Here is a 171,585-nt window from a genome sequence, read left to right on the forward strand (position 1 = left end):
ATCGAGGAGTGCGCCCAGAAGACGTTCCCCGCCAGATCGTGCCAGGGAAAGAAAGCCATCGTCAGGAGGTTGAGCGACAGGAACCCGACCGCACCACCGACGAACCACTGGCACACTCGTCCGTACCGGTTCGCCTCGATCTCGCTGCGCTCGAGTCGGTAGCCGCCCCAGAGCAGCCCCAGTGCGGGACCGCCGATCGTGACGATACCGAGCAGGAAGCCGGTGAGACCGATTACCGCCGCGAACGCGATCCCCCAGGCGGCGAGGAACGCGACGGAGAGTGCACCGAACACGCTTACGAGCCGGGGGCTGTGTGCCCCCTGGAGACACGGAACGGACGGGAATGAGCGGGTTTGGTCCGGCGTATCGAGGCTCATTTCGGCGCGAGCGACAGTTGTGATTTGCGGGCGATACGGGGCATCTACCGTATCCAAGAGAGGGGGCCGTAAAGTCTGTAACGGCTCCCGACTCGGGCGAGTCACTGCGACGGGAGCTTTATCCTGTCGGATGACGGGGTACCGATATGGAAATCGGAGACGTCCGCCAGGTCACGACCGGCGACTGTTCGGATCTCTACTGCCTCGACACGGGAATGTACGACACCAGCGAGTACGGAGCCGTCTACATCCTCGACGACGACCGCCCCGCCGTCGTCGACACCGGGATCGGAACCAACTACGATCGCCTCCGCGAGGCGCTCGCGGAGGTCGGAGTCGAGCTGGACGACCTCGAGGTCATCGCGCTCACCCACGTCCACCTCGATCACGCCGGCGGGGCCGGGTTCCTCGCCGCCGACTGTCCGAACGCCGAGGTCTACGTCCCCGCGCTCGGAGCCGATCACATGGTCGATCCCTCGCGGCTGGTCGCGGGGACGAAAAACGCCGTCGGCGACCAGTGGACGCACTACGTCGAACCGGAGCCCGTTCCCGAGGAGCAGGTCGTCGCTATCGAGGACGGCGACGTCATCGATCTGGGCACCCACGAACTGCGCGTCCACGCGGCCCCCGGTCACGCGCCCCACCAGGTGGTCTTCGAGGATCCCGCGAACGACGCCGTCTTCGTCGCCGACGCCGCCGGCATCTGGGTCCCCGAAACCGAGGCGATCAGGGAGACGTCGCCGCCGTCGAACTTCGACCTCGAGCAGTGCCTCGCGGACCTCGAGACGCTGAAAGCGATCGATCCCGACGTGTTCTGTTATCCCCACTTCGGCCCGCGCTACGTCGGCGACGACGTTAAGGGGGCGCTCGCGGCGTACGCGACGGTCCTCGAGGAGTGGGTCGACGCCGTCGCGGCGAAGCGAGCGGAACTCGAGGACGACGAGGCCGTCGTCGAACACTTCGCCGAGGTGGCCGAAATGAGCGACGTCTGGGGCGAGGAGAAAGCGAGCGAGGAGGCGAAGCTGAATACGCGCGGCGTGCTCGGCTATCTCGACCACCGGGAGTAAACTGCCCCACCCTACTTCGCTCGGGGGCAATGGCCCCGCTCGCTCGTTGAGGGTGGGGCTTTCGCGTGGACTCCCGTTCTACGCCGCATCAGCGGCGGGAAGGTTGTACTCTCCACTCACGTTTAACGTCCCGCGATTCAAGCGCACGTCTACGGGTGCGCCTCCGTCGTCTGCGTTTTGCCGACGCCGGAGATACTGCAATCCGATGTTCTTCGCCGCGTTGTAGTCGGCGTGGTTCTGATAGCCGCAGTCCTGACATTCGAACTCCTCACCGTGGCGGTTGTCGTCGTGGGTAAATCCACAGGTCGAACACCGCTTTGAAGTGTTCCGTGGGTCTACTTGCACTGCTTCGACGCCCTGCTCTCTGGCTTTGTAGGCGACGTACTCGTAGAGGCGACGGAACGCCCACAGATGGTGCCACGACGCCTCTGGCACGTTCTCACGAATGTCGGTCAGGTCCTCGAACACGACGCGCGAACAGTCGTGTTCGACGGCTTCAGCCACGATTTCGTTGGCGATACGATGCAGGAATATCTCGAAGCGTCCATCTTCTTTCCGCTCGACGCCTGGTATCGCATCGTGCGCCGCCCGTGTCCCGCACTGCTGGAGGTCGCCACGCCGCTTTTCATACTCTCGCTTCCAGTGGTTGAACTTGTCTGCCGACCAGAACCGCCCAGTCGAAGCGACCGCGAGCTGATTCACACCGAGGTCCACACCGAGGACTGTTCTGTGCCCGGTGGTGTCGGTGTCGTTGCCGTCGACTTTGAGCATCGACGCATGGAGATACCAGTCGCCGTCACGTCGATGCAGTGTTGCCCGCCGAAACTCGTACTTCTCGTTGGTGACGTACTTCGTCGGCGGTACGTCGGTGTCGTCGGGAAGCAGATAGTCGCACTCGATACGTCCGTCCGGTGTTGACAGCGAAACGTGGTCACGGTGGAACGTGGCGCTTCGCTTGTCGTAGATAGCAGTATCCGCCGAGAACGTCGGACGAGACGTGTCTTGGTCGTTCTTGAGGCGTTCGACGCCGCTTTTGATGGCTTCGACGGCCTGATGAATCCCCTTTTGGACGAGATTCGCGGTCAACTCGGTGCCCTCGCGTAGCTGGTCGTACAGCGCATCTTCGGCCTTGGCTTTCGATGTGACGTGGTAGCCGTCGTCACCGTGCCAGCACCACTCGCTCGCGGTGTTGGAACAGTATTTGAACTGCTCGATAGTCTCCCGCAGATGTGTATCCGCACCTTCGGGCGTGTCGAGCTTGATAACAGCAGTACGACGGTACTCCATGATAGTTTCATATCTTTCTGTAGTTATTTAATTATTGGGGATAGAAGGGAATAATATGGCGGCAGGTCACTACCGGGTCGGCTTCCTCCCCACCCTACTCCCTCGTGCTTCCGCCGGGGCCGGAAGCCCGGCGCTCTCTCCTCGCGGGCCGCGGGCCCGTTCGGATGGTCAGAGGGATCTCCGAACCCTCACGACTTGAGGATGGGGCCTCCGCCTCGAATTAGGTGAGTCACTGATCACTCACGAGCGGCCCCGGTCGCCGACGCGTCCACAACCAACGTTCGGTACTTTTCCGTGGAGCGGGCGAACGCTGCCGTCTGAGTCCTCGTTCGCCGGCTCGAGTGTGGTTGATAAACTCTGTCACTTGCTAAATCAGTTTCATCACGTTTTATCGCACGGGGGTGTCTCTCACAGGAATATGGACTGGCGGGATGCGGAACGAGAGTACGAGGACGAGGTAATCGGGGAAACGACGCTCGCGCGGATGTTCGAGGACTCGGCCGAGCGCAATTCCAACCGGCCGGCACAGAAGTACAAGGGCGGGATCTACGAGCGATCGCTGGCGGAGTCGGTCGTTCCCGAAGCGGCAGCCGGCGAGTACCGGACGCTCTCCTACGCGGAGATGCGCGATATCGTCCGGACGCTGTCGGCGGGCTTTCGGGAACTGGGCGTCGACACCGGGGATCGGGTCGGCCTCTTCTCGAACACTCGAATGGAGTGGGCGCAGTCTGACTTCGCCCTGCTGGGTGCCGGGGCAGTCATCACGACCGTCTACACGAGCTCCTCGCCCGATCAGGTCCGGTACCTGCTCGACGACCCCGACGCGGACGGCGTCGTCGTCGAGAACGAGGAACTGCTCGAGAACGTCCTCGCGGTCGAGGACGACCTCGACCTCGAGTTCATCGTCTCGATGGACGAGGTCGAGGGCTACGACGACCGCGACGACGTCTTGACCCTCGGCGAGGTCTACGCGCTCGGCGACGAGAGCTTCGACCTCGAGGCCTACGAGGAGCGGATCGACGCGACCGAGCTGGACGATCTCGCGAGCCTGATCTACACCAGCGGGACGACCGGCCAGCCGAAGGGAGTGCAGTTGACCCACCGGAACTTCCGGTCGAACGTCAACGGCCTCCGGAAACGCGTCGGGCCGCGGCCGGACAAGGACGACGACGTGCCGGTGTTAGACGACGAGACCCTGGCGGTGTCGTACCTGCCGCTCGCGCACGTCTTCGAGCGGACGGCCGGCCACTTCGTGCTGTTCGCGAGCGGTGCATGCGTCGCCTACGCGGAGAGCCCGGACACGCTGCAGGAGGACTTCAGCCTCGTCCAGCCGACGACGGCGACGAGCGTCCCGCGCGTCTACGAGAAGATCTACGACGGCATCCGCGAGCAGGCCAGCGAGTCGGGCGCGAAACAGCGGATCTTCGAGTGGGCGACCGACGTCGGGGTCGAGTATCAGCGGACCGACTCGCCGGGGCCGATCCTGAAAGCGAAGCAGGCCCTGGCCGACAAACTCGTCTTCTCGACGGTCCGTGAGGCCCTCGGCGGCGAGATCGAACTGCTCACGAGCGGCGGCGGGAGCCTCTCCCCGGAACTCTGTCGCCTCTACCACGCGATGGGACTGCCCATCTTCGAGGGGTACGGGCTGACCGAGACGGCCCCGGTCGTCACGACGAACCCGCCCGAGGCGGCCGAGATCGGCACGATCGGGCCGGCGCTGTCGAACGTCGACCTGCAGATCGACGAAACGGTCGCCGATCAGGAGGCGTTCGAAGACGACCCCGGCGAGGTCGGCGAACTCCTCGTCAAGGGCCCTAACGTCACCCAGGGCTACTGGAACAAGCCCGGCGCGACCGAAGGGGCGTTCACCGAAGACGGCTGGTTCCGCACCGGCGACATCGTCCACATGCGACCCGACGGCTACCTCGAGTTCCGCGACCGCGCGAAGCAGATCATCGTCCTCTCGACGGGGAAGAACGTCGCGCCCGGGCCGATCGAGGACGGCTTCGCCGCGAGCGAAGTGGTTGAGCAGGCCATGGTCGTCGGCGACGGCGAGAAGTTCATCGGCGCGCTCCTGGTCCCCAACATGGCGCACGTCCGTCAGTGGGCCGACGACGAGGGGATCGACCTGCCGGACGATCCCGAGGCCCTCTGTGACGACGATCGGGTCCGCGAGTACGTCCAGCGGGAAGTCGACCGCGTCAACCGCGACTTCGAAAAACACGAGACGATCAAACAGTTCGAACTCGTCCCCCTCGAGTTCACCGAAGAAAACGACATGCTGACGCCGACGATGAAGAAGAAACGGCGCGTCATCCTCGAGCAGTTCGAGGATCGCGTCGAGCGGCTCTACGGGGACGAATAGTCTCGTTTGGCACGAATTCTGCCGTTTTCGAACGACCGCCGCCGGGAGAACTCGAGCACGAGAGACGGGCCCGACTCGAGCGGGTGGGACCCGAATCAGGTCGCGACGAGGCCGACGGCGATCACTGCGAGTCCCAGCCCGGCCACGTTCGTCGCACTCAGCTGTGCGTCGAAGTAGAAGACGCCGACGACGGCCGGGATGACGAAGTACAGCGCGGCGATCGCCGAGACGATCGCCATGTTCCCGCGTGCGAGACCGGCGTAGAAGCTGATAGACGCGGCCGCGAGGAACGCACCGGAGACGAGCGCGAACGCGACGTCGACTCGGGTCCCGGCGATCGGGCGACGGAGCGTGAGGACGTAGCCGCCGACGATCACGAGGCTCGCGACGTAGGAGAGGAACACCGCGTTCACGGGCGAGAGCGATCGCGTCGCGACGCCGCCGGTCACCGCCCAGCCGCCGTACAGCAGCAACGCACCGAGTGCGAACAGGATCGCCGTGTTGACCATGGATGGCGCTTTTCCGTGACTCGGAAAAACGTTCCGTCATGGAAACCGGTTCGACTCTCGATTCCGACGCCTCGCGTTCAGGCGTCGCCGACGGGTCGCTGTTCGTGCTCGCCGGGCAGGATATCGCCCAGCGAACCGCCGAGCGCCATCGCCGTGAAGACGACCGAGACCTGACAGAGATTGAGCCACGGCTCGTCCCACGTTATCCGACCCCACAGGGTCATCAACCCCGCGGCGGTCGCGTACGCGATCAGCAACACCCAGACGGGACGTCGCGGAACCAGGCCGAAGTAGGGGTTTTTGATGTGTACCTCGCGGAAATCGGCGACGTAGAGGATCCCGACGACCAGCCCGACCGTGAACAGGAAGTTCACCACCAAGAGGATCGGGTGGGTCGCGAGGAACGCCCCGATACTGAACACGCCGTCCTCGACTAACATCGGTAAGCCGATGACGACGCTCCCCACGAACGCCTCCGCCTTGTCCTTCCGGGTGAACCCGGTGATGACCCTCCCCACCGTCTGATTGTGCGAGAGCCGGCTGACCAGCCGCATCGTCCGGTGTACCTCCGTCCGTTCGTGGGACGTGTCGACCGTCTCCTCGAGCGCCTCGAGTTGCTCGTAGACGTCGTCGATCGTCGTCTTTTCGTGTTTTTCCTCCGGCTCCGACATGGACACGACCAGACACCGCGGGTAGATAAAGACGGCCGACCGCGACCGATGCGGTCGACGATCTTCGCCCGCGTAGTGTCGAACGGAAACCACTACCGGCGAATCTGCCCGAAAAACCGGTACCATTTTGCGGCCGTGCCCCCCATTGTAGTAGTATGAAACACGTCCGGGGACCGCTGTGTTCGATCGACGTTGGAGAGCGAACGGCCGAAACCGAGGATATCGACGACATCCTCGAGTCGTATATCGGGGGGCGTGCACTCGGAACGAAGCTCGCACACGAACGGATCCCGTTCGACGCCGATCCGCTCGGGGCGGACAATCGGCTCTACTTCGCGACGGGGCCGATGCAACACTCGACGATGAGCTTCACCGGTCGGATGTCGGCGACCGGCCTCTCGCCGCTGACCGACGGCCTGCTGTCCTCGAACGCCGGCGGCTTCCTCTCGCGGAACTTCACCGGAACGGGCCACAGCGCCGTCGAGATCACCGGTGCCAGCGACGAGCTCGTGATCGTCCACGTCACCGACGAGGGCGTCGAGTTCGAGGAGGTGCCGGAACTCGAGGAGGCCACCGTCTTCGAGACCTGCGACTACATCGAGGAAGAACACGACCTCGGTCCGGAACACACCGCGGTCGTCGGCCCGGCCGGTGAGAACCAGGTCCGCTTCGCGTCGATCATGACGTCCAAGGAGCGCGCCTTCGGCCGCGGCGGACTCGGTGCACTCCTCGGCTCGAAGAACGTCAAGGCGATCACCTTCGACGGCGACTCGACCAACGAGGTCGAGATCCCGGCGCTGCAGATGGAAATTCACGGCGAGGCCGCGCAGGCCGAGCATCCGATGAAAGCACAGGGGACCACCTCGGTCGCGGAGTACGCGAACATGGTCGAGGCCCTCTCGAGTTACTACTTCTCGGAACTCTCCTTCGAGGGCATCGACGGGATCAGCGGCGATCGCGTCGAGGAGAAGAAGTACAAGAAAGGCACCTGCTCGTCGTGTGCCTTCGCCTGCAAACTGCCGACGCGAGACGAGGAGTCCGGCCTCGAGACGGAAGGCCCCGAGTACGAGACGCTGATGGCGTTCGGATCGAACTCCGGCGTCGACGACATCGTCGACGTGATGAAGTCGAACCGGCTGTGTGACGAGTACGGCCTCGACACCATCTCCTGTGGCGACACCGTCGCGGCCTACCTCGCCAGCGAGGACGAGTTCGGCAACGTCGACCTCATTCACGACCTCGTCGAGAAGATCGCGTACCGAGACGGTATCGGCGACCAGCTCGCGGAGGGCATCGACCGGGTCCACGACGAACTCGGCGTCGAGAACTGGTCCGTCAAGGGCATGGAGTTCTCCGCCCACGACGGCCGCACCCTGAACGGGCAGGGACTCGCCTTCGCCACCTCGAACCGCGGCGCCGACCACATGTACGCCGAGTTCTACCCCTACGAGTACCCGCTCGTCGACGCCGACGACGCCTTCGACAAGTCCGGCCTCGAGGGGAAACCGCCGAAGGTCGTCGAACTCGAGAACATCAACGCGATCAAAGACAGCGCCGTCCTCTGTAAGTTCTCGCGGGACTTCGTGACCGAAGAGCGCATGGAGACGCTGCTCGACGCCGACATCGACGACCTGCTCGCGCTCGGCGGCGAGGTCGTCGCGATGGAACGGCACTTCAACAACCAGCGCGGCTTCGACCGGGGCGACGACTCCCTGCCCTACGAGATCCCCGGCTTCGATCAGGGCCTCGACGAGTACTACGCCGAGCGCGGCTGGAACGACGACGGGACCGTCCCCGACGCGCAGTTCGAGGGCGGCAGCGCCGCGACGCCGGCCGACGACTGATCGCGACCGCAACGCCATCTCCCTCCGACTGCCGGTTTTCACTCGATTTGGATCCGCGTGACCGTCCGATCGGTCGATCTGATCGGAACGCTCGGTTGCTTTTCGTCGGCACGCGACTCGAGGTCGTCGAGCCGCCGCTGAACGCCGTTGTGGTGGCCCGCGCCGATGACCGCGACGACGTCGTGTCCCTCGCTCCGAAGCGCGTGGAGCCGCCCCGCCATGGCTCGGTCGCGCCGGTCGATCATCACCGCCGCGATGTCGGGAAACAGCCGCCGCAGGTGGTCGATCGCCGGCTGCACGTCGTCGCCGCTCGTGATTTCTTCGAACGGCAGTGACAGCATCTCGATCTGGTCGGCGTACTCCTCGGGTCCCATCGACTGCATCCGGAGCATCGTTTTCGGGATCGTCAGCGGCCCGAGACGACGCGAGAGGGCGGCCACGATCTCGTCGATCGGTTCGTCGATGAGCGCGACGTCGGTGTCCCGCTCGGCGGCGGTCTCGATGGCCGCCTCCATGTCGGTCTGCTCGGGATCGAGGCCGTACAGTCGGACCACCGTCCGCTGGAGTGTCTGCAACATGCTGTAGGCGATCGCCATCGGGGGCGGCAGTTCACGGGTCAACTCGTCGAGATCCGCGCTGTCGTTTCCCTCGAGGCGATCGAAGCGCGACTCGTCGAGTTCGACGGCGACGAGATCGGGCTCCGCCTCGCGGATCGTTTCCCGAACCCGGCGGCGGTGCGTCGGTGAGAAGTGAACGCTCGGAACGAGGGTGATAGTGCCGTGGTCGGACATCCCCGCACCCTTCGTCCGCCAGCGGCTTGAATCTACGACCAGCAGACGATCGAGTTCGCCGATGCTGGACGGCCCCCGCTCGAGGCCTACTCGTCGTCTCCCTCGTCGGTCAGCGAGAGCCGATCGTCGCCGCGGGACGGCAGCGGGCTGTCGTCGGCTCGCGAGGGATGGATGTTGAAGTTGTTGTCCCGATAGGGATCGCTCTCCGGATCGTAGGAGAGCTCGCTCCGCTCGAAGAGGTAGATGAAGAAGCCGATCAGCGGGATGCAGAAGGTGATCGCCGCCCATTTCTTCGGCGGCTCGAGACCCACGTTCCCGGCGTCGTAGTAGGCGATCGCCGTCAGCCCGAGATGCCAGGCCAGCGGGATCCCGACGAGTATCGCGAGGAGGCCCACGTTCATACGTGTGCGTAGGACTCGAGACTACTAAACGACCGGCCAACGCACGCCGGCTCTCGCTCGCATGGCGGATATATTCGAACCTCGAAACAGTAGTTATAAGTAACGGAAAGGTGACTAGTAAGCCGGAGGCCGCGTCTCTGACGGGGCGTATGCAAATGCCCCGGGTGCTCAGACACCCGAGGCGTGGCTTCCAAACCCTCACCGGGGTTTCGGAAGCATGATTCCGTACATTCTACCGGGATATAAACGTCCCGCACGACAGCCGAATCGCCAGACACGATCAGTATCGACTGCACGACGGCGCTCGAGGCGCGATCGCCATGTGTGACGACGCGAACGACGACGGCAGCGAGGATCGCCCGTCGTCGCGTCCCGACTGTCCGAACTGCGGCGAACCCGTCAGCGTCGTGACCTCGAGTAGGCTGTACAGGGGCACCGCCTACCCCTGTGGTTGCTCGGTCAATCCGGTCTTGCTCACCTGCGACCCCGCCGACCGCGGACTGGGGACGGGCGAGTGATGGCCGGGTCTCGAGTCACGGAGTCGAAGCGCTGTCCCGACTGTGGTGCAGTGCTTCCACTCCGCGATCCGATCGTCGGCTGGTGGCTCTGTGACGACTGCGAAGGCGCGGTCGACGAGAACGGCGACCGGGTCACGTAACCGGTCGATAGTCGTTGTATCACGTTGCTAGCGGCGGTGGCGCGCGCTGTCGGCTGGCTGAACGCTGCGAGGCGCGAACGAAGTGAGCGCCTCGAAAAGCGAATAGCGCGGGACCGATGGTCCCGCGTACCATGCGAATAGTGCGAGACCTCCGGTCTCGCATACCGTGTGAACGGGCCGGAGGCCCGTGAACAGACGGCGCAAAGCGCCGTGAGCAGACGGCGACCGGAGGGAGCCGTGAGCACAGTGAGGCCAGCCGACGATATTGCGCGAGGTTTTCGCGAACCCGTGAGCGAAAGCTTGTCAGGGTTCACTCTGACAGTGGATGAGCGAGGGAGCGGAGCGACCGAGCGAATCGGCTGGGGAGGGTGTGGCCATTCCCTGCTGCCAACATGAGCAGGACCCTCGTCTCCGTCGGGATCTTACCCCGCTTACCCGTCCTATTCGTGTGAACTGCTCAGTCCGTGACCATCGCTATTGACGCAATGACTCCCTCGCAAAATCTGTCTGGCGAGAGCAACGCTCTCACTGACCGTCGCTCACTTCGTTCGCGAAGAGGCCAAAAAGGCTAGATTAAACGGCTGCTCGCGGGTCACTGCGTTCCCCGCTCGCGATTCCGCGGTTCTCGGCCGTTGGCCTCCGAACCGCGCTTCAGTTGACGTCGAACTCGATCGCCGCACCCTGCCCGAAGCCGACGCACAGCGTCGCCAGCCCGAGGCCGCCGCCGCGCTTTTGCAGCTCGTTGATCAGCGTCACGGGGAGACGAGCGCCCGAGGCCCCTAGCGGGTGGCCGAGCGCGATCGCACCGCCGTTGACGTTGAAGATCTCGGGGTCGATCCCGAGTTCGTCGCGCGAGTAGATCGACTGGCTCGCGAAGGCCTCGTTGAGCTCGACCAGATCGTAGTCGTCGATGTCGCGACCGTTGCGCTCGAGCAGGCCCCGGGTCGCCGGGACCGGGCCGATCCCCATGACGGTGGGGTCGACGCCGGCGACGTTGTTCCGGCCGACCTCGGCCATGATCTCGAGGTCGTGTTCCTCGGCGAAGGCCTCGCTCGTGACGAGCAGCGCGGATGCGCCGTCGGAGATCTGGGAGGCGTTGCCGGGCGTGACGGTGCCGTCCTCTTTGAAGACGGTCGGGAGTTCGGCGAGCTTCTCGGGGGTCGTGCCGGGGCGGATGCCCTCGTCTTCCTCGACGGTGCCGTCCTCGGTCTCGATCGGGACGATCTCGTCGTCGAAGCGGCCCGACTCGGTCGCCTCGGTGGCGCGCTGCTGGCTGCGGGCGGCGTACTCGTCCTGTTCCTCGCGGCTGACGCCGTACTCTTCGGCGACTTTCTCGGCGGTCATCCCCATCTGGAGGTCCCCGAGGTCGTACAGTTCGGAGATCTTCGGGTGGATGTGGCCGTAGCTCTCGCCCATCGCGACGCGGCTCATGCTCTCGACGCCGCCGGCGATGACGGCGTCGCGGTTGCCGGCGGCGATGGCGTCGGAGGCGGAGATGACCGACTGCATCGAGGAGGCACACCAGCGATTGATGGTCGTCGCCGGCACCGACTCGCCGAGTTCCGAGAGGAGGGCGATGACGCGGGCGAGGTTGTTGTCCTGTTCCTCGCGCTGCTGGGCACAGCCCCACATCAGATCGTCGATCTCCTCGCCGGAGAGGCCGGTTTCGGCCAGAATCTCGTCGATCAGCGGCACCGAGAGATCCTCGCTGCGAACGTCGGCGTATACGCCGTCTTCTTTCCCCTGCGGGGTCCGGACTGCCTTGACTACGACTGGCGTCTGTGACATATACTACCGAATGCCCCTCACGGACTTAAATCCGGTCGAACTCTCGGAGGGAGGAAAAGCGTTTACGACTGTATTCAACCGATAGCGGACCGACTGCCGAGAGGTATCCTGTTCAGATACGCTGATTCCATGTGAAGGTGAGTGATCTGAACTACTGGTCAGCAGTTTCTGCATAAGTATTACTAAACCAGAAGGACAATAACAGGGTACAATATATAATTTAAAATGTTCTAACAGTGAGTTTCGTATACTAGAATAATTCAATTAATACCAAAAATTAATAAGAAAAATAATATCAATAATATCGTGTTTATCGTGCAAACCTACGGACAACGAACTTGCTACAATCTTTTTATAGTCTCAAGACTAGTAAATATTCCGATAGTTTATAATTAAAGAATAGTTTCCGCTATCGTATTGCTGGTAGTAGGAATTGATCCTACTGGTAAACCCATCCAGCAGTGTCCTATTTCCAGATATATAGATTATCTGGAACTAAGACGATAACGGGAGGGAACGATCAATTTGGGACTAGCTTACGACTGCTGTCCCGTTACTCTTCGTCCGGGTCCTCGTAGAGAAGACCACCGGAGCCCCCGCTGCTAGAGCTGGAGCACACACAGCAGGAACTGGGGATACTGGCGCCTGTAACCTGTTTCGCGTTTTCGGTACGGTTATGGGATGTCTTGTATTCCAAATCCATCTGAATCAATGCACTTACGTGTGCATCCATTGATTGTGGCCTATTTATTATATATTTGTCGATTATAGGTATAATTATAACCCATCGAAGTACCTATATAATAACGAGGCGCGAGAAATAGCGGACTGACTTCCGTTCCTCACTGTAAAAGCTCGGACAATTTGTAGTTAAAGAATAGTTCCCGTTCTCGTATTGCTGGTAGTAGGAATTGCTCCTACTAATAAAGCCATCCAGCAGTGTCCTATTTCCAGATATATCGACTATCTGTAACTAAGACGACAACGGGTGGGAACGATCAATTTGGGACTAACTTGCGACTGCTGTCTCGTTACTCTTCGTCCGGGTCCTCGTAGAGAAGACCACCGGAGCCCCCGCTGCTAGAGCTGGAGCACACACAGCAGGAACTAGGGATACTGTTTGGGGTCGTTTTATCTTCAGTACGGTTGTGAGATGTCTGGTATTCCAGATCCATCGAAATCAACACACTTGCGTGTGCATCAGGCAATTCCATCTAGTCTATTATATATTTTTTCACTAGTTACAGTATTATAATTGAATCATTCAACATTGATGTGCGAGAAGTATCGGACCGGCTTCCGTCCCTCACCATCACAGGACATTAGAGGTCAGTCTCGGCGAGCTCAGTTGCCCGCTGCCGGTCGAAACTGATGTGTGTCAGTAGACGACTGAACCACTCGAAATCTGGGGATCCTGACCGAATCAGCGAACTCGAGAATATCGAGTGTGAAATTCGCGCGTGTATATAGAACTCTCCCTTCTCACGGAATCCACCAGCTAAATCTCTGCGATTCCGCCAGTCAAGAAGCCAACTATAGAACAGTCCCGAGGAAGGAGGCAAGACGCTCGTATTTGGTTCGAATGCTCTCGAGCGATTCGATGGAATGCCCCTCGTCCTCGAACAGCAACACCTCTGCATGTTCCCCGGACGCGGCGACGGACTCAACGAACTGCCTAGCGCCGTCGGCCAGCACCGTTCTGTCGTCCTCGCCGTGGACCACCAGAACGGGTATGTCGACCTCGTCAGCGTGACGGAGCGGACTCAGTGTATCAAAGAGTTCCTGATTCTTGGAGGGGTTGCCGTACTTGGCGACGCGCAATTCCCGGTTCTCAATCTCGAGAGACTGGACGAACTTCTCAAGATCGTAGATCCCGGCAGTACTGATCGCTGCATCGAATACTTCCGGGGACCGGTAGGCGTTTACGAGGGCTAACAGACCACCGTGGGAGGTTCCGCTGACGACCACGTGATCGGTCTCGACCTGCGAGCGAAGCCATTCACCGCCGGTGGCAACGTCGTCGGCGGCATCGATTCGTCTCGGACCCTCGTCGAGGTTAGCGTACTGGCGCCCGTAGCCGGTCGATCCGCGGATGTTCGGCTCGAGAACAGCGTAGCCACGTTCGATAAACCAGTGTAGGTGCGGCCGATAGCGAGGCCGACGCTGGTTTTCCGGGCCGCCGTGAACGTCCACGACGGCACCGCGAAGATCCGTTCCGACTGGTGGTCGGGTGAATAGTGCCGGAATTTCCCGACTGTCGTCGGACGTGTATCTAATCACTCGGCTGAGACGTTCGTCCGGGGTATCCATGAAGGTGTTCGAAGGACTGGGAGAACTAAGCCATCGACTCACAGTCCTAGTATCGATATCGCACACGTAAACGGCTGAGGGAACCGTTTCGGTACTTACGGTGAGAACGAGACGGTTCCCCTCAGGCCCGAAGGCAGCATGAGTGGCGACGCCGGAGGGTAAGTCGGTCAAGGGCTGCGCTTCGACCTCCTTGTCACCCTTCAATTCGCCCACGTACACCGTCGAGATGCCATCATGGTTGACACTGTACATGAGCCGACCGGAGTCGTGGACTCCAATGCTCTCTACGGTGTGATCGGTACGTTCGACGACTGGTGTTAGCGTCCGGTCGTCAGGGGAAAGACGTGCCGCATAGAGCCTGTCGGCCTCGTAGTCCGTAACTAGGTAGAGGTTCCGTCCCTCGGGATCCCAACCCGGGGTAACGTATCTGGCGTCCTTGATCTCGTCCGTTACGACCTGTTTCTTGCCGTTTGCCAGATCCAGCGCGACGAGACGGTGGGAGAACGAATCGTTTATTTCCTTCACGAGGACGCACTCACCGTCCGGTCTCCAGGTCAATAACCGGTGATTGTTGTACATGGGGAACTGCTCGACCGGTTCCGTGAGATCTCCCGCCGAATAGATCCGGGTCGAGTAGGTAAGCCCTTCACGGACGCTCACCGCGAACTGATCGTGTTCGGGCCCGGGGAGGATATCGAAGACGACATCGTGGTCGTCTTCGATCTGCCGTTCGCGGATCGATTCCCCGACAGACTCCCCGTCGAGGACAGCAACCATATCCAGATATCGAATTGACGGATCCCCCCAGACCGTGTACCAGATCGTGTCCTCGTTGACCCAATCGTAGCTGCGCATGCGGTCTTCGACGCTGACAATCTGCTCCGACGTGCGCTCATAATCCAGGTTGACGACGATACACTGGGACGATCCCCGATCGTGCTGGAGAACGGCGAGAGTTCCGTTCGGGGCTACTGTCGGATCGACGTACGTGTCGTATTCGAAGTACTCCTTCGTAGAGGTCATGGGTACGGATGTGGTGCAGTAGTATCGATGCGTCCGGCCAGACGGGGGTGTGCGTCCGGTGGGAACGAGGGGAGGACCAGTGGAAGGAATTCGGGAACAACGACCCTGGTGATCGTAAGTCCTGTCTCGGTTATCTCCGGCATTGTTATGTCGAACGCAATAGGTGTGACATCGGCGGCGGCGAGTTGATCAAGCAGCCACTCCAGTTCGTTCTCTGGACCGGACCGCTCGTCGTCGAATTTGAGGGACTCTTCCGGCCCCTGCAGCAAAAACTCGAGTTGATTGGCGTTGTCCGGATCCATATAATAATAGAGGTTATCTTCGAGATCCGTGATCGCATCAGGATCGACTGTTTTGATAGTGGGATCGGTCCCCATCCACGACCACAGCTGTGTTACTTCGGTGAGCGATCCCTCGATCGCCGACCGGTACGTACTCGCGGCACCGCCACAGAAGCAAGCATACGGTTTCTCCCGTTCGGTACGGTGAGCGAGACACCCGATGATCGGGACCTCGAGTTCCGTCTCGTATTCGAGCAAGTGACAGACGACGCGTTCGTTCTCGGTCGGCATTCCGTCGACGTGAAGTTGCCGGGGAACGGACCGGGTGAACCAGGTCTCGACGAAGGCGTGCCGTTCGATCACCTCGTAGAGCGAGCACAGGAGAGCCTGATGTTGCGTTTCGTGACAGGCGAGCCCGTTGGTCGTCGGCGGGACAATGGGATAGTCCTGCTCGCGCAGTGCCGACTGCCAGAGAACTAGCTCGACCGGGAGATAGGTATCGTCGCCGGTGAGAAGGTTCTGTCCTCGAATCCAGCGACGAGTGGCAGTCTTGTCGAACGCATCCAGACCGTACCCACAATCGATCAACCGCTCTCGCTCGGTCTGGGAGTAGAAGTGCAGCCACTTCGGATCGATCATATCGTGTTCCGCTGCCAGGCACTCGTATGATGCGGTCTCGAGCGCCGGTTCTGCGGCCAGCACCTGGTACCGCTCGACGAGTTCTCCAAGGTAGCTTACAGCGGACTGTGAAGGGGTCGAACCTTTCCCCATCGCTCGCATTGATCCTGCATTGGGCTGGGCAGCCATCCGACCGAGGTCGGCCTTTTCGCCGCTGACGACGTGCCCCCCCGACGGAACCTCGCGCTCAAGCAGACGGTAGTGCAGGTCGGTACACAACCCGGTCTTGCTCCCCAGCATTCGGGCCAGAGTGCCGGTAATCAGTCCTTCCTGTTCGTGTTCAATCATCTTTGATGGCCTGGAAATCGATCAACCGTTGCCAGTCCTCGTGCTTGACGCCACAGACGTCACATCGCGGCATCTTTAGCACCTCGTTGGTTTCGAGGTCCATACTAAGCAGGTCCACGTCGAGGGTGCGACCGACGACGTACCCGTGGCCGGTAAGTAACTGTGTCGTGGCTTCTTTGGAGACGAGACCGGCGAGAAGTCGTTCATGAGCCGGGAGGTGAATGTTTTGGCGCTCTGTCGTGCTCTCGACGTAGGCCCGGTAGCTGTCCAGGTTGTCCTGAAACGACTGCCATCGCTTGAGTAGACACAGGAGACACGGGCTTTCACCGGGTACGATAGTTGGGCCGAGAATCGCCTCGAGACCCAGAAGCTGGGCGACAGTCAGTGGAGTTTCCGTCTCCACCGCGGTTTCGTTCACCCGCTTTGCGATTCCCATGCCGGGAGCGTCATCGAGGTAGAGAGCGTACTCGACCGATGAAATGAGTGCGTCAATTTCTCCCTCGAATGCCGTGATATTCTCCGATTCAGTGGCGGAATCAGTGTCGCCGACAGTTTTGACCCGTACGTCCTCGACGCCGGTGCGAGCGAGATCTTCAGCGACCATTTCACCGAGTCGTCCCCGCGCTACGATACCGACTGACGTCTGCCGAAGAGTGTCGAGCTCATCGGCCGAAACGTTTCCGTCGACGACACTAAAACTCCAGAGGCGATCCGGATCGTGATCGCTAACGTCGACGAGAGCACGATCGTCGTGGAGTTGCTCAAGGATCGTACGGATCTGAACCCGGTACTCCGGATCGAAGTTCTCGAGAATCTCCGCCACGGTGTGGGTACCGTCGAGGTAGTCGCACAGTTCGCCGACCACACCCTCTCCGTCCGAGTCTCGAATAGTATGTCGCGCCCCAACGAACGGCCCGACACGGAGTTCGAACTCGTCCGGTGAGATCCGAAGCGGTACGAAGATCGGATTGATCGATAGACGCTTGTGCTCGAATTCAGTTTCCATTGTCGTCACCTCCAGAGGCAGGAGTACCGAACAGGATACCGTAGATCGTCGACTCGTCTACTCCATTGACCCCTAGGAACGGATCGACTCGACTTTCGTCGAGGCCGCCGCTGTTGCAGGTACCATAGCCCAGAGCTGTCGCAACTAGTTGGAGATTTTGAGCGAGGTGCCCTGCTTCCAACAGCGTGAACCGATAACCCCGGGGCCCGTATTTAATCTTGTTTTTCCAGAAAGAACCTGTCAGGACGAAAAGAACAGAAACACGATCGAAACTGAGAGTGTCTCCCCCCGTAAAGGTCTGCACGTGTTCGACCAGCTCTCCGCGCTCCATCTGTTTAACCGTGCGGAGACCGTGTTCCGATGCCTCGTAGTAGTAGACCCCGGTGTTAAGATCGTCGCCATCGAGCAGGATGACGTACGGCTCGACTGGATACAGGCCCCCGGCAGACGGGTACCCGCGACCACGGACCTCTACGTCGTTTACCGATGCAAGTGTGTCGCCTACAGGTCCACAACCGTACCACAGGACCCTGCTTAACGATTCTGCAGTAATCGGATCCCGCTTGAAGGTTCGAACCGATTGGCGAGCGTTTATGACGTCACTGAGGGAGTGTTCGAGTGGTTCCGGCTCAGGCAGGTCGATCAGTGGTCGGTCGACTCGTTTTGCGCTCGGGTTGTATATCCCATTGTTCTTTTCGGAAATCTGGGAAAAGTGTTCGATTGACCGTACGAACTTGGGGTTCACTTGCTGAACTTTTGTATTCTCGTGGAATATTTCAGATATATCTCCAACCAGGTTCTCTTTCCGGCTAAAATCTTGGAAATAGTTGTCCGTCCGTATCGTATGGCGGTTTAGTTCCAGCGATATATTTTTAAGATCTTGCACTATTGATGTTTGTTCCATATATGATATACTATTAACTTACATATTTAAAAATATTGTATTTGGGATGCATAAATACCCATCACGTCGCTGCTCGTCAGCGAGGAAGCGACCCTCGGTCACTGAGGCAACGGGCATCCTATGGGAAGAAGCGGTTTGCTCCTCACTAGCTATTGGTAGTCGCCCGTGATGATTTCGCTATTGGTGATTAAATAAGATAATATTTGTTAGTCTAGTAACTTGACCGATGTGATCAGATCGGACAGGCACTGCAGATTATGTTCCCGTACGTACTCGGGGGCCTGCGGGAATCTATTCATAAACGCGAGTCGAGTTACGAGACGATAGAGCAAATATCGACGGTGAAATGCTGGATCGTCGCGATCGAGTGAACGCACCGATTCGTAGCCCTCGTAGAGGTGCTCTCGCACAAGCGAACGTCGCTGGTGGTCGCATCCACGCCAGCTCGAAAAGTACTGTTCGGTGAGAGCGAGTTCGTACTCGTCGTGGCCGCTTCGGACGTCTCCCCAGTCGAGGACTGCACAGGGTCGAGGCGTCTCGGGATCTAACACGAGGTTTCCAGGTCGGTAATCCTGATGCATCGGAACGGGATCAATATCCGGAAGTCGATCCGCTTCCCGAGTTATGAACGAAGAAATATCGGCTTCGATAGATCTGAGATCGTGGAGAGACAACGAGTGTAAGACACCAGTTATCCAGGAGTCCCAGTCGGCATCTCGCTCGAGGAGAGTGAGTTGATCATGTTCGGCGGTCAACGGCCCGAATCCGTCGACAGGACCGCATTGATGGATCGTCGCGAGGTGGCGACCCGCGATGTGAGAGAGTTCGGCGATCGCACTCCGATCAACTCTCGACAGGGGATCCCAGGACCGGTTCTCATCTGGACCGTATTTCAGTGACCGTCCGGAGACGTATGATAGCAAAAAGAACGGCGGGATGTCGCCGTCGGGGTCCGAAACGACCTCATATACTTCCGGAATTGGCAATTCCGTCGCGTGTCTGAAATATTGCGTGCACCGCGGCTCGGAACGAAAATCATCCTCGTCTGTTTGTCCAGCCGCCTTGAGGATGCACTGTCGATTCCTATCAGCTTGATCAGTAACGGTAAGCTGATACAGGATGTCCGACCCTTCCCGAATCGGTGAGGCCGTTTGCAGTGTCCAGTCTGGCATCGCAAGCGAACACAGCTTTTCGAGCGCAGAGCGATCGAACGGATCGTGATCGCGATCTCTATAGTTTGCCCGCATAATTCAAAAAATTTAATCAGTATTATTTAATAACTTCTATTGGACGATTGTCTCGCACCCCTTTTCTTGGAGTACCTACCTAAATATAAAATAAATATTTTTATTCACTTATATATGATGTACTGTATGGAAAATCTGATTCATCTGGTCGGAGGCGCACCTGGCGTCGGGAAATCGACGATCGTAGAAGAAGTCAATAACCGGCCGGACATTGATATATTCTATGCCAGGATGGGCAATTTGATATACGAACTGGCAAGGGACGAAGGTCACGTTGAGAATACCAGAGATCGGATCCGACCTGCCCTGTACCGGGAACTGGGCTGCACGGTTGCAGAGAATCTTCGCAGTGACATCGACCGGAAGCACATAGTCCTTGACTGCCACTTTGTGGACTATGATGGATACGGATATATGCCAAAGATAACCGTTCCAGTTGCGAATGAACTGGCCCCCGACACGATTACTGTGATCGAGGCCCCGCCGGAGGTCGTTCCGGACAGGATCAGGGATCGAATCCGTTCGAAAGAACGTGCTGTTCCGTCCATCGAAGGGGTACAAGAGCACATGATGTTGGAGCGTCAGTATGCGGTGAGTATTTCGAACCAGGTTGGGTGCTGGTTGCGGTTGCTCAACAACGAAAACAGTACGGTTGAGAGCACAGCGGAGTCGTTCGCGAGAAGTATCGTATCGTATTCGCGGATATTCGAGTACTAGTCATCCACGACGGTGTGACCGACTACTGACCACGGACCGGTTCCCGGAGGGCATTGGATGTGGCAAGAATGCGGTTCGGCTGCCGGGAGTCCGGACCATTACCCCGGGTCCGGATGGCTGCGCTGGGTACCCATCTTGACCTCAGCATCGGACGGTACGAGAAGAGATCACCCGTGAGGGTGGGGGTCGACTGTCTTCACTCGCCCGTTCAGACGAGGATGGGCATCGGTTGGAAACGATGGTAGCGATAGCTGCAATAGTTCCGGAATTACAACTCGCGTCACAGTCAGACCGAGCTCCTGGATATCTGGCGTTGTCAGGTCGAATCCGATAGGTGTGACTCCGTGCGATTCGAGTATGTCCAGCACGTGAGCGAGTTCCGCCTTGGGTGAGGAAAAGCCAGAGAAGTTTTCGATCCGATCGATCGATCTCAACGGGCCGTCGAGAAGGAATTCGAGAGCATCGTAATTGTCTGGGCTCTGGTAGTATATCACGTTTGAAGTCAAATCAGTTATGTTTTGTGGATCGATACCGCCGAGATCACCGCTGGAATGTGTCGTATGCCACGACCAACATTGCGAGGCTTCCCAGATCGCGGACCGAATCGCCTCCGGATAGGTGCTGTCGGAGGCAGCACAAAAGAAGGCATACGGCCGACTCCGTTCTGCAGAGATACCGAGACAACCGACAGTAGGAATGTTTACACCTGTCTCGAGGTTTAGCAGGTGGAAACGAACAGTCTCGTTTTCCGTTACGAATTGATCGGTTTCGAGACGGTCCGGTACTGTTCTTGTCCACCAGGTGTACATAACGGAATCACGCTCGACGAATTCGTATATCGATTCGAGTAGTGACTGTGGTAAAGTCTTGTGACAGGCCATTCCGTTCGTCGTAGCCATAAACAGCGGACGCTCGTTCACCCCCTTGTGGGGGAAAACCAGTTCGATCGGTACGTAGGTTCGGTCTCCGGATAGTAAGTTACGGCCGCATATCCACGATCGAGTCTCGAATTTATCTAGCGGATAGTACGTCTCGTAGTGATCGAGCTGTTCACGTGTCCGCTCGCTGTAAAACTGCAGATACTCGGTATCGATCACCTCGTGCTCGGCCGAGAGTTCCTCATAGCTGGCTTCGACCCCTCTGTGGGCTCCGATATAATAAACACCCCGTTCCACTGCTTCAGCTAGCATCGTCGTTATCGACTGACGCAGTGTTGCTCCTTTCCCCATCGCCTCGATAGAGGCGCCGGAAGCCTCGTCGTTGGTCAGATTACCGATATCTACTGTCTGACCCTGAGCAGTCTTGACCTCGATGGGCTGTCTACGGTATGGGAGTGTGTATTCGAGGTCGGATACCAGCCCAGTCTTCTTTCCAAGGATTCTCGCTAGCGGGACAGTCACGTCGCCGTCTGTTTCGTGTTTTATCATACTCCTAATCGTTCGTACTGATCGGTCGTTTTTCGGGTTAGTGGTGTGATTCTGTTGTTGAGGGGCCTACTGTGATTCCATCGACAGCGACATAGACCGATATCAGAGAGAGGAGACCATCGTGAAATTCCTGTCGTCGGAGATTCCCACCGGTGACCGAGAGTATCACGTGAACCGTCAAGAGTGTTGGTGCGAGTCCCTATTCGCCGTCGGACGGCCACGTCAATCATCTTCGAACAATTATTTCTATAGGATATACATGAATATTTCGAACTAACTCAATAATGGCCCATGATCCCCCGGCGTTTGGCGACGCGGACCGCATACCCGAAGGCTGCATAACCGATGCCAATGTACCCTGTCGATACCGCAACGACCCCAAGAAGGTCAAAAATCGGTAGTTGCCAGAGCGATACGTTCTCCTCCATCGCGTACGTAAGGAGAGTGGTTCCCCAAGAAAGCGGAAGCACCTTCGTGATGGCCAAGTCTGGGGATCCAATTGCGCCCAGAAGCAGGAACTGGACGATAAGAAAGATGCTGCTGATTTGCTTGTAAATCAGCGCAAGTCCGCCGAACGCGAATCCAAGTCCAGTTGCCGAAGCCATCGTTACAAATGCGATCGGCAATACCGTGAATGGATCGAACAGGACCCAGTGGCCCGTAGTGGCCATCATGAGTATGAGCATTATCAATCCTGTCGTGACAGTGAATGCCAACCCAACGATGATTCGGGCCGTCATGATAGGAAAGATCCCGATCGGAGTCATATACGTCTGTTCAAGTGTGCCCCACGTGGCTTCTCTCGTGAGCGTTTGTGCGGACTCTTGGAACGAACTCCAGGACATCGCCCAGACAAACCACCCGACGATGATCCCGGTTAGATTGTTCTCAAATACAGTGGGTGCAACCGCCTGTCCTCCGAAAAACATGAACACGAACAGGATGTAGTTGGCAGCGAGTCCACCGACTGTGTTGAACCAGTACCGCTTGAGTAGCGTCAATTCCTTCTCGAAAACGGCACGAACCAGTGCCATCACGCTCGGATCGGTCTGCCCGCATAGGGGATCACTGTTTGTTGGCGAACGACCCATCATTCATCACCTTCCGATACCGGTGACGTATTAACAGAGTTATCAACGTCGCCCCGATCAGTACTTCTGTCGGAGCGGTCGAGAGATGCAGTGATCGATTCGTTGTCGACGATGGAGAGGAATATCTCTTCGAGATCCGGTTTGACAGAGTCGATACTGTCCAATTTTGCGTTCGCCTCTTCCATCGCATCCGTGAATCGATAAAAATCATCGCTGCTCTGTAAGGTGATCTCGAACGAGGTTCGGTCCGATTCCCAGCGCGGATCGTACCCGACAAGACGAGCATCGTCGGGGAGCGGTTCCTCAAGATGTACGCGGTAGGTCTGTGAGCTGAACAGTTCGAGGAGTTCCTCGACGCTATCCTCGGCGATAATCTCCCCATTGTTGATGATTATGACGCGATCACAGATGGTCTGGATGACGTCCATGTCGTGGCTCGACAGGACGATCGTGCGTCCTTCCTGCTCGGCGAGCCGTTGGATCTCGTTTTGCAGGTCACGCGCAGCCTCAACGTCGAGTCCGAGTGTCGGTTCGTCTAGGAACACGATCGGCGTCTCCCGAGCGAGTGCACAGGCGAGACAGGCCTTCTGTTGCATCCCTTGAGAGAGGTTTCGGAGCTGTTCGTCGGCCTTGTGCTCGAGATCGACCAGCGAGAGCAGACGATCGTGCTCCTCACGTGCTTCTCCTGGGTGGATTCCTTGAATCCCCGAAAAGTACCGGAGGTTTTCCCGGACCGTGAGCCGCCAGTAGACATTTCTGGCCCCTTCGAGCACGGCACTAACCTGTCGGTACGTTTCCTTTGTGTCAACTTGGGGGTCCACCCCGTTCACCCGGATACTACCGTCTGTGGGCTCGATCAGACCGAGTATCAGCTTTATCGTGGTTGTTTTGCCCGCTCCATTTGGCCCAAGGAGACCGACCACTTCACCGCGCTCGATAGAAAACGAGATACTGTCGATGGCTGTGGTCGTTCCGTTGTTGCCTTCGTATATTTTCTGTAACCCATCGACCACGATTATCTCTTGCGATATAGATGCTCTCTCGTCCGCGTCCCGTAGTCGATTCGTCTGGAACTCGCCCATATTCGTTTCAGTTCTGGTCTGAGTTATTAATATGTTTTGTTGGAATAATCGATCCCTGCTTGCGACGGGGCAGCACGAATTACCTGAAGAGTTTACGTCCTATCGAGCGAAAGGCAATAGCAGCGCGTCGATTTGACCTGCCATTCTCGCCTAATTTGCACTCCTATATCAAATATTTTATTTTATTATTTATGGTGTCTATTGAACGTATTTGGTTGGAATCTATCAGAATATGGTGAACGGAAGCGATCTGTCCCCACTTGGAGTATCCGCTGCTGCCGTCCGGTCAAGCGGGTGCTGCTGGCACGTCGACGTGCAACCGGCGAAACTTCTTACATTGCTGTGTGATCTATAACCTGAACTATATATTGTAAGATAACGTCCAACCCGATATTGATTTCTCGGTAATAAATCAGAGTCCAACCGGGACTGACACTATCGCCCTCTTACGACAAGATATGACTGGTGGAACTACGCGGCTGCCCGATCAATTTAGAAGCCGTGAGAGTTATAAACAATAAAATTGTATACGAAACAAATGTGGTCCGGAAATGTCCGGTGTACCCTTTTACCGGAGATGTTAGTGTATAAAGGATTGGACTCCAGTCAGGCAGGGTGGTCCGATGAGTAATGATAACCGCTTTGAGGAGGCGTCTTCGACCAATCCACAGTTCACACACCCGTCCGTGGTCCGGTCGGACGAACGATTCGAACTCCGTATCGATGGTCTTCCCCGTGGGATCCCTGTTATAATTTCTGCCTCGATGGACGACGACAAAGGGAACACCTGGCAAACCTCTGCTAGGTACCGCACCAACGATGGCTCTCTCGAACTCGACCGAACACCCCCGATCGACGGGCCGTTCGAGTCTGCCGACACTATGTCGCTCATCCAAGCCATGGAACCGGTAGACGAGGTGGATATCCCATACCAGATTCCCGAGGAAGCGACACTCGAGGTTCGAGTCTCCGCTGATGGAACCATCCTCGGAACATCATCACTCACTCGAACGATCGCAGATCCTGGCGTCAAGTCGTTACCGACGCCTGACCACCTAGTCGGCGAACTCTACGTACCTGCCGGAGATGAGCCGGCTCCGGGAGTACTGCTCCTTCACGGCGGTGATGGTCGCCCCCTCGATGAACAGGCCCGGCTGCTGGCCTCACACGGGTTCGCTGCGCTCGCTCTCAAATATTTCAACTTTATCGGTCAATGGGACAACCCCTCACTACCAACCGGTCTAGTCGAGATCCCCGTCGAATACGCAGACGAAGCCGTCGAGTGGCTCCTTGACCACGACCGCGTCCAGGGCTCGTCAGTTGGTCTATACGGCTTCTCGAAAGGGAGTGAGCTCGGCTTACAGGTCGCTAGTCACAATAGTAATATCGGGGCAGTCGTCTCGCTCAACGGCAGCGCACTCACGTGGCAAGGAATCGTTGAAGGAGGGGACAATCCCGGACCGACTTGGACACACGACGGCGAGCCGGTTCCCTATATCGAGTGGGCTGACGATATCGACTGGGAGCTGGAAGAACCAATCGAATTCAGACAGAAGTATACGGCCTCCTACGAGGCAGCATCGGTCAAAGAGATTGAAGCGGCAACAACGCCGGTTGAGCGAATTGAGGGACCGGTCGTGTTCATCACGGGAGGTGACGATCAGATGTGGAATACGGGACGATTCAACCAACACGCGATCGATCGCCTCGAAGCCTACGACCGACCGTATGAGCATCTTTATTTCGAAGAAGCCGGTCACACGATCCTGCCACCATATCGACCGGTAGCAAATCGTGAAGTAGGATACTGGCTCTTCGGTGGGTCACCTGAAGCGTACGCGAGTGCCGACGAACCGTACTGGCAACGCACTATCGAGACACTCTCGACCATCGATACAGAGCAGTGAGACGGAGACCTCGAAGCGTCGTGGGACTGATATCCTGGGTACCGAGAAGTTGAGGCTGACACCTGGCACTCAGTACGGAGAGAACGCTCTCTAGTCATCATAAGTTTCAACCGGACATCCGACGACCTCCAACGATTGTAAACACTGTCTTTCCAGAAGTGTTGAAAAGATTCGGAACGATAGCTTTCGACGGTAAAAAGATAGTAGAAAAAAGTGATCATACCACTCACCAAACTGCTCAGAGAGACCGTAAACGTGAACCGCAATGAGATTCAGAAGAACGATCGTACTCTGACCCCCCGTTAACGTTGATATATCGGTGGGAACAAGATGGAATGTTGTATCTATAGCACTGACTCCATGCCAAGGCGAACGATTCGAGCCGCTGATCAGGTTTAGTATAAGTATTGGAAAAGTTGGATCAATGGGATTCGATATTTTCTCTTTCGAAAAACAGGCTCGAGACTGGTTCAATTCCCGTGTCGTCCATATCTGAAATTGAGACCATGTTGTTAACAGGCATCGTTCAGTGATTTATAGCCACTGACGAGAAACAGTCGTACTTCTCGCACAAATCCTCGAATAACGAACTTATTCCCTCTTTTTCCGTTTAAATACTTGTGCGAAATATTCCATTTAAATCCATATCGCCAGCGGCGTACAGCCAATACTGTTCCTCGCCGAGTCGGATCATCGTTTTGTCAACCGCGATGTAATACGTATTTCGGCAGGAATTAGCTAGAATTTGCCTTATGAATTCGGTTATGAACGATTTTGAAAATGTCAGGCCTTACTCTTTCACTCTCGTCTGAATAACGCCTCCGAGACGAGGGGGAACCCTTTTGCCCGCCGTTTGGTAATGCCACGCCATGGACGGCAACGAGACGGTCGATCGTTCCGACGCCGGCTCTCGGGAACGGACCGACCAGTCGGCGGAGACGGACGACGGCTCGAGCGGCGAAGATGGCGGCGGCGGAGACGTCGCGACGGACGCGGGACCCGCGACGAACGGTGACAAGCTATCGACGGATAGCGACGAGGGAGTCTCCTCGAGCGACGACGAACGGACGGCGGACACGGGCGAAGACGAGCGGGCGGCAGATACGGGCGACGGGCCGACGCCGGGCGTGCCGGACCCCGAGCCACAGGAAAACGACGTCCCCGAAGACGTCCAGAAGTACGCCCGGTTCACGAAGATGGACGGCGCGCAGTACGACCGGGTCAACGAGTTCCTGCGGGACCGAACCTATATCACCGCCCGCGAGTGGGCGATCGCACGCCTCTGTTCGGACTTCCGGACCGAAACCGGCGTCGAGATGACGAAAATCGGGGAGAACCTGCCCGAACTGGTCCCCTTCATGACCGACACGTACACGCCACAGGCGGTCAATCAGGCCCGCTCCTCCTTCGAAGACAAGGTCCGCACGGCCGGCGCGACCTTCCTCTACGGCGCGATGTGCGACTTCTTCACCGCCGAGGAACTCGACGACGTAATGTATGAGGCCACCGAGGTCGCCAAATTCCTGCTCGAGGTCGAGGGCGTCGACCTCTCCGTCGAGGACGAACTCGAGGCCGAGGAGCGCATCTCCAGCGTCATGCGGGAGGTTCGGGAAGCCAGCGAGGAACTCCGGGCGGAGGACATCGCCGAGTCCGAAGAGTAGACTCCGATACCGTTCCCGCGCGGCGTGACGGCGAACTATATTACGTTCGAAGCGAATCCTTCGACATATCGATGACCGACTCCCGCGATGCCGCGTCGAACTCGAGCGGTGACGGACAGCTCTCGCCCGACCTGATCGCCGCCGTCGCAGGCGTCGTCGACGTGCCGGTGTTCGCGTATCTCGGCCTCCTGTTGTTCGAGGACCTCGCGTTCGGCGCGGTCGTCGGAGTGCTGGTCGGCCTCGGCACCTACCTGTTCCTTCCCGCGGCGATCGCGGACGACGAGGACCGCGGGCCGGACGAGACGCCGTCGGTGGACGCGACACATCCGCTTCGGGGCTTCCACCGAACGGCGGCCGGGCTCGCGCTTCCGCCGGCCGGAATCCTCCTGTTCGCCTGGCGGCTCGTCTCCGACGCGCTCGTGGTCGGCGTCCTCGCCACGCTCGTCATCGCGGCGGTAATCTACGTCTCCCTCGCGGTCTTGCTTCCACGGCGGCTCGCGTGAGGTCTCCGACTGGCGATTCGAGACGAGCCGTCATCGCTCGATCGTCGGGGTAGCCGGCGGTCCGCAGGTTGCGACTGCCGGTCCGCTCCTTTTGACCGCTCGAGGGATAGTGCGCCCGCATGACCGACCTTCCTCTGGAACCCGACGGCGGCTGGGAGTCGCTGTATATCGCGGGCGAGTGGTCCGACGACACCGGCGAGCGAGACGCGATCGCCGACGAAAACCCGTACACGCGCGAGGAGATCGCGACCGTCCCGGCGGGCACCGCGGACGACGTCGACCGAGCCTACGAGGCCGCAGCCGACGCACAGGTCGAGTGGGCTCAGCAGCCGCCGCAGGCTCGAGCGGGCGTGATCAACGCCGCCATCGAGTTCGTCGGCGACCACCGCGAGGAGATCACCGAACTGCTGGCCCGCGAATCCGGCAGCACGCGGGTCAAGTCCGAGGCCGAGTTGCAGACCGCGCGGGGGATGATGCAGCAGGCCGCCAGCTACCCCTTCCGGATGGACGGCCAGCACATGGACTCGATCACCCCGGGGAAGGAGAACGTCGCCGAGCGCGTGCCGGTCGGCGTCGTCGGGGTGATCTCCCCGTGGAACTTCCCGCTGCACCTCTCGATGCGGGCGGTCGCGCCCGCGATCGCGGCCGGGAACGCGGTCGTCCTCAAACCGGCCTCGAACACGCCGATCACGGGCGGGCTCCTGCTCGCGCGGATCTTCGAGGAAGCCGGCGTCCCCGAGGGCGTCCTCAGCGTCGTCCCCGGGCGCGGCTCCGAGATCGGCGACGCGGTCGCCGGCCACGACGTTCCGCGAGTCCTCGCCTTCACCGGCTCGACCGAGATCGGCCAGCGCGTGGCCGAGAAAGCGGCCGGCAACTGCGCGCTCCCCGCGCTCGAGCTCGGCGGCAACAACGTCCACGTGGTCACGGACGGGGCCGACCTCGAGCGGGCCGTCGACGGCGGCGTCTTCGGCTCGTTCCTCCATCAGGGCCAGATCTGCATCTCGACGAACCGGCATCTCGTCCACGAGTCCATCTACGACGACTACGTGGACGCGCTCGCCGACCGGGCCGCCTCGCTGCCGACCGGCGACCCCACGGCCGACGAGACGGTCATCGGCCCCATCATCGACGAGAGCCAGCGCGATCAGATCCTCGACTACGTCGAGCGGTCCGTCGAGGAGGGCGCGACCCTCGAGACCGGCGGCGATCACGACGGGCTGGTCGTCGAACCCACCGTGCTTTCCGACGCCGACAACGACATGGCGGCCGCGTGCAACGAACACTTCGGTCCCGTCGCGCCGGTCATCCCGTACTCGAGCGACGAGGAAGCGATCGAGCTGGCGAACGACACGATCCACGGGCTGTCGGGGTCGGTCCACAGCGAGGACGTACAGCAGGCTCGCCGGATCGCGGACGGGATCGAGACTGGCATGATCCACATCAACGACCAGCCGATCAACGACGAGCCACACGTCCCCTTCGGCGGGATGAAGCAATCGGGCATGGGCCGGTACAACGGCGAGCAGATCCTGGACGAGCTGACGACGACCAAGTGGATCTCGGTGCAACACGAGCCGCGAGAGTATCCGTTCTGAGGCGATGGCGATTCGGAACGCTTGAGGTATACTGTCGGAAACGAGGACTGTGCCTCGTTCCCGACTCTTCGGGTCCCTCTGCGGGCTCGTCTTCCTGATCAATCTCGCTCGAATCGTTTTCGCGCCGCTGTTGGACGTCTTTATCACCGAGTTCGCGATCGGCGAGGCGACCGCCGGGCTCATCGTGACGCTCGTGTGGGTCGGCAGCGCGTCCCTTCGACTGCCGACCGGGTGGCTCCTCACGAAAGTCCCGAGACATCACGTCGTGATCGCGTCCGGCGTCGTTCTCGCGGTTTCCTCCGGACTCGCCGCGACCGCGACGACGGTCCGATACCTCATGATCGGGGCCTTTCTCATGGGCATCGCCTCCGGCATCTACTTCGTCTCCGCGAACCCGCTCGTGAGCGAACTGTTCCCGTCGCGCGTCGGGCGCGTCATGGGGATCCACGGGGCTGCCAGCCAGATCGCCGCGGTGATCGCCGCCCCGTTCGTCGCGCTCACGCTGATCGTCGACTGGCGACTCTCGCTGTGGGCCATCGCGATCGGTGCGGCGGTGGTGACCGGCTACACGTGGGTCACCGCGCGAAACACCGAGATGCCGGCGGCGGGGCAAGCCGATCACGCGTTCCTCCGGAGCGTGCTCTCGGAGTGGCGGATCATCGCCACGGCGCTCGCCATCGTCGGCGCGGCGGTGTTCGTCTGGCAGGGCGTCTTCAACTTCTACGAGCTGTACATGCAGTCGAAGGGGCTCTCCGACGGAGAAGCGGGCGCGATGCTCACGATCGTCTTCGCTGCGGGCGTGCCCGCGTTCTTCGTCGGCGGCGATCTGGCCGACAGGCTACCCAAGGTTCCGTACCTGCTCGGTATCGTCGGCGCGTTCTGTGCGTGCCTGCTCGCGCTGACGCACGTCGAGGGGCTGCTCGCGATCGGCGTCGTCACCGTCCTCCTCGGCTTCGTCATGCACACGCTGTTCCCGGCGACGGACACCTACCTCCTCGACACGCTCCCGGATTCGACGCGCGGCAGCGCCTACGCCGCGTTCAGCTCCGCCTGGATGCTGATGCAGGCGCTCGGCTCCTCCGCCCTCGGGCTGTTCATCGAACGCGGGTACACCTATGACGCGGTGTTCGCCAGCGCTGCCCTCGCCCTCGCCGGTACGATCGCGGTTCTCGCCGTCCTCGAGTGGCGGGGATGGCTCCCGAGTTGAACCGTCCCGAAGCTATCGTCCGCAATCACCGCTCACGATATGTTCACAGCGGCACTGCGAGGGAACGGTATTCGGCCCACGCCCCGACGTTCCGGCTCACTCGCGTCGCTCGTTTTCCGAGCTGCGATCGGTCTACTCGATTTCGCTGAATCGTCCAGAAACTACTGTGAAGGCGTGTTGAACGCGGAGAGTGTGTCCGAACGGGCTTCTAGTAGCGTCTGAAAAATTTCAACGGAGCCGGAGGTTCCGACTCGGAAGCGGCGGACCGCTCCTATCCGGGTCCGAAGGCCGCGATATCGGCTCCCACTGTCGCCAGTGCGTCGGCGGGATTCGGGTCGCTATCGGCGAGATGGGTGTACCGGTGGTCCGGAATGCTCGACAGTGCCGCCGCGACGGCCTCGCTGTACGTCTCGACGCCCGGTTCCGTCGGGTCGTTGCCACCCCAGACGTCTCGGATGACCGTCATCGAATCGATGCGCACCTCCAGCTCGCGCGGCTCGTAGCGAGCCAGCAGTTCGGAGAGCCCGAGCTGGAGGGCGACGTACTCGGCGGTGTTGTTCCCCGTCCGGGAGCCGACGGGTCGGCCGAGGCGGGCGAGTCGGTCCTCCGCAGCGTCCACGATGACAGCGCCCGCACCCGCGGGGCCGGGGTTGCCGCGCGAACTGCCGTCGACGTAGAGGACGAACGCGTCGCTGGCGGGCTCGGGGACGGGTGGTCGGGTGAGTCCCGACGCCAGCAGGTTCTCGAGTGCGCGACGCAGTTCGGCCGGGGTGGTATCGGGGTCGAAGAGACCGCCGTAGTCGGGGACTGCGTCGTCGATGGCGTCGGTGGCGGCCGCCACCTCGTAGCCGACGCCCGCGAGTACCTCGTCGACGAGCGTGGCGAGCGGCGAGAGGTGTTCGGCCGGGAGCGGGTCGTCGGTCACGCCACGTCCCCCTTCGAGCTTCGCTGCCGGTCCCTCGTACTCTCGCTCCCGGACGATCTCGTCGGCCGGTCGTACCACTGCATATCGGTCCTCGGGGGTCGAGCGGCATAATCCCTCTAGGTGGCAGCGGTGGTGGACTGCTTTGAATCAGTCGGGCCTTTGGACTCCATCGGTAGATTCCCACTGCTCGCGCTTTCTCGCGGCGGAAATACGAGGAAAGGGATTTGAACCACGCCCGAGAACCTGCTCGCGCTGCTCGCAGAACCTCGGTCTGATTCAAATACCTCCGTTTCGCAGTCATCGCTCATGAGTGTTCGCGGCGACATGCGAGGGAAGGGATTTGAACCACGGTCGTTCCGCTTCGCTCCACTCCCTGATTCAAATCCCACATCTCGCACTTGTCACTCGCCAATGCTCGTGACAAGTGCGAGGGAAGGGATTTGAACCCTCGGACCCCTACGGGAGCGGGTCTTAAGCCCACCGCCGTTGGCCTGCTTGGCTACCCTCGCACAGAAGCGGGTGGAAATTGGCCCGGTGTCGGGATGTGCGTTTCGATTCGAGCCCCTACCAGTCGACGCTGAGCGTGCCGTCGCCGTGGGGATCGGGCGCGATCTCCTCGTCCGTCCGGCGATCGACGACGTGGATACAGCCGTCGTCTTTCTTCGCCGGGCAGACCTCCGCGGCGCGGACGTTGTGCTCGAGGTCCTCTTCCCCGAAGAAGTACTCCGTCGGCTGGGCCATCCCCGAGGCGATGGACATCTCCCAGTTGGCGCTGACTTCCGCACACTTGCCCGCGCCGAAGCACTTGTTGGCCTCGAAGACGATCTTGTAGGGTTTCTCCTCGACCGGTGGGGCGTCCGAGGAGCCGACGTCGCTGGCGCGCTGAATCCCGTCGTCGCTCATTGTGTAGTCGTTCGAGCGCGTGGTCTTTCGCGTTACGGTTGCCGCCGACGGTGCCGACTGATCACGACGAGAGCTCGGCTTTCGGCTCCGGCAAGTCGTAGGTGACGCCAGTCAGATCGTTCGAGACGTCCCATAATCGACGAGCCGTCTCCTCGTCGTACGATCGGTCCGAGGAGGCCTGCCGCTCGGGCGCGCCGCGCATGTTCATGAGGCCGCCGGGGCCGTAGTACGCGCCGCCCTCGGCGTCGGGCGCGGTCGCGGCGTACAGCGTCGGCAGCGCCCCCATCTCGGCGGATTGCGCGATGATCGCGTTCAGCACCTGCATCGCCGCCTTTCGGAGCCGGCTCCCGCTTTCTTCGGGACCGCGGAACTGCAACTGGGTGTTCGCGTAGCCCGGATGCACTGCCATGCTCTCGGCGTTCGCGTCGGCGGTGCGGAACCGCCGCTCGAGTTCGTACGCGAACAGCACGTTCGCCAGCTTCGATTGGGCGTAGGCACTCCACTTGTCGTAGGTGTCCTCGCCCTGGAGGTCGTCGAAGTCGATCTCGCCGCGCTCGTGGACGCCGCTCGAGACGGTGACGACCCGCGCCGGCTCGTCCCCGTCGGTCGCGAGCGCGTCGAGCAACTGCCCGGTGAGCGCGAAGTGGCCGAGGTGGTTGACGCCGAACTGGGTCTCGAACCCGTCCGCCGTCTCCGATCGGGGAATCGCCATGACGCCGGCGTTGTTGATCAGGACGTCTATTTCCCCGTCCTCGACTCGCTCGGCGAACGACCGAACCGACTCGAGGTCCCCCAGATCACACTCCTCGACGCGCAGGTCGGCGTCGGGAACGTCCCCGCGGACGTCGTCGGCCGCGTTCTCGCCGCGGTCGACGCTCCGGCAGGCCATGATCACCGTCGCGCCGTTGCGCGCGAGTTCCCGGGTGGCCTCGAGGCCGATGCCGCTGTTCGCGCCCGTGATCACGACCGTTCGGTCTCCCCGATCGGGAATATCGTCGGCTGTCCAGCTCATGTACGGCTCGTAGGCGTGCACGCCCTAAATGGGTTCGCGACGGGCGTCCGATCGCTACGCGCGGCTCCCGATGCGTACACGTCACAGAAATCGGTCGCGAAACCGTGATCGATCGGCCGAGCGACGACTTACTCGTAGTCGACGTCGACGGACTCGAGGACGACGTCCTCTTTGGGCTGGTCGTTGGCGTTCGTGTCGACGTCACCGATCTCGTGGACGACGTCCATCCCGTCGGTGACCTTGCCGAAGACGGCGTGGCGGTCGTCGAGGTGGGGCTGGGGCGCGAGCGTGATGAAGAACTGCGAGCCGTTGGTGTCGGGCCCGGAGTTGGCCATGCTGAGGACGCCCTCGTCGTCGTGACGCAGGTCGTCGTGGAACTCGTCGTCGAACTCGTAGCCGGGGCCACCGCGGCCGGTCTCGGTCGGGTCGCCGCCCTGAATCATGAAGTCCTCGATGACGCGGTGGAACGCGACGTCGTCGTACAGCGGCTCGCCCTCGATTTCCTCGCCCGTCTCGGGGTCCTCCCACGTCTTGCCGCCGGTCGCGAGCCCGACGAAGTTGTCGACGGTTCGCGGCGCGCGTTCGTCGTACAGTTCGACCTCGATGTCGCCCTTGTTGGTGTGCAGCGTCGCAGTAACGTCTCCCATATGCACCGAGAGGACAGGACGAGTGAAAACGATAGTGGTCTCCGCCGGCGTCCGTCGGGTCCGAACGTTCGTTCATACACTTATAAAGTATCACCCATCATCTTCTATACACTAATTACGACCATGCTGATCGACATCGAGACACAATAAGTTGAGCAAACTCCAACTCAAGGGATTCCTCAACGTTAGAGAAGAAAACAAAGGTCGCCGTGGTGGGAAGCAACACAAGTACGAGATCGCGGTCGACAGCGAGATCGTCAGTGACGCTCTGAAAGACATCCGTCGGCTCGAGTCCCTCACGCAGAAGACGACTCTCAACCAGTTCTCGTAGAACACACCACGTTTCACGTGTCTTCACCAACAACCATATATAATATTCACTGACCATGTCCAAAAATTGCTTTTAGTGGAAGAATTAAATAATGTGTAAAAATAATAGAGTTGTGTAGATGAGAGAAAACAATCTCATTGGGCGGAGAAACGTATTGTCGGCTCTTGGAGCCACTGCAGCAACAACAGGGATTGTTGGTCAGGCTGCAGCTTCAGAACGATCTTCCCGAGAAATATACAATGATGCTCTGGAAATTCGAGAAGAAACAGGAGAAACCAATCTCTTTGAAGAGTACCTGTTGAATCATGGGTTCAAAAAATCTCAACAAAATACGGTGAACCATGAATATACTGAATCAACTGGCGATGTTTCTATCCAACACGCTGAACCTCCAAACTTAGAGCTTGAAGCAAGTGTTTGGACGGATGACGAAGAGGACACAACATTTGCTGACGCTGACTGGGATGTCTATCGAGATCTCGACGACGCATGGAACGACTGGGACGATGCACCGAAGGAACCGGAAGACGTCATCGGGATAGGATGGGAACACTCGGATTATGATATAGAATGGGACACTTGGGATAGTACCGAATATGCGTCGTATTGGGATTCATCGTTTAATGATGTTGTCTGGAAGTTCTCCGACACTGACGCCTATATGGACTAAGCGAATGGAGATGATCACTTGTATTGGGGTTGGGCTTCAGTTGAGTTAGATCCGACGAACCCAGTGGACGAGCGTGCAATCATCGTTAACTACCAGCATACCTGGGTTGGGGGTGAGGTTACAGGCTTCAGCTTCGGTGATGACGGTGCGATGTCAATTAGCGTTGATATAACTACGAAGAAATGGGATAAGCCGAAAAGAGCTCACTCTGACGATTATAACATCTGAATTACGAAGGCCAATCTGATAGAATAGTCTGTGTATTATTTTTCGTTGATGTTTAGACGCTAACCTATATTTATTATTGTTGGATAATAGAATTTATCCCTCTGCGTATGCCAATGTAACCACTCCGATAACTACTGCAGTGAAAAATGAAAACATGATAAATAGTATATTAATACGTTCGCTGAAGTACATAAATGTAATGGCTATGCCGAGCAGGCATGATAGAAGAGCAATAAGTGCATCAAGTCGACGACGGATGGGACGTTCCATACAAGATTATTCTAGTTATATTATTATAAATATGGGGAATACGGTAAGTTGTATAAATCTTCTGGGCTCTGTGGGGGTGTCTTTCTGACTTACACGCTTACAATCGAATACTTTTGACGTTGGATACAGTAGATACATCCATGCCGATCGACATCGAGAAGTTCGATGAATCAAGCGATGTGGAGTTGAGTGAACCAACGAACGGTGAAAAGGTAGTTCAGTTCCTGGCTCGGAACAACGACGCAGCGTTCACCCCTGCAGAGATCGCCGATGGTGCTGGGGTCAAGCGCAATTCAGTCGGGACTGTTCTCCGACGACTCGAGGACAGAGACCTCGTCCGTCACAAGGGGGACTACTGGGCGATCGGGGACATGGATCGCGTTCGCGATGCCTACAGAAACCACCAGATGATGCAGAAGCTGGACGAGCGGTGCGGCGAAGAGGATCCGGAAAATTGGAAGAACCACGCTGCTGAGGAAAAGTAATGGAGTCCGATCGAGGAGACATCGTGGGGGGTTCGGATCCATTTAAAGACAGTCCGTCGGAACGTCCGTTCCTCATCATTAGCCAATCGAAGACGCCGTTTCACGGTGAGCAGTATATTGGACTGTCACTCACGACCGGGACCTGAGCGGTCGTCCGTTGTTGATCGTCGGTCACGAAAAAACGCCGTTTCACGGGGAGTAGTACATCGCGCTCTCCCTCACTACTCGAAGGTGGTACGAAGACCGGATCCCGCTGGCCGAGTCGGACTGGGAAGAGGGTGGGGCACCTCGCTCGAGTTCGATCATGCCGTGGTCGGTGAACTCGATCGATGCGGACCTGATCGAGAGCTATCAGGGTCGACTCGAGACCGGTATCGTCGACGAGGCGACGGCGCAGCTTTCCGAATACGTTCACTATTGATCTGCCCCGTGGCTGTGTTTCGTAACAGTACCCCACCGGGTCGACAACAGTCGGCCGCAGCTACATACCGCCGGACGTGGAACGACCGTCCATGAGCGACGGCACGCATACGGCGGAGCAGGTGGCCCTCGCCCGGCTGCCGTCGGGCGTGGAACTGACGACCACGGTCCACACCTACCGCGGCGACGAACCCGGACCGACGCTGTACGTGCAGGCCGCCCAGCACGGTCGCGAAGTCAACGGGACGGAGGTCCTCCGACGGTTTCACGACCAGCTACCGCTCGAGTCGCTGTCGGGAACCGTGATCGCCGTCCCGGTCGCGAACCCGCTGACCTTCGATCGCGTCTCCTACACGACGCCGGAGCAACTCGACAGCGTCAATCCCAACATGAACCGGATCTGGCCGGGCGACGACGAGGGGACCCTCCACCAGCGCATGGCCGCCCGGCTCTGGGAGTACGTCGCGGCCGCCGACGCCCTCGTCGACCTCCACACGGGCAGCCCCGACATGCTCCTCCACGTCGTCTACCGCGAGGGCGACGAGCGCTCGCGGGCCCTCGCCGACGCGTTCGGGACCGACCTCTTACTCGCCGAGCGGGCCCACGAAGACGCCACCGACGAGTGGCACCGCCGGGGGTTCGCGGGCAAACTCCGCGTCGCCGCCGCCGAAGACGGAATTCCGTCGATCACGCCCGAACTCGCCCACAACAAACAGATCCTCGAGGAAGTCGTCACCGCCGGCGTCGACGGCCTCCTCGACGTCTGCCGGTATCTCGATCTGCTTCCCGGCGATGTCCCGGACCGCGATCGGACCGTCGCGAGAAACCATCTCGGGCAGGTCACGGCCGCCGACTCCGGGCTCTTTCGACCGAACCCGTCGCTCGAGGTCGGGGACTCGATCGCGGCGGGCGCAGCGATCGGGACGATCTACCATCCGACGACTTACGAACCGCTCCAGGAGGCTCGCACCGATCAAGAGGGGGTCCTCTACGCGCTCACCCGCGAGGCGACCGTGACGGCGGGGGATCGACTCGCGAGCGTGGCGGAGGTTCGCGAGTCGTAATTCGCGTGTCGTCCCGGTAGTCAGTACATTACCTTGCCGGCCGAGACGTTGATGTCCTGGCCGGTGATCCGGTCCGCCTGATCCGAACAGAGGAATCCGACGAGCCCGGCGACGTCCTCGCGCTGGACGAGCTCGCCCCGGGGACTGTCCGCCTGTGCATCACCGCGTACCGCCTCGGACGTCCGGTCCGTCGCCTCGGCCTGCCGCTCGAAGACGCGCCGGATACGCGGGCCGTCGACCGACCCTGGGCAGATCGCGTTGACGTTGATATCGTGTGCGCCCACTTCAGCGGCGAGCGTACGGGTAAAGCCGATCAATCCCATTTTCGACGTCGCATACGGTGTTCGGTTGGCGAGCGGCCGCTTGCCGGTGACAGATGCGACGTTGACGATTCGACCGTAGCCGTCGGCTTTCATGTGCGGCAGTACCGACCGACACATCGCGAACGGCCCGGTCAGGTTGACCGCCATCGTCGCGTCCCAGTCGTCGGTCTCGACGTCCTCACAGGGCGCCGTCGGCCCGGCTATCCCCGCGTTGTTCACCAGCACGTCGACCGTCTCGAACTCCTCGACGGCTGCGTCGACTGTCGACTCGATGGTGGCTACGTCACTGAGGTCGGTGTGCAGCGGCCGGCCGACCTGGCCCTCGTCCTCGACCAGTTCCGCCGTCTCGTTCATCCCCGCGTCGTCGATATCCGCGATGACGATATCGAAGTCGCGACTGGCTAACTCGAGGCAGATCTGTCGTCCGATTCCGCGACCGCCACCCGTGACGATCGCCGTGTTATCGTGAGTCACGTCCTCTGCATGACCGGTTCACGGCAAAAACCTTCGTTCGAGATCGTCGACACTACGGTGGCAACTGAAACGATTCACACACTGGCCGCGACGCTGTCGTGCGGTCTGGTGTGCAATGACTTTCAGTGGCGACTATAGCTCGGCGACGGAGGACGGTTCGGTTGCGCTCGATCGCCCGTCGGTTCTCGTCGCGTCGAATAGCGAAACCGCGATCAGCAGGTCGAGAACGCGCCATCGACGACCAGTCCGTGGCCGCTGACGAACGACGCCTCGTCGCTCGCGAGGAACAGGATCGCGTTCGCGATCTCCTCGGGTTTCCCGAGCCGCTTGAGCGGGTAGTCCGCCGCCATCTCCTCTCTGGCCGTCTCCGGGTCCTCCTGCTGTGCGAGGTAGCCCTCGAGCATCTGGGTCTCGGTGAAGCCGGGACAGACGGCGTTGGCGCGGACGCCGTAGGGGCCCGCTTCGGCGGCGACGGTTCGCGTCATGTTCAACACGGCGGCCTTGGTCGTCGAGTAGGCGGCCTGTTTGGGGAGGCCGAGGATGCTCGCCAGCGAGCCGACGTTGACGATCGAACCCGAGCCCTGCTCTTTCATGTGCGGGAGCGCCGCGTCGCAGCCGTTCCAGACGCCCTTGATGTTGATGTCGATGACGAAGTCCCGGATGTCCTCGTCCAGGTCCTCGAGGTTGCCGCCGGGGTGGCCGGTGCCGGCGTTGTTGACCATCACGTCCAGACCGTACTCCTCGGCGATCGCGTCGACGACCGCGTGGAACTGCTCGCTGTCGGTGACGTCGAGTTCGTGGAACTCGGCGTCGCCGCCGTCTTCCTCGATGGCCTCGGCGACGGCCTGCCCGCCCTCGGTATCGATGTCCGTGACGATGACGCGCGCGCCCTCCTCGGCGCAGCGTTCGGCCGTCGCCTGCCCGATTCCCGACGCCGCGCCCGTGATAACTACTGTCTTGCTGTCGAGTCGCATAGATTCGGTATCGGCCGGCTCCTACATAAATTCGTTCATAATTTCCGATTTCATCGATGGGGTCGTTTACGAAATCAGCGTTACGAGCGAACGCTGGTAAATGCCCCATCGGAGGGGATCGATTCTCCCCGCAGATCGGTCAGCCGTTCGGACGCCTCCCAGCTGCCTCCCGGGACCAATACGTTGATCCGACGGATGCCCGTTGCCGAACGATATATGGCCGAGTTCGGTGGCCGCGTTCGGAGCGTGTGGCGGCGGACGCTGTCGCTCTCGTGGCCGATCGCGATCCAGCAGACGTTCAATACGCTGATGCGCACGGTCGACCTCGTCGTCACCGGCCTGTTCTCGCCGGCAGCAGTCGCCGCCGTCGGGCTCGCGGACCTCTACGCACAGGTCCCGCTGCGAATCGGACTCGGACTCGGGAGCGGTGCGATCGCCCTCTCGAGCCAGGACACCGGCCGCGGTGCGGAGGCGACCCGCGATCGGGCGATCACGCAGGCCCTCCTCATCGGATTCGCCGCTGGAATTCCGGTGACGATCGTCGGCCTGACGCTGTCGGAGCCGCTGATCGCCCTGCTCGGTGCCGAACCGGACGTCGTCGAGATAGGTGGGCGCTACCTTGCGCTGGTCCTCGCCGCCGCGCCGATGCGTATCGTCGGGCTCGTCGGCGCGCGGTCGTTGCAGGGGACCGGCGATACGCGAACGCCGATGCTCGTCAACGTGGGCGCGAACGCTATCAACATCGCGGCGACGATCGGGTTGGGACTCGGTCTCGGCGTCCTCCCCGAACTGGGCATCGTCGGCGTCGGGCTGGGGACGGCGATCAGCCGGACGGTCGAGGGCGGCGCGATCACGGTCGCGATCGCGACCGAGCGGACGGACCTCTCCTTCGGACGCCCCCGGAGTTTCACGATCACGCGCCAGCTCGTGGCGGTGAGTCTCCCGAACGTCGCCGAGGGAATGAGCACGTCCCTCGCGAACTTTCCGTTCAACGCGCTCTTGCTCACGTTCGGGACTGACGTGACGGCGGCCTACCACATCGGTCGTCGCAGCTATCAGCAGGTCAGCGGCCCGCTCTACCGCTCCTACAGCGTCGCCGCGAGCATCGTCGTCGGACAGGAACTCGGCGACGGTCGCCCCGACGACGCGCGGTTTTCCGGACTGGCGATGACGGCGCTCAGCGTCCTGACGCTCGGCCTCGCCGGCGGCATCCTGATCGTCGACGCGTCCCGGATAGCGGGACTGTTCACGGACGATCCGGCCACCCTCGAGTACGCCGCGACCTTCACTCGCGTGTTCGGCGTCTCGATGTTCTGGTTCGGGTTCTTCTTCCCCCTGTCGGGGAGTCTCCGCGGTGCGGGCGACACGCGGACGCCCTTCTACGCTCGGCTGACGGGAACCGTCGGCTTTCTGCTCGGCTGTTCGTATCTCGTCGGTGTCACGTTCGGTTACGGCCTCCCCGGCGTGTACGCCGGGATCATCCTCAATTACGCGTGGTGGACGGTCGTCGTGGGGGCGGGATTCCTGTGGGGCGACTGGGCCGATACGGCGGCGACGATGATGTCCGAGCGCGCGAGCGATACCGGCTGACCCCCGTTCGATCGCGATCGTGCGCTGGATGGGTATCCCCCGGCCCATCTCATCTAATATAGTTGGCTATTCAGATTAGCTTTCGAGTAGATTACATATTCCCATCAACGTTCTCAATAGTTCTCGCTGTACGGAGTACCGGCCATAGTGTGCCCGAAATAGGACAGGGAGAGAGCGCGAAGAGCTCGAGAAGAGATAGAAAACTTTACGAGTCATGAAAAGCGTGCAATCGAGGTTTTGACCTCTCAAAAAGCGGGAATCTGGATCGATTCGCGAGCAATGCGATTTCGATATTATCGTTTATCGTATTATAGCTGAAGTTTTACATTAGTCGCAGATATCGACCACCAGTCCGGCCGCACGATCCGCGCTCGAGCGCTCGAGGCATCGACTGAGACATCCATCCCGATCGCAACGAGCGCCAATCGAATTACGACCATATGGCTGTAATAGGAATTCGATATCGGACTGCGGACGGTCGGTGCTACTGAATCACCGCTGCGTCGGTAACCCGATTACGGCCTCGAGTAGCGTTCACTGTGGTTGAACGGCTACGAGAACATCATGTTCACTTCGATCGTGTTCGCCGTCGACAGCAACTGGGTACGCAGGTCGTGTTCCTCCCACTCGTTCTCGAGACGATGGTGGGGTCCGGCGACGGTGACCGCCCCGAAGACGGTCCCGTCGTTGCCCAGGATCGGTGCGCCGATGGCGCTGATCCCGGGCAGGTACTCTCCGCGGTTGTACGTGACTCCCTCGTCGCGAATCGTCGCGAGTTCGTCGAAGAGGACCTCTCGATCGGTGATCGTCTCGTCGGTAAACGCGGGCAGTCCCCACTGGTCGATAATCTCGTCGACTCGCTCCTCGGGGAGGTGGGCGAGCATCGCCTTGCCGCCGGCGGAGCTGTGGAGATACGTGTGCGTCCCGACGTCGATGTCGCTGGTGAACGAGCGGGTCCCCTCGCTGACGTTGATCACCGTTCCGAGTCCGTTCTGGTGTGTCGAACAGAACACTCGTTCGCCGACTCGCTCCGACAGGTCGGCGATGGGTGCGTCGGAGGCCGCGTACAGCGGCTCGGCGTGCTTGACGTGTTCGCCGAAGGAGAGCAGTCGGAGGCTCAACCGGTATTCGTCGCCGTCCTGCACCACGTACCCTTTCGACCGCAGCGTCGTCAGGTGGGCGTGAACCGTGCTCTTGGCCAGCCCGGTCCGCTCGGTGAGCTCGGTGACGCCGGCCCCCTCGGCCTGCCAGAGCGCCTCGAGGATGTCTAGCGCTTTCACCACCGCTTCGATCCGATTCCCTTCGCCCTCGCCTGTTGTTCCCATACATCACGTTCAACGAAACGAACTAAAACTGTTCCGCTCTGCTGAACGTCGTTCGTCACCGAAAAAATGGATCCGGATCGCGAACGACCGTTTCCGACGGTTATTCGTCGGATATCGTGCACCTGGGCGTTTCTGTGGTGGTTGAAAGCTCGTCACACGGTAACGTTTAAGTGGGACGTTATGTAAGACGGATTATGGACTTCAGCGAACCGTCCGAAGCCGTGCAGATCAAGAAGGCTCTCGACGACTTCATCGATCAGGAGGTCGCTCCGCTCGAGAACGAGTACGATCAGTTCCTCGGCGCGGACTACGAGAAGGAGATCGTCGACGACGAGCACCGACAGGTCCCCGAGTACCGCAATATCGTCGAGAAGATCCGGAAGAAGTCCGTCGAGGCCGGCTTTTACGGCATGACGATGCCCGAGGAGGTCGGCGGCGGCGACGTCGACATCCTCACGCGAGCCATCGTCGGCGAGCACATGGCCAACCGGCCACCCGGGTTCGCCAGCGCCATTTTCGGCGGTGCCGGCGGCCCGACGCCCATCCTGCTGAACTGCGACGAGCGCCAGCGCGAGGAGTACCTCGAGCCGCTGATGGACGGCGAGATCACGACTTGCTTCGCGCTGACGGAACCGGGCCACGGCAGCGACGCCCACCACATGGATACGCGGGCGGAGAAAGACGGCGACGAGTGGGTGATCAGCGGCCAGAAGTGTTACATCACGAACGGCCCGTACGCCGACTTCGCGATGGTGTTCGCTCGGACGAGCGGGGAGGACGGTGATCTGGGCGGGATCACTTGCTTCCTCGTCGACAAGGACAACCCCGACTTCGAGGTCGGAAAGATCCACCGCGCGATGGGGATGACCCCCGGGACGCACTCCGAACTGTACTTCAACGACTGCCGCGTCGGCGAAGAACAGGTGCTGGGCGACGTCGACAAGGGGTTCCAGTCCGCGATGGACTGGATCGGCGGCGGTCGGATCAACATCGCCGCCGGCTCCGTCGGAACGGCCCAGTTCCTGCTCGATATGTCGGTCGAGTACGCCCGCGAGCGGGAGACGTTCGACAAACCGATCGGTCACCGACAGGGGATCTCGTTCCAGCTGGCCGAACTCGCGACGGACATCGAGCAGGTCCGCCAGCTCTACCGCTACGCCGCCTGGAAGATGGACGAGGGCGAGCGGGCCCGCAAGGAGGAGTCGATGGCGAAGCTCCGCGGCGCGAAGCTCGCGAACGACGCGGCCGACATCGCGATGCAGGTCCACGGCGGTGCCGGCTTCATGAAAGACCTTCCCATCGAGCGCAACTATCGATCGGCTCGCGTGTTCCGGATCTTCGAGGGGACGGACGAGATCATGAAACGGACGATCGCCCGCGAACTCATCTGATCGTCCACGATGGACGACTCGACGCAACGGGACCCCGTCGCAGTCGGCTCGCAGGTCTCCCGGCTGGACTTCGACATCGAGTGGCCACCGAAACACGCCGCCGCGTACCTGATCGAGGAACCCGCGCCGATCCTGATCGACACCGGCGATCCGGGGGACCGCGCCGAAACGACGATCCGCGAGGGACTCGCTGCGAGCGGGTACGACCCGGCCGATATCGAGGCGGTCGTCGTCACCCACCCTCACAGCGACCACATCGGGCAGGTACCGCTCCTGCGCGAGGCCGGGGCCGCGGTGTACGCGCCGCGGCCGGTCCTCGAGCAACTCGAGCGAGACCCCGACGACCTCGCCGCGGGCGTTCGCGAGATCGGTCGCTCGACGGGCTACCACGGCGAGGCGATCGATCGTGCAGTCGAACAGGCCCAATCGTCCCTGCGACGCAATCGGCGCTTGCTCGCACCCGAAGCGGCGGTCCCCTTCGAGTTCGACGAGCCGTTTTCAGTCGCGGGTCGCGAATTCGAACCGATTCACACGCCCGGCCACCAGATTCACCACGCGAGCGTGGCAACGGACCTGAACGGCGAGCGCGTCCTGTTCAGCGGCGACGCGCTCATCGAATCGTTCCGACCCGGCGCGATCCACGTCGGCATCGATTACGGGGCCTACGACGCCGTCGAGGCCTTCCACCGCGCGATGGACCGACTCGAGGAACGCGATTTCCACCGCGTCTTCCCCGGCCACGGCCCGGTCTTCACCGATTACCGCGGAGCCATCGAGACGACTCGGTCGTCGCTCGAGACGCTCACCGGGGAGGTCCTCGAGGCGGTGACGGCCGTCGGTCCCGCACCGCCCACGGAACTCACGCGCCACCGCGTCGGCGAGACGAGACATCCGGCGCAGTTGCTCGACACGCTGGGCGCGCTCGGCACGCTCGAGGAACGGGGGCGAGTCGAGTACGAGGACCGCGACGGCGTCCGCTACTACTCGTTCAGGAAGGCCTCGCCGTGATCGAGGGGGAGGACGACGCGGTCCGCGATGCCGCCGTAGGTCTCCCGGGCCGCCGCGAGCAGTTCCTCCGGCGGCGCTTCGATCGCGAACGTCGACAGCATCTCGTCGGTGATCAGGTCGGCCATGTCGTCCCAGCGCTGTTCGTTCGAGAGGTCGTGTAACTCCTCGCCGACGGAACGCCAGCCGTGGTGCTCGAGCACGTCGTGGTAGGTGCGCGTGCTCCCGTAGAAGGCGATGCGCCGGCGTACCTCTTCCCGCGATCGCTCGCGCTCTTCGTCCGTCTCTCCCGTCACGACGAACGGGCTCGCGGAGAGGGCGACGTCCTCGAGCGAGCGATCGCCGCGATCGGCCCCCTCGGCGACGGTCGGGGCGACGACCGCGTCGGTGTAGCCGGGCGTGTTGAACGGGTGCATCGCCAATCCGTCGCAGAGCTCGCCGGCGAGCCGGATGTTGTACTCGTTGACGCCAGCGATGTAGATCGGGACGTCGGGGTGATCGATCGGTCCGGGATCGAACGTCTCGGTCATGAGCGAGAACGAGTAGTGGTCGCCCTCGTAGTCGAGTTCGGCGTCCCCCTGAAACACGTCGAAGATGTGCCGGAGCGACTCGACGACCTCGCGCAGCCGCGGTCCCGGCGACTCCCAGTCGACGCTAAAGCGGCGCTCGTTGTGGCCTTTGACCTGCGTGCCGAGGCCGAGCACGAACCGACCGTCCGTGTATCGTGCGAGATCCCAGGCGGTGTAGGCGAGCGCCATCGGACTGCGAGTGAAGGCGAGCGCGATGCGCGTTCCCTGTTGGATCTCGTCGGTCCGATCCGCGATCAGCGGATGCGGGAGGAACGCGTCGTTGTCGGTTTCGGGCGTCCAGACGCCGTCGAAACCGAGCTCTTCGGCGCGTGCGGCGGCGCGGCCGGCGTCGCCCGACAGTCCCGGTACCATGGCGTCAATGCGAAGGTCTGACATACACGGTGGTCGACGAGAGAACCCTTCAATCTATGGACGCGTTGGGCAGCGGGGTCGCGGATAGAACGCGAGCGCGACCCACCCGCTCAGACGACGCGGTTCTCGAGGGCCTCGCCCTCGCGAAACCGCTCGTAGTTCCGGACGAAGACGTCGGCACACCGCTCCCAGTAGTGGGGCGTGCTTCCGGCCACGTGCGGCGTCACGAGCACGTCCCCGCGGTCCCAGAGCGGCGACTCCTCCGGCAGAGGCTCCTCCTCGAAGACGTCCAGCGCGGCGCCGCCGAGTTCGTCGGCCTCGAGCGCGTCGACCAGCGCGGGCTGATCGACGACCGCGCCGCGGGCGATATTGACGAGAATCGCGTCGTCGCGCAGGGTCGCGAGGGCGTCCGCGTCGATCAGCCCCCGCGTCTCGTCGGTCAGCGGACAGGCGAGCACGAGATAGTCGCTCTCCGTCAGGACGGTCTCGAGGCCGTCCGGCCCGTAGATCTCGTCGACGGCGTCGGGCGCGTCGGTCGGATCGCGTTTGGTCCCGATCACGCGGGGGTCGAACGGCCGGCAGTAGTCGGCGACCTGCGAGCCGATCGCGCCGACGCCGACGATGCCGACCGTTCGATCCCCGAGTTCGCCGCCCGTGTACCGCTTCCACTCCCGCCGTTGCTGCTGGGCGACCGCGCGATCGAAGCGCCGCTCGAAGTGCAGCAGGTAGCCCAGCACCTGCTGCCCGATCGGTTTCGCGTGAATCCCCGAGACGGTCGTCAGCGCGACCCCGCGGTCGGTCAGCGCGTCGTAGTCGTAGAAGTCCGTGCCCGCGCTGAGCGCCTGGATCCACTCGAGGTCGGCGGCCGCCTCGGGCACGCCCTCGGGAAGCCGATGGGTGACGAGGACGTCCGCGTCGGCGACGAGTTCCGCGAACTCGCCCTCGCTCTCGGCGTGCTCGAGGTCGATGTCCGGCCGCCGCGCGCGGATTTCCTCGGTGACGATCGGTCCGCCGCCCGCGAGGACGTAGGGAGTGACGACGACCGTCACGCGCTACTCGTCCCCCGACTCGTCGCGCTCGGTGCTCCCTTCGTCCCCGCCCTCGAGCTTGTACTTCTGTATCTTCCCGGACGTCGTTCGCGGGAGTTCGTCGATGAACTCGACCTCGCGGGGGTGCTTGTAGGAGGCGACGTTGTCGAGGAAGAAGTCCTTGATCTCCTCCCTCGTGACGTCCACTCCGGGTTCGACGCCCGGTCCGGTGACGACGTAGGCCTTCGGCACCTCGTTGCGCCGCTCGTCGGGGATGCCCACAACCGCGCCCTCGGCGACGGCCTCGTGTTCGGCGAGGAGCTCCTCGAGTTCGCTGGGGTAGATGTTGTAGCCGGCGGAGTTGATCATGTGCTTCTTCCGGTCGACGATCTCGTAGTAGTTGTCCGCGTCGCGCCGGGCGATGTCACCGGTGCGGAACCAACCGCCTTCGGTAAAGGCTCGCTCGGTCGCCTCGGGCATCCCGTGGTAGCCCTTCATGACCTGCGGGCCGCGGACGAGGAGCTCGCCCTCCTCCCCGACGGGGACCGTCTCGCCGCTCGAGTCGACGATCTTGGCCTCGGTCATCCGGGTCGGCTGGCCGATGGTGCCGTGCCGGAGCCCGAACGTCGAGCCGCTCTGGGAGTGGGTCGCGCCGTTCGTTTCGGTCAGCCCGTACCCCTCCGCCATGTCGACGCCGGCGACCGCCTCGAACTCCTCTTGCACGGCGACGGACATCTTCGCACCGCCCTCGCCGGCGGACTCGAGGCTGGTGAGGTCGTATTCGCCGAACGCCTCGCTGTTGATCATGTCGACGTACATCGCGGTGACGCCGACGTAGTGGGTGATCCCCTCCGCCTCGATCAGCTCCATCGCGGCGTCGCCGTCCCAGTTGGCCGCGCTCCGCAGGTAGACGCTCCCGCCGCGGACCAGCGGCTGCCACGCGGTGTGAGTGAAGCCGGTGATGTGGTACAGGGGGAGCCAGACGAGGCTGCGGACGTCCTCGTCGTCGATCGCACCCTCTTGAGAGAGCACTGAGAACGTCTGCGCGCGGAAGTTACGGTGAGTGAGCTGGACGCCCTTGGGCTTGCCCGTCGTTCCGGAGGTGTAGGGCAACAGCGCGACGTCGTCGTCGGCTCGTTCGACGAACGTCTCCTCCCCCCGGACGTCCTCGAAGGCGTGGACGTCGTTCTCGTCGCCGTCGGCCTCCGTCCCGACCGAGATGACGATCGGGTCCCAATCGATTTCCGCGAGCGCCTCCTCGAGGAACGGCTCCAGCGCCTCGTGGGTGAGCACCGCCGTCGCTTCGGTGTCCTCGAGCTGGTAGGTCAGCTCTCGCTTGCGGTACTGTGGATTGACCGGCGAGACGATCGCGCCCGCCTTGAACGCACCGAGCGCGCCGATCAGGTAGGGCGGGCAGTTCGGGAGGTACTGCAACACGACGTCGCCGGGTTCGATTCCGAGATCGGCCAGACCGCCGGCGAACCGCGAGCTTTCGGCCTGCAGTTCGTCGTGGGTCAGGGTTCGACCGTGGTACTCGATCGCCTGGGCATCACCGTGGTGGCGCGCCGTTTCGTCGTGTAACTTCGCGACGTTCCCTTCTCTCGCACTGTCGGTAACGCGTGCCAAATCCATGGGCCACGATATCACGGTACGATATAAAATAGTACCTTTCGTTCGGTGGCGAGCCGGCGTCGGACTCGAGCGGGCAGGCGGCCGTCGCGACCGTCGGGCCCGTTTCGAAGCGGGTTCGATACCCCGTCCGGTATCGGCCGGTGCGCGGGCGGGCTCGCTCGAGGACGGGTGCTCAGTGGCTACTATCGTCGAGGAGGGCGGTCGCGGTCCCGGTCAGCAGCGTCTCGCCCTCGGTCGTTCGCGCCTCGAGTTCCGTCTCGACCGTCCCCGAATCGCGATCCACCTCGACGACGTCGCCGGTCGCGACGACGGTGTCGCCGGGGAAGACGCGCGACTGGAACCGCAGGCCGAAACTCGCGACGTCGGCGAGATCGAACCAGTCCGTGACGACCCGCGAGGCGATCCCGGCGGTGAACATCCCCTGGCCGAAGACGCTCTCGTTGCCCGCGGCCGTCGCGTAGGGCTCGTCGTAGTGGATCGGGTTGAAATCGCCGCTCGCGCCCGCGTACTTGACGAACTGTCGGCGCTCGAGGTCCTCGACGACGACCGTCGGGCCGGTGTCGCCGACCGCGAGGTCGTCGACCGTGCGGACGCGGTCGAACTCGTCGGTCGTGTCCGACGGCGCTGTCGACTCGGCGTCGGCGGCTCCGCCGTTCGTCGCTGCGTCGGTGTCGTTCTCGGGTTCGTCACTGCCGTCGCCCGCATCACCGTCGCCGTCGTCGACCGCCCCCTCCGTTTCGATCGCGGTCGATCGGTCGGTCAGGACGAGGTCGCCGTCCCGCGTTCGGTACTCGGTCTCGAAGACGGCGAAGGTCATCGTTCCCGCGCGGCCGCCCTCGCGCTGGAAGACGTCCGCGAGGGTGGTCGTCCCCTCGAGGACGTCGCCGACGTAGATCGGGCGCTCGTACTCGTGGGCCTGCTCGCCGTGGAGGACGTACTCCGGCTGGAAGCCCAGATCGAAGCCCTTGCCCTCGACGTCGGCGGGCGTGTACCGCGGGAACCGGGCGACCTGCGTGTAGGTGAGCGGCGCGGGCACGCGGTCGTGGCCCCGTTCGGCGGCGGCCGTCCCGTCGCGGAAGACCGGATCGTCCGAGGTGATCGCTCGAGCGAACTCCTCGACCTTGCCGGGATCGATGCGGAACTCCTCGGCGGTGACCCGGGCGTCACCGACCATCGCCTCGAGCTCCGCGAGTGACTTATTCGGCATCGGTGTCCTCCGTGGCTCGAGCGGTCGCCGTCGGCTGTTCGGTCGGTGCGTCGGCGCGGTCTGGGAGTCCGTGGTGGCCGCGTTCCATTGCCACCACCGTTTGCACACGACTGACATAACAGTACCCCTCTCGGGCGCTCCAATCGCCACTGGAACGATGTGACACTGATCGAAACGCCGTCATGTGATCGGGTATGCGGTGAATTTCGGTGACTACTGTCGTGATCGGGACTCTCGCTCGAGAGAGTCACCGGCCGGACACTACCGTCGAAACGGAAACGAGCGTCCTGCTATCGTGGCAACAGGGAGTGGCCACGCCCTCCCCAACCGATTCGGTCAGTCACGTCCGTTCCTTCCCTCATCCACTGGAAGACGCTCCGCGCCTTCCAAGCCTTCGCTCACGAAGTTCGCGAAGACCTCGCGCAATTTCGGCCCGCGTCTCACTCGTCGTTCGACGCGGTCCAGCGCGCGCCACCGCACGGCGGATGGTCGAATAGCTTATACCGGCGGTCGATGAACCCGTAGACGCTCATGGCAGTGACTATCACACTCGGCTCGAGCGAACGGTCAGTCGAACGCGCTGCGATCGCGGAGGGACGGCGATGACGACCGCCCAGTTCGGCGTCGACGGGGAGACCGTAATCGTGACCGGCTCCTCGAGCGGGATCGGGAAGACGATCGTCGAGCGGTTCGCCGCCGACGGTGCGAACGTCGTCGTCACGTCTCGGGACATCGATAACGTCGAGCCGGTCGCCGAGGCGATCAACGAGAGCGAGCGGCCGGGCGAGGCGATCGCGATCGAATGCGACGTGACGGATCGGGAGGCGGTCCAGCGGCTCGTCGACGAGACGGTCGATGAATTCGGCGGCCTCGACGTCCTGATCAACAACGCGGGGGCGAGCTTTCAGGCCCCGCCCTCGGAGATCAGCGAGAACGGGTGGAAGACCATCGTCGACATCAACCTCCACGGCACGTTCCACTGCTCGCAGATCGCCGTCGAGCACATGCGCGACAACGGCGGCGGCCGGATCGTCAACTTCGCCAGCGTGGCGGGCACCCGGGGCTCGCGGTCGATGAGCCACTACGGGGCGGCCAAGGCCGGCGTCGTCAACTTCACCACCTCCGTCGCGGCCGACTGGGCCGAAGACGGGATCTGGGTCAACTGCATCGCACCCGGGCTCGTCGCGACCGAAGGCGTCCGCACCCAGATGGGCGTCGAGGACGACGCCGACGAGATCGCCCGCACCACGCCCGACCGAACTATCGGCAAGCCCGAGGAGGTCGCCGATCTCGCACAGTTCCTCGCCAGCCCCGCCTCCTCGTACATGGTCGGCGAAACGGTCACGATCAAGGGAATACCGCGCCTCGAGGAGTAACGCGGCGACCGCTTGCTTCGAGGATCCCGTCCCGAGTCTTCGTCTGCGCCGACGGGACGAGCGCCAGAACCTGTTCCCTGATACCAGTACCCATATATTTTTCAGGTCGAGCGACAAACCACGGGCAACATGGAACTCGATATCGTCTCCGCGGAGACGCTTTTGGAGCCGCCCTACGACGGGAACGTCGCCAACTTGCTCGAGCGATCGATCGCGGAACAGCCGGACGCGGTCGCGATCGAACACGCCGGCGAGACGATCACCTACCGGGAGTTCGGGGATCGCGTCGCGCGGTTCGCGAACGGGCTCCGGGAACTCGGTCTCGAGGCCGGTGATCGGGTCGGCGTCTACATGCCCAACGGAATTCCCTTCTGTACCGTGATCTGGGCCTGCTGTCGCGCCGGCGTGATCGCGAGCCCGCTGAACCCGGAGTACCGCCGCCGCGAGATCGAGTATCAACTCGACGACGTCGACGCCGAGGCGGTGATCGTCGCGGGCGACGCTAACGACTACGTCGTCGAGGCCGTGGCGGGCCTCGAGGCGAAGATCGTCAGCGCGACGCCGGGGGGCGACCACGCGTCACTGCCGGATCTCGCTAGCGACGCGAACGCCGCCGTCGCCGACCGCGAGGACGACGACGTCCTCCTCCAGCCCTACACCTCGGGGACCACCGGCAAGCCCAAGGGCGTCCTGCTGACCCACCGCAACTTCCGGGTCCAGATCGCACAGAGCGTCTCGAGTTACAGCGCCGGGCCGATCGAGGGAGACGGCATCATCGTCCTCCCGATGTACCACATCACGGGGATGATACAGATGATGGCGTCGCTCTGTGCCGGTCGGACACTGCACCTGCTCCGGCCCGATCAGTGGGACCCCGAGCGGGTGCTCGCCAAACTCGACGAGCACGATATTCCGGCCTTTACCGGCGTCGCCGCGATGTTCGTCGATCTGCTCGAGGCCTACGAGCCGGACGAGCACGACCTGTCGACGCTCATCAAGGCGGGGCAGGGCGGGGACAAGCTCCCGAAACCCACTCAGGAGCGCTTCGAGGAGGCGTTCGGCGTCCCGCTCTCGGAGGGGTACGGGCTGACGGAGACGACCGCGACGTCCCATACGATCCGGTGGTCCTCGCTCGGCAACAGGCCCGGCAGCGTCGGGCAACCCGTCGGCCACACGCGCTCGAAGGTCGTCGACGAGGACGGGAACGAGGTCGGTCCCGGCGAAGAGGGCGAGATCCTCATCGCCGGCCCGCAGGTCATGAAGGGGTACTACGAGAACCCCGAGGCGAACGAGGCGGTCTTCACCGAGGACGGCTACTTCCGCACCGGCGACATCGGGACGCGGGACGCGGACAACTACTACTACATCAAGGGCCGCGAGAAGGAGATGATCCTGACCGCGGGCTACAACGTCTACCCCCGCGAGATCGAGGATCTGCTCTACGAACACCCTGACATCCACGAGGCGGCGGTCTTCGGCCTCCCCGACGACCGACGGGGCGAGACCGTCGCCGCCGCGATCACGCCGAAAGCGGGCGCGGACCTGACCGAGGACGACGTCGAGGCGTACGTGCTCGACGAACTCGCACCGTACAAACACCCGCGGGTCGTCGAGATCCGTCCCGAGCTCCCGAAGACGGGGAGCGGCAAGATCCGCAAGACGACGCTGAAAGACGAGTTTCTCGAGGAACGCGGCATCGAATCGTGAGCCACTTGTACGCGAGCGTACGAATCGGTGACTATCGCTCGAATGTCTGACCAGCCCTCCTATTCGACGGCCGAGATACGGACGATCGCGCTCGCAGTCATCGCCGGCGTCTTCTTCGGCGGTGTCGCGACGGGGGTCGCCTTTCCGACGCTACCGCTGCTCGACGAGAAACTCGTGATCAGCGCCGTCATGCTGAGCGTGATCCTCTCGGCCAATCGGATCGCGCGATTGTTCATGAACACGCCGGCCGGGACGATCATCGACCGGGTGGGCGCGCGGAAACCGATGATCTTCGGGCTGTTCACCCAGGCGTTGGCTCCCTTCGGGTACGTCGTCGGCCTCCACACGCCGCCGACCGATCTCGGCACGGTGCCGCTGCTCGGCGACGTGTCGCTCCCGGGCGTCGTCTTCGTCCTGGCCCGGCTGTTCTGGGGCGTCGGCAGCGCGTTCGTCTTCATCGGCGCGTTCGCGACGATCACGTACGTCACGACGTCGGACAACCGGGGCCGGTGGGTCGGCTATATGCGCGGCGGCCAGTCGCTCGGCTTCCCGACGGGTCTCGTCGTCGGCGGGCTCCTGACCGATCTCGCCAGCATGCAGACCGCGTTTCTCACTGCCGGCGTGCTCGCGCTGATCGCCGGCACCGTCGCCACGCTCGTCCTGCCGGACGTCCACGGCGGCGCCGAGGGCCGTGCCGCGAAGCTCCGGGAAGTCCCCTCCTTGCTCGCCGGCAACCCGACCGTCGTCCTGATCGGCTACGGTAACTTCACCGTGCGGCTCCTCTGGGGCGGCATCATCCTCTCGACGCTGGCCCGCTACGCCAGCGACTCCGGCCTCGAGCTCTCGGTCCTCGGTGCGGCGGGCATTAGCGGCATCGTGATGGGACTCGGCGTGCTCACCGCGGGGTCGATGACGGTCGTCACCGGCTGGGTCTCGGACATGGTCGACGATCGGACGCTGCTGACGGTGCCCGCGTTCCTTGCGATGGGTGCGGGCTTCCTGATCATCGCCTACGTGCCGACGATCGAGGCGCTGCTCGGCGCGATCGTGCTCGTCGGGGGCGGGATGGGCGCCGCCGCACCGGCGATGCTCGCGATCATGGGCGATCTCACGCCCGGCGACGAACTCGGCCGAATGGGCGGGGTCTATCAGGTGATGGGCGACGTCGGACTCAGCCTCGGCCCGCTCGTCGCGATTCCGGCGGTCGATCTCTGGTTCGGCTACCAGCTGACGTACGTGCTCTGTGCCGCGCTCGTCTTGAGCTGCCTGACGATCGTCTCGCTCCCGCTGTTGCGGAACCCCGAGGTCTCGAGAGCGGGCGTGAAAGCGGACTAGCGCTCGGCGGGGGAGCCGTCGACCGACGCGCTGATTCGATCGCCGGCGAGAATCACGGGGCGCGACCGAGCGCCGTTTGGGGAAGCTTTGATAGCCGGCGACGCCTATTGTCACACAATGACTCGCATACAGGGAACGGCGGCCCGCGTCCGTCCGTGGCTCCCCGCGGTCGTCGTGGCGCTGGCCGCGGGAGTCGCCGCCGTTGGGGGATCGTACCTCTCCGTCGGCCGACGGCCGGCGTTCGTCGCGACGCCGATCGACAGAGTCGTCGTGACGGTCAGTCCCGAGGCGCTCGTGACGTTCGCGATCACCGAGCTGGGGACCCTCGGCCATCGATTGGCGTTCCTGACGGCCATCGCACTCACGTGCATCCTTTTCGGACTGGTCGCGTTGCCCGGCGTGGTACTCCTCCGGGGCCGCGGCCCGGTTCCCGTCGTGTCGTCTCTCCGAGGTGGCAGGCCCGCCGTCGGCGTGGTCGCGGGGACGCTGCTGCCCGGTGCGATCGCGTACGGAGTAACGGGGTCGCCGGTGTCGAGTGCCGGCACCGCGGCGGGGGCCGGTCTCGTCCTGCTGGCAACGGCCGGAACGGCCGAACTCGTCGCGGGTGAGGACGTCACCCTCGAGTCGCTCGGCCGGCGGCGCGTTCTCGGAGCCGTCGGATCGGCGATCGGCGTGAGCGCGCTCGGCCTCCTCGTTCGCGGCACCGGCGAGGAACCGTTCCCCTCCGGCCTCGAGATCCCCGAGGACGCTCGGCCCGCGGTTCGAGAGTCACTCGCACAGGCGGAAGACCGGTCGCTCGCCGTCGAGGGACTCGAGCCGCTGGTGAGCACGGACTTCTACGAGGTCGACATCGCCAACGTGAATCCCGCCGTCGACCGCGCGGAGTGGTCGCTCTCGATCACGGGGGCCGTCGAGGAGGAGGCGGAGTACGACGCCGCGGACATCGAGGACATGGCGCTCGAGGACCGGTTCGTCACGCTGCGGTGCGTCGGCGACCAGCTCAACGGCCGGCAGATGGACACCGCCCTCTGGAGCGGCGTGCCGGTCCGACGGCTCCTCGAAGCGGCGAATCCCGACGGCGACCGCGTCGTCCTGCACGGTGCCGACGGCTACTACAACGAGTTCCCGCTCGAGGCGCTGTGGCCGGGGCTGTTGGCGTACCGGATGAACGGTCGCCCGCTGCCGCGAGCCCACGGCGCTCCGCTGCGCGCGCTCGTCCCGGGCCACTGGGGCGAGATCAACGTGAAGTGGCTCACCGAGATCGAGGTTCGCGATGAGGACACCATGGGCTACTGGGAGTACCGCGGCTGGCACGGCACGGGTCCGGTCGAGACGGTCGCGAAGCTCTGGCAGGTCAACCGTCTCGGCGGCGGCCGCTTCGAGGTCGCCGGTCACGCGTACGCCGGTACCAGGGGTATCGAGGCGGTCGAGGTCTCGACCGACGGCGGCGACACCTGGGTCGCCGCCGAACTGTCCGAGCCACTTCCGGGAGAGGACGTCTGGCGGCAGTGGCGCCGCGAATACGGGGCGACCGGGACGCACGAGGTGATCGTCCGGGCCCGCGACGGCAACGGGGACCTCCAGATCCCCGAGGAGGACGGTCCGAAACCCGACGGCGCGACGGGTTGGGTTTCGAAAACTGTCGGGTCGCAGTGAGCGCCGGACCGTCCTCGAGGGACGTCCCTCCGGGGACGAAACCGGGCGTTCCGCCACGATCAGCCTCCGCTTCCTTTCCGTCCGATCGCGTCTCCGAACGTGGCCGAATCTGAATAACCGGAGAACATAGCCGTCAGAGTGAGCCACTGACTATCCGCCGCTTCTGAAAAAACCGCCGACATCCATGTGGAAAAAACATGAACGTTTATGTGGGTATGTAGGGATGATAGCAATGGACAAGAGTCCTTGAGTACAGATGACACGGGACACTATCGATAGGCGTCGGGTGCTTACAGGTGCTGGTGTAGGAATCGCTTCAGCGATGGCGGGCTGCTTGGGTGGTGGTGGTGGCGACGAGGGTGACGGCGAAGTCCACTTCATCACCGACTACTACAACGACTCCTGGGAACCCCTCTGGGGCGACCTCGAGTCGGACTTCGAAGAGCAGACTGACATCCAGATGAACATCGAGGAGGGCGGAATGTCCGGTACGCAGGAGGGCCGGCTGGCCCAGCTGATCCAGTCGGGCAACCCGCCGGACGCGAACACCTCCACGTTCGACCAGGTGGCCGACATCTGGGCGACCGACCAGCTCGAACCGGTCAACGACGTGGTCTCGGCGATCGAGGAGGTCAACGGGGAGGTGATGACCGGCGGGGCGTTCCTCGGCGGCGACGACTACTATCAGGTCCCCCACGGCCAGTACATCTCGAACTTCCAGTACCGGGCGGACATCTACGACGATCTCGGGCTGGAGGAACCGGAGACGTTCCAGGACGTCCTCGACAACGCCCGAGCGATCGACGAGTCGGACGAACACGACGCGCGCGGCTACGGCCTGGCCGGGATGCCGACCGGCAAGAGCCAGGACGAGTTCCAGGTTCTCCTGTCGAGTGCCGGCGTCTCCGGGCTCGGGATCCGCTGGAGCGATCCCGAAGCGAGAGACGAACTCGAGGTATACTTCCCCGAAGAGGAGGTGACGATGGTCCTGCAGTACATGAAGGACCTCGCGCAGTACTCGCCGGACCCGACCAGCATCGGCTGGGCCGAGTCGCTCGGCGGGTGGGTCCAGGGCCAGTACGCTCAGTGTTACCACCTCAACGCCTGGCCGGTCGGTGTCACCGCGCTCACGGCCGAGGCCAACGACAGCGACGCCCTGCGCGGGCTGGCCGAGGCCACCCAGATTAGGGCGTATCCGACCTGGAGCGAGATCGACAAGGAAGAGAACTGGCTCTCCTCCCCGGCCCCCGACGGCTACCACCTCTTCGCGAGCGCGGAGAACACGTCGGAGGCCAAGGAGTGGTTCGAGTGGCTCTACGCCGACAGCATGGAGCGGACGGTGAGCTTCTACGAGGCGGATCCGGGTCGGTTCCTGCCGACCTACGGCGACGTACTGGATTCCGACGCCTTCCAGAACCAGGGGATCATGGAGGCCCATCCGCACCTGCTCGAGAAGCTCCAGTACGTCCAGGACGAGATCTGGGGCAACCACTACGCGAACGTCGACGAAGCCGACGTCTCCTCGCCGGAGGCGCTGTACATGCAGCGCCAGTGGTTCTACGGCGAGATGGTCAACCGAGTGGTCACCGACTCCAATAGCGTCCAGGAGGCCTACGAGTGGGGCCGCGGCCAACTCGAGGAGGCTCTCGCGGAGGCCAAAGAGCAGTTCTCGTAGTCGGTCTCGGACGGGCCGGCTCTTCGTTTGATCGCGTTCGTGCAGGGCGAATCGGGTATGAATAACCGTGAGATTAACAAGCATAGATGCAGAGGAGACGTATATATGGCTGGTGAGACTGGAGAAACGATTCGACCTCGCAGGGAGTTCATCCCGTGGGACGATCTCCCCGTGGAGCGGGAGACCGTCGTCGGGATCGGGACGGTACTCCCCGTCGTCGTACTGTACGTACTCATTGCGGTGCTTCCGATCGCCTTCGCGTTCTGGGCATCGTTACACAACGTTCACACGCTAAACCCGGTGTGGGAGTGGGCCGGCCTCGGTAACTATCGCGAGGTCCTGAACCTCTCCACGTTCCGGGGGTCGCTGATACGCGGTATCATCTACATGGTCGGCAGCACGATCGTACAGCTCGCCGTCGGCCTCTGGATGGCGCTCGTGTTGAATCGCGTCACGCGCGGGCAGAAGCTTCTGACCGCGGTGGTCTTCACGGCGTATCTGATCCCGACGATCATCGTTTCGCTGATCGCGCTTCGGGTGTTCGATCCGCAGGGAGGCGTGTTCCAGATGATCGGCGCCGAGTGGCTCAGTCTGTGGGAGGCCCGGGAAGCCCCGTTAGGATCACAGACGTGGGCGATGCCGCTTTTGATCCTCATCGGCAGCTGGAAGTTCTCCGTCTTCATCACGATCTTCACGCTCGCGCAGCTGCGGGCGATTCCCAACCGCTTCTACGAAGCGGCGAAGGTCTGCGGCGCGAACCGGTGGCAGATGTTCCGGGACATCACGTTCCCGCGCATCATGGGGATCATCCTGGTCGTCGTCCTGCTCCGGTCGATCTTCATGTTCAACAAGTTCGACATCATCTGGCAGCTCACGCAGGGCGGCCCCGGTAACGCGACGACCACGCTCCCCGTGCTCGCCTACAAGACGGTCTACACCGATCAGGCGTACGGACTCGCGAACGCGATCTCCGTCGTCATGTTCCTCTTCCTGTTCGTGGCGGCTGTCGCCTACTTCAAACTCTTCAATCCGAGCGAGGAGGTGGAGACGACCACATGAGTCAAAGCGAACCACCGGGAGGCATCTTCGGCCTCTCATACGACGGCGAGACCAGGATCTTCGAAACACTGAAGCTCATCAGCACGGCGATAATCGTGCTCGTCGGGGCCTGGCCGATCTACTGGGTCACCCAGCTCGCGTTCACCGAGTACGAGACCGTCGAAGACGTGGTGACCGTCTTCCCGACGCCCGACATCTTCACGCTCGGCAATTTCGTCGTCCTGACGCAGCCGAGGATGTACACCTACATCTTCAACACGGTCGTGGTGGCCATCGGGACCATCGTCACCGTCGTCCTCGTCTCGCTGATCGCCGGCTACGGTCTGGCGCGCCTGGAGTTCCCGCAGAAGGAGAACTTCGCGCGGGTCCTCCTGATCGGCTACCTCTTCAGCCCCATCGTCATCGGCATCCCGCTCTACCAGATCTGGCGGAGCATCGGGCTGCTCGGGACCCGCATTGGGCTCATCATCGCGCTGTCGGCCATCTCGATGCCCTTCGCGGTGTGGCTGATGTGGAAGTACATCATGACGATCCCGGAGGCCCACGAGGAGGCGGCGTGGGTCGACGGGGCATCGCGGTGGCGCGGCTTCCGCGACGTCGTCGTCCCCCAGTGCCGACCGGCGATCATCGCCGCGGCGCTGTTCGCCTTCGCGCTCGCCTGGAACGACTTCACGTTCGCGCAGATCCTCCTGCCCCAGACCGACACCACGACGTTCGCTCCCGGCATCCTCCGGGCGATGGGACAGGCGCAGTTCCTGCCGGACGCCTACCTGATGGCGATCTCGCTCGCCATGACGCTGCCACCGCTGCTGTTCGCCTACTTCATGCAGAGCTACCTGCTGAAGGGGTTCCAGGTCAGAGCGCTCTGACCGTGCACCGTATTTATAACTAACACCACGAGGTATCCCAACATATGCCAGACATCGAGATCCGGAATCTGACGAAAGTGTACGAGGAATCGGGTAACAGAATCGTCGCGGTCGACGACGTCGACCTGACCATCGAGGACGGCGAGTTCGTGACGCTCGTCGGTCCCTCGGGCTGTGGCAAGACCACGACGCTGCGCTGCGTCGCGGGGCTGAACAAGCCCACGAGCGGCACGATCAAGTTCGGCGACCGCGACGTGACGGACAAGCCCGTTCAGGAGCGCAACATCGCGTTGCTCTTCCAGGACATCGCGCTCTACCCGCACATGAGCGTCCAGGAGAACATGGCCTACGGGCTCAAGATCACGGGCTTCTCGCGGGAAGAGCGCATCGCCCGCGTCGAAGAGGCCGCCGAGTTGCTCCAGATCACCGACCAGCTCGAGAAGATGCCCGCGGACCTCTCGGGCGGCCAGCAACAGCGCGTCGCCCTCGGCCGGTCGCTCGTGCGCGATCCGGAGGTCTTCCTGTTCGACGAACCGATGTCGGACCTCGACGCCAAGCTCAAGGCGGAGCTGCGGCCGGTCATCGAGAAAGTGACCGACGAGATCGGCTGTCCGACGCTGTACGTCACCCACGACCAGGAGGAGGCGATGACGATGTCCGACCGCGTCGCCGTCATCAACGACGGCCGACTCGAGCAGGTCGCCCCGCCGAAGGAGGTGTACGACGAACCGGACTCGCAGTTCGTCAGTCAGTTCATCGGCCAGCCGTCGACGCAGTTCTTCGACGGGAACATCAGGGCCGTCAACGGCACTGCCGAGCTGGTAGTCGGCGGCTACGAGTACGACCTCGCCCGCGAGGGCCTCGAGGGGTGGGCCGGCGACGACGTCCGGGTCGGCCTCAGGCCGCAGTACATTCGGGTCAGCGACGATCCCGACGCCGGGATCCCGGCGACGCACCTGCTGGACGAACCCCTGGGCGATGCGACGCACAGCTTCTTCGACACCGAGTTCGGCGAGATCGTCGTCGTCACCGACCCGGACTTCGAGGGCAACGGCGAGGAGTACGGGCTCGTCTTCCAGTCGGACTCCATTCAGCTGTTCGACAGCGAGTCCGGCGTCCGGATCGCCTGAACAGGCACCGACTCAGTTCTCCCGTTCGTCGCCCGCTCGAGCCGCTGCACTCGGGTCCACGTCGCTCGAGGCCGCTACGTCCCGATCCGTCGGCGCCGTCGAGCGGACGACGATCGTCCCGGCGGCGAGGTCGCCGAGGCGACGGCCGTCGGTCACCAGCGCCGACAGCAGTCCGATGACGAGCGGCGGGACGCCGAGTAGGTCGACGTACAGGAGGAGGTTCCGCACGGCGCTGGCGCGGTAGGTACACGGCCGGCCGTCCGCCGTGACGACCAGCAGGCCGCGATTTACTTTCCCCGGCGTCCGGCCGTAGCGCCACTCGAAGACGAACGAGTAGCTCGCGTAGAGCGGAACGAGGAAGAGCAGCGACAGGGGGAGGATGTACCCGCCGAGTGCCTCGTAGGGTCCGCTGAAAATCACGCCCAGGACGTATATCAGCGGAAACTCGATCAGGACGTAGCAGACGAACAGATCGATCGCCGCCGCACCGCCGCGGGCGAGCAACACGCTTCGGTCGTCCGCAGTCTCCAGTCGGGGTGCCGGTTGCCGCTGGGTCGGCAGGAACCCGTCCAGTTTCCAGTCGATCACGGTGCTATCGCCCCGCCGTTCATGGGCGACTCATTCGGCAGGACGTACAAAATACCTCCCCCTCGACCGGCCTCGAGAACCGACGTCGGCCACCGTCACTCCATGCTGATGTCCGTTCGGAGCGTCGCGAGGAAGTAGATCAGCAGGAGGAGCGTGATCCCGGCGAACACTTGCGAGTCGACCGACAGGTAGCCGTCGACCCGGTACAGCAGGACGCTGGTAATCGCCAGCACGAGAATGGCACCGCCGGTTCGCCACCGTTCGTAAATCTTCTCGACGGTTATCGACAGCGTGGACTGTTCCACCGCGTCCGACGCCTCGCGGATGTTTTCCAGCCCGCCGCCCTCCGATCGCTGTCGCGTGGTATCTCCACTCATATAGTCGCGATATTCCCAGCCGGGCGTAAATAACTATGGGTGTCAGTGTCACGGGGGGACGTCGCTCCTCCCTTTGTAGCGCCGCGTCTCGCCCGGCCGGTCATCGGACGGGCTTCGGAATCCGTTTTCGACCCATGGGAACCGTCGAGAGAAATGGAGATCCGGAGCGATAGGCTCGTGATCAGTCGTCGAGCGCGTCGATGCGCAGGTCCTCGTCGAACTCGAGGGTGTTCTCGATCTCGGCCTCGTCGACGTCCTCGAAGGCCCAGCGGGCGATCGAGCGGCGGTGGACCTCGTCGGCCCCGTCGACGATGCGGAACGCGCGGACGTTCTCGTAGAAGTGCGCGATCGGGATGTCCTTCCCGATCCCGTTGCCGCCACAGCACTGCAACGCGAGGTCGATCGTATCGTTGGTGACGTTCGCGGTGAACATCTTCGACATCGCGACCTCGATGCGGGCGTCGCTGCGGTCGAGTTCGCGCGCGGCGTGGCGGACCATACAGCGGGCGGCGTGCAGGCGGGTTTCGGCGTCGGCGATGCGGTGGCGCAGCGCCTGCTTGTCCTCGAGTTTCGAGCCGAAGGCCTCGCGCTCTTGCAGGTAGGCCTTCGCGATGTCGAGCGAGCGCTCGGCCATGCCGGAGTACCGCATGCAGTGGGTGAGTCGACCGCCGCCGAGTCGCATCTGAGCGATCCGGAATCCTTCCCCTTCCTCGCCGAGCGTGTTCTCGACTGGGACGCGGACGTCCTCGAACTTCACTTCGGCGTGGCCGCCCTCGCGCTCGGTGATGCCGTGCCCGCCGAGGTGGGGGATGTTTCGCTGGACTTCGACGCCGTCGGCGTCCCGCGGCACCATGATGATCGAGGTGCCCTCGTAGGGATGAGCGTCGAAGTCGGTTCGAACCATCGCCAGATAGTAGTCGGCACCGAGCCCGTCGGAGGTCCACCACTTGTGACCGTTGATGACCCACTCGTCGCCGTCCTTGACGGCGGAGCTCTGGAGCATCTTCGGGTCGGAGCCGGCACCGACCTTGGGCTCGGTCATCGCGAACGCCGTCTGAATGTCACCCTGCACGAGCGGGCGGAGCCACTCCTCTTTCTGCTCTTCCGTGCCGACCATCTCGAGGGTGTGCATGTTCCCCTCCTGCGGTGCGTTCGCACGAATGGCGAGCGCGCCGATCAGCGAGCGGCCGACCTGTTCGAACGACGGGAGCATGTCGCTGAAGTCCAGCCCCTGGCCGCCGTACTCCTCGGGCACCTGCGGTGCGAACAGGTCCCGCTCCTTGGCCATCTCCCACATCTCGTGGATCTCGTCCATGGTGATCTCCTCGCCCGTCGCGAGCGCCTCGCGCTCGCGCGGGATCACGACCTCGTCCATGAACGCCTCTACGCGGCCCGCAACTTCCTTCGCTTTCTCGGAGTCGTGGTACTCCATACCATTTACGATTGGATACAGCATTGTAAAGCTATAGGTAACTGATCGCATACAATGGCAACCGAGGGGGCTGGCCGCGGCTACGGAATCGGGGCTCGACCGGCCCCTCCGGAGCCCGTCCGTCCGCGACGGACCGTATACCGGCTCAGACCCGCTCGAGAACCGTCGCGACGCCCTGCCCGAAGCCGATACACATCGCGGACAGCGCGGTGTCCTGACCGGTCCGCTCGAGTTCGTGGACCAGTTTCGTCAGGAGCATCGCCCCGGTCGCGCCCAGCGGGTGACCGTGGGCGATCGCGCCGCCGTTGACGTTGACGTCCTCCCACGACGCGCCGGTCTCCTCGAGCCAGGCCGCGACGACCGACGCGAACGCCTCGTTGACCTCGAAGAGGTCGACGTCGCCGACGGTCATGTCGGCCTTCTCGAGGACGTTCTCGGTCGCCGGAATCGGTCCCTTCAGCATCGTGATCGGGTCGACGCCGACGACTTCGGTCTGGCGGATGCGGGCCATGGGTTCCCAGCCGTGTTCCGCGGCCGCCTCCTCGCTGGTGATCAGCAGCGCACAGGAGCCGTCGACGATTCCCGAGGAGTTCCCGGGGTGATGGAAGCCCTCGCCCTCCTCGCGGAAGGACAGCGGGAGTTCGGACAGCGTCTCCGTATCAGTCCCGGGGCGGGGGTGCTCGTCCTGCTCGACGACGACTTCTTCACCGTCGAGTTCGGTTTCGACCGGGACGATCTGGTCGTCGTAGCGGCCGTCGTCCCAGGCCTCCTTCCAGCGGCGCTGGGAGTCGGCCGCGATCTCGTCGAGCTCCGAGCGCGCGAAGCCGTACTCCTCGGCGATGCGTTCGGCTCCCTCGCCCTGATGGGTCACCTCGTCGAAGTGTTCGAAGTACGTGTCCGTGAGGGAGCCTTTCCCGTCGGCTCCGTCGGCCCCGTCCGAGCCCATCGGCACGCGGGTCATGTGCTCGACCCCGCCCGCGACGAGCACGTCGTGCTGGCCGGCCATGACGTTCGCGGCCGCGAAGTTGGCCGCCTGCTGGCCCGAGCCGCACATGCGATTGAGCTGTACCCCCGGCACGATGTCGCCCCAGCCGGCGACCATCGGCGCGAGCCGGGCGATGTTCAGCCCCTGCTCGTCGACCGGCGTGACACAGCCGTAGATGACGTCTTCGATCGTCTCCGGCTCGAACCCGTTGCGCTCGCGCAGCGCCTCGAGCGGTTTCGCGGCCAGATCCTGCGGGTGCGTGTCCCTGAACGAGCCGTCGCGCTTCCCGAAGGGCGTCCGGACGGCGTCGACGATGACTGCGGAGTTCATGACGTGTCTTTGAGTATTCCGTGATCCATCATAGATGTTGTGCATATATTCGTAATTATCCTCGTTGGACTCTTTCAGGCCCGATCGGGTCTCATCCCGGCCGTGGGGTCTGATAGCTCTCCACAATAATTAAGTCAGATACCATAGTATTCGCTCGGGAGATGGATCTCGGAATCCAGGACAGGACCGCCGTGGTCACTGGCGGTGCCGGACGCATCGGAAGCGCCGACTGCCGACTCCTTGCGAACGAGGGCGCGAACGTCATCGTCCTCGACGTGGACGCGGACGGCGCGGCGGAGACCGCCGCGGAGATCAACGAAACGGCCGATAGCGGCGAGGCAATGTCCCTCGAGTGCGATCTGACGGACCGCGAGGACGTCGCCGATTCGATGGCCGAGGTGCGGGACGCCTTCGGCGGCGTCGACATCCTCGTCAACAACGCCGCGATGGTCGACGCCCGCTCGCGCGTCGGCGACTACGACGACGAGATCTGGGACCGCGACGTCGAGATCAACCTGACGGGTACCTACAACATCAGCAAGGAACTGTTCCCGCGAATGTGCGAGCGCGGCTGGGGCCGGATCGTCAACATGTCCTCGATGGCCGGCTGGTACGGCGGCTTCGGCCAGTTTTCCTACTCCGCAACGAAGGCCGCCATGATCGGCGTCGGCCGGACGATGGCGCTCGAGGGCGCGCAGTCCGGCGTCACCTCGAATATCATCGCGCCGAACATCGTCGTCGGCGACTGGGCGGATATGAGTCCCGACGAGCTCCGGGAGAACGTCGACGAGTACTACGCCCGTATCGCCGACGCCACCCCGATGCGCCACCTCGGGACGGAGGAGGACGTGGCCAACATGGTCACCTACCTCTGCTCGGAGCAGGCCTCCTACGTCACCGGCCAGGTGGTCGGCGTCACGGGCGGGATCGACCTGTTCAGCTTCTAGTCGCGGGCCGAACACGCTCGAGGTCGCTCCTCATCGCTCGGGATACTCGTCGTGCCAGGGTCGCCGGCGCTCGAACGCGGCGCTGGCGGCGATGACGTCGTCGTCGGCGTGTCGCTCGCCCGCGATCTGCATCCCGACGGGGAGTCCGTCGACGAAGCCGGCCGGAATCGAGGCCGCCGGCTGGCCGGTCAGGTTGTACGGCTGCGTGAGCACCCACCCGCGGTACGGCTCGATCTCGACGCCGTCGATTTCCTCGGGCTCTTCGCCGTGGGGGAACGGCGTCGTCCCGGCCGTCGCCGTCACGAGGAGATCGTACTCCCCGAACAGGTCTGCCATTCCGTCGAGGACCCGCGTCCGGACGACGTCGGCGCGCTTGTACTCCCGCGTCGTCGGCTCGTCGGCGTCCGTGACGAGGTCGACGAAGTACGGCCGCAGGCGGTCGCGGTCGTCGCCTCGCGGATCGAAACCCTCCTCCTCCAGATTGTCGAGCAGCGACTGCCATCGGACGGTCGCCATCGTGTAGTAGGCGTCCAGTATCTCCTCGTTGTCGTGGCCGAGATCGGGATCGACGGCGTCGACGGTCGCGCCGGCGCGTTCGAACGCGGAGACGGCGTCCTCGAGCGTCTCGCGCACGGCGGAATCGACGGGATAGATCCCCATGTCGGGACTGAACGCGATCTCCAGTTCGTCGATCGGCCGGTCGACCGCGGCGCGGTACTCGCCCCGTTTCGGGACCGAGAAGGGATCGCGCGGGTGAGCGCCCGCCATCACGTCGAGCGAGAGGGCCGCGTCCTCGACCGTCCGCGCCAGCGGCCCGTTCGTGGAGAACGGGGTGTGGCTGGCGTACGCGTTCGGTCGGCTGACGTTCGGGATCACGCCCTGCGTGGGTTTCAGTCCGTACACGCCACAGAAGCTCGCCGGCACGCGGACCGAGCCGCCCGCGTCGGAGCCGGGGGCGAGCGGCACGAGCCGGTCGCCCAGCGCCGCCCCGGCACCGCCGGACGAACCGCCCGAGACGCGGGCGGGGTCGAACGGCGTTCCCGTCGGCCCGGCGACGCGGTTATCGGTCGTGACGCCGAGCCCGAACTCGGGCGTGTTCGTCTTCCCGACGACGATCGCGCCCGCGTCCTTCAGCCGGGCGACGAACGGCGAGTCAGACTCGGCGACGCGGTCCTCGAAGAGCAGCGAGCCCGACGTCGTTCGGACGCCCTCGACGTCGTCTAAGTCCTTGATTGCGACGGGGACGCCGTGCAGCGGCCCGAGCGGCTCGCCCTCTGCGATCGCATGCTCGGCCTCCGCGGCCATCTCGCGGGCCAGGTCGTCCGTGACGGTGACGAACGCGTTCGTCCGATCGTTCCGTTCGTGAATGCGCTCGAGGACGGCGTCGACGACCTCGGTCGGCGAGTACTCGCCGTCGCGGATCGCCCTCGCGAGCCCGGCGGCGGTCACGTGTGTGGGTGATGAAACCATCGGGTTACTCCGTGACCCCCATCGATTTCGCGATCGTGTTGAGCTGGATCTCGTCGGTCCCCTCGACGATCCGCAGGATGCGCGCCTGATGGACGATATCCATGTAGGGGTTCTCCTCGGCCAGCCCGTTGGCGCCGTGGACCTGTACGGCGGCGTCGGCGACCTCCCACAGCACGTTCGTCGCGAACCACTTCAGTATCGAGGAGTCCATCACCGTCCGCTCGCCCTCGGCCATCTTCCAGGCGAGTTTGAGCCCCGCCGCGTCCGCGGCGTAGGTCTTCGCCCGCCCCTGTGCGAGCTTCGACGAGACCTGCTGGAAGTTCCCGATCGATCGCCCGAACGCCTCGCGCTCCGTGACGTACTCGGTCGCGTCCTCGAGCAGGTACTCGCCGTATCCGACGGCTTCGGCCCCGAGCTCGAGTCGGCCCAGCGAGAGGAACTCCATCGCGGCGTAGAACGCCTCGTCAACCTCGCCGAGGACGCGATCGTCGGGAACCCGGACGTCGTCCAGTATAATTTCGGCCTGCGACCCCTCGGCACCCACGGCGTTGTTGTACGAGCCGAGTTCGTACTCGTCGCGCTCGACGATGAAGCACGTGATGCCGCCGTAGCGGCCGGCCTCCTCCTGTGGCGTCGTCCGGGCGAACAGCTGAACGAAGTCGGCGTAGGGCGCGTTGGTGATCCACTGTTTGCGCCCGTTCAGTACCCACTCGTCGCCGTCTTTCTCCGCAGTGGTCTCCATGTTCGGCGAGTCCGACCCGTAGCCCGGCTCGGTCTGGGCGAACGCCGTCGACTTCTCGGCCCGCACGGTCGGCTCGAGGTAGCGCTCGACCTGCTCGCCCTCGGCCTGCAACAGGAGCGGCTTCGGCCCCTCCGGCCCGGCGAGGGCGTAGCGCTCGAGCCCGCCGCCGTGGGATGCGAGGTGTTTCTTCGCCCGGTACCAGGTGACCGGCGAAACGCCCTCGCCGCCCGCGTCTTCGGGCAGATTCATCGCGTAGAAGCCGCCTTCCGCGGATCGGCGTCGGATCTCCTCGCGGGCCTCGAGCACCTCGTCGGTCCAGCGCCCGTTCTCGTGGTGGCCCTTCCTTGGGTTCGTGTAGACGTCTCCCAGCTCCTCGACGATCGGCTCGACCTCGCGCTCGATGAACTCGTCTAGACTGTCGAGTATCAGTTCGGTCTCCTCGTCGGTGTCGAAACTCACGCCGCCTGTCGTGTTTGCTACCATGTTGAACTCTGAGTATCGCTTGAACCGCTCACTGCTGGGCCGCCGGCTCGTCGTCTTCCGCCTCGAGGACCACGTCGAACTGGTCGCGAAGCGTCTTCTTGTCGAACTTCCCGGTCGAGGTCTTCGGAATCTCGTCGATGAACTCGTAGACGTCCGGCAGCCACCACGAGGGGAACGTCTCCGCGAGGTGGGCCTCGAGGTCGTCGGCGTCGATCGTCGCCCCGTCCCGCGGCACCACGATCGCCATCGGCCGCTCCTGCCAGCGCTCGTGCTCGACCGCGATGACGGTGGCCTCGGTGACGTCCTCGTGGCCGATCAGTTCGTTCTCGAGTTGCACCGAGGAGATCCACTCGCCGCCGGACTTGATGACATCCTTGTCGCGGTCGACGACGTCGACGTACCCCAGTTCGTCCCGCGTGGCGATGTCGCCGGTCCGCAGGAACCCGTCGTCCGTGAAGGCCTGCTCGTTCTCCTCGGGTCGGTCGTGGTAGCCGTCGGTCACCCAGGGGCTGCGGACTTGCAACTCGCCCATCGTCTCCCCGTCGGCGGGCACTTCCTCGCCGTCGTCATCGACGATGCGGGTCTGCATCCCCGGAACCGGGAGCCCGGCCTTGGTTCGGTACTCGTACTGCTCGTCGCTCGGCAGCGCTGCGGCCTCCTTCCGGAGCGTGCTGAGGGTGCCGAGCGGCGAGGTCTCGGTCATTCCCCAGCCCTGAATGATCGGGGCGTCGTACTCCTCGTCGTACTTCCGGATGAGCGACTCCGGCGGCGCGCTCCCGCCGACCGTCAGTCGGTCGATGTTGGAGATGTCGACCTCCGGGTTCTCGTCCAAGAACTCGGCCATCTCGAGCCAGATGGTCGGCACCGCCGCCGAGAAGGTCACGTCCTCCTCGGCGATGAGACGGGCGATCGACTCCGGATCGGAGTGTATCGACGGGAAGACCTGCTTGGCTCCGACGAACGTCGCGGCGTAGGGGATCCCCCAGCCGTTCGCGTGGAACATCGGCACGACCGGGAGGACGACGTCGCTCTCACCGACCCCGTTAGCGTCCGTGTGGCCGCACATGATGCTGTGTAAGTACATCGCCCGGTGGGAGTAGGACACGCCCTTGGGAAGCCCCGTCGTCCCCGACGTGTGACACATGCCGTACTCCGCGTCCTCGTCGATGTCTGGCCAGTCGTACTCCGTCGACTGGCCCTCGAGCAGCGACTCGTAGTCGGTCACCGGCTCGAGGCTCGTCTCGGGCACCTCGTCGTCGAGGACGACGTACTGCTCGACGGTCTCGAGCTCGTCGGCGTTGGCCTCGACCTTCTCGATGAGCCCGGGATCGACGAAGATCACCCGATCCTCGGCGTCGTCGATCGTGTGGACGAAGTGGTGGTCGGGCAACCGCATGTTGCACATGTGGATCGAGCGCCCCGAGCAGGCCGGCCCGAAGTACAGTTCGAAGTGCCGGTAGTGGTTCGTCGCGACGACGCCGACCCGATCGCCCGCCTCGAGGCCGAGGTCGTCGAGCGCGCCCGCGAGCCGGTTGATCCGCTCGCCGGCGTCGGCGTACGTGTACCGGTGCGTGCTCCCGTCGGGTAGTTTCGTCACCAGCTCTCGATCGGGGAACAGGTCGATCGCCCGCTCGAGGAGCTTGTCAAGTGTTAACTCGACATCCATCATGGTCGTCCGTAGTATTCTGTCCAGTACCTTATCATTTGGGACGAGTTTCCCGTCGTACCGAACGGACGAGCCGGTCAGCGGACGGCTCCCGCCTCGCGGAGATCGGCGCGCTCGTCCTCGTCGTATCCGACCGACGCGAGCAGTTCGTCGGTGTGCTCACCGTGAGCCGGGATCGATTCGTCGTGGCTCTCGGGCACGTTCGACCCCCTGGCAGGGAAGCCGATCCGCGGCGGTGCGTCGTCGGGCCGTTCGATCAGCCCGCGGGCCTCGAGTTGCGGGTGGTCGACGGCTTCGGCCGGCGTACACACCGGCCCGACCATCGTCTCGTCGCTCAACGCCTCGAGCCACGCGTCCCGCGACCGGGTCGCGAACAGCGCCTCGAGTTCCTCGCGAACGGCCGTCAGTTCGGCCGGGTCCTCGGTCCCGTGGAGGTCGACGAGGTCCTCGCGACCGGCCTCCTCGCAGAAGGCCGTCCAGAACTTCGGCTCGAGCGCGGCGAGGGTCACGTACCGCCCGTCTGCGGTCTCGTACACGTCGTACCACGGAACCCCGCCGGTGAGTGCGGTCTCGCCGGGTCGAGGATCGGCGCCCGTGAGCGCCTCGTGGGCGACGGCCTGCGAGAAGGAGGCGACCACGTCGGTCATCGCCACGTCGACGTACTCGCCGCCGTTGCCCAGCTCGCGCGAGAGCAGCCCGCCGATGATACTAAAGGCCGCGAACAGCCCGCCGCCGAGGTCGCCGATCTGGTAGCCCGGGATCTGCGGGGCCATCGACTCGTCCTCCCGGGTCATATCGAGTAATCCGGCCACGCCGATGTAGTTGAGGTCGTGCCCCGCTCGCTCGGCGTCGGGCCCCGTCTGTCCGTACCCCGAGAGCGAGCAGTAGACGAGGTCCTCGTTGTGCTCGCACAGCGTCTCGTAATCGATCTCGAGGCGGTCGGCGACCCCCGGCCGAAACTGCTCGAAGACGACGTCGGCCTCCTCGACGAGCCGGTAGAACGCGGTCGTTCCCACCTCCGACTTTAGGTCGAGCGCGATACTTCGCTTGCCACGATTGACGCTGTCGAACAGCGCGCCGACGTCGCGATCGGTCGTCGGCGGGGTATAGCGGGCGTAATCGCCCGCGTCGGTGTCTTCGACTTTTACCACGTCTGCGCCGGCGTCGGCGAGCAGTTGCGTCGCGTACGGTCCCGGAAGCAGGCGGGACAGATCGAGGACTCGGACGGAGTCGAGTTGCATGGTAGCACGTTCCGGTCACGTTTCAAAAGTCTACTGTCGCCGTTCGGGCCCGCCGCAACGATCGCCGCTGCGCGCTCAGTCGTCCCCCTCGAGGGACACCAGCTCGTCGACGTCCGGGATATCGGCCGCGGCGTCCGTGATCTGTCGCATCCGATCCGTGTGCTTCTCGACCGCGTAGGCGGCGAGCTTCCCCTCCTCGAGGCCGGCGCGCTCCCCCGGATCGTCCGGCTGGAACCGGTTATCCTCGGTGATTCCCTGAACCAGGGGAACGAGGTCGTCGACGGTGTCCTCGATGATCGCCGGATCGACGCCCTCCGCGATGAGCTTCTTCAACTGGTTCATGCCGAAGCCGACGTGGCGACCCTCGTCGCTGCGGATCTTCGTGAAGCCCCGGACGAGTCCCGGCAGATACGGGAGCTCCTCGAAGTCGCCGCCGTAGGATGTCTGCATCCCGTAGTAGCCCGTCTGCGCGAGGATGCCCTCGACCGTGAGGTGGTAGTGACAGTACGCCTTCGCGCGGTTTTCGGGCGTGTCCTCCTCGAGCAGTCGGAACTGCGCCTTCCGGTTGCGGTCGAACAGTTCGACGTAGGGATCGTTGAACCACCGGTCGTGGCGGGGATCGGACCGCTCCCAGCCCAGTTCGTCTTCGACGGTCCAGATGACCTCCCGCCAGTAGCGGTCGAAGAAGTCCGCGTGCTTTGCCTCCTCGTACATCTGGGTCGTCAGGAACAGCTGATCGTCGATGTCGTCCAGCACCGTCCCCAGCGGCGCGAGGTCCTCGGTGACCGCGTCCTCTCCCGCGCCGAACTTCGCGATGCCGTTGAGCGTTCCGTACCACGACTCCCGGTCGTAGTCTTCGGCCCCGTCGATGTACGTCAGCAAGTTCTCGACGTCCCGCTCGAGGTCGATCTCGCCGGGATCCCAGTGGCGCTCGACCGCGTTGCGATAGTAGCGGTTCGACTTCGAGTCCCGATCCATCATCGCCGTCGGTGTGTACTCCGTTGCCATACCACAATCTATGGGTCGCAGCTAATAAATGTGTATCTACTGTCGTATCAGCCGGATTCCGTCCCGAGATCGTCCGGACGGCCTCAGTCGGTACTCTCGCCGGCGTCTCCGTCGACGCGTTCGTGGGTCTCGAGGGAAGTCATCGTTCGGTAGAGCTGGATCCGATCGGTCTTCCGGAGTCGGTATCGGTAGTAGACGTACGCGAGGACGAACCAGCCGATGAGAACCACACCGACGACGGGTCGCTGGAGGAGGGTGACGATCCAGAACGCGCCCGTGACGACCGCACCGCCCAGTACCGCGAGGAGGAGCCCGCGGTACCGGCGGAGTCGAAACGGCGCGGTGGCGTAGTGGTCCGGGAACTCCCGGGGCAGGTTCCAGAGGCCGATCGCACAGAAGAAGTACGCGGTGAGGCTGGCCAGTCCGATGAACGCGGAGAGACCGACGATCTCGCCGGCCAGGGGGACGAGCAGGAACGGCGGAACGCCGAGGACCGCGACCGCGTAGTGGGGCGTCTCGAACCGCGGATGGATCCGCGATAGCGGTGCCGGGAGAACGCCGTCGCGGCTCGCGCGCATGAGCGTCCGCGAGAAGACGAGCAGCGTCGTGTTCACCGTCGTGACGACCGCGAAGACGGCCCCGGCGGCGACGACGTACTCGCCCCACCACGGGAGGTATCTCGAGGCGGCGAGCGCGAGGTCGGCCTCGTTGCCCAGCTGGGTGTACGGAACGACGCCGACGAGGACGGCGATCAGCGCCACGTAGACCAGCGCCACGATACCGATGCCGAGCCCCAGTACCAGCGGAATCGTCCGCCCGGGGTCGTCGATCTCTTCGCCGAGTTCGATCAGTAGCCCGAAGCCGAGAAACGGATAGAACAGCGCGACCACCGCGAGGCCGAACGCGCCGTAGTCCGGGAAGAACGGGGCGTAATTGGCGGGGTCGACCGCGCCCGCGCCGGGGACGATGACCGTCAGGAGTGCGACGAGGAGACCGACGAAGAAGACGATCTGCACCTGTGCGACGACCCTGAGTCCGATCAGGTTGACGACCAGGACGAACGCGAGCAGCACGTAGACGAGCAGCGTCGACGGTACGTCGAAGAAGATCCGGGTGTACTCGGCGAATCCCCTCGCCGTAATGAGCAACGACGCCCACGCGACCAGCGGGATCGTGACGGGAACCAGGAACCCCCAGTAGGGGGCCGTGAGCCGAGAGATGTACACGTACAGCCCCCCGGCGACCGGCATCGCCGACCCGAGCACGGCGTTGTACAGGACGACGAAACTCGCCGGAACCGCCGCGAGGACGATCGCCAGAACGACCGCCGGACCCGCACTTCTCGCCAGCGGCCCCGGCAGCACGAATATCGGGACCGAGATCGCGTTGCCGACCAGCAGCGCCAGCACGCCGACGACGCCGATACTCGAGGGGAGCGTCTCCGACGGGTCGTCCGTCGCGCCGCTCATTCCTCCGAGGGACGGTCGGCCCGCCGGCGCCGGATCTCGTAGTCGCGAATCCGCCGTCCGAGGGCGAATCCGACGACGCCGCCGAGGACGGGTCCGACGAGGAGGAGCGCCTGTACGGTCACCAGCGGGAGGACGATCCCGACGCCGAGGCCGACCACGAGGCCGCCCTCGGGATACTGTGCGGCGGCTACTTCGCGCTCGATATCGTCCATCTCTGCCGGGACGTCTCGATACTCTCCGATTGCCATGTCATACCCCACCATATTATGGGTGAAATAGCTTCGGGAGCTTGACACTCTCTGGGGGAGTCTCCGGGTCGTCGTCTCCGAGCGGTCGCGACGGACAGACCGGTGAGAGCGGCCGCGGATCGGCGTCTCCACGCGTGTTGATAAGAACTAAGTCAGTACCCGTGAAGGATGCTGCCATGGCACAACAGAGCGCCGCCGTCGTCGGTGGCGGCATCATGGGCGCCGGTATCGCACAGGTACTCGCGCGGAACGGCTACGAGGTGGCCGTCCGCGAGATTAACGAGGAACTGGCCGAGGAGGCCCGCGAACGGGTCGTCTCGGGCAACTACGGGCTCGAGGACGCCGTCGAGGGCGGCTATCTCTCCGAGAACGAGAAGGACGCGGTCCTCGAGCGGTTGTCGTTCACGACCGACCTCGACGAGGCGACGAACGGCACGGACTTCGTCATCGAGGCGGTCACCGAGGACCTCGCGATCAAGGGGCAGGTCTTCCGCGATCTGGACGAGGTGACCGACGACCAGCCGCTGTACTCGAACACGAGCGGCTTTTCGGTGACGTCGATCGCGAACGGCGTCTCCGACCCCTCTCGCGTCGCGGTCACGCACTTCTTCAACCCGGTGCCGGTCATGTCGATGGTCGAAATCGTCCAGGCCCCCCAGACCGACGAGGCCGTCGTCGAACGCGCCGAGGAGCTCGTCGACGAACTCGGGAAGACCAGCGTCACCATCGACGACGATCCCGGTTCCTACGGCTTCCTCGCCAACCGCTGTCACGCGGCGATGCGAGAGGAGGCCCAGAAGATCGTCGACGAAGGCATCGCGACCGAGGAGCAGGTCGACAAAGCGCTCGAGGAGGGGTACAACCTCCCCGTCGGGCCGTTCTCGCTGCGGGGCATCGGCGAGGAGTGGGACTGACGGCTCGATCCGCGTCTCGAGTCGCTGCTGCCTTTCTGTTCGGTCTGGACTGCACAACCGGATGCGGTGGCGCGCGCTGTCGGCTGGCTGAGCGCTCGCGAAGGCAGCCGACGATGTTGTGCGAGGTCTTCGCGAACTTCGTGAGCGAATCGGCTGGGGAAGACGTGGAATCCCTCGTTGCCACGATAGCAGGACGAACTCGTCTGTCGGTTCTGACGACCGTTCACTGACTCTCTTCCACCGAAATAGAGTGCGCTGCTATCGTGGCTGCAGGGAGTCACCACACCCTCCCCAGCCGATTCGCTCGTTACACTCGCTCATCCCTCGCGCAAGGTTGTGTCGCGGTTCATTCGTCATTCACCGCGACACAGCGCGCGCCACCGCAGGGTAAGAAACCGGTCCGGAGCAAGACGCCGTTCGTTCGCCCTCCGCCGTTACTTGCCTTCGAACTCGGGCTCGCGGTCCTCGGCGAACGCCGCCGCGCCCTCCGCGTGATCCTCGGTCTGGAGGAGCCCCTCGAAGAGCGTGCGGTCGTAGGCCAGCCCCTCCTCGAGCCCGGAGTGAACCGCCATATCCGCGGATTTCTTGATCGCCTGAATCGCCAGCGGGGCCTGCCCGGCGAGGTCGGTGACGAACGCGTCGACCTCGTCATCGAACTCGTCGTCGGCGTAGACGTGATTGACGATGCCTTCTTCGCCCGCCCGCTCCGCCGAAATGTGCTCGCCGGTCATCGCCAGTTCCTTCGCGACCGCGGGGCCGGCCAGCTTGCTGACGTACTGGACCCCGCCCGCACCGGGGAGGATGCCGAGGTTCACTTCGGGGAAGCCGAACGTGGAGCCCTCGCTGGCCAGCCGGAAGTCACAGGCCAGCGCGGTCTCGAGCCCGCCGCCCAGGCAGTAGCCGTCGATCTTCGCGATCACGGGAGCCGGGAAGTTCCGGATGACGTCGTAGTGCGAGCGCGCCGAGGAGTCGCCGGCCGACTCGTCGGAGAAGCCGCCGATGTCCGCCCCCGCACAGAAGGCCTTCTCGCCGGCCCCCTCGAGGACCACCGCTCGCAGCGCGACGCCCTCGCGGTCCTCGGTTTCTTCCTCGAGGGCCTCGAGCCCCGCGACGATGTCGTCTCTGAGCTGGCCGTTCAGCGCGTTCAGCGCGTCCGGCCGATTCATCGTGAGCGTGCCCACGCCGCGGTCGTCGTCGAACTCAACCAGGACAGTCTCCAGTGATTCGTCCATGCGCAGTGGGTACGAGCACCAATCAAAAAGGTGTATTGTTCGGCACCCGGCTCGCGGCCCCCTCGGGGTTCCGGAACCGATGTTGCAGTTCGGGGACGATTTATAGTCCCTGTGCGTGGTCGAGAGGGAACGCTATAGATATGTTCGGAGGCTTATCTGATCGAACAGCGTTCTAACATCTGATATTATGATTCGGTGTGGCTCCGCTGTTCGACCGAGTGGTACTCGTGACCGTCGGAGACGAGAATCTATTTCCTCGAGACTGGCGTGAATTCCCGTGTCTGGCCTAATTAACCGTCGACTCGGTATCGGTAGTTGATCCGAAAACGGCGATTCAGGCGGTGTCATCGGGACCGTCGCTTCACGATCCGAACTCGATTATATATGTCATTCGAAATGTAACGGTCAATATACAGCCGAGTCTGGAGTCGGTGGTCCCTCAGAACGCCTGCAGTTCCTCGAGCACCGCCCGCGCGCTGCCGTCGGCGATGACGTCGCGGGCCTGCTCGAGCCCCTCCGCCAGACTCCCGACGTCCTGCCGGGCGTACATCCGGAACGCGCCGTTGAGGGCGATCGCGTCGGCGAAGTGGTCTTCGCGCTCGCCGGCGAGAACCGCCTGGGTGATCGACGCGGAGTCGGTCGCCACGTCGTCGACTGCGAGGTCGTCTCGCTCCATGTCCATGCCGTACTCGGCGGTCTCGATCTCGTAGTCCTCGAAGGACTCGTCGCCGTCGTCGCCGACCTGATCCCACTCCGCGACCTTCGTGTAACCCGGCCGGATGTCGTCGTAGCCCTCCATCCCCTGGAAGAAGATGGCTCGCGTGTAGTCGAGGCGGTCGCTCTCCTTGATCAGGTCGGTCAGCTTCTTCGCGAACGCGAGGTGGTAGAACGAGCCCAGGTGGACGTCGGCGTTCGCCGGGTTCCCGACCGTCTCGATCGTGTTGACGAACGTCCGCACGCCCATCCGGTCGCGTCGCTCGAGGAGGTCGTGGACGCCGGGATTGAACGACGGCTGGTAGTAGAAGCCGAAGCCGGTCTCGTCGACCATGTCGGCGCTTTCGGTCGCCTCGAGTTCGGTCCGAACCCCGAGTTCCTCGAGGACGTGTTTGTACGCGGTCGCGTTCTGGGAGGGGACGCGGCCGCCGGAGTGGACGACGACCGGCGTGCCCGCGGCGGCGGCGACGACGCCGGCACCGACGCCGAGGATCGCGGACGTGTCCTTCCCGTCGTAGTTCGCGCCGCAGTCGACCGGGTCGCAGTCCGGTTCGGCGGTGACGACCGACTCCTCGCGCATGACGTCGGTGTAGGCCGCCAGCTCCTCGGGGTTGTTGCGCTTCCAGCGGTTCGCCAGCCAGAACGCGCCGAGCGTGGTTTCGTCGGGCTCGCCGGCGAGAATCCGCTGGAACGCCTCGCGAGCCTGCTCGCGGCTCATGTCGTCGGCCGATTTGGGACCCGAGCCGACGACCTCCGTCATCAGGCGTTTCAACGGCCACTCACCGAACTCCTGGGATGCCTGCGCCATGTGCAGGCGTTCGGACGGACGGCGCAAAAACCCCGCGTTTCCGGCGTCTTCCAGCGCCGATATGTGGCGGGGTAGCCCCGCCGCGTCACAGGTCGATCGCCATCATCACCTCGTCGATGTACTCGTCGTCGAGTTTGTAGTGGTCGTCGCGGACGGCCTCGATCTTCCAGTCGCGATCCTCGAAGAACTCGATCGCGTCCTCGTTGGTCGACGGAACGCTCTGGTACACTTTCTCGAGATCGTTCGCTCGAGCCCACTCGAGCGCCCGGTCGAGCAGCTGGTTCCCGATCCCCATCCCGCGGTACTCCTCGAGAACGCCGACGGTGAGCTCCGCGGTGTGGCCGAGTTTCTCGAGGTTCGGGAGGTGCAGGTGGGCCCAGCCGACGACGTCGCCGTCGACCGTCGCGACGAAGAACAGCCGGGACTCGAACTCGTTGTGGCGAAGTAGGACGTTCTCGTGGTCGAGTTCGTCCGCGACGCTCTCGGCCTCGATGTAAGTCATCTCCTCGACGACCTGTCGCATCGCACCGACGATGCCCGAGAGGTCCTCCTGTCTCGCCGCTCTGATCGTGACGTCCACGTCTTCGATCGTGAACTCCTCGCCCGTCTCCTCGATATCGATGGCGATGCGGAGCGTGCCGTCGTCGTCCTCCTCGAGATAGCCGTCCCGTTTCAGGAGCGCGACGTTGTGCCGGAACGCTCTCGCGTGCTGTGCGCTCCCCGGTGGATCGGCCGGAAACAGCGCTTCTCGCGCTCGGTTCCGATCGACTGCGCCGTGGGTCTCGACGTACTCGTAGATCCGCCCTCGATCGTCGCCTTCGATCCGGATCGGTTCGGTCAGTGTCATGTTTTATGGTAACGATGCGCACACTAATAATCGTTACAGTCCGGTGCTCGATGACCCGCTGTCGTCTCGTCAGAACGCTGAACGGAGCGTCCGACGGTGTCACCCGGTACGCTGTCACGGCGGGGACCTTCCCCCGTCGGTCGCGATTCGCGAGCGAGCGGGAAGACCCGAAAACGATACGGTCCCCTTCTCCCTAGAACGACCAATGAGTACCCTGTCGGGGAACTGGCGCGAGGCCATCGACGACGCGGACGCGGCGCTGATCGACGGCTATCAGAGCGGCGTCCCGATCGAAGAGCGCCCGTTTCGCACCGTCGGAGCCGACCTCGGGATCGACGAATCGGCGGCGATCGATCGCGTCCGGGCCCTGCGAGACGCGGGAATCGTCCGCCGGTTCGGCGCCGTCCTCAACCCGCCCGTGATCGGCTCGTCGACGCTCGCTGCCGTCCAGGCCCCGGCGGACCGCTTCGACGAGGTCGCGGCGGTGATCAACGACTACCGGCAGGTCAACCACAACTACGCCCGCGACCACGAGTGGAACATGTGGTTCGTCGTCACCGCCGGCTCGCGGGACGCCCGCGACGAGATCCTCGCCGACATCGAGTCCCGGACCGGCTGTCCGGTGCTCGACCTGCCGATGCTGACCGACTACTACATCGACCTCGAGTTCCCCGTCGTCAACGGCGATCGCTTCGCCCGGGAGTCGCTCGCGAATCGAACCGACTCCTCCGCGACGCGGATCAGCGAGGAGGCCGCAGGGGACCTGTCGCCGCTCGAGGCGGAACTCCTCCTCGAGATCCAGGACGGGTTCCCGCTGTCGGCGACGCCCTATCGAGACATCGCCGCGAACGTGGGTTACGCGGTCGAGGACGTGCTCGCGGCGCTCGAGCGATTGCGGGACGACGGCTGTATCAAGCGCATCGGCTGCGTGATCAACCACGTCGTGACCGGGTTCGACGCCAACTGTATGGTCGTCTGGGACGTGCCGGACGACGAGCTCGACGTGCTGGGTGAGCGCGCGGGCGGCCTGCCCTACGTGACGCTCTGTTATCACCGCCCGCGCCGTCCCGATCGGGAGTGGCCGTACAACCTGTTCACGATGATTCACGGCCGCGATCCCGAAGCCGTCGACGAGAAGATCGACGAACTCGCCGCGGACTACCTCCCGGTCGATCACGAGCGGCTCTACTCGACCGAGACGCTGAAGCAGACGGGCGCTCGCTACGACGATCTGGTCGGCGTCTAACCCGCTCCCACCGGGCGTCGAGATATTTCGGGCACGCGAGCGGTAAACCCCGGTCGATCGGCCCCTCTCGCGAGTCGGGACTATCGGCGGTCATCGAGCGCCTCGGCCACGACCTCGATCGGCGTGGGCGGCTCCTCGGGCGCGCCGGGTCCGTTCTCGAGTTGCGTCCGACAGGAGGCACCGGGAGCGACGACGCGCTCGCCGTCGCTCTCGTCGACCTGTTCGAACAGGATCGAGGCGATGGCGTCGCTCATCGAGGCGTGTTCGGACTCGTAGCCGAAACTGCCGGCCATGCCACAGCACCCGGAGTCGAGCGGGTCGACGGCGTAGCCGGCTCGCCGGAGGACGCCGACCGCGTGGTGGTCCTTCGCGACCGATTTCTGGTGACAGTGGCCGTGATAAACGAGATCCTGCGTCGCCGCGCGCTCGTCGAACGCGATCGCCTCGTCCAGCCGGAAGGTGTCGATGTACTCGCAGACGCCGTAAGTCGCGTTCGCGAGCCCCTCGGCGGGCTCGGCGGAGAGCAGATCGAGGTAGTCGCGCTGGAACATGACCGCGTCGGACGGTTCGATCACGACGACGTCCCAGCCGTCCGCGACCCGCGGGGCGAGCGCGTTCACGTTCTCGCGGGCGGCGTCCCTCGCTTTGTCGAGGAAGCCCTTCGAGAACGCCGGCCGACCCGTGTCGCCGAGATCGCCGGGGACGGCGACGTGGACGCCGGCGGCCTCGAGCACTCGAACGGCCGCCTTCCCGGCTTCGGGGTGGCTGTAGTTCGTGTAGGTATCTGGGTAGAGGACGGCCTTACGAGTAGCGTCGGCCTCGCTGACCCTCGCGCCGCCTCGCTCCCGGAACCAGTCCCGGAACGTGTTCGCGTGAAAGGTCGGCAGCGGCCGGTCGGTATCGATGCCGAGCGTCACCTCGAGCGCCTTGCGCGCCCCCGGCAGTTTCGGCAGGGCGTTGGACAGCGGCGCGAACTGACTGCCCCACTTCGAGAGCGTGGCGACGTTGGCGAAGAGCCGATCCCGCAGACTCGCGCCGTTGCGCTGGTGGTACTCGTGGGTGACTTCGGCCTTGAGCTTCGCCATGTCGACCTCGCTGGGACAGTCGATGGCACAGCCCTTGCAGCCGATACAGAGGTCTATCACCTCCTCGACGAACTCGTCGGTGAACGCCTCGTCCGGATCCAGGTCGCCGCTCATGGCCTGCCGGAGCGCGTTCGCCCGGCCGCGGGTCGCCGTGATCTCCTCGCGGCTCGCGCGGTAGGTCGGACACATCACGCCGCCCGTCGTCTCCTGCTCGCCCCGACAGCCGCCACAGCCGTGGCAGAGCTCGACCATGCCCTGCATGCCGTTGTCGTTGTCCCACTCGAGGGCGGGCTCGAACCCCGTCTCGAACTCGTAGTCGGGGTCGAACCGCAGGTTTTCCCGCAGATCCGTCGGGTTCTCGTCGCGGAAGACCACCTGCCCCGGGTTCAGGATCCAGTCGGGATCGAACGCCGTTTTGAGGTCCTGGAACGTCTCCCAGAGTTCCTCGCCGTACAGTTTCCGGTTCCACTGGGTGCGCGCGCGGCCGTCGCCGTGCTCGCCCGAGACGGAGCCGCCGAGGTCGACGACGAGGTCGGTCACGTCGTCCGCGATGCCGTGGAGTTGCTCGAGGCCCACCTCCGTCTTCGTGTTCACGAGCGGCCGGACGTGGAGCACGCCGGGACCGGCGTGGGCGTAGAAACTGGCGTAGGTGCCGTGTTCCTCGAGTATCTCCTCGAACCCCTCGACGAACTCGGGGAGCCGCGCCGGCGGGATCGCGGTGTCCTCGATGAAGGAGATGTGTTTTTCGTCGGTCGTCCGCGAGAGCAGGATCGGCAGGCCGGACTTGCGGAGTTTCCACAGCTCGGCGCGATCGGCGTCGTCGTAGGCCTCGAGCGCCTCGATCGCGAGGGCCTCGGCGTCGCTCGTCGGGGCGTCGTCGGCCGGCTCCCCCGCGGGCGTCGCCGACGGCGCGCGGTCGGCCAGCAGTCCGGCGATCTGTTCTCTCCCGTGGGCGGCGTCCTCAGCGTAGAACTCCACGAGCAGGACGGCGTTGGTCCCCTCGGGGAGCATCTCGGTGACCGGCCCGAACTCCGCCGTGTCGCGCGCGAGGTCGATCAGCACGTCGTCCAGCACCTCGACCGCCGCGGGGTCGTGTGCGAGGATCGGCTCGACGTCCCGCATCGCCTCGTGAAGGTCGGGATAGCACAGCAGGGAAACCGCCTTCGTCTCGGGGACCGGCTCGAGCGAGACGGTGGCCTCGGTGACGATCGCGAGCGTCCCCTCGCTGCCGGCCAGCAGGCGTGCGAGGTTGAGGGTTCCTGCCTCGCCGGTCTCCTCGCCGCCCGGTAGCTCCTCGCCCCGGGCCTCCGCGACGAGCCGGTCGAGGTTGTAGCCCGAGACGTTACGTTTGAGATCGGGATACGTTCCCTCGATTCGGTCCGCGTCCTCCTCGAGGATGCGCTCGACCTCGGCGTAGATCCGGGCTTCGAGGTCGCCGTCGGGATCGGCTCGCTCGCCGATTTCCTCGAGCGTGACCTCGCCGAAGCGGGTGACGGTGCCGTCGGCGAGGACGGCCTCGCACTCCTCGATGTAGGCGTCTGTCTTGCCGTATTTCAGCGAGTGCGCGCCGGTCGAGTTGTTGCCGATCGCGCCGCCGATGGCGCTCTTGTCGCCCCACGCGGGGTCGGGGGCGAACTTGAGATCGTGAGGCGCGAGGGCCTCGTTCAGCGTCCCGAGGATCGTCCCGGGCTGGACCGTCGCGGCGCGGCCGTCGAGGTCGATTTCGCGGATCCCGTTCATGTGGCGGGTGAAATCCAGCACGACGGCCCGGTTGACGGTCTGCCCGGCGAGGCTCGTTCCGCCGCCGCGGGGGAGGACCGGGATCTCTCGCTCGGCGCAGTACTCGAGGAGCCCCGCCACGTCGGCCGTCGACTCGGGGAAGGCGACGGCGATCGGCGTCATCTCGTAGGCGCTCGCGTCCGTCGCGTACAGTTCGCGGGAGTAGGAGTCGGCGCGGACCTCGCAGTCGAGGAGGGCCTCGAGGTCCGCGACCAGCGCCGGCCGATCGACGTCGTCGCTCCGGTAGTCGTAGTTCGCCCGCCGATCGGCCGCCGGATCAGCGCTCGGCTCCAGAGACATACGTCTCCCTTGCTCAGGCGCGGCTAAAAGTGCCTGCATTAGCGACGATTCGACCGGCACCTCGATCCGCGAGCGACGACGGGAACGCGCCTCGGCCACGCTCGTCACTACCGGCTCGCGTCGTGAAAATGGCCGAACGGGGGATCTCATTCCGTCCGGCCTGCACGCGGGAATGGTGATCGAGTGGAAAGATGGCCCCGTCGTTTTCCCACGTGCGCCCCCGGGGCCGCCGCCCGTAGTGCCGGGCGGTATCAGTCACTAACGGGGGAACCGAAACAAGCGATGTGCCTAACTAGTAGGGGTTGTGATGAGCGGCGCTCGTCCGGGAGCTTACTCTTCCCCTCCCCACTCGCCGCTCATGCCGACGCGCTCGCCGTCCTCCCAGACGTAGTAGCCCTCGCCGGTCTTCTTGCCGAGGTTGCCGGCCCGCACCTTCCGGCGCAGGGATTGGGGCGGCTTGAACCGCTCGCCGAGTTCCTCGCGGAGGTGCTCGGCGATGTGCAGGCGCACGTCCAGCCCGACGTGATCGGTCAGCTCGAGCGGCCCCATCGGATGCCCGTAGCCGATCTCCATCCCCTCGTCGATGTCGGCCGGGCTGGCGACGCCCTGCTCGACCATCCGGATCGCCTCGAGTCCCAGCGCGAGGCCGAGCCGCGACGTGGCGAAGCCGGCGGTGTCCCGGACGACGACGTCCTCCTTCTCGAGGCCTCGGACGTAGTCGACCGCGAACGCCTCCGTGCGCTCGTCGGTCTGCTCGGCGATGACGATCTCGACGAGGTCCATGATGTGGGGCGGGTTGAAGAAGTGGAGGCCCACGGCCCGCTCGGGGTGCTCCAGAGCGCTCGCCATCTCGGTCACCGACAGCGAGGAGGTGTTCGACGCGATGACCGTGTCCTCGCTCGCCGCGTCCTCGATTTCCGCGAACACTTCCTGTTTGAGGTCCATGTCCTCGGGCACCGCCTCGACGACGAGGTCGGCGTCGTCGACCGCTTCCGCGAGGTCCGTCGTCCCCTCGATGCGCTCGAGGGCCGCTTCCATCTCGTCCTCGCTGAGCTTGTCCCGGTCGACGCCGCCCTGGAGATTCTCGCGGATCCCCTCGAGGCCGTCCTCGACGAACTCCGCCTCGATGTCCCGCAGGACGACGTCGTGGCCCGCCATCGCGGAAACCTGTGCGATTCCGTGACCCATACTCCCGGCTCCGAGAACTGCGATTTGCATGTACGAACCCTCTGCGGAAACGGGCAAAAGGGTTCCCTTTCGAACGAACTGCGACAGTGCGATATCGGCCGTAATCCGCGACGGCCGAGTCGAACGAGTCCACGTGGCGCGCGCTGTCGATCCGTCCGAGTGATGCGAGGACGGATCGATGACCTGTGCGAGGGATGAGCGAACGAGCAGTGCGAGGCGCTCACTATGTTCGCGCCTCGAAAAGCGAACGGCGAAGTCGTTCGAGAGGCGCTTTGCGCCGCTCGTGATGACGAAACGCCTACGGCGTCTCGAACCACCGTGAGCGAAGTGAGTGAGCGGTAGCGCGGAACCGCAGGTTCCGCGAACAGTCGAACGGGTGCCCTGCACCCGTGAGACGAAATCGGTCGGGGAGGGTGTGGTGACTCCGTACCGCCACGATGGGCAGGACGCTCGCGGTCCACCGCTCAGCAGACGTTTGCTAGCGCTGGCAACACGGAATTGCCACGCCCTCCCCAACCGATTGCGGTCCTCGCTCCCGTCGGTCGCTGTGGTCCTCATCCACCGGAAGACACTTCGTGTCTCCCGAGCCTTGGTTCGCTACGCTCACGAAGACCTCGCACGGCAGCAGACCGCGGCTCACGTGTTGTTCGCCGCGGTCCAGCGCGCGCCACCCACCGTATCCCGACCCGCTACCCACAGTTCCGTGATAAAGAACGGTGCTACTTTACTTCCGGAGCGCGAGCCACGCAGTACCAATGACCGATCGCCAGCCAGTTATCGTACAAGCAGTCCGGACTCCGCAGGGAAAACACGGCGGCGTCTACGCCGAGACCGGTAGCGAGGAGCTGTCGGTCCCGCTCGTCGACGCGATGCTCGAGCGCACGGGCCTCTCGGGCGAGGACGTCGACGACATTCGATGGGGTTGTGCCAAGCAGGTCAACGAGCAGAGCAACAACATCGCGCGGGTCATCGCTCTCCTGTCGGATCTCGGCGAGGGAGTGCCCGGGACGACCATCGACCGGCTCTGTGCGTCCTCGGCGGAGGCGATCATGAGCGCGAGCGACGCCATCCGGGCGGGCCAGCGCGATGTCATCGTCGCCGGCGGCGTCGAGAACATGTCCCGCAACGAGCGCCGGAAGGGGATCGGTTCCTACGCGGGGATCGCCGATCAGTACGACGCGGCCGGACTCGCGATGGGCCAGACCGCCGAGAAGGTCGCTCGAGAGTACGACATCGGCAGGGACGAACAGGACGAGTACGGCGCTCGCAGTCAGCAGCGGGCCTGCGAGGCAACCGAGGCGGGCAAGTTCGATGACGAGATCGTCCCTATCGAGACAGACGAGACTCTCGTCGAGGAGGACGAGGGGCTCCGTCCCGGCACCACGAAAGAGAAGATCGCCGGCTTGCCGCCCGCCTTCCGGGAGGACGGTACCGTCACCGCCGCCAACGCCTCGCAGGTCTCCGACGGCGCTGCCGGCGTCCTGATCACGAGCAGGGAGTTCGCCGAGCAAGAGGGGCTCGAGGTCATGGCCGCGATCGAGGACCACAACGTCGCGGGCGTCGATCCCACGGTAATGGGCATCGGACCCGTGCCCGCAGTCCGCGGTATCTGGGAACGAAACGGCCGCGACGCCGACGACTACGATCTGGTGGAACTCAACGAGGCCTTCGCCAGCCAGACGATCTACTGTCGGGACGAACTCGGGTTCGACGACGACCGGTTCAACGTCAACGGCGGCGCGATCGCCATCGGCCACCCGCTGGGCGCGTCGGGCGCTCGCCTCCCGGTCACCCTGATCCACGAACTGCAGCGCCGGGGCGGCGGCCTCGGCCTCTCGACGATGTGCGTCGGCTACGGGCAGGGTGCTGCCGTCGAGTTCCAGGTGCCCGAACAGTAGGGACGAACCACACCTCTCGAGCGACCCGCGGTTCGCGTCGACCTCGAGTTTGAACGGGGACGAACTCGAGGGAGGTGTCGCCGTTTCTATGACTGTCTTCGGAAAGTCAAATCCGGACTCGAGTAAGTACAATACTCCTGAGAGAGGCTTCATCGGTCGATCTCAGGGAGAATTACTTTTCGCCCACATCCTGCAAAAATACCGAGAAGTTTCGCGGCGTTACCGCGATTTGACGGAACCCGTCTACAGGATCTGGTCGGCGATGATGTTCTTCTGGATCTCGCTGGTGCCCTCGTAGATCTTCGTGATGCGGGCGTCGCGGTAGTAGCGCTCGGCGGGGTAGTCCGTGACGTAGCCCGAGCCGCCGTGGACCTGAATGCCCTCGTCGGCGACTTCGACCGAGATCTCGCTGGCGAAGTACTTCGCCATGCTCGAGTACTGCGCGGCGACGTCCTGGTTGTTCTGCTCGACCTGGGTCGCCGCACGATACGTCAGCGAGCGGGCGGCCTCGACCTTGGTTGCCATCTCGGCGATCTTGTGCTGGATGGCCTGGAACTCCGAGATCTTCTGGTCGAACTGCTCGCGCTGGTTGGCGTACTCGATGGCGGCGTCGAGCGCGCCCTGGGCGGCACCGACGGCCTGCGCGGCGACGCTGGTGCGGCCGGAGGCGAAGAACTCCATCAGCTGGTAGAAGCCCTTGTCGACTTCGCCGATGACGTTCTCCTCGGGAACGCGGACGTCGTCGATGACGACCTCGGCGAGGTCGGAGGCGCGGATGCCCAGCTTGTTGGTGATCTTGTCCGTCGAGACGCCGTCGCGGTCCATCTCGACGAGGAACGCGGTGATCCCGCGGTGACCCTCGTCGGGGCTGGTCTTGGCCATCAGGACGCCGACGTCGGCCACGGTTCCGTTGGTGATCCACATCTTGTTGCCGTTGAGGACGTACTCGTCGCCGTCCTTCTCGGCGACCGTCTCGATGCCGGCGACGTTCGAGCCGTGGGCCGGCTCGGAGATCATGGAACAGGAGGCCGTCTCGCCGTTAGCGATCTTCGGCAGCCACTCCTCTTTCATCCACTCGTCGCCGAACTCGATGATCATGTCCGAGCCGAAGCCGGCGGAGCCGACGGCGGAGCCGATTCCGGGGTCGGCGCGCCAGAGTTCCTCGGTGACGATCGTCGAGGAGATCTTGTCCATCCCGGCGCCGTCGTACTCGACCGGGATGTTGGGCGCGACGAAATCGTACTCGGCGGCCTTCTCGCGGAGATTCTCGGGATACTTGTGCTCCCGGTCGTGCTCCTCGGCGACCGGCACCATCTCGTTTTCGCCGAATTCGCGGACGGCGTCACGGATCGCCTCGTGCTCGGCTGATAACTGGAATGCCATGATTGTTTGCTAGGAGTCGTCTTACAAAGTAGCTTCGGATATGCTCGAAATCTGTTTTTGTTAATGCATCGCGGCCCGAATCTCGGAAGTGGAAACGGGGTTCGGGCGGCGCCCGATCAGCGGGCGACCGCGATCAGTCGTCGCCCTCGTCCCGGAGCTCGAACTTCTGGACCTTCCCGGTCGTCGTCCGGGGGAGCTCCTGCACGAACTCGACTTCCCGCGGGTGTTTGTACTCCGCGAGGTTCTCGAGGCAGTACTGTTTGATATCGTCCGGCGTCGCCTCGGCGTCGGGGGTGGGGACGACGAAGGCCTTGACCGTCTCGCCGCGGCGGTCGTCGGGCACGCCGACGACGGCGGCGTCGGCGATGTCGTCGTGCTCGAAGAGGAGCTCTTCGACTTCCCGCGGATAGACGTTGTACCCCCCGGTGACGATCATGTGCTTCTCGCGGTCGACGACGTAGTAGAAGTCGTCCTCGTCCCAGTAGCCGATGTCGCCGGTGTGGAACCAGCGCTTACCGTCTTCCTCGGTGAAGGCCTCCTCGTTGGCCTCGGGCAGGCCGTAGTACTCCTTCATCACGTTCGGCCCGTGGATGACGAGCTCGCCCGTGATCTCGTGGAGATCCGCTTCGTCCTCGTCGATCGGGCCCTCTTCGACTCGGGGAACCTCGTCGAAGTCCTCGTCTTCGGGCGGCTCGTCACCGCCCGAACGGTCAGCGGAACTTCGTTCCGCGCTATCGACGATCTTCGCCTCGACGCCCTCGAGGGGCTGGCCGATGCTCCCCTTCCGGCGCGCGTCGTCCGTGTTCGCGTGCGTGACCGGGCTCGTCTCGGTGAGGCCGTAGCCCTCGTTGAGCTGGACGCCCCAGAGCTCCTCGAACCGCTCGAGGACCTCGATCGGGAGACTCGAGCCGCCGGAGTTGGCGAAGCGAAGCGCCTCGAACTCGTAGCTCTCGGCGTCGGGCTGGTTGATCATGTCGTTGAACATCGCGGGGACGCCGAACATGATCGTGATCTCGTCGTCCTCGAGCTGGTTCATCACGGTCGGCGCGTCCCACTCGGGGACGGGGTAGTAGGTGCCGCCGCTGTACATCGCGCCGTTCATCACGACGGACATGCCGTAGATGTGAAACAGCGGGAGAGTGCCGATGAGCCGATCGGAGGCCTGAAACCCGCCCGGCGGGACGTCGGCGTTGGCCCGCGTGGTAAAGGCGAGGTTGTGGTGAGTCAACAGGACGCCCTTCGGCGTGCCGGTCGTCCCGGACGTGTAGGGCTGGACCGCGATGTCGTCGTCCGCGCGGTCCACGACGTCCTTGGTGTCGTCGGCGAGGAAACCGTCGAAATCGGTCGCGCCGTCGACGTCGGCGCCGACGCTGACGACCTGTTCGACGTCCGTGTCGTCCTGTACCTCGAGGACGTTCGGCACGAGGTCGGCCAGCGCGACGACCGCTTTCGCTCCGCTGTCGCCCAGCATGTGTTCGATCTCGCGGGCCTTGTACTGGGGGTTCATCGGGACGATGATCCCGCCGGCGCGCAGGGTGCCGTAGAAGGCGACGACGAACTGGGGGAGGTTCGGGAGGTAGATCCCGACGCGGTCGCCCTCGCCGATGCCGCGGTCCTCGAGGGCTCGGGCGAACTGGCCCGCCTGCTCCCAGAATTCGTCGTAGGTCAGTTCGGTTCCGTCGTACGCGATCGCGGCCGAGTCCGGGTTCGCGTCCACCGTCTCGGCGACGTCTGTCACGAGGTTTGTCATACGTTGTGTAGGCGTCGGTTGAGGGCCACAAAAGGATTGTTACTCGTCGATCCCGCGTATTCGGATCGGCCGTGAGAGCTCGCGAGTAGAACCGCCGTCTGACCGGCCAGTGGCCGGGTTGTGCGGTCGTTAGTCCCCGTCTCCGGCGGAGGCCGCGAACGCGGTCGGCAACCGCTCGAGGTGGGCGAGCCCGAGACCGGTGAGGGCGAGGACTGCCGCGGCGACCTGCACCATCACTGCCGTGCTGTCACCGACGGCGTAACTCGTCGCCGGGGCGTACATCGCGGTGAACGACAGCACGAGGTAGACGAACCGCTGGGGGAGACTGAGCACGTTCCGGCCGTCGTAGCCGATCGTGACGGCCGTCAGTGCAACGACGCCGACGAACACGGCGAACGTGGCGACCGGCGTGGCGGTCAGCGACCAGTTCACGAGACTGTCGTTCGCGACCAGCGCGAACGGGATGAGGAATCCGGCCGCACCGATACGGAGCGCCTGTTTGGCGGACGTCATGAACCCGCTGTCGGCGATTCGCGAGCCGACGGCCACGGCCACCGCGACGGGCGGCGTGATAGCCGACAACATCGCGAAGTAGAACACGAACAGGTGGGCCGTGATTTCGCTGACGCCGAGGTCCTGCAGCGGCGCGGTCAGGAGCGTCGCGACCAGAATGTAGGCCGCCGGGGTCGGCATCCCCAGCCCGAACAGAATGCTCGTGATCATCGCCAGCAGGAGCACGACCAGGAGGACGCCGCCGCCCAGCGCCACCATCCGGACGCTGATGACGGAGGTGAGCCCGGTCTGGGTGAGCATGGAGATGATGAGTCCCATCGCGGCCAGGACGCCCACGAGGGGTGCCATGTCCAGCGCGCCCCGCTTGAACCCCTTGAACGTCGTGTAGCCCGTCCGGAGCAGCGCCGCGGCGCTCGCCGTAGCGAAACTCGGCGTCTCATCGCCGGTCTCGTCGGCGGTCCGACCGAACTGGTCGGGGAACAGTCGCCGCCCGACGAGCAGCAACTGATCGCGGACGAACATCGTCGCGATGATGGTGATCACGGTGTAGAGCCCCGCAGCCATCGGCGAGAGTTCCATGACGACGAGCGTGTACAACAGGACCGCCATCGGGATTCCGAAGTGGCCGCCGTCGAAAAACCGCACCAGCGCGCCGACGAACTCCCTCGAGGCCGCCTTCAGGTCGTCGGTGACCGCGACCGCCTGTAGCAGGCGGGCGACGACGAGGACCGCGGCGGCGACGGCGGCCGAGGGGAGCAGCCCGAGCGAGAGGATCGACTGTCCCGCGTAGAAGGTTCCGCACAGGACGGCGACGTACAGTCCCGTGAGCAACGTGCTCGCGCTGAACAGCGAGCCGAGGATCCCGCCCTCGTTGACGTCCTCGGTGACCCAGCCGAAGCGCAACACGGCGAACTGGACGGCGATGCCGGCGCTGAAGTAGAACAGCAGGGCCGGAATGAGCGCTGCGCGGATGATCTCGACGTAGGAGACGCCGATGATGTCCGCCATCAGGAAGGCGGCCACGCCCATGACCGGGGGCATGATCTGTCCGCCGGAGGAGGCGACGCTCTCGATCGCGGCCGCGTAGTCGGAGCGGACGCCCTGACGCTTCATCATCGGGATGGTGAACGATCCGGTCGTCGCGGTGTTGGCCGCGGCGCTGCCGGTGATCGACCCCATCGCCATGCTCGAAATGACGGCGACGTGGACGACGCCGCTCCGCAGGTTGTTCCCGATCTTCTGGCCGGCACCGAGGATGACGTCCAGCGCACCGTAGGCCCGGGCCAGCCCCGCGAACATGATGAAGATGGCGACCCAGGTGGCACCGACTTCCATGATGAAGCTGAACACGCCGGAGATGCGGACCGCACCGAAGGTCACCACGTCCGTCAGCGTGAACCCTGGGTGAGAGAGGAAGCCGGGCAGCGACTCCCCGAACAGCGCGTACAGCACCGACGCGAGTGCGACGAGCGAGATCGACCACCCGTACGCGCGACGCGTCGCGTCGATGGTCAACCCGATGACGACGAGGCCGACGTAGAGGTCCGTGTTGGTGAACCCGAACACGATGGCCTCGCGGGACAGCCGAAAGTACGCCGTATACACGTAGTATCCGGTGGCCACCCCCGCGACGGCGGCGAGCAGACAGACGAGGGAGTCGACCCGTCTGACGATCGCGTACTGCCGGGTGCCCAACTGACGCGTGAAGGCCGATCTCGCGCTCTCGTCGGTGGGGTTCTCGATCAGTGTCAGTGCCTGTGTGAGGTAGTAGAGGCCGATGCCGACGCCGAAGAAGGCGACTGCGAATCTCGTTCGGACGATCGGCCGGGCGTACGCGTAAAAGATCGTTCCGAGGGTCAATCCGATGGCCATCCCGGTGATGAGAACGACCAGCACCTGCTCGACGGCTGGGCGGCGAAGAAAGTCGTCGAGGGCCTCTCGAGGGCGTGGTACCTCCGTGTCAGTTGCAGTTTCGCTCATGGTTGTGTATCGCGGTTAGGAGTGTTCAGTGATACCGTCGAACGGAATCGATTGGGGGACGTTACTCTCCGATTTCGTAGTCGTCGTTCCAGACGCCCTTGTCCTGGTAGAACTCCGCGGCGGCGGGGTGGAACGGGATGGTCGTGTAGCCGTTCGTCGTCCAGTGTTCGCCCTCGGCCATCGGGCCGAGCAGGGCGTTCGAGTCGCCCAGTCCCTCGCGTTGCTCCCAGAGCGTCTCCAGGAACGCCGTGAGGGTCTCGTCGCTGAAGTCGTCGCGGACGACGAAGTTGTACGACAGCCCCGGCGTATTCAGCGTATCAGGCGCGTAGCCGTAGTTCTCCATCCCGGTCGTGTCGACCGAGTTCATGATGACGGCAGGGTCGTCCTCGAGATCCGAGACGACGTCGTCGGACCACTGAAGCAGCCGCAGGTCGACCGTTCCCTTCATCTGCTGGAGCCATCCGGGCTCGACGCTGCCGTTGATGAACGTGCCGGCCCCGGCGTCGAGGCGACCCTCGCTCATCGCACTGCCCTGCTCGCCGTAGTCGATACTGATCCGGTCGTAGTCCTCCGTGACGAAGCTCAGCGCGTACTCGAGCATCTCCGCGGTCCCGGACCCGCTCGGCGTCGGCGAGATGCTGTCGCCCGATCCGATGTCGGAGACGTTCGTCCAGCCGTCGTTTGCGCTACAGAGGAACCACGCGAGGTCGTACAGGTGGAAGGCCTGCTGGGGCTGGTAGCTCAGGTCGCTGAAGGGATCTTCCTCGTTCGCGATCTTGCTCGCCGTCCAGTTCTGAATGTAGGAAATGTCGGCGTCGTCGCTTCCGAGACGGCCGATGTTGGCGTTGGTGCCCTCGCTCGGACGGGCCTGCACGTCGAGATCGGAGTTCTGCGTGACCGCGTTGGCGATGACCTGACTCATGGAGTACGCCGCGGTCGTTTCCGTCGACGTGGTCATGATCATCTCGCCGTCTTCCCCGGGGACCGAACCGCCGTTCCCGTTTCCGTTGCCGTTGCCGGACGTTCCGGAGTTTTCGAAACAGCCGGCCAGTGCTGTGAGACCAATTGCGCCGGCAGTTCCCTTCAGGAACGTCCGCCGGCGACTTCCGTCGTCGCTCATATTTCCAGACACGGGAACTTCACTATCTTTCCGGGTAATAAACGCTTCGCTCTTAGAAACGAGTTTTAAATTTCACCGAGGAGTGGAGGGGAAATACGAGGGCACGTTCTCTAGTGAATTCTTTCGCGTTCATGTCGACGAGCGCTTTCGACTGCGGTGTCGGATCGTTTCGTGATTCGTTCTGCTGGGACTCGGAAATTTCCCGACGACCAGTGGCTATCCGCACGTGTCCGTCGATCTTTGCTACCGCCACGTTCGTCAGCACTGCAACCGGGAGGTCCGATCGGGTTTCGAGCGCGCTCCAGACGGAAAACCCGATACGATCTGCAGACTGTCACGTGATACTCCGTACCGCAATACCTATTGTGCCTTTTCCCTAGGATCAGGTATGCTGGATTTCGTTCAGCTCGAGGAGGACCTCGACCAAGAAGAGCGGATGATCCGGGACACGGCCCGGGAGTTCGTCGAAGAGCACGTCAAACCCGACATCGGTGACCACTTCGAGGCGGGGACCTTCCCGAAGGAGCTCATCCCGAAGATGGGAGAAATGGGCTTTTACGCGCCGAACCTCGAGGGGTACGGATCGCCCAACGTGTCGGAGACGGCCTACGGACTCCTGATGCAGGAACTCGAGGCCGGCGACTCGGGGCTGCGCTCGATGGCGTCGGTTCAGGGGGCCCTCGTTATGTACCCCATACACGCGTACGGGAGCGAGGCGCAGAAAGAGGAGTGGCTGCCGGCGATGGGCGAGGGCGAGGCGATCGGCTGCTTCGGGCTGACGGAACCCGAACACGGCTCGAACCCGTCTGCGATGGAGACCCGGGCCGAGGCGGACGGCGACGGCTACGTCCTGAACGGCTCGAAGACGTGGATCACGAACTCGCCGATCGCGGACGTCGCGATCGTCTGGGCGCGAGACAAATCGTCCGAGGACGACCCGGTTCGCGGGTTCCTCGTCGAGACCGACCGCGACGGCATCACGACCAACAAGATCGACGACAAGCTCTCCCTGCGCGCCTCGATCACGGGCGAGATCGGCCTGAATAACGTCCACGTCCCCGAGGAGAACGTGCTCCCCGGCGTCGAGGGGATGAAAGGGCCGCTGTCCTGTCTCACGCAGGCCCGCTACGGCATCGCCTGGGGTGCGGTCGGTGCCGCTCGAGACTGCTTCGAGGAGGCGCGCCAGTACGCGAAAGATCGCGACCAGTTCGGCGGCCCGATCGGTCGGTTCCAGCTCCAACAGCGCAAGCTCGCGGAGATGGGGACCCAGATCACGCTGGCCCAGCTGCTCGCCTACCGGCTCGCCGAACTCAAGGAGCGCGGCGACATGCGACCGCAGCACGTCTCGATGTCGAAGCGGAACAACGTCCGCATGGCTCGCAACCAGTCCCGCATCGCCCGCGAAATGCTCGGCGGGAACGGCATCACCACCGACTACTCGCCGATGCGCCACATGGCCAACCTCGAGACGGTCTACACGTACGAGGGGACACACGACATCCACACGCTCGTCCTCGGCGAGGAGTTCACCGGCATCCAGGCCTACCAGTAGCGACGGAGCCGGCGGTTCCGTTTTCTCTCGCTTCGATCCGCGTTCGAATACGGGGACGACCGTCCCGTCCGACAAGCCGTCCGTTTCAGTATCCGGAACATTGATTGCGCCGTGCGAATAGCATCGGATATGGATACGGATCGAGACGAGACCGCAACCGACGAAGTCGGCGTCTCGACGACGCGAAAGACATTCGCACTCCTCGAGGCGCTCAAAGACGAGGAGGGCGTCACGATAGCGGACCTCACCGAGCGGACGGACCTCCCGAAGAGCACCGTCTATCGGCACCTGCAGACGCTCACCGATCTCGGGTACGTGATCGAACGCGACGGGAACTACTACGTCGGGTTTCGGTTCGTCGAACTCGGGGAGCAGGCCCGGTCCCGGAGAGTGGGATACACGGCGGCCAAGCGCGCGGTGTTCGAACTCGGCCAGGAGACCGACGAACGCGCGGTGTTCATCGTCGAAGAGGACGACGAGGCCGTCTACGTCCACCGCTACGGGAGCCTCACGAACACGATGATCGGTCACCGGCGGCCCCTCCACTCGATGGCGGCGGGCAAGGTCGTTCTCGCGGAGCGGGACGACGACGGCGTCTCCCGCTATATCGAGGAGGTGGGGCTCGAGGCGATCACGCCGAACACGATCACCGATCCCGACGCGCTGTTCGCGGAACTCGAGCGGGTCCGCGACCGGGGATACGCGGTGAACAACCAGGAGCACATGGAAGGACTTCGCGGCGTCTCCGTGCCCGTCTATACGCCCGACGAGGACTTCCTCGGGTCGCTGAGCGTCTTCGGGCCGACCAGCCGATTCACCGACGACTACGTTCACGACGAGCTCCCGACCCGACTGCGGGACAAGGCGGGCGAAATCAGGGTCACGCTCGCGTACGGCTAACGACGTCGACGTCGACGAACCGAGACTGCCGGTCCGGGGTCCGAGACCTCGGAACTGATCACGAGGGCTCGCCCGGCGATCGGGGCCGGATCTCAGCGGTCGGCGTTTCACTCGTCGAAACGGCGGCCGGATCGGTCGGTCCTTCCGAGCGGGTCACCGCCATCGCACGTAACTCGTCCCGTCATTCAGTCCTATCCGTTCGAAAACCGGGTCCTGCCTTCCGTATGATGAAACGAGTCGTGCCCGCTACCGAAACGGTTTTGTCGATTTCCCGGAATATCCGATCCGATGACTGACCACCTCGCAGCGCCGGGACCGGATCCCAAAGTCCTGCGTCTCATCCGAAAATACGAACTCGAGGGCCTCGGCGACGAGCTCGAGGCTCAGTGGACCCGTTCAGACGACCGAACGAGTCTCCGAGGACTCGCCGAATCGTTCAACCAACGGCTCCTCCGAGCCGCGCTCGCCGACGCCGGTGTCGACACGATTACCGACGACGTCAGTCGGCTCTACGCCCTTCTCGACGGCGACGAGGGAAGTCGCGGCGAACGAACCGCGGCCAGACGGCGGCTCGAGCGAGCGGAGGTCGACGTCGAGACGCTGCGAGACGAGTTCGTCTCCTACGGGGCGATCCGGTCGTACCTCACCGGCTACCGGGACGCGTCGCTCCCGGAATCGGAGGCGGACGTCCGGGAGACGGAGTCCCGAACGATCGAGGGACTCCGCCAGCGGACGATCGCGGTCACCGAGAGCAAACTCGCTCGACTGCGGGACGGCGGGCACCTGCGACTCGGTTCCCACCGGGTCCTCGCCGACGTCCAGGTCCTCTGCGAGGAGTGCGGTCGACAGTACGACGTCGCCAGACTGCTCGAGACTGGCGCGTGTGACTGCGGGGATTCCTGAGGACACTCGAATCGGACCGGACGAACCCATAACAATCGTACGGCTGTTACGGGTATCGCCGATCCCGGATTTTCTCCGCCGACTCGGTACTGTTCGGGAAACATGTTATGTGATAGTAATGACGCTCGAATTTTCATATATGCGGTACCGATGCGATTACTCGGCAGCAGTCGTCGGAAACACCGCGCCGCGACGCAGCAACGGTTCGATCGGTACCGAATCGCCTATTACGCCGTTTAACGACGGGTTCGTCTCCCGAAGCCGGCCGGCTGAGCCTCTCTCCATTCAGACGCACGCTGTGACCGTTCGACGTAACAGTCTCAACAAATATTATAGCATTTCATAGAACGATCAATGTAGCTATGGTTCTACGAACGGGTGTACCGTCGACGGATTTGATCGGTCGATCGGGCGGGTACGGGTCGTGGTATCCGCCGAGGGTTTATACCGGAAGCCGCGGCCAAGGGGGGTATGTCGGAACGATCCCGACGACAGCGACGAACAGTGCTTCGAACGGTCGGTGCCCTCGGTGCGGGGGCGGTCGCCGCGGTGACGACCGCCGGTGCGAGTACCGGGGATCCACCGAATCGACCCGATCGCGCACCTGAGCCGGAGAGCACGCCGTCGGCCGCTCCCGGTTCGTCCCCGGTCGATGTCGAGATCGGTGACCTACTCGAGGGCTCCGATCTGTACGTCGGCGTCGTCGACCGAATCGTCGACGGGGAACACGTCGTTCTCCTGCTCGAGGACGGGGAGGAGGTCGTCGACCAACTCGTGTTACCGGTCGATCGATTCGACGATATCGAACCGGACGACATCCTGTTGACCGCCGCGACGGACGGCGAGTTACACGCGTACCGGCGGGTTCCGTCGAAACCGAACGGCTGTCCCGATCCCGGTTTCGAGCCGCTCCCGTCCGACGACTGAGACGGACGCCGCGCTCCGTCGTCCGTCTCCCCGGGCCGCTCAGACCCGGTGGTTCCCCGGCACTATCGGTGGTTGTCAACTCGTGACGGAGCAGGAATCAGCAAGTACAACGCGTAATGCTCGTAGACGCGTCGGTCTATACACGATGATGGAAACGGACTCCGCAGGGATCGAGCTAGAGCGGCCCGGGACCACGAGCCTTCGTGCCGCGTTTTTCGGCGTCTGGTTCGTCGACCTCGTCGCGACGATCCTGTTCTTTACCGTCCCGTACGCGTCCGAGCTGAATCCCGTGACGGTCTTCCTGCACGATGTCTTCGGAATGGTCGGCGTCGTCCTCGCCGCCCTCATCTACGCCGGGTTCGTCGTGGGGATCGGCTCCCTCCTCTCGCGGCCGTTCGACGTCGGCTTCGTGACGGGAGCGGTCCTCATGTACGCCCTCTTCGCGAGCAACAACGTCGTCCTCCTCGTGTCGCGCGAGCCGTTGCTGGCCCCGATCGTCCCGTGACCGAGGCGGTCCGGTTCGGGCCGCGAAGCGGTCGACCGACGGGATCGAGGCGCGTGAACCTCGAGGCGTGCGTCAGTCGCGATCGAGACGCCGTCGGCTGGAACTCATCGACGAGGTGATGTTTTAATAGCGTCCGGTGAGCAGGGTCGCTCGTGCAGGGAGCAATCGTTCGGACGCTGGAGGGATCGGGATGAGTACGCGAGACGAGTTCTGGGACGTCGTGTGTGCTCGCGCCTCGTCGTTTTATTTCATGCTCGTCGCCGTCACCGTGATGGGCGTCCTGAACCTGGCGGCGATGGTACTCGGAAACCAGTCGACGGGAGCGTTCGTCGTCTCGACGGTCGTCTTCGCTATCCTCGGGGTTACCGGCCTCGGACTCGCCCTCGTCCTCTGGCAGTGCAAGCGACTGTAACGGCTGTGCCAGCCGTTCGCCCGATCTATTACAATAAATCTATATTGAGTTAACTTCTATTATCGGTGGATTCTTTTACCTGTGGTTAAACGATGGTAGCCATGTCCACAGGAGTTCCGGAGGACGAGGCCATCCTCGAGACCGCACGGACCGATCCCGGGGCGGTCGACCTCGAGACGATCGTCGCGCTGTTCGACGCCGAGCAGGGACAGGTTCGCAACGTCGCGTTGCGGTGCGTGCGCTTCGTCGCGATCGACGATCCCGGTCGCGTCGCGGCGATCAGCGAGCACGTCGTCGAGCGCCTGGACGACGAGTTCGCCGTCGCGGGGAGCACCGCCGCCGCCGTCCTCGCGCGCATCGCTCCCGATCACCCCGACGCGGTCCGTCCGGCCGTTCCCGCGCTCGTCGGAAAGCTCGATGAGCACCCGCCACAGACCGGCTACCGAGCGGCGCGCGCACTGTCGCCGCTGCTCGAGGACGACCCGGCCGCATTCGTGCCGGAAGCCGACGCGCTCTTCGACGTGCTAGTCGATCCGCCCGAGGTGTGGGCACCGGAGTCCGGAGAGCTGCAGGACCTGCCCCGGAAAAAGCGAGAGTCGATCACGAACCTGCTGGCCTCCCGGCGGGACGAGATCGCGACGGACGAGGCGCGTGCCAGGGCGATTCGGGAATTCGCCGCCCACGCGCTCGTCGAGGTGACCGCACTGGACCCCGACGCGATCGCGGACCGGCTCGAGGAACTGCCACCCGTTCTCGCGCGTGAGCCACCGCTCGCCCGAGCAGCGACCGTCGACGTCATCGCGACCGTGGCCAGGGCGGAGCCGGCGGCTGCGGCCCCCACCACGGATGCGGTGATCGACCGGCTTGAGGACGACGTGGACGTCGTCCGCACGCACGCGGTTCGCGCGCTGGGCTTTGCCGAGGCGACGGACGCCGTCGACCCGCTTCGAGCCCTGGCCGAGGACGCCGACGGTGAGCTGCGGGAGTTGGCGGCGGATACCGCCGATTGGTTGGACGAGGCGTCGTGAGCACGGTCGTGTCCGCCGTCGCTCGAGTGTCGTCGTCGGAACCGGCGCTTCGGTGAACCCGCTTATCAGTATCCCTCACCCGCAGCAAGGAACGTTTTCGCGCGCTACGCATATGAAAAGGTACTAACACAGATCTACTTAAAATATATCCCTAAACTTATGTATGATCAACTTTGACTAGGGTATCGTATGGTTCGCAGCCAAACAAGTGGGGACTATAGCGATATAGTGTCCCGAAGAGAGTTCGTATCGATTGCGGGTGCGACGGGTGCCGCTGCGATCGCCGGCTGTACCGGCGGCGGCAGCGACGGCGGTGGCGACTGGTTCGTCGGTACGCAGGTGAACTTCCCCGCCAGTAACTATCACTGGAACCTCCTCGCCGGCTGGGAGATCCCGCACGACCGGTTCGGCCTGTTCGCCCAGTGGACCCAGTACCTGATCGACGACGACGAGTTCTATCCGCACCTCGTCCAGGAGTGGGACCACGACGGCGGCGAGCTGACGCTCACCCTCTCCGAGGAGTTCACCTGGGGCAGCGGTGACGCCGTCACCGCCGAGGACCTCGCGTTCCAGCTCGAGGTCCTCGAAGCGGCCGATCAGCCGGTCTGGCAGTTCATCGACGGCGTCGAAGCGACCGGCGAGTACGAGCTGACCGTCTCCTATCCCGAGGGAACGAACACGGACCTCGTCGAGTACGCGCTGCTGGCCGAGCAGGCGGCCTACTCGCCGGCGGACTTCGAGGGGGAAAACTGGGCGGAAGATCCCGCGGGTGTCGAGGTCGCCGACCCCGATCCGTCGGGCCCGATCGCGCTGACCGAACACAACGACACGTACTCGCAGACCGAGCCGCGCGACGGGCTCGAGGAGTACGCCGATCACGCCCTGGCCGATCGGTACAACTGGGACGGCTACCGGGTCGAATTCCGCGACGGGAACAACGCCGCACAGGAGTCGCTGAAACGCGGCGAAACGGACGGCCAACACAGCCTGTTTACGCCGCCGGACGTCCTCGAGGGGTTCCCGGACCACGTTCACGAGTACCGGGTCCCCGGCGGCTTCGGCATGGCGATCTGGTTCGATCACGAGCAGGAGCCCTGGGACCAGCGGGAGGTCCGGCAGGCGCTCTATCACTCGATCGATCGCGAGGCGGTGATCGGGAACATCGGCGAAAGCACGAAGGTCAGCCACCACCCCGCGCCGACCGGACTCACGTGGGCCAGCGTCGAGGACTGGCTCGGCTCCACCGAACCGGACGGGTTCACCGTCTACGACTACGACCCCGAGCGGGCCGAAGAACTGCTCAACGAGGCCGGTTACGAGATGGGCGAGATCGGGATCGAGCTCACCTTCCCACAGACCTGGACCGACTGGGCGGACGCGGCCAGAACGATCGTCGACTACCTCAATCAGGCCGGCTGGGACGCGTCGGCCGACGGCCGATCCGAGGGACCGGGGAGCTACGCGGGGTCCGGTCCCGACCTCTTCGTCGACCAGCACACGGCGGGCGGCGCGCCGCGCATGAACCACCCCTACTTCTCGCTGGACTACATCCTTCGCAATCGGCTGCGCGACACCGAGAGCCACTTCGCGAACTACCCCACCGAGGTCGAACTCGACGGCGAGACGATCGACGTCGAAGCCGAACTCGAGACCTTCGCGACGACGACCGACCAGTCCGAGCAGGAAGCGATCGTCGAACGGCTGGCGCGCATCGTCAACGAGGACGTTCCCTGTATCTACGTCATGGAGAAGTACGAGCAGTCGTTCATCAACGGCGACCGCTTCGAGGTTCCCGAGGAGTCGCCGCACTTCTCCTCGTACTGGCCGCTGTGGTGGCTCCCCAAGGTCGACGAGAGCCTCGAGGGGTACGACACGCCCGGGCTGCTGAAATTCGACGATTGACCGTCAGTTCCATCTTCCTCGCTTATGAACTGGTACCTCAAACGGACCGGACAAGCACTGTTCACGCTCTGGGCGGTGGTGACCGTCGCGTTCGTCCTGGCGTGGAACGTTCCGGGATCCCTGGTCGATCACATGGTCGATCGGATCGTCCAGAACAGCAACGTCGACCCGGAAATCGTTCGGGAATCGATCGAGAGTCGGCTCATGTTCGACCCGGAGGCGTCGCTGCTCGAGGGCTATCTCACGTACGTGTCGGCGTTGCTCGAGGGCGACCTCGGATATTCGTTCGTGGCCGGTCAGGACGTCAGCACGACGCTCGCCGAGGCCGTTCCGTGGACGCTGCTCGTGATGTCGCTCGCGACTCTCGGCATGTTCGCGATTTCCCTGGCGCTCGGCGCGATCATGGCCTACCGGGAAGGGTCGTGGTTCGACATCGCGAACACGTTCGTCGGGATCGTCACCACCTCGGTCCCCTACTTCGTCGCCGCGTTCCTGCTGATCCTCTGGGTCGGCTACAGCGACGCGCCGATCCTCGAGCTGTTCCCGCCGCGGGGACGACGACCGCCGCGGGTCGACCCCGGCTTCACCGTCGCGTTCGTCTGGGGCGCGCTCAGACACGCGGTGCTCCCGGCGCTCTCGTATCTCATCACCGGCTACGGACTGCTCGCGCTCTCGATGCGCGGCAACAGCATCCAGACCCTCGGCGAGGACTACGTCAGGGTCGCCGAGCTTCGCGGATTGTCCTCGCGACGCATCGCCCTTCGATACGTCGGCCGAAACGCGGTCCTCCCCCTCTACACCAGCCTGTTGCTCTCGATCGGGTTCATGCTGGGGTCGTCGGTCGTCCTGGAGCAGATCTTCCAGTACCACGGCGTCGGCTACTGGATGTACGAGGCGATCGACGCCACCGACGTCCCGCTCATGATGGGCACGTTCATCGTGATCACGGTGTGCGTCGTGATCGCGACGTTCGTCGCGGACGTGACCTACAGCATGCTGGATCCGCGGATCAAATCGGGTGATCAGGGTGAAGCGTACTGACGACGACGCGGGTGACGACGATCCCCGAACCGACGGCGGGACCGGTGAGATGTTCGGCGACTCGGAGATCACGGCCGTCACCCGCCGGCAGCGCGCTCGAGAGACGTTCGACGAGTCGGTGATCGCCCCGTTCAAAGTGGCGTGGGCCGACTGGCGGACGAAAGTCGCGCTGCTGATCCTCGGTGGCTTCGTCGCGACGGCCCTCCTCGTCTGGCTCCATCAGGCCGGCTACACCCTGCTGAACGACGCGCTTCGACTCTTCGGCTCGCCCTGGGAACTCGAGGCCCCGCGGAGTCCGGTCGGGATCACCGATGAACGACGCAGCGTACGCCCGTTCGAGAACTGGCAGTACCCGCTGGGCACGTTCGACAACGGCGTCGACATCCTCTCGGCCCTCCTCTGGGCGACGCCCAGTATGTTGCAGATGGTCCTCGCCGGCGGCGTCTTCTCGACGGCGATGGCGACCGCGGTCGGGACGGTCTCCGGCTACAAGGGCGGTACCGTCGAATCCGTTCTGAACACGATCGTCGATATCGCGATGTCGATCCCCGGCCTGCCGCTGGTCGTCGTGCTCGTCGCGATCATCCGGCCGTCGTCGCCGTACGTGATCGGGGTGCTCATCACGATCAACGTCTGGGCGGGTCTCGCCCGGACGATCCACTCGCAGGTGCTCTCCCTGCGCGAGCAGTCCTACGTCGAGGCCTCGCGCACGATGGGTATCTCGACCCCGCAGATCATCCGGACGGACATCCTGCCGAACCTGATGCCGTACATTACCGTCAACTTCGTCTACGCGGCCCGACGTGTCGTCTACGACAGCATCGCGCTGTACTACCTTGGGCTGCTCGGCGGCGGAATGGCCGAGAACTGGGGCGTGATGCTCGACTGGGCGTACAACCTCTACAACGCTCTGACCGTCTCGGGCAAGGCGTACATGCTCCTCGCCCCGATGGTCCCGATCGTCGCGCTCTCGATGGCGCTGATCCTCCTCTCGCAGGGCACGGACAGGCTGTTCAACCCCCGCGTTCGCACCCGACACGCGGGCGAGACGGTCCAGGAAGACGACACCGACCGCGAGGTCAATCCACCCGCCTGAGCAATGACCGACCAAGACACACGATCCACGCAGACGGCAACGCACAGTACAGAGCGTACGGGTAGCACGGACGGCACGGCCGATCACGTCCTCGAGATCCGGGACGCCGAGGTCTCCTTCGAGATGGACCGCGGGGTCTCCCGCGTCATGGATCACGTCGATCTCGACGTCCACCGCGGCGAGATCATCGGGGTCGTCGGGGAGAGCGGTAGCGGCAAATCGATGCTCGCCTCCTCGATGCTGGACGCGGTGGTCGATCCCGGCGTCCTGTCGGGGGAGATCACCTACTACCCCGAGGACGGCGAGCCGGTCGACGTGCTCGGACTCAGCGACCGGAAACTGAAACGGCTGCGCTGGGAGGAGATCTCCATGGTGTTCCAGGGCGCGATGAGTTCGTTCAACCCCACCATGGGTGTTCGCGAACACTTCGTCGAAACGCTCGAGGCCCACGACGACGACGTCGAGGCGGGGATGGAGCGGGCTCGCGAACTGCTCTCGGACCTCTACCTCGAGCCCGAGCGGGTCCTCGACGCCTACCCGCACGAACTCAGCGGCGGCATGCGACAGCGGGCGCTGATCGCGCTGTCGCTGGTGCTCGAGCCGGAGGTGCTCGTGATGGACGAGCCGACGGCCGCGCTGGACCTGCTGATGCAGCGGTCGATCCTCTCCCTGCTCGAGGACCTCCGGGAGAAGCACGATCTGACGATGGTGTTCATCACGCACGATCTGCCGCTGGTCGCCGAACTGGCCGACCGCATCGCCGTGATGTACGCCTTCGAGTTGATCGAGATCGGGCCGACCGACGAGATCCTCCGGCACGCGGCCCACCCCTACACCCGGGCGCTGTTGAACGCGACGCCGAACCTCGACGCACCGCTCGAGGAGATGCGATCGATCGAGGGGGCGGCTCCGGACCCGGTGGACGTTCCCGACGGCTGTACGTACCACCCGCGGTGCCCGCTCGCCGACGAGACGTGCGTCGCCGACGATCCGGACTTCCGGCAGGTGGATGCGGCTCACGAGGCCGCGTGTTTCCACTGGGAAGACGCGGCCGAGGCGGTCCCGTTCACCGGCGTAGACGTCGACGCGGACCCGCAGACGTCGATTACGGAGGAGCACCGATGAGCGGGGAGCCGCTCGTCTCGCTGGACGGCGTCGAGGTGCACTTCGAGGAGAGCCAGGGACTGCTCGACTTCGGCGAGCCGGAGGTCGTGAGAGCCGTCGACGGCGTCTCGCTGGATATCGAAGAGAACGACGTCGTCGCCCTCGTCGGGGAGTCCGGCTGCGGGAAGACGACCCTCGGGAAGACGACGATCGGGCTCCAGCGACCGACCGGGGGGAGCGTCCGGTACCGCGGGCAGGACGTCTGGGACGCGAAGGACGGCCGCGGCGACGTCGAAATCCCCCACGACGAGATCCGCCGATCGCTCCAGATCATCCATCAGGACCCCGGCGGTTCGCTCAACCCCAATCGGCGGGTGCGGAAGATCCTCGAGGCCCCGCTCAAGCGCTGGCAGTCCGACATGAGCGCGGGCGACCGCCGCCGCGAGGTGCGCTCGATGCTCGAGCGGGTCGGTATGACGCCGCCGGCCGACTACGCGGGGCGATATCCCCATCAGCTCTCGGGCGGGGAGCAACAGCGCGTCGCGCTCGTCCGCGCCCTGTTGATGGATCCCGACCTGATCCTGGCTGACGAGGCGATCTCGGCGCTCGACGTCTCCCTGCGCGTCGAGATGATGGATCTGCTGCTCGAGTTACAGGCCCAGTTCGACACGTCGTTCGTGTTCGTCTCCCACGACCTCTCGAACGCGCGCTACCTCGCCTCCCACGCCGGAGGACGGATCGGCGTGATGTATCTCGGGGAGCTGGTCGAGATCGGCCCCGCGGAGCGGATCATCAACGACCCGAAACACCCCTACACGAAGGTGCTTCGGTGGGCGACACCGGATCTCCACGCCGGATCCGACGCGCCGGAACCGCCGGTTCGGACGATCGACATTCCGGACCCAACGGATCCGCCGAGCGGCTGCCGGTTCCACACCCGCTGTCCCGAGGCGCGCGAGGCGTGCCGGCGGCACAGTCCGGAGCCCGTCGATGCGGCGGCGGACCACGAGGTGGCGTGTTTCCGCGAGCTCGACGACCACGAGTACTGGTCGTCGCCGCCGCTGGCCGACGAGGACGAGTCGGTCGACGACGCGCCTCCGTCACAGCCGTCACCCGCCGAGTAACCGTCGCCGGTCGTTTTTGCGTCCCGAGTCGGCTCGAACCGGTAGCGTCCGTCGCGAGCACTCACTTTTAATAGCCGTCACCGCCTTCGAAAGCAACAATGGCCGCTCCAGAGCGACCTCCGGAGAGCGAGGACTGTGCAGTACCCGATCTCGAGACCATGACGCTGGCCGAGAAGGCCGGGCAACTCGTCGGTGCGTTCGTCGGGTCGATGGGAGACGTCGAACTGAGCGTCGACGACGCCGCGGCGCTCGTCCGCGACGAGAACGTCGGGTCGATCGCGGCGTTCGGGATCGGCGTCTCTCGGTATCACGATCCCGAACGTGTCGCCGAGATCGCCAATCGCCTCCAGCGGGTCGCGGTCGAAGAGACGAGCCACGGGATCCCGCTGTTGCTTCCCGTCGACGCGGTGCACGGCCACGCGTACGTCGACGGGGCGACGGTGTTTCCCCACGGACTGGGGATCGCCGCCACCCGGAACCCCGCGATCGCGCGGCGGGCCGGCGAGATCACGGCCGCGGAGATGCGGGCGACCGGCGCGACCCTGAACTACGGCCCGACCTGTGACGTCGTTCGCGACCCGCGCTGGGGCCGCACCTTCGAGACGTACGGCGAAAGCCCGCTGCTGTGCGGGGCGTTCGCGGGAGCGACCGTTCGCGGGCTCGAGTCCGAGGACCGCGGGCCGCGGGTTGCCGCGACGGCGAAACATTTCCCGGCGTACGGCGATCCCGCGGGGGGCGAGGACGCCGCGGCGGTGGATCGGTCCGCGAGCACGATCCACCAGCTGTTCGTACCGCCGTTCGTCGAGGCGATCGACGCCGGCGCGTCGGTGGTGATGCCCTGTTACAACTCCATCGACGGGGAGCCGGCACACGGCTCCCGGCGGTACCTCACCGACCTCCTGCGCGAGCGGCTCGGGTTCGAGGGTGCGGTCGCCTCGGACTGGGGCGGGATCGATCACCTCCACGAGGACCACCGCGTGACCGCCTCGCAGCGCGATTCCGCACGGACGACGATCGACGCAGGGCTCGACCTGATCTCGATCGGTCGCGACGAGTACGCGGCCCACGTTCGGGACCTCGTCGAGTCGGGCGAGCTGTCGGAGGCCGCGATCGACGCCGCAGTCTCCCGAATTCTCGATCTCAAGGCCTCGCTCGACCTCTTCGACGATCCCTACGTCGACGTCGAGACGGTCCGGACCACGGTCGGCTCGTCGGCCCACCGGACGGCCGCGCTGCGAGCGGCCCGCGAGTCCCAGACGCTCCTCGAGAACGACGGGGTGCTCCCGCTATCCGCGGGGCTGGACTCGATTCTCGTCGCGGGGCCGAACGCGGCGTCGCTTCGGAACCAGTACGGCGGATGGAGCGTTCAGGAGCCGGATCCGGCGTCCGGAACGACCGTCCTCGATGGGATCATGGATCGAGCCGGCGACCAGACGACGGTCCGGTACGAGCGGGGGGCCACCCTCCGGGAGCGACGGGATCTCGAGACGGTCGCCGACGCGGCGGCGGACGCGGACGTGGCGGTCGTCGCCGTCGGCGAGGGGTGGTACTACCACGAGTTCGGACCGAACGGTCTCGTCGGACCGACCGGTGAGTTCCCGACCCGATCGCAGCTCGCGCTCCCGAGCGCCCAGCGAGACCTGCTCGAGGCGGTCTACGAGACCGGGACGCCGCTCGTGGTCGTCGCGATCGCGGGCCGACCGCTGTCGCTGTCCTGGTGCGCCGAGAACGCCGCTGCGCTGTTGTACTCGTACTACCCGGGAAGCGAAGGCGGAAAAGCCATCGCGGACGTCCTGTTCGGCGATTACAACCCGTCGGGTCGACTGCCCGTCAGCGTCCCTCGCTCCGTGGCCGACGTGCCGACGACGTTCAACCACTTCGCGCATCCGACGCCGATCGGTGCCGACGAACACCCCGACACGTACGACCCCCTCTACGAGTTCGGCCACGGCGAGAGCTACACCGAGTTCGCCTGTTCCGACCTGTCGGTCGCGGAGCCCCGGATCGGCCCCGCCGAATCGGTCACCGCGTCGATCACGGTCGAAAACGTCGGCGACCGAGCGGGCGATCGAGCGGTCGATTTCTTCCTGCGAGACGAAGTGAGCTCGCGCGTTCGACCGGTCTGCGAGCACGTCGGGTTCGCGCGGGTCGCCCTCGATCCGGGCGAGTCGACGACGGCCGAGGTGACGATACCGAACGACGCGCTCGCCGTGACCGATTCCCGCGGACGGACGACCGTCGAGCCGGGAACGTTCGAACTCTCCTGTGAGGGCCGGTCGACGACTGTCACGGTCGAGCCGGGGACCGAGCGGCGCTGACGCGCTGGCGGGATTACGGGCGGATCGACTCTTCTCGACACACCGAACCGATAGCGACGGTCGTCTCGACTCAGGGGGCCCCTCTCTTCGATCCGTTCAACGGACGCCGACCGCCCCGTTTCCGCCCTCAGATCGACCCGATACTTGCCAAGCGGTTTGTGTATCGACCAGTACAGAACGACTACTCGAACGCGAATCGAAAGACGAAGTGGCGGTAAATACCGCGACTGAACGATAAAATATGTGTGTTGAAAATGTGTTTTTACAACTTCAAAACTCCATGCACATAGATTTTTGTACACCCGGAAACCAGCACACGTATGGACACGGAAACGCTCCAACGCGTGCTCGAGGACGCCGGACTGACCGGTCAGCAATCCGAGGCGTACTTGGCGCTCCTCGAACTCGGGACCGCACCGGTCGTCGAGATCGCTCACGAGTCGTCGGTCTCGTCCTCGCGGATCTACGAGATCGTTCGGTCGCTGGAGGAAGAGGGATTCGTGGAGACGCTCGACCGGGACCAGTTGTACGCTCGGCCGCGCGAACCGGTCGACGTGCTCAACCGGCTGCGACACAAAAGCGAGATGCTCGCGGACGCCGCCGGCGAGATCGAAGAGCGCTGGGAACGACCCGATCCCCAGGACTCGCGAATCAGCGTCCTCAAGCGGACCGAAACGGTCCTCCGGAGTACCGGGGACGCGATCGCCGAATCGAACGTCTCCGTCGCGCTGGCCGCCACGCCGGACCAGCTCGAGGAGTTGCGGCCGTCGATCGAGACCGCGGCCGCGAACGGCGCGTTGATCCAGATCGCGGTCTACGACGCCGGCGACGCCGACGTTCCCGACATCGACGGCGTCCTCGAGGTTCGACGGTGTCCGATCCCGGGCCCGTTCCTGGCGATCGTCGACCGTCGGTACGCGTTCTTCGCTCCGAACGTCCACAGCGACCGCTCCTACGGGATCACGATCGGCGACGAGATCCTCTCCTTCATCATGCACTGGTACTTCCGGACGTGTCTGTGGGCGCACAACGACCGGCTCTCGATCGATCGAGACCAGTCCCCGACCTACGTGAGCATCGAGGGGTTCGTCCACGACGCCGCCTCGCTACTCCGCGACGGCGCGGAGATGACGCTCCGCGTGATCGGCCACCGAACCGAGACCGGAGCGCGGGTCGACCTCCGCGGAACCCTCGTCCGGGCGACGTGGGGCGGCCGACTCGAACCGCCGCGGGACCCCACGTACACGGACCTCGCCGGACAGGTCACGCTCTTCCTCGAGACGGACGAGGGGGTCGTCTCGATCGGCGCGTGGGGCGCCCTGTTCGAGGACGTCGAGGCCGAGATCATCCGGGTGGAGGGAATCGATCTCCCGAACCCGTAACGGGGATGCGGCGGGCCAGCGATCGGTGCCTGTCGCGTGGCGGCCTCCGGTGACTCCTCGGGAATCGTGCCTGGACACTGGTTTGCGATATCTGTCGGTGTGTCCCTCCTTTACACATATATGAATGTAATCCCGACCGAGTCCCGGGACGGTCGGGTGGTCTCGAGCGGCCGTCCGATATAGTATAATAATACTGTCTATATCTCCCATCTACTAGAACAAGTATGTGTCTGGGAGATATCTAGTTCCGCTCGCTGATCGGCTTGGTTATCGCGTGACTGGTCCGGAATAGCCGCTTTCTGGCCGTTTGTCGCGAATTTTGGCTATATACGGCGTTCCGATGAACGATCGGCCGACCTGTCGGTACCCCCTCGCTCGTCGTGGACCGATGGTTCCGTCGATAACTCCCAACTGGTGTCCACACGAACCGTTTTTGCCGAGAGATCGCGACGATGACGGCCGACACACGGTACGGCACCCTGCTGCTCCTCCCTCGTGTATCGAACTATACGAGTGAATATATAATATCGTAAAACTATATCTGATTCCGTTACTTTCCACGAATACGGGTGCTCGAGACGGGGTACCGATCCGGCGCTCGACGATGGGTTCGTCGCATCCACCGCGGCGAGCTGGCCCCGAATCGGTCACTACCGAGTCCGCTGCGTCTAGTAGCAAGCTTTTCGTCGGCTCCGACGGAAGGTCCCACTGAGAGTATGGTCGCTGATAACACATCTCGAGTGATAGAATGACGGCCGGAACGCGATTGGACGCCTATCATTTCTACGACGACGAGTGGGAGAGCTACGAGCAGCTTCGGGAGTCCTTCGAGTGGGAGGTGCCCGACCGGTTCAATATGGCGACGTACGTCTGCGATCGGTGGGCGGAGGACAAGGGTCGCGTCGCCCTGTTCGCCGAGGATGAGGACGGGAACACGGCAACGTACACGTTCTGGCAGCTCCGAAATATCACGAACCAGCTCGCCAATCACCTGCGCGAACGGGGCGTCGAACCGGGGGACCGTATCGGGGTCAACACCCCACAGCGGCCCGCGGCCGTGATCGCCCACGTGGCCTGCTGGAAACTCGGCGCGATGTCCGTCCCGCTGTCGACCCTGTTCGGCCCCGACGCGGTCGGGTATCGCCTGGCCGACTGCGACGCGGTCGCGGCCGTCGTCGACGAGTCCAACGCGGAGACCCTCCGGGAAGCCCGCACGGACCTCCCCGACCTCGAGACCGTCCTGACCGTCGGCGACGTCGATCGACGCGACGACGAGACGGACCTCTGGGACGCCATCGAGGACTACTCCCGCGAGTTCGAGCCCGTCGAGACCGATCCCGAGGACGACGCGGTCCTCATCTACACCTCCGGGACGACCGGCGATCCGAAGGGCGTCCGCCACGCCCACCGGATGCTGCTGGGACACCTGCCGCTGTTCATCACGACGTTCGGAAACGTGGACCTGCAGGCGGGCGACGTCTTCTGGACGCCGGCCGAGTGGGCCTGGATCGCCTCGCTGTTCGACGTCGTCGTTCCGGCGCTGTTCTACGGGAAGCCGGTCGTCGCGTACAACGGCGGCCAGTTCGACCCGGAGACGGCCTTCGACCTGCTCGAGCGCTACGGGGTCACGAACTTCTTCGCACCGCCGACGGCCCTGCGGATGATGATGCAGGTCGAGGAGACGGACGGCTACGACGTGGGTTCGCTCCGGGCGATCGCGAGCGGCGGCGAGTCGCTCGGCGAGACGATCGCCGACTGGGCGGGGGAGACGTTCGACGGTGCGGTCGTCCACGAGGGGTACGGCCAGACCGAGGCCAACCTGCTCGTCGGCGAGTGCACCGCCCTCGCGGAGTCCCGCGAGGGATCGATGGGGCTGCCCGGTCCGGGCCACGAGATCGCGATCGTCGATCCCGACACGGCCGAGGCGACCGTCGAGTCCGGTGAGGTCGGCGAAATCGCAGTCCGGTACGAGAACGATCCGGTTTGCTTCAAAGAGTACTGGAACAAGCCCGCGAAAACCGAGCGGAAGGTTCGCAACGGCTGGCTCCTGACGGAGGACCTCGGGACCATGGACGACGACGGCTACGTCTCGTTCAAGAGCCGGAAGGACGACGTCATCATCTCCGCGGGGTACCGAATCGGCCCCGAGGAAGTCGAAGACAGCATCGCCGGCCACGACGCGGTCGCAGACGCCGCCGTCATCGGCGTTCCCGACGACGAGCGCGGCGAGGTCCCGAAGGCCTTCGTCGTCCTCTCCTCGGGGCGGAACCCGAGCGACGCCCTCCGAACGGCGATCCGAGAGCACGTCCGGGAACGCCTCGCCAAGTACGAGTACCCCCGCGAGATCGAGTTCGTCGACGAACTCCCGAAAACCGCGACCGGGAAAGTGCGTCGCGCGTCGCTCGAGGACTCGTAACGTCCAGCCGGCCGTCGGTCGACGTCCGTCCCCGCCGGCCTCTCGAGCGCGGACCGCTCGAGACGGCAGCCCGAGACGGGACGACCGGCTGTGCGGACTCGAGGACCGAAGGTATTCGGCGAACGCCTTTCACGGTATCCCGTGTCACTACCTACCGAACAATGGCTTCCGCAGAATCGTCACCCGAATCCGACGAAACCGCCACGCTCCCCGATTCGCTCAGTTCGGCAGCGGGGTGGTACCTTCTCACCGTCTATCGACTCTCCTCACGAGACGATCGGCGAGTTCGAACCGGCGAACTCGCCGAGCGACTGGCCATCAGTCCCGCGAGCGTGACGGAGATGGCGGGAAAGCTAGCCGACGACTCGTTCCTCGAGTACGAACCGTATGCAGGCGTCGCGGTGACGCCTCGGGGAGAGCGAACCGCCGAATCGCTCGCGTGGCGACAGTGCGTTGTTGCGTCCTTTTTCGATCGCATTTTGTCGTACGATATCGACGGCGACACCGCGTATCGAATCGGGTACACGGTTCCCGAAGGCGGTATCCGTCGACTCCGTGAGCGGGTCGATAATCCGTGTCTCGATACCTGTCGACGCGTCGGACGGGAGGACGACGACTGTCTCGTTGCAGCGCGTGCCGAAGGCTAATTCGGACGATTCCGGCCTACCGACTGGCCGCGAAATGGAGGGAGAAGGCCCGCGCTTCAGTACGGAGTGTTACCCTCTCGGTTCCGGAAGAGAAATTCCGGACCGTCCATCTGTTTCGGTTACTCGGATCGGACTGAACCCGCTTCGGCTGTCTCACTCGGCGGCCAGGCTGCCCACGCCAGTACGGCGATGACGATCCCCAATCCGAGCACGATCGTCTCGAAGACGGAGAGCGTGATACCGAACCACGAGAGGGCCGTCCGTAACTCGACGATGATCGGGACGAGGACGGCCACGAGGACGAGGAGTCCACCACTGGATACCGCCGAATAGGTTCGGTGTACCGGACTGCGGCCTTCGACGGCTATCGGCCGAACGCTCGACGCTCGAGCGATCGACGGCACCCCCAGCGATCACTCCTGGTGACTCTCGGTTCGCGTCCGTCTATTCGCCGACGGCAGTTACTGCAGCCCTCGCCGGACTATCCGGAACTCGTGAGGGCCCACCCCAAACTGTGGGCCGTCTTTCCGGAAAAATAGCCGACGAGGGCCAGTACGCTGGCAGCTTCGCCCCCTCCGACGGCGAATCCCATCACTCCACCGATCAGAGCGAGGCAGACGGCTGCGTACTGATACAGCAACTGAAACCCGCGCGAATCGCGCCCCATCGCGGTCATAGACGACCCAGTGATCGACGATCAGTCCATCGGCTCGAGCGAACCGGGGTCTCGTAGCCGCTTTCCTGTGTGGATGCGAGCGAGGACGGCCGATCGCGGCAGTTCATAGCGATGAACACGGTCACAGACGCAACTCAGTTTTCCCGAACCCGTTCGGGCCGTTCGCCCGGTATCCGTCGCGTCGCTCCGGTGGAACGTTGCTTGCAGCTGACGCGTGTACCATTATCCGCCGGCTTCGAGCCTACTAGGATACCGAACGTGGCAATAACTGATCATGGGTCTCAGGAACCTTCTGTCAGCGAATGACTCGGCCAGCGGCACCGGTCGACAGCGCCCGTCCGGGTACCTGACGGATCGGGTCGAGGCGGGGACGGAACTCGTCACCGACTTCTCGAAGCGGACCCGTCGGGCTGCCGGCGAGCGGGTCCTCGGCGCCATCGATCGGGGCGTCGACGAACTCCGGACGCGGTCCGCGGACCGACCCGGGGACGAGTTCCGCGATCGACTCCTCGAGCGGGCCGCCGACGAACTGTGCGAACGACTGGCGGGGCGTCCGCTCGAGGAACTCCGCGAGCGATCCGGACTCGATTCGAGTATCGACGATCCCTTCGATCGCCGGCTCGAGCGGTTCCTGCGCCGATACGGGCTGGACGAGACGCGACTCGACGACGACGCGCTGCGGGCGATCCGGGACCAGCTGGCCGCGGAAACGGACGTGGAAATAGAGGAGGTGCTCGAGGCGCTCGGTGCCGACGATTCGAGAGAGCTCTCGGACCCATCGAAATCAGACGGGAGGTCGTACTCGGACGCGTGGTCGCGATTCTGCGGGGAACTGGACGTCGAGTGCGATCGATCCCTCGAGTGCGTTCTCGCCGACGTTCTCCGGCGGGACGCCGTCCTCGTCGGTCACGCCCTCGAGCGAACCCTGACCGAGGAACTACCGACGATCGCCGGTGACCGGTCGGCCGATGCGACCGGGATCGAGGAGCGCCCCCGACGAGGACGTTCCCGGTCGATCGACGCTGCGGTTCCGACGGACGCGAGGTCCGGCCGACCGGCAGCAGCGCTGGCGCTCGCGGCACTAATCCTCTCGGACTCCGTTGGTGGCGATCGGTCCCTCGCCCGTCTCCTCCCGGTCGTGGCGTCGACCCTGACCGACGCGGAGAGCGGGTTCCTCCCGCTCGAGCGGGACGTCCTCGAATTGCTCTCGAGTTTGCCGCTCGAGACCGGGGGCGACGGGCTCGATCTCGCAGCGCTTCGGTCCGGATCGACCGGGTCGCTGGCGCTGGTCGCGCTCTTCGTCGCCAACCTCGTCGCGATGGGGCTGGGGGCGTGGGTATCCCACAGGCGGGCACCGCCGATTCCCGACGAGATCCGCGGACCGGACGGGGACCCCGTCGTCACCGACGAGCAGGTCCAACTCGGCAAGAAGGTGTTTCAGGCGAACGGGCTCATGAACTTCGGCTCGGTCCTGGGCAACGGCTCGTACTTCGGGGTCGACCTCACCGCGGACGCCCTGGAACTGAAAGCCGAGTTCATGCGCGAGTACTACGCTCGCGAGCGAGGCGGGGAGTCGTTCGAGGCGCTCCCGGACGACGAGCGGGCAGTCGTCGCCGAACGCGTCGAACGGGAACTCGACGCGGACGCGCCCGACGGGTCGATCGCCCGGTACTCGGCGGCGGAAGTCTACGCTCACGAACGCGTTCGGGAGCGGTACGTCGACCGGTATCACGACGGGTCGCCCGAACGCGGAATTCCGTCGGAGTTCGTCGACTCGGCCGACCACGCCGAGCGACTCGCCGACTTCGCGTGCTGGACGGCGTGGATGGCCCACACCAACCGGCCCGGCTCGGACCACTCCTACACGAACGACTGGCCGTACGTGCCCGCGACCGGGAACCGGCCCACCGGTCAGGTCCTGGTCTGGAGCACGGTCAGCGTCGTCCTGCTCATCGCCGGCGGCGGGTTCGGCGTCTGGGCGTACCACGCGTTCGACTTCGCGGAACCGACGACCGAACTCGTCGACGTGCCCTCTCCCGACGCCGTCTCGGTCACGCCGACCCAGCACGCCGCGGCGTGGTACGTCCCCGTCGCCGGCGCGCTGTTCGTCGCCCAGACGCTCGTCGGCGCGCTGCTCGCGCACTACTACGTCGAACGCACCGGCTTCTATCGAATCGGGGAGGCGCTCGGGATCGACATCGTCTCGCTGCTCCCGTTTTCGGTCGGCCGCGCCTGGCACGTCAACCTCGGAATCCTCTGGATCACGACGCTGTGGCTCGGCGGCGGCCTCTTCCTTCCGGGACTGTTCAGCGACCGCGATCCGCCCCGGCAGGCCGCTGGCGCGACCGCACTGCTCGGCGCGCTCGTCCTCGCGACGGTCGGCGCGTTCGCGGGCGTCTGGCTCGGCACCCGCGGGAAATTCGGCTCGCCCGAGGACGGCGAACGCTGGTGGTGGCTCGGCTCCGAGGGCCTCGAGTACCTCGAGGTCGGCCGGGTCTGGAAGCTCGCGTTGCTCGCCGCTTTCGCCGGCTGGACGGGATTAGTGCTGCGCGGCGTCCGCCAGCTGGACGAACCGGCGACCGGGCTGGGTCACTTCATGACGTACGCGGGGGGCTCGATCGCCCTCATGTTCGCCGCGAGCATGCTCTACACGCCGGAGACGAACATGGCGGTCACGGAGTTCTGGCGCTGGTGGGTCGTCCACATGTGGGTCGAGGGCGTCTTCGAGTTCTTCGTCACCGCCGTGATCTCCGCCGCGCTGGTCTCGATGGACCTCATCGACAAAGGCGACGCCGAAAAGGCGATCCTCTTCGAAGTGTTCGCAATCATGGCGGCGGGCATCGTCGGCGTCTCCCACCATTACTGGTGGGTCGGGCTCCCCGACTTCTGGGTCCCACTCGGGACGACGTTCTCGACGCTCGAGTTCGTCCCGCTCGTGTTCGTGCTCTACCGGAGCCTCGGCGAGTATCGATCCCTGAAGGCCCAGGGCGAATCCTTCCCGTACACGCTGCCGCTCCTGTTCATCCTCGGGAGCAGCGTGTGGAACTTCGTCGGCGGCGGCGTCCTCGGCTTCTTCATCAACCTCCCGGTGATCAACTACTACGAACACGGCACCTACCTGACCGTCGCCCACGCGCACACGTCGCTGTTCGGCGCGTTCGGACTGCTCGCACTCGGTCTCGGCACGTACATCCTGCGCGTCGTCGCGCCCGAAGCCGCGTGGGACCCGACCTGGTTCCGCGGGGCGTTCTGGCTGACGAACGTCGGTCTCGTGATCATGTCCGTCGCGTCGCTGCTCCCCCTCGGATTCGTCCAGCTCCGGACCGCCTATCGGGACGGCTACGCCGCCGCGCGCAGTCTCGAGTTCTACGAACAGGAGCACGTCCAGACGCTGCTGTGGGCGCGAACGCTCGGCGACGCGCCGATGATCCTCGGCGCGCTCGCCTTTACCGCCGGGGCGATCCGACACCTCCGTGCCGCCCGGCGGCACTCGGCTACGGATACCTGACGGTGGGCTCGGCGTTCGTCCGGCGGACTCGCCACTCTCGAGTGTGACGGCGGGAAGACGGTGAGAGGAACCACCGAATCGCTCGAGGTGACGCGGGCCGGCCGAGAGATCTACCGGGTCACCCGTCGATACGGGCTCGGTTCGATTCGCACGGTGGATTGATACCCGTTCGCACGAATACACGGCCGTGACGGGATCTTGCGTCGGCTTTCACTCATTGACCACCGAGGTCACCGATCACCGCCCGACGGTCGAGGGTACCGTTCCGGACTGGCTCTCCGGGACGCTGATTCGCAACGGGCCGGCCCGTTTCGAGGTCGGCGACCGCCGCGTCAACCACTGGTTCGACGGGCTCGCGATGCTCCGCCGCTACGCCTTCGACGACGGCCGGCTCCGCTATTCGAACCGGTTCCTCCGTAGCGACGCCTACGAGGATGCGATGAACGGCCGGCTGACCGGCCAGTTCGGTACTGACACGCGCGGGTGGCGGCGCCTCCTCGAGACGGTGACCGCGCTGGGGCTGCCGGACCCGACCGACAACGCGAACGTCCACGTCGCCCGCGTCGACGGCGAGTACGTCGCCCTCACCGAGGCACCACGTCGGGTCGCCTTCGATCCCGAGACGCTCGAGACGCGCGGGCGGTTTCGGTTCCGCGACGACCTGCCCGAGCACATCGCGGCCGCCCATCTCGTCGACGACCCCCACCGCGACGAACTGGTCGGATTCACCACGCAGTTCGGGCGGACGCCGCAGTATCACCTCTACCGTCTCCCACGGGACAGTCGCACCCGCGAACTCGTCGCGTCCGTCGACGCAGCGGGGCCGGCCTACATCCACGACTGCAGCGTCACCACCGATCACGTCATCATCGTGGAGTCGCCGCTCGTACTTTCAGTGCTTCGGGCGCTCAACCCGTTTTCCGAGGGGGTGACCGACATGCTCGACTGGCAGCCGGACCGCGAGACGCGCGTGCTCGTGATCGACCGCGACACCGGCGACATCGCGGCTGACCCGACGCTCGAGCCGGCCTTTACCTTCCACCACGTCAACGCCTACGTCGACGGCGAGACCGTCGTTCTCGACCTCGTGGCGTTCCCGACCGGCGACATCGTCGATTCAATGTCGCTGGCCGAACTCGAGGGCGAGGGGTTTCCGGCGGTGTCCGACGCCCGCCTGATGCGGTACCGCATCGATCCCGACGCGAACGCGGTCCGCCGGCGGCGACTCTACGATGGCGGAATGGAGATGCCGCGCGTCGCCCGCTCAGCCGTCGGCCGGCACCACCGGTACGCCTACGGCCAGGCGACCCACCGAGAGGGGGCGAACGGACTCGTCAAAGTGGACTGCGAGACGGGTACCGCCAGGGAATGGTGGGAAGAGTCGGTCTACCTCGAGGAACCGATCCCCGTCCGGCATCCCGATGCCGAGGCCGAAGACGAGGGGGTCGTCCTCGCGACGGCGCTGGACGTCGACCGCGAGCGGACGATGCTTCTGGTCTTCGACGCGGCGACGCTCGACGTCCGAGCGCGGGCCGATCTCCCGCACGCGGAACCGTTCGGTTTCCACGGCCGGTTCTTCCGGGACGTGTAGCTTGAGTGGGGTCGTGCGATACGTCACGCGACCTCGAGCGAGCGATACTGCGGCTCACCGAGGTAGTTCGTCGCGAGAAGTGGGCCAACTCGAATACTCGCGGCTCGCGGAGTTGCTCGCCGCAAACGTATGGGCCAACTCGGATTTGAACCACCTGAAGACGGTCTCACTCGCGTCGCTCGTGAGCATGCGTCTTCCGTAGTTCAAATCCTCGCGGCAGCACGTACTCACGACTCACGAGGTAGTTCGTCGCGAGAAATGGGCCAACTCGGATTTGAACCGAGAGCCTCCACCTTATCAGAGTGGCGCTCAACCTAATTGAGCTATTGGCCCGCACCGCCGTCCTTCGCACTCGGTAGTTGCCCGGTGGAACGTTTAAGGGTTTCTTTCTCTCGCACCCGTGAGAACCCCTACCGAGCGAGGGGATCGTCGTCTCTGTCGTCGTCCGCGTCGTCCGTCCGCTCGTCGCCGAAGTCGATCGTGTACGAGTTCTCGTCGTCGTTCCCGTCGACCGTATAGGCGTCGTCGCCGAGATCGTAGGTCCCGTCGCCGGTCGACTCGGAGCGTTCGCCCGCCTCTTCTCGATTCGGGAAGCCGATCGTCCAGACGTTCCCGCTGGCGAACCCGCCCGTCTTCTTGTCCGCGTAGGGGACGATCACGAAGCGCTTGAGCGCGGCCCGGATCGGGATCCGCGTCAGCGGCACGGCGAGCAGGAACCCGAGGAGGTCGGTGACCAGCCCCGGGGTCAGCAGGAACGCCCCCGCGGCGATCAGGAGGGCCCCGTCGAGCAGCTCGTTCGTCGGCGGGTTGCCCTCGGCCATCGACCGCTGTATCTTCCGGATCGTCCGCCGCCCCTCGGCTCGGACGAGCAGCATGCCGACCAGTCCAGTCAGGACGACGAGCAGGATCATCCCGGCCCAGCCGATGACGTCCAGCTGGGTGACGAAAAGCGCGAGCAACACGGCGTCGAGGAACGGGATGAGCAACAGCGCGAGGATCCACCGGAGCATGGCCAGATATAGCCACCGAAGGGTGAAAATCCTTTACTCTCGTCCCAGGATCGGAATCGCCGCCGCTCGAGACCGCGAGCCGCGACGCCGGGCCGCGTCGCGTGCGAACGAAGGGCTTACCCTCGGCACGCGCCTCGGTCCGGTATGGACGATACGACGCGCGTCGAGTGGCGCGAGTGGGAACAGGCCGCCTTCGACGACGCCGACGCGGCCGACGTTCCCGTCTTGCTCTCGCTGACTGCGACGTGGTGCGATCACTGCCACGAGATGGACGAGGAGACGTATTCGGAGCCCCGAATCGCGGCCAACATCAACGACAGTTTCATTCCCGTGCGAGTCGACGTGGATCGGCATCCGCGCGTTCGCGATCGGTACAACATGGGCGGGTTTCCGTCGACGGTGTTCCTTGCACCCGACGGAAAGGTCCTGACCGGCGCGGGCTACCTCGGCCCCGACGGGATGCGGCAGGTCCTCGACAGCGTTCGAACCATGTGGGAGACGAAAGGCAGCGGCGCGGCGCGGGTCCCGCGGCCGTTGCGAGAGGACAACCCGCCGGCCGGCGAGCTGACGACCGACATCGAAACCGGAATGCTCGGCCACCTCACCGACACGTACGACGAGACCGCCGGCGGCTGGGGAGAGAGCCCGAAGTTCCCGCTTCCCGACGCCCTCGAGTTCGCGCTGAAGCGCGACCGGGAGATGGCGCTGCGGTCGTACGACGCGGTCGGCGCGAACCTGCTCGACGAGTACGACGGCGGCTTTTATCGGTTCGCGACCGATCGCGACTGGTCGGGGGTCCAGCGCGAGAAACTGCTCGACTCCAACGGCGCGCTCGTTCGGGCCTTCGCCAACGCCTACCTCCACACCGGCAAGGACGAGTACCGCGAGCCCGCCGATCGCACGATCGAGTTCCTGACCACGACGCTCTGGAACCCCGACGCCGACGCCTTCGCGAACAGCCAGGCCCCCGGTGACGACGATGCGCACAGCCTCGACGCGACCGATCGAGCGGCCGCCGACGAGCCGCCGGTCGATCGAGGCGTTTTCGCCGGCTCGAACGGGCTTGCCATCGAGGGGCTGCTCACCTACTACGCCTACACCGACGACGAGCGGGCCCGCCGGTACGCCGAGCGCGCGCTCGCGACCCTCCGCGAAGACCTGCTCCAAGACGGCGTCGCGGTCCATGCGCTCGACGAGCGCGCGGAACGCACCGCCGACGGCGATCCCGTCCCGCTCCTCACGAATCAGGCGCGTGCGCTGGCGGCGCTGACGACGGCCGCCAGCACCCTCGAGACGGACGCGCTCGAGGACGCGACGCGCGTCGCGGAGTCGACGATCGATCGGCTCCGCGACGAGGACTCGTTCCTCGACGGGCCCGCCGAGGGCGTCGGCCTGTGCGACCGGCCGCTGCGTCCCCTCGACGCCAACGTCGCGTTCGCGGACGCGCTGATCGATCTGGCAGTCCTCACCGGCGACGACCGCTACCGCGAGTTCGCTCGAGCGACCCTCGAGACGTTCGCGGGGGCCAGCGACCGATTCGGCGTCCAGATCGCCCGCTACGCGACGGCGGTGTCCCGGTTGCTCGAGGGCCCGCTGGTGATCCGGGTCGCGGCCGACCCGGGCTCGGACCTCCACCGGGCGGCGCTTCGGCTCGCGGACCACGAGAAGGTGGTCGTTCCCGACGCCGACGACCTCGACGCGGGAACTGCGCGGGCCGAACGAGGCGATCGGATGTCGGCACCCGCCGAAACTCCCGACGAGTTGAGCGAACGAATTCAGACCGTTTTGGACTGACGCTCGGCCACGAACCCGCCGAGACCGATCCCGTATCAAACTACCACAGCGTTTATGGCCCTCCGGTTGGTCTGTCGTGACATGGCCAGTCTCAGGGACCTCGGGCTCTCGGAGTACGAGGCTCGAGCCTACCGATCGTTACTGAACACCGGCCCGACAACGGCCAAGGAACTTTCACGAGCGAGCGACGTTCCGATGGGGCGGATCTACGACGTGCTCAACAGTATCGAACAGTACAATCTGGTCCGGAGTCAGACCGCGAGCCGGCCGAAGAAGTACGTCGCCGTCGAGCCCTCGACGGCGCTCGATCGGCTGCTCGAGGACAAGAAGCGCGAACTCGAGGAGAAGGCCGACCAGTACGAGTCGATCGTCGACGATCTGGCCGACGAGCTCGACGCGGCCGAGCCGGTCGAGGAACAGTTCTGGACCGCCGCCGTCGGTCCCGAGGAGACGATCGACCTCCTCCTGGAACGGCTCGCGGCCGCCGACCGCGATATCGTGATGGTCTCGTCCCATCCGTCCCCCCAGTGGGACATGCAGGCCGTCAGCGAGGAGATCAACGCCCAGCTCGAGGACGCCCTCGATCGGGGCGTCTCGATCGACCTGTTGATGACCCGCGAGATGGTCGCCTCGATGTCGGAGGAGGTGGGTCGACGGTACCGAGAGACCCTCCAACAGCGCGAGGACTTCGACGTCCGAACGCACGACGACGTGACGGGCTCGTTCAACATCATCGACGGCGTCGAAGTCTGCATTCAGGTTCCCAACCCGCTCTCTTCGGGCGAGGCCTTCGGTATGATCGACCTGAAGGATCCGGAGTTCGCGGCGAACGTCCACGAGGAGTTCGCCCCGCGGTGGACGGAAGCGGAGCCGCTCGAGTTCTAACGGTCGATTTCTTCCCGGAGCGTCCCCATTTCGACGATGCGCTCGGCGTGGGCGTTGTGCTGGTGGATCGACTCGTCGTTGGACTGGCTCATCGTGATCACCGCGTCGTCGGCCAGGTGATCGAACTCGTCGACGACGCCCTCGGCCAGCGCCCGCACGCAGTCCTCGACGAACTTCGCGTCGGCGTGGGCCTCGTAGGTCATGTGGTCCTCGTCGGGTCGCTTCGCGAGGTTGTAGATCCGGGCGCTCATCGAATCCCGAGCGATGTCGATGATGTCGTTCAGGTCGACCGACGGATCGCCGTTGGCTTCGACGGTCAGCGTCGCGTGACCCCGCTGGGAGTGCCCCGGCTGCGGTACTTCCTCCAGGAACTCCGCGATCGTCTCCTCCTCGACGCCGAGGTCCTCGAGGGTCTGTTTCGCGCGGGACGTGGACATCCCCTGCGAGCACGGACAGACGGTCATCCCGGTGACCGTGGCACCGATCTCCTCGCGAGTCCCCTCGTCGGTCGCCGTCGCCGAGGCCACGATATCGACGGTGTGTTGCGTTTCCCGGTCGCTCGCGGGCGTCTGTTCGCGCCGCATGAACTCGGCCTCCATCGAGACCTCCGCCCGCGACGTGTAATCGTGTCGCTCGAGCAGCCGTTCGGCGGCCTCGCCGCAGACTTCCTCGACGCCGTAGGCCTCCTCGCGGGTCGCGTCCTCGAGGATCTCGTCGATGACCTCCATGTTGCGGCTCATGTCCGCGCCCTTTCGCCACCCCGGGAGGTCGACGAAGACCTCGAACTCGGCGGTCAGGACGATCGGTCGCTTGCCCTCGCGGGCGATCTTGACGAGCTTGTCGACGCCGGTGACGCCGACCTGACTCAGGCCGACGGTCACGTCGGGGGACGTCGCCTGCACGTCCGGCAGCTGATGACTCATTGCCCGCATTCAGGGTAGGGTGCGATTCAACCTTTCGGAACCAGTAGTTACTGGCTCGACGTGCCGTGAGCCCGGGTACGGACTCGAGCGAGCCGTCGCTTCTTTAAGTGCCTCTGGTCTCAAGGTTGAGATATGACGGGAAGACGGTCGTTCTCCGGGATGCCGATTCGATAGTTGCACTACTACTCCTCTCAGCGGCGCTGACGTTCCGGCCACGAGCGGTACGGCTCGAGTCATGGCGGCAGCCACGCGAAATGACAGGGATAGGATTACGGTCGCCCCGTCCCAGTCCTTCGATACCGTGACTAGCGAGCGCGAGTCGCCGAACGACGACGAGACCCCGGACGGCACTGCTCCCTCCGCCACCGACGTGTGCGACGAAATGGAGCCGTTCGAACCCTACACCTCCGGTGAACTGGCCGCGATTCTCGATATCCCGAAGCGGCTCGCCCGCACGCTCTTGAAGAGACTCACCGACGACGGACGGATCCGACGGAAGGAACTCGAGTCGGATCGCGCCGTCTGGATCCGGGAACCGCCGACACACGCGTGTCCGGACTGCGGCCGCGAGTTCGAGATCAGGTACTCCCATCCGATCTTCCAGGCGGTTCAGTTCTGTCCCGGCTGTGGCACGCGACTCGAGTGACCTACACGGCGATCCGGTAACCGACACGGCGATCCGTTTCCCGGTCACCTAAGACCCCGGAGTGCCAGCGGTGAGTGTGCGAAGTTACACTATTACGGAGATCTGGGATATTCCGATTCGGATCAACACGTCGTTGCTGATTTTCCTCCCGATCCTCGCATGGCTCATCGGAAGCGGGCAGCAGATCGAACTGTACGCCGGGTTCATCGACGGACTCACCGGGACCGGATTCGACCTCTCCCGTCTCCTCGCGGGGACGACGCCGTGGCTCATCGGCATCACGGCAGCGGTCGGGCTGTTCGTGAGCGTCACGCTGCACGAACTGGGCCACTCGTGGGTCGCGCTGCGATACGACATCGAGATCGAGTCGATCACCCTGTGGATCCTCGGCGGCATCGCGTCGCTGAAGACGCTGCCAAAGGAGTGGGACCGCGAGTTCTGGATCGCCATCGCCGGCCCCATCACGAGCGTTCTCGTGGCCGCCGGCTGTTACGTCGCCGTTCTCGTCGCGCCGGACTCCCTGCAGGTCACCCGGTTCGTCCTCGGGTATCTGGCCATCACGAACCTGATCCTCGCGGGATTCAACCTCCTCCCCGCGTTCCCCATGGACGGCGGACGCATCTTCCGCGCGCTCCTGGCTCGCTCCCGTCCCTACGGGAGCGCGACGCGGATCGCGGCGCGAGTCGGCGTCGGCTTCGCGTTCCTGTTCGCTATCGTCGGGATCCTCAACTTCCAGCTCATTCTCCTGCTCCTCGCCTTCTTCATCTACGGCGCGGCGACCACGGAGTCGCGAACCGTCCTCCTCGACGAACTGCTCGAGGGAATCACCGTCGGCGACATCATGACCCGGGATCCAGCGACAGTCTCCGCCGACACGACGATCGCGGCGTTCGGTGACCGGATGATCCGCGACCGTCAATCCGTTCACCTCGTCACGGACGGGACCGGGGCGGTCGTCGGCGTCGTCACGCTCGAGGATCTCCGGACGTCTCGAGGGGACGACCGGGGATCGACCCGCCTCGAAGACGTGATGCAGGACGTCCCGCGTATCGAATCGACTGCCGACGCCTTCGACACGCTCCCCGTCGTGAACCAGTCCGGGAACGGGAACGTACTCGTCGAGAAGGCCGGGGAGATCGTCGGTGTTCTCTCGCAATCCGATTACGCCCACGCCATGACGGTTCGACGCGGCTTTCAGAGTTCGATCGGCGGGTAGCGAACGCGTTCGAGGGTGCGACGGATCCGCGACACGGAGGGTCACCGGTTCGCGTATCGGCCGACTTCGGAACGGTCCCCTCGGCGGGCCCGGTTCCGATCGTTCTTTAAGTGTCTCTGGTCACAAGGTGAAGCTACGAAGGGCATTCGGCACGCCGGTCTTCTCGCAGTTCCGTTTTCGACGACTCGAGCCACAACCATGTCTCCCGTCCCGAATCACGTCCAGCGGAGCGTCGACGAGCACCTGACGGCGATCGAACGCGAGTACGACGTCGCGGTCGTACTGGCGGTCGCCCGCGGGAGCCACGCCTGGGGCGCGGCGAGTCCTGACAGCGACTACGACGTCGGGTTCGTCTTCGTCCCGAGCGATCTGCGCCGGTACGCCCACCTCGAGGGACCGCCCGAAACTATCGTCGCGGACCGTGGCGAGCTCGAGTATCAGGGCTGGGACGTGCGGACGTTCGCAGGGCTGCTCGCGGATTCGAACGAGGGCGCGATCGATTTGCTGCGAAGTCCGATTCGCTATCGGGTGGCGTACGATCCCGCCGACCTCGCCGACTACCTCGAGCGGACCTACAACCCGATCGACCTGTATCACACGTGGCGCGGGATCGCGACGAACAACTACCGCACGTACGTCTCGCACCACCTGGTCCGAACCGACGACGAGACCGTCCCGATCGTCGACGCGGGCGAGGACACGTACACCGTCGAAACCGGCGACGGAACGACGACGGTGCCGGCCGACGACGACCGGTTCACCGAGACCCAGACGAAACCGACGGTGAAGCGAAACCTGACGATCTGTCGGGCCGCCATGTCGGCGTACTACCTCAAAACGACCGGCGAGAGCGGCGCACACGAGTTACCGGCCCTCGACTTCGAGGCGTTCCTGACCGAGCAAGCGCCCGCGGTCTTCGACGCCGAACGGATCGACCGCGCTCGCGAGTTGCTCGAGCGCAAGCGGGCGGGCGAGGGCGATGTCGACGTCGGCGACGCCGTGGGCCGCGAGTTCGCACACCCGCCACGAGAGATCGAGCCGGACGTGCACGCTCGAGCCGGGCCCGATACCGAACGGCTGGACGGATACATCGACGAGATGCTCCGAGCCGTCCGCTAGCAGCGTCCGCTCGCCGATCCATTCTTTAAGTACCTCTGGTCACAAGGTGAAGCTACGAAGGGCTTTTCGCGGAGTGGTTCGTCCGGCACCGGAGCGACCGCGATGCACCGGTGTCGATCGTTACGCACCGGAAATCGGCGATCGTTCCGGATCACGCAGTAGGATAACCTATCAGAGCGGCTGTCTGTCCGGTTTCACGGATCGCTGTGCGGAGCGAGCCTTTTTCACTCTCCCCCTCTCAGCGACAACTGATGCAAGACGACGGTGCCGATCCAGGTCCAGCGTCCGAGCGAGCGTCGGCCGTCGGAGACGGTGTCGAACCCGATTTCGACGGTGAGCGCCATCTCGAGACCCGACCCGGGTCCGGGTCGCTCTCGCGGGCGGACGTCCAGCGCGATTCGACGGTCCGCCGATGGGGCGTCGTCACGCCGAGTGCGACGGTCATCGGTCGCGCGGACTCGCCCGAGGCGGACCTCTCCGAGAGCGTGCGCCGCCTCCACGACGAACAGCACGCGGCGACGCCCGGCTACAGCGAGCGCGCCCACCACCTCGACCGGCTCCGAACGACGCAGGCGCTGTGTAACGCCCTCGAGGTGACGCCGTGGCAGCGAGACCTCGCGCTGGGGGTCATGGACGAGATCGACCTCACCGAGTTCGGCAGCCAGCGGGCGATCCCGAAGGTCGCGCTGGTGGTGATCCGCCACGTCGTCGACGTCGACCGCCAGCAGTACTTCGGGCTGGACGATATCGACGCACAGGAGCTCTCGGCCGACCGGATGGAGGAACTGTTCGCCCAGTATCGGGCCCACGACATCACCGACGAGGAGGGGTTCAAACGACTCGCGGCCGAGTACGGACTCGATACGACGAGTCTGAATCGGCTTCGTCGCGTCCTGAAGGCCCAACTCGAGGACGACCTGCCGGCCTACGGGCGGAACCCGTATCGGGACCCGAACCTCCCGGACGTGACCGAGTCGAACGCCGAGGCCGCGGAGACGGCTGCCGGAACCGAGAGTTAACGACCGGCCGCCGACCGGATCCACACCTCGTCACGAGTCGACTGCCGGTGACCGGCGACTTTTCCGTCGGTGGCTCCTACCGGAGCTATGGCTGACGCTGACACCGGATCCACGCCGTCGACGACCGATCGCATCGAAATTTACGCCGACTACGTCTGCCCGTTCTGTTACCTCGGCACGCGCTCGCTCGAGCAGTACCGCGAGGGACGCGACGAGCCGCTGGAGGTCGACTGGCACCCCTTCGATCTGCGCAGCGGGAAGCGGAACGCGGACGGCTCGATCGATCACGACGTCGACGACGGCAAGGGCGAGGACTACTACGAGCAGGCGAGACAGAACGTCCGCCGGCTCCAGGAGGAGTACGGCGTGGAGATGGCACAGGAGATCGCGACCGACGTCGACTCGTTGAACGCGCAGGTCGCCTCGTGGTACGTCAAGCAGGAATACCCCGAGCGGTGGGCGGAATTCGACGAGTCGATCTACACGGCGCTCTGGCAGGACGGCCGCGACATCGGCGACGTCGACGTACTGGCCGACCTCGCGGCGGACGCCGAGCTCCCCGTCGAGGAGATCCGCGACGCGATCGCGGACGACGGCATCCGAGCGGAACTCGAGGACAGGTTCGCCGAGGCCCAGCAGAAGGGGATCACCGGCGTGCCGACGTTCGTCTCCGACGGCCACGCCGCCCGGGGATCGGTCCCGCCGGAACACCTCGAGCGACTCGTCGAGGGCGATCGGTAGGGATCGGTCGAGGATCTGAACGGCTTATTCGAGTTTGTCGAGCCCGTCGAAGAAGTTCGCCTGCGGGCCGACGAGCCGGACCGGCTCCGCCGCGAGCGAGACGGAGATCGTCGCGGGCAGTTCGAGTCGCTGTCGATTGCGTCCGTCGCTGATCGCGTAGCCGGTCTCGGCACCGGAGACGGTGAGGACGAGTTCGGTATCGGGCTCGACGACCAGCGGCGGCATCGAGTCGGTCGCGGCCATCTGCGTGACGACGAGCGCCTCGGCGGCGGGATGAACCAGCGGCCCGCCTTCGCTCAAGTTGTAGGCGGTCGAGCCCGTCGGCGTGGCGACGAGAACGCCGTCCGCGTGGCTCTCGACGTATTGTTGTCCGTCGGCCTGCACCTCGATAGTCGCGCCGCCGCCGTTTCCCCGTCGCGGCCCGTGAACGACGACCTCGTTGAGAGCCGGCTCGAGCGTCCAGTCCGCGTCGACGCCGGTCGCTCGCAGCCGCGACAGTTCGCGTTCCGGCACCGCTCCCGTTTCGTCGAGTTCGGCCGCGAGACCGGTGACGACGCCGAGCGCGTCGGCGGGTGCGACGGCGTTGAGAAAGCCGACTTCGCCGAGATTGATCCCGAGGATCGGGGTCGATCCGACTTCTCGGGCGACAAACAACAGCGTTCCGTCGCCGCCGATACTCACGACGAGATCCCGACCCGCCATCGCCGCGACCGGGACGGCGGTCGCGTCGATCGCACCGCCGGTCGACTCGTCGACGACGACACTCGCTCCGTCGCGCTCGAGGGCCTCCACGAGGTCGACGGCCAGCGCCTGTGCATGCTCGTTGTCACGTTGGGCGACGATTCCGACGGCGACGTCCATCGACGGCGGCTACCCGCCCCGTCGTCAAAAACCCACGCTTGTCCGGCCGACAGCAACAAGCTTAATCGGGATGGAGTGACTCCGGTCACGTGAACGATAGCGACGACCTCGTCGCAGTGTCCAGTATGGCTCCCGTCCACCCGCGTCTCCCCGCCGCCGCATCGTCGCCGGCGGCGGGGAGGGCCCCGTGCGTTTTCGCTCGGTCTCGGCTACCCGCAGGTGATCGCCGTGAGTGACGACGACTGGTTCGAAGACGCGCTCGAGGGCGAAGACGCGAGCGATGCGGACGAGGAGACGGACGGTGACGAGGAGTGGACCGAGTTTCCGCGCGACGACGATCCCTCGGACACGCCGGAGAGCGCCGATTCCGACGGGCCGCCCGACGGTAGTGCTCCGGCGGCCGAGCAGCCGGGCGAGGTGCCGTCCGAAGCGGACGGAACGGCGACTCGCGACGATGCCGAGGACGACTCCCTGTTCGACGAGGGGTTCGGCTCGGCGCTACAGGACGTCGAGACCCCCACCATCGACGACGAAGACGGTGGTGACGGCCCGGTAGCCGGCCCCGAGGGGTTCGACGACCTCGATTTCGTCCTCGAGGGCAGTGACGAACCCGACTTCGACGAGGAGATCGACTCCGAACTGCCCCGGCTCGATCTCGGCATCGACGGCCTCGACAGGATGATTCAGGGCGGCGTTCCCGAGCGATCGCTGATCGTCGCGATGGGCAGCGCCGGGACCGGCAAGACCACCTTCGGCCTCCAGTTTCTCCATCACGGCCTCGAGCAGGGCGAGCGTGCGGTGTTCATCACGCTCGAGGAGAGCCGCGACCGGGTCATCAACAGCGCGACCGAGAAGGGCTACGCGTTCGACGAGTACGTCGCCGACGGGCAACTCGCCGTCGTCGACGTCGATCCCATCGAGATGGCCAACAGTCTGGCGTCGATCCGCAACGAACTTCCCGCGCTCGTCGAGGAGTTCGACGCCTCGCGGCTCGTGTTGGACTCCGTCTCCTTGCTCGAGATGATGTACGAGGACCGGGCGAAACGGCGGAACGAAATCTACGATTTCTCCCGGAGCCTGAAAGAGGCGGGCGTCACCGCGCTGTTGACCAGCGAGGCGTCGGAGGAGACGCCCTACGCCTCGCGGTACGGCATCGTCGAGTATCTCACGGACGCCGTCTTCGTCCTGCAGTACGTCCGGCCCGACGACTTCCGCGAGACCCGGCTCGCGATCGAGATTCAGAAGATCCGCGACGCGAACCACTCTCGAGAAAAGAAACCGTACGAGATCACGAACGAGGGAATTTCCGTCTACCAGCAGGCGAATCTGTTCTAGCCCTCGCCACCGTTCCGGCGAGCGGCCGCGACAGCGCGTTTCAGTCCAGTAAGGGACACTTATCGGCGCGTTCATGGCCCATACTTTTGCGGACAGGTGTCCGATGGATCCGCATGGCGCAACGGACGACAGCCGACGAGACACTGCCGCGAGAGGAACTCGCCGCGTACTTTCAGGACCTCGCGAGGGAGTTCGAGGGCGAGGACGAGGAGGTGATCGTTCCGGTCGGGAACAAGAACGTGTCGCTCAGCCCGCCCCACAACGTCGACGTCTCGGTCGAGGTCGTCGAACGCTCGTCGATGCTCCGGGGGAACCGTGAGACAGTCGAGATCGAACTGAGCTGGAAACCCTGACATGGCCGCCGCGGACTCCATCCTCATCTTCGTCCTGAGTCTGCTCGTGGGAACGATCGGCATCCTCGCAGGTGCGCGGCTCGTGCTGGACAGGGACGCGAGCTTCGTCAACGCGGCGGTGACCGCGCTGATCGGCGCGGCCGCCTGGGCGATCACGAGCTTCTTCGTCGGCTGGATCCCCATTCTGGGCGTGGTGTTGATGCTGATCATCTGGGTCGGCGTCATCAACTGGCGCTACCCCGGCGGCTGGGGATCCGCGGCCGCGATCGGCTTCGTCGCCTGGATCGTCGCAGTCGGCATCCTCTACGCGCTCGCGGTCGTCGGCTTCGTCACGCCCGACGCGCTCGGCATTCCGGGCGTCTAGGCCGACCCCGGAACTTCCCATCGGGCGAGAACGTGGGGAACCGCTTTGGTCGTTCGCTCGAGAGACCCGAGTAGCAAACGATGTACGAGACGATCCTGTTCCCGACGGACGGCAGCGATCACGCGGCGACCGTTGCGGATCACGCGATCGATATCGCGGCCACGAGGGACGCGACGCTCCACGTCCTCTCGGTCGTCGACGACCGCGCCTTTCTGGTTCTCGACGACGACCGCATCGAGCGAGTCCGCGATGACCTCCGAACGAGCGCCCACGAGGCGGTCGACGAGGCGGCGACCCGTGCCGCCGACCGCGGTCTCGAGACGACGACGGCGGTCGACACCGGCAACCCGGTCGAATGTATCCTCGACGCCACCGCGACGATCGACGCCGATCTGATCGTCATGGGGACCAGCGGCGACGAGTACGAACGGAACGTCGTCGGAAGCGTCTCCCAGCGCGTCGTCCGTGACGCCCCCGTTCCCGTTACGACCGTCGGGCCCGACGTTTGATCGGGTCGGACGCCGTCGAGAACCGTCACGGATGGTTTGATATGGTCTCCGTGGGTAGTGAGTAGGAGATGCGTCGATCGATCGTAATCGCGGGTGTGCTGCTCGTTCTCGCCTTCCTGCTGGTCGGCGGGCCGTCGCTGTTGCTCTCGGTGTCGACCAGCCAGACGACGGCGGACGCGCCCGCCCAGCCGACCCAAACGAAGTCGACGCCGGAGCTCGTTACGCTCGAGGGCTCCGAAAGCGGCTTCTGGGAGTATCTCAGTCCGACGAAGAGCTTCCAGAAGCGAAGCCCGATCAACGTGGTCGTCCGCGGCGACACCGAAGACGTCGAGCGGGTGTTGACCGAGACCGACGGCGGTAACTGGGAGGAGATGAACGAGTCCGAGGAGGAAGCACTGCCGGATACGTTCTCGCTCACCGACGAGAACGAGACCGACAACGAAACGGAATCGGTACCCGAAACCGACACCGAAACGACGACCAACGAATCCACCGAGAACGCGACCGACGAGGACGAGGCGTCGAACGAGACCCCGGTCACCCTTCCGGACCTCGACTGGGGGCAGGCCGACGGCGGCACCCGGTACGCCTACGTCGATCCCGGGCCGAACGAGAGCGGCTACTGGATCACCGAAACGCGCCAGCTCGAGGACGGCGACTACTACGGACAGCGCTACCACATCCGGCTCTACGAGAGCCCCAACGAGGACGACGACTGGGTCGCGATGCAGACCCACTCGGAGCACTTCGACTGGTTCACGCTTCGCCACCGGGTCCACGGCTCGCAGGACGCACAGACCAAAGTCGAGGCCGACTTCATGAAACACCCGCAGGTCGACGTCAAAGAGGACGTGAGCCGCGTCTACCTCGACAACAGGAACTCCGCGGACGCCGACGGCTGGGCGACCCTCGTCGAACTGGCCGGACTGCTCGTCGTCCCGACGCTCGTCGGCATCCGAGCCGGGAGACGCGGTGGAAGCGCGTCCGGCGCGACCGACGGCCACATCACCGACCGGACGGCGGACGCGATCGACGACCACCTCACCGACGTCGATCGCCAGCGGCTCGCCGCCGCCGCCGACCGCCTCGAGGCCGGCCACGTCCTCCTCTTCTTTACCATCGTGGCGCTGTTCCTCGGCGTTCGAATGGGCGGCCTCGCCCTCGAGCGTCAGGCATCGTTCCTGACCCCCCACCAGATCGCCGCGATCCTCTACCCGGTGATCGGGATCGGGATCCCGGTCGCGACGTACCTGCTCGCGGGAGCGCTCACGCGGCGACTCGACGCCGCCGTCGTCGCAGCCGGTTCGCTCGCGGTCGCGATCTGGATCGATTACAGTCTGCTCGGTGTCAACTCGCTACCGGTCGACGTCGTCGTCCAACGGATGCTCGTCGTCGTCGCTCTCGGCCTGATCGCCGGCGGCGCAGCCAAACGGGCGTCCCGAAACGAAACGTTCAACGATATGTTGCTGGTCGGAACGGCGATGTGGCTGCTCGTACTGGCCGGAACGCTCCTCGGGTACCTGTAGCGCGCCGTATTACGCCGCTTCGTCGATATTGGCGGTACCGATCCGCTGATTAAAGCGCGATTTGCTGGTGGCGAGCCCTTAAGTCCTTGCAACATCGTTATCTACACGACATGGCAAGCCCCACCCGTCAACGCGAGCGCGATCCTGAAACGACAGAAAAAACGCAGGAACCGGAGCGCGAACGGGTGTGTGACGAGTGTGACGGGGGAACGCTCGTCAAGAGCGAGGATCAGGGGGAACTCGTCTGCGATCAGTGCGGTCTCATCGTCGAGGGAACGAACATCGACCACGGCCCGGAATGGCGCGCGTTCAACCACTCGGAACGGCAGAACAAGTCACGCGTCGGCGCGCCGACGACGCAGACGATGCACGACAAGGGCCTGACGACCTCCATCGACTGGAAGAATCAGGACGCCTACGGCCGATCGATCTCCTCGGACAAACGCAATCAGATGCGCCGCCTGCGGAAGTGGCAGGAACGGATCCGTACCAAAGACGCCGGCGAACGGAACCTCCAGTTCGCTCTCTCGGAAACCGACCGGATGGCCTCCTCGCTTGCGATCCCCCGATCCGTCCGGGAAGTCGCCTGCGTCATCTACCGGCGCGCACTCGACGAGGACCTCATCCGCGGCCGCTCCATCGAGGGGGTCGCGACCAGCACGCTCTACGCCGCCTGCCGCATGGAAGGCATCCCCCGCTCGCTCGAGGAAGTCGCCGCCGTCTCCCGCGTCGAGCGCAAGGAGATCGGCCGCACCTACCGCTACGTCGCCCAGGAACTCAACCTCGAGATGGAGCCGGTCAACCCGAAGAAGTACGTGCCGCGGTTTTGCTCGGAACTCGAGCTCTCCGAAGAGGTGCAGGTGAAAGCGAACGAGATCATCGACACGACGACCGAGAAGGGGCTTCTCTCGGGCAAGTCGCCGACCGGCTACGCCGCGGCCGCGATCTACGCCGCCTCGCTGCTCTGTAACGAGAAGAAGACCCAGCGCGAGGTTTCGGACGTCGCGCAGGTGACCGAGGTAACGATCCGGAACCGGTATCAGGAGCAGATCGAAGCGATGGGCATTCACGAGTAAGGCGGTCGACTAGAGCTTGGGTTTCGATGTCAGACGCGGAACGCATTCTCTCGAGTCTCCGACGACGAAGCTGTTATTATCGTGTTTTCGCTCGCTCGAAAAGTGCGCCGGCCGGGAATTGAACCCGGGCCGCGAGCTTGGGAAGCTCGAGTCCTACCACTGGACCACCGGCGCTCGCACGAACATACCTGCCGATCACACTTCAACGTAGCGCTCTCGAGCGATCTTCGCCCGACGACGACCCGGTCTCGAGTTGCAGTCGCTGCAGAGTACGTAGTACGTGTCCGCCGTGAGAGCGAGACAGCGTGTCCGGGTTGGGAGAAGCGGTGATCCGTCAGCCCGTGGCAGCCGAGACGCACAGTCCGACGCTCGTACTCGGTGCTCTCACGTTCCGATAACTGGCATGCAATTCATCCATCGAAATCGACCGTCCGGTCAGTTTTTTCCGGGGAGGGGAGGCTATTAGGTCGTCCCCTCCCTAGTTCCCCCCATGATCGACCTTCGGTTTTCGGAGGCGGAACTCGAGCAGCGGCGCGAACACATCACGGACTTCATTCGCGAGCAGGTTGACGCGGCGGGGGCAGACGGTGCCGTCCTCGGGCTCTCGGGCGGGATCGACAGCACGCTGACCGGCACGCTCGCCGTCGAGGCGCTCGGCGCGGAGAACGTCCACGGGCTCGTCCTGCCGGCGACCGTCAGCAGCGACGAGAACATGAGCGACGCCGAACGGGTCGCCGTGGACCTCGAGATCACGTACGACGTGATCGAGATCGAACCGATCGTCGACTCGCTGCTGGCGGCCTATCCCGAGGCCGAAGGCGACCGCGAGGCGGTCGGGAACGCGCGGGCTCGCGTCCGAGGGGCCGTGAACTATCTCGTCGCCAACCACGAGAGCCGACTCGTGCTGGGGACGGGCAACCGCAGCGAGGCCGCCGTGGGCTACTTCACCAAGTACGGCGACGGGGCCGTGGACTGCCATCCGATCGGGAACCTCTACAAGGGACAGGTCCGCCAGCTCGCCCGTCACGTCGGCGTTCCCGAGGAACTGGCGGCCAAGACCGCGACCGCGGAGCTGTGGGCCAACCAGACCGACGAGACGGAACTGGGACTCAGCTACGAGACGCTCGACTCGATCCTCGCGACCCACATCGACGGGCCGCTCCCGGTCGCCGCGACCTGTCGACTCCTCGAGGTGGACGAAGAAACTGTCGAGCGGGTTCGCGGGATGTACGAGGGCAGCGAACACAAACGGAACGCCCCGCCGGCACCGGAGCCCCTCGAGTAACTGGCTCTCCTCGCGTCACTCGGCCCGTTCTCGCCACTCGTCCTCGAGCAGGCCGTACCAGTAGACGTCCCAGTGCTCGCCGTCGACGAACTCTCCATCGCGATGGACGCCCTCTCGCGTGAACCCGACTCCCTCGAGAAGCCGCTGTGACGGCTCGTTGAACTCGAACACGTGGGCGGAGAGCCGATGGAGACCGAGCTGGTCGAAGGCGTACCGGACGACGCGTCCCGTCGCTTCGGTGCCGTACCCCTGATCGTGGTGGTCGGGTGCGATCCAGTACCCGATCTCGGCGGTCCGGGCCTCCCAGTCGAAGTCGAAGAGGCCGATCGTTCCGATCGGCGTCGAATCGGCGACGAGCAGCAGATCGACGGTGTCGTCGCCACAGACCACGTTCTCGAAGAAGTCGCGTTCCTGCTCACCGTTGAGGGGTCTGGATCGTCCGATCGCCCGCCAGATCGTCGGATCGTTGACCTGCGCTCGCAGGAACTCGAGGTCCTCCTCCTCGATCGGTCGGAGCGCGACGCGGTCGGCGTCCAGAAACACTGGGCCGGGCATATCCTCCCGTAGCTGTCACGCGATAAATCACTTTTCAAAAACCATTCCGGAACGGGTACTCGAGCGACGTCGCCTACTCGAGCAGCGCCTCGATATCGTCGGCGTGGGCGGCGACGAGGTCGGCGAACGCGTCCGCCTCGCGTCGCTCCTGCGTGGCGCGTTCGCTATCGTCTCGAATCCGCCGTTTCAGGGCCGCGAGTGCGTCCTCGGCGTTCCCAGCGATCTCCTCGGCGACGGACCGCGGATCGTCCTCGATTCGCGAAATCAGGCCCATCCGGAGCGCCTCCTCGGCGTCGATCGACCGGCCCGAGAGCGCGAACTCGAGGGCGTCGCCCTCGCCCAGCACGCGCGGCAGTCGGACGGTGCCGCCCCAGGCACCGAACAGGCCGAAGCTGACCCCCGGTTCGCCGTAGGTCGACTCCGGAGTCCCGACCCTGACGTCACAGGCCAGCGCCAGCTCGAGGCCGCCACCGCGTGCGGGACCGTCGATCCCCGCCACGACGACCGCCGGCGAGTCTTCGATGGTCCGGGCCACGCGTTGCCCCAGACGCGCGAACTCGGCCGCGCGGTCCCGATCGCCCTCGAGCGCCGCGACCTCGTTCAGATCCGCTCCCGCGGAGAACGCCGGGCCGCGTCCGCGGAGGTAGATCACGGGTTCTGCGGCCTCGTCGATCGCCCCCTCGAGCGTCTTCAGGCCGTCGACAGTCAATGCGTTGCGCGCCTCGGGGCGGTCGATCGTCACGGTGCGAATCGGTCCGTCTGCGGCGACATCGATCATGTCAGCAGTCGATCGGGCGTTTCCAAAGGTCTTTGGCTCCCCCGTCGTAACCCCCCGCTAATGGAGAATGCCGACAGCTGTCGGCGTGCCGCCGCCGAGGCAGTCGCGGACGTCGAACCGTCACAGCTACACGACTACATCGAAGCGACCCTCGAGCGCGCATCGATGGTCCCCGGCACGCTCACACTCGAGAGCGCCGCGATGATGGCTGCTGAGGGCCGGGTCTCCGAGGACGACCGATACGCCGACAGCGAGTCAGGGACCGAGGGGGGACAGGAGCCGGTGGACGATGAGACCCGCGACCACGAACTGGACGGCGTCGTCACCCACGCGGCCGGCGTCCAACTCATCTACGAGGGGCTGCGGTTGACCCGATCGCTCTCCCACGAGGAGCCCTGGACGGCGAGCGACGCCGACGCCGGCGACGGTGATCTCGCGATCCTCGCCGCCGACATCCTCGTCGCCCGCGGGTTCTACCTGCTGGCTCGCACCGACGCCGCCGGCAAGGCGGTCCGAACCGTCCAGTCGTTCGGGCGAGATCAGACCCGCCGCACCGAACTCGCCGCCGGCGATCGCGACCTCGAGACGCCCTCGTCAGATCGGGATGCCGACACCGAGACCGCGGCGGGGGTCGACACCGACGGCACCGATCCGGCATCGATCGACGCCAACCTCGAACGCGACGTGCTCGAACTCGCCGTTCTCACCGGCGCCGTCGCCGTCGGCACGACCCCGTCGCCGCGCCTGCTCGCCATCGCGGAGCGACTCGCCGACGCCGTCAGCACGTCGTTTCCCCCGGCCGAAGAGTACCTCGACGATCTCGAGCCCTCGATCCGGGAGCAGTCCCTCGAGGACCACGTGACCGATCGGGCGACCTCGGCGACGGATCCGTGACCGCCGGACGCGACCGGGAAGGGGATTACGACAACTCGGCGCACGGCCCGTCGGAATCGAAACCCATAAAGACATCTCCGGTCAACGAAGAAGTACGCGCCTGGGTAGCTTAGCGGTAAAGCGCGTCCTTGGTAAGGACGAGAGCCCGGGTTCAAATCCCGGCCTAGGCTCTTCCTGCGTTCCACTTGCTGAACACGTTTTTCGTGTGTCCAGAGTAACTCTCTCTCTTCTTTCTGTCACCTCTGAGCAGGCATTCGAGTCACCCCAAGAGAGACCGCTATCGAACGAATCCCAACTGAACGGGACAGGGTTCACTCGAGCCCCACTCGACACCCCGTCTCGGCCGACTCGTAGGCGGCCTCGATCGCGCGGAGGTCCGCGAGGCAGTCCTCGCCGTCGGGTTCGGGATCCGTGCCCGTCAGCACGCAGTGACCGAAGTAGTCGAACTCCTCGCAGACCTCGTCGACCGTCGGGCCGGTGTACTCCATCCGGATGTCGCCGCTCTCGACGACCATCTCCTGGGGGACGACGCCGCCGAAGGGTGACTCGATGTGGACCTTTCCCTCCGTACCGACCAGCTCGAGCTGGCTGCTGGCGTGGGCGTCGAAACTCGCCGTACAGGAGGCGGTCGTCCCGGTCTCGTACTCGATCTGGAAGGCGACGTGTTCGTCGACGTTCGCGAACGGGCCGCCGCTCGAGTAGGTGGTGGCGTAGACGCCCGTCGGCTCGCAGTCGAGGAGGAAGCGAATCGTATTGAGCGGATAGACACCGAGATCGACCAGCGCGCCGCCGCCGGCGAGGTCGGGATCGAGCCGCCACGTGTCGGCGCTCGCGGTTTCGAGCAGCGGATGCGAGAAGCCGCCGTGGACCTGCACGACGTCGCCGATCACGCCCTCGCGGACGAGTTCCCGCGTGCGCCGGACCGTCGGCTCGGTCTGGAGCCGATAGGCGGTCATCAGGGTCACGCCGGCGTCGGTGCAGGCCTCGACGATCTCTCGAGCGCGATCGAGGGTCGTCTCGAGGGGCTTTTCGCAGATGACGTGCTTTCCGAAGTCGGCCGCCGCGGTCGCGTACTGGCCGTGGAACGCGTTCGGCGTCGCGACGTAGATCCCGTCGTAGGCGTCCGTCCGTGCGCCCGCGAGGAACGCGTCGTAATCGATGACGTGTGAGACGTCGTACTCCTCGGCGATGTCGGTCGCGCGATCGGGGGAGCTCGTGACCAGCACCGTCGTCTCGCAGTAGCTCCCGGTGTGGATCGCGGGCAGTGCGCGCTGTCGTGCGAACCCGCCGATCCCGACGATCGCGAGTCGGACCGTTCCCGTGGCCGATTCGCGCTCCCAGTCGCGTCGCGTGAAGTTCGCGAAGGCGTCTTCGAGTGCCATGGTAATCCTACGACGTGCAGCGAAAAGGGGGCCACTGAACGGATTCCTGACTGTCAGTGGTCCAAACCGATTACCTCGACTGAACAACCGATGATCGGTTTTCGATCGTTGTATAGGCCGGTGGTATTCCCCCGGTATCGCTTTTCGAAGGAAAAAGTTATTCAATACTCGGCACTGATGTGCAATCATCCACAGGTGACGTAAGATGGTCAAAATGGAAACGGCGGAGCTGGACACCGACCTGAGTCTGTTCAAATACGACACCCTCGAGCAACTCCCGTCCCGATATCGGGACCTCGAGGAAGAGGAACGAACGGACCGCATCGAGGCTGCGCTCGAGGAACTCGGCGACGACGTCGTCATTCTGGGCCACAACTACCAGCGACGCGAGATCGTCGAACACGCGGATTTCATCGGGGACTCCTATCAGCTCTCGACGGAGGCGGCCGAGGCCGACGCGGAGTACGTGATCTTCGGCGGCGTGACGTTCATGGCCGAGAGCGCGGACATCATCACGGACGACGACCAATCTGTGATTCTCCCGAGCATGGAGGCATCGTGTCCGATGGCCGGAATGGCCGAGGCGCTCCAGGTCGACAGCGCGTGGGCAGAGATCACGGCGGCCGCGCCCGACGACGAGATCATCCCGATCACCTACATGAACTCCTACGCCGACCTGAAGGCCTTCTGTGCCAGTCAGGGCGGGCTCGTCTGTACCTCTTCGAACGCCCACGAGGCGTTCGAGTACGCCTTCGAGAAGGGCGACAAGGTCCTCTTCCTTCCCGACAAACACCTCGGGGAGAACACGGCTCACCGGCTCGATATGGAAGACGAGATCGCCGAGTGGGACCCCTGGGATCCCGAGGGGAAAGACGCCGACGAGGTCGCCGAGAGCGACATCATCCTCTGGGACGGCTACTGCCAGGTCCACGAGCGATTCCGCGAAGAGCACATCGAGGAGATCCGGGCGGACAACCCGGACGCCAACGTTATCGTCCACCCGGAGTGTCGCCGCGAGGTCGTCGAAGCGGCGGACGTGGCCGGCTCGACGGCGACGATCTGCGAAACGGTCGCAAACGCCGACCCCGGCGAAACGTGGGCCATCGGTACCGAGATCCACCTCACGAATCACCTCCAGCGCTGGCACCCCGAAGTCGACGTCGTCCCCCTCTGTGGGGACGCCTGCATGGACTGCAACGCCATGCGCCAGATCGACCCCAACTACCTCGCCTGGGTGCTCGAGGAGCTCGCCGAGGGCCGCGAACACAACGTGATCGAGGTCGCCCCCGAGGAGAAGGAACTCGCGGGCGTCGCGCTCGATCGGATGCTCGAGATCTGAGATGACCGACACCGACACCAGCACGGCGACGACGACCGACGGCGAGACGGCGGACGTCCTCGTCGTCGGCAGCGGCATCGCGGGCTGTGCGGCCGCGCTCGCGGCCGCCAGAGACGGCGCGGAGGTCCTCCTGCTGACGAAAGCGACGAAGCCCGCCGACGCCAGCACCGACTGGGCGCAGGGCGGCATCTCGACGACGCGCGGGAACCCGGCGTCGCTCAAGGAAGATATCGTCGATGCCAGCGACGGCACGGCCGATCCGGCCGCCGTCGACGCGCTCGTCGAGAACGCCGACGACGCCGTCGAGGACGTGCTCGTCGACACGCTCGAGGTCGGGTTCGACGAAGCCGACGGCGGAGACTTCGACTACACGCGCGAGGCCGCCCACTCGGAGTACCGCATCCTCCACGTCGACGCCGCGACGGGGACGCACATCCTGCGGCCGTTCCTCAACTACATCGACAACCACGAGCGCATTGAGGTCCGGCAGGATACGGCCGCCCTCGAGCTGATCACCGCCGAGGGGCGCGTCCACGGCGTCGTCAGCGACGAGGGCCCCGGGGGGCACCCGATCTTTGCGGGTGCCACGGTCCTCGCGACCGGCGGGATCGGCGCGCTCTACGGTCGCTCCACTAATCCCGCCGATGCGACCGGTGACGGGATCGCCATGGCCGCGCTCGCGGGTGCGGACGTCGAGGACATGGAGTTCGTTCAGTTCCACCCGACGGCCTATGCAGGCGACGATCCGTTCCTGCTTTCCGAAGCGCTGCGCGGCGAGGGCGCAGTACTGCGCAACGGTGACGGCGAACAGTTCATGGACGACTACCACCCGCAGGGCGATCTCGCGCCGCGAGACGTCGTCGCCCGCGCGGTCGAGACAGAACGCGAGGAGACCGGCGAGGTCGTGCTCGACGTGAGTCCCCTCGAGTTCGAGTCCGAGTACCCCGCCATCGCGGAGAAGTGTCGCGATCGCGGTATCGAGGGCGACGAGATCCCGGTCGCCCCCTGCGAGCACTTCCTCTGTGGCGGGATCGACGTCGACGAGCGCGGCCGCACCTCGCTCGATCGGCTCTACGCCGTCGGGGAGTGCGCCCGCACCGGCGTCCACGGCGCGAACCGACTGGCCAGTACCAGCCTGCTCGAGGGACTCGTCTGGGGTCTGCAGGCCGGCGACGACGCGACCGGTTTCGACCCGGAACCCGTCGAGGCGCCCGAACTTCGGAATCGAGATCCCGATCTCCCCGAGCGCTTCGCCGCGGAGAAGTTTACCCGTCTCACGCAGACGATGGACGAGTATCTGGGCCTCGAGCGCGACCCCGACGAGATCGCCCGCGCGAGTTCGGTCCTCCGGCGGCTCAAGGGCGAGGTCGACGCCTACATCCGCACGCGGACGGCGCGGGACCTCTACGAACTGCGGAATGCCAGCGTCGTCGCGCTGTTGATCGCCCGCGCGGCGAGCGAGAACACCGAGTCGACGGGGTGTCACTACGTTCTCGAGGCTGAGACTGCCGGCGGTGTTGATCGGACGTCGTTCTAATTCGTTACGCCGTGACTCCGATCGTCGTATCTGCGCTGCTGATCGAGTCGGTTTCTGTGACACTACATGATGTATTAGAAATACCTCACTTGCCTATCATGAACTGACGTGACACATCCGATAGCAATAGCAGTTAATTATGTCTATTTCTTTCTGAATATGTGGTCAAATTTTATAAAAAGTTATACTATAGTTATCTTGTTACTAAATTGTCACGCACTTTTATCATAAAGAACTGTTAATTGACTTATATGGTGGCCTGGACGGTCATACTGACAGGCGTTCTATTTTTCTCACTCATATCTGCTGGTGTATTCCTTATCGTATACCGCATATCAAACGAAGCAGCTGGGACGCTAACTAGGCGAACTTTCCGGATTGGTTTTCCTCTCGGAAGCATGATCCTCTCCGGCAGTTTAGGACTAATTCTCTATACGTCCAGCCGACTGTTCGAACCGATAGTGGTATTCGGTATTCCAGTCGCACTTCGGCTCGTTTTCGATATTAGCCTCTGGGTGACATTGCTGGCACTTCTCGGCGAAATCGGCCTGATATTCTGGCTCCTATTCACACCCCAACAACCCGTCAATCGACCGTTCACTAACTCCGACTAATCGTGAGTATACCACTGCACCCGACAGTCAAGCGAGGATTAGAACTAATCGCCGTCGGAAGCCTTGCCGTTGGATTTCTGGGACTTCTCTCTCTTCCCGGCCTTCACATTTCGACCGAATACTCGCTTATTCGAGTACTCGGTTATGATGGACCCATCCGTTTAGTTCGAGTTGTGACCCTATCCGCGTGGGTTCTGTCGTTTAGTCTCGTTCATTTTTTGAAATGGGCTGGTGGTGATGCGTAATGCAATCAGTCTCTTGTTGTCGAACAATTCACTCGAGAGGATACCGAACGATATGAGTAGTAAGTCGCCGATCAAATACGGCCTCGAGTGTCTCTCCGTCGTCAGCGTCGTAATCGGGTTCGGAGGGCTTCTCGTTCTCCCGTCTGTGAGCATCCCGTTTGAGCACTCGATACTCGGAATACTGGGATACGATGGGTCGACGACGCTGCCCTATCTCATCACGCTGGGTGCTTGGATACTGGCAATCATAACGCACATCCTCATCCGACGGCTGGAGGGACGCGATGAACGCTGACCGGACCGATCACTACCGGTCTCGAGCACGATCTCGGAGAGATCGACCAGACGAACGACGTCTTCCGCTGGATGAACCACGCTCGAGCGCGCTCTCAAAACACTGAGTCGCCTACTGACACCCTCCAGCGATGCGACCCATCGGTCACGAATCGCTTCTCTCTCCGTGGATCGGCAACAGCCGCGTCGGGGGTCGTGTTCAGAGACAGTCGATCCCTGACCCGTCCGGCCCCGAGTGAGAGTCAAAAACGGGCCGTTTATCGAACCCTCGGCTCCAAAGGAGAACATGATCACCGACGCACAGGTCGAGCGCTGGCTCCGCGAGGACATCGGCCACCACGACGTGACGAATCGGGTCCCCGGCGAGACGACCGGTCGCCTCGTCGCGAAGGAATCGGGGACCGTCGCCGGCCTCGAGGCCGCCACGGCCGTCTTCGGCTATCTCGACGTGGCCGTGACCAATCGACTCGAGGACGGGACCGACGTCGAACCGGGCGACGAACTGCTCCGGGTCGAGGGGGCTGCACGCGAGGTCCTCCGCGGTGAGCGCGTCGCGGTCAACCTCGCGGGCCACGCCTCGGGGATTGCGACGCGGACGCGGGAAGCAGTCGACGCGGCCCGCGAGGCGCGACGGGCCTCGGAAACGCGAGCGGCCGCGGGCCGCGAGCACCGGCCCGAATCCGATACCGCCGCGATCGCTGCGACCCGCAAGACTACGCCGGGGCTGCGCGGCCTCGAGAAACGCGCGGTCGTCGCGGGTGGCGGCGACACTCATCGGCTCGACCTCTCGCATATGGTCATGGTCAAGGACAACCACATCGCCGAGTTAGGGCTCGAGGAGGCGATCGAACACTTCCGGGAGCAGACCTCGTTTGCGACGAAGATCGATGTGGAGGTCGAAACAGTCGCGGACGCGCCACGGGCTGCGGCCGCCGGTGCCGATATCGTCCTGCTCGATAACATGACGCCCGAGGAAACCCGGCGAGCAGTCGCCGAACTCGCCGACCACGAGGGCGTGCTGGCCGAAGCCAGCGGCGGGATCACTATCGCGGACGTGTCCGACTACGCCGCCACCGGCGTCGACGTGATCTCGATGGGGTCGCTCACGCACTCCGCACCGTCGCTGGACCTGTCATTTCGAACCGGCGAGTGAGGGCCGTCACTCGGTCTCCGGGCGCCACGCGCGGACGTCGGATTCCTCGAGGAACAGCGACGGATCGTCGTGGGAGAAGCTCACCCACTGGTCCGTCGACTCGGTCGTCACGTGGGTCAGGAGTTCCTCCTCGAGGAGCGCCGTCTCGAAGACCGATTTGCAGGCCGTGACATCGTACTCGAGCGGAACGAAGATCGCCGTCTCGCTCGCGTCGTCGCGCTCGACCGTCAGCGCGACTCGCTGATCGCTCCCCTCCTCCGCGAGGGGCCGGTAGTAGACGTCGGCCTCCGTGATCGTGACGTCTCCCTCCTCGACGAGGTCGTGGACGACCTCGTACTCCGCCGCGCTGACCGCGACGTCCAGTCCGACTCGTTCGTCCCGCTCGACCGGCGAGACGTCGGTCGGCTCGAGGACGACGGCGTCCCAGCCGTCCTCGCGGTACTCCTCGGCGATTGCTCGCGCGTCCTCGAGGAGGTCAGTCCAGAGCGGGTCCGTCGCAGACTGGTCGTCCGCCGTCATCGCGCGCCCTCCGGTCGCGTTCGTGTCGTCATACTCGAGTCCGACGAGTCGGAGCGGAAAAACGTTACCTCACTTCCGGTGCGCCGTGACGGCCGATCCGAACTGCTCGAGGACTCACCGACGCGGGTCCTCGGTCACGTCTCGTCGGCGGGGTCCGTCCCGGACGGCGGCAGCTTCCATTGCTCCAGTCCGTCGCGCCAGATATCCGCGTCCGCGGGATCGCACGCCGCTTGCCACTTCGCCGGCGGCAGTACCGTCGCGTCGATGTCGCCGTTCTGAGCAGCGATCGGCGGATCGATCCGAACTCTGTGGGCCAGCACGCCGACGCCGTCCGTGTCTCGAATTCCGGCCAGCGCGTCCGTCGCCTCCTCGACGGTCAGGAACGACAGGACACACTCCGTGACGAAGACGTCGATCCCGTCGATCCCGAACGCCTCGCGCAGCGACGCAACGAGGTCGTCGTCGCGCAGATCCGCCTCGATCGCCCACTCCCGCGTCGCCTCGTCCATCGCGTCCAGTGCGGATCGAGACGTATCGAAGCCGTAGGCGGCCACGTCGTGCTCGCGCAGCCCCTCGATGGTCGCCCCGGCTCCACACCCCGCGATGACGACCACTGGGTCCCGCTCGGCGGTCGCGACGGTGCCGGCGAACGACGCGAGTTCCCCGACCTCGTCGTATCTCTCTCCCATGCCATATCGCCGACTCACAGGTGGAAAACGCTCTCGGTTACAGCTCTTCCTCGACGCTCTCGACAGAGACACCGGTCTCTTCGCCGATCAGGGCGTCTTCGACGGCCGTCCGAACGGTGTCCGGATCGGCGGGGCCGCCCGCGTCCGCGACGGTACCGACCGACGCCGGATCGAGCCCGACTGCGAGCGCGTCGTAGACTCCCTCGAGCACCCCTGCGAGCTCTCCGCGATTGGCTACGAGCACGATTCCGGCGACGAGCGCGGCGTCCTGCCGGACGCGCTGGGCGATGCCGACGAGCTTTCGACGTCGCCGCTCGCCGCTGCTCGCGTCCGCGACCGACAGCGAGTGCGTGCCGGGACAGAACGAGTCGTCGGGTTCGCCCCGACTCGGCTCGAGCCCGAGCGATCGAAGCGCCCGCTCGAGGGCTGCCGTGGCGCGCTCGTATCGGTCCGTGGACCCGGAGCGAAAGTCCGCGACCGGCTCGGCGCGGGCGAACGCCAGCGTCGTCGTCCCGTCGTAGGCGACCGCTCGACCCCCGACGTCGCGCTCGACTGGGTGAAACCCCAGCTCGCGTGCGGCCTCGCGGGCGCGGTCATACCTTTCGAGACGGACGTCCCGGCGACCGAACGCGATCTGGCGGTGGGGTGTCCAGACGCGGACGGCGGATTCGCCGTCGGCGGCGACCGACAACAGCCGCCGGCTCGCGTCGCGATCGCGCTCGAGAGACGGTGCCCGCCCGCGAAATACGCGCATGCCGGACGTTGGACCCGGTGGGTCTAAACGCTCCCGCTACCCAGATCACGGTAATCGATGGCCGTGACGCTTCCCGAGGCCGCGCTGGCACAGTACGAGCGCTTCTCGCTGTACAACTCGCCGTATCCCGCCCACGACGGCGGCTGTGCGATCGATCTCTATCCCGGTACGCTGGTGGACGGTCGAACGACCGCCGCGCCGAGCCCGGTCGCCGGGACCGTCCGCGAGACCCGTACCGTCCGCGCCCCGCCGAAGTCCTACGCACCCGAGCACGACCATCTCATTCTGCTCGAGCCGTCGGCGTCCGGCCCGCTCGCGGGACTGACTGTCAGAATCCTCCACGTCGATCCCTCGGTGGAGGCCGGCGATATCGTCGACCGGGGCGACTCGCTCGGCAGCCTCGTTCGGGCCGGCTTTTTCGCACCGTGGGTCGACAACCACCTCCACGTCGGCTTTCGAGGTGCGGATCAGAACCCCTACCGGGCGTCGGGATCGATCCCGATCGAACTCGGGGCGTCGGTTCGGCCGCTCGAGTGGGACGGTTCCGGTCACGTCGTCTCGACGGGCGATACCTACGCGGTGCTGGACGCCCCGGCACATCCGACCCCCGGCGCGGAATTCGTCGGCGTGCGGGCCGATCGGGGCGGCGTCCTCGACGGCGGACTCCCGCACTACGACGGCGGCGGACTGCTCGGACGGAGCGCTTCGATCGAGCCCGACGAGCCGTTCGAGACCGTCGTCTCGCTGAACGGCGACCGGCTCGGGGTCGCGAACGGTCGCACGATCGCGTGGGACGACGTGACCGTGACCGCAAACGGCGAGCCGATCACCGGGCTGTCGCTGTTCTGCGCTCGAGACGGTGACTTCGGCGCGAAACTGATCTGCCCGGATCAGGCGTTCGAACGCGGCGAGCGGGTTCGGGTGCGGGTTCGCTCGAGCGAGGCGATTTGAAGGGTCGATCGATCAACGCGGGTGCTCGACGTTTGGCGGCTCCGCTCGGTCCCGGTCGAGTGAACGGGCGACAACGGAGAGGGCGGGAAACGTAGCCGTCAAGACCCTCGCCGAGAGACGAGTGGCTATGCCAGAGGACGCCCCGACGATGGACGCGCTCGAGGAGTTCGACGACCTCGAGAGCATGCTCCAGTACTTCCTCGACGAGAACCAGGACTTCCTCTCGTGGCTCGGCACGAGCGTCGACGACGTCGGCGACGGGTCGATGACGATGTCGATCCCCTACGACGAGAAATTGACGAACATGCGGCCGAACGCCGCGGACGACGAGCAGGCGGACCTCCACGGCGGCGTCGCGGCCACCCTCATCGACACCGTCGGCGGGCTCGCGCTCCGGACGGCGATCGACGACCCCTTCGGCGTCCGGATCGCGACGATCAACCTGAACGTCAACTACCTCCGCCCCGCGACGGCGGACCTCGTGGCGACCGCGGACGTGATCCGGGTCGGCGGCAGCGTCGGCGTCAGCGAGATCACCGTCGAGAGCACGGCCCCCGACGGCGAGACCAAGCCCGTGGCGATCGGACAGGGGGCCTACCGCGTGTTCCGTTCGGGGTAGCCCCTCGGGTCGAGTTCGACCGTCGGTGCGTCACTGCTACTCGCGTTCCGCCGCGCGCCAGCGGACTCGCGGCCAGCATTTTCCTTCAGGTAGCAGCCCGACACAATAATTGCGAAAATATAGCGTAGAAATAAAAACGGTCGAGCACTGTCTTATTAGCTGTCGCCGAACACGTTCTACCGCTTTTCCATCCCGTAGGAATTCATCTCTCACCTATTACGGTGGACTCTCGAGGGTGAACTGTACCGAGCGGGGCGGCGGGCCGGTACCCGTCGCCTCCGTACCACCGCGTTCTACAGGATGCGCGGACGGAACTCGTGGCCTCGAGCCACACCCTGAACGACAATGACCCAACCCACCGACGCCGACGACAGACCCGCCGACGCGAACCGTTCGACCGAATCCGCGATCGACGCCGGGAGCGATTCGGAGCGCGATCCGCTGTTCTCCCGGATCCCCAGACGGGACTTCGTGAAGGCCGGAGCAGCGACGGGCGCGATGGCCTCGCTGGCCGGCTGTACGGGGATGCTCAGCGGTGACGACGAATCGACCTCGCTCACGGACGTCAAGACCGACGTCGATCCCGGGGAACACGACGACTACTACGCGTTCCTCTCGGGCGGTCACACCGGCGAGATTCGCGTCTACGGCCTCCCGTCGATGCGACAGCTGATGCGAATTCCCGTGTTCCAGCCGGAGAGCGCCCGCGGCTACGGCTACGACGACCGCACGAGCGAGATGCTCGAGGACGCGGGCGGCTACTCGTGGGGTGACGCACACCACCCGCGCGTGAGCCAGACGGACAACGACTACGACGGCCGCTGGGCGTTCGTCAACGACAAGGCGAACGGTCGGATGGCCCGGATCAACCTGAAGTACTTCGAGACGGACGCGATCGTCGACATCCCGAATCAGCAGGGGACTCACGGTGCCTGCTGTCTGCTCCCGGACACGAAGTACGTCTTCGGCGTCGGCGAGTTCCGCGTCCCGATGCCCAACGACGGGCGGGACCTCACCGACCCGGACAGTTACACCTCGACCATCGCCGCGATCAACCCCGAGACGATGAACGTCGAGTGGGAGGTCCTGGTCGACGGCAACATGGACAACGGCGACGGCGGCAAGGAAGGCCGGTGGTTCTTCGCGACCGGCTACAACAGCGAGCACGCCGTCACCGAGAGCGAGATGTCCTCGACGGACACCGACTGGCTGAAGGCCTTCGACGTGCCCGCCATCGAGGAGGCCGTCGAGGCCGGCGAGTACGAGGAGATCGGCGGCGTTCCGGTCGTCGACGGTACCCGGAACAGTTCGTTGAACGAGGGCGATCGGCCCGTCGCCCGCTACATCGACGTCTCGAAGAGTCCCCACGGCGTCAGCGTCACGCCCGACGGGAAGTACGCGATCGCGAGCGGGAAACTCGACCCGACGGCGACGGTCGTCGACATCGAGACGCTCGCCGAGGCCGACGATCCCAACGAATCGATCGTGGGCCGCCCGCGGCTCGGCATGGGGCCGCTCCACACCGCCTACGACGGCCGCGGCCACGCCTACACGACGCTGTTCATCGACTCGCAGGTCGTCAAGTGGGACATCGAGGCCGCCGTCGAGGCCGGCGAGGAGTCGACCGACCCGGTGATCGAGAAGATCGACGTCCACTACAACCCCGGCCACCTCATCGCCGCGGAGTCGTACACGGCCGACCCGCAGGGCGACTGGCTGATCTCGCTGAACAAGCTCTCGAAGGATCGGTTCCTGCCGGTCGGGCCGATGCACCCCGAGAACGACCAGCTGATCTACATCGGCGACGACGAGGAGGGGATGTCCCTCGTCAAGGACACGCCCTCCTACGCCGAACCCCACGACGCCTCGATCGTCAGCGCGGACAAGATCGACCCCGCGAAAGTCTACGACCCCGCTGACTACGACGAGGAGTTCGTCGGACACGAGGACATCGACATCTCCCGCGAGGACGGGCGCGCCCACGTGAAGATGTACTCGACGCGCAACGAATTCGGCTTCGAGGAGGTCACCGTCACGGAGGGCGACGAGGTGACGATGACCGTCACCAACATCGAACAGACCGCCGACATCCTCCACTCGCTGGCGATCCCCGAGCACGACATCAACATCAAGCTCGCGCCACAGGAGACGCGCGAGGTGACGTTCACCGCCGACGAGCCGGGCGTCTACTGGATGTACTGTGCGTTCTTCTGTAGCGCACTCCACCTCGAGATGCGCTCGCGACTGATCGTCGAACCCGCGGAGTGATCTCACGATGACCCGATCCCGCCTCACGCGGCTGCTCGAGCTCAGACGGCTCCTCCCGCTCGTCGCAGCCGTGCTGTTCGTGCTCGCCCTGCGCGTTCCGGTGTGGCGGATTACGCTGACGGCACCGCAGTACGTCGACGCGCTCGTCGTGGAGCTCTACGCACGCCCGGAAATCGGCGGCGACTGGCAGGAAGTCAGGGGGCTCAACAAGTACGTCGGGTTCTACTACCCGGATCCGGTGTACGCCGAGCCCAACTACGAGCCCCACGAGAAGGCGATCGACGTCCCGGAGTGGGTGCTCGGTCCGGTCGTGTTCCTCGGAATGGGCGCGGCCTCGGCGGTCGTTTCGCTCCTCCCGAGCCGACGGCTCTCGCGCGGGCTGAGCGCGCTGTTCGCCGGCTCGATCGCGATCTTCGGCGCGATGGGGGCCATCATCCAGTACCGGCTCTACCAGGCCGGACACTCGCTGGACCCCGACGCGCCGCTCAACGGCGTCGAGGGTTTCACGCCCCCGCTGCTGGGCTCCTACGAGGTCGCGAACATCAGCGGCACCGCCTGGTTCGGCCCCGGCGGTTACATGCTGGTCGGGGCGGTCGTCCTGCTGGGTATCGCCGTCGTCTTCCGAAACTCGACGGCAACGATTGTCGACCTGCCCGCGCTCGTCCGCGACGGGTGGGTGCGAGGTCGAAACCGGATTCCCCGTCGCGGGAGCGACGACGGACGCCACGAACGGACTCGAGACCACGGAACGGACCCGGTCGTCGAAACGACCGACGAATCGACCACCGGCGGCGAACCGATCGACGAATCGACCCCCGCCGGCGAACCGACCGACGAGCCGACTGTGAGCGACCGTTCGCGACCGTCGCCGGAGGGTGATCCCCGATGAGGGACGGCACCTTCGCCGTCGCCGCCGCGGTGGTCCTCGTCTGTTCGCTCGCGGGGGCGGCCGTCGCCGCGACGAGCGGCTCGGCCGAGTCCGAGCGCGTCGACGACTGGCAGGCGGACGTGCCGGCCGTCCACGACGTCGACGAACCGGGATTCGACGGCGTTGCGACCGTCGACGACGAGCCGTTCGACTCGGTACAGGCGGCGGTCGACGCCGCCGACCGAGGTGATACCGTTCGCCTCGAGGGCCGGTTCGACGAACGGGTCGTCGTCGACACGCCGGACGTGACGATCGCGGCCATCGAACGCGACGGTGCACTAATCGACGGCGGCGGGGAGGGCACGGTCGTCGGGATTCAGGCCGAGAACGTCACCCTCGAGAACGTCTGGATCCGCAATTCCGGCCTCGAGCGATCCGACACCGACAGCGGCGTCGTCGTCAACGGCTCGAACGCGACGCTGTCGTCGCTCCGACTGACCGAGATCCAGTTCGGCATCTGGATCGGGAGCGTCGCGGACGTGACCGTCGAGGACTCCATCGTCGCCGGACGTGAGGACGTGCCGCTGGCCGAGCGCGGCAACGGCATCCACCTCTGGGAGGCGACCGACGCCGAGGTGCGGAACAACTCCGTGACGACCGTCCGCGACGGGATCTACTACCAGTGGGCCGAGGGGATCGTCGCCGAGGGCAACACGATGTGGGACATGCGCTACGGCGTCCACTACATGTACTCGGACGACAACCGCCTCGAGGACAACGTCGCGTTCGACAACGACGTCGGCTTCGCGCTGATGGTCTCGAAGCGGCTGACGCTGGAGAACAACACCGCGGTGACCAACGACGGGACGAGCGGTCACGGCGTCCTACTCAAGGACGTCGAGGACAGCGAGGTCGTCGGTAACGACCTCGTCGGCAACGGCAACGGGCTGTACGTCCACAACTCCCAGGACAACCGCCTCGCGTCGAACCTCGTCCTCGCGAACGACGTGGGCGTCCACATCACCGGCGGGAGCAACGGCGAGACCGTCTCGGGCAACAGTTTCATCCGGAACGGCGAAGCCGCGTTCGCGGAGACGAAGTCACAGACCAGCTGGAACGGCACCGATCGGGGCAACTACTGGTCGGCGGCCCGCGTCGCCGACCTCGACGACGACGGGATCAGCGAGAACCGCCACCGACCCGCCGGCACCGTCGAGCGGCTCGTCCACGAAAAGCCGCAGGCGGCGGTCTTCGCCCAGAGCCCGGCCTTCGACGCGGTCAAACTGGCGGAGAGCTCGTTCCCCGTCCTCGAGACCCCGGGGATCGTCGATCACCGACCGCTGGCCGACTCGCCCCACGACCACTGGAGGTCCTACTATGAGAATCACGATAACTGACGTTCACAAACGGTACGGCGACGTCGTCGCCCTCGACGGGCCCTCCTTCGAGGTTCCCTCGGGGTCGACGTTCGGCGTCCTCGGCACGAACGGTGCGGGAAAGACGACGCTGTTCAAACTCCTCGTCGGCCACGACAGCCCCGACGCGGGACGGATCGAGGTCGGCGGGCTCGACGTCGAGACCGCGGGCCACCGGGTCCGCGAGCGGGTCGGGTACATGCCCGAACACAGCGGCTTCCCGTCGAGGATGACCGGTCGCGAAGTGCTCAGTGTCCACGCCCGTATCCGCGGGCTCGCGGACCGCCGCGAACGGATCGCGGAGTGTCTCGAGCTCGTCGGCCTGCCCGACGCCGCCGACCGCGCGGTCTCGGGCTACTCCAACGGGATGGCCCGGCGGCTCGGGCTCGCGTCCGTCCTGCTCTCCCGCCCGCCCGTGCTCGTCCTCGACGAGCCGACCGCTGGGCTGGACCCCCGCGGCGTCGCGGCGTTTCACCGGATCATCGAGCGGATCGACCGCGACACCGAGGCCACGGTCGTCATCTCCTCGCACGTCCTGAGCGAGATCGAACGCCTCTGTGATGACGTCGCCATCCTTCAAGACGGCCGGCTGCGCGAAACCGGTTCCATCGACGAGCTGCGTCAGGAGACTGCCGGCCACGTGACGGTCGTCTGTCAGCCCGCCGACGACCGCGCCGCCCTGCTCGAGGCCGTTCAGGGGCGGGGCGACGTCACCGACACCGGTGACGCGATCGAGATCGCCTGCGAGCGCGCGGCGGCGTTCGACCTCGTCGCCGCGCTCGGCGAACGGCGGGACCTCGTCGACGGCTTCGAGGTCCGCGAACCGGGCCTCGAGGCGGCGTTCCACGAGGCGCTCGCGGACGATACCGACCTCGAGGAGGTGCCGGCATGACGCCCGATCGCCGACGGGACGACCCCGATGGGGACCGGACGGCTGGAATCGCTCCGGACGCTGAGTCGGAATCCCGCAAACCGAACCCGATGGGACCGAACTCCGCGGAACTGAACCCCGCGGAACCGAAACCGGACGGTGGCTACGAGACTGCCGTGGGCGTGGCTCACAGCGGTGAATCCGGGTCGACCGCCGGCCAACTGTTCGTCGTCGCGGCGACGGAGTACCGTCTCGCGGTACGGAGCCAGTGGGCGGTCGCGCTCACCGCGATCTTCGCCGTCTTCGCCCTCGGAATGGCGACGTTCAGCGGCGCGGACGCGAGTCCCGCCGGGTTCGACCGGATCGTCGCGAGCCTGGCGGCCCTCGTCGTCTACCTCGTGCCGCTGGTCGCGCTCGCGTTCAGCTACGACGCCATCGTCGGTCGCGAGGAGAGCGGCTGGCTCCAGGCGCTGTTCTCGCTGCCCGTCTCGCGGTCGTGGGTCGTCCTCGGTACCGCCGCCGGCCGCGCGACCGTCCTCGCGAGCGCGACGATCATCGGCTTCGGAATCGCCGGCCTCCTGCTCCTGCTCGAGTACGGGTTCGGCGGCTTCGAGGCGTACGTCGGCTTCCTGCTCGCCGCGGTCGGCCTCGGACTGGTCTTCCTCGCGATCGGCGTCTTGCTGTCGACGCTGGCTCGGGAGAAGACCCACGCGCTCGGCGTCGCGCTCCTCGCGTGGGCCTGGTTCGTCCTCGTTCACGACCTGCTCGCGCTGGGCGTGATCGGGGCGTTTTCGCTGCCCGACGCGGCCGTCTCCGCGATGGTCCTGGCCAATCCGACGGGCGTCTTCCGGGCGCTCGTCCTCGGGGCGCTGGGCGCGGGCGGCGACGCCGGATTCGCCGCCGTGCTCGCCGAGGCGGGGCTCTCGACGGGAGCGCTGACCGCCGCCCTCGTCGCCTGGATCGTCGTTCCGATCGCGCTCGCGGCGCTCGCCGTCGACCGACGACGACTATGACGGGGCAACGGCTGGTTCGGACGGCGATCTCCCGTCGGCCGCTGCTGGTCGGGACGGCGGGGCTCGCGAGCGGCGGATTTGCGGGCTGTCTCGCCGACACCGGCGAGGCGGAGGTCGCCGAACCGATCGCTCTCACCGGCGGCCGGACGTGTGACGTCTGCGGGATGACGATCGAGGATCACTACGGCCCCGCCGGACAGATCTTCTACGCGGACGGCAAGCCCGAGATGCGAGAGGGGCCGTCCTATTTCGACAGCGTCGCGGAACTGCTGGACTACCGCGACCGACGCGATGCGCGCGGCCGGACGGCGCGTGCCACCTTCGTCACCGACTACTCGCGCGTCGACTACGAGCTGACCGAGCGCGACGGCAGCCGCCGGATCTCGACGCACGCCGACGCCGCGGCCTTCGCGGACGCGACGGACTGTTACTACGTCGTCGACAGCGGGGTCCGCGGGGCGATGGGCGACGAGTACCTTCCCTTTTCGGACTACGAGGAAGCCACTGCGTTCGTCGACGATCACGCCGGAACGGTTCGTCAGTGGCATCATCTCGTGGAGTAGGCCGGACGGGCAGTCGACGTGGTCTCGCAGTGGTCGGAACACGTCGCCCAGCTCGTCGACCGCGGACTCGAATCGCCCGCCCGGTCTCAGGTGTCGCTCGAGAGCTTCCGAAGCCGGACGACGCAGAACACCGTTAGGAGCGCGAACGCGGCGGCGGCCAGGGTCGCGCCCACCGAGTAAAAGTACCAGAGCGCGTAGGCGCTCCCGCCCATTCCGATCAGGTACACCGGCCGACGCTGTCGGTCGTTCATTCGACCGTTCCCTCCGCTTCCGGGCCGCATCGCAGCCGATTCGTCGCCGCCGTCCGTCCGGTTCGGGTCCCGCTCATACCCGTTCGTCGGCCGGACGATAGTAAACGGTGTCCACTCGAAAATCAGCTCGCCGTCGCGCTGTCGGCCGTCCGCAACTCGTATCGGGCCACGAGCGACCGTCTCTAATGTCGGCCTAGGTATCCGCGGACAGCATTCGGAGCCGCACGACGAGGTAGACCGCCACGAACGCGAACGCGCCGGCGTAGAGCCACGTTCCGTTCGTGACCGCGTACGCGAACGCGACCGCGTTGAGCGCGATTCCCACCAGATACACCGGTCGCAGTCGCCGTTTGTTCATTCGCCGCCACCGTCCGTGGCGGGCTCGAGGCGCGGTTCGCTCGTCGGTTCCCGACGGTGCGACTGCAGTGATTCCATACCGACTCGTTGAACCGGCCGGCTTGAAAAAGCGAAGGTCCCGACGCGTCGCCGGTTCACGCGAACTCGATCTCCGCGCTCGGTTCGACCTCGCCGAACAGCCACGCGGCGTGATCGAGGGCGTACTCGCGGTGATCCTCTTCGATCGCACCGATGCAGTCCTCGACCATGATCGGCCGGAAGTCCCGCAGGCCCGCGCTGCCGCCGGTGTGGAGCACGCAGACGTTCGCGAGGGTCCCACAGATGACCAGATCGTCGATCCCGCGCGCGTTCAGCCACCCCTCGAGTTCCGTGTTGTAGAACGCGTCGTAGGTGTGTTTCTCGACGACGTTGTCGGCGGCGTCGACGGGCAGTTCGTCCACGATTTCGGCCTCCCACGAGCCCTCGAGGACGTGCTCGCCCCACTGATCGAACTCGTCGTAATAGTGGGCGTCCTCGAACTGTTCCGGTGGGTGGACGTCGCGGGTGAAGAGCAGGCGCGCGCCGGCGTCGCGAGTGCGATCGACGAGGTCCGCGATCGGGTCGATGACGTCCTCGCTGCCCGGTGCGTACAGCGAGCCCTCGGGATGACAGAACCCGTTTTGCATGTCGACGACCACCACTGCCGTGTTCGCTGGCTCGAGTCGCATCTCTGGGCGGGAGTACGAACGGGATCGTGAAAACGTTCGCGCCGGAGACGGGCCGACCACCGTGCTTTTTGCACTCCTATCCCTAGGATCGCTATCCGATCCACATGAGATCGACGCGCACTCGGCCGTCCGTCGCCGTTCTGGTGGTAGTTCTTACCGTCTTGGTCGCGACCGGCGGGCTCGTCGGTCCGGCGGTGGCAGCGACTTCGGCCGCGAACTCGGCTGATTCTGCCGGATCGTCTCCCGACTCGGCGTCCGCCCTCCATGCACCTGCCTCCTCGAGTACTCCGGCTGTATCCGCCCAGAGTGACCGACCAGCGAACCCCTCGACCGAGGACACCGTGGGCTACGTCGAGGGCTACTGGTACGACGACGAACTGGCCGTCGACGATCAGTCGGACGCGGTCGTCGACGAGGCGGACCTCGATCCCGTCGTCTACCGGGCGATGGCCCGCGTCGAACGGATCCGAAACGTGACCTTCGAGGAGGCGGTCAGCGTCGACGTAATCTCCCGTGAGGAGTATCGAGAGACCAACGGCGACCGCTTTACCAATATCACGTCGGCGAACCGCCTCGAGCAGAACGTCGGCTACGAAGCGCTGTTCATGGTCGACCGGGACACCGAAGCGACCGACGCGACCGAGACGCTGTACGGCGGTGCCGTCGAGGGCTACTACGACCCCGCGACCGACGAGATCGTCATCGTCTCCGAGAACCCCGAGACGCCCGAGTTGAACGAACTGACGCTCGGCCACGAACTCGTCCACGCGCTGCAAGACCAGCGGTTCAATCTGTCGGCGCTCGAGGGTGCGACGCAGGACGAATCGCTCGCGATCGACGGCCTGGTCGAAGGCGATGCGGGACGGGTCGAACGCGAGTACGAGCGGCGGTGTGGGACCGATTGGTCCTGTCTCACGCCCAGTGACGGCGAGCAGTCCCAGTCGCTCGACGTCAACTGGGGCATCTACTTCACCGTCTATCAGCCCTACAGCGACGGTCCCGACTACGTCGACTACCTGCGCCAGCAGGGCGAGGGCTGGTCGGCGGTCGACGCAGCATACGACGACCCGCCCCGGACCTCGTCGGCCGTGATCCACCCCGGGTCCGAGCGCGAACCGGCCGCCATCTCAGTCCCCGACCGGTCGAGTGACGACTGGCGACAGCTGCGGGTCGACGGCGGCGTCGGGAACGATACCGTCGGGGAAGCGGGCATGGTCGCGATGTTCGCCGCCGACGCGCTCGCGGAGGACCGCGACTCGGTGATCGAAGCCACCGACCTCTATCAGAGCGGGACGACGGGGTTCAACTACAACCACTCGTACACGAACGGGTGGGCCGGCGACGAACTGGTGATCTATACGAACGACGACGCCAATGCGACGAGCGATCCGGCCGAGGCGGCCGGCCACGCGGGCTACGTCTGGCGAACGCAGTGGCAGTCCGGAACGGACACCCGGCAGTTCGTCGACGGCTACCTCCAGCTGCTCGAGAATCACGACGCCGAGTCCGTCGACGGGCGACAGGACACTTACGTGATCGACGACGGCGGCTACTCCGGTGCGTACTATCTCGACCGGAGCGGCCGGACGCTGACGATCGTCCGCGCTCCCTCGGTCGACGAACTGTCGGCCGTCGAAGCCGGCGCTGCACCCGAGGGCGAGGATACGCTCGAGGCCGGCGAGGGAAGCGACACCGGCGGTAGTATCGACACCATTCCCGGATTCGGTCCGGCCGCCGCAGTGAGTGCGATCGCGATCGTACTGTTCGGGGCGGGGAGCCGAATCGTCGTGGGCCGCCGTCGGACAGCCAGCGAGCGCCGTGACCGCGACTGATCACCGACGGGACCGATCGATGGCCACTTTACGATCTCGTCGAACGGTACTCCAATGAGGGTCAAACTGCTCGCGGTTCTCGTGCTGGTCGTCCTCTCGGGCTGTGCGCTTCCCGGCAATCCCGGCGCGTTCGACACCGATCGGGAACTCGGGTCCGTGGGCGACTATTCCCACGACGACGTCTTCGAGTTCGATACCAGCGACGGCCTCACCGAGGCCCAGCTCGAGGCCGTCAAATACCGCTCGATGGCCCGAATCGAAGTGGTTCGCGGGCTGAAGTACGAACGCGACGTCGAGCTCGAGGTGATGAACCGGTCCGAGTATCGCGACCAGCGGGCGGCCGGGACCGAGAACGCGTCGCCGTTCAGGAACGAACTCTGGCGCGGCGCGTTCGTGGTCGACGGCGAGACGGACGTCGATCGCGCGTTCGACGACCTCTACGGGGATTCCGTGCAGGGCTACTACGTGAACGACCGGATCGTCATCATCACCGACGATACCGAGAATATCAGGATCAACCGCCGAACGCTGGTCCACGAACTGACCCACGCGCTGCAGGATCAGCACTTCGGGATCGCACGCGAGAGCGAGACGATCGACGGGCTGCGAGCCGAAAACGGGCTCCTCGAGGGCGAAGCTGCGTACGTTCCGACTCGGTACGACCGCCGCTGTGGCGACGACTGGCAGTGTCTGCCGGATCGTCACTTCGCGACCGCCTCGGGAGAGGCCCTCGCCGAGCGCCCGTTCAACGTCGGCCTCTTCCTCTCGATCTACGTCCCCTACGCCGAGGGACCGACGTTCGTCGCCGATCTCCACGACCGCGGCGGCTGGGACGCTATCGATCGCGCTCACGCGAACCCGCCCCGGAGTACCACACAGCTGATTCACCCCGATCGCTACCCCGATACCGAACCGGTCGCCGTCGATATCCCGGACCGCTCGAGCGACGAGTGGCAGCCGATCACCGATAACACAGGCGATAGCGACGGCACTGACGGCGAGCCCGGAACGGAGACGATCGGCGAGGCGACGCTGTTCGCGACGCTCTGGGCCAACGGGGTGATCGAGCGCCCGCTCACCGAGGGCGCGGCCGAGTACTCGCAGTACAACTACTCGCATCCCGCGACCGCGGGCTGGGCCGGCGATAGCGTTCAGGTTTACCGTCACGTGAACGATTCCGACCGAACTGGCCACGTCTGGCGACTCTCCTGGGAGAGCCCAGCGGACGCGACGGCGTTCGCCGACGCGTACCGCCGACTGCTCACGAACCGCGGCGCGGACTCCGTCGAAACCGCTGGCGATGGAATCTACCGCGTTCCCGATGGCGACCCCTTCGCGGGCGCGTACCGCGTCTCCGTCACCGACGAGGCGGTCGAGATCGTCGGCGCGCCGACCGTCGACGACCTCGAGGGGGTCCACGCCACCGAGTCGGGCGTGAAGCGATCGCTCGAGCCGGCAGTCACTCGCGGTCCGGCGTCACCCCCGTCCCCGGCTGTCGCGACGTCGATCGCGGAACCGGCAGCGACGCCGCACACGCCGGCAGACGGGTAGCTTTTTTGCCTCCCACGGGAAACCGACGATATGTCAAATCCGTTTGGAACCGTCCCGCCGGAAGCGATTCTCGAGGGGGACGCCACCGACGCCTACTTCGAGCGCACGCGGGCCACGCTCGAGCACGCGGACAAGAGCCCCCACGTCGTCGCCGAAGTGACCGCCGATCAGTTTCCGACGGGAGAGTTCGAGGTTTTCACCGGCGTGAAAGACGTCGCGACGCTGTTCGAGGGCCGAAACGTCGACGTCGACGCGCTCCCCGACGGCCAGTTGTTCGACGGCGGCCCCGTCTGCCGAATCGAGGGCCCCTACCTCGAGTTCGCCGAACTCGAAACGTCGCTGCTGGGCTTCCTGTCGCAACCGAGCGGGTTCGCGACGGCCGCACTCGAGGCCCGATTCGCAGCCCCCGACTCGCTCGTGCTCTCCTTCGGCGCGCGTCACGTCCATCCCTCCATCGCGTCGACGGTCGAACGCGCGTCGCTGCTCGCCGGGCTCGACGGGTTCTCTCACGTGGCGGCGGGCGAGATCCTGGGCCGAGCGGCCGGCGGCACGATGCCCCACGCGCTCATGTTCTGTTTCGGCGAGGGCAACCAGGCCGAGGCCTGGACGGCGTTCGACGAGGCCGTCGGCGAGGACGTTCCCCGAATCGCGCTGACGGACACGTTCTGGGACGAGAAGAGCGAGAGCCTGTTGGCGGCCGAAACGCTCGGTGACGACCTCGACGGGGTCCGGCTGGACACGACCGGCTCGCGACGGGGCGATTTCCGACACATCGTCCGCGAAGTCCGCTGGGAACTCGATGCCCGCGGCCACGAGGACGTCGACATCTTCTGCAGCGGCGGCCTCGAGCCCGCGTCGATCCGCAACCTGCGCGACGTCGCCGACGGGTTCGGCGTCGGCAGTCACATCACCGGGGCCGACTCGGTGGACTTCAGCCTCGACATCGTCGAAATCAGCGAGGGATCTTCCGATCCCTCGAGCAGCCGGACGCAGTCCGGCGACGACGGTGAGCCGATCTCCAAGCGGGGCAAGCTCTCCGGCGTCAAAGACGTCTCCCGGACGCCCGACGGCGGCCATCACATCGCACTCGCCGACGGCGAGGAGCCGGACGAGGGGGCGGCGCTGCTCGAGCCCCTGATCCGCGACGGCGACGTCGTTCGCGAGTTCGATCTGGACGAAGCGACCGAACGGTGTCTCGAGGACGCCGGGGTGGTCGGGTTCGGACACGCGAACGACGGAGACTAGCTCTCGTCCGGTCTATTCTCGCCTTTCGGCTCGATCGCTCCGCTGATTTTCTCACTTCGGCCAGGAACCGACGGCCGTCCCATCGTCGGTACGAAGTGTATAATACCATTCTAACCGCTACCTAACGCAATTATAATACTATCGTAATGCGGGAAATTTCCATTAGGACGTCACGGGGCGAGTAAATACGACGGAATGGGGCGATTCTATTTGTCCGCTCTACGTCATAATATCCGAAAGTGTATTTGAAAAATACATTACTGTAAATTTATATATGCCGGCTGCTTGGTTCCTGACATACTATGGCAGCCACGTCCAGAAACGGAAAGGTATTGCTCGTGCTTGGAATACTGTTGGTCGCTCTCGACGGGCTCGGACTAACGGCCTTCGGTGGACCGTTGAGCGCCCTCGGCCCGGTCGTCGACTTCTGGTGGTTACTCGTTCTCGTTGGCGTTAGTTTGGTACTGCTTCCGCGACTCACGGCGAACACCGGTATCCCGTTCTTCGGAGTGGGAGGAAGCGCCACTCACGACCGACAGGATATCATCGCGGCGACGGACTGGTCCCGACTGGGACAGGACGCGTTCCGGAATTCCTACGGTATCGCGCTGACGGTATCCGCTGCCGTCCTGTTCGTTCTCGCGCTCGGTCTGCAGGAATTCGGTCTCGTCATCCTCTGGACCGGAGCCATGATCGTGGGGGCGCTGGTCATCGCTATTACCTGGCGCTCGTCCAACACTATCATCGATGATTACACGCAAACGATCTCCGTTCGAGCGCCCGATAATTTCGCGGCCCACTCGTTCCACATCGCCCTTCGACAGCGAGCGGAGGATCTCGGATACAGGATCGTGTCCACTACCTCTCCGACGGAAGGCGGTCAGCGTTCGGCAGTCTCCGACACCATTTTTCACGCTAACGGCGGCTTCAGGTCGCGGAACCGTCCAATCGAGGAATCGCGGCCGCTCGCTCCCGAGGTCGATGATGAATACCTCGAGCGAATCCTTACTGTCGCGACACTCGGTGTGTTCGCGTCACTGCTGGGAATAAGTCTCGTTAGCGTCGATCTCGGCGGCCCGTCCGTCCGAGCGCTCGGAGCCGTTCTCTTCATCGTCGGGGTCGCGGTCGTCGCGTACGACTACGCGATTCGGACGCGAGAGTGGGCGGAACTCTACTGTGTCGAGGAGGGAACGGTCTACTCGACGACCGTAAATCACTACACCGACGACGTGCTCGACGCGTTCGACTCGCCGAAGATCGATCCCAACACGTCGACGACCGAGACGGCCGCCGTCCTTTCGGTGACGGTCAGCGGCACCTGTACGCCGCTCTATGGCGAGGAACACGTCGAGGAAGACTTCGAAGCGCTCGTCGATGCCGTCGAAGCGGCCGCGGACGAATACCGGTTCGACATCGTCGACGGCAGTCCGGGAGATTCGCCCACCGAATCGCTCGCGTACGACGAAGCGGAGACGGCCAGCGAGACGTAAAATTCGCCATCATCGGAACTCGAAATCGTCTTTTCGCGTCCCTCCGGACCAGTCGCGGACAGCGGTTTTCGTCGAAAGTCACCGCTGTTGCCACGCGAACAGGACGCTCCCGAGACACCCGCCGAGGACGAACAGCACCGTCGATTCGATAGCGATCAGTAACAAGAACGGATCGAACAGGAGGGTCACGAACGCTTCTTCCGCCGGCGTTACGTCACCGGTGAAATAGCCCGGAAAGAGAACACTGTACGGAAGTGTGAGATCGGTGACTGGGACCGCCGTCGTCTGGTCGACGTGATTTCCCGGGTGCATTCGATCGATCGGATTCGTTCTGAACACGCGAAGCAATCCGATCAGTCGTCCGAGGCCCGACAACAGTACCAGAAATAGTACGGCCGGAAGCGTGACGACGACGCTTCGTGTCGTGCCGAAGACGATGCGTTCCGATGTCCGCATTCGATCCGTCCGCCACAGGATAACGGGGATTGCAGTGAGTCCGAGAACGACCGTCGACCAGACGGGCAGATACCCGCTGACGATCCAGTAGACGAGAAACGAATGGCAGACGATGACGACTGTACCCGTGATTTCGGGGAGTAACTGCTCGTGTCTCGACATTCGTGACACCCTCGACTGTATAAATACATAATACCCTGTCTCACGAGCGGTCGATCGGTCCGCGACCGATCGAAGCCGCCGCTGGTCCCCCGAATCTGCGGTCTACTGTACTCGACGTCGTCTCGAGCGGTACCAAACAGGGACCGTCAATGAATCGCGAGGAAATTATCGCAGTCGTCGCTCGGAACCAGTTAGACTTCTTCGATGCTGCCGTCGGCCTCGCGCTCCCGGAAAACCTGCCCCTCGAACAGCGTGACGACGACGTCGTCGTCCTGCCAGGCACCCGGCGCGAGCTTCGCCTTTCGACACGTTCGATCGAGGTACTCGCGTGCGCTCCAGTCGTTCTGGACCGGCACCGTCGGGTAGAGCCACCCGCCCTCGCCGCCGTCGATGGCGACGCCGTGGGTTCCGAGCTCGAGGTCCGCCAGCGGGTCATCCGTCAGGAGGACGTTCTTGACGGTACAGACCGAGACGGTGAGGTTCGGTAGCTCCGAGGGGCTGACCTCCGAGCCACAGGAGTCCTCGCTCGCGGCTTCGATCGCCGCGTCGACGATGACGTGGCCGAGCTGGTCGCCCGAGCGATAGCCGCCCGCACAGCCCCGCAGGCTCCCCCGGCCGCGGGTCGACTCGAGGCGGACGAACGCGCCGGTCCGTTCGTAGAAAGCCTCCCGCATGCTACCCGGTTGTTCTCGTTGCCCGTGTTGTACGTAAGACTCGACGGACTCGCGCGCGAGTTCGACCGCGCGAGCACCGTCTTCGTAGGAAAGGTCGACGCCCTGTCGCTGGGACATACAGATGGACAAGGGATTAGTCGTCCTAAAACGCTTCCATTCCTCTCGAGACTATGTTACGACACTGAATTGAGATGAATTCTCGAATTTCGGTTGCCGGAACTGTCGGACGGATCGACGTTCGAGCGAACGACGGGGGACAGCGTCGCAGCATCAGTCTCCGGCGACCGGGGAACTTATTCGCTAGAGGTTCCTATCAGGACTGGGAGAGAGAGCCTGGCTGCCGCGATGGTTCCGCCGGCAACGGTGGAACCACCTCCGACCGTGCCCCATCCTTCGGGATGTATCACGGCCACAACGTTGCCCGTCCCTCCGGACGCGCAACCCACTAACGTTGGCCAACCCTCCGGGTTGCCCAACGCACGCGAGGAAAGTCCCCCCACCTGTTCGGGCAGGTGACCGGACGCAAGTCCGGAGCGGGAGACCGCTGGCTCTGGAACAGAAACGACACGTCTCGGCCCGACCGATGACGCGTGCGAACCCGACCGAGAGGAAGGGGAGTTGACCCGCAGAGGGCGTGCGGTCGACGACGCATGGTTCGAACCCATGGATCACGTTCGACGTGATCGACCGCACACAGACGGCCGAGGAGCGATGGAACGGCGAATCCCCACCGGTGCAAGTCCGTGCCGTGGTAGCCCGAACGCCCCGCGGCGTCGCCGCGGACGGCACGGACGCTCAGCCGAATGCCGGGACGAACAGAAGGGGGCTTACTCCTCTCACCCAGTTTCGAATCCTCGAGTGGCGACGCCGTTCGACGTCCTCGGACCGCCTTCTTCCGAGACTGGCCAGTCAGCATAACCGGTCACGAGGGCGCTCGATTCCGTCGGCGGGCCACGCGTCCCCCATCCGTTAGTCCGTCTACCGGCCCTCTCGGCGGTGTTTTTAATGGGATGGCTTAGCATTTCCAGAGCCTCCGATCAGGCCTGTAGCGTGCGCTCTTCGCTCGAATTCTCGGTGCTCCCTTTCGAACGGTCAGCGTGACAGTTTCGATTGTTATATTCCCACTCGATTGAGATCGGAATTGAAGCGGAAACAGCAATCAATTATGTCCCCGTCTCTCTAATCGTGTTCTCGCACGAACGATCGCCCCGTGGACGCTGTTCCACGGACGACCGACGCGCTGCACCGAATCGTTCCGATACTCCTCGTCGCAACTGCCGTCCCGAAAACAGATGGTGACAGTCACGATCCTCGCCGATAATACGGTCGCGACCGGGATCCCGAAAGGGCTTCGCGGCGAGTGGGGATTCGCGGCGGCAGTCGGAGACGTGTTGCTCGACACTGGCCAATCCTCGAGCGCGCTCGACAACGCGCGTCGCCTCGACGTCGCCACTGACTTCGACGACATCGTACTGAGTCACGCTCACTACGACCACACGATGGGTCTCGACGCGTTCCTCGACCCGTCCGACAAGCCGACCGTGTACTGCCATCCCGACATCTGGAGCGAGCGGTTCATCCGAGAACCGGCGGACGGGAGGACGCTCGACGATCCGATTCACATCGGAATCCCCTACACGCGGGCCGAAGTCGACACCGGAGCCGACGTCGTCGAACACCGCGACCCCGTCGAGGTACGCGACGGTGTCTTCGCCCTCGGTGAAATCCCCCGGAACCACGCCGACAATCCCGTCCACCTTCGCAAGCGGGACGGCGAACTGGTCGACGATCCGGTCACGGACGATCAAGCCGTCGCCGTCCGAACGACCGACGGCACGGCGCTCGTCCTCGGGTGCTGTCACGCGGGACTTCGAAACACCGTCGAGTACGCTGAGACGGTCACCGGGACAGCGGTTCGCTACGTCATCGGTGGCACCCATCTCGTCGCCAGAGACGAGGCGGAAATCCACGCCATTGCGGACTGGTTAGACGGCAAACTCGAGCTATTCGCCGGTACGCACTGCACTGGCTTCGAGGCAGAGAAAATCCTCTCGGATCGTCTTCCGGACGCGTTCCGCTCCGTCGGCGTCGGGAGCGCTATCGACCTTCCGGCGACGGCCTGAGAACGACGAACCCTCTCCGCGTCCGTTTTCCAAGCTCGGACGACTCGCTCCGCTCGCGGTTTGGTGTCGACAGAAACGTCCTGACGGAGATTTGAACTCCGGTCCCTGGCTCCGCAAGCCAAGAGGATAGTCCACTACCCTATCAGGACTCATCTCTTCATACCCCGGTGAACATTAAAGCCCTTTCGAAAGGCTCCCGTCGCCGCCTCGGGGTTTCGTGCCGCTCGGTCGACGTTTTCGGTACTTCGAGCACCGCGCCTCCCCTACGAATCGCCTCCTCCCGTCCGCCGAAACGATAGGAACGGATTTAGTATCCGAGTACCGAGACGACGTATGCGACGACGGGGACTTCTCGAGCGGCTGGGTGCCGGTACCGGGGCGATTACGATGGGGACGGTCGCGGGCTGTCTACAGGCTCGAGAGGGCGAATCGGATTCGGACACCGAGGAGACGGGAACGGTCGTCGGGCAACGAATCGCCTCCGAAAGCGTCTGTGCCGAGGGATCGGAGGCCGACCAGGAGGCGATCGTCACGATTACCGCGGCCGGCGTCGAACTCTCCGGGTCGATCGAATCGCCGACGCCGTGTTACGACGCGGCGCTCTCGACCATCGAGTTCGTCTCTGCGAGCGAACTCGCCGTGACCGTGGGCCTCGAGGCGCAGGGCGGCGTCTGTCGAGACTGCCTCGGTCGGGTCGATTACACGGCGACGATCGAGATCGACGGGACGATTCCCGAGGCCGTCACGGTGACGCACGACGCCGCCGATGGCGAAACGGAGATCGAGAACGCGACCGCCGAGAGCGACTGACTGCGGCGACGCGGATCAGGCGATGCTCGAGGCGGCCGCCCGTCCGATTTCCGTGCCGTGATTTATATAGGATCGCGAGGCCAGAGCGTGGTATGACTCCCCGCTCGAGGACGATCGGCGTATGGGCTCGACCGACGGTCGGTGTCGGATCGGTCCCGGACGATTTTCACGATTCTCGCGTCGTGGGTCCCGTTCACGTCGAACGCGGTACGACACCGAGATACCGAATGGATAACGCTTATGCGCGGGCTACCCATGCACGAGCATAGAATGAGCGACATCGAGGGCGTATATGAGGACCTCGAGGCCGACGTTTCTCTCGAGGAGTTTCGCGAGGCCGTCGAGGCGAAAGTCGAGCAGATGGGTGGACTCGCGGACGAGGAGACGGCGGCGATGCTCGTCGCTCACGAGGTCGGCGAGAGCGAGGTCGGCGGTATCGCCGACATCGAACCCGGCATGGAGGAGGCGAAGTTCGTCGCCAAGGTCCTCTCGATCGGCGAGAAACGGACGTTCGAACGCGACGGCGAGGACGAGGACGGCCAGGTCGTCAACGTCGAAGTGGCGGACGAGACCGGCTCCGTCCGGGCGGCCTTCTGGGACGATCACGCGGAAGCCGCGATCGACGAACTCGAGGAGGGACAGGTCCTGCGAATCAAGGGCCGACCCAAGGAGGGATTCAGCGGCGTCGAGATCAGCGTCGACAACGTCGAACCCGATCCGGACACCGAGATCGACGTCCAGATCTCCGACACGTACACCGTCGAGGACCTCTCGCTCGGCCTCTCGAACGTCAACCTCGTCGGGCTGCTTCTGGACACCGACAGCGTGCGTACCTTCGACCGCGACGACGGCTCCGAGGGGAAGGTCTCGAACCTCGTTCTGGGCGATTCGACGGGTCGCATCCGAGTCACGCTCTGGGACGAACAGGCCGACCTCGCGACGGAACTCGAGGCCGGCACGACCGTCGAGGTGATCGACGGCTACGTCAAGGAACGCGACGGGAGCCTCGAGCTCCACGTCGGCAACCGCGGGGCGGTCGAGGAAGTCGACGAAGACGTCGAGTACGTCCCCGAGAATACGCCGATCGACGACCTCGAGATCGACCAGACGGTCGATATCGCAGGCGTCGTCCGCTCGGCCGATCCGAAACGGACCTTCGACCGGGACGACGGCTCCGAGGGCCAGGTTCGAAACATCCGCGTGCAGGACGCGACCGGCGACATCCGCGTCGCCCTCTGGGGTGACAAGGCCGACATCGACGTGGGCCCGGGCGACGAAGTCGCACTCGGCGACGTCGAGATCCAGGACGGCTGGCAGGACGACCTCGAGGCCTCCGCGGGCTGGCAGTCGACGATCACGGTCCTCGAGTCGGACTCGGCCGGCGGCAGTGGTTCCGAACGCGATACCGACGCCTCGAGCGACGAGAACGCTGGCCTGTCGGCCTTCGCCGGTGAGGACGGGTCGGATACGGAGACGGCGGCGGACGGGACCGGTTCGACTACTTCGAGCGATGCTTCCGGTACAGCGGCCGAAACCACGCCCGAGCGGGACGATCCCGACGGTACCGGTGCCGAATCGGACGATCCCTCGGACGGAGCGGAACTCGAGTTCACCGGCGTCGTCGTGCAGGCGGGAGACCCGATCGTTCTCGACGACGGCGAGACGACGATGAGCGTCACGACGGACGTCGACGTCGGCCTCGGCGAGGAGGTAACCGCCCGAGGGATCGTCCGTGACGGTCGTCTCGAGGCGAACGACGTGTTCTGACGCCGCGAGCAACCTCATCGGCCACCTAGGAAAAGCGTTAAGGGAGTTAGCTTCGCCTATCATGATATGAACGTCGAACTCCCGTTCGCCCCGGTGGATACGATCATCCGGCGGAACGCGGGCGACCTTCGGGTGAGTGCTGACGCGTCGAAGCAACTCGCAACGCGGATTCAGGAACACGGGAGCGACCTCGCAATCGACGCGGCCGAGGAGGCGACGACGGACGGCCGCAAGACGCTGATGGCCCAGGATTTCGGCGTCGAGCGGGTCGTCGACAAGGACGACCTCGAGTTACCGGTCGCCCCGGTCGACCGAATCGCCAGGCTCGAAATCGACGACCGCTATCGCGTCTCGATGGACGCCCGCGTCGCACTGGCCGATATTCTCGAAGACTACGCGGACAACGTCGCCCGGGCGGCCGCGATTCTCGCGCACCACGCCGACCGGCGGACCATCACCGACGACGACATCGAGACGTACTTCTCGTTGTTCGAGTAAGCAGATGCAGTTCGGCTACAGCGAGCTCTGTCTCGCACACGATCCCGGTTCGCGCCACCCGGAGTCGCCGGACCGGCTACGGGCGATTCGGGAGCGACTGAAGAAGAAACACGGCGTCGAGTACGTCGAGGCCGACGCCTGCGACCTCGACACGATGGCGGCCGTCCACGAACGCGACTATCTCGAGTCCGTCCGGGCGTTCTGCGCCGACGGCGGCGGGAGTTGGGACCCCGACACGACAGCCGTCGAAGAAACGTGGGAGGCGGCCGGTCGGAGCGCCGGGCTCGCCTGCTGGGCCGCCGACGCGGCTCTCGAGGGTGCGACGGGTCGGAATACGCCCTTCTCGATCGGTCGCCCGCCGGGACATCACGCCGTCTACGACAACGCGATGGGGTTCTGTTTCGTCAACAACGTCGCCGTCGCCGCCCAGCACGCGCTCGATCACGACGAGTACGACGTCGACCGGGTCGCGATCATCGACTGGGACGTCCACCACGGTAACGGGACGCAGGATATCTTCTACGACCGCGGCGACGTTTTCTTCGTCTCGCTGCACGAGCAGGGGCTCTATCCCGGCACCGGCGACGTCGACGAGATCGGTGAGGGTGCGGGTGAGGGGACGACGATGAACATCCCGATGCCGGCCGGAACCGACGATCGCGAGTATCTGGCCGCGTTCGACGGGCCGATCGCCGCCGCGCTCACCGAGTACGATCCGGATCTGCTGTTGATCAGCGCCGGCTTCGACGCGCATCGTCACGACCCGATCTCGCGTATTCGACTCTCGACGGAGGCCTACGCCCTGCTGAGCGACCGGGTCCGATCGCTCGCCGATGACACCGACGCAGCACTGGCGTTCGTCCTCGAAGGCGGCTACGGACTGGACGTGCTCGCCGACAGCGTCGCGCTCGTCCACGAGACGTTCGACGGCCGCGAGCCGATCGAACCCGACGACGAGCCGGGCGAGAACGCCGAATCGACGCTCGAGGACGTCTGTGAGGCACACGATCTCGAGTTAGACGTCGACGAGCTGTAGCGCCCCCGACTCGTTCGGGCTGTTCTTCCCGGTCGAATTCAGGGACGGGGCTGGAAGTATTCCGCAAGTTCCGTCCCGAACTCTTCGAGGAGCCCAGTTACGTCTTCATCGACCAGAACCTCGTACCCGTCCTCGAGCGCCGTTTCGACGTGTGCGCCCAGTCCCACGTCGAAGAGGCGATCGCTCTCGAGGAACTCGCGAGCGGTAGTGAACTCGCGCTCTCGCTCGGTGACGTAGCGTCCGTCCTCGATGAACGGGCCGTACGCAGTCGGATCGTCCGCGTAGGTGTCGTAGAACCCTTCGGCGTGGTCGCGAACGTGGACCGGCGGTCCCCGGTGGCGCTCGACGGCGGGACGCTCGCTGACGGCGAGTTCCGCGAAGACGACGGCGGTGTCATCTGCGATCGCTGTCGCTCGAAAGACATCGAATCCGCGGTCGTCTAGCCCTCGCGTGACCCCCGCGAGGGACTTCTGGAGTTGCGGATAGAGCTGATCCTCGACGAGGTCGGGCGCTTCGAATCGGATCGCCACGGGAGTCGTTCCTCGCCCGTCGAGGTGCTCGCGGAGTTCTGCTTCGGCCAACGGCTCCGGCTCGCGGGACTCGAAGCGGTCGAGTTGTGGCTCCTCGAGGAGTTCGCGAGCGTAGTGTTGGAACCGGGCGACGTTCGCCGCCGAGCAGACGGCGGCGACGTTGCGTTCCGGGTCCGTCGGATCGATGACGATCAGCGGATCGTCGAACGGCGGATCGCCGTCGCTGACCACCTCGTCTCGAGACGACGAACCCGTCCCGCGTGCGTGACCGTGATCCTCGGGATCGAGTACGACCGGCGGATGCCAGTCGGCTGCGGCCTCGATCAGCGGCCGAAAGCCACCGTACTCACAGACGAGCAACTCCGTGAGGTAGCCACTGAACCCTCGGGTCCGAAGATCACTGCCGTAGACGCCGATCCCCTTCAGGAACTGCTTCGTGACGCGGACGTCCCCGGCGAGGTCGTCGTCCAGTCGCTCTCGGAGGTACTGGGTGTGGAACGGCGTCCGATCGACGGCCGAGCGAATCTCGGTGGCCGACTCGAGCCGAAAACAGGGGACGACGTCGATGTCGAAGCCGTCGACCTCCCCTTTCACGTAGGGGTGTTCGGCGTACTCCTCGTGCCCGTCCGGGAGGGTCGCATGGCCGACTGCGAGGCCGTACTCCTCCAGGGTCTCCCGGTCGAGTTCCGGCGGGAATCGGACGAAAACGTCGATATCCCGGTCGCCGCTGATCCAGGTGTTGCGGGCGGTCGACCCGACCTGCAACACGTCGGCGCCGGCACACCGCTCCGTCGCCGCGACTCCGGCGCGATCCATGAGCCGATCGGCCACCTCGCGGAGCCGCGCGCGTTCGTCCTCGTCCGGATCGACGCGGTCTCGAACCTCGGCGACGACTCGCTCGAGGTCGCGATTCCCGTCTCCATCGTCGGACTCGTCGTCCTCCTCGCTCATTGAATGAGCGTACTCGAGCGGTGCGTGAAAGAGTGTCGAACACGATGCGGGCAAAACGAAAGCCCTATCAAATGCACCCGGCTATCAGGAGATGAGCCGAAGTAGCTCAGATGGTAGAGCACCTCGCTGTTACGGCGACGCAGGTACTGCCTGTTCGCCGCAGATACGAGGTTGTCCCAGGTTCGAGTCCTGGCTTCGGCGCTTCTTCCCGATTCACAATAGATAGACCGAGCTCCTGCTCTTGGTAGCATTCCGTTGTGAATACGTGGTCGAACCCCCTCCGTTCACTATCCGATATTCGACCTCCGATCTGGCGGCGCGTCCATCCCTGCTCGATCGACCGAGTGTGACGGGGTGCTTGAGGAACTTCGACAGCCGTAATCCCGATTCGCGATCGATGCGGACGGCTACTCGGAGTAGTGGCACAGCACTCGGCTATCCGAGGGAGGTATTATCGTTCTCCAGCAGCGATATGAGTACATGACCAGCGATCACGACGACCGACGGAGTACCGACGATCACGGCCACGACATCATCGACCCGCTCCACGTGGGGATCGTCACCGTCTCGAGTTCACGCGCGGGCGAAGACGACCCCGACGATCCGGGTGGCGACACGGTCCAAGCGTGTTTCGAGGCCGACGGCCACGAGGTCAGCGAACGCCTGCTGGTTCGCGACGACTACTCGGCGATTCGGACTGCGGTACGAGGACTGGTCGCACGCCGAGATATCGACGTCGTGTGCACCACCGGCGGTACCGGCGTCACCGTCGACGACGTCTCCCCCGAGGCGACGGCATCCCTGTTCGAGCGAGAGTTACCGGGCTTTGGCGAGTTGTTCCGCTCGCTCTCCTGGGACGAAGTCGGCACGCGAGCGATGGCCTCGCGTGCGACAGCTGGGATCGCCGTCGACACGCCGGTTTTCTGCCTCCCCGGTAGCAAAAGCGCCTGTGAAACCGCGTGCGAGGAACTGATCGTCCCCGAGACGCCACACCTCGCCGGACTGGCGACGCGTCACCGCGCCGGAACGAGCGACCAGACGCTCGCGGACTATCAGCCCGAATAGGCTCGACGTCCGCCCCCTCCTTCACTGGTGCGTCTGCAGTGTCTCTACCGGCGAGCAGTCACTATCCCTGAACCAGCCTTTATTGAACGCGAACGCGTTCATTCGAGTGCTATGTGTCATCACTTCGAATCCCTAGCCGACCTCGAAGCCGAAGAGCGCGAAGACGTACTCGAGGACCACAGCGAAGCCGAGCTGGACGCTGCACTGAGTGACGACGAACTCGAGGCGTTGCGTGCGTAGGCGTCGTCAATCCTTTTTATCGTGCAGACTCGACAGCAAACGTTAATTAGCACGCGCGATTCCTCCCGATTGGAGGGCCCTTAGCTCAGTCTGGTTAGAGCGCTCGGCTCATAACCGAGTGGTCGATGGTTCGAATCCGTCAGGGCCCATGGAGCCTGCCAGCGACGATCGACTCTGTATGCTACGTGGTAATTCGAACTCGAGGAGTCACAGCACGCGACCGTAACCCGGATCGTCAGACACTACTCCTGCGAGTGATACGGACGGTGCTCCGAGAGAATGTCCAACCCTATCTCCGACTTTTTCGGTGAAAGAACCTGTGATGGTTCGGGTTCTGTGGATCCGGAACTCGAACGCAATCGAACTGATTCGTGTCCGTCCTGTTGTGATTTGCCAGGGGACCTGGCAAATAGCTGGTTGCTTTGACTCTGGCACAGTATTTGGACGTTCCCGTGTTGTGTGTTACTACCTACCTTCGGAGGTATGGTTCGCAGGCCTTAAGTAGTGATCCGGGATTATGAATAGATACGAAGGAAGAGGCGAGGTGCGCGACGCACTTCGCCACCTTGGATGGCTCGAGTCCGAAGGGGTTATGTACCCCAGACGGCTTACGAATACATCCGCAAGAGATGAGGATTCCACCCCTGCGGTCCGCCGTACAGATGGGATCTGATGTTAGCCTTGGTAGTTCGGTGACGCCCGATCGGTCGGCGATCATCGCGTCATCGAACGTGGACCATTATGT

Annotated in this window: 150 protein-coding genes, 7 tRNA genes and 1 other RNA gene (1 of these 158 only partly in view); 92 read left to right on the forward strand and 66 right to left on the reverse strand. The window is 64.5% G+C overall.

The window, feature by feature from the left end; genetic code table 11:
- Nucleotides 1-377, reverse strand: partial view of an ATP-binding protein gene (locus NDI89_RS17970; protein WP_277523488.1) — the 5' end (the start) only. 775 nt of this gene lie to the left of the window's left edge; the window shows 377 of its 1,152 coding nt (coding positions 1-377); it begins with the start codon at nucleotides 375-377; the stop codon falls past the left edge of the window.
- A 146-nt stretch (nucleotides 378-523) separates the two neighbouring features.
- Between NDI89_RS17970 and NDI89_RS17975 the strand changes: the two genes are divergently transcribed.
- Nucleotides 524-1,444, forward strand: coding sequence for an MBL fold metallo-hydrolase (locus NDI89_RS17975; RefSeq protein WP_277523489.1), 921 nt, complete (start codon nucleotides 524-526; stop codon nucleotides 1,442-1,444).
- 78 nt (nucleotides 1,445-1,522) lie between these two features.
- Here NDI89_RS17975 and NDI89_RS17980 read toward each other — a convergent pair whose 3' ends face one another.
- On the reverse strand, nucleotides 1,523-2,731 hold the full coding sequence (locus tag NDI89_RS17980; RefSeq protein WP_277523490.1) for an RNA-guided endonuclease InsQ/TnpB family protein: 1,209 nt from the start codon (nucleotides 2,729-2,731) through the stop codon (nucleotides 1,523-1,525).
- Nucleotides 2,732-3,149: 418 nt separating this feature from the next.
- On the opposite strand from NDI89_RS17980, the gene NDI89_RS17985 reads away from it, so the two are divergent.
- Nucleotides 3,150-5,096: an AMP-dependent synthetase/ligase gene (locus NDI89_RS17985; RefSeq protein WP_277523491.1), complete on the forward strand. Its 1,947-nt coding sequence runs from the start codon at nucleotides 3,150-3,152 to the stop codon at nucleotides 5,094-5,096.
- 95 nt (nucleotides 5,097-5,191) lie between these two features.
- On the opposite strand, the gene NDI89_RS17990 is transcribed toward NDI89_RS17985, so the two are convergent.
- Both NDI89_RS17990 and NDI89_RS17995 read right to left on the reverse strand, forming a co-directional pair.
- Nucleotides 5,192-5,605 carry an EamA family transporter gene (locus NDI89_RS17990; RefSeq protein ID WP_277523492.1) on the reverse strand — a complete coding sequence of 138 codons (414 nt, stop codon included), beginning with the start codon at nucleotides 5,603-5,605 and terminating at the stop codon, nucleotides 5,192-5,194.
- Between the two features lie 77 nt (nucleotides 5,606-5,682).
- Nucleotides 5,683-6,276 (reverse strand): DUF2391 family protein, encoded by a 594-nt coding sequence (locus tag NDI89_RS17995; RefSeq protein WP_277523493.1) that lies wholly within the window; start codon nucleotides 6,274-6,276, stop codon nucleotides 5,683-5,685.
- A 155-nt stretch (nucleotides 6,277-6,431) separates the two neighbouring features.
- Between NDI89_RS17995 and NDI89_RS18000 the strand changes: the two genes are divergently transcribed.
- The gene (locus NDI89_RS18000; protein WP_277523495.1) at nucleotides 6,432-8,120 is read left to right on the forward strand and encodes an aldehyde ferredoxin oxidoreductase C-terminal domain-containing protein; all 1,689 of its coding nucleotides are present in this window, start codon (nucleotides 6,432-6,434) and stop codon (nucleotides 8,118-8,120) included.
- A gap of 38 nt (nucleotides 8,121-8,158) precedes the next feature.
- Here the strand turns inward: NDI89_RS18000 and NDI89_RS18005 are convergent, their stop codons facing one another.
- Both NDI89_RS18005 and NDI89_RS18010 read right to left on the reverse strand, forming a co-directional pair.
- A complete protein-coding gene (locus NDI89_RS18005; protein WP_277523496.1) occupies nucleotides 8,159-8,911 on the reverse strand; it encodes a TraB/GumN family protein in 753 nt (250 codons plus the stop codon).
- Nucleotides 8,912-8,997: 86 nt separating this feature from the next.
- Nucleotides 8,998-9,312 carry a hypothetical protein gene (locus NDI89_RS18010; RefSeq protein ID WP_277523498.1) on the reverse strand — a complete coding sequence of 105 codons (315 nt, stop codon included), beginning with the start codon at nucleotides 9,310-9,312 and terminating at the stop codon, nucleotides 8,998-9,000.
- 320 nt (nucleotides 9,313-9,632) lie between these two features.
- Here NDI89_RS18010 and NDI89_RS18015 point away from each other — a divergent pair, with 320 nt between their 5' ends.
- Together NDI89_RS18015 and NDI89_RS18020 are read left to right on the forward strand one after the other, a co-directional pair.
- On the forward strand, nucleotides 9,633-9,830 hold the full coding sequence (locus tag NDI89_RS18015) for a hypothetical protein (RefSeq protein ID WP_277523501.1): 198 nt from the start codon (nucleotides 9,633-9,635) through the stop codon (nucleotides 9,828-9,830).
- Nucleotides 9,830-9,970, forward strand: a complete 141-nt coding sequence (locus NDI89_RS18020) for a hypothetical protein (RefSeq protein WP_277523504.1) — start codon at nucleotides 9,830-9,832, stop codon at nucleotides 9,968-9,970. The genes NDI89_RS18015 and NDI89_RS18020 overlap by 1 nt, the downstream gene beginning before the upstream one ends.
- A 651-nt stretch (nucleotides 9,971-10,621) precedes the next feature.
- Here the strand turns inward: NDI89_RS18020 and NDI89_RS18025 are convergent.
- The 4 genes from NDI89_RS18025 to NDI89_RS18040 form a co-directional block, all read right to left on the reverse strand.
- A complete protein-coding gene (locus tag NDI89_RS18025) occupies nucleotides 10,622-11,758 on the reverse strand; it encodes a thiolase family protein (protein ID WP_226005098.1) in 1,137 nt (378 codons plus the stop codon).
- Between the two features lie 1,533 nt (nucleotides 11,759-13,291).
- Nucleotides 13,292-15,091 carry a S9 family peptidase gene (locus NDI89_RS18030; protein WP_277523508.1) on the reverse strand — a complete coding sequence of 600 codons (1,800 nt, stop codon included), beginning with the start codon at nucleotides 15,089-15,091 and terminating at the stop codon, nucleotides 13,292-13,294.
- Nucleotides 15,088-16,338: a YcaO-like family protein gene (locus tag NDI89_RS18035; protein WP_277523510.1), complete on the reverse strand. Its 1,251-nt coding sequence runs from the start codon at nucleotides 16,336-16,338 to the stop codon at nucleotides 15,088-15,090. The genes NDI89_RS18030 and NDI89_RS18035 overlap by 4 nt, the downstream gene beginning before the upstream one ends.
- Entirely contained in the window at nucleotides 16,331-16,942 is a 612-nt protein-coding gene (locus NDI89_RS18040) for a TOMM precursor leader peptide-binding protein (RefSeq protein ID WP_277523513.1), read from the reverse strand. Before NDI89_RS18040 ends, NDI89_RS18035 begins: the two co-directional genes overlap by 8 nt.
- 114 nt (nucleotides 16,943-17,056) lie before the next feature.
- On the opposite strand from NDI89_RS18040, the gene NDI89_RS18045 reads away from it, so the two are divergent.
- On the forward strand, nucleotides 17,057-17,281 hold the full coding sequence (locus tag NDI89_RS18045) for a hypothetical protein (RefSeq protein WP_277523515.1): 225 nt from the start codon (nucleotides 17,057-17,059) through the stop codon (nucleotides 17,279-17,281).
- Between the two features lie 52 nt (nucleotides 17,282-17,333).
- On the opposite strand, the gene NDI89_RS18050 is transcribed toward NDI89_RS18045, so the two are convergent.
- Both NDI89_RS18050 and NDI89_RS18055 read right to left on the reverse strand, forming a co-directional pair.
- Nucleotides 17,334-18,248, reverse strand: coding sequence for a SagB/ThcOx family dehydrogenase (locus NDI89_RS18050; RefSeq protein WP_277523517.1), 915 nt, complete (start codon nucleotides 18,246-18,248; stop codon nucleotides 17,334-17,336).
- Between the two features lie 206 nt (nucleotides 18,249-18,454).
- On the reverse strand, nucleotides 18,455-19,420 hold the full coding sequence (locus tag NDI89_RS18055; protein WP_277523519.1) for a phosphotransferase family protein: 966 nt from the start codon (nucleotides 19,418-19,420) through the stop codon (nucleotides 18,455-18,457).
- Between the two features lie 201 nt (nucleotides 19,421-19,621).
- Between NDI89_RS18055 and NDI89_RS18060 the strand changes: the two genes are divergently transcribed.
- Nucleotides 19,622-20,212 carry an AAA family ATPase gene (locus NDI89_RS18060; RefSeq protein ID WP_277523521.1) on the forward strand — a complete coding sequence of 197 codons (591 nt, stop codon included), beginning with the start codon at nucleotides 19,622-19,624 and terminating at the stop codon, nucleotides 20,210-20,212.
- A gap of 167 nt (nucleotides 20,213-20,379) precedes the next feature.
- Here the strand turns inward: NDI89_RS18060 and NDI89_RS18065 are convergent, their stop codons facing one another.
- The 3 genes from NDI89_RS18065 to NDI89_RS18075 all read right to left on the reverse strand — a co-directional run bounded on the left by NDI89_RS18065 (nucleotide 20,380) and on the right by NDI89_RS18075 (nucleotide 23,812).
- On the reverse strand, nucleotides 20,380-21,639 hold the full coding sequence (locus NDI89_RS18065; protein ID WP_277523523.1) for a YcaO-like family protein: 1,260 nt from the start codon (nucleotides 21,637-21,639) through the stop codon (nucleotides 20,380-20,382).
- A 278-nt stretch (nucleotides 21,640-21,917) separates the two neighbouring features.
- The gene (locus tag NDI89_RS18070; RefSeq protein ID WP_277523524.1) at nucleotides 21,918-22,673 is read right to left on the reverse strand and encodes an ABC transporter permease; all 756 of its coding nucleotides are present in this window, start codon (nucleotides 22,671-22,673) and stop codon (nucleotides 21,918-21,920) included.
- Between the two features lie 56 nt (nucleotides 22,674-22,729).
- Nucleotides 22,730-23,812 (reverse strand): ABC transporter ATP-binding protein, encoded by a 1,083-nt coding sequence (locus NDI89_RS18075; RefSeq protein WP_277523527.1) that lies wholly within the window; start codon nucleotides 23,810-23,812, stop codon nucleotides 22,730-22,732.
- A 623-nt stretch (nucleotides 23,813-24,435) separates the two neighbouring features.
- Between NDI89_RS18075 and NDI89_RS18080 the strand changes: the two genes are divergently transcribed.
- The 5 genes from NDI89_RS18080 (at nucleotide 24,436) to NDI89_RS18100 (ending at nucleotide 30,685) form a co-directional block, all read left to right on the forward strand.
- Nucleotides 24,436-25,719 carry an acyl-CoA thioesterase/bile acid-CoA:amino acid N-acyltransferase family protein gene (locus NDI89_RS18080; protein ID WP_277523530.1) on the forward strand — a complete coding sequence of 428 codons (1,284 nt, stop codon included), beginning with the start codon at nucleotides 24,436-24,438 and terminating at the stop codon, nucleotides 25,717-25,719.
- A gap of 869 nt (nucleotides 25,720-26,588) precedes the next feature.
- Nucleotides 26,589-27,380 (forward strand): DUF5806 family protein, encoded by a 792-nt coding sequence (locus tag NDI89_RS18085; RefSeq protein WP_277523533.1) that lies wholly within the window; start codon nucleotides 26,589-26,591, stop codon nucleotides 27,378-27,380.
- 71 nt (nucleotides 27,381-27,451) lie between these two features.
- On the forward strand, nucleotides 27,452-27,883 hold the full coding sequence (locus NDI89_RS18090; RefSeq protein WP_277523534.1) for a hypothetical protein: 432 nt from the start codon (nucleotides 27,452-27,454) through the stop codon (nucleotides 27,881-27,883).
- Nucleotides 27,884-28,002: 119 nt separating this feature from the next.
- Nucleotides 28,003-29,478, forward strand: coding sequence for an aldehyde dehydrogenase family protein (locus NDI89_RS18095; RefSeq protein ID WP_277523536.1), 1,476 nt, complete (start codon nucleotides 28,003-28,005; stop codon nucleotides 29,476-29,478).
- Nucleotides 29,479-29,527: 49 nt separating this feature from the next.
- Nucleotides 29,528-30,685 (forward strand): MFS transporter, encoded by a 1,158-nt coding sequence (locus NDI89_RS18100; RefSeq protein WP_277523538.1) that lies wholly within the window; start codon nucleotides 29,528-29,530, stop codon nucleotides 30,683-30,685.
- A gap of 271 nt (nucleotides 30,686-30,956) precedes the next feature.
- Here the strand turns inward: NDI89_RS18100 and NDI89_RS18105 are convergent, their stop codons facing one another.
- The 5 genes from NDI89_RS18105 to NDI89_RS18125 form a co-directional block, all read right to left on the reverse strand.
- On the reverse strand, nucleotides 30,957-31,610 hold the full coding sequence (locus tag NDI89_RS18105) for a ribonuclease HI family protein (RefSeq protein WP_277523738.1): 654 nt from the start codon (nucleotides 31,608-31,610) through the stop codon (nucleotides 30,957-30,959).
- 425 nt (nucleotides 31,611-32,035) lie between these two features.
- Nucleotides 32,036-32,119 (reverse strand) — tRNA-Leu (locus NDI89_RS18110).
- A 55-nt stretch (nucleotides 32,120-32,174) separates the two neighbouring features.
- Complete coding sequence (locus NDI89_RS18115; protein WP_277523540.1) at nucleotides 32,175-32,513, reverse strand: ferredoxin; 339 nt, start codon at nucleotides 32,511-32,513, stop codon at nucleotides 32,175-32,177.
- 61 nt (nucleotides 32,514-32,574) lie between these two features.
- Complete coding sequence (locus tag NDI89_RS18120; RefSeq protein ID WP_277523542.1) at nucleotides 32,575-33,525, reverse strand: oxidoreductase; 951 nt, start codon at nucleotides 33,523-33,525, stop codon at nucleotides 32,575-32,577.
- Nucleotides 33,526-33,653: 128 nt separating this feature from the next.
- The gene (locus NDI89_RS18125; protein ID WP_277523544.1) at nucleotides 33,654-34,172 is read right to left on the reverse strand and encodes a peptidylprolyl isomerase; all 519 of its coding nucleotides are present in this window, start codon (nucleotides 34,170-34,172) and stop codon (nucleotides 33,654-33,656) included.
- A 151-nt stretch (nucleotides 34,173-34,323) separates the two neighbouring features.
- Between NDI89_RS18125 and NDI89_RS18130 the strand changes: the two genes are divergently transcribed.
- The 5 genes from NDI89_RS18130 to NDI89_RS18150 all read left to right on the forward strand — a co-directional run bounded on the left by NDI89_RS18130 (nucleotide 34,324) and on the right by NDI89_RS18150 (nucleotide 37,640).
- Nucleotides 34,324-34,503 carry a hypothetical protein gene (locus NDI89_RS18130; protein WP_277523546.1) on the forward strand — a complete coding sequence of 60 codons (180 nt, stop codon included), beginning with the start codon at nucleotides 34,324-34,326 and terminating at the stop codon, nucleotides 34,501-34,503.
- 118 nt (nucleotides 34,504-34,621) lie between these two features.
- Entirely contained in the window at nucleotides 34,622-35,173 is a 552-nt protein-coding gene (locus NDI89_RS18135; protein ID WP_277523548.1) for a hypothetical protein, read from the forward strand.
- 63 nt (nucleotides 35,174-35,236) lie between these two features.
- Nucleotides 35,237-35,401, forward strand: coding sequence for a hypothetical protein (locus tag NDI89_RS18140; RefSeq protein WP_277523550.1), 165 nt, complete (start codon nucleotides 35,237-35,239; stop codon nucleotides 35,399-35,401).
- A gap of 410 nt (nucleotides 35,402-35,811) precedes the next feature.
- Nucleotides 35,812-36,156, forward strand: coding sequence for a MarR family transcriptional regulator (locus NDI89_RS18145; protein ID WP_277523552.1), 345 nt, complete (start codon nucleotides 35,812-35,814; stop codon nucleotides 36,154-36,156).
- A 512-nt stretch (nucleotides 36,157-36,668) separates the two neighbouring features.
- A complete protein-coding gene (locus NDI89_RS18150; protein ID WP_277523554.1) occupies nucleotides 36,669-37,640 on the forward strand; it encodes a succinylglutamate desuccinylase/aspartoacylase family protein in 972 nt (323 codons plus the stop codon).
- Between the two features lie 20 nt (nucleotides 37,641-37,660).
- Here the strand turns inward: NDI89_RS18150 and NDI89_RS18155 are convergent, their stop codons facing one another.
- Both NDI89_RS18155 and NDI89_RS18160 read right to left on the reverse strand, forming a co-directional pair.
- Nucleotides 37,661-38,437 (reverse strand): SDR family NAD(P)-dependent oxidoreductase, encoded by a 777-nt coding sequence (locus NDI89_RS18155; RefSeq protein WP_277523556.1) that lies wholly within the window; start codon nucleotides 38,435-38,437, stop codon nucleotides 37,661-37,663.
- A 212-nt stretch (nucleotides 38,438-38,649) separates the two neighbouring features.
- A complete protein-coding gene (locus NDI89_RS18160) occupies nucleotides 38,650-39,411 on the reverse strand; it encodes an SDR family NAD(P)-dependent oxidoreductase (protein ID WP_277523559.1) in 762 nt (253 codons plus the stop codon).
- Nucleotides 39,412-39,627: 216 nt separating this feature from the next.
- Here NDI89_RS18160 and NDI89_RS18165 point away from each other — a divergent pair, with 216 nt between their 5' ends.
- On the forward strand, nucleotides 39,628-41,001 hold the full coding sequence (locus NDI89_RS18165; RefSeq protein ID WP_277523561.1) for an MATE family efflux transporter: 1,374 nt from the start codon (nucleotides 39,628-39,630) through the stop codon (nucleotides 40,999-41,001).
- Between the two features lie 551 nt (nucleotides 41,002-41,552).
- Here the strand turns inward: NDI89_RS18165 and NDI89_RS18170 are convergent.
- Nucleotides 41,553-42,326, reverse strand: coding sequence for an IclR family transcriptional regulator (locus NDI89_RS18170; protein WP_277523563.1), 774 nt, complete (start codon nucleotides 42,324-42,326; stop codon nucleotides 41,553-41,555).
- Nucleotides 42,327-42,520: 194 nt separating this feature from the next.
- Between NDI89_RS18170 and NDI89_RS18175 the strand changes: the two genes are divergently transcribed.
- On the forward strand, nucleotides 42,521-43,717 hold the full coding sequence (locus tag NDI89_RS18175) for an acyl-CoA dehydrogenase family protein (protein WP_277523565.1): 1,197 nt from the start codon (nucleotides 42,521-42,523) through the stop codon (nucleotides 43,715-43,717).
- 9 nt (nucleotides 43,718-43,726) lie between these two features.
- Nucleotides 43,727-44,725, forward strand: coding sequence for an MBL fold metallo-hydrolase (locus NDI89_RS18180; protein WP_277523567.1), 999 nt, complete (start codon nucleotides 43,727-43,729; stop codon nucleotides 44,723-44,725).
- On the opposite strand, the gene NDI89_RS18185 is transcribed toward NDI89_RS18180, so the two are convergent.
- The 4 genes from NDI89_RS18185 to NDI89_RS18200 form a co-directional block, all read right to left on the reverse strand.
- Entirely contained in the window at nucleotides 44,698-45,687 is a 990-nt protein-coding gene (locus NDI89_RS18185; protein ID WP_277523570.1) for a TIGR03617 family F420-dependent LLM class oxidoreductase, read from the reverse strand. The genes NDI89_RS18180 and NDI89_RS18185 overlap by 28 nt on opposite strands.
- Nucleotides 45,688-45,773: 86 nt before the next feature.
- Complete coding sequence (locus NDI89_RS18190; RefSeq protein WP_277523572.1) at nucleotides 45,774-46,712, reverse strand: D-2-hydroxyacid dehydrogenase; 939 nt, start codon at nucleotides 46,710-46,712, stop codon at nucleotides 45,774-45,776.
- Between the two features lie 3 nt (nucleotides 46,713-46,715).
- Nucleotides 46,716-48,323, reverse strand: a complete 1,608-nt coding sequence (locus NDI89_RS18195; protein WP_277523574.1) for a class I adenylate-forming enzyme family protein — start codon at nucleotides 48,321-48,323, stop codon at nucleotides 46,716-46,718.
- 172 nt (nucleotides 48,324-48,495) lie between these two features.
- Nucleotides 48,496-49,530 carry an FAS1-like dehydratase domain-containing protein gene (locus tag NDI89_RS18200; RefSeq protein ID WP_277523576.1) on the reverse strand — a complete coding sequence of 345 codons (1,035 nt, stop codon included), beginning with the start codon at nucleotides 49,528-49,530 and terminating at the stop codon, nucleotides 48,496-48,498.
- 602 nt (nucleotides 49,531-50,132) lie between these two features.
- Here NDI89_RS18200 and NDI89_RS18205 point away from each other — a divergent pair.
- The 8 genes from NDI89_RS18205 to NDI89_RS18240 all read left to right on the forward strand — a co-directional run bounded on the left by NDI89_RS18205 (nucleotide 50,133) and on the right by NDI89_RS18240 (nucleotide 60,337).
- Nucleotides 50,133-50,906, forward strand: coding sequence for an SDR family NAD(P)-dependent oxidoreductase (locus tag NDI89_RS18205; RefSeq protein WP_277523578.1), 774 nt, complete (start codon nucleotides 50,133-50,135; stop codon nucleotides 50,904-50,906).
- Nucleotides 50,907-51,035: 129 nt separating this feature from the next.
- Complete coding sequence (locus tag NDI89_RS18210; RefSeq protein ID WP_277523580.1) at nucleotides 51,036-52,613, forward strand: class I adenylate-forming enzyme family protein; 1,578 nt, start codon at nucleotides 51,036-51,038, stop codon at nucleotides 52,611-52,613.
- Nucleotides 52,614-52,655: 42 nt separating this feature from the next.
- Nucleotides 52,656-53,948: an MFS transporter gene (locus NDI89_RS18215; RefSeq protein WP_277523582.1), complete on the forward strand. Its 1,293-nt coding sequence runs from the start codon at nucleotides 52,656-52,658 to the stop codon at nucleotides 53,946-53,948.
- 117 nt (nucleotides 53,949-54,065) lie between these two features.
- Nucleotides 54,066-55,604 (forward strand): molybdopterin-dependent oxidoreductase, encoded by a 1,539-nt coding sequence (locus tag NDI89_RS18220; protein ID WP_277523584.1) that lies wholly within the window; start codon nucleotides 54,066-54,068, stop codon nucleotides 55,602-55,604.
- Nucleotides 55,605-55,926: 322 nt separating this feature from the next.
- Nucleotides 55,927-57,279: an ABC transporter substrate-binding protein gene (locus NDI89_RS18225; RefSeq protein ID WP_277523587.1), complete on the forward strand. Its 1,353-nt coding sequence runs from the start codon at nucleotides 55,927-55,929 to the stop codon at nucleotides 57,277-57,279.
- A gap of 105 nt (nucleotides 57,280-57,384) precedes the next feature.
- On the forward strand, nucleotides 57,385-58,338 hold the full coding sequence (locus NDI89_RS18230) for a carbohydrate ABC transporter permease (RefSeq protein WP_277523589.1): 954 nt from the start codon (nucleotides 57,385-57,387) through the stop codon (nucleotides 58,336-58,338).
- Nucleotides 58,335-59,207: a carbohydrate ABC transporter permease gene (locus tag NDI89_RS18235; protein ID WP_277523592.1), complete on the forward strand. Its 873-nt coding sequence runs from the start codon at nucleotides 58,335-58,337 to the stop codon at nucleotides 59,205-59,207. The genes NDI89_RS18230 and NDI89_RS18235 overlap by 4 nt, the downstream gene beginning before the upstream one ends.
- A 44-nt stretch (nucleotides 59,208-59,251) precedes the next feature.
- The gene (locus tag NDI89_RS18240; RefSeq protein ID WP_277523594.1) at nucleotides 59,252-60,337 is read left to right on the forward strand and encodes an ABC transporter ATP-binding protein; all 1,086 of its coding nucleotides are present in this window, start codon (nucleotides 59,252-59,254) and stop codon (nucleotides 60,335-60,337) included.
- Nucleotides 60,338-60,349: 12 nt separating this feature from the next.
- Here NDI89_RS18240 and NDI89_RS18245 read toward each other — a convergent pair whose 3' ends face one another.
- From NDI89_RS18245 to NDI89_RS18260, 4 genes are all read right to left on the reverse strand, one after another.
- On the reverse strand, nucleotides 60,350-60,925 hold the full coding sequence (locus NDI89_RS18245; RefSeq protein ID WP_277523596.1) for an RDD family protein: 576 nt from the start codon (nucleotides 60,923-60,925) through the stop codon (nucleotides 60,350-60,352).
- A 95-nt stretch (nucleotides 60,926-61,020) separates the two neighbouring features.
- The gene (locus NDI89_RS18250; RefSeq protein WP_277523598.1) at nucleotides 61,021-61,302 is read right to left on the reverse strand and encodes a hypothetical protein; all 282 of its coding nucleotides are present in this window, start codon (nucleotides 61,300-61,302) and stop codon (nucleotides 61,021-61,023) included.
- 181 nt (nucleotides 61,303-61,483) lie between these two features.
- A complete protein-coding gene (locus NDI89_RS18255; protein ID WP_277523600.1) occupies nucleotides 61,484-62,734 on the reverse strand; it encodes an acyl-CoA dehydrogenase family protein in 1,251 nt (416 codons plus the stop codon).
- A gap of 145 nt (nucleotides 62,735-62,879) precedes the next feature.
- Nucleotides 62,880-64,049, reverse strand: coding sequence for a thiolase family protein (locus NDI89_RS18260; protein WP_277523603.1), 1,170 nt, complete (start codon nucleotides 64,047-64,049; stop codon nucleotides 62,880-62,882).
- A gap of 161 nt (nucleotides 64,050-64,210) precedes the next feature.
- On the opposite strand from NDI89_RS18260, the gene NDI89_RS18265 reads away from it, so the two are divergent.
- On the forward strand, nucleotides 64,211-64,996 hold the full coding sequence (locus NDI89_RS18265) for an SDR family NAD(P)-dependent oxidoreductase (protein WP_277523604.1): 786 nt from the start codon (nucleotides 64,211-64,213) through the stop codon (nucleotides 64,994-64,996).
- A 30-nt stretch (nucleotides 64,997-65,026) separates the two neighbouring features.
- On the opposite strand, the gene NDI89_RS18270 is transcribed toward NDI89_RS18265, so the two are convergent.
- The 7 genes from NDI89_RS18270 to NDI89_RS18300 all read right to left on the reverse strand — a co-directional run bounded on the left by NDI89_RS18270 (nucleotide 65,027) and on the right by NDI89_RS18300 (nucleotide 73,323).
- Nucleotides 65,027-66,466, reverse strand: a complete 1,440-nt coding sequence (locus NDI89_RS18270; RefSeq protein WP_277523606.1) for an amidase — start codon at nucleotides 66,464-66,466, stop codon at nucleotides 65,027-65,029.
- Between the two features lie 4 nt (nucleotides 66,467-66,470).
- Entirely contained in the window at nucleotides 66,471-67,691 is a 1,221-nt protein-coding gene (locus tag NDI89_RS18275; protein WP_277523607.1) for an acyl-CoA dehydrogenase family protein, read from the reverse strand.
- Nucleotides 67,692-67,719: 28 nt separating this feature from the next.
- Entirely contained in the window at nucleotides 67,720-69,357 is a 1,638-nt protein-coding gene (locus NDI89_RS18280) for a long-chain fatty acid--CoA ligase (RefSeq protein WP_277523608.1), read from the reverse strand.
- A gap of 77 nt (nucleotides 69,358-69,434) precedes the next feature.
- Nucleotides 69,435-70,598: a CaiB/BaiF CoA transferase family protein gene (locus tag NDI89_RS18285; protein ID WP_277523609.1), complete on the reverse strand. Its 1,164-nt coding sequence runs from the start codon at nucleotides 70,596-70,598 to the stop codon at nucleotides 69,435-69,437.
- A 75-nt stretch (nucleotides 70,599-70,673) separates the two neighbouring features.
- A complete protein-coding gene (locus tag NDI89_RS18290) occupies nucleotides 70,674-71,606 on the reverse strand; it encodes a ferritin family protein (RefSeq protein WP_277523610.1) in 933 nt (310 codons plus the stop codon).
- An 83-nt stretch (nucleotides 71,607-71,689) separates the two neighbouring features.
- Entirely contained in the window at nucleotides 71,690-73,075 is a 1,386-nt protein-coding gene (locus NDI89_RS18295) for an APC family permease (RefSeq protein WP_277523612.1), read from the reverse strand.
- A complete protein-coding gene (locus NDI89_RS18300) occupies nucleotides 73,072-73,323 on the reverse strand; it encodes a hypothetical protein (protein WP_277523615.1) in 252 nt (83 codons plus the stop codon). The genes NDI89_RS18295 and NDI89_RS18300 overlap by 4 nt, the downstream gene beginning before the upstream one ends.
- Before the next feature lie 176 nt (nucleotides 73,324-73,499).
- Between NDI89_RS18300 and NDI89_RS18305 the strand changes: the two genes are divergently transcribed.
- Nucleotides 73,500-74,237 (forward strand): 3-hydroxyacyl-CoA dehydrogenase family protein, encoded by a 738-nt coding sequence (locus NDI89_RS18305; protein ID WP_277523617.1) that lies wholly within the window; start codon nucleotides 73,500-73,502, stop codon nucleotides 74,235-74,237.
- A gap of 434 nt (nucleotides 74,238-74,671) precedes the next feature.
- Here NDI89_RS18305 and NDI89_RS18310 read toward each other — a convergent pair whose 3' ends face one another.
- The 3 genes from NDI89_RS18310 to NDI89_RS18320 all read right to left on the reverse strand — a co-directional run bounded on the left by NDI89_RS18310 (nucleotide 74,672) and on the right by NDI89_RS18320 (nucleotide 77,838).
- A complete protein-coding gene (locus tag NDI89_RS18310; protein WP_277523619.1) occupies nucleotides 74,672-75,469 on the reverse strand; it encodes an enoyl-CoA hydratase/isomerase family protein in 798 nt (265 codons plus the stop codon).
- 439 nt (nucleotides 75,470-75,908) lie between these two features.
- Nucleotides 75,909-76,991, reverse strand: a complete 1,083-nt coding sequence (locus NDI89_RS18315; RefSeq protein ID WP_277523620.1) for an anthranilate phosphoribosyltransferase — start codon at nucleotides 76,989-76,991, stop codon at nucleotides 75,909-75,911.
- Nucleotides 76,992-77,076: 85 nt separating this feature from the next.
- Complete coding sequence (locus tag NDI89_RS18320) at nucleotides 77,077-77,838, reverse strand: GNAT family N-acetyltransferase (RefSeq protein WP_277523622.1); 762 nt, start codon at nucleotides 77,836-77,838, stop codon at nucleotides 77,077-77,079.
- Between the two features lie 205 nt (nucleotides 77,839-78,043).
- Between NDI89_RS18320 and ahbB the strand changes: the two genes are divergently transcribed.
- The gene (gene ahbB / locus NDI89_RS18325) at nucleotides 78,044-79,084 is read left to right on the forward strand and encodes a siroheme decarboxylase subunit beta (RefSeq protein WP_277523623.1); all 1,041 of its coding nucleotides are present in this window, start codon (nucleotides 78,044-78,046) and stop codon (nucleotides 79,082-79,084) included.
- Nucleotides 79,085-79,164: 80 nt separating this feature from the next.
- Here the strand turns inward: ahbB and NDI89_RS18330 are convergent, their stop codons facing one another.
- Together NDI89_RS18330 and NDI89_RS18335 are read right to left on the reverse strand one after the other, a co-directional pair.
- Nucleotides 79,165-82,248, reverse strand: coding sequence for an FAD-binding and (Fe-S)-binding domain-containing protein (locus NDI89_RS18330; protein WP_277523624.1), 3,084 nt, complete (start codon nucleotides 82,246-82,248; stop codon nucleotides 79,165-79,167).
- Nucleotides 82,249-82,578: 330 nt separating this feature from the next.
- A complete protein-coding gene (locus NDI89_RS18335; RefSeq protein ID WP_277523625.1) occupies nucleotides 82,579-83,466 on the reverse strand; it encodes a 3-hydroxyacyl-CoA dehydrogenase family protein in 888 nt (295 codons plus the stop codon).
- A 725-nt stretch (nucleotides 83,467-84,191) separates the two neighbouring features.
- On the opposite strand from NDI89_RS18335, the gene NDI89_RS18340 reads away from it, so the two are divergent.
- The gene (locus tag NDI89_RS18340; RefSeq protein ID WP_277523626.1) at nucleotides 84,192-85,334 is read left to right on the forward strand and encodes a thiolase family protein; all 1,143 of its coding nucleotides are present in this window, start codon (nucleotides 84,192-84,194) and stop codon (nucleotides 85,332-85,334) included.
- A gap of 243 nt (nucleotides 85,335-85,577) precedes the next feature.
- On the opposite strand, the gene NDI89_RS18345 is transcribed toward NDI89_RS18340, so the two are convergent.
- The 4 genes from NDI89_RS18345 to NDI89_RS18360 all read right to left on the reverse strand — a co-directional run bounded on the left by NDI89_RS18345 (nucleotide 85,578) and on the right by NDI89_RS18360 (nucleotide 92,080).
- A complete protein-coding gene (locus tag NDI89_RS18345) occupies nucleotides 85,578-86,717 on the reverse strand; it encodes an acyl-CoA dehydrogenase family protein (protein ID WP_277523627.1) in 1,140 nt (379 codons plus the stop codon).
- 133 nt (nucleotides 86,718-86,850) lie between these two features.
- A complete protein-coding gene (locus tag NDI89_RS18350; protein WP_277523628.1) occupies nucleotides 86,851-88,467 on the reverse strand; it encodes a long-chain-fatty-acid--CoA ligase in 1,617 nt (538 codons plus the stop codon).
- 129 nt (nucleotides 88,468-88,596) lie between these two features.
- A complete protein-coding gene (locus tag NDI89_RS18355) occupies nucleotides 88,597-90,960 on the reverse strand; it encodes a TRAP transporter permease (protein ID WP_277523629.1) in 2,364 nt (787 codons plus the stop codon).
- Between the two features lie 61 nt (nucleotides 90,961-91,021).
- On the reverse strand, nucleotides 91,022-92,080 hold the full coding sequence (locus tag NDI89_RS18360; protein WP_277523630.1) for a substrate-binding domain-containing protein: 1,059 nt from the start codon (nucleotides 92,078-92,080) through the stop codon (nucleotides 91,022-91,024).
- 388 nt (nucleotides 92,081-92,468) lie between these two features.
- On the opposite strand from NDI89_RS18360, the gene NDI89_RS18365 reads away from it, so the two are divergent.
- From NDI89_RS18365 to NDI89_RS18435, 16 genes are all read left to right on the forward strand, one after another.
- Nucleotides 92,469-93,632, forward strand: coding sequence for an acyl-CoA dehydrogenase family protein (locus tag NDI89_RS18365; protein ID WP_277523631.1), 1,164 nt, complete (start codon nucleotides 92,469-92,471; stop codon nucleotides 93,630-93,632).
- A gap of 129 nt (nucleotides 93,633-93,761) precedes the next feature.
- Nucleotides 93,762-94,532 (forward strand): IclR family transcriptional regulator, encoded by a 771-nt coding sequence (locus NDI89_RS18370; RefSeq protein WP_277523632.1) that lies wholly within the window; start codon nucleotides 93,762-93,764, stop codon nucleotides 94,530-94,532.
- A 288-nt stretch (nucleotides 94,533-94,820) separates the two neighbouring features.
- Nucleotides 94,821-95,435, forward strand: a complete 615-nt coding sequence (rdfA, locus tag NDI89_RS18375) for a rod-determining factor RdfA (RefSeq protein WP_277523633.1) — start codon at nucleotides 94,821-94,823, stop codon at nucleotides 95,433-95,435.
- Nucleotides 95,436-95,906: 471 nt separating this feature from the next.
- Nucleotides 95,907-96,362: a hypothetical protein gene (locus NDI89_RS18380; protein WP_277523634.1), complete on the forward strand. Its 456-nt coding sequence runs from the start codon at nucleotides 95,907-95,909 to the stop codon at nucleotides 96,360-96,362.
- A gap of 145 nt (nucleotides 96,363-96,507) precedes the next feature.
- Nucleotides 96,508-96,867 carry a hypothetical protein gene (locus tag NDI89_RS18385; protein ID WP_277523635.1) on the forward strand — a complete coding sequence of 120 codons (360 nt, stop codon included), beginning with the start codon at nucleotides 96,508-96,510 and terminating at the stop codon, nucleotides 96,865-96,867.
- 190 nt (nucleotides 96,868-97,057) lie between these two features.
- On the forward strand, nucleotides 97,058-97,279 hold the full coding sequence (locus NDI89_RS18390) for a hypothetical protein (RefSeq protein ID WP_277523636.1): 222 nt from the start codon (nucleotides 97,058-97,060) through the stop codon (nucleotides 97,277-97,279).
- A gap of 101 nt (nucleotides 97,280-97,380) precedes the next feature.
- Nucleotides 97,381-98,307, forward strand: a complete 927-nt coding sequence (locus NDI89_RS18395; RefSeq protein ID WP_277523637.1) for a hypothetical protein — start codon at nucleotides 97,381-97,383, stop codon at nucleotides 98,305-98,307.
- Nucleotides 98,308-98,535: 228 nt separating this feature from the next.
- Nucleotides 98,536-100,209, forward strand: a complete 1,674-nt coding sequence (locus NDI89_RS18400; RefSeq protein ID WP_277523640.1) for an ABC transporter substrate-binding protein — start codon at nucleotides 98,536-98,538, stop codon at nucleotides 100,207-100,209.
- 24 nt (nucleotides 100,210-100,233) lie between these two features.
- A complete protein-coding gene (locus tag NDI89_RS18405) occupies nucleotides 100,234-101,250 on the forward strand; it encodes an ABC transporter permease (RefSeq protein WP_277523642.1) in 1,017 nt (338 codons plus the stop codon).
- Nucleotides 101,237-102,346 (forward strand): ABC transporter permease, encoded by a 1,110-nt coding sequence (locus NDI89_RS18410; RefSeq protein ID WP_277523644.1) that lies wholly within the window; start codon nucleotides 101,237-101,239, stop codon nucleotides 102,344-102,346. Before NDI89_RS18405 ends, NDI89_RS18410 begins: the two co-directional genes overlap by 14 nt.
- Before the next feature lie 3 nt (nucleotides 102,347-102,349).
- A complete protein-coding gene (locus tag NDI89_RS23860) occupies nucleotides 102,350-103,471 on the forward strand; it encodes an ABC transporter ATP-binding protein (protein WP_307729447.1) in 1,122 nt (373 codons plus the stop codon).
- Entirely contained in the window at nucleotides 103,468-104,574 is a 1,107-nt protein-coding gene (locus tag NDI89_RS23865; RefSeq protein WP_307729448.1) for an ABC transporter ATP-binding protein, read from the forward strand. Before NDI89_RS23860 ends, NDI89_RS23865 begins: the two co-directional genes overlap by 4 nt.
- Before the next feature lie 98 nt (nucleotides 104,575-104,672).
- Nucleotides 104,673-106,892: a glycoside hydrolase family 3 N-terminal domain-containing protein gene (locus NDI89_RS18420; RefSeq protein ID WP_277523646.1), complete on the forward strand. Its 2,220-nt coding sequence runs from the start codon at nucleotides 104,673-104,675 to the stop codon at nucleotides 106,890-106,892.
- A gap of 320 nt (nucleotides 106,893-107,212) precedes the next feature.
- Nucleotides 107,213-108,274 carry a TrmB family transcriptional regulator gene (locus NDI89_RS18425; RefSeq protein ID WP_277523648.1) on the forward strand — a complete coding sequence of 354 codons (1,062 nt, stop codon included), beginning with the start codon at nucleotides 107,213-107,215 and terminating at the stop codon, nucleotides 108,272-108,274.
- Nucleotides 108,275-109,022: 748 nt separating this feature from the next.
- Nucleotides 109,023-110,690, forward strand: a complete 1,668-nt coding sequence (locus NDI89_RS18430) for an acetate--CoA ligase (RefSeq protein ID WP_277523650.1) — start codon at nucleotides 109,023-109,025, stop codon at nucleotides 110,688-110,690.
- 161 nt (nucleotides 110,691-110,851) lie between these two features.
- Nucleotides 110,852-111,337, forward strand: coding sequence for a metal-dependent transcriptional regulator (locus NDI89_RS18435; protein ID WP_277523652.1), 486 nt, complete (start codon nucleotides 110,852-110,854; stop codon nucleotides 111,335-111,337).
- Between the two features lie 119 nt (nucleotides 111,338-111,456).
- Here NDI89_RS18435 and NDI89_RS18440 read toward each other — a convergent pair whose 3' ends face one another.
- Nucleotides 111,457-111,633, reverse strand: coding sequence for a CbaC protein (locus tag NDI89_RS18440; protein WP_277523653.1), 177 nt, complete (start codon nucleotides 111,631-111,633; stop codon nucleotides 111,457-111,459).
- Nucleotides 111,634-112,287: 654 nt separating this feature from the next.
- Between NDI89_RS18440 and NDI89_RS18445 the strand changes: the two genes are divergently transcribed.
- Both NDI89_RS18445 and NDI89_RS18450 read left to right on the forward strand, forming a co-directional pair.
- A complete protein-coding gene (locus NDI89_RS18445; RefSeq protein ID WP_277523655.1) occupies nucleotides 112,288-115,521 on the forward strand; it encodes a nitric-oxide reductase large subunit in 3,234 nt (1,077 codons plus the stop codon).
- Between the two features lie 217 nt (nucleotides 115,522-115,738).
- On the forward strand, nucleotides 115,739-117,112 hold the full coding sequence (locus NDI89_RS18450) for a carotenoid oxygenase family protein (RefSeq protein ID WP_307729449.1): 1,374 nt from the start codon (nucleotides 115,739-115,741) through the stop codon (nucleotides 117,110-117,112).
- Between the two features lie 259 nt (nucleotides 117,113-117,371).
- On the opposite strand, the gene NDI89_RS18455 is transcribed toward NDI89_RS18450, so the two are convergent.
- A tRNA-Ile gene (locus NDI89_RS18455) sits at nucleotides 117,372-117,445 on the reverse strand.
- A 77-nt stretch (nucleotides 117,446-117,522) separates the two neighbouring features.
- Entirely contained in the window at nucleotides 117,523-118,122 is a 600-nt protein-coding gene (locus tag NDI89_RS18460) for an FxsA family protein (protein ID WP_277523659.1), read from the reverse strand.
- A gap of 144 nt (nucleotides 118,123-118,266) precedes the next feature.
- Between NDI89_RS18460 and NDI89_RS18465 the strand changes: the two genes are divergently transcribed.
- Both NDI89_RS18465 and NDI89_RS18470 read left to right on the forward strand, forming a co-directional pair.
- Nucleotides 118,267-119,916, forward strand: a complete 1,650-nt coding sequence (locus tag NDI89_RS18465; protein ID WP_277523661.1) for a DUF255 domain-containing protein — start codon at nucleotides 118,267-118,269, stop codon at nucleotides 119,914-119,916.
- An 81-nt stretch (nucleotides 119,917-119,997) separates the two neighbouring features.
- The gene (locus NDI89_RS18470; RefSeq protein WP_226005169.1) at nucleotides 119,998-120,801 is read left to right on the forward strand and encodes a TrmB family transcriptional regulator; all 804 of its coding nucleotides are present in this window, start codon (nucleotides 119,998-120,000) and stop codon (nucleotides 120,799-120,801) included.
- Here the strand turns inward: NDI89_RS18470 and mptA are convergent.
- Nucleotides 120,798-121,724, reverse strand: coding sequence for a GTP cyclohydrolase MptA (gene mptA / locus NDI89_RS18475; protein ID WP_277523664.1), 927 nt, complete (start codon nucleotides 121,722-121,724; stop codon nucleotides 120,798-120,800). The genes NDI89_RS18470 and mptA overlap by 4 nt on opposite strands.
- 301 nt (nucleotides 121,725-122,025) lie before the next feature.
- Here mptA and NDI89_RS18480 point away from each other — a divergent pair, with 301 nt between their 5' ends.
- From NDI89_RS18480 to NDI89_RS18500, 5 genes are all read left to right on the forward strand, one after another.
- Nucleotides 122,026-122,370 carry a MarR family transcriptional regulator gene (locus NDI89_RS18480; protein ID WP_277523666.1) on the forward strand — a complete coding sequence of 115 codons (345 nt, stop codon included), beginning with the start codon at nucleotides 122,026-122,028 and terminating at the stop codon, nucleotides 122,368-122,370.
- Between the two features lie 76 nt (nucleotides 122,371-122,446).
- Nucleotides 122,447-123,586, forward strand: a complete 1,140-nt coding sequence (locus NDI89_RS18485) for a site-2 protease family protein (RefSeq protein WP_277523668.1) — start codon at nucleotides 122,447-122,449, stop codon at nucleotides 123,584-123,586.
- Nucleotides 123,587-123,784: 198 nt separating this feature from the next.
- Nucleotides 123,785-124,705 (forward strand): nucleotidyltransferase domain-containing protein, encoded by a 921-nt coding sequence (locus NDI89_RS18490; RefSeq protein ID WP_277523671.1) that lies wholly within the window; start codon nucleotides 123,785-123,787, stop codon nucleotides 124,703-124,705.
- A 251-nt stretch (nucleotides 124,706-124,956) separates the two neighbouring features.
- The gene (locus NDI89_RS18495) at nucleotides 124,957-125,724 is read left to right on the forward strand and encodes a DNA-directed RNA polymerase subunit epsilon (protein WP_277523673.1); all 768 of its coding nucleotides are present in this window, start codon (nucleotides 124,957-124,959) and stop codon (nucleotides 125,722-125,724) included.
- Nucleotides 125,725-125,811: 87 nt separating this feature from the next.
- Entirely contained in the window at nucleotides 125,812-126,465 is a 654-nt protein-coding gene (locus tag NDI89_RS18500) for a DsbA family oxidoreductase (protein ID WP_277523675.1), read from the forward strand.
- Between the two features lie 24 nt (nucleotides 126,466-126,489).
- Here the strand turns inward: NDI89_RS18500 and NDI89_RS18505 are convergent, their stop codons facing one another.
- The gene (locus NDI89_RS18505; protein WP_277523676.1) at nucleotides 126,490-127,326 is read right to left on the reverse strand and encodes an NAD(+)/NADH kinase; all 837 of its coding nucleotides are present in this window, start codon (nucleotides 127,324-127,326) and stop codon (nucleotides 126,490-126,492) included.
- A 219-nt stretch (nucleotides 127,327-127,545) separates the two neighbouring features.
- Here NDI89_RS18505 and NDI89_RS18510 point away from each other — a divergent pair, with 219 nt between their 5' ends.
- The 6 genes from NDI89_RS18510 (at nucleotide 127,546) to NDI89_RS18535 (ending at nucleotide 132,489) form a co-directional block, all read left to right on the forward strand.
- Nucleotides 127,546-128,661, forward strand: coding sequence for a KaiC domain-containing protein (locus tag NDI89_RS18510; protein ID WP_425607765.1), 1,116 nt, complete (start codon nucleotides 127,546-127,548; stop codon nucleotides 128,659-128,661).
- Between the two features lie 113 nt (nucleotides 128,662-128,774).
- Nucleotides 128,775-129,014, forward strand: a complete 240-nt coding sequence (locus tag NDI89_RS18515; RefSeq protein WP_277523678.1) for an amphi-Trp domain-containing protein — start codon at nucleotides 128,775-128,777, stop codon at nucleotides 129,012-129,014.
- A 1-nt stretch (nucleotide 129,015) separates the two neighbouring features.
- Complete coding sequence (locus NDI89_RS18520) at nucleotides 129,016-129,378, forward strand: hypothetical protein (RefSeq protein WP_277523680.1); 363 nt, start codon at nucleotides 129,016-129,018, stop codon at nucleotides 129,376-129,378.
- A gap of 80 nt (nucleotides 129,379-129,458) precedes the next feature.
- The gene (locus NDI89_RS18525; RefSeq protein ID WP_277523681.1) at nucleotides 129,459-129,887 is read left to right on the forward strand and encodes a universal stress protein; all 429 of its coding nucleotides are present in this window, start codon (nucleotides 129,459-129,461) and stop codon (nucleotides 129,885-129,887) included.
- A 68-nt stretch (nucleotides 129,888-129,955) separates the two neighbouring features.
- Nucleotides 129,956-131,413 carry a hypothetical protein gene (locus NDI89_RS18530; RefSeq protein ID WP_277523682.1) on the forward strand — a complete coding sequence of 486 codons (1,458 nt, stop codon included), beginning with the start codon at nucleotides 129,956-129,958 and terminating at the stop codon, nucleotides 131,411-131,413.
- A 110-nt stretch (nucleotides 131,414-131,523) separates the two neighbouring features.
- Nucleotides 131,524-132,489, forward strand: coding sequence for a transcription initiation factor IIB (locus tag NDI89_RS18535; RefSeq protein ID WP_006183920.1), 966 nt, complete (start codon nucleotides 131,524-131,526; stop codon nucleotides 132,487-132,489).
- A 103-nt stretch (nucleotides 132,490-132,592) separates the two neighbouring features.
- On the opposite strand, the gene NDI89_RS18540 is transcribed toward NDI89_RS18535, so the two are convergent.
- A tRNA-Gly gene (locus tag NDI89_RS18540) sits at nucleotides 132,593-132,663 on the reverse strand.
- Nucleotides 132,664-132,979: 316 nt separating this feature from the next.
- On the opposite strand from NDI89_RS18540, the gene NDI89_RS18545 reads away from it, so the two are divergent.
- Nucleotides 132,980-133,774, forward strand: a complete 795-nt coding sequence (locus tag NDI89_RS18545; RefSeq protein ID WP_277523683.1) for an NAD+ synthase — start codon at nucleotides 132,980-132,982, stop codon at nucleotides 133,772-133,774.
- A gap of 15 nt (nucleotides 133,775-133,789) precedes the next feature.
- Here NDI89_RS18545 and NDI89_RS18550 read toward each other — a convergent pair whose 3' ends face one another.
- Together NDI89_RS18550 and NDI89_RS18555 are read right to left on the reverse strand one after the other, a co-directional pair.
- Nucleotides 133,790-134,329 (reverse strand): GNAT family N-acetyltransferase, encoded by a 540-nt coding sequence (locus tag NDI89_RS18550; protein WP_277523684.1) that lies wholly within the window; start codon nucleotides 134,327-134,329, stop codon nucleotides 133,790-133,792.
- Between the two features lie 73 nt (nucleotides 134,330-134,402).
- Entirely contained in the window at nucleotides 134,403-135,107 is a 705-nt protein-coding gene (locus tag NDI89_RS18555; RefSeq protein ID WP_277523685.1) for an enoyl-CoA hydratase/isomerase family protein, read from the reverse strand.
- Nucleotides 135,108-135,167: 60 nt separating this feature from the next.
- Between NDI89_RS18555 and NDI89_RS18560 the strand changes: the two genes are divergently transcribed.
- Together NDI89_RS18560 and NDI89_RS18565 are read left to right on the forward strand one after the other, a co-directional pair.
- Nucleotides 135,168-136,001: a DUF7114 family protein gene (locus NDI89_RS18560; protein ID WP_277523687.1), complete on the forward strand. Its 834-nt coding sequence runs from the start codon at nucleotides 135,168-135,170 to the stop codon at nucleotides 135,999-136,001.
- Between the two features lie 98 nt (nucleotides 136,002-136,099).
- Nucleotides 136,100-136,171 (forward strand) — tRNA-Thr (locus NDI89_RS18565).
- 141 nt (nucleotides 136,172-136,312) lie between these two features.
- Here the strand turns inward: NDI89_RS18565 and gfo6 are convergent.
- On the reverse strand, nucleotides 136,313-137,383 hold the full coding sequence (gene gfo6 / locus NDI89_RS18570) for a D-xylose 1-dehydrogenase Gfo6 (RefSeq protein ID WP_277523688.1): 1,071 nt from the start codon (nucleotides 137,381-137,383) through the stop codon (nucleotides 136,313-136,315).
- A gap of 205 nt (nucleotides 137,384-137,588) precedes the next feature.
- Between gfo6 and nadA the strand changes: the two genes are divergently transcribed.
- The 4 genes from nadA to nadC all read left to right on the forward strand — a co-directional run bounded on the left by nadA (nucleotide 137,589) and on the right by nadC (nucleotide 142,565).
- The gene (gene nadA / locus NDI89_RS18575) at nucleotides 137,589-138,722 is read left to right on the forward strand and encodes a quinolinate synthase NadA (protein ID WP_277523690.1); all 1,134 of its coding nucleotides are present in this window, start codon (nucleotides 137,589-137,591) and stop codon (nucleotides 138,720-138,722) included.
- 1 nt (nucleotide 138,723) lies between these two features.
- On the forward strand, nucleotides 138,724-140,259 hold the full coding sequence (locus NDI89_RS18580; RefSeq protein ID WP_277523692.1) for an L-aspartate oxidase: 1,536 nt from the start codon (nucleotides 138,724-138,726) through the stop codon (nucleotides 140,257-140,259).
- 851 nt (nucleotides 140,260-141,110) lie between these two features.
- Nucleotides 141,111-141,413, forward strand: coding sequence for a hypothetical protein (locus NDI89_RS18585; protein ID WP_277523695.1), 303 nt, complete (start codon nucleotides 141,111-141,113; stop codon nucleotides 141,411-141,413).
- 285 nt (nucleotides 141,414-141,698) lie between these two features.
- Nucleotides 141,699-142,565 carry a carboxylating nicotinate-nucleotide diphosphorylase gene (nadC, locus tag NDI89_RS18590; RefSeq protein ID WP_277523697.1) on the forward strand — a complete coding sequence of 289 codons (867 nt, stop codon included), beginning with the start codon at nucleotides 141,699-141,701 and terminating at the stop codon, nucleotides 142,563-142,565.
- Between the two features lie 6 nt (nucleotides 142,566-142,571).
- Here the strand turns inward: nadC and NDI89_RS18595 are convergent, their stop codons facing one another.
- The 3 genes from NDI89_RS18595 to NDI89_RS18605 form a co-directional block, all read right to left on the reverse strand.
- Nucleotides 142,572-143,084: a DUF7529 family protein gene (locus NDI89_RS18595; RefSeq protein WP_277523700.1), complete on the reverse strand. Its 513-nt coding sequence runs from the start codon at nucleotides 143,082-143,084 to the stop codon at nucleotides 142,572-142,574.
- Between the two features lie 134 nt (nucleotides 143,085-143,218).
- Nucleotides 143,219-143,773 (reverse strand): class I SAM-dependent methyltransferase, encoded by a 555-nt coding sequence (locus NDI89_RS18600; RefSeq protein ID WP_277523702.1) that lies wholly within the window; start codon nucleotides 143,771-143,773, stop codon nucleotides 143,219-143,221.
- A gap of 37 nt (nucleotides 143,774-143,810) precedes the next feature.
- Nucleotides 143,811-144,527: a lipoyl protein ligase domain-containing protein gene (locus NDI89_RS18605; protein ID WP_277523704.1), complete on the reverse strand. Its 717-nt coding sequence runs from the start codon at nucleotides 144,525-144,527 to the stop codon at nucleotides 143,811-143,813.
- A gap of 57 nt (nucleotides 144,528-144,584) precedes the next feature.
- Between NDI89_RS18605 and NDI89_RS18610 the strand changes: the two genes are divergently transcribed.
- From NDI89_RS18610 to NDI89_RS18645, 8 genes are all read left to right on the forward strand, one after another.
- A complete protein-coding gene (locus NDI89_RS18610) occupies nucleotides 144,585-145,478 on the forward strand; it encodes a DUF8155 domain-containing protein (protein ID WP_277523706.1) in 894 nt (297 codons plus the stop codon).
- A gap of 127 nt (nucleotides 145,479-145,605) precedes the next feature.
- Nucleotides 145,606-146,097 (forward strand): PaaI family thioesterase, encoded by a 492-nt coding sequence (locus NDI89_RS18615; RefSeq protein WP_277523708.1) that lies wholly within the window; start codon nucleotides 145,606-145,608, stop codon nucleotides 146,095-146,097.
- A 345-nt stretch (nucleotides 146,098-146,442) separates the two neighbouring features.
- A complete protein-coding gene (gene nosZ / locus NDI89_RS18620; protein WP_277523711.1) occupies nucleotides 146,443-148,365 on the forward strand; it encodes a TAT-dependent nitrous-oxide reductase in 1,923 nt (640 codons plus the stop codon).
- A gap of 7 nt (nucleotides 148,366-148,372) precedes the next feature.
- Nucleotides 148,373-149,254, forward strand: a complete 882-nt coding sequence (locus tag NDI89_RS18625; protein WP_277523713.1) for a hypothetical protein — start codon at nucleotides 148,373-148,375, stop codon at nucleotides 149,252-149,254.
- Nucleotides 149,251-150,630, forward strand: coding sequence for a nitrous oxide reductase family maturation protein NosD (gene nosD, locus NDI89_RS18630; protein WP_277523714.1), 1,380 nt, complete (start codon nucleotides 149,251-149,253; stop codon nucleotides 150,628-150,630). Before NDI89_RS18625 ends, nosD begins: the two co-directional genes overlap by 4 nt.
- Entirely contained in the window at nucleotides 150,611-151,540 is a 930-nt protein-coding gene (locus tag NDI89_RS18635; protein ID WP_277523715.1) for an ABC transporter ATP-binding protein, read from the forward strand. Before nosD ends, NDI89_RS18635 begins: the two co-directional genes overlap by 20 nt.
- A complete protein-coding gene (locus NDI89_RS18640; RefSeq protein WP_277523716.1) occupies nucleotides 151,537-152,532 on the forward strand; it encodes an ABC transporter permease in 996 nt (331 codons plus the stop codon). Before NDI89_RS18635 ends, NDI89_RS18640 begins: the two co-directional genes overlap by 4 nt.
- Nucleotides 152,529-153,095 (forward strand): nitrous oxide reductase accessory protein NosL, encoded by a 567-nt coding sequence (locus NDI89_RS18645; protein WP_277523717.1) that lies wholly within the window; start codon nucleotides 152,529-152,531, stop codon nucleotides 153,093-153,095. Before NDI89_RS18640 ends, NDI89_RS18645 begins: the two co-directional genes overlap by 4 nt.
- A gap of 86 nt (nucleotides 153,096-153,181) precedes the next feature.
- Here the strand turns inward: NDI89_RS18645 and NDI89_RS18650 are convergent, their stop codons facing one another.
- From NDI89_RS18650 to NDI89_RS18660, 3 genes are all read right to left on the reverse strand, one after another.
- On the reverse strand, nucleotides 153,182-153,346 hold the full coding sequence (locus tag NDI89_RS18650) for a hypothetical protein (RefSeq protein WP_277523718.1): 165 nt from the start codon (nucleotides 153,344-153,346) through the stop codon (nucleotides 153,182-153,184).
- Nucleotides 153,347-153,539: 193 nt separating this feature from the next.
- Entirely contained in the window at nucleotides 153,540-153,704 is a 165-nt protein-coding gene (locus NDI89_RS18655) for a hypothetical protein (RefSeq protein WP_226005202.1), read from the reverse strand.
- A 133-nt stretch (nucleotides 153,705-153,837) separates the two neighbouring features.
- Nucleotides 153,838-154,410 (reverse strand): cysteine hydrolase family protein, encoded by a 573-nt coding sequence (locus NDI89_RS18660; RefSeq protein ID WP_277523721.1) that lies wholly within the window; start codon nucleotides 154,408-154,410, stop codon nucleotides 153,838-153,840.
- A 104-nt stretch (nucleotides 154,411-154,514) separates the two neighbouring features.
- Here NDI89_RS18660 and NDI89_RS18665 point away from each other — a divergent pair, with 104 nt between their 5' ends.
- The 4 genes from NDI89_RS18665 to NDI89_RS18680 all read left to right on the forward strand — a co-directional run bounded on the left by NDI89_RS18665 (nucleotide 154,515) and on the right by NDI89_RS18680 (nucleotide 160,528).
- Nucleotides 154,515-156,242 (forward strand): Hvo_1808 family surface protein, encoded by a 1,728-nt coding sequence (locus NDI89_RS18665; protein WP_277523723.1) that lies wholly within the window; start codon nucleotides 154,515-154,517, stop codon nucleotides 156,240-156,242.
- 54 nt (nucleotides 156,243-156,296) lie between these two features.
- Nucleotides 156,297-157,793: an Hvo_1808 family surface protein gene (locus tag NDI89_RS18670; RefSeq protein ID WP_277523725.1), complete on the forward strand. Its 1,497-nt coding sequence runs from the start codon at nucleotides 156,297-156,299 to the stop codon at nucleotides 157,791-157,793.
- A 30-nt stretch (nucleotides 157,794-157,823) separates the two neighbouring features.
- Entirely contained in the window at nucleotides 157,824-159,038 is a 1,215-nt protein-coding gene (locus NDI89_RS18675) for a nicotinate phosphoribosyltransferase (RefSeq protein WP_277523726.1), read from the forward strand.
- A 302-nt stretch (nucleotides 159,039-159,340) separates the two neighbouring features.
- Nucleotides 159,341-160,528 carry a hypothetical protein gene (locus tag NDI89_RS18680; protein ID WP_277523727.1) on the forward strand — a complete coding sequence of 396 codons (1,188 nt, stop codon included), beginning with the start codon at nucleotides 159,341-159,343 and terminating at the stop codon, nucleotides 160,526-160,528.
- Nucleotides 160,529-160,606: 78 nt separating this feature from the next.
- On the opposite strand, the gene NDI89_RS18685 is transcribed toward NDI89_RS18680, so the two are convergent.
- Together NDI89_RS18685 and NDI89_RS18690 are read right to left on the reverse strand one after the other, a co-directional pair.
- Nucleotides 160,607-161,146 (reverse strand): hypothetical protein, encoded by a 540-nt coding sequence (locus NDI89_RS18685; protein ID WP_277523728.1) that lies wholly within the window; start codon nucleotides 161,144-161,146, stop codon nucleotides 160,607-160,609.
- 191 nt (nucleotides 161,147-161,337) lie between these two features.
- Nucleotides 161,338-161,937, reverse strand: coding sequence for a TIGR00296 family protein (locus tag NDI89_RS18690; RefSeq protein WP_226005211.1), 600 nt, complete (start codon nucleotides 161,935-161,937; stop codon nucleotides 161,338-161,340).
- A 348-nt stretch (nucleotides 161,938-162,285) separates the two neighbouring features.
- Between NDI89_RS18690 and rnpB the strand changes: the two genes are divergently transcribed.
- Nucleotides 162,286-162,662, forward strand: an RNA gene (gene rnpB, locus NDI89_RS18695) — RNase P RNA component.
- Nucleotides 162,663-163,112: 450 nt separating this feature from the next.
- Nucleotides 163,113-163,943 (forward strand): MBL fold metallo-hydrolase, encoded by an 831-nt coding sequence (locus NDI89_RS18700; RefSeq protein ID WP_277523729.1) that lies wholly within the window; start codon nucleotides 163,113-163,115, stop codon nucleotides 163,941-163,943.
- 76 nt (nucleotides 163,944-164,019) lie between these two features.
- Here the strand turns inward: NDI89_RS18700 and NDI89_RS18705 are convergent.
- A tRNA-Arg gene (locus NDI89_RS18705) sits at nucleotides 164,020-164,092 on the reverse strand.
- A 184-nt stretch (nucleotides 164,093-164,276) separates the two neighbouring features.
- Between NDI89_RS18705 and NDI89_RS18710 the strand changes: the two genes are divergently transcribed.
- From NDI89_RS18710 to NDI89_RS18725, 4 genes are all read left to right on the forward strand, one after another.
- On the forward strand, nucleotides 164,277-164,753 hold the full coding sequence (locus NDI89_RS18710) for a hypothetical protein (RefSeq protein WP_277523730.1): 477 nt from the start codon (nucleotides 164,277-164,279) through the stop codon (nucleotides 164,751-164,753).
- Between the two features lie 270 nt (nucleotides 164,754-165,023).
- Nucleotides 165,024-166,520 (forward strand): single-stranded DNA binding protein, encoded by a 1,497-nt coding sequence (locus NDI89_RS18715; protein WP_277523731.1) that lies wholly within the window; start codon nucleotides 165,024-165,026, stop codon nucleotides 166,518-166,520.
- Nucleotides 166,521-166,586: 66 nt separating this feature from the next.
- A complete protein-coding gene (locus NDI89_RS18720; RefSeq protein WP_226005215.1) occupies nucleotides 166,587-167,018 on the forward strand; it encodes a histone family protein in 432 nt (143 codons plus the stop codon).
- 4 nt (nucleotides 167,019-167,022) lie between these two features.
- Nucleotides 167,023-168,054: a histone deacetylase family protein gene (locus tag NDI89_RS18725; RefSeq protein WP_277523732.1), complete on the forward strand. Its 1,032-nt coding sequence runs from the start codon at nucleotides 167,023-167,025 to the stop codon at nucleotides 168,052-168,054.
- A gap of 38 nt (nucleotides 168,055-168,092) precedes the next feature.
- Here the strand turns inward: NDI89_RS18725 and cca are convergent, their stop codons facing one another.
- Entirely contained in the window at nucleotides 168,093-169,535 is a 1,443-nt protein-coding gene (gene cca / locus NDI89_RS18730) for a CCA tRNA nucleotidyltransferase (RefSeq protein WP_277523733.1), read from the reverse strand.
- A gap of 95 nt (nucleotides 169,536-169,630) precedes the next feature.
- Here cca and NDI89_RS18735 point away from each other — a divergent pair.
- The 4 genes from NDI89_RS18735 (at nucleotide 169,631) to NDI89_RS18750 (ending at nucleotide 170,989) form a co-directional block, all read left to right on the forward strand.
- Nucleotides 169,631-169,736, forward strand: a tRNA-Asn gene (locus tag NDI89_RS18735).
- Between the two features lie 279 nt (nucleotides 169,737-170,015).
- The gene (locus tag NDI89_RS18740) at nucleotides 170,016-170,600 is read left to right on the forward strand and encodes a MogA/MoaB family molybdenum cofactor biosynthesis protein (protein ID WP_277523734.1); all 585 of its coding nucleotides are present in this window, start codon (nucleotides 170,016-170,018) and stop codon (nucleotides 170,598-170,600) included.
- A gap of 111 nt (nucleotides 170,601-170,711) precedes the next feature.
- Nucleotides 170,712-170,840 (forward strand): hypothetical protein, encoded by a 129-nt coding sequence (locus NDI89_RS18745; RefSeq protein ID WP_277523735.1) that lies wholly within the window; start codon nucleotides 170,712-170,714, stop codon nucleotides 170,838-170,840.
- Nucleotides 170,841-170,914: 74 nt separating this feature from the next.
- Nucleotides 170,915-170,989: transfer RNA gene (locus NDI89_RS18750), tRNA-Ile, on the forward strand.
- Nucleotides 170,990-171,585: the final 596 nt, after the last annotated feature.

The organism is Natrinema salsiterrestre, from assembly GCF_029502005.1.
In the GTDB taxonomy this organism is placed as follows: domain Archaea; phylum Halobacteriota; class Halobacteria; order Halobacteriales; family Natrialbaceae; genus Natrinema; species Natrinema salsiterrestre.

What these genes read in the sequence shown, in the direction of transcription:
- NDI89_RS17975 (WP_277523489.1), top strand. Translation starts at nt 524, where the DNA reads ATGGAAATCGGAGACGTCCGCCAGGTCACGACCGGCGACTGTTCGGAT.
- NDI89_RS17980 (WP_277523490.1), bottom strand. Translation starts at nt 2,731, where the DNA reads ATGGAGTACCGTCGTACTGCTGTTATCAAGCTCGACACGCCCGAAGGT.
- NDI89_RS17985 (WP_277523491.1), top strand. Translation starts at nt 3,150, where the DNA reads ATGGACTGGCGGGATGCGGAACGAGAGTACGAGGACGAGGTAATCGGG.
- NDI89_RS17990 (WP_277523492.1), bottom strand. Translation starts at nt 5,605, where the DNA reads ATGGTCAACACGGCGATCCTGTTCGCACTCGGTGCGTTGCTGCTGTAC.
- NDI89_RS17995 (WP_277523493.1), bottom strand. Translation starts at nt 6,276, where the DNA reads ATGTCGGAGCCGGAGGAAAAACACGAAAAGACGACGATCGACGACGTC.
- NDI89_RS18000 (WP_277523495.1), top strand. Translation starts at nt 6,432, where the DNA reads ATGAAACACGTCCGGGGACCGCTGTGTTCGATCGACGTTGGAGAGCGA.
- NDI89_RS18005 (WP_277523496.1), bottom strand. Translation starts at nt 8,911, where the DNA reads ATGTCCGACCACGGCACTATCACCCTCGTTCCGAGCGTTCACTTCTCA.
- NDI89_RS18010 (WP_277523498.1), bottom strand. Translation starts at nt 9,312, where the DNA reads ATGAACGTGGGCCTCCTCGCGATACTCGTCGGGATCCCGCTGGCCTGG.
- NDI89_RS18015 (WP_277523501.1), top strand. Translation starts at nt 9,633, where the DNA reads ATGTGTGACGACGCGAACGACGACGGCAGCGAGGATCGCCCGTCGTCG.
- NDI89_RS18020 (WP_277523504.1), top strand. Translation starts at nt 9,830, where the DNA reads ATGGCCGGGTCTCGAGTCACGGAGTCGAAGCGCTGTCCCGACTGTGGT.
- NDI89_RS18025 (WP_226005098.1), bottom strand. Translation starts at nt 11,758, where the DNA reads ATGTCACAGACGCCAGTCGTAGTCAAGGCAGTCCGGACCCCGCAGGGG.
- NDI89_RS18030 (WP_277523508.1), bottom strand. Translation starts at nt 15,091, where the DNA reads ATGACCTCTACGAAGGAGTACTTCGAATACGACACGTACGTCGATCCG.
- NDI89_RS18035 (WP_277523510.1), bottom strand. Translation starts at nt 16,338, where the DNA reads ATGATTGAACACGAACAGGAAGGACTGATTACCGGCACTCTGGCCCGA.
- NDI89_RS18040 (WP_277523513.1), bottom strand. Translation starts at nt 16,942, where the DNA reads ATGGTCGCTGAAGATCTCGCTCGCACCGGCGTCGAGGACGTACGGGTC.
- NDI89_RS18050 (WP_277523517.1), bottom strand. Translation starts at nt 18,248, where the DNA reads ATGGAACAAACATCAATAGTGCAAGATCTTAAAAATATATCGCTGGAA.
- NDI89_RS18055 (WP_277523519.1), bottom strand. Translation starts at nt 19,420, where the DNA reads ATGCCAGACTGGACACTGCAAACGGCCTCACCGATTCGGGAAGGGTCG.
- NDI89_RS18060 (WP_277523521.1), top strand. Translation starts at nt 19,622, where the DNA reads ATGGAAAATCTGATTCATCTGGTCGGAGGCGCACCTGGCGTCGGGAAA.
- NDI89_RS18065 (WP_277523523.1), bottom strand. Translation starts at nt 21,639, where the DNA reads ATGATAAAACACGAAACAGACGGCGACGTGACTGTCCCGCTAGCGAGA.
- NDI89_RS18070 (WP_277523524.1), bottom strand. Translation starts at nt 22,673, where the DNA reads ATGGCACTGGTTCGTGCCGTTTTCGAGAAGGAATTGACGCTACTCAAG.
- NDI89_RS18075 (WP_277523527.1), bottom strand. Translation starts at nt 23,812, where the DNA reads ATGGGCGAGTTCCAGACGAATCGACTACGGGACGCGGACGAGAGAGCA.
- NDI89_RS18080 (WP_277523530.1), top strand. Translation starts at nt 24,436, where the DNA reads ATGAGTAATGATAACCGCTTTGAGGAGGCGTCTTCGACCAATCCACAG.
- NDI89_RS18085 (WP_277523533.1), top strand. Translation starts at nt 26,589, where the DNA reads ATGGACGGCAACGAGACGGTCGATCGTTCCGACGCCGGCTCTCGGGAA.
- NDI89_RS18090 (WP_277523534.1), top strand. Translation starts at nt 27,452, where the DNA reads ATGACCGACTCCCGCGATGCCGCGTCGAACTCGAGCGGTGACGGACAG.
- NDI89_RS18095 (WP_277523536.1), top strand. Translation starts at nt 28,003, where the DNA reads ATGACCGACCTTCCTCTGGAACCCGACGGCGGCTGGGAGTCGCTGTAT.
- NDI89_RS18115 (WP_277523540.1), bottom strand. Translation starts at nt 32,513, where the DNA reads ATGAGCGACGACGGGATTCAGCGCGCCAGCGACGTCGGCTCCTCGGAC.
- NDI89_RS18120 (WP_277523542.1), bottom strand. Translation starts at nt 33,525, where the DNA reads ATGAGCTGGACAGCCGACGATATTCCCGATCGGGGAGACCGAACGGTC.
- NDI89_RS18125 (WP_277523544.1), bottom strand. Translation starts at nt 34,172, where the DNA reads ATGGGAGACGTTACTGCGACGCTGCACACCAACAAGGGCGACATCGAG.
- NDI89_RS18135 (WP_277523548.1), top strand. Translation starts at nt 34,622, where the DNA reads ATGAGAGAAAACAATCTCATTGGGCGGAGAAACGTATTGTCGGCTCTT.
- NDI89_RS18145 (WP_277523552.1), top strand. Translation starts at nt 35,812, where the DNA reads ATGCCGATCGACATCGAGAAGTTCGATGAATCAAGCGATGTGGAGTTG.
- NDI89_RS18150 (WP_277523554.1), top strand. Translation starts at nt 36,669, where the DNA reads ATGAGCGACGGCACGCATACGGCGGAGCAGGTGGCCCTCGCCCGGCTG.
- NDI89_RS18160 (WP_277523559.1), bottom strand. Translation starts at nt 39,411, where the DNA reads ATGCGACTCGACAGCAAGACAGTAGTTATCACGGGCGCGGCGTCGGGA.
- NDI89_RS18165 (WP_277523561.1), top strand. Translation starts at nt 39,628, where the DNA reads ATGGCCGAGTTCGGTGGCCGCGTTCGGAGCGTGTGGCGGCGGACGCTG.
- NDI89_RS18170 (WP_277523563.1), bottom strand. Translation starts at nt 42,326, where the DNA reads ATGGGAACAACAGGCGAGGGCGAAGGGAATCGGATCGAAGCGGTGGTG.
- NDI89_RS18175 (WP_277523565.1), top strand. Translation starts at nt 42,521, where the DNA reads ATGGACTTCAGCGAACCGTCCGAAGCCGTGCAGATCAAGAAGGCTCTC.
- NDI89_RS18180 (WP_277523567.1), top strand. Translation starts at nt 43,727, where the DNA reads ATGGACGACTCGACGCAACGGGACCCCGTCGCAGTCGGCTCGCAGGTC.
- NDI89_RS18185 (WP_277523570.1), bottom strand. Translation starts at nt 45,687, where the DNA reads ATGTCAGACCTTCGCATTGACGCCATGGTACCGGGACTGTCGGGCGAC.
- NDI89_RS18195 (WP_277523574.1), bottom strand. Translation starts at nt 48,323, where the DNA reads ATGGATTTGGCACGCGTTACCGACAGTGCGAGAGAAGGGAACGTCGCG.
- NDI89_RS18200 (WP_277523576.1), bottom strand. Translation starts at nt 49,530, where the DNA reads ATGCCGAATAAGTCACTCGCGGAGCTCGAGGCGATGGTCGGTGACGCC.
- NDI89_RS18205 (WP_277523578.1), top strand. Translation starts at nt 50,133, where the DNA reads ATGACGACCGCCCAGTTCGGCGTCGACGGGGAGACCGTAATCGTGACC.
- NDI89_RS18210 (WP_277523580.1), top strand. Translation starts at nt 51,036, where the DNA reads ATGGAACTCGATATCGTCTCCGCGGAGACGCTTTTGGAGCCGCCCTAC.
- NDI89_RS18215 (WP_277523582.1), top strand. Translation starts at nt 52,656, where the DNA reads ATGTCTGACCAGCCCTCCTATTCGACGGCCGAGATACGGACGATCGCG.
- NDI89_RS18220 (WP_277523584.1), top strand. Translation starts at nt 54,066, where the DNA reads ATGACTCGCATACAGGGAACGGCGGCCCGCGTCCGTCCGTGGCTCCCC.
- NDI89_RS18225 (WP_277523587.1), top strand. Translation starts at nt 55,927, where the DNA reads ATGGCGGGCTGCTTGGGTGGTGGTGGTGGCGACGAGGGTGACGGCGAA.
- NDI89_RS18230 (WP_277523589.1), top strand. Translation starts at nt 57,385, where the DNA reads ATGGCTGGTGAGACTGGAGAAACGATTCGACCTCGCAGGGAGTTCATC.
- NDI89_RS18235 (WP_277523592.1), top strand. Translation starts at nt 58,335, where the DNA reads ATGAGTCAAAGCGAACCACCGGGAGGCATCTTCGGCCTCTCATACGAC.
- NDI89_RS18240 (WP_277523594.1), top strand. Translation starts at nt 59,252, where the DNA reads ATGCCAGACATCGAGATCCGGAATCTGACGAAAGTGTACGAGGAATCG.
- NDI89_RS18250 (WP_277523598.1), bottom strand. Translation starts at nt 61,302, where the DNA reads ATGAGTGGAGATACCACGCGACAGCGATCGGAGGGCGGCGGGCTGGAA.
- NDI89_RS18255 (WP_277523600.1), bottom strand. Translation starts at nt 62,734, where the DNA reads ATGGAGTACCACGACTCCGAGAAAGCGAAGGAAGTTGCGGGCCGCGTA.
- NDI89_RS18260 (WP_277523603.1), bottom strand. Translation starts at nt 64,049, where the DNA reads ATGAACTCCGCAGTCATCGTCGACGCCGTCCGGACGCCCTTCGGGAAG.
- NDI89_RS18265 (WP_277523604.1), top strand. Translation starts at nt 64,211, where the DNA reads ATGGATCTCGGAATCCAGGACAGGACCGCCGTGGTCACTGGCGGTGCC.
- NDI89_RS18270 (WP_277523606.1), bottom strand. Translation starts at nt 66,466, where the DNA reads ATGGTTTCATCACCCACACACGTGACCGCCGCCGGGCTCGCGAGGGCG.
- NDI89_RS18275 (WP_277523607.1), bottom strand. Translation starts at nt 67,691, where the DNA reads ATGGTAGCAAACACGACAGGCGGCGTGAGTTTCGACACCGACGAGGAG.
- NDI89_RS18280 (WP_277523608.1), bottom strand. Translation starts at nt 69,357, where the DNA reads ATGGATGTCGAGTTAACACTTGACAAGCTCCTCGAGCGGGCGATCGAC.
- NDI89_RS18285 (WP_277523609.1), bottom strand. Translation starts at nt 70,598, where the DNA reads ATGCAACTCGACTCCGTCCGAGTCCTCGATCTGTCCCGCCTGCTTCCG.
- NDI89_RS18290 (WP_277523610.1), bottom strand. Translation starts at nt 71,606, where the DNA reads ATGGCAACGGAGTACACACCGACGGCGATGATGGATCGGGACTCGAAG.
- NDI89_RS18295 (WP_277523612.1), bottom strand. Translation starts at nt 73,075, where the DNA reads ATGAGCGGCGCGACGGACGACCCGTCGGAGACGCTCCCCTCGAGTATC.
- NDI89_RS18300 (WP_277523615.1), bottom strand. Translation starts at nt 73,323, where the DNA reads ATGGCAATCGGAGAGTATCGAGACGTCCCGGCAGAGATGGACGATATC.
- NDI89_RS18305 (WP_277523617.1), top strand. Translation starts at nt 73,500, where the DNA reads ATGGCACAACAGAGCGCCGCCGTCGTCGGTGGCGGCATCATGGGCGCC.
- NDI89_RS18310 (WP_277523619.1), bottom strand. Translation starts at nt 75,469, where the DNA reads ATGGACGAATCACTGGAGACTGTCCTGGTTGAGTTCGACGACGACCGC.
- NDI89_RS18315 (WP_277523620.1), bottom strand. Translation starts at nt 76,991, where the DNA reads ATGGCGCAGGCATCCCAGGAGTTCGGTGAGTGGCCGTTGAAACGCCTG.
- NDI89_RS18320 (WP_277523622.1), bottom strand. Translation starts at nt 77,838, where the DNA reads ATGACACTGACCGAACCGATCCGGATCGAAGGCGACGATCGAGGGCGG.
- ahbB (WP_277523623.1), top strand. Translation starts at nt 78,044, where the DNA reads ATGAGTACCCTGTCGGGGAACTGGCGCGAGGCCATCGACGACGCGGAC.
- NDI89_RS18330 (WP_277523624.1), bottom strand. Translation starts at nt 82,248, where the DNA reads ATGTCTCTGGAGCCGAGCGCTGATCCGGCGGCCGATCGGCGGGCGAAC.
- NDI89_RS18335 (WP_277523625.1), bottom strand. Translation starts at nt 83,466, where the DNA reads ATGCAAATCGCAGTTCTCGGAGCCGGGAGTATGGGTCACGGAATCGCA.
- NDI89_RS18340 (WP_277523626.1), top strand. Translation starts at nt 84,192, where the DNA reads ATGACCGATCGCCAGCCAGTTATCGTACAAGCAGTCCGGACTCCGCAG.
- NDI89_RS18345 (WP_277523627.1), bottom strand. Translation starts at nt 86,717, where the DNA reads ATGGCATTCCAGTTATCAGCCGAGCACGAGGCGATCCGTGACGCCGTC.
- NDI89_RS18350 (WP_277523628.1), bottom strand. Translation starts at nt 88,467, where the DNA reads ATGACAAACCTCGTGACAGACGTCGCCGAGACGGTGGACGCGAACCCG.
- NDI89_RS18355 (WP_277523629.1), bottom strand. Translation starts at nt 90,960, where the DNA reads ATGAGCGAAACTGCAACTGACACGGAGGTACCACGCCCTCGAGAGGCC.
- NDI89_RS18360 (WP_277523630.1), bottom strand. Translation starts at nt 92,080, where the DNA reads ATGAGCGACGACGGAAGTCGCCGGCGGACGTTCCTGAAGGGAACTGCC.
- NDI89_RS18365 (WP_277523631.1), top strand. Translation starts at nt 92,469, where the DNA reads ATGCTGGATTTCGTTCAGCTCGAGGAGGACCTCGACCAAGAAGAGCGG.
- NDI89_RS18370 (WP_277523632.1), top strand. Translation starts at nt 93,762, where the DNA reads ATGGATACGGATCGAGACGAGACCGCAACCGACGAAGTCGGCGTCTCG.
- rdfA (WP_277523633.1), top strand. Translation starts at nt 94,821, where the DNA reads ATGACTGACCACCTCGCAGCGCCGGGACCGGATCCCAAAGTCCTGCGT.
- NDI89_RS18380 (WP_277523634.1), top strand. Translation starts at nt 95,907, where the DNA reads ATGTCGGAACGATCCCGACGACAGCGACGAACAGTGCTTCGAACGGTC.
- NDI89_RS18385 (WP_277523635.1), top strand. Translation starts at nt 96,508, where the DNA reads ATGATGGAAACGGACTCCGCAGGGATCGAGCTAGAGCGGCCCGGGACC.
- NDI89_RS18390 (WP_277523636.1), top strand. Translation starts at nt 97,058, where the DNA reads ATGAGTACGCGAGACGAGTTCTGGGACGTCGTGTGTGCTCGCGCCTCG.
- NDI89_RS18395 (WP_277523637.1), top strand. Translation starts at nt 97,381, where the DNA reads ATGTCCACAGGAGTTCCGGAGGACGAGGCCATCCTCGAGACCGCACGG.
- NDI89_RS18405 (WP_277523642.1), top strand. Translation starts at nt 100,234, where the DNA reads ATGAACTGGTACCTCAAACGGACCGGACAAGCACTGTTCACGCTCTGG.
- NDI89_RS23860 (WP_307729447.1), top strand. Translation starts at nt 102,350, where the DNA reads ATGACCGACCAAGACACACGATCCACGCAGACGGCAACGCACAGTACA.
- NDI89_RS23865 (WP_307729448.1), top strand. Translation starts at nt 103,468, where the DNA reads ATGAGCGGGGAGCCGCTCGTCTCGCTGGACGGCGTCGAGGTGCACTTC.
- NDI89_RS18420 (WP_277523646.1), top strand. Translation starts at nt 104,673, where the DNA reads ATGGCCGCTCCAGAGCGACCTCCGGAGAGCGAGGACTGTGCAGTACCC.
- NDI89_RS18425 (WP_277523648.1), top strand. Translation starts at nt 107,213, where the DNA reads ATGGACACGGAAACGCTCCAACGCGTGCTCGAGGACGCCGGACTGACC.
- NDI89_RS18430 (WP_277523650.1), top strand. Translation starts at nt 109,023, where the DNA reads ATGACGGCCGGAACGCGATTGGACGCCTATCATTTCTACGACGACGAG.
- NDI89_RS18435 (WP_277523652.1), top strand. Translation starts at nt 110,852, where the DNA reads ATGGCTTCCGCAGAATCGTCACCCGAATCCGACGAAACCGCCACGCTC.
- NDI89_RS18445 (WP_277523655.1), top strand. Translation starts at nt 112,288, where the DNA reads ATGGGTCTCAGGAACCTTCTGTCAGCGAATGACTCGGCCAGCGGCACC.
- NDI89_RS18460 (WP_277523659.1), bottom strand. Translation starts at nt 118,122, where the DNA reads ATGCTCCGGTGGATCCTCGCGCTGTTGCTCATCCCGTTCCTCGACGCC.
- NDI89_RS18465 (WP_277523661.1), top strand. Translation starts at nt 118,267, where the DNA reads ATGGACGATACGACGCGCGTCGAGTGGCGCGAGTGGGAACAGGCCGCC.
- NDI89_RS18470 (WP_226005169.1), top strand. Translation starts at nt 119,998, where the DNA reads ATGGCCAGTCTCAGGGACCTCGGGCTCTCGGAGTACGAGGCTCGAGCC.
- mptA (WP_277523664.1), bottom strand. Translation starts at nt 121,724, where the DNA reads ATGAGTCATCAGCTGCCGGACGTGCAGGCGACGTCCCCCGACGTGACC.
- NDI89_RS18490 (WP_277523671.1), top strand. Translation starts at nt 123,785, where the DNA reads ATGTCTCCCGTCCCGAATCACGTCCAGCGGAGCGTCGACGAGCACCTG.
- NDI89_RS18495 (WP_277523673.1), top strand. Translation starts at nt 124,957, where the DNA reads ATGCAAGACGACGGTGCCGATCCAGGTCCAGCGTCCGAGCGAGCGTCG.
- NDI89_RS18500 (WP_277523675.1), top strand. Translation starts at nt 125,812, where the DNA reads ATGGCTGACGCTGACACCGGATCCACGCCGTCGACGACCGATCGCATC.
- NDI89_RS18505 (WP_277523676.1), bottom strand. Translation starts at nt 127,326, where the DNA reads ATGGACGTCGCCGTCGGAATCGTCGCCCAACGTGACAACGAGCATGCA.
- NDI89_RS18515 (WP_277523678.1), top strand. Translation starts at nt 128,775, where the DNA reads ATGGCGCAACGGACGACAGCCGACGAGACACTGCCGCGAGAGGAACTC.
- NDI89_RS18520 (WP_277523680.1), top strand. Translation starts at nt 129,016, where the DNA reads ATGGCCGCCGCGGACTCCATCCTCATCTTCGTCCTGAGTCTGCTCGTG.
- NDI89_RS18525 (WP_277523681.1), top strand. Translation starts at nt 129,459, where the DNA reads ATGTACGAGACGATCCTGTTCCCGACGGACGGCAGCGATCACGCGGCG.
- NDI89_RS18530 (WP_277523682.1), top strand. Translation starts at nt 129,956, where the DNA reads ATGCGTCGATCGATCGTAATCGCGGGTGTGCTGCTCGTTCTCGCCTTC.
- NDI89_RS18535 (WP_006183920.1), top strand. Translation starts at nt 131,524, where the DNA reads ATGGCAAGCCCCACCCGTCAACGCGAGCGCGATCCTGAAACGACAGAA.
- NDI89_RS18545 (WP_277523683.1), top strand. Translation starts at nt 132,980, where the DNA reads ATGATCGACCTTCGGTTTTCGGAGGCGGAACTCGAGCAGCGGCGCGAA.
- NDI89_RS18550 (WP_277523684.1), bottom strand. Translation starts at nt 134,329, where the DNA reads ATGCCCGGCCCAGTGTTTCTGGACGCCGACCGCGTCGCGCTCCGACCG.
- NDI89_RS18555 (WP_277523685.1), bottom strand. Translation starts at nt 135,107, where the DNA reads ATGATCGATGTCGCCGCAGACGGACCGATTCGCACCGTGACGATCGAC.
- NDI89_RS18560 (WP_277523687.1), top strand. Translation starts at nt 135,168, where the DNA reads ATGGAGAATGCCGACAGCTGTCGGCGTGCCGCCGCCGAGGCAGTCGCG.
- gfo6 (WP_277523688.1), bottom strand. Translation starts at nt 137,383, where the DNA reads ATGGCACTCGAAGACGCCTTCGCGAACTTCACGCGACGCGACTGGGAG.
- nadA (WP_277523690.1), top strand. Translation starts at nt 137,589, where the DNA reads ATGGTCAAAATGGAAACGGCGGAGCTGGACACCGACCTGAGTCTGTTC.
- NDI89_RS18580 (WP_277523692.1), top strand. Translation starts at nt 138,724, where the DNA reads ATGACCGACACCGACACCAGCACGGCGACGACGACCGACGGCGAGACG.
- NDI89_RS18585 (WP_277523695.1), top strand. Translation starts at nt 141,111, where the DNA reads ATGCGTAATGCAATCAGTCTCTTGTTGTCGAACAATTCACTCGAGAGG.
- nadC (WP_277523697.1), top strand. Translation starts at nt 141,699, where the DNA reads ATGATCACCGACGCACAGGTCGAGCGCTGGCTCCGCGAGGACATCGGC.
- NDI89_RS18595 (WP_277523700.1), bottom strand. Translation starts at nt 143,084, where the DNA reads ATGACGGCGGACGACCAGTCTGCGACGGACCCGCTCTGGACTGACCTC.
- NDI89_RS18600 (WP_277523702.1), bottom strand. Translation starts at nt 143,773, where the DNA reads ATGGGAGAGAGATACGACGAGGTCGGGGAACTCGCGTCGTTCGCCGGC.
- NDI89_RS18605 (WP_277523704.1), bottom strand. Translation starts at nt 144,527, where the DNA reads ATGCGCGTATTTCGCGGGCGGGCACCGTCTCTCGAGCGCGATCGCGAC.
- NDI89_RS18610 (WP_277523706.1), top strand. Translation starts at nt 144,585, where the DNA reads ATGGCCGTGACGCTTCCCGAGGCCGCGCTGGCACAGTACGAGCGCTTC.
- NDI89_RS18615 (WP_277523708.1), top strand. Translation starts at nt 145,606, where the DNA reads ATGCCAGAGGACGCCCCGACGATGGACGCGCTCGAGGAGTTCGACGAC.
- nosZ (WP_277523711.1), top strand. Translation starts at nt 146,443, where the DNA reads ATGACCCAACCCACCGACGCCGACGACAGACCCGCCGACGCGAACCGT.
- NDI89_RS18625 (WP_277523713.1), top strand. Translation starts at nt 148,373, where the DNA reads ATGACCCGATCCCGCCTCACGCGGCTGCTCGAGCTCAGACGGCTCCTC.
- nosD (WP_277523714.1), top strand. Translation starts at nt 149,251, where the DNA reads ATGAGGGACGGCACCTTCGCCGTCGCCGCCGCGGTGGTCCTCGTCTGT.
- NDI89_RS18635 (WP_277523715.1), top strand. Translation starts at nt 150,611, where the DNA reads ATGAGAATCACGATAACTGACGTTCACAAACGGTACGGCGACGTCGTC.
- NDI89_RS18640 (WP_277523716.1), top strand. Translation starts at nt 151,537, where the DNA reads ATGACGCCCGATCGCCGACGGGACGACCCCGATGGGGACCGGACGGCT.
- NDI89_RS18645 (WP_277523717.1), top strand. Translation starts at nt 152,529, where the DNA reads ATGACGGGGCAACGGCTGGTTCGGACGGCGATCTCCCGTCGGCCGCTG.
- NDI89_RS18650 (WP_277523718.1), bottom strand. Translation starts at nt 153,346, where the DNA reads ATGAACGACCGACAGCGTCGGCCGGTGTACCTGATCGGAATGGGCGGG.
- NDI89_RS18655 (WP_226005202.1), bottom strand. Translation starts at nt 153,704, where the DNA reads ATGAACAAACGGCGACTGCGACCGGTGTATCTGGTGGGAATCGCGCTC.
- NDI89_RS18660 (WP_277523721.1), bottom strand. Translation starts at nt 154,410, where the DNA reads ATGCGACTCGAGCCAGCGAACACGGCAGTGGTGGTCGTCGACATGCAA.
- NDI89_RS18665 (WP_277523723.1), top strand. Translation starts at nt 154,515, where the DNA reads ATGAGATCGACGCGCACTCGGCCGTCCGTCGCCGTTCTGGTGGTAGTT.
- NDI89_RS18670 (WP_277523725.1), top strand. Translation starts at nt 156,297, where the DNA reads ATGAGGGTCAAACTGCTCGCGGTTCTCGTGCTGGTCGTCCTCTCGGGC.
- NDI89_RS18675 (WP_277523726.1), top strand. Translation starts at nt 157,824, where the DNA reads ATGTCAAATCCGTTTGGAACCGTCCCGCCGGAAGCGATTCTCGAGGGG.
- NDI89_RS18680 (WP_277523727.1), top strand. Translation starts at nt 159,341, where the DNA reads ATGGCAGCCACGTCCAGAAACGGAAAGGTATTGCTCGTGCTTGGAATA.
- NDI89_RS18685 (WP_277523728.1), bottom strand. Translation starts at nt 161,146, where the DNA reads ATGTCGAGACACGAGCAGTTACTCCCCGAAATCACGGGTACAGTCGTC.
- NDI89_RS18690 (WP_226005211.1), bottom strand. Translation starts at nt 161,937, where the DNA reads ATGTCCCAGCGACAGGGCGTCGACCTTTCCTACGAAGACGGTGCTCGC.
- NDI89_RS18700 (WP_277523729.1), top strand. Translation starts at nt 163,113, where the DNA reads ATGGTGACAGTCACGATCCTCGCCGATAATACGGTCGCGACCGGGATC.
- NDI89_RS18710 (WP_277523730.1), top strand. Translation starts at nt 164,277, where the DNA reads ATGCGACGACGGGGACTTCTCGAGCGGCTGGGTGCCGGTACCGGGGCG.
- NDI89_RS18715 (WP_277523731.1), top strand. Translation starts at nt 165,024, where the DNA reads ATGAGCGACATCGAGGGCGTATATGAGGACCTCGAGGCCGACGTTTCT.
- NDI89_RS18720 (WP_226005215.1), top strand. Translation starts at nt 166,587, where the DNA reads ATGAACGTCGAACTCCCGTTCGCCCCGGTGGATACGATCATCCGGCGG.
- NDI89_RS18725 (WP_277523732.1), top strand. Translation starts at nt 167,023, where the DNA reads ATGCAGTTCGGCTACAGCGAGCTCTGTCTCGCACACGATCCCGGTTCG.
- cca (WP_277523733.1), bottom strand. Translation starts at nt 169,535, where the DNA reads ATGAGCGAGGAGGACGACGAGTCCGACGATGGAGACGGGAATCGCGAC.
- NDI89_RS18740 (WP_277523734.1), top strand. Translation starts at nt 170,016, where the DNA reads ATGACCAGCGATCACGACGACCGACGGAGTACCGACGATCACGGCCAC.
- NDI89_RS18745 (WP_277523735.1), top strand. Translation starts at nt 170,712, where the DNA reads ATGTGTCATCACTTCGAATCCCTAGCCGACCTCGAAGCCGAAGAGCGC.